Source organism: Mesorhizobium sp. WSM1386, from assembly GCF_055901595.1.
The window spans coordinates 5289782-5520467 of the sequence record NZ_CM148373.1 but is presented as its reverse complement, the minus strand read 5'-3'; the positions used below and the strand labels follow the sequence as shown (position 1 = coordinate 5520467).

Genomic DNA, 230686 nt, shown 5'->3' with positions numbered 1-230686 from the left:
TGAGTTGCGCCACAGTGGCAAGTTCCTGTCAGCATTCGTTCTCCCCCGGGATGTTTCGACGACAGCTCTCCTCGACCACCATTTTGCCGGACCTGATGCGATGCATGCAAGCCGCGACGCGGCGCGATGCGTTCGCCGCACTTCCCTGTCTCGCCCAATGTCCTTGCCTTCGCTGCCGGCTTTCGCCATGAAGGCCAATGAATTCGCCTCTGCCAGCCAGTGCCCGCCAGCGGCTCGACGACCTGCTCGTCCAGCGCGGGCTGTTTGCCAGCCGCTCGCGGGCACGCGATGCGGTCGAGCGCGGCACGGTGACGGTCGACGGTGTTATCGCACGCAAGCCCGGTCAGAACGTCTCGCCGCAATGTCTTGTGACCATCGATGATCCGGCGCAAGGCTATGTGTCGCGCGCGGCGCTGAAGTTGCTCGGCGGCCTTGACCATTTCGGCCTCGACCCCGCTGGAAGCGAGGCGCTGGACGTCGGCGCTTCGACCGGCGGCTTCACCCAGGTGCTGCTCGAACGCGGCGCATCCCATGTCACGGCGATCGATGTCGGTCACGGCCAGATGCATCCCGATATTGCCGGAGATTCGCGCGTCACGGTCGTCGAGGGGCTGAACGCCCGCGATCTCACCATCGCCGATCTTGGGGGCCGCAGTCCCGACTTCATCGTTTCCGATGTCAGCTTCATCTCGCTGAAGCTGGCGCTACCGCCGGCACTCGCCATTGCGAAACCCGGTGCCAGGGCGATCTTTCTGGTCAAGCCGCAATTCGAGGCGGGTCGCGAGGCGATCGGCAAGGGCGGTCTGTTGAAAGATCCCTTCGACGCTGCCCGTGTCGCCGGCCTGCTGCAGGATTGGCTCGACGCCGTTCCAGGCTGGCGTTCGCTCGGCCTGCATCTGTCGCCGATCGAAGGTGGCGACGGCAATCGCGAATTCCTGCTCGGTGGGATCAAGGATCGATGAGCGCACGCTTCACCATCAAAAAGCTTGGCGCCCAGGGCGACGGCATCGCCGAAACCGAAAGCGGCGATCTGTTCATTCCCTTCACGCTGCCCGGTGAAACCGTCACCGCCGCGCGCGAAAGGGATCGCGCCATGCTGATGGCGGTGCTGGAGGCCTCGCCGCTGCGCATCGATCCCGCCTGCCGCCATTTCACCGAATGCGGCGGCTGCGCCCTCCAGCATTTCCAGGCCGATGCCTATCGCCAATGGAAACGCGACAAGGTGGTCCACGCCCTGAAGGGCATCGATTGCGACGTCGGCGACCTGGTTGCCTGCGCGCCGCACACGCGTCGCCGTGTAGTGCTCGCCGCCCGGCGCACCGAGACAGGCATGCTGCTCGGCTTCAATCGCCACCTGTCGCCGGAAATCATTTCCATATCCGAATGTCCGATCTCGCTGCCCGAGATCGTCGCCGCGCTCGACCGGCTTAAGGCGCTCGCGGACTTGATCTGCGTCACCACGAAATCGTTCCGGATGGCGGTGACCGTGACCGGTTCCGGCCTCGACATCGCCGCGCATGAATCCGGCAAGCTCGGCGAGAACCAGCGCCGCATCGCCTCCAATTTTGTCATGGCGCAGGGCTTTGCCAGGCTGTCCATCGATGACGAGATCATCATCGAACCGAGGAAGCCCGTGGTCATGTTCGGCAGCGTCGCGGTTGCCGTGCCGCCCGGCGCCTTCCTGCAGGCTACCGAGGCAGCCGAACAGACCATGGCCGATATTGTCGGCGCCCATCTGAAGCGTGCCAAGAAAGTCGCCGATCTTTTCGCCGGCTGCGGCAGTTTTGCCTTGCGATTGGCCGCAAAGTCGGAAGTGCACGCGGTGGAAGGCGATGCGGCGGCCCTTTCTGCGCTCGACCGCGGATCGCGTTTCGCGACCGGCCTGAAGCGGGTGACGGGCGAGCGCCGCGACCTGTTCCGGCGGCCGCTGACATTCAAGGAGTTGAACGCCTTCGACGGCCTCGTCTTCGACCCGCCTCGCGCGGGCGCCGAGGACCAGTCGAAGCAGATCGCCCGCTCGGATGTCCCGTACATCGCCGCGGTGTCCTGCAACCCGGTGACGCTGGCGCGCGACCTGCGCATCCTGATCGACGGGGGCTACGCCTTGAAAAGCGTGACGCCGATCGACCAGTTCCTGTGGTCGCCCCATGTTGAGGCCGTCGCCTTGCTGGAGAAACCGAGGCGACGCCGGTAGTCCGATGCCGCTGGCTCGCGGAAATTTGTGAAGCCTGTGCTCTTTCGACGAAATTGCGCCCCAAAGCCGCCGCGTTGCGTCTCTTTATTTTTGCCCGGTTCGGGAAACATTGCGGCCCCTCCGGCGTTGTCAGGCTGAAGGGACGACGGATGGCGGATTGCAATGCGGACGCTTCGGAAATTCCTTGGTCTCGTCGTCGTTCTCATCTTTTTCGCGGTTACCGCCGCAACCGGGGCGCTGGCGCAAGGTGAAAAGCGTCTGGCCTTCGTCATCGGCAATAGCGCCTACAAGACCGGAGAACTCGCGACGGCCGCCAATGACGCCGGCCTGATCGCGCAGACATTGCAGGCCGCCGGGTTTGACGTCGTCGGCGCGCGTGACGTGGACCAGGACTCGCTGCGCGGCGCGTTCCGCGATTTCATGGGCAGGGTGTCCGCGGCCGGTCCCGACGCCGTCGTTTTCGTCTATCTCGCAGGCCATGGCGTGCAGTTCGAGGGCGAGAACTACTTCCTGCCGGTCGATGCTCAGATCGCCAATCCAAACGATATCCCGCTTCAGGCGATGCGGGTTTCCGATATCACCAGGCCGCTGTCCGGGTTGCCGACCAAGGTCAATATCGTCGTGCTCGATGCGGCGCGGCCAAACCCCTTCCCAAAGTGGAAGGAGCCGCTGGCCGGTGGCCTTGCCTTGGTCGATCCCGATCCGAACATGCTGATCGCCTTCAACGCCGCTCCGGGAACCGTCGCGCCGGAGGGCAAAGCGCCCTACGGAGCCTATGCCAAGGCGCTTGCCGAGATGATGCGCGAAGGCGGCCTGTCGCTACGGGACGTGTTCGACCGCACGCGCCTGCGCGTCAGCGAGGTTACGCAAGGCGGGGAACTGCCATGGAGCGCTTCGAAGATCACGGCGCCTTTCGTTTTCTTCGAACGCAGCGCGGATGCTCCTCCGCCCAAGGTTTCGGACGCGGAGACCCGGGCGGCGCGAACCAGGCCGATCCGCGATTTCGACCCGCGTGACGCCTATGTTGCCGCCCTCGAGCGCGACACGATGCGCGGTTACGACGAATTCCTCGATGCCTATCCGCACGATCCGATGGCCAAGCGCGTACGCGCCATCATTGCGGCCCGGCGTGAGGCGATCACCTGGCGCGAGACCTGGATGACGGACACGCCTGAAGCCTACTGGTCCTATCTGGAGCGCTACCCGCGCGGCCCGCATGCCTGGGACGCGCGCCGCCGGCTGGAGCATTTCGACGCCGAACTGGAGCCGCCGGAGAGCTTCACCGTCATCGTCTACGACGTGGCGCCACCGCCGCCCGAGGAAATTATCTATGTCGACCGTCCAGTAGTCTTTTTCGACGACTTCGATTTCGCGCCGCCACCGCCGATCACGGTGATCTTCCTGCCGCCGCCGCCGCCGGATTTCGTCGTGCTTGAGCCACCGCCGCCGCCGGTCGATGTCTTCGTCTTGCCGACTCCCGTATTCGTGCCGATACCCGTGTTCTTCAACCCGCCGCGCCACATCGTGCCGCCGCCGAACGACATTATATTCAACAACATCCACAACACGACCGTCATCAACAACATCAACACCACGATCAAAAACGAGACCGATCAGGCCGCGCAGCCAAGTGCCGGTGTTCAGGGTGGCCGCACCACGGGCCGGCAGACGACCGGAGGCGCCGTTGGCGCCCGCGCGGATGCGCTGGCGGCCAGGGTCGCGCTGCCGCCGCCGCTGCAGAAGAAGGCGGCCATGTCCCGTCAGATCACCAATCAGCAACAGGGCGACCGGAAACAGGGCGGCCAGAAACAGGGCGGCGAGAAACAGGGCGGCGAGAAACAGCGCGTCATCGAGGGCCAGCAGTCCGGCACTGCTATTCCGCAGTCCGAGACCCGGTCCGCGACGGGCAAGCTTTCGCGCGACCATGCCCTGCCTGGAGCGAACGGCAAGAGGCTGCCGCTCGTCAACGGCAAGCCGGCGCTCAAAGATCGGAACTTGCCTAGCGACCAGAACCTGCCTGGCGACCAGAACCTGCCTGGCGACAAGTCAGGGAAGCGTTTGAGCGGGCGGGGCGCGGCGGGTGGCAACAACAACCAGCAGACCACTGGAAACGCCGGCGCCGCCGCTACCGGCAAAAGCAATGAGCAGACCAGAGCCGGCAATGCCCAGGGCAAGAATCGCAAGCTCCGCAAGCTGCCGGCCGCCAATGGCATGCCGGACGAGAACCAGCCGAGCGCGCGGGAGAAGTTCCGGAAGAACAATCCGAACGCCTTCTCCGATGAGAGCAGCGGCAGGCCGAAGAAGCTGAGGCGCAAGGACCTGTCCGCCGGCCGCTCTGTTTTCGAATCGGATGATCAGGGCTCGACCGCAGCCAAAAAGGGCAGGAAATTCCGCAAGCTGCCGACCGTCAACGGTATGCCGGCCGAGAACCGGCCGCGCGTTGAGGAGCGGTTCAGGAACAACAATCCGGACGTGTTCTCCGAGCGGAACAACGGCAGGCCGAGGAAGCTGATGCGCAGGGATCTGTCTCCCGGCCAGTCCATCGTCGAACCCGGCGATCAAGGTTTGGCCAACAGGAGCGACAGGGGCAGGAAGTTCCGCAGGCTGCAGAACGAAGAAGGGTCCGCCGGTGGCGAGGTCGACGTCCAGCACAACTTCAAGGTCAACAGGCCGGACGAGAACGCGCAGCGCCGGTTCAGCCAGGAAAGGCCGAACGAGCAGGTGCTGCGGCCGCAAAGACAGGAACCGAAGCCGGAATTCCGAGAGCAGCCGAGACCTCAGATGCAGGAGCGGCGCTTGCCGCAGCCGCAGGAGTCCAAGAAGAAGCCATCTTGCGGGCAAGAGGGCCAGCCGTCCTGCAACCAATAGGCTGGTCGCAGCGGAAGCATTTCCAGGAAAAGGCTCATAGTTCGGCTGCTCGGTCTGAGAGCCTGGCGACACGTCAGGTTTTCGGAGTGCCGCCGCGCTGGTTGATCGACATCCAGATGTTCGGGTTCTGCTGCGACTGGCGTTTCAGGAAATAATAGCCGGTCGCGTTCCAGGGCCGGATTTCATCGCCCAGGTTGTCCAGGACGAGATCGCCCCTGTCGGTCTTCACCGTCAGGATAGTGTGGCCTTCATTGTGCAGGTCGCGAACCACCGTCATCAGCAGCGCCTGCCGGGGAAATCCCGCTTCCATGAGAAGCTTGCGCTTGTAGAGCGCGTAGATCTTGCAGTCGCCCCTGCCGTCCACCGGATAATCCCAGTGGTCCATCATCGTGCCCCAGTGTTCGTAGTTGCTGACCGGCTTGATGGCGCGGTTCGCCTTTTGGTTTATCCGCTTAAGGGTCCGCAGGTTCTGCGCGGTCAGCTTGACGCTCGTGGCCGGCAGGGCGGGCACCTTGCACTCATTCGGCCTGCGACGGCAGAAATCGACCCAGCCATAGGGAACGCTGGTGCGTCCTCCAACGGCGGCGGAGCGCAGGTCGATCGCGATCGGCTGCGCGTTCGTGGCCGGAACCGACGGCCGCTTGAACAATGTCGACTGCGCCGCGGAGGGGTCGACAGATAGCGATGTCGCACCGATCAACGAAACAAGGCCCAGAAGGAAGGAAGAGGTCAGGACGCCAGGGGAACGCAGCACTGCAAACACCACCGCAACGAGAAGACTGGCGACGAGTTAATGCGGAAACGCCGGCCAAGGCAATTGAACAATTAATAATTTGCTAACACGATCGTGTTCGGAGCCCGCTAGACCTCTTGCACGCCGCCATGCCTTGCAGCCCGAGCAGACTTGACGAGTTTGCGGTCGAAGGTGGCAAATCCCGAGCAATGCGCGGACTTGCCGAGATGCAGTGCATCCGCGAAATCCATCCCCGTCTCGGCCAGATCGAGGGCGGATGAGACGGTGGTGGCATCCTCCATCTCGACAGTTGGGAGCCCGCCGAACGCCCGCAGAGCCCGCGCTACTTCGGCCTGTCCGTAACCATAGGCACTGCGCAGCACCCATTCGACTTCCAGGATCACCGTGGTGGTGGCAAAGACCGACTGACCGTCGATCAACTCTCGGGCGCGCGGCGATTGCTGCGGATGGTCGCTCGTCAGGTAACGAACGATGACATTGGTATCAATCGCGAGCATGGCGTCGCCGCGCCTCGGCAAGCACGCCCGCGTCCATTTCTTCAAGCGTCTTCGGTTTGCCGATGTGGGGCAGGGAACCAAACACCTCTTCCGGGCGCGTCTCGGCAAAAGCCGGCGCAGGCTTCAAAAGGACGCCCTCCGGTGTGTCCTCGACCTGCAGGCGCGTTCCGGCACCCCAATCCCTCCGCTTCCGGATTGCACTGGGCAGGATGACTTGTCCCTTGGTCGAGACGGTCGTTGTGAGTTTTTCGGAAGCGGCCATTGTGGCTTACCTTGTAAGACGAAGGTAAGATAGATCGCGGCCGAACCGAATTCAAGCCCTGAAAGCCCATCGGGATCGTGAAACGCCGCCCGCCCTCAAACCCGGGTGCCGCCGACCGTCATCTGGTTCATTCTAAGATGCGGCTGGCCGACGCCGACCGGCACGCCTTGTCCGGCCTTGCCGCACATGCCGATGCCATTGTCGAGCTTCATGTCGTTGCCCACCATCGAGACGCGGTGCATGGCGTCGGGCCCGTTGCCGATCAGCATCGCCCCCTTGATCGGCTGCGTTACCTTGCCGTTCTCGATCAGGTAGGCCTCGGTGCAGCCGAACACGAATTTTCCAGACGTGATGTCCACCTGGCCGCCGCCGAAGGAGACGGCGTAGATGCCATTCTTGACGGAGGCGATGATCTCGTCGGGCTCCATGTCGCCCGCGGTCATGTAGGTGTTGGTCATGCGCGGCATCGGCTGGTGCGCGTAGCCTTCGCGCCGGCCGTTGCCGGTTGCCTTCATGCCCATCAGCCGGGCGTTCTGGCGATCCTGCATGTAGCCGACCAGTCTGCCGTCCTCGATCAGCACGTTGCGGGCCGAAGGCGTGCCTTCGTCGTCGACGGTGAGCGAGCCGCGCCGCTCGGGGATCGTGCCGTCATCGACGACGGTGACGCCCTTGGCGGCGACCTGCTGGCCCAACAGGCCGGCGAAGGCCGAGGTCTTCTTGCGGTTGAAGTCGCCTTCCAGGCCGTGGCCGACGGCTTCGTGCAGCATGACGCCCGGCCAGCCGCTGGAGAGCACGATGTCGAAGGTGCCGGCCGGGGCGGGGATCGCCTCGAGGTTGACCAGCGCCTGCCTGAGCGCCTCTTTTGCGGCGTGTTTCCAGCTGTCCTCGATCAGGAATTCGCCGAACGCCTTGCGCCCGCCCATGCCGTAGGAGCCGCTCTCCTGGCGGTCGCCATCGCCGACCACGACCGAGACGTTGATGCGGACCAGCGGCCGGATGTCGCGCACCATCTGGCCGTCGGCGCGCACGATCTCGACATGCTGCCAGGAGGCGGCGAGCGAGGCGGTTACCTGGCGCACGCGCGGATCCTCGGCCCGCAGCCAGGCGTCGATTTCCTGCAGCAGCTTTGCCTTGGCCTCGAAGGAAGGCGAGGGGATCGGGTTCTCCTCGCCATAAAGATGGCGGTTGGTGCGGGCGGGTGCGGCGGCAAGCGTGCCGGAATAGCCGCCCTTGACGGTCGAGACGGCATCCGCCGCACGCAGCAGCGAGGCCTCGGACAGGTCGCTCGAATGGGCATAGCCGCTGGCTTCACCCGCGACCGCGCGCAGGCCAAAGCCCTGGTCGGTGTTGAAATTGGCGGTTTTGAGCCGGCCATTGTCGAACATCAGCGCTTCGCTCTCGCTGTATTCGAGGAACAGTTCGCCGTCATCGGCGCCGTTGATGGTCTCGGCGACGATCTGCTTGATGCGATCGTCTGAAATGTCGAATTGGCCGATCAGGCTGTTCATGGCGCGTCCATTCGTGGGAAGATTGCTGCTTTCCCCCGATGTAGGCGTGAAGCCGCGCCGAGACAATCGGCAATGGAGATCCACGTCGCCGAATGACAGCGTCCGCTCGATGCGGGCGCCGCTTTCTGGTCATGAAAAACGCGTCATACTCACGGTTCTGTGCAACGTGCCGGGATCAGGGCAGCGCAGCAAAACCGTCGGCGAAACCCTTGAGGTCTACCGGGATGCCGATGCCTTCCTCAGGTGTCTGGAAGACGATGAACGTCGCCGATGTGCCGGTCTTCAGCGTGTCGAGCAGCGGCTTTTCGAGGATAACCTCGGCATAGCATCCGTCCTGGAAACAGCGCACGAAATAGGCGCGACCGATATCCTTGCCGTCGACATTGAGGCCGAGCCCGTTCGGCAAAAGCACGCCAAGCGGCGCCAGCACGCGCAGGATCTCGGCCTTGTTGTCGGCGGTGCGCAGCACGACGACCGACAGGCCCATTTCCGGACGGTCCTCGGCGACGACATTCTGCATCATCACGCATTGTTCCGAGGTGGCGCCGGCCGGCGTGTCGCAGATGATCGACCAGGCGCCATGCGTCGAGCGCACCGTGCCGCTCGGCTGGGCGGCGTTGGCCTGACCGGTGACGAACAGACCGGCCGCCGACAGGGCAGCGACAAGCATGGCCTTGACCAATGTGCTCGAAAGCCCCGGTCTCGTATGCCCCAGTCCTGAAAGCCAAGAGTTCATGACGGCTCCATTGCGAATCACGGCACTTTAAGCCGCGCCAATGCCAAGTAAAGGACGAGACCGCACGCGAACTGTCCCGAAACAGGCGATGCAGCGCTTTTCCCTGCCAATTTCGCCTGAATTACGACGCTCCCCGCGTCCTGCCGACACGAAGCGGGTGGCCTGCCGAACATACGCGTTTCGTCGTCGCGGCCGCTGCCCCGGAAGAGCCATGCCAGCCTGCGCGCAAAAATGCCGCACGGTTTCGGCCGCTCCTTTCTTGCGGAGGGAAAAAGAGTATGGTTTGAACCAGCTTGAGACTGTCGGGATTCCCGTCCCGGCATTGTTCGTTATTCTCGTTGGCACCGCCGCGAGGAACTGGGAGACGAAGAGGGCGATGAGAAATTTCCTAGCTAGCGCCAGGTTTCCAGCAAGTGCCAGGTTTCTGAGTGCCAGGTTTTTGAGTGCCAGGTTTCTGAGCACTTTTGCCGCTGCCACGATTTTTGCCGGCACATCCGCCCGGGCCGATCAGCCGGTGGAATGGGAGACGACCTTCCAGGCGCCGGCGACCGACATGATGCGGCAGATCGAATGGTTCGGAAACTACACGATGTGGTTCATCGCCCCGATCACCATTCTGGTGCTGCTCCTCCTCGCCTATTGCATCGTGAAATTCCGCGCGAGTGTGAACCCGGTTCCCTCCAAGACCAGCCACAATACGCTGATCGAGGTGGTCTGGACCGTCGGCCCGGTCGTGGTCCTGCTTTGCCTCGCCATTCCCTCGTTCCAGCTCCTGACCGCGCAGTACACGCCGCCGGAAGACGCCAAGCTGACCGTCAAGGCCACCGGCAACCAGTGGAACTGGGATTACGAGTACCAGACCGACAACACGCTCTCCTTCAATTCGGCCATCCTCCAGGATGGCGATCGCTCCAAGGCCGGCAAGGAGGATCGCAAGGTCTATCCGCGTCTGCTCGCCGTCGACAACGAACTGGTGGTGCCGGTCAACACGATGACCCGCGTGCTTGTCACCGCGACCGACGTGATCCACTCCTTCGCCATGCCGTCGTTCGGCATCAAGATCGACGCCATTCCGGGACGCACCAACGAGACCTGGTTCAAGGCGGAGAAGGAAGGCCTCTATTATGGCCAGTGCTCGCAGCTTTGCGGCAAGGACCATGCCTTCATGCCGATCGCCATCCGTGTCGTCTCGGACGCGCAGTTCAAGACCTGGCTGGCGGCAGCCAAGACCGATCTGCCCGGCGCCAACAAGACGCTGATGGCCGAGGTCGACGGCCAGAACAAGGTAGCGGCCGCCGGCAATTGATGCCGCGGGTTAGCAAGATTTAGGGAACGGAGCCGAACATGGCAGACGCTGCAGCTCACGACGGGCACGACCACAAGCCTTATCACGGCTGGGTGCGCTGGGTTTATTCGACCAACCACAAGGATATCGGTACGCTCTACCTGATCTTCGCGATCATGGCCGGCATCATCGGCGGCGCGCTGTCGGTTGCGATCCGCATGGAGCTGCAGGAGCCTGGCATCCAGATATTCAGCGGTCTGGCGCAGATGGTCTACGGCATGAACGGTGACGCCGCGGTCGACGGCGGCAAGAGCATGTACAACGCCTTTGCCACCGCGCACGCGCTGATCATGATCTTCTTCATGGTCATGCCCGCGCTCATCGGTGGTTTCGCCAACTGGATGGTGCCGATCATGATCGGCGCTCCCGACATGGCGTTCCCGCGCATGAACAACATCTCCTTCTGGCTGCTGCCGCCGGCCTTCATCCTGCTGCTCACCTCGATGTTCGTGCCGAGCGCACCGGGTGCCTATGGCGTCGGCGGCGGCTGGACGCTTTATCCGCCGCTGTCGACCTCGGGCCAGCCGGGGCCGGCCATGGATCTGGCGATCCTGTCGATCCACATCGCCGGTGCCTCGTCGATCCTCGGTGCCATCAACTTCATCACCACCATCTTCAACATGCGCGCTCCCGGCATGACCTTGCACAAGATGCCGCTGTTCGCGTGGTCGGTGCTTGTCACCGCCTTCCTGCTGCTGTTGTCCCTGCCGGTCCTGGCCGGCGGCATCACCATGCTGCTCACCGACCGCAATTTCGGCACGGCCTTCTTCGCGCCGGACAGCGGCGGCGATCCGCTGCTGTTCCAGCACCTGTTCTGGTTCTTCGGTCACCCGGAAGTCTACATTCTGATCCTGCCGGGCTTCGGCATCATCAGCCATATCGTCTCGACCTTCTCGAAGAAGCCGGTGTTCGGCTATCTCGGCATGGCTTACGCCATGGTGGCGATCGGCGCCGTCGGCTTCATCGTCTGGGCGCACCATATGTACACGACCGGTCTGTCGCTCGACACGCAGCGCTATTTCGTCTTCGCCACCATGGTCATCGCGGTGCCGACGGGCGTGAAGATCTTCTCCTGGATCGCCACGATGTGGGGCGGTTCGATCTCGTTCAAGACGCCCATGCTGTGGGCGCTGGGCTTCATCTTCCTGTTCACCATCGGTGGCGTTACCGGCGTCCAGCTGGCCAATGCCGGCCTCGACCGCTCGCTGCATGACACCTATTTCGTGATCGCCCACTTCCACTACGTCCTGTCGTTGGGCGCGGTGTTCGCCATCTTCGCCGGCTGGTACTACTGGTTCCCGAAGATGACCGGCTACATGTACTCGCCGGTGATCGCCAATACCCACTTCTGGGTCACGTTCGTCGGCGTCAACCTGATCTTCTTCCCGCAGCACTTCCTCGGCCTCGCCGGTATGCCGCGCCGCACCATCGACTATCCCGATGCGTTTGCCGGCTGGAACTATGTATCGTCGATCGGGTCCTATATCTCGGCCGTCGGCGTGGTGATCTTCCTCTACGGCGTGTTCGAAGCCTTCCAGAAGAAGCGGATCGCCGGCGCCAATCCGTGGGGCGAGGGTGCAACGACGCTGGAATGGCAGCTGCCTTCGCCGCCGCCTTTCCACCAGTGGGAACAGCTGCCGAAGATCAAGTAAGGCGGCTGCCCGCTCGAATACGAAGCCGCCGGTCCGCCGGCGGTTTCGGCCAACGGAATAATGGACTTGAGTACGCATGGCCCTAGTCGACGAAACCAGCATTGACGAAGCCGGCTTCCGCATGTCGGAAGCGACGGCGGGCGATTTCTTCGCCCTGCTGAAGCCGCGCGTCATGTCCCTGGTGGTGTTCACGGCCTTTGTCGGCCTGGTCGCGGCACCTGTGACCATCAACCCGTTGCTGGCGGTGATCGCCATCCTGGCTATTGCCATCGGCGCCGGTGCCTCGGGCGCGCTCAACATGTGGTACGACGCCGACATCGATGCGGTGATGACCAGGACGGCCAGCCGTCCGGTGCCGTCCGGCCGCATCCAGCCTAACGAGGCGCTGACCTTCGGCCTGGTGCTGTCGGCGCTGTCGGTGATGACGCTCGGCGTGCTCGCCAACTGGCTGGCGGCGACGCTGCTGGCTTTCACCATCTTCTTCTATGCCGTCGTCTACACGATGTGGCTGAAGCGCTGGACACCGCAGAACATCGTCATCGGCGGCGCGGCCGGTGCGATCCCGCCGGTCATCGGCTGGGCCGCGGTGACCGGGTCGGTCAGCGTCGAAAGCATCGTCCTGTTCCTGATCATCTTCCTGTGGACGCCACCGCATTTCTGGGCCTTGGCGCTGTTCAAGTCCGAGGACTACGAACGCGCCGGCATCCCGATGATGCCGAATGTCGCCGGCCACGCCTCGACCCGCCGTCAGATCTTCGCCTACGCGCTGGTGCTGGCGCCGGTCGGTGTGCTGCCGTGGCTGCTCGGCTACACCACGCCGATCTATGGCGTTGCCGCTGTGCTGCTCGGGGTTGGCTTTGTCTGGTATGCGTGGAAGGTGCTCGGCATGGCCGACGACGACCGCGCCATGAAGCCGGCCAAGGCTTTGTTCGCCTATTCGCTTCTCTATCTCTTCGCCATCTTCGCCGCCTATCTGGCCGATAGCGTGGTCGAACGCGCGCTTGCCATGGGTGGGGCATGACCATGATCGAGGAAAAGCTCGAGACGGTCACCTTGACCGAGCGCCAGAAGAAGGCGCGGCGCAGCCGTTCCGTCGCCATTGGCCTGGCGCTGGCGGTGCTGGTCGTCATTTTCTATATCGCGACGATCATCAAGTTCGGCCACAATTTGGGCACCATGTAATGAGCGCCGGGACATCCAGGAAGCCGGCCGGCAGGAACAGCAACCGCATCGTCGCGGCTGTCTGCCTCGCCTTCTTCACCGGCATGATCGGCATGGCCTACGCCGCCGTTCCGCTCTACAAGATGTTCTGCCAGGCGACTGGCTATGGCGGCACGACGCAGCGGGTCGAAAAACAGTATGCCGGCCGCGTGCTCGACCGTGAAATTACCGTCCGCTTCGACGCCAACATCGCGGGCGTGCCATGGGAGTTCCAGCCGGTCCAGCGCTCGATGACGATGAAGATCGGCGAGACGGTGCAGGCGCATTACCAGGCGACCAACAAGTTCGACCGCCCCGTTACCGGCCGCGCCACCTTCAACGTGCAGCCGGAACTGGCTGGCCCGTACTTCAACAAGGTCGAGTGTTTCTGCTTCACCGATACGACGCTGAAGCCCGGCGAGACGCTGGACATGCCGGTCGTCTTCTATGTGGACCCCGACATTGTGAACGTACCGGAACTGAAGGACATGAAGACGATCACTCTGTCCTATACGATGTTCCCGGTCGAGAAGAACAAGCCGGTCGCCTCCTCGGAGCCGGCAAAGGACAGTAGCAAGACAATTTCAAATACCGAAAATCTCGGGGGTTGATATGGCAGACGCGCACGCACAACATCACGACTATCATCTCGTCGATCCGAGCCCGTGGCCCTTCCTGGGATCGGTAGGGGCGCTCGTCACCGCTTTCGGCGGTGTTTGCCTCATGGAATATTTGAAGGGCGGCTCCTTCCCGATCTTCGGCTTCAACATCGCCAATCCGTGGCTGTTCTTCATCGGCATCGCGATCGTCCTCTACACAATGTTTGCCTGGTGGTCGGACACCATCAAGGAAGCGCATGAGGGCCACCACACGCGGGTCGTGTCGCTGCACCTGCGCTACGGCATGATCATGTTCATCGCCTCGGAGGTGATGTTCTTCGTTGCCTGGTTCTGGGCTTATTTCGACGCCAGCCTTTTTGCCGGCGAGGCACAGAACTACGCGCGCCATGCATTTACCGGTGGCGTTTGGCCGCCGAAGGGCATGGAGGTTCTCGATCCCTTCCACCTGCCGCTCTACAACACCGTCATCCTGCTTCTGTCGGGCACCACGGTCACCTGGGCGCACCATTCGCTCATCCATGGCGATCGCAAGGGGCTGATCAACGGTCTGGTGCTGACCGTCGGCCTCGGCATGCTCTTCACCATGGTCCAGGCCTACGAGTACATGCACGCTCCGTTCGGCTTCAAGGATTCCATCTACGGCGCCACCTTCTTCATGGCGACCGGCTTCCATGGCTTCCATGTCATCATCGGCACCATCTTCCTGCTGGTCTGCCTGATCCGTGCGATGAAGGGCGACTTCACCCCCAAGCAGCATTTCGGCTTCGAGGCAGCCGCCTGGTATTGGCACTTCGTCGACGTGGTCTGGCTGTTCCTGTTCGCCTCGATCTATGTCTGGGGATCGGTCGGCGCGGTCATCGAAGGCCACTGACGCAGTCTTTAGCATTTCGATTTCGGGAAGGCGGCCGCGGCGACGCGGTCGCCTTCTTCTTTTCGGCGCCTTCTTCTTTTCGGCGCAATGATCGCCGATCGATTGCCGATGCGGCGGACGGTTTCCCGGGCGATTTGCGCATTCATCTTCCTGGCATTCCCGGCCTTTGCCGCCGAGAAGGTCGATCTGGTGCGTGTCCACAAGGCGGAACGGCGCCTTGAACTGATCGGCGACGGCAAGGTGGTGCGCAACTACGGCATCGCGCTCGGCGGCGATCCGGTCGGCCACAAGCACCAGGAGGGCGATCAGCGCACGCCCGAGGGGCGCTATATCCTCGACTGGCGCAACCCGAACAGCATCGCCTACAAGTCGATCCACGTCTCCTATCCCGATGCCGACGATCTGGCGGCGGCGAAGGCGCGCAATGTCGACGCCGGTGGCATGATCATGATCCACGGCCAGCCAAACGGTTTCGGCTGGTGGGGCTGGCTGCTTCAATTGGTCGACTGGACCGACGGTTGCATTGCCGTTACGGACTCGGACATGGACGAAATCTGGGCAGTGGTGGCCGATGGGACACCCATCGAGATCGGGCAATAAGCATGAGTGACGGGCCTATCCATGACTGAAGACAAGGCGATCTGGCCTCCCATCGAGCCGATTTCGGCCGGCCTGCATGGCCGCTGCCCGCGCTGCGGCGAGGGGCGGCTGTTTTCCGGCTTCCTCACCGTCGGCAAGCGCTGCGTCAATTGCGGCCTCGATTATTCCTTCGCCGATGCCGGCGACGGGCCGGCGGTCTTCGTCATCCTGATCATCGGCTTCATCATTGTCGGCCTGGCGCTCTGGGTCGAAGTGACGCTGAGCCCGCCGCTTTGGCTGCACCTGCTGGTCTGGATTCCGATGGCCCTGGTGCTGTGCCTGACCGCGCTGCGGCTGATCAAGGGCGTGCTGCTGACGCTGCAATACGCCAACAAGGCGGCCGAGGGCCGGCTGGATCGGGGCGAATGAGCGAGGCCTCCGTCAAGGGCAGCGGCCGCTCGCGGCCACGATCGGTATTGCTGCTCGGCCTTGGCCTTGTGCTGCTGTTGATCCTGCTGGCGCTCGGCACCTGGCAGGTCCAGCGCCTGCACTGGAAGGAAGGCCTTCTGCAGACCATCGACCAGCGCACCCACGCGGCGCCACGGCCGCTGGCCGAGGTGGAAAAGGAATTCGCCTCGACCGGGGATGTCGACTACACGCCGGTCACCGTCAGTGGGACCTTCCTGCACTCGGGCGAGCGGCATTTCTATGCAACCTGGGAAGGCGAGGCCGGCTTCAACGTCTACACGCCGCTGGCGCTGGATGATGGCCGCTTTGTCCTGCTCAATCGCGGCTTCGTCCCCTATGACCTCAAGGATGCCGCCAAGCGCGCCGAGGGACAGGTGACGGGCAAGGTCACGGTCACCGGGCTTGCCCGCAATCCGCTGCCGGCAAAGCCGTCGATGATGCTTCCCGACAACGATGTGGCGAAGAACATCTTCTACTGGAAGGATCGCGACGTGATGGCGGCGAGCGCCGGCCTGCCCGCGGGGTACACCCTGGTGCCGATCTTCATCGATGCCGACAAGACGCCGAATCCGGGCGGTCTGCCGGTCGGAGGCGTCACCATCATCGACCTTCCGAACAGTCATCTGCAATATGCTGTCACCTGGTATGGGCTTGCCGCGGCACTGGCCGCCGTGCTCGTCCTGCGGCTTCGCCGTCCCGCGAAAGAGGATTGAAGGTGACCGAACCCCTTTCTACCATTACCCCCTTGCTACCATTACCCTTGACAGGGCAGGGGTAGGCACCTCATTTCGGCGCTGACGAACCGGCCAGGATTTAATGCTTCAGACAACCACCAAGCCTCCGCTGACGATCCGGCTCTGCCAGCCGCGCGGCTTTTGCGCCGGCGTCGACCGTGCCATCCAGATCGTCGTCCTGGCGCTGAAGAAATATGGCGCGCCGGTCTATGTCCGCCACGAGATCGTGCACAACCGTTATGTCGTCGAGGGACTGCAAAGCCTTGGCGCCGTCTTTATCGAAGAGCTTTCCGAGATTCCGGCCGAACACCGGCAGTCGCCGGTCGTCTTCTCCGCGCATGGCGTGCCGAAGTCGGTGCCGGCGGATGCCCAGGCGCGCAACCTGTTCTATCTCGACGCCACATGCCCGCTGGTCTCCAAGGTCCACAAGCAGGCGATGCGCCATCAGCGGCTCGGCCGCCATGTCCTCTTGATCGGCCATGCCGGGCATCCCGAGGTGATCGGCACGATGGGGCAATTGCCGGAAGGTGCCGTGACGCTGGTCGAGACCGAGGCCGATGCGGCCAGCCTTGCGCCCGCCGATCCGCATGCGCTCGGCTTCGTCACCCAGACCACGCTGTCGGTCGAGGACACCGCCGGTATCATCCGGGCGCTGCAGGAGCGCTTTCCCGACCTGCAGGCGCCGGCGGCGGAATCGATCTGCTATGCCACCACCAACCGCCAGGAAGCCGTCAAGGATACCGCCCCGGGTGCTGACCTCTATTTGATCGTCGGCGCCCCCAATTCCTCCAATTCGCGCCGCCTTGTCGAAGTGGCGGAGCGAGCCGGCGCCACGATGTCGCTTCTCGTGCAGCGCGCCGCCGAGATTCCGTGGAATGACATCGGCAACATCTCGACGCTTGGCCTGTCCGCGGGGGCGTCGGCACCGGAGATCATCGTCGACGAAATCATCGACGCGTTCCGCCAGCGCTTCGATGTGACCATCGACCTGGCCATCACGGCCACCGAAACGGAGGATTTCCCGGTCATGCGGGTATTGCGCGATGTCGAACTGACGCCGGCCGACATGGCCTTCGTCAACGGGGCTGCGTAAGATCCATGGCTGTCTACACCGATGTTGCGGAAGGCGAACTCGGCGCTTTCCTGAAGCACTACCCGGTCGGCGATCTCCTATCCTACAAGGGCATCGCGGAAGGCACCGAGAATTCGAACTTCCTGCTGCACACCTCCAGCGGCTCCTACATCCTGACGCTTTACGAAAAGCGCGTCGAGAAGGCGGATCTGCCGTTTTTCCTCGGCCTGATGAGGCATCTCGCCAACAAGGGCGTGTCCTGCCCGCTGCCGGTGACCGCGCATGACGGCAGCGTCGTCGGTACGCTGGCCGGTCGGCCGGCGGTCATCATCACCTTCCTCGAAGGGCTTTCGCTGCGGCGTCCGGCGGCAGCGCATTGCGCCGAGGTCGGCAGGGCGCTGGCGGCCCTCCATTTGGCCGGTGCCGATTTTTCGATGACCCGCCCCAACGCGCTCGCCATCGACGGCTGGCGCAAGCTGTGGGACGCGTCCCGCGCCCGCGCCGACGAGGTCGAGCCGGGCTTAGCGGCCGAGGTCGACGCCGACTTCGCCGATTTCGAGCGCAACTGGCCGAAGGACCTACCCCAAGGCATCATCCACGCCGATCTGTTCCCGGACAATGTCTTCTTCCTCGGCGAGAAGCTCTCCGGCCTGATCGACTTCTATTTCGCTTGCGACGACCTCTACGCCTACGACGTTGCCACCTGCCTCAACGCCTGGTGCTTCGAAAAGGACTTTTCCTTCAACCTCACCAAGGGCAAGGCACTGCTCGAGGGCTATCAGAGCGTGCGCCCCCTGAGCGACGGGGAAAAGACGGCGCTGCCGATGCTGGCGCGCGGTTCTGCGCTGCGGTTCATGTTGACCCGGCTCTACGACTGGCTCACCGTTCCCGATGGCGGCCTGGTCATGAAACGCGACCCGACCGAATACATCAGACGGATGCGGTTCCATCGGGCGATCAAATCTGCTTCGGAATATGGGCTGGCATGAGCAAGAACGTTGAAATCTTCACCGACGGCGCCTGTTCGGGAAATCCGGGTCCCGGCGGCTGGGGCGCGATCCTGCGCTTCAACGGCGCCACCAAGGAGCTTTCCGGCGGCGAGGCGGAGACGACCAACAACCGCATGGAGTTGCTGGCGGCCATCTCGGCGCTGAATGCGCTGAAGGAACCCTGCACGGTCGAGCTTCATACCGACAGCAAATATGTCATGGACGGCATTTCCAAGTGGATCCACGGCTGGAAGAAGAACGGCTGGAAGACCGCCGACAAGAAGCCGGTCAAGAACGGTGAACTCTGGCAGGCGCTCGACGAGGCCAACCGTCGCCATAAGGTCACCTGGAACTGGGTCAAGGGCCATGACGGTCATGTCGAGAACGAACGCGCCGACGAATTGGCGCGGCAAGGCATGGCGCCGTTCAAGAAAGGCCCGTTCAAACCTGCAGCGCAGCCGAAGCCCGCAGCACAGGCAAAGCAGCCGGCGGCAACCAAGGCGCGGCGCTCCACCCAAAGTTACTGAACGCCGGGCGATCCGCTCGCGGGCAGGAGCCTTTACCGTGTCGACCTTGGTCTACATCACGCATCCCCAGGTTCAGGTCGATGCCAGTGTTCCGGTGCCGGAATGGAGCCTGTCCGACATCGGGCGGGCCCGAGCCATTGCCATGCTCGATCAGCCCTGGGTCGGGCCGATCCGGCGTATCGTCTCGTCGGCTGAGCGCAAGGCGGTGGAAACCGCCGAGATCCTGGCAAGGCATCTGCGCCTTGCAGTCGAGGTGAGGCAGCGGATGCATGAGAACGACCGGTCGGCGACAGGCTTTCTGCCGCCGCCGGAGTTCGAAGCGGTCGCGGACCAGTTCTTCGCCAACCCATACAGCAGCATTCGCGGATGGGAGCGGGCGATCGATGCCCAGAACCGCATCGTGAGCGAGGTCGACACCGTGCTGGCCACCAGGAAGGCCGGCGATATTGCCGTCGTCGGCCATGGCGGCGTCGGCACGCTCCTGCTGCTGTCTCTCAGCGGACGAGAGATCAGCCGCGAAGCGGATCAGCCACCGGGCGGCGGCAACTATTTCGCTTACGATATCTGCGCGCGCCAAATCATCCACGGATGGCGGACGATCGACAGATAGTCTTGACCAGCACCCGTTCAGCCGGCGTAAGCATATGGTCGGCAAGCCCTCTTGGTGGCGTTGGAGTTGCTCACGGGTTTGGATGGGAGTAATATTTCCTACCATCGAGCAATAGGAAGCTACATGGCAAACGTCGAAAAAATGAGCGTGGCCGTGACCCCGCAACAGGCCGCGATAATGCGAGAGGCCGTGGAAGCGGGCGAGTATGCCACCGCAAGCGAGATTGTACGCGAAGCGATGCGGGATTGGCTGGCCAAGCGCGAACTGCGGCATGACGATATCCGCCGGCTGAGGCAGCTCTGGGATGAAGGCAAGGCAAGCGGGAGACCGGAGCCTGTGGATTTCGACGCGTTGCGAAAGGAAGCTCGGCAAAAGCTGACGGAAGCCTCGCCGAATGGCCGTTAGGCTTGTCTGGTCACCCACAGCCAAGGCGGATCTCATCGACATCTACGTGATGATAGGCAGCGAAAACATACGGGCGGCCGATCGCTACTACGATCAGTTGGAAGCGCGGGCCTTACAGCTGGCAGACCAGCCACGCATGGGTGTCAGGCGACCGGATATCAGGCCTTCCGCACGAATGCTGGTGGAGGCGCCGTTTGTACTGCTCTACGAAACGGTACCGGACACCGACGATGGCCCTGTTGAGTGGGTTGAAATCGTTCGTGTGGTGGATGGGCGGCGGGATCTGAACCGTCTGTTCTAGTTCTCTAACGGATCAGCAGCGCAGTGCCCCAAAGCCCAATCGCGAACACGGTGTGCGAGACCAGGTTGAGTGCCCGGATCTGCATCGGGTTGGGCCGCTTCGACGCCGCCCATCCGGCACCCATCCCAGGCGCCAGCAGGAACCAGCCGGCGCCGACGGTGACGATGCCCAGGATGAAAGCTGGCAGGAAAGTCGGCGCCGCAAGCCAGGCGGCTCCTGCCACCACGACCAGGATGATGCCGTAGACGATGCCGACGAAATAATGAAACGCCCAGCCCAGCGCCACCTCATTCGCGTAGGGCGCGGCCACGCCGATATCGTCGTGGAAGACCTTGTCGCGCAAGTGCCAGACCCAGCGGCCGACAGGCCCCCAATTCGGCCGCGGCTGGCCGAATGCGTAGTGGAGGAAGAAGGCCCAGATATCCATCAGCACCGTGGCGCCGATGCCGATCGCGACCGCGCGCCAGAAGACGTCAAACATCTTTGGAATCCCCCCAAATTGTCACTTCTGGACTACAACCTCGATCGTCGGGCGAGAGCGGCCGCTGTGGCCTCGCCCGCCCGACGCCGTCGTTGAGCTCAGAGCTGTCCGAGAATATGAGCCGCACCGGACTCGTCGACACCGGGCTTGGTCTCGACATTGACCGCGGTGACCTTGCCGTCGTCGACGATCATCGAAAACCGCTTCGAGCGCAGGCCCATGCCGCCCGCGGAAAGGTCGTTATCGAGGCCTGCCGCCTTGGCGAAATCGCCATTGCCATCGGCAAGGAACAGGATCTTGCCCTCGCCGCCGGTGAAGCGCGCCCAGGCTCCCATGACGTGGACGTCGTTGACCGAGACGACGGCGATGGTGTCGACGCCGCGCGCCAGGATCGCGTCGTGGTTCTCGATATAGCCGGGCAGGTGGTTGTTGCTGCAGGTCGGCGTGAAGGCGCCGGGAACACCGAACAGCACGACCTTCTTGCCGGAGAAAATCTCGGCTGACGTGATCGCCTTGGCGCCGTCGGCGGTCATCGTCTTGAAGGTCGCTTCAGGCAGCTTGTCGCCAACGGAAATGGTCATGAGTTCCTCGCTTGGGGAATGGGAAGGATGCGTGCCTGCGTAGCGAACTCGGCGGCGTCCTGCAACTCTCGAGGTAGGATCACGGGAAAGGCAGAAGCCCTTCGACCGCGCCCGCCGAACTCGTCAGCGTATAGTGAAGCCCGCCATCGGTTGGTGTCGTCGAAGGGCGGTCGAGGATCGGCACGGTGAAGATCAGCTTGCCGTCCTTTTCGCTGCGCGAAGGCGGGCCGAACATGTAGTCCCGCTCGCCGGCGACGAAGAAATCCGCCGCCTCCGGATCGCCTGGAAAACTCGCCTCGACAACCAGCGTCTCATGATCGCCGGGCAGGACATTGATGCCGAAATCGGACCTTGCCGGTGCGGGCAACGCCGCGAAGCTCGCCTTCACCAGTGCCGCATCCTCGGCATTGTCCGGGTCGGAAGCGGGGTCGACGGTCAGCCGCGTCTGCACGGGGATGCAGATCGTTTCGCAGATGCCGAGAAAGACGTTGGCGTCGATGACGGCCTGATCCTTGGCCGCCGACAGCGTGAACACCACCGGCAGCGACACCGGATAATCGTAACCTGCCCATTTGCCATAACCGTCGTCATGACGCTGCGGCGCCGGAAAGGACAGCTTGGCATCCGTGATGTTGGTGCTGGCGGAAACATCGAGTTGCGGCGGCACGCCGGCATCGCCCGGATCACGCCAGTAGGTCTTCCAGCCCGGCTTGAGCGCAATGTCGAGAACGCCCTGGATGCGGCCGGCATTGTCCGGCTTGCCTGACGTCACCAGCCGCACCTTGCCGCCTTCGCTGCTGTACCATGCCGACGAGGAGGCTGCGGCGGGAACGATGGTTGCCGATGCGATGGCGGCGCCGAGCAACAGGATTTTCAAGCTTTGCATGGCGGTGATTTGATCGTCCGTTCATGGCGGTGCAATGATTTCATGGCCTTGCCGATATCATATTTGCGTGACCCTTGCGGACAAACTATGCCGGGCTGGCGGCACGGCTTTGGTCGAATCCACCGCTGCGCATCTTTTCGGCGCCGGGGAAACGCGTTACCCTCGCTGCCATGGATTTGTTGCGCCACAAGAAGACAGCCGCTGGACGCGGCTTTCTCGACGATCAGTTCCTGATTGCCATGCCCGGCATGAAGGACGACCGTTTCACGCGCTCGGTCATCTATGTCTGCGCGCACAGCGATGAAGGCGCGATGGGCCTGATCATCAACCAGACCCAGCAGATGCTGTTTCCGGACCTGTTGGTGCAGCTCGGCATCATGAACGAGCAGGAGGCGATCCGCTTGCCCGCGCAGGCGCGCGATTTCGTCGTGCGCAATGGCGGGCCTGTCGATCGCAGCCGGGGTTTCGTCCTGCATTCGGGCGACTACCGCGTGGAATCGTCGCTGTCCGTTTCCGATGACATCTGCCTGACCGCGACCGTCGACATATTGCGCGCCATTTCGTCGGGTCGCGGGCCTCGCCGCGCGCTGATGGCGCTGGGTTATTCCGGCTGGGGCGCCGGCCAACTGGAAACCGAGATCGCCGAGAATGGCTGGCTGACCTGCCCGGCCAGCCCCGAACTTCTGTTCGACGCCGACATCGAGCGCAAATACGATCGTATCCTCGCCTCGATCGGCATCGATCTGGCGCATCTCAGCCTCGCCGCCGGACACGCCTGACCCATCAGGCCGACACAGAGGCCGTTTCGAAACTCGCTCATGCGAGTCATATGATGGTGATTTCGAGAACCGGAGCGGAGCGTACTTAGGTACGTGAGCACCGGAAGCGCAGAAAGCGCCATCAGATGGCCGCAGGAGCAGAGTTTCCAAACGGCCTCTAAGCCTGCGTCAGCGGATATTGCTCCTTCAGCGTCTTCAGCACCTGGTCGCCTGGCATAGGCGCGCCGAACATGAAGCTCTGCACATATTCGCAGCCCATCTGGCGCAGTTCCAGCGCATCGCGTTCGTCTGAAATGCCCTCGGCCACCACCGAAAGGCCGAGCTCATGGGCCATGTTGACCATGGATTTGAGCAGCACGGCGCGCTTGGGTGTGCTGTCGTCGACAAAACTCTTGTCGATCTTGATGGTGTCGAAGGGGAAACGCGTCAGATAGGCGAGCGAGGAATAGCCGGTGCCGAAATCGTCCAGCGACAGGCCGATGCCGAGCTGCTTCAGCTTCGTCAGCACGTGGGCGGTCTGTTCCGGATTGTCCATCACCAGGGATTCGGTGAGTTCGAGCCGGAAGCAGCGCGGCTTCAGGTTGGCTCGTGCGATGACGGAGCGGACGTCGCTGACCAGGTCGCGGCGGATGAGCTGGCGGCTGGACAGGTTGACCGAGACCGACAGCGGCGCATCGCCGATCTGCTTCTGCCATCCGGCAAGATCCTCGGCCGCCTGCTGCATGGCGAACAGCCCAAGCTGGACGATCAGCCCGCAGCTTTCGGCGACCGGGATGAAATCGGCAGGCGGGATCATGCCGCGGCGCGGATGGTCCCAGCGCAGCAGAGCCTCGAAGCCGGCGACGCTGCCGTCTTCCAACCGTACGATCGGCTGGTAGGCAAGCGTGAATTCGCGCCGTTCGATAGCGCGCCGCAAGTCGGATTCGAACTGCAGCCGGTCGGTGCCGACGGTGCGGAAAGCCGGACGGAACGGCTCGATCCTGTCGCCGCCGAAACGCTTGGCCTGATGCATGGCAAGCTCGGCGTCCTTGACCATGTCCTCGGCCGAGGTCTGCGCCGAGGTCCAGGTGATCAGGCCGATCGAGGCGGTCAGCACGATCTCGCGCTTGGCGAAGGTGATCGGATTGTTGATCGCATGCTTGATGGCATCGGCCACGCCGGCGATGCGGGCAGGGTCTTGTTCGGAAAGCAGCATCAGGGCGAATTGATCGCCGGCGAAGCGCGACAGCGAATCCTTCGGCTTCAAGAGCCGATGCAGCCGGCGCGCGATGGTGAGCAGGATGGTGTCGCCGGCCGAGATGCCTAGCCCGTCATTGACCTGCTTGAAGCGGTCGATGTCGATGACGAATACGGTCGGCCGCACTTTTTCCTCGGTGCGGGCGATCGAGATGATCGCCTCCAGCCGGTTCATGAACAGTTCGCGGTTCGGCAGGCCGGTCAAATTATCGTGCACTGCGTCGTGCAGCAGCCTTTCCTCGGATTTCTTTTGCTCGGTGACATCGACCATGGTGCCGACGCAGCGGATGACCTCGCCGTCCGATCCGATGACCGGGCGGGCGCGCAAGGCAAACCAGTGATAATGCCCGTCGGCGCCGCGCAGGCGGAAGTTCTGCGACACCCGTCCGCGGCGGTGCTCAAGCACCACGTCGAGCGTCGTGCGGAACGTGTCGCGGTCGTCGGCATGCAGCACTGGCAGCCAGTTGCGCGCCGCACCCCCCAGGCTGTTGGGGGCTAGGCCGAGCTGGATACTGACATCGGGCTTGGTCACCACGCGGTCGCGCAGCACGTCCCAGTCCCACACCGTATCGCCCGATCCGGCCACTGCCAGCGCCTGGCGCTCGAGGTCGGAGAACAGCCCCTGGTGCAACGCACCGCCGGCAAAGGCGTGCTGCATGACGGTGAAGCCGATCAACAGGATGATCAGGATCAAGCCGCCGCCGAGCGCCGGCTGGGCGATGTCGTTGTCGAGCATGCCAGTGATCGCCATCCACGATCCACAGAGCCACAGCAGCACCATGACCCAACTGGGCACCAGCATGATGGCGCGGTCATAGCCGCGAATCCCGAGGAAGATGATCAGGCCGAGCCCGGTCAGCGCCGTGGCGGCGAAGGATATCCTGGCGATGCCGGCGGCAACCGCCGGATCGACGATGGCGACACCGGCAATCAGCACAAGCCCGAGGATCCAGACCAGCGCGCCATAGCTGAAATGGCCGTGCCATCGGTTGAGGTTGAGATAGGCGAACAGGAAGACCACGAAGGTCGCCGCGAGCGCCACCTCCGTTCCCGCTCGCCACATCTGCTCGTTGCCGGGTGATATCTCTATGATCTTGTTGAGAAAACCGAAATCGACGCAGATATAGGCGAGCACCGCCCAGGCGAGTGCCGCGGTCGCCGGGAACATCGAGGTTCCCTTGACCACGAAAAGGATGGTCAGGAACAGCGCCAGAAGGCCGGCAATGCCGATGACGATGCCGCGAAACAGCGTGTAGGAATTGACCGAGTCCTTGTAGGATTCGGGATCCCACAGATAGACCTGCGGCAGCTTCGGCGAGGCGAGCTCGGCGATGAAGGTGATCACCGTGCCGGGGTTAAGCGTCACCCGGAACACGTCGGCGTCCGGGCTGGTCTGGCGGTCGAGCGCGAAGCCTTCGCTGGGCGTGATGGCGGCGATGCGGGTCGAGCCGAGGTCGGGCCAGAAGATGCCGGAATTCACCAGCCTGAAATGCGGCGCGACAATCAGCCGGTCGAGCTGTTGGTCGGTTGTGTTGGCGAGCGCGAACACCGCCCAGTCGCCGGTCGAGCGTGCATCGTTGGCCTCGACCTCGATGCGCCGCACGATGCCGTCCGGCCCGGGCGCGGTCGACACCTGGAAATTCTCGCCCTGGTTGCGGTAGATCTCGACGGCGCCCGAAAGGTCGAGCGCGACGTCGTCGCGGGCAATCTTGATCGGCTCGACGGCGAAGGCCGACGAAGCCGCGCACAGCGTCAGGATCGTCGCAATGATAAAGGCGAACAGCGGCCCGTTTCGCAGGAAATTCGTCAAAATCAGTCCTTCGTTCCTGCGCCCGGCGGATCGTCCGCGATCCGGGCGTAGAGGTAGTGGTCCTGCCAGATGCCATTGATCCTGAGATAGGATCGAAGAAGTCCTTCGCGCTGGAATCCGGCTTTTTCAAGCACGCGGATCGACCGGATATTGTCGGGGATACAAGCCGCTTCGATCCGGTGCAACCTCAGCGTATCGAAGGCGAAGCGGGCCACCAGCTTGACCGCGTCGGTCATCAGGCCACGGCCGCCGAAGCGCTCGCCGATCCAGTAGCCGATATGGCCGCTTTGCGAGACACCGTGGCGAATGTTGCCGAGCGTGATTCCGCCCGCCAGCTTGCCACTCGACTTCTCGAAGATGAAGAAGGCGATCGCTGTTCCTTGTGCATAGTCCTCGCGGTAACGGCTGATGCGCAGCCGCCATGCCGTGCGGTCGAGCTCATCGGGCGTCCAGCGCGGTTCCCACGGTTCCAGGAAGGCGCGGCTTTCGCCGCGCACCGTGGACCACTCGCGATAGTCATTGGTCAGCGGCACGCGCAACGTCACGCGTTCGCCCTTCAGTGCCGGCAGGTCACGGCGAAAGAAAGGGAGCGCGAACACGACGCTTTGGGGGCTTAGACGGCGAGCCTGCGGGCCGTGGTCTGCGTACCCGGAAGCGAATCGAGGATCGCCTCATATGGTGCCAGCGTACCCACAGGCCCGACAGCGGTAAGCGTCGGCTTGGTCGAGAACATCCGCGACGACAGGTCGGTCAGCCGTTCGATGGTCAGCGCCGACAGGCGCTCCATCAGCTCTTCCTTGGCGATCGGGCGGCCGAACAGAAGCAGTTGCCGCGCGATCTGCGAGGCACGGCTGGCCGGGCTTTCGGCGGACATGATCAGCCCGGCCCGATACTGGGCGCGCGCCCGGTCGAGTTCTTCCTGCAGGATGCTCTCGCCGGCCTTCTGCAGCTCGTCGATGATGACCGGCACGAGCTCCGCGATGTCGCTCTGCCCGGTCGCGGCATGGACGCCGAATATGCCTGTGTCGGAAAAGCCCCAGTGGAAGGCATAGACCGAATAGCACAGGCCGCGCTTCTCGCGGACTTCCTGGAACAGGCGCGATGACATGCCGCCGCCAAGGATCATCGACAGCACCTGCGAGGCGTAGAAGTCGCGCACATGGTAGGCACGGCCTTCGAAACCCAACACGATCTGCGCGTCCATCAGGTCGCGATCCTCGCGGAAATCGCCACCGACATATTGCGCGTATTGTGGAATGGTGCTGTCGGCCTTGCTGCGGAAGCCGCCGAGCTGCTTTTCGACCTCGCGCACGAAATTGTCATGCTTGATGTCGCCGGCAGCCACGATCACCATCCGCTCGGCGCCATACTGGCGCTCGATGAAATCGTGCAACTGCTTGGACGTGAAGGATTTGACGGTCTCCGGCGTGCCCAGGATCGAGCGGCCGATGGTCTGGTGGCGAAAGGCCGTCTCGGTGAAACGGTCGAAGACGATATCGTCGGGCGTGTCGTGCGCGGCGCCGATCTCCTGCAGGATGACGTGCTGCTCGCGCTCGAGTTCCTGCGGGTCGAATTCGGACTCCTGCAGGATGTCGGACAGGATATCTACGGCCAGCGGCACGTCGTCGGACAACACCCTCGCATAGTAGGACGTCGTCTCGACACTCGTGGCGGCGTTGATCTCGCCGCCGACGTCCTCGATTTCCGAGGCTATTTCGAAAGCGCTTCGCCGCTTTGTACCCTTGAACGCCATGTGCTCGAGCAGATGGGCCATGCCATGCTCGTCGTCACGCTCGTTGCGCGCACCGGACTTGACCCAGGCACCAAGGGCAACCGATTCGATACTTGGAAGGGTTTCGGTGGCGACTGTCAGGCCGTTCGACAGACGGCTTACCTCAACACCCATATGGCTCTTACTCCCTAACGCGCCGCTCGCGCGCGGCGGCTGACGTAATCTTCCACCATTTTCAGGTCGGATGGAAGTACCGTGTATTTTTCCTCTGCCGTCATCAACCCGCCTAGCCATGCGGGCAGGGCGGGGTGGATACCGCTGGCGGCTTCGACCGCGGCTGGAAACTTTGCCGGATGAGCCGTGCCCAGCACCACCATTGGCACGGCACCGGCGGGCCTGCCTGCGGCGACGTGGACCGCTGCCGCCGTATGCGGATCGAGCAGGTAATTGCTGGCCGCAAGCGTCGAGCGGATGGTGGCAGCGACCTGGTCCATATCGGCACGGCCGGCGTCGAATTCGGTCCGCATCCCAGTGATTTCCTGAGTTTCTATGGTGAAAGCACCCGACTGCTTGAGCCCCGCCATGTAACGCCGCACGGTCGAGGCATTGCGGCCGGAGGCCTCGAACAGCAGGCGCTCGAAATTCGACGACACCTGGATGTCCATCGACGGCGAGGTGGTCGCGAAGACGCCCTTTGTGCGGTATTCGCCGGTCTCGAAGGTGCGCGCCAATATGTCGTTGTCGTTGGTGGCGATGACCAGCCTTTCGATCGGCAGGCCCATCTTCTTGGCCGCGTAGCCGGCGAAGATATCGCCGAAATTGCCGGTCGGCACGGTGAAGGATACGGGCCTGTCCGGTGCGCCGAGCGACAAGGCCGAGGAGAAATAATAGACGATCTGGGCCATGATGCGGGCCCAGTTGATCGAGTTGACCCCTGAAAGCGCCACCCGGTCGCGAAAGCCGTGATCGTTGAACATGTCCTTGAGCAGGCCCTGGCAATCGTCGAAATTGCCTTCGATCGCCAGCGCATGAACGTTCTGGGCGGTCGATGTCGTCATCTGCCGCTGCTGCACGGGCGAGACGCGGCCATGCGGGAAAAGGATGAAGATGTCGGTGCGGCTGCGCCCGGCAAAGGCATCGATGGCCGCCCCGCCGGTATCGCCCGACGTGGCGCCGACGATGGTGGCATGCTGGTCGCGCTCGGCGAGCACATGGTCCATCAGCCGGGCGAGCAACTGCATCGCCACGTCCTTGAAAGCCAGCGTCGGGCCATGGAAAAGTTCGAGGACGAAGGTGTTGGGAGCGATCTGCACCAGCGGGCAGACGGCTTCGTGGCGGAAGGTGGCATAGGCTTCACGCACCAGGCGCTCGAAGACCGGCGCCGGGATTTCGCCGCCAAGGAAGGGCGACAGCACGCGGATCGCAAGGTCGGGATAGGCAAGGCCGCGCATGGCGCGGATCTCGGACGGCGAAAACTGCGGCCACTCGCGCGGCACATAGAGCCCGCCATCACGCGCCAGGCCCGCCAGCACGGCGTCGGAAAATCCAAGCGCGGGCGCTTCCCCACGGGTACTCACATATTGCATGTCACAGATCCGTTTGCCGTGTGGCTTTCCGTTCACCACAAGGTGGTTAATTTCTGCGCTGGCTCAGTCGCATTTTTGCCGCGCCGTTGATATACGTCACCAGCTTTGCGAGAGGGAAGTGGGAGTTTCATGGCGTTTCATACATTTAGCGGTCGCTTTGTGGCGGGTCTGGCGCTTACCGGCTTTATGCTCGCCGCCGCCGGTTGCCAATCGGGCGACAATGGCATCCTCAACCTCGGTTTCGGCAAGAAGGATCCGACCGCCCCGCCACCGCCGCAGGATCCCAAGATTCTGGCCAGCCAGTTGAACGCCTATTGCCCGAGAGTGACGGTGCGCGACGGCACCGCCTTCTTCAACACCTATGCCAACGAAGCTCGGAAGCCCAAGCCCAAGCTCAAGAAGACCGGCGACGCCGAGGCCGACGCTGCCGCCCAGGCTGCGGCCGACGCCGCCGCGGCCACGCCGCCGGACGATTCGGCGAGGATCATCTATCAGGCGTCGATCGCCGACGTGACGCGCGATTGCAGCCGTGCCGACGGGCAGCTGACGATGAAGATCGCGGTCGCCGGCAAGATCGTGCCGGGGCCGAAGTTCTCGCCCGGAACCATCACCATGCCGATCCGCACCGCGGTGATGCACGGCACCGACGTGCTCTATTCGCAGATTCACCAGTATCAGGTCCAGGTCACCGATCCTTCGGTCGCCACACAGTTCGTGTTCACCGATTCCAATGTCGTCGTGCCGGCTCCGACGGCGCCGGACTATCAGGCCTACGCCGGTTATGACGAAACCGCGCCCAAGACGACGACGGACAAGCCGAAGAAGACCCACAGGAAGCGGGCGGCCGCGACAAACTGAGCGGCCTCAGAGCATTTCACCGTTTCACGGAAACGGCGAACCGCTCCATCTCTTTGTTTTTACGCAATTCCCAAGGGAAAGCGCTACGCGCTTTTCCCGGGAAAACCGTGTCACACTTTTCCTGGAATTGCTCAAGACCCGCGTGCATACGGCTGGACGCTTATCAGGCGTCCGCCGACCACTCCGACAGTGCGGCGATCACGCTTTTCAGTTCCGCCCAGCGGCGGATCACCGTTTCGGCGCCGGCTTCCGTCAGCGCATCGGCATGGCCGGGGTAGCTGTGGCTGGCGCCAGTGAAGCCGATCACGCGCATGCCGGCGGCCCTGGCGCCATGGACGCCGTGCACGGAATCCTCGATGACGAAAGTGTTCGCCGGCTTGGCGTTGAGTTTCTCCGCCGCCAACAGGAAGACGTCCGGAGCCGGCTTGGTTTTGCCGGTGGGCGTTTCCAGCGCCGAGAAGATGCGGCCGGCGAAAAACGGCAGCAGGTGCACCTTCTCCAGCATGAATTCTATCCGCTCGGAGCGTGAATTGGAGCAGATGCAGCGTTGCGTAGTGACCGATGCAACCGCCTCGCGCACGCCTTCGATGGCACGCACGTCGCTGCGCAGCTTCCGGTCGACCAGTTCTTCGGCGCGATCGATCAGCGACACCTGGAACGGGATTTTGGACTTCTCCTCGATCCGCATCAAAATGTCCTTGAAGGTCAGGCCGGCATAGGTCTCGGCGATTTCCTCGGCCGAGACCTCGTATCCGGCCAGGGTTATCAGCTCGGCCTCGACCCGCGCGGCGATGATTTCGGAATCGACGAGCACGCCGTCGCAATCGAAGATGACAAGATCTGGCTGGGGCATGACGATCCGGGACAAGGAGGATGGAGGGATGGCCGCTACGGGCTCAGGCGGCGCGGCATACACCAATGGCACCGCCTTCGCAAACCCGGCAGGTCGTTGCGTCGGCCTTCACCGAATATTTACGCTGATCGGTAACCATAACAGACAGTAAAAACAGTAACGCGTGCCTGGGGTGTAAAAATGTCTGCAGTGCGTCTTCTCGACGAGCTTTCCCTTGCTCCCCAGCAATCCGAATGGCTGGACACGATCCTCAAGGGCGACTGCGTCGCGGCCCTCGACCGCCTGCCCGAGAAGTCGATCGACGTCATCTTCGCCGATCCGCCTTACAATCTGCAGCTCGACGGCGACCTGCACCGCCCCGACCAGTCCAAGGTCGACGCGGTCGACGACGACTGGGACCAGTTCGAGAGCTTCGAGGCCTACGACGCCTTCACCCGCGCCTGGCTGCTGGCGGCGCGCCGCGTGCTGAAGCCGAATGGTACGATCTGGGTCATCGGCTCCTATCACAACATCTTCCGGGTCGGCGCCAAGATGCAGGATTTGGGCTTCTGGATTCTCAACGACGTCGTCTGGCGCAAGACCAATCCGATGCCGAATTTTCGCGGGCGCCGCTTCCAGAACGCGCATGAGACCATGATCTGGGCCTCTCGCGACCAGAAGGGCAAGGGCTACACCTTCAATTACGAGGCGCTCAAGGCGTCGAATGACGACATCCAGATGCGTTCCGACTGGCTGTTCCCGATCTGCACCGGTGGCGAGCGGCTGAAGAACGACAATGGCGACAAATTGCATCCGACGCAGAAGCCGGAGGCGCTGCTGGCCCGCATCATGATGGCCTCGACCAAGCCGGGCGACATCGTGCTCGACCCCTTCTTCGGCTCCGGCACGACCGGCGCCGTGGCCAAACGTCTCGGCCGCCACTTCGTCGGCATCGAGCGCGAGCAGGCCTATATCGATGCCGCCAACGAGCGCATCGACGCCGTGCGGCCGCTGGAAGATGCCGACCTGACGGTGCTGACCGGCAAGCGCGCCGAGCCCCGCGTCGCCTTCGTCAGCCTGATCGACACCGGGCTGATGGTTCCGGGCGCCACGCTCTACGACGCCAAGAAGCGTTGGGCGGCCAAGGTGCGTGCCGACGGCACGGTGGCAATCGGCGACAGCGCCGGCTCGATTCACAAGATAGGCGCCGAAGTGCAGGGACTGGACGCCTGCAACGGCTGGACCTTCTGGCACTATGAGCGCAGCGGCGGCTTGACCCCGATCGACGAACTTCGCCGCATCGCCCGTCTCGGCATGGAACGGGCAGGGGGCTGAACCCCTGCCGCCGGTGCGATTTTTCGTTGATTCAAAATCTCAGCGGATTGCCGGAAGCGATTCAGATCACGCCTTGATTCCGAAGCGCTCAAGGTCTGCTTGAAGCGTCCTGGCGTCGGTGAACAGCACCGACTGCCAGCCCGCCGCCCGCGCGCCGTCTACATTCTTCTGGCTGTCGTCGATGAACAGGGTCGCCGATGGCTCGAGGCCGAACGCGGCCACGTGATGGTCGTAGATGTCGCGGTCCGGCTTGATCTTGCCGATCTCGCCGGAGATGGTGACGCCGCGCGGCCGCTCGAGGAAATCGAAGCGTTTGCGGGCCTCGGCAAGCGTGTCGGCGGCGAAGTTGGTCAGCATGGTCACATCGTGGCCGCTCTCGATCAGCCCGAGCATGATGGCGACGCTGTCGTCATAGGCGTGCGGCACCATCTCGTGCCAGTGGCGGCGGAAGCCGCGGATGTTTTCGGCGTGATCGGGATGGTCGGCGATCAGCAGCGCCTCTGCCTCTTCCCACGTCCGGCCGCGGTCCTGCTCGAGGTTCCAGTCATGCGTGCAGATATTGTCGAAGAACCACTTTCTTTCTTCGGTATCGGGAATGAGGCGGCTGAACGGGATATTTGGGTCGTAGTGGATCAGCACCTTGCCGATGTCGAAAACGATGTGGCGGATTTCAGTCATGGAGCCTCTTTCAATGCGGGCGTGGCTTTTTCGTCGCGCCGGGTATCGCCGCTTCGATTGCCTTTTTCATGACAGTGGGCAGCGCCTCCCCGGAAATTTCATGGGCCAGCGACCAGAAATGCCCCGCTGGCGCGGCGCTGTCCACCTCGGCACGAAAGACGTCGAGTTCGAGCGCGAAATGGGTGAAGACATGCGCGATCTGGCCGGCACGCCGCCAGTTGGCGGGGAAAGGCGCCGCCGCCTCGGTGGTTGCGCCGTCGATCCGCGCGGTCCATGCGGTCGTCGGCACCTCGGTCATGCCGCCGAGCAGGCCCTTGTCCGGCCGCTTGCGCAAAAGAATGGCGCCGTCACCGCGCACGGCCACGAAAGCCGCGCCGCGCCGCTGCGGCTTGTCTGCCTTCGGCAGGCGCACCGGGAAATGCTCGGGGTCGCCTGAAACGACGGCGCTGCAGTCTTCGCGCAGCGGACACAGCATGCAGCGTGGCCGGCGCGGGGTGCAGATCGTGGCGCCGAGATCCATCATCGCCTGGGCGAAGTCGCCCGGCCTTGTCGCCGGCACCATGCGTTCGACATGGACCCGGATTTCGCCCTTGGCTTCGCTCAGCGGCGTCGTGATCGAAAACAGCCGGGAGATGACGCGCTCGACATTGCCGTCGACAACGGCGGCGGGGCGATCGAAGGCGATCGCCGTGATGGCCGCCGATGTGTAGGCGCCGATGCCGGGCAGGTCTCGCAAGGCAACCTCCGTGTCGGGAAATCGGCCGCCACGCGCCGCCACCAGATCGGCGCAGGCCTTGAGATTGCGGGCGCGGGAATAGTAGCCGAGCCCCGCCCAGGCCTTCATCACGTCCTCGGTCGGCGCCGCGGCTAGCGCCTCGACATCGGGCCATTTCTCGACAAAGGCGCGGAAATAGGATTTCACCGACTCAACGGTTGTCTGCTGCAGCATGACTTCGGACAACCAGATGCGGTATGGGTCGGGCCGCGCGCCACGCGCATGCTCGCGCGGCGTCACCCGCCACGGCAGTTCACGGTGGTGTACGTCGTACCAAGCAAGCAGGCGCGACGCAGTATCGCCTGAGATGGCCTTGCGGGTCTGGTCTGCTGGTGCCATTGATCTGTATGGGCCTGGCCGGTATCTGCTGGGGTGATGGCTGGAGAACGTACATGGCAGGGAGAACGCCCTACGGCAATCCCGTCCCGGTGAGCGATCTTGCGACCAAAATCCTCGATCCGGTGCTGCGCAAGCGGGCGGGCATCTCGATTGGCCTCGTCCAGTCCTGGGAAGAGATCGCGGGCCCGCGCCTCGCCAGCCGCTCGCGGCCTGAAAAGATCCAGTGGCCGCGCCGCCTGCATGAGGACGATCCATTCGAGCCGGCGGTGCTGGTCATCGCCTGCGAAGGCATGGCCGCACTTCATCTGCAGCACGAGACCGGCGAGATCATCAACAGGGTGAACGCCTTCCTCGGCTTCAACGCCATTGGCCGCATCAGGATCGTGCAAAAGCCGGTGACAACGGATAGAGGACGGCCCAAGCCGACCTTCAGGCCGTTGACGGCAGCGGAGAAGACGAAATTGTCCGGCACGGTCGAATTGATCGAGGATGAAGGGCTGCGCGCCTCGCTGGAAAGGCTGGGCGCGACCATTCTTGGTGAAAAAAAGTCGAAAACCCCTTGAAGACAGTCATGGATTTGTCGTCAACATCTCGCATTCGTGATCGCCCTTGTCAGGTTTCGCGATTGGATTGGGGACGGAGATGCCTTAATTCGCGCCAACTCTCGCCTTTTCGTGCCTTTGCATTGCAAAATTCAACCCTTGTCAGGTGATTCGTATGAACCGTCCCTCGTTCGGCAAAAGTCTGTCTCGCAGAAACGTCCTGTCTTCGCTGGCCGCCATTCCGGCGGTCGCCCTGCTCGCCGCCTGCAGTGACTCCGGCGAACAGGCCAAGGCGGCGGATGTGAAGCCTGCTGACCCTGCCGCTCCCGCAAAGCCGGCCACGCCGGCGGCGGCCAAGGTGCCGGAAGCGCAGGGAACCGTCGACATGGCGGAACTGTTGAAGCCGGGCGCGCTGCCCGACAAGCAGCTCGGCAAAGACGACGCCAAGGTCACCATCGTCGAATACGCCTCGATGACCTGCCCGCATTGCGCGCATTTCGCCGAGACTACCTTCCCGGAACTGAAGACGAAGTACATCGACACCGGCAAGGCTCGCTACATCCTGCGCGAATTTCCGTTCGATCCGAGCGCGGAAGCCGGTTTCATGCTGGCGCGCTGCTCCAAGGATAACTATTTCCCGATGGTCGATGTGCTGTTCAGGCAGCAGGCGAACTGGGTTGGCGTCCAGAACACCAAGGATGCGCTGCTGCAAATCTCGAAGCTCGCCGGTTTTACACAGGAGTCCTTCGAGGCCTGCTTGACGGACCAGAAACTTCTGGACGATGTGAGATCGGTCCAGAAGCGTGGCGCCAATGAATTCAAGGTCGACTCGACACCGACCTTCTTCATCAACGGTAAGACCTACAAAGGGGCGATGTCGATTGAGGAAATATCGGCCATCATCGACCCTCTGCTCTGACATCGGCTCAGCGCTGAAGCGGCAGCGTTCCGGCGCTGCCCGCTCTAGCGTTTTGAAACGGTTTCTTGCCGTAAAACCGCGGAACACTTTCGCGGAACCCGCCTGTGAGGCGCGTGAATGAAGTTTTCGCGCCTCCGCCTCCTTGGTTTCAAGTCGTTCGTCGAGCCCGGCGAGTTCGTCATCGAACGCGGCCTGACGGGCATTGTCGGGCCGAACGGCTGCGGCAAGTCGAACCTGGTCGAGGCGCTGCGATGGGTGATGGGCGAAAGCTCCTACAAGAACATGCGCGCGTCCGGCATGGACGACGTGATCTTTTCCGGTTCGGGCACCCGGCCAGCGCGCAACACCGCCGAGGTCACGCTTTTCCTCGACAACAGCGACCGTTCCGCGCCCGCCGCCTTCAACGATGCCGACGAATTGCAGGTATCGCGCCGCATTGAGCGCGAGGCCGGTTCGCTCTACCGCATCAACGGCAAGGAAGCGCGCGCCAAGGACGTGCAGCTTCTGTTCGCCGACCAGTCGACCGGCGCGCGCTCGCCGTCGATGGTAGGCCAAGGCCGCATCGGCGAACTGATCCAGGCCAAGCCGCAGGCGCGTCGCGCGCTGCTCGAAGAGGCGGCCGGCATTTCCGGCCTGCACACCCGCCGCCACGAAGCCGAACTGCGGCTGAAGGCCGCCGAACAGAACCTCGAGCGCCTGGACGATGTCGTCGGCGAGCTCGAAAGCCAGATCGAAAGCCTGAAGCGCCAGGCGCGCCAGGCATCCCGCTTCAAGAACCTGTCGGCCGATATCCGCAAGGCCGAGGCGACATTGCTGCACTTGCGCTGGACGCTGGCCAAGACGCAGGAAGGCGAGGCGCGCTCGGCGCTGGCTGTCGCCACCGCACTGGTCGGCGACCGCGCCGCCGCGCAGATGAACGCGGCCAAGGAGCAGGGCATCGCCGCCCATCGCTTGCCCGACCTGCGCGACGCTGAAGCCGCCGCCGCCGCCGCATTCCAGCGCCTGTCGATCGCCAGGTCGCAGATCGAGGAGGAGGCGGGCCGCATCCGCGCCCGCCAGGCCGAACTCGAGCGGCGTTTGCAGCAGCTCGACGGTGACATCGCCCGCGAGGAGCGGATGGTGCGCGACAATGCCGATGTTCTCGAGCGCCTGCGCACCGAGGAAGCCACGCTGAATTCCGAGAACGCCGGCGCCGCCGAGCGCGAGGCCACCACCCGCGCGGCATTCGAGCAGGCTGCATCGATGCTTGCCGCCAGCGAAGCCAAATTGGCCACGCTGACCGCCGAACGGGCCGAAGCCGCCGCCTCGCGCCACCAGATCGAACGGACCTTGCGCGAGACCGCCGAGCGCCGCGACCGCTTTGCCCGCCAGCTCGCTGAGGTCGACCGCGAATTGTCGGACATCCTCTCCAAGGTGGCCGGCCTGCCGGATCCGGCCGAAAAGCGCGTGTTGGTCGAACAGGCCATTGCGCTGCTGGAGGAGGCCGAAGCCGCCGTGGCGCAGTCCGAGCAGTCGGTCATCGATGCCCGCGCCGCGGAAAGCAATGCCCGGCCGCCGCTTCAGGACGCCAGGGCCGAACTGGCGCGGATCGAGACCGAAGCGCGCACGCTGGCCAAGATCCTGAACGCCGCCAGCGGCGATCTTTTCCCCTCCGTGCTGGAACAGATCAGCGTCGAACGCGGCTTCGAGACGGCGCTGGGCGCCGCCCTTGGCGAAGACCTCGACGTTCCGCTCGACCGCAGCGCGCCGGTGCACTGGGGTGAAAGCGCGATCCAGCCCGGCGACGCTGCCCTGCCCGAAGGCATCAAGAGCCTTGCCAGCGTGGTTCGCGCTCCGGCGCAGCTTGCCCGCCGCCTGGCGCAGATCGGCATTGTCGAAGCCGCGGACGGCCGCCGGCTGCAGGCACTGCTCGCGCCCGGCCAGAGGCTGGTCAGCCGCGAGGGCGCGCTCTGGCGCTGGGACGGACTTGCCGCCAGCGCCGATGCGCCGACCGCCGCGGCGCAAAGGCTGGCGCAGAAGAACCGGCTTGCCGAGCTCGATGCCGAGGCGGTGCAGGCGACACTTGTCCTGCGTCACGCCGAGGAGAATTTGGCTGAGGCCGAACAGGCGCTTCGCTTGGCCAGTGAGGCCGAGCGAAACACACGCCAGGCCGGACGCGACGCCCAGCATCGCCTGGATGCCGCCCGCAACGCGCTGGCCGAGGCCGAGAAGGCCGGTGGCGAATTGTCGAGCCGGCGCGCCGCACTCGACGAGGCACGCGCGCGCATCGTCGACAGCCATGAGGAAACCTCGGCTGCCTTCGTCGAGGCCGAGATGCTGCTGCAGGACGCGCCTGATCTCGGCGACCTGCAATTGCAGCTAGAACAGTCCTCGGCCAATGTCGCCCGCGACCGCGCCACCCTTGCCGACGCCCGCGCCGTCCATGAGGGGTTGCGGCGCGAAGCCGAGGCGCGCGCACGCCGGCTGGATGCCATCGGCGCCGAACGCAGCAATTGGCTGGTGCGCGCAGAAAATGCCTCGACGCAGATCGCGTCGCTCAGCGAACGCAAGGCCGAGGCCGAGGCGGAGCGCGAGCGGCTGGCCGACGCCCCCGACGAAATCGATGCCAAACGGCGCGCGCTGCTGTCGCAGCTCACCGAGGCCGAGACCTTGCGCAAGGCCGCCGCCGACCGCCTGCAGGAAGCGAAAAACAGGCAGGCCGAGCTGGACAAGGCGGCCACCGGGGCCATCCAGTCGCTGGCCGAGGCCCGCGAGACCCGCGTCCGCGCCGAGGAACGGCTGACCGCGGCCGACGAGCGCCGGCTGGAGGTCGAGGCGCGCATCCAGGAAACGCTGAACACGCCGCCGCATCTGGTGATCCGCCATACCGGCCTGGAAGCCGACGATCCGATGCCTGAAATGGGCGAGATCGAACGTCAGCTCGACCGGCTGAAGATCGAACGCGAACGGCTCGGCGCCGTCAATTTGCGCGCCGAGGAAGAGCAGAAGGAACTGTCCGACCGGCTGGAGGCAATCGTCTCCGAGCGCGAGGACATCATCGAGGCGATCCGCAAGCTCAGGCAAGCGATCCAGAGCCTCAACCGCGAAGGCCGCGAGCGGCTGCTGGCCGCTTTCGATGTCGTCAACAGCCATTTCCAGCGGCTGTTCTCGCATCTGTTCGGTGGCGGCACGGCAGAATTGCAGCTGATCGAATCCGAGGATCCGCTCGAGGCGGGGCTCGAAATCCTGGCCCGCCCGCCCGGCAAGAAGCCGCAGACCATGACGCTTTTGTCGGGCGGCGAGCAGGCGCTGACGGCGATGTCGCTGATCTTCGCCGTGTTCCTGACCAACCCCGCGCCGATCTGCGTGCTCGACGAAGTCGACGCTCCGCTCGACGATCACAATGTCGAACGCTTCTGCAATCTCATGGACGAGATGGCCAAGACCACCGAGACGCGCTTCGTCATCATCACCCATAACCCGATCACCATGGCGCGCATGGACCGGCTGTTCGGCGTGACCATGGCCGAGCAGGGCGTCAGCCAACTGGTGTCGGTCGATCTGCAGGCCGCCGAGGCGATGCGCGAGGCGAGCTGACGCGACCGGGCAAGGACAGACGCCATGACGACGGCAGCGCAGGCCGACGGCGAATGGCGCAGACACTCGGCTTGATGACATGCGTCGAATGCGGCTGCGCAGGAACTGGAACCGGCACGTGACGCAAGCCAGTTGTTCCGTCAGCAGCCCCTATGGCGGCCGAAGCGATGTAACGAGCAACGCGACGGTTGCTTGAAGTCGTCGGAAGTACGAACCGAAGGGCGCGCGACTTCTGTAATATGTCGCGACCCCGCGTCGCGGTGCATCGCTGGTAAAAATCGAGCCGCTCAGTGACTTAATACGGGATGGTGGATGAACAAGTTTGGCCTAGCAAGATCCGTGCCCGAAGAGATAAAGCGGGCGGTTCGCCAAAGAGATGGCTTCGGATGCGTAATTTGTGGAAATGCAATTATCGACTATGAGCATTTCAATCCAGAGTTTGTAGATGCTGAAGCCCACACCGTCGACTGCATCATTCTTCTTTGCATTGCGTGTCACGCCCTTAAGACGCGCGGGCGCTTGTCGAGACAAACGATTTCCGCCGCATTGAAAAATCCGAAAGCTAAGCAACTCGGCTTTTCTTTTGGTCCTTTCGATGTCGGTAGTGTGCATCCTGAGATTGTGTTCGGGGATATAGTGGCTCGCCATGTTACAGTAATTATTCGAATTCAAGACGATGAGATTGTTCGGGTTCGTGCACCTGAAGAGGCGGGCGGCCCGTTTCGCATTTCAGCATACGTATGCAATCGGACTGGCGTTCCGATGATGCATATCGTTGATAACGAGTGGCGAACGCGGACGTCTAACTGGGACGTCGCAGTTCAAGGGAGGAAACTTGTAATTCGATCCGCACTTCGGGATGTCGACTTGCAGCTTCGAACGAATCCGCCTCATCAATTGCTGTTCGAGAAATTCAGCATTCGTCATCGTGGCATCACGCTCGAATGTCGGGAAGGTCATTCAACGGCGATCACTTTGCTCGACGGCCGACAGATGAGAACAACCGGTATGGTCCTTGACGGCTGTCAGGTGGGCATTGAAATTCGCGACGGTTCTCTCAGCGTAGGTTGCGGTGGAGGAAGCGTCTCAATAGACGACATGCAAATTGGTCACGCCAACATGCCGCAAATGTTGCCGAAAGAATCCAACAACATAATTCCGTTCCGTGTCCCTCCTAAGAGGTGATCGGGGTTTTCAAGAAGGCCTAAATGGGTGACCTAGGATGTCCGGCATCAAAAAATTGAAATCCCGCAAACTATTGATTTTATCACATAATGCCCTTCCCGAGAGATGGGTGACAGTTCATTCCGGATAGATGGGTTACACTTTGGGCCCTTTGCAAGGAGAGCAAGGTGCCTTGGAAGGAGTGTAACGTCATGGAAGAGCGGCTGAAGTTCGTCGCCCGGTTGCTGGACGGCGAGAAGATGGCGGTGCTTTGCCGGGAGTTCGATATCTCGCGCAAGACCGGCTACAAGATCCTCACGCGCTACAATGACAGCGGCCTTGAAGGGCTGACGGATCGATCGCGCCGGCCCTATCGCCACGCCAATCAGCTTCCGTTTCAAATCGAGAAGCTGATTGTGCGCCTGAAGCAAGATAAGCCGACATGGGGGGCGCCGAAGATACGCGAGCGGCTGGCCCGGCTGTATCCCGATGTGCACCGGCCCGCGATCTCGACAGTGCATGCGGTGCTCGACCGGCACGGCATGGTCGAGCACCGCATGCGAAGGCGCAACAGGGCGACGGGGACACCGCTTTCAAACGGCTATCGACCCAACGATCTTTGGTGTGCCGACTACAAGGGCGAGTTCATGCTCGCCGACCGACGTTATTGCTATCCCCTGACCATCACCGACTTCGCCAGCCGCTATCTCATCGCCTGCGAGGCGCTGTCGACCACCAAGGAAGCCTTTGCCTTCACCGTGTTCGAAAGCGTTTTCAAAGAGTTCGGCCTGCCCAGCGCGATCAGGACCGACAATGGCGTTCCCTTCGCCAGCCCCAACGCGCTGTTCAACCTCAGCAAGCTGTCGGTCTGGTGGCTGCGCCTGGGCATCGACATCGAGCGCATCAAGCCGGGCTGCCCGCAGCAGAACGGGCGCCATGAACGCATGCACCTCACCCTGAAGAGGGAAGCCACCAAACCGGCAGGCGCCAATTTCCTTCAGCAGCAGGCCAGGTTCGATGACTTCATCGACGAGTTCAACTCAGAACGCCCGCATCAGGCACTCGGCATGGACTGTCCGGCAGAGCGCTACACGCCCTCAACGCGCCCCTACACCGGCCCTGCCGGACCTCGACTATCCGTTTCACGACAAGGCTGTCACCGTCACCACCTGCGGCCGCATCTGCTACAATCGCAAGAAGATCAATCTCAGTCTCGTCTTCGCCGGCCAGACCGTCGGCATCAAACAGGTCGAGGACCATATCTGGCTGGCTACCTTCATGGACTATGATTTGGGATATTTCGACGATGAGACATGCAGGCTCGAACCACTCCAAAACCCTTTCGGGCCAAAAGTGTTACCCATGTCTCCGGTATAAACCGTAACCTATGTGTCCGGAACGGACCCCAAACGGCGATGGCTGGGGCGCCAGGATTCGAACCTGGGAATGTCGGTACCAAAAACCGATGCCTTACCACTTGGCGACGCCCCAATAGCCGTCAGAGTCGCTGTGCGGCGCGTTATTAGCAGAGCAGCCGAAAAGCACAATGCTTATGAGCGAGAGCGAGAACGCCCTGAACGGCACGGAGCTGCCGACCATGTGAGGCGCTATTCGCTCCACACGGCCAGCTCGTTGCCGGCCGGATCGACAAAGTGGAAACGCCGGCCGCCGGGGAATGAGAAGATCGGCTTGACGATGGTGCCGCCGGCACTTTCCACTGCGCGCAGGGTTTTCTCCAGATCCCTGCTGTAGAGCACGGGCAGGGGCTTGGCCGGTGCTTCCTCGGCCTCGGCCTGAAAACCGCCGTCCAAACCTTCCGCAAAGGCCGAATAGGTCGGCCCGTAGTCGGTGAACGACCAGGCGAAGGCTGAACTGTAGAAAGCCTTCAACCGGTCCAGCGTGCCGCCGGTTGCCGGCATTTCCAGATAATCGAGTTTTCCATCCTGTTTCATGGGATACCTCGTTGTTCCCTTTATGTTCTAGTGTGGGTATAGTGGGGTGGCAAGTCTTTTTTGCCGCACCCTTGGACATCGCTTTTTCTTAATCGATTGTAGGGGCCGGACGACTTTGCCGGCACCTTGCCTTTCGCACTGCACCATCATATCGCTCCAGGGTCGGACGCGGCGGAACCATTGGTTTCGTCAATCTTTCCAATCTCCCGCAACCGGAGAGCAAGCATGACCAAATGGGTTTTCACCTTTGGCGATGGGGCGGCGGAAGGCCGTGCCAGCGACAGGAATCTGCTGGGTGGCAAGGGCGCCAACCTGGCCGAGATGTGCAGCCTTGGCTTGCCGGTGCCGCCGGGCTTCACCATCACCACCGAGGTCTGCAATGCCTACTATGCGAACGCCCGCGCCTATCCGGCGGGGTTGGAAGCCGATGTCGCGGTCGCGCTCGACCACATTGGCCAGCTGACCGGCCGCCGGTTCGGCGATCCGTCGAAGCTGCTCTTGGTTTCCGTGCGCTCCGGGGCGCGCGCCTCGATGCCGGGAATGATGGACACCGTGCTCAATCTCGGCCTGAACGACGAGACCGTCGAGGCGCTGGCCGGTGATTCCGGCGATGCACGCTTTGCCTATGACAGTTATCGCCGCTTCATCCAGATGTATTCCGATGTGGTCATGGGTCTCGATCACGAGGTGTTCGAGGAAATCCTTGAAGACCAGAAGGCGAGCCTCGGCCACGAACTCGACACCGAGCTGACGGCCATCGAATGGCAAGGCGTGATCGCACTCTACAAGGCCAAGGTCGAGGAGGAACTCGGCAAACCCTTCCCGCAGGATCCGCATGAGCAGCTCTGGGGCGCCATCGGCGCGGTCTTTTCGAGCTGGATGAACAACCGCGCCATCACCTACCGGCGCCTGCACGACATCCCCGAAAGCTGGGGCACGGCGGTCAATGTCCAGGCCATGGTGTTCGGCAACATGGGCGAGACCTCGGCCACCGGCGTCGCCTTCACCCGCAATCCGTCGACCGGGGAAAAGCAGCTCTATGGCGAGTTCCTGGTCAATGCGCAGGGCGAGGATGTCGTCGCCGGCATCCGCACGCCGCAGAACATCACCGAGGCCGCCCGCATCGCCGCCGGCTCCGACAAGCCATCCTTGCAGAAGCTGATGCCCGACGCGTTCCAGTCCTTCGTGACGATCTCCGACAGCCTGGAAAAGCACTATCGCGACATGCAGGACCTCGAATTCACCATAGAGCGCGGCAAGTTGTGGATGCTGCAGACCCGGTCCGGCAAGCGCACCGCCAAGGCGGCGCTGAAGATCGCGGTCGAGATGGCCAGGGACGGGCTGATCACGAAGGAGGAAGCCGTTGCACGCATCGATCCGGCCTCGCTTGATCAGTTGCTGCACCCGACCATCGACCCGAAGGCCGCGCGAGACGTTATCGGCGTCGGCCTGCCGGCATCTCCGGGCGCGGCCACCGGCGAGATCGTCTTTTCCTCCGGCGATGCCGAGGATCTGAAGGCGCAAGGCCGCAAGGCGATCCTGGTGCGCATTGAGACCAGCCCGGAGGACATCCATGGCATGCATGCGGCGGAAGGCATCCTGACCACGCGCGGCGGCATGACCAGCCATGCCGCCGTCGTCGCGCGCGGCATGGGCAAGCCTTGCGTCTCCGGCGCCGGCTCGCTGCGCGTCGACTACAAGGCCGGCACGCTGCTCTCGATGGGGCAGACCTTCCGCAAGGGCGACGTCATCACCATCGACGGCGGCAACGGCCAGGTGCTGAAGGGCGCCGTGGCGATGCTGCAGCCCGAACTTTCAGGTGATTTCGCCGCCATCATGGAATGGGCGGACGCGGTGCGCCGCATGAAGGTGCGCACCAATGCCGAAACGCCGCTCGACGCCCGCATGGCGCGCTCCTTCGGCGCCGAGGGCATCGGGCTTTGCCGCACCGAACACATGTTCTTCGACGGCGCCCGCATCGTAGCCATGCGCGAGATGATCCTGGCCGACACCGAGAAGGACCGCCGCACCGCCCTTGCCAAGCTTCTGCCCATGCAGCGCTCGGATTTCCTGGAACTCTTCGAGATCATGGCCGGCCTGCCGGTGACGATCCGACTGCTCGATCCGCCGCTGCACGAATTTCTGCCCAAGACCGAGGAGGAGGTGGCCGAAGTCGCCGCCGCCATGAACGTGTCGCCGGACAAGCTCCGGCAACGCACCGACGCCCTGCACGAATTCAACCCGATGCTCGGCCATCGCGGCTGCCGGCTGGCCGTCTCCTATCCCGAGATCGCCGAGATGCAGGCGCGGGCCATCTTCGAGGCCGCCGTCGAGGCCGGCAAGAAGGCCGGCGCGCTGGTGGTTCCCGAGATCATGGTGCCGCTGGTCGGCCTGGTCAAGGAACTCGACTACGTGAAGGCGCGCATTGATGCGGTCGCCAAGAGCGTGATGGACGAGAGCGGCGTCAAGATCGACTACCTGACTGGAACCATGATCGAATTGCCACGTGCGGCGATCCGGGCTCATGTCATCGCCGCTACAGCCGAGTTCTTCTCCTTCGGCACCAACGACCTTACCCAGACCACTTTCGGCATTTCGCGCGACGATGCTGCCTCTTTCCTGGAGACTTACCGCCAGAAGGGCATCATCGAGCAGGATCCCTTCGTCTCGCTCGACATCGACGGCGTCGGCGAACTGGTGCGCATGGCTGCGCAAAAGGGCAGGGCGACGCGGCCCGACATCAAGCTCGGCATCTGCGGCGAACATGGCGGCGACCCGGCATCGATCCGTTTTTGCGAGGAGGTCGGACTCGACTATGTATCGTGCTCGCCCTATCGTGTGCCGATTGCCAGGCTGGCGGCCGCGCAGGCAGCGGTGCAGGTGGCAAAGACCGGGCGCGGATAGGAAGCGAGCCCGGATCGAAACTTACGGTTTTGTATGAAAACTCACGCGAACGTGCCGAAGGCGTTGCGTAATCTCGACATCGTCACTGCCTAATCTGCGCACGGACCGTCAATTGTTTCCGGAATCACACGTTGCAGATATCTCCCGCGCCATTCCGCTCGATCCTGGTCATTCAGACGAAGTTCATCGGCGATATCGTTCTCGCCTCGACGCTCGCCAGGAACCTGCAACTCGAATTCCCCGATGCCAGGATCGTGTTTCTCTGCGAAGCGCACTTCAAAAGCTTCGTGATCGCGCATGGCATGGCTTCCGAGGTGGTTACGTTCCGGCGCTCCCGGATCCGCGGCACCCCGCTGGAGCGCGCAAAAGAACTCTATGCCGTGGTGCGGGCGCTGCGCCGCTTCCGTTTCGACCTGACGATCGACGTGACCGATTCAAAGACCTCGCGCATTGTCAGTGGGCTGGTCAACGCAAAGACCCGCGTCGGCTATAATCCTCCCGAGAGGCCTCTGAAGCTGCTGGAGCGTCAGCCCGCCAATCTGTTTGCCAAGCCGTATGGGTTTGGCGGCCATCATTTCGTCTTTCGCTATCTCTCGCCGCTTGAAGCGCTTGGCGTCGATCTGCGCGTCACCGTGCCAAGCCTTCAGCCATCGCCGTTAGAGACGGCGAAAGCATTGGCGCTTCTGGGCATGCATCATCTGCGGCCGAATGCCTTTGTCGCCGTGCATGCCGGCGCGAGCTTCAAGGGCCGGCAATGGCAGCCGGAGCGATTTGCCGAGGCGATCAACGAAATTGCAGCCGGTACCGGACTGGGTGTCGTCCTGGTGGGAGGGCCGGACGAAAGCGAGATCGCCGGACGGATCCTCGCCAGGACGGCGACGCCGATGGTCAACCTTGTCGGGACGCTGTCGCTCGAGAGCCTGTTGGCCGTTCTGAAACAAGCGCGGCTGTTTCTTGGCAACGAGAGCGGCCCTATGCATATGGCTGCCGCCGTGGGCACGCCGGTCGTCGGGCTTTTTGGTCTGACGAATCCGTCGCGCTGGGGACCGGTCGGCGTGCCCAGCATCGCGCTTCGGCCGTCGACGCCATGTGACTGCGTGGCCAAGGATCTGTGCCGCTGGCCCGATCCCAGCAGGGTTTGCTGCGTTTGGCGCCTGGAGGTGAACCCGGTCGTCGATGCGGTGCGCGAGGTGCTCGCGCGCACCGAGATGAAGCGCGAGCGCGCCGTCTGATGCATGTCGTCCAAAATGGCTCCGGTTTTTGGAGAGAACTGCATACATGAAAAGAAAGCTTACAGCGCGTTGCCCGATCCGTTTCGGGTCGACGCGCTTTAACGGCGGCAAGGCCACCGTCGAAGGGTTCGTTCACCGACCACTCGGTCAAATTGCCGCGCCAGGCATCTTTCTGCTATTCATCGTCCCGATTTCCGCCTTGATGCGGGCCTTGGGATAGCGGCTTGAAATCGCCTATCAGGAATTGGTTTGATGCGTCTGCCGCAAAAACATCTCTGCATGATCGCCATGTCGCTGGCGGTGGTGTCCAGCGCTCACGCCGTGCCGCTGGTCGAGCCCACGCTGCATATAAAGCCTGCCGCAAGCGGGGCCGGCCGGGTCGCGCTGACGCTCGATGCCTGCGGCGGACAGACCGACACACGGATCCTTTCGGCGCTGGTGGAAAACAAGATCCCCGCCACCATTTTCGTCACCGGCATCTGGCTGAAGCGCAATGCCGCGGCCGTCGCGATCATGCGCGCGCATCCCGACCTGTTCGAACTGGAAAATCACGGCGGCCATCATGTTCCGGCGGTCGACACGCCGCAGAAGATTTATGGCATACGCAGCGCCGGCAGCCCCGAAGCGGTACTAGCCGAGGTCGAATCGGGTGCCGCCGCATTGGCCAAGACGGGTGAGCCGGCTCCGAAATGGTTCCGGGGCGCAACGGCCGAGTACAGCCCCTCGGCCATCGCGATGATCCGCAAGCTCGGCTTCAAGATCGCCGGCTTCTCGATCAATGGCGATGGCGGCTCATTGCTGGGTGCCAAGGAAACCGCCCGGCGCATCGCCGCGGCCAAGGACGGCGACGTCATCATCTCGCACATCAATCAGCCGACCCATGCCGCCGGCGAAGGCGTGGTGCAGGGCCTGTTGGCGCTCAAGGACAAGGGCATGACCTTCGTGCGTCTCGACGATGCCGATGGCATGGGCAACAACGGCACCACCGACTGAGGGTGCGTCGACATTGGGGTGGTGATCGGCCCGCCCTCAAATCTCAACGCACTCTGAGTGCCTTCAAGTCGAAGAGCTCAGCCAGGCCTGGTTTCGATGGTGACCTTGCTGGCGTAGAACGCCCCGTGATCGCGGATATCGGTCATTTCGTCGAACGGATGCCGATAGGCCCACATCGCGTCCTTGCCCGCCTCGCCGGCCGGCAGCACGCTCCAATAACTGGCATCACCCTTATAGGGACAATGGGTGGAGTGCTCCGTGCCGGTGAGCTTGTCGAAATCGATGTCGGCGAACGGAATATAGAAGGCTGCGGGGTAGGGGGCCTCGGTCAGCACCTTGGCCCTCGTGGACGATGCGATGACTGTATCGCCGGCGCGGACGGTAACGGTGCCTGCATAGGGCTCGATGGTGATGATCTTGTCGGGATTGCGCTGGAAGCCGGGGGCAGGGTTGGCGATCTTGTCCATGCTGGTTCTCCTTACCTGGCTCCCTAAAATGTGGCGGGCACAGCCATTGCGCAAGGTCCGTTCGCATCACGAAAACCGGCGCCAATCGCCGAGGCGTGGCGCTATAGCGCTTTCGAGTGTCACCCGAGACTTCAGGCGGCGGTTCTGAATGCGTCCATCAGTCCGGCATAGGCGGCTGCAATGCCCGCCACCGGGTTGCTGCTTCTCGAAACGGTCTCGACCTTCAGCGAGCCGCCGCCGGTCGGCAGGGTGAGCAGCAGGAACTGGCGATTGCCGCCGTCGCCGACGGATGCCGCCGCGACATGCTGGCCTTCGCCTCCGCTCTCGACACACATCTTGAACAGCAGCGTGCCGCCGACCGCTTCGAGCGCGCCGCCGACAACTTCAACAAATTCGTCTTCGGAAACAATCTTCTCGTCTGGCACCAAATCGGCCAAGCTTTCGGCAAGTGTGCTCTCCAGAGCCTTGTCCTCGAGTTGCGCGTCCATGCGAACCTCTTTCAGTCGCCAATCGCACCCCTTTGCCCGTTAACGAAACTTAACGCCGACGATGGCCGGATTGTGGCGGATTTCCCGGTGATTTGGGGGGTAGGAGACTGCCGTCACGGCGGCGATTTTGACCCTCCTGCCATCCCCGTGGCACGAGGGATCAGCAGGCCCAAATCCAAAACATGTCGGAATTCAACCGTTTGCCGTTACGGCACGGACTCCGAAATTCGCTGGCCGCGCAAGCGGGTGACTGGACAATCCGCCGGTTCGCTTCACAATGCGCCAAAGCTACGACGCAAAATGCGCGAGGGAGGAGGAACGGGATGCTGGGGCTGATGCAGGAATGGCCGCTGCTGTGCCACAAGCTGATCGACAACGCCGAACGGCAACATGGGGTGCGCGAGATCGTGTCGCGCTCGATCGAGGGACCGATCGTGCGCACCACCTATGCCGACATCCACCGTCGCTCCCTCAAGGTTGCCCAGCGGCTGGAACGCGACGGGTATGGGATGGGCGACCGCATCGCCACGCTGGCCTGGAACACCGCGCGCCACATCGAGGCCTGGTACGGCATCATGGGCATTGGCGCGATCTATCATACGCTCAATCCGCGCCTGTTTCCCGAGCAGATCGTCTGGATCATGAACCACGCCGAGGACAATGCCGTCTTCGTCGATCTCACCTTCGTGCCGTTGCTCGAAAAGATCGCCAGTGCCGTCAAATCTCTGAAACAGGTGATCGTGCTGACCGACAAGGCGCACATGCCGCAAACCACCTTGCCCAACGCCGTCGCCTACGAGGACTGGCTTGACGGGGTCGATGGCGATTTCGCCTGGAAGACCTTCGACGAAGGCACTGCCGCCGGTATGTGCTATACATCGGGCACGACAGGCGATCCCAAAGGCGTCGTCTACAGCCACCGCTCGAACGTGCTGCACGCCATGATTGCCGCCATGCCCGATGCGATGGGTCTGTCGGCGCGCGACACGATCCTGCCGGTGGTGCCGATGTTCCACGCCAATGCCTGGGGCCTTGGCCAGAGTGCACCGATGATCGGCGCCAAGCTGGTCATGCCCGGCTGCAAGATGGATGGCGCCTCGATCTACGAGTTGCTCGACACCGAGAAGGTGACCTTCAGCGCCGCCGTGCCGACCGTCTGGATGATGCTGCTGCAATATCTGGAGCAGACCGGCAAGACGCTTCCCCATCTGAACAAGGTCGTCATCGGCGGCTCGTCATGCCCGCGTGCGATCATGACGAAATTCCAGGACAATTACGGTGTCCAGGTCATCCATGCCTGGGGCATGACCGAAATGTCGCCGCTAGGAACGCTATGCACCCTGAAGCCCGAATATGCCGGCCTCGAGGGCGAGGCCCGGCTCGACGTCCAGGGCAAACAGGGCTACCCGCCCTTCGGCGTCGAGATGAAGGTGACCGATGACGACAACAAGGCGCAGCCGTGGGACGGCAGGACATTTGGCCGGCTGAAGGTGCGCGGCCCCGCGGTTGCCCGCGCTTACTATGGCGGTGTGGGCGCCGAGCAATTCGACGAGGACGGCTGGTTCGATACCGGAGACGTCGCCCACATCGATGCCGGTGGCTACATGCAGATCACCGATCGCGCCAAGGACGTCATCAAGTCCGGCGGCGAGTGGATTTCGACCATCGACCTCGAGAATCTGGCTGTCGGCCACCCGGATGTGGCGGAAGCCGCAGCCATCGGCGTCCACCATTCGAAATGGGGCGAGCGGCCGTTGCTGGTCGTCGTCGCCAAGCCCGGCAAGGAGCCGACCAAGGCTGGTATTCTCGACTTCATGGACGGCAAGGTGGCCAAGTGGTGGATGCCCGACGATGTCGCTTTCGTCGGCGAGATACCGCATACCGCCACCGGCAAGATCCAGAAGATCACCTTGCGCCAGCAGTTCAAGGACTACCGCTTGCCGACGGATTGACGGGGATGTTGCATGTTTCGGCTTCAAGCCGCCGCGAAAAGGCACTAGACCTCGGTCCGGGTTGGGGCATCGCAGAAGACAATGGTTAGCATTCCCGAACGGCAAACGTCGAAGGCGGCCGGCTGGTCGCGGCGCACAGCCGCATTTTCGGCGGTGCTGTTGCTGACCGACTATGTCGGCCATCGCTTCGGTCTTGTCGAAACGCCGGTGTTCCTGTGGGTGCTGGGCATTGTTGCGCTGTTGGCGGCGCTGGCGCTGTTGTTCGCCGCCTTTGCCTTTTCGAGACTGTGGAATTTCGGTGATCGCGGCGGCCGCGACCTGACCCTCGGCGTCTTGCTGGCCCTGTTGGTGCTGGTCCCCTACGGCGTTGCCGCCTACTGGGCGACGATCTATCCGCCGCTCAGGGACATCTCGACCGACTTCGAGGAACCGCCTGCGCTCGACATCAGCGACCGGACGAAGGACATGAACGTGCTCTCCCCGCCGACGCCGGGCGAACAGCGGCTGCAGACCGACAGCTATCCGCTTGTCACCGCGCGCAGCTACGACCTGCCCTTCGAGACCATCGTCAACGCCGTTGAAACCGTGCTCGACCGGCGCGGCTGGGACCTTTCCCAGCCATACCCCGACCTCGCCGGGCAGAGCGACGTGACCATCACCGCAGTTGCCTCGAGCTTCGTGCTCGGCCTTCCCGCCGACGTGGCGATCCGCGTGACGGATGACGGGGACACGATCATCGTCGACATGCGGTCGGCGTCGCGTTATGGCCGCTACGACCTTGGCGACAATGCCGCGCGCGTCACCGATTTCCTGGCGGAACTCGATCAGGAAGTCGCCGGCCAGGTCGGCGCGGCTCCGGCCGAATAGCCGGTTTCCCGCCGGATAGTGCGTTTCCCGCCGGATAGTGCCTTTGCGTCCGGGGAAGCCTATCAGGCAGGCGCGAAAATGCCGTCGATGGCGGGGGCTGCGTCCGTCGACACCATGCCGCGCGCCACCAGGTCCTCGAGATGGGCAAGCACCGATAGCCCGGCAGCGCCGTGCAGCCGCGGATCGGTATCCCTGTAGATCGCCTTGACCATGTCGGGGATCGTCCGGTCACCGGTCCTGACCCGCTCCAGTATGGCTCGTTCGCGCATCTTGCGATGCGTCTTCAGCCCGCGCATGAAGTTGCGCGGCTCCGTCACTGGTCCGCCATGGCCAGGCAGCAGCAGGCGATCGCCGCGCTCGATCAGCCGGTCTAGCGACGCCATGTAATCGGCCATTACCCCGTCCGGCGGCGCGACGATGGACGTCGCCCATGCCATGACATGATCGGCCGAGAATAGGATGCCAGTTCCCTCCAGCGCGAATGCAGCGTGATTGGCGGTGTGGCCGGGGGTCAGAACCGTCCGGATCGCCCAGCCGTCGCCGGCGACCAACGCCCCGTCCGGCAGCGCGATATCCGGAACGAAAGCAGTGTCGGCGCTGGCATCGAGCGCATTGGTTTCGCCGGTGTGCAACGGCCTTGCCGGCCGATGCGGGCCCTCCGCCAGCACGGCGGCGCCGGTGCGCTCTTTCAGCCGCGTCGCCAGCGGCGAATGGTCACGATGCGTATGGCTGACGAAGATATGGCTGACCGGCCTGCCGGCGATCACGTCGAGCAAGGTCTGCAGATGCGCCTCGTCATCCGGCCCGGGGTCGACGACCGCCAGCGTGTCGCGCCCGATGATGTAGGAGTTTGTGCCGTGAAAGGTAAACGGGCTCGGATTTCGGGCCGTGACGCGCCGCACGTCGGCTGCCACGTCTATCCCGTAACCATAGCCGGGATCGAAACTGGTATCGAATTTGAGAGCCATGTCTTTTCGAACGACGTCTTTCGAACCATGTCGGGCACATTATTCCCTGGAACAATGTAGGCACTTTGTTCCAGGAACGGCAAAACCGATTGCCGCATAGCACGCAAGCCAATATAGGAAAACGCTGAGACCGCGATTGTTGGATCGCGACAAATCGGATTGGGGAAGACCATGGCAACTGCAACGACGATGCGCCCGCTTGTTTCTCTGGCTCTGCCGCAAGAAGGCGCGGCGCGACTGGCAACGCAGTTTCTCCTGGCGATTGCCGGAACGCTGCTGCTGACGCTGTCCGCCAAGACCAGGGTGGTGCTGGGTCCGGTCGATATCTCGATGCAGACGCTCGCCGTATTCCTGATCGCCGCCGCCTTCGGCATGCGTCTCGGCGTTGCCACCCTGCTGCTTTATATGGCGGAGGGCGCGATGGGCTTCCCGGTCTTCCAGGGCACGCCGGAGAAGGGTATCGGCATTGCCTATATGGTCGGGCCGACCGGCGGCTATCTCGCTGGCTTCGTCGTCATGGCCGCTATTGTCGGCTGGGCCGCCGATCGCGGCTGGGATCGCCATCCGATCAAGCTTGTCAATGCGATGCTGGTTGCCGAAGTCGTGATGATGGCAATGGGCTTCGCCTGGCTGGCCGTGCTCATCGGTCCGGAGAAGTCCTGGCAGTTCGGCGTCGTGCCGTTCATCGTCGGCGACCTGATCAAGGTTGCGCTCGCGGCGAGTCTGGTGCCGGCCGTCTGGTCGCTGCTGAAGCGCTCCTGAGTTCCCTCAGCAAGCCGGTATACCGTAGACGTCAGGGGTCCACTCCCGGAGACGGTCGTTTCTGATGAAGGTTCTGGTCACCGGCGTCGCCGGCTTCATAGGCTATCATGTCGCCAGGCGGCTCCTGGAGCGCGGCGACGAGGTCGTCGGCGTCGACAGCATCAACGACTATTATGATCCGCGCCTCAAGCGGGCGCGGCTGCGGCTTCTGGCCGAGGCGAGCCGAAGCACCAATGCCGGCTATCATTTCATCCAAGGCAATCTCGCCGACAGGACCGTGGTTGACGGCTGCTTTGCCGACCACACCTTCGACCGGGTAATCCATCTCGCCGCCCAGGCCGGGGTGCGCTACAGCCTGGAAAATCCGCGCGCCTATGTCGAAAGCAACATCGTCGCTTTCACCAACATGCTCGAGGCCTGCCGCCACAGCCGTGTCGGGCACCTGACCTATGCCAGCACCTCGAGCGTTTACGGCGCCAACACCGACATGCCGTTTTCCGAACATCGCCCGGCCGACCACCCGCTGCAGTTCTACGCCGCGACCAAGCGCGCCAACGAGCTGATGGCGCACAGCTACAGCCACCTGTTCGGGCTGCCGACCACTGGTCTGCGCTTTTTCACCGTATACGGTCCCTGGGGCCGTCCCGACATGGCGCTGTTCCTGTTCACCAGGAGCATCTTGGCCGGCGAGCCGGTCAAGCTGTTCAACAACGGCAATCACACGCGCGACTTCACCTATGTCGAGGACATTGCCGAAGGCGTGGTCCGCGCCAGCGACAGCCCCGCCGCGCCCAACCTTGCCTGGGATTCCGGCCATCCGGACCCGGCGACGAGCAGCGCGCCCTGGCGCATCTTCAACATCGGCAACAACAACCCGGTGAAGCTGGCCGCCTATGTCGAGGCGCTGGAAAACGCGCTTGGCCGCAAGGCCGTCGTCGAACTCTTGCCGCTGCAGGCAGGCGACGTGCCCGACACCTTCGCCGACACCTCCGCACTTCAACAGGCCGTCGGCTACCGCCCCGGCACGTCCGTTTCCGAGGGGGTAGGGCGGTTCGTGGAATGGTATCTGGCGTATTTTGGACGGGAATAGCGGGGTCGCTCTTTGCACGAAATAGTCCGCCCGTTTGCGGGACGCCGCATTGACAAGCCATTGCATGAAACCTAAGCACAGGCACTCAAGGCCGGGGGGCTTTGGCATGTCGAGGAGAGCTTCTTGAAAGGAATTATCCTTGCTGGAGGCAGTGGAACGCGTCTTTATCCACTAACGTTAGCAGTCTCTAAGCAGATCCTCCCGATCTACGACAAGCCGATGATCTATTATCCGCTGAGCGTGCTGATGCTCGCGGGGATCCGCGAAATTTTGATTATTTCGACGCCGCGTGATCTGCCGGCTTTCCGTGAGTTGCTGGGCGACGGATCGGAGTTCGGTCTGGCGCTGTCCTACGCCGAGCAGCCTCAGCCCAATGGCCTCGCGGAAGCCTTCATCATTGGCCGGGATTTCATCGGCAAGGACAGCGTCTCGATGATCCTGGGCGACAACATCTATTTTGGCGACGGGCTGTCGCAGCTTTGCCGCACCGCGGCATCGCGTGAGATGGGTGCTTCGGTGTTCGCCTACCATGTCGAGGATCCCGAACGCTATGGCGTGGTGTCCTTCGACAAGGCCACCGGAACCGCGCTGACGATCGAGGAAAAGCCACAGAAGCCGAAGTCCAACTGGGCCGTCACGGGTCTCTATTTCTACGACAATCAGGTCGTCGACATCGCCCCCACCATCCGGCCCTCGGCGCGCGGCGAACTCGAGATCACGGCGGTCAACAACGTCTATCTCGAGCGTGGCCTGCTCCATGTTCACCGGTTGGGGCGTGGCTACGCGTGGCTCGACACCGGCACGCATGACAGCCTGCATGAAGCCTCTTCCTTCGTGCGCACCATCGAGCACCGCCAAGGCATCAAGGTCGCCTGTCCGGAGGAAATCGCCTTTGAACAGGGCTGGCTGACGGCGGACAAGGTGCTGGAGCGCGCGACCCGCCTGGGGAAAAACGAATACGCGGCCTATCTGCGCCGGCGTGTCGCCGATCTTTCGGAGGGGTAGATGCTGGAGGTGAGATCGCTTGGCATCGACGGGGTGCTGGAAATCGTTCCGAAGCGGCATGGCGATGCGCGCGGCTTCTTCATGGAAACCTACAATGCCGAGCGCTTTGCGCAGGCCGGCATCGACCTCGTTTTCGTGCAGGACAACCATTCCTATTCCGCCGCGGCGGGCGTGCTGCGCGGGTTGCACTACCAGCTTGCACCGCGCGCCCAGGACAAGCTGCTGCGCGTCATCCGTGGCAGCGTCCTAGACGTAGCGGTCGATATTCGCCGGGGCTCGAAAACCTTTGGAAAATGGGTCGGTCTCGAAGTATCGGCTGAAAAGGGCAACCAGATCCTGGTGCCGAAGGGCTTTGCGCATGGCTTCGTGACGCTCGTGCCCGACACCGAGGTCCTGTATAAGGTGACCGACACTTATTCGCCCGGGCATGACCGCTCGATCCGTTTCGATGATCCGGCCATCGGCATAGAATGGCCGTCGCTGGCGAGCGGGTTCCAGCTTTCGGACAAGGATCTCAAGGCGCCGCTGCTCGCCGCCGCCGAGGTGTTGCCTGATGTTGCCAAAGGTGCGTGAGGACAGCAGCATGAATTTTCTGGTGACGGGCGGTGCCGGCTTCATCGGTTCGGCGGTGTGCCGGCATCTGTGCGCCAATCCGGCCTACCGGGTGACCAATCTCGACAAGCTGACCTATGCGGGCAACCTGGCCTCGCTGCGGCCGATCGAGAATGCCCACAATTACAGCTTCGCCCATGCCGACATCTGCGACGAGCGGGCGGTACTGGACATATTGCGCCGCAACGATATCGACATCGTCATGAACCTCGCCGCCGAGAGCCATGTCGACCGCTCGATCGACGGACCTGGCGCCTTCATCGAGACCAACATCGTCGGCACCTACAAGATCCTCAACGCCGCGCTGGAATACTGGCGTGGCCTTTCCGACGAGAGGAAAAGCCGCTTCCGCTTCCATCACGTCTCGACCGACGAGGTGTTCGGCGACTTGCCTTTCGATGGCGGCATGTTCGTCGAGGAGACCCCCTACGCGCCGTCGTCGCCCTATTCGGCCTCGAAGGCGGCCTCGGACCATCTCGTGCGTGCCTGGCACGAGACCTATGGCCTGCCGGTGGTGCTTTCCAACTGTTCGAACAATTACGGCCCCTATCATTTCCCCGAGAAGCTGATCCCGCTCGTCATCCTCAACGCGCTCGATGAAAAGCCGCTGCCTGTCTACGGCGCCGGCGCCAATGTGCGCGACTGGCTGTTCGTCGAGGATCACGCGCGGGCCCTGGAGCTCATTGCCACCAAGGGCACGCCGGGCGAGAGCTACAATGTCGGCGGCAATTCAGAACGCACGAACCTCGCCGTCGTCGAGACGATCTGCGACCTGCTCGACGTCAGGCGCCCCCGCGCCGATGGCAAGCGCTATCGCGACCTGATCGCCTTCGTCACAGACCGCCCCGGCCACGACCGCCGCTATGCCATCGATGCTTCCAAGATCGGTCGCGAGCTCGGCTGGGCGCCAAGCGAGAATTTCGACAGCGGCCTGGCGCGGACGGTGGACTGGTTCCTGGACAACAAATGGTGGTGGGGGCCGATCCGCGAACAGCGCTATGCCGGCGAGCGGCTGGGCGAGGCACGCAAGGAGAGCGCGTGAGGATCGTTGTCACCGGACGCGACGGCCAGGTCGCGGCAAGCCTGCTGGAGGCTGGCCAGAGCCGCGCCGATGTGGAAGTCGTCGCCATCGGCCGGCCGGAGTTCGACCTGGCAAGACCCGATATCGTCTTTGACGCCATCTCGGCGGCCAAGCCGGATATCGTCGTATCGGCCGCCGCCTACACCGCCGTGGATCAGGCCGAGGACGAGCCCGATCTGGCCTTTGCCGTCAACGCGACCGGCGCCGGCAAGGTGGCCGAAGCGGCGGCACGGCTCGGCATTCCCGTCATCCATCTTTCGACCGACTATGTCTTCGACGGCAGCGCTCCCGGCGCCTATGTCGAGACCGATGCCACGGCGCCGCTCGGCGTCTATGGCGCCTCCAAGCTCGCCGGCGAACAGGCGGTGGCCGCCGCCAACCCACGCCACCTGATCTTGCGCACCGCCTGGGTCTACAGCCCGTTCGGCCGGAATTTCGTGAAGACCATGCTGCGGCTGGCTGCCGACCGCGACGAGGTCTCGGTGGTGGCCGATCAATGGGGAAACCCGACCTCGGCACTTGATATCGCCGACGCGATCCTGCATGCGGCGGCCATGCTGCACCGCGACAAGGATCTCGTCGCGTTCGGCACCTATCATCTGGCCGGCACGGGCGAGACCAACTGGAGCGGCTTTGCCCGTCATATACTGGACACAAGCCTGGCGTTTGGTGGTCCTTGGGCGCGGGTACGGGACATTGCCACGATGGACTATCCGACCAAGGCGCGCCGCCCCGCCAATTCCAGGCTATCGAGCGCGAAGTTCGCTTCCGCCTTCGGCTGGAACGCGCCGGACTGGCGGCAATCGACGGAAGCGGTGGTGAAGTATCTTGCCGGCGGTGGCGCGGAGGGCGCGGTATGACCGCAGCTACGAAGGGGCGGAAGAGCCAGGCTCGTAAAACACAGTCCGGGTTGTACGCCGAACCAATGGACTCTAGCGCGCCAGGTGAGCGTACAGTCTTGGACTTTCCCGAGGCTCTGCTGAACGACGATCTGGCGCCGCTGTTCTGGCGACCGGAGCGGATGGATCAGCCAACAATTGCATGGCTCGGTCACACCCCGTTCGCCCACTGGTTGATCGGCGCCCAACATCCACGCGTTCTTGTCGAGTTAGGCACTCATGCAGGCGTCTCCTACTCTGCTTTCTGCTCCGCTGTCCTGAAGGGAAAGACCGGGACGCGCTGCTTTGCGGTGGACACGTGGAGGGGCGATGAGCAGGCAGGGATCTACTCCGAGGCGATATTTGAGGACTTCAAGCGCTTTCATGACGAGCGCTATGCTGAATTTTCGGAGCTGCTACGATGCACGTTCGACGAGGCGTCGACCCAGTTTGCGGACTCCAGCATAGATCTGCTGCATATCGACGGCCTCCACACCTACGAGGCCGTTCGGCACGATTTCGAACAGTGGTTCTCAAAGCTCTCGGACCGGGCGATCGTCCTGTTCCACGACACAAATGAACGACAGGCAGACTTTGGGGTCTGGAAGTTATGGGAAGAATTGCGGGGCAAATACCCCTCGTTCGAGTTTCCCCACAGTCACGGCCTCGGCGTCCTGCTGGTGGGAAAGAACCCAGCGGAAGCCATTGCCCAATTGTGCCAGCTCGACAGTGCCGACGCGGCGATTGTCCAGCGCCGAATGGAGCTCTTCGGCGATCGCTGGCGCGTCGAAGCGGCGAAGACGTTGGAAATTCAACGTCTCTCTCGCACACTGCCGACCGATGTCAGCGCACTTAACGCGGAATTAGCGGCGGCTCGCAAGCAAATCCGAACCGGTATGCAAGCGCTGGAGAAGGCCAACACAAATCTCGTTGCAAGGGACGAGGACATAGCGGCACTTGAACATAAGGTGCAGGAGCGCGATCAGCAGATGGCACTGTTAAAACGCGAAATCGAACTTGTTCGGACTAGCCGGACTTGGCGTTATGGATCGTTCCTGCGGAGACTTGTGTCATTTCCGAATAAGGCAACTTTTTATGCCGGGCGGAACGTCGCGTTGCGCGCGCTCCACCATTTGGAAGGCGTGCCATCGAGCAAGCGGGCCACGGAGTGGAAGGTAACCGGCGACGATCCGCAGTTCGAACTCCTTTGGCCGGGCTTCGGGCCCTTGGTTCCCGGGCACTACCGGCTCAGCGCGTATGTGCCGGCCGAAGCGGAGGCGTTGACTGACGCGCGCCTTTATGTCGACAGCGGTAGGGGGTACAACGAAATCGAACGGATCGATCTGCGGTTTCGTTCGAACGGCAAAGGTCTGGCCGCGTCGACCTTCCCGCTTAGCGTAGCAGCCTCGAAACTGCGTTTCGATCCAAGCGACCGTTCCACCCAGATCACGATCGGCCGCGTCCGTTTGCGTCGGCTGGCACGGGTTGAATATTATGCTTGCCTCATCGCGAGAATCCTCGCCCGCCACGTGAAAAGCCCTGGTTCCCTAGGGCGGTCTGCCGCGCGTGCCGTAAAACTCTTGAAGCAAAGCGGCCTCCGGGGGTTTGCGGCCACCCTCCGATCAGCGGAGGCACGAGGCGCTCTGGGCAGCGTTACTTATGAAGGGTGGATTGCACTCAATGACACGCCGACTGAACAAGACGTTGCGGATTTGAGCCAGCGGTTGGCTCAGCTTGAGAAGAAGCCGCTCATTTCGGTACTCATGCCAGTCTACAATACGCCAGAGAGACTCCTGCGGGAAGCGATCGAGAGCGTCCGCGCCCAAATCTACGAGAACTGGGAGCTGTGCATTGCGGACGATTGCTCGACGAAGCCGCATGTGCGGAGCATTTTGAACGAATATGCGAAACGCGATCCTCGTATCAAGGTCGTCTTGCGTGACAAGAACGGCCATATCTCGCGGGCATCCAATTCCGCCCTGGAGATCGTCACCGGCGAGTGGGTTGCGATGCTCGACCACGACGATATTCTCCGCCCGCACGCGCTGGCCGAGATCGTTCTGGAAGTCGATCGCCATCCTGACGCCGAACTGATCTATAGCGATGAAGACAAGATCGATTTGGAGGGCAGGCGTTATGATCCATGCTTCAAGCCGGATTTCTCGCGGGAGCTTTTCCGATCCCAGAACTATCTGAACCATCTCACCGCACACCGGGCGGAAAATATCCGCGCCGTCGGCGGCTGGCGACCCGGCTTCGAGGGCAGCCAGGATTATGACCTCAATCTGCGCGTCATCGAGCGCATTGCCCCTGAGAGAATCCGGCACATTCCTAAGGTGCTCTACCATTGGCGGGCGGTGGAAGGCTCGACGGCGCTTGACGGTTCTCAAAAGAACTACGCCTATCTGGCTGGATTGCGGGCGCTGGAAGAACACGTCGAGCGCATGGGTATTCCGGCGAGAGCTGAGGAAGCTCCCGACGCACCCTGTTACCGTCTTCGGTTTTTCGTGCCCGAGCCACAGCCGCTTGTGAGCCTTATCGTCCCAACGCGTGACCAGGTCGAACTCCTGCGCCGCTGCGTGGAGTCCATCCGCGAAAAGACAACTTACAGGAACTACGAGATTTTGGTGGTCGACAACGGCTCGGTGGAAGAGGAAACCCTTGCCTATTTCAGCGAGTTGAAGGAAGCGAAGAATGTTCGTGTGCTCCGTTACGACAAGCCGTTCAACTATTCTGCGATCAACAACTTCGCCGTGGGGAAAGCGAAGGGATCGATCATCGGTCTTGTCAACAACGACATCGAAGTGATCTCGCCGGACTGGCTTACAGAAATGGTCTCCTGGGCCGTTCAGCCGGATGTGGGCTGCGTCGGCGCAAAGCTCTATTATGCCAATGATACGATCCAGCATGGCGGCGTGATTGTTGGATTGGGCGGTGTTGCATGTCATTCGCATAAGGGCTTCCCGCGCCATCATCCTGGGTACTTTCACAGGCTGAAGGTCCTTCAGAATCTCTCCGCTGTCACGGCAGCCTGTCTCATGATCCGCAAGAACCTGTTTGAAGAAGTCGGTGGTCTCAACGAGGTCGACCTGACGGTCGCCTTCAACGATGTGGACCTTTGTCTGAAAGTACGGGAAGCCGGCTATTCAAACGTCTGGACGCCCTATGCCGAGCTTTACCACCTTGAAAGCGTCTCTCGCGGCGTTGAGGATGCTCCGGAAAAAATGGCGCGTTTCAACAGTGAAATTGCGTATATGCAAAGACGGTGGAAAAAGATCATCGAGCGTGATCCCTTCTATTCGCCGAACTTGACAAAAGCGCGCGAAGATTTCTCGCTAGGCTGATACCGGAAAGAATAGCAATGGCCGAATTCCATTTCGTCGAAGACTACGAAAAGCACGTCGCGAGACTCATGCGCGATCATCCGATCGACGAGGCGATGTCGCTCGCCGTCGGTGGCGCCTATGACATTATCGGCCGCATTGAAGCCGAAGCCCTCGTCAAGAACGGCCTGCGCGACGGGATGCGCCTTGCCGATGTCGGCTGCGGTTCCGGGCGCACGGCGGTTGCGCTCGCAAGACGCTTGCGCATCGACTATGACGGTTACGATATCGTTCAGGCTTTGCTCGACTATGCCAGGAGCAAGACACCCGAAAAGTATAGGTTCCACATGAACCGAGCGGTGAAACTCCCGGCCCCGGACGCCACATTCGACTATGTATGTGCCTTCAGCCTCTTTACCCACCTACTGCACGAAGAGACCTTCATTTATATGCGCGATTGTCACCGTGTGCTGAAGAAGGGCGGTAAGCTGCTGCTTTCGTTCTTGGAATTCCACATGCCGCCTCACTGGCAGATTTTCGAGGCGACGGTGATCCAATATGAGGCCGCAGCCCGCCCGACTCTCAACATGTTCCTTGAGCGCGAGGCCATTGAGGTCTTCGCGGCCCGGATCGGCTTCAATGTGGAGAAATTCATCGATGCCGACGCTCCGGTCCTCGATGGGCATGCTCTCGGCCAGTCTATGTGCGTGATGGTGAAATAGAAAGATGCGATTCTTCCGGAAGTCTCCCCCGGCGCTAGAGCCACGCACGAAGAACATTACCTCGGCGTTGAACCTTGCCGGAAGAGGTATCGAATACGGCCCCTTGCACGCGGCACTCTTGCGGAAACCGCACTATGACGTTTCCTATGTCGACTATGCCGACCGCGCTTTCCTAGTGCAGCATTATGCCAACGATCCCAACGTCGATGTTAGCCTCATTCCCGAGATCGACATCGTCACCGGCGGCAAGTTGATTTCTGAATTCCTCCCAAAGGAGTCGGTCGACTACATCGTCGCGTCGCATGTCATGGAGCATGTGCCCGATCTACTGGGTTGGCTCGAGGCGAATCTGCAGGTGCTCAAGCCTGGCGGCCGGATTGCCGTCGCGTTTCCGGACAAGCGTTATTGCTTCGACCTGAAACGAAAAAGCAGCATGATTTCGGATCTCGTGGCGGCTTACATTGAAAAGCGGACGAAGCCGAGTTTTCGGCAGATTTGCGATCATTTCTGGAATGTTAGCAAAGCTAACCCGGCAGACTGCTGGAGTAAAATTACAACCCCTGAAAATGCAGAATATATGATTGATAGGAAAGATATTTTACCAATTCTCAGGGACCTCAAGCTTAGAGGAGATTACATTGATACACACTGCTGGGTATTTGCAGATTTTGAATTTATTGAATGCATTAAATTGGCGGCGGGTACGATAGATGGTTCTTTTGAAGTTGTGTCATTTCATCCAACCCAGACCAATACGCTGGAATTCTATGTGACCATTGGGCGGCTCTAATGCTTTGAGCCCGCAGGCGGTAATTGCTGGTTTTCATCCATCAAGGGAACTCGGTCAATCGAGAGCGGGCTCGAAGACTGCCAGTTGATTGGCCCACAGCAAAAATCGCTCATAATGGCAAAGACGCATACCGCACGTTTTGCCCAATGCCGCTAGTGAAGTCAGATCAAACATTTCCTCGTGTTCGTCAGCAGCGTCTGGGCTGAACAAACGAATTGCAGCGCCTATATCGTGAATTCGCCGGAATGCTTTGTGCGGCGTGGTCAATACTACGCGGCCGCCAGGAGCAAGAAGCGATCGCCACTCATTGAGATGATCTGCCGGATCCTCAAGATGCTCCAGCAAGGCGAGAGCAACAACGGTATCAAATCGTCGACCTTCAGGGATCTCAGTTCCGAACTGGTGTTTTGGATAGGATTGGCGAGCCAACTCAACCGATTCAGCATCATAGTCATATCCGAAATACTGATCCTCTCTGGCGAACGAGGCGAGTGCCCCGCTTCCGCACCCAACGTCAAGTGTGTCGCCGCGCAACCAAGGACGAGCTCTGGTTATCCTCGCCAAACGGAGGGCAGGAGAAAATATTCCCTGCGACGCTTGATCAGCCAAATTCATTTCCTCCTGCGTCGAGCTTCGCAAAACTTGCGCGGTTTGCTATCATACATTGCCTGCTTGGGCAGTTTAGCAATGAGCCGAAATTACACAAAACGTCGAGAGTTTCGATGGCGGATTCTCCTGGGATCGTGCCTTCGGTGGTGTCGTAGTGTGACTCACCAGTTCGAGGTCCAGGTTGACGACCTGGCCCAGGCGCCCAGCATATCCTGTCCTTCGCAATTCCGATGCGAGCGGCTACCCAGGGCCTGCTCGCGACCTAGAAGACCTACCATTCACCATGATTAGGAGAATGACTGAGGCTGCAAAGCCGGCAATGCAAAGTTCCAGCGTCTTCAGCAGGTGACTGCTATCGTAGTAGAAGCGAATTTCGCCTCGTCCATCCACCTCAACGGCCGGGAAAAAATCCAGAAACCTTTTTAGTTCTACGGGCCTCCCATCCAGCGTGGCTCGCCAATATTTGTTGATGCGAATGGGGAAAACGACCCATCCATGGGATGCACCCGAATATTCAACCTTGATGTCATCCGGTCGATACGTCGTAAGGCGCACAGATCCATAATCTGCCTCTGGTTGTCCGCTTAACGCAGTCACATAATAGCCGGAGCCTGAAACTTCGTGATTTTCGATAACGTCAATGCCTGGCTCTACCGGTGTGATCGAAAAGTTCTGAGGAAGACGAGTTCTCTCAACGATCTTAATTTTTGGAATGCCGGGAAATACACTCGAGCCGACTTTATAGGTTGCCGCTCCAGCGGTTTCGAAGGCCCATGCACTGAGCATCTTCTGGTTATCGGGTTTGGCCATTGAAATGACGTACCGATAGGTTCCAGCCACAAGAGGAACGTCTTGATTGAAGCCAAAGGTCGCGAATTGGTTGTTACGGACCGCCTCCGGCGGTATTTCTGCATGAGCCACGAGGAACTCATCTTTGTAAAGGTCAAATATCAGTGGCGAAGGGGCATAGTCCTGATCATAGGTTCCGAATAACACCTGCATGCTCATAGCGTTCATAGGCTTGTCGATCAACAAGTCGCCTTCAAGGGCACCGCCATTGAGGGGGGCTGTTGGCCTCTGGCCAAGGCCAACAGTTGCATGCGCCAATTCAGCGGTACAACCATTCTTGACAAGGAAGAAGCGGACGGCCGCATAGGTAATCCCCCGGCTGGAAAAATTTATGTCGGAGCATTGAATGATGGAGGCCGTATATGTTGTCTGAAAAGAAGGCGCTATATCTGCGGCTATCTTGTTTTGCGCATCGGTTCGAAATCCGTGAGAAAACAACTCTGGCAATCTGTAATTTGATAGAAATCCAGAGACAAGGAAACTGTCGTCCGAAATAATACTTTGACCAGATTTAATATTGTCTACGACGTATGATATTGATGGCGTATCCGGGAAAAATGTCTCAATATCAGGTCTGGAGTTAACTTGTTTAAAAGAATGCCAGAGGTTAAATGCCTGCAATAATGATATAAATACAATAGCGTTAAATATATATTTGTACTTATGTTTCGATTGGTAAGATGATATAATGTATATCGAGTAAGAAGATAATATGGATTCCGACAACCCGAATAATACGGATGCCCTACTCCACGTGTTGGTATCAAATCCAGGGATTAATTTCACCAGTTTTGTCGGCGCCGCCCCAAATGCGGTTGCCAAAGTGAATATTGCCACGAATAACCCGACAACAGCAAAACGATTAGGTGATTTAAAAAGAAAATATAGAGCAACGAGCGTAAGGATTGCAGCGGGTATTCCCGCCGAAAAGGTGCGCTCAACGCCCAGATGATCCACAAAGTCAGAACCAAACATATAGATGATGTCATAGGGAGTGAACCCAGTACCACTTGTTCGGTTCGACAAATCAGTTGAATCGAGAATGTCTTTAACCTGCAAAAGGCCAGGAAGTGCAAGAAGCGCACCTGCAATGCCTGCGCATGCCAGCCCAATAATTCGCCTCACTGCGAGCCGATTGATACCGGTGCTCGGGAACTCGGCAACAAGAACTACGACTCCCAGTATCAGGGACGAGATAGCTCCAAGGATGGCCACAAATGGAAAGCCGCCCAGCCCCATCAAGGCTATACTGAGAGCGAACCCCAAGGCCCAACTCAAGCGGCCAGTTTGCCAATACCGAAGCTGAGTGGCGAGAACCCATGGAATAAGAGCGCTCGTTGTCAGGTGCGGCCAATGGGCCCAAGCGATGTTGAAGCCGCAAAATGCAAATACCATGGCGCCGAAAATTGCGGCCACTCGACTTCTGAACATAAAAAACAGCAGAAAATAAGCGCCAAAGGCAGCCAGGAAATAATTTGCCAGAATTGCGAACGTGTAACCCATAGCTTCGTTCGGCGTGAGGGCATAAATTAGAAAGGGTATTGAAAGGCCTTCGTAAATCGGCGCCTGAATGCCAACCGCACCCAGTTGATGGAGGGGGTTCCACAGCGGGATATGCCCTTCCCACAACTCTCGCCTAAACTCCCGCCAGTTTGGTAGCCGGTGATCCAACGCGTCAGAGCGCTCTGCATTGACAAGTGGGGTGTCGATCCCGGCGTTGTCCCATCCTGGATAGGCTAACAGCAGATCCATCGGTGCCAGCGTTTGTCGAAAAGGATTCACCCCGACGATCCCCAGGACCAGAGCGAAAAGAAGCGCCATCGAAATGATGTGCCGCAAGATCGGGGACTGTTCCGGCAAAAGGTTGTTTTGCAAGGATGTTTCCCTCATTTGCGGAGCCATGCACTTTTCCTCTTTCGCAATATCACCTCTACCAAGGCGACTAGGCAATCTCCAAGAACGGTGACGAGTCGGTTGCCGAGAGCAACCGCGGTAGCCGATGGAGGCGGCAGACCCGCGGCAGTCAACCCCATGATCAGAACGGCCTCGCGCACGCCAAGCCCTCCTGGGGCTCCCGGAACGACAAAGCCAATGAGCCACGCGGCCGCTCCTATGCCGATCAGCTCGGTCATGTGGCCCGCATCGTTCAGGGCTCTGGAAAGCGCAATGATCAGCAACCCGTTGCCAATGAAAAATAGGGCATAGAGAAGAAAAGCTTCGGCAGATACGACAAGCGCTCTGCCCCCGATGTCCGCCATCCTGAAGCGGAAAAAAAACACCGCCCCGATCGCAGTCGCCAAAAGACCGGCGGCGGCCAATCCCGCAATCAATTTAGGACTATCGGGACCATACCGCGCATAGGCATCTTGCAAAGCCGGCCACGCCAGCAAGGCGGCCAACGCTCCGGCGGCAAGGGCAATGATGGACAATTCCCCTATCTGGGCAAAGGCAAGCGCCTTGTTCGACGCCCCGGCATTGCGGGCGAGGGCAAAACGACCAACCATATGCATCACGTTGCTCGGCAGGTATTTGTAGATCTGCGTCTTTCCAAAAATGGCAAGCGCACGACCCAATCCAAGCGACGGTCCGTCGACAAGAACCAGGAACCGGTACCAGACGATGCCTGCCAGTTGCAGGATGACGGCATAGGCGACAGCGCAGCCCAATATGGTCATCAGAAAAAGCGGCGAGATGAGTTGTCGTTGCAGATCACCGAAGGAGCGATGGATCGCCAATCCGACGAAGACAAGCGCGGCAAGGCTGACAATCAGACCCCCGGCGCGAATTATTGAATTCAGCTTTCTGCTTTTGGCTGATGGTGCCGTCTGCATTGTCTCAGTCACAACGGCAAAGGGCCATGGTCCAAGGAAGCGGCTTGCGGACCTCCACGACCTTTAGCGATTTGCCCAGCAGGTTGATGAACGATGCGGATGACCAGTGCTGGATATGCCCCGGCGTATTTCCAAGGCTTGGGATGTATTTGCCTCTGGCCATGTTAAGTGCCCGCCAGACAGGCTCCCGTGGCACGCTGACTAGAAGGTAAGGTTTGGCAAGCGATTTGAGTATCGCAAGGGCTTGTTCGGTATCCGGGATGTGCTCGAGAACTTCGCAACAGATCACCAGTTCGGCCGAAGCGACTTCCGGTGTCAGATCGAAAAGCGAGCGTGTTTCAAATGTCGGCTCCAGCCCACGCGTCGTGCATTGCTCGTTAGCCTCCGAAACACTGACAGATTCCAGGTCGCTACCACGGACATTCCACCCCCGATCATGAAGGCGAATGGACAGATTTCCCTCGCCGCAGCCCACCTCGTAGGCGTTGCGAACGCCTGTCTTCGCCGTCAACATATCGAAACTGCTCAGGAAGCCATCCATGAGATATCGTGCGATCGGGTTCCGGGTATTGTATTTGTCGTAATAATTACCCGGAACGTTGTCGTAGGCTGCTGGCGCTTGGTTCATTTGTATTATTCCGCTTATTTGCGTGCCTGAACCTGGGAACCTTCGCGATCTATCGAAAGCGAGCGGATCAATGCATTTTCCCGATGTTCCTGTTGCAGTTGCCTGATCCTGATTTCTTCGAGGATTTGCCTGTTAACGGCGATCAGTTCGGAAAGGATACCGCTCATTGTGAGGATGCCAGCAAGGGCAAGCAAGGCACTGGAGAGAATCAGCGACTGGATGTTGCCGCTGCCTTCGCCTCTCAGGTAGTGGAAAAGGAACCGGGCGATCATGATCAAACCCGGTGTGGCGACTATGGCCGCACACACCGAGAAGAAGCGCAGCGGGCTATAGACGACAAAGATCCTCACAACCGTTATGAGGGAGCGCCGCACATAGCTTGGTATGCTCTTGACCAGCCGCGAGGGCCGAAGATCGCCGTTCACGCGGATCGGCACGGAGGTGATCGGAATGTTCCTGCGTCCCGCCTGGATGATCGTTTCCAGCGTATAGGTGTAGCGGTTAAAGACGTTGAGCTGTATCGCCGCGTCTCGGTGAATGGCACGGAAACCGCTCGGCGCGTCAGGAATCGTCGTGCCGCTAGCAAGCTTGACGACCAGACTTCCAAGCTTCTGCAGAAATTTCTTGATGGGTGAGAAATGCTCTATCTCGCTGATCGGCCTTGCGCCGACGACGATCTGAGCGTTTTTCTCCAGTATGGGGCGGACGAGATCGGAAATGCAGGAAGCATCATACTGGTTGTCCGCATCGGTGTTGACGATAACATCGGCGCCAAGTTTCAACGCGGTTTCAATGCCGGTCATGAAGGCTTTGGCAAGCCCCTGATTATGGGGCAGCGAGACCACGTGATCCACACCATTTTCCCGGGCAACCTCCACTGTGCGGTCAGTCGAGCCATCATCAATCACGAGCCACTCTACCGTGTCAAAACCCTCGACCCGACGCGGCAGATCAGCAAGCGTGACGGCGAGCGTCCCTTCCTCGTTCAAGCATGGGATCTGGATAATAAGCTTTGGCAATCCACCCTCTTCTCTTGTTTTCCCAAGGCCGATCAACTGCCATCTTCGGCATGGCCTATCAATCGGGAGGCGGCTTTTAAACCATCGACTCAATCCGGCCGGCTCGAAGTGTCATCTTCTTCGTGCAAACGCGCTGGATAAGCGCTTCGTCGTGGCTGGCCAATACTATGATGCCGGCCTTTTCCGCCAGTTCGTCCATCCGTCGCTTGGCTTTTTCCTGGAATGATGCGTCGCCGGCACCAATCCATTCGTCCATCAGCAGAATTTCTGGTTCAAGCGCCGTCGCCGCCGCAAATGCCAGGCGTGCCGCCATACCCTGGCTGTACGCCTTGAACGGCAGGTCGATGAAGTCACCCAGTTCGCTGAAATCGATTATTTCTTCCATCTTCTCTTCGATCTCGGCCGCGGTCCAACCGCTGATCAACCCTCTCAGCACGATATTCCTGCGTCCGGTGGCCTCGGGACGAAACCCTATGTGGATGTTGAACAGGGCATCGACCTTGCCCGCGATCGATATCGTTCCGCCCGACGGCTGGTAGATTCCATATAGAACCTTGAGCAGTGTGGTCTTGCCGGCGCCATTCGGGCCGACTAGACCCAACCGGTCGCCTGCCTTGAGCTCGAAGCTGACATCGTCGAGCGCCTGCACGACCTGCTTGGTGCCCGACTTCGCTATGTTGCCGCCGAGAGCGCTCCGACGCCGGCCAGGCGCCGAAAGTGTCAATTTTTCGAACAGGCGATAAACCAGGCTGACATTGTTCAGTTTGATGGAGGTCATGGAACTCAGATCAGGAAAACGATGCGCTTGCGATAAAGGCCCAGCAGCAGCAACGCAAGAGTCCAGAGGCCGAGGCAGACATAACCTGTCACCGTCAAGGCATGTGCCGGAAATATGCCCGCTGTGATTGGCTCACGCACGCTCTCCAAGAAATAGGTGAACGGGTTCCAATGATAGGCATATTTTTGAACGCCTTCTTGACCGCTGTATACCCAGAAGACCGGCGTGAAGAACATCCCCACCCGCATCAGGTTCCCTACGATGAATTCACTATCGGGAAAGAAAGCGCCCAGGAACGCAAAAACCATGACAAACGCTGGGGTTGCCAAGACGATGAGCAACAGACCCAGCATCGACAGTAGCCAGTTCGTGTTGATTCCGTAACCGCCCAGCAGCAGAATAAGAACGCAACCCGCCAACGAATAAGCCGCCCTGATGATGCATTGCATAGTCAATCGCATCACATATACGAACAACGGCAGCGTCGTGCCTTGAATGAAGCTCGCTTCGCGCTGGAAGAGTGACACGCTCATAGTGATGGTTTCGGTGAGATAGAACCAGACCAGCATGCCGATCGCCACATAGGCTATATAACTTGGGTTGCTGGCGTCTTTGGTCACAAAGACAAAGACAAATGTGCCGACGAAAGCAAAATAATTGACCAGCATCCAAAGCGGTCCGAGCGTGGTCCGTCTGTGCTGGTCGCCGATGTCCTCATGGGCCAGCGCAACCCAGACCCTGTGCAGCCTCATGGCCCTGGAAATGTCGTCAAAAGCGCCGTTTAGTGCTGCAATCATAGCTCGGAGTATCGCAATCGGTTATTCTGGCACATTATCCTTCGCTGGCCATAGCGAACCACCAAGCCCCGCCCTAATAGCCATCTGGATGGGCATATGGCAATGCATTGCGTCATAATGAGGCGGAGAGCAGAGTCAACTGCGGCATAGTCTGGAACATGCCGATGCTGTACGACTCTAGCAGTAGAGTGACCTAATGTAAGCTTGGCAACAATCATTCGCGAGCTAAGCATCATGCTTGCCGTTGTCCTCCCGACTTTTCCCAAAAAACATCTAGCTATACCTCCCGGCACGCAGTATGCGATACAACACGGCGGGGGCCGGGGATGGCACTTTGAGGGAGTGATCGGTCACGAATAATTTTCGTGTTCGCACTCTGTCGGTGCCCATGTCCGAGAGCCTGGAGTCTAGTGCCGCCCAATGAATTCTCCCCTTGTATTCGGACTCAGGCCCGAAATGCGGCGTGGCTTCATCATGGTCCAGGACGTGGTCATGGTCCTGGTCGCGGTGGCGCTCAGCCTCGTTCTTTCGCGGTCGAATCTTTCGTTCGAGGCGCTGTCGCTCGAGGGCCTTGTCACCTGGGCGAGCATCGTTCTCATCAGCCACCTGCTGTTCAGATCCTGCGGCCTCTACACCACGGTGTGGCGCTTCGCCTCGACGCCTGACTTCTTCAACATCCTGAAGAGCTGCGCGATTCTGACGTGCGCGCTCTATGCCGTTTCGCTGGTGGTTCGTTTCTTCGAGCCCGTGGCGGGCCTCAACGAGCGCCAGTTCATCGTCTTCTTCCTCGTCTCCTTCACCATCATCTCGGCGCCCCGGCTGTTCTACCGCTTCCTGCGCGATGGCGCGAGCTGGGGGATCTTGAACCGCAAGACCGACAAGGCGCGGACCAAGCAGGCGTTGTTCGTCGGCCGGCTTGGGGAAGCCGACCTGATCATCCGCTTCACGCGCGCGGCCGAGCCCGCCGACCATTCCATCGCCGGCATCATGGCGACCGAGCGTGACGCGCCCTTGGGCACGCGCATTCAAGGTGTGCCCGTGGTGGCGACCCGGCCGCGCCTCATCGATGTGCTGGAGGATTACACGAGCGGCACCCAGAGCCTCGATCTGCTGATCTTCGGCAGCGGCGCCGAGCACGAGATCGAGGAGTATTCCGAGCTTGTTCGCGTCGCCCGGCAGGGTGACATAGCGGTCGTCCAGTTCTCGGGGCTTTCGCAACTGGGCCAGGAAGGCAAGCTCGTCCTCGATGCCGTCGAGATGGAAACGATCCTGCGCCGCCCGACGGTGCCGTCCGATATCGAGCGCATCGGCGCTTTCGTCGGCGGCAAGCGCGTCCTGGTTACCGGAGGCGCGGGCTCCATCGGCCGCACGCTGGTCAAACGGTCGCTGGAACTGGGGGCCGAGGCGGTTCTGGTCGCCGACAATTCCGAGTTCGGCATCTTCCAGTTGAGCCAGTATGTCAACGAGAAGGACCATGATCGCCTCACGGTCCGCATCGTCGACGTCGCGGACCGGCGCCAGATGACGCGCGTCGTCACCGAATTCAAGCCGGACATCATCTTCCATGCAGCGGCCCTGAAGCACGTTCCGCTGCTCGAGGAAAACTGGGAATCGGCCATCCAGACCAACGTCTTCGGGACGCTTGTCTGCGCCGAGGTCGCCGCCAAATGCGGTGTCGCGCAATTTGTCCTGGTGTCGAGCGACAAGGCCGTCGATCCGACTTCCGTGCTCGGCATGACGAAGCGAGCCGCCGAACAGATCGTCAGCGGCTTGCATGGAATGCCGGCCGGCGAAGCGGGCGGGCGCCGCGCCGCCACCAAGTTCATAGCCGTCCGGTTCGGCAACGTCTTTGGCAGCAATGGTTCGGTGGCGACCATATTCCAGGCGCAGATCGAGGCTGGCGGGCCGGTCACCATAACGGACCGGCGCATGACGCGCTATTTCATGACTGTCGCCGAAGCCGTCGATCTCGTCATCATGTCGGCGGCCGATGCCGCGTCGCGGCCGGCCGGCCAGGATTACGCCGTCTACATGCTCGACATGGGCAAACCCGTGCCCATCCTCGAAGTGGCCGAAACGATGATCCGCATGTCCGGAAAGAGCCCCTACACCGACATTCCAATCCGCTTCACCGGCATCAGGCCGGGGGAAAAGCTCCACGAAACGCTGCATGGTGAAGACGAGGAATTGGTCGAACTCAGCATTTCGAAGATTTTTGGCCTCAGCACCGATGTCGTGCAATGGTCGGATGTCCACGCCGCGCTTGCCGCGCTGCAGCAATCGATGAAGAGCCAGGACAAGGCAGCCTCGCTCGCCGTGCTTGCGGATCTCGATCGTGCGACGAAGGCAAGGACGAACGTATCCCAGGACATGATCCCGAAGACGGCCGGGCAGGCGAGTTAGTGGGTAAGGCAGATCCGCGCATCGCGGTCCTGATGGGCACGAAGGACGGCGCTGCTTTCATCGACGAGCAATTGCAGTCCTTGGCTATGCAGTCGCACCCTTTGGTCGATTTGTGGATATCCGACGACGGCTCGGTCGATGGCACGATCGCCATCATCGAGGCTTGGAAACCCCGCTGGGCCAAGGGTCGAATGACCTTGCTGGATGGGCCACGGCAAGGCTTCGCCGCCAATTTCCGATCGATGATTCTCGACCGGCGCATCGACGCGGATTGCTATGCCTTCAGCGACCAGGACGATATCTGGGAACCGGACAGGCTGGAAAGCGCCGTCCGCTGGATGCAGGGGTTCGACGCGGGAAGCCCGCTGATGTTCTGCTCGCGAACCGCGACCATGACCGAAACGGGAAGCCTGGTCGGCCGTTCGCCGCTGTTCAACCGGCCGCCGTCCTTCCGCAACGCACTCGTCCAGAGCATCGCTGGCGGCAACACCATCCTGCTCAATCGCGCGGCGCGCGATCTGCTGGCAAGGGCTTGCGCGCGGACCGGCTTCGTCAGCCACGACTGGTGGGCCTATCTGATTGTCACCGGCGCCGGCGGTGTCGTCCACTATGATCCGCGGCCCCTGGTGCGCTACCGGCAGCATGCGGCAAACCTGGTTGGCGCCAACGTATCGTGGCAGGCACGGGTCTCGCGGCTTGGCCGCCTGTTCAAGGGCGAGTTTGCCGGTTGGACCGATCTCAACCTTGCCGGCCTTGCCGTCAACCGCGACCTCCTGACCCCCGATGCGGCGACGTGCCTCGACCTGTTCGCAAGCGGTCGGCAGGGCAGCCTTTTCCAGCGCCTGCGTGCTCTGCGCAAAAGCGGCGTCTGTCGACAGACTTTGGCCGGGACACTCGGGCTCTATCTCGCGTTCGTCCTGGGTCGCATCTGAACCGGACGGCTGCGTGGCGCGCTTGGTCATGAGGCGACCTCATGCTACGTCGGCCGGATGACGGGCTACGCTTGGTCACGCCCAGGAGAGCTTTGACAGAGAGTATGATCGGCCGTTCATGAAGGCAGCCAAGAAAATCCTCGATCTCGCCGGCGCGGCTTTGCTTTCGATTGTCACTCTTCCTGTGCTGTTGCTCGCTGTCCTTGCCGTCCGGCTATCGTCGCCCGGCCCGGCGATTTTTTCGCAGACGCGTGTCGGTCGCGGTGGCGTCCTGTTTCGCTGCCACAAATTGAGGACGATGTACCAGGGAACGCCGTCCTTGCCCTCGCACGAGGCGCCCGTAAGCGCCGTGACATCGGTCGGCAAGGTCTTGCGGAAATTCAAGCTCGATGAGCTGCCGCAGTTCTGGAACGTTCTGCAGGGCGAGATGAGCCTGGTCGGGCCGCGTCCCTGTCTGCCGACCCAGACCGAATTGATCGAGTGCCGCAGGCGGCTGGGCGTTTTGGAGGCGCTTCCAGGCATTACCGGCCTTGCCCAGATCCGGGGCATCGACATGTCCAACCCGCACCTACTGGCCGAAACCGACGCTGCCTATCTCAGGGCCGCGTCGCTCTGGCTCGACCTTCGGATTCTGTTTGGAACACTCTATCGCAACGCAGGCGATTAAGTGTTTCCAAGCCGCGCTATCGCAGCCAACCGCTCCAGCGTGGCGGTTTCCGGCAGCCAGCCTTCGGATGCGAGCAAGGAAGGATCGCATATCTGCGTCGCGGTCATGCTGTCCCAAAACATGCGCTTGCCCAGCAGGACCGCTGCCGCCCGCATCGGCCCGGCCGGCACGGCCACCAGGCGCGCCGGTCTTCCGAACCCTCTGCGAAAGGCGCCGACGATGGCCGCGACCGAAACCGGCGCCACATCGCTCGCACCATAGATCGGGCGAAGCGGTTCCGGATGGCTCAGCAGGTGCCACACCGCTCCCGCCGCTGATGACAATGACAGCAGCGAGCGGTTTCCCGTCAAGGCGCCTGTCGGCAGCGGCAGGGCGGTATCGGCCAGCCGCATCAGTGTCGCCAGGTTTCCTTTCAGGCCGGGGCCGTAAACCGGAGGCAGCCGCAACGCGGCGGCGTCGGAACGGCCGTGCAACGCATAGGCGTCGCGCACCCTGGTCTCGGCTTCGCGCTTCGAACGTCCATAGGCGCATTGCGGGTCGGGGATGGTGTCCTCGTCGATCGTTGCGCTGACACGGGCGCCGATCACGGCCCGGAACGAGGAGAGGTGGATGAAGCGTCCGCTTGCCTGCTCGGCGCTGGCTTGCGCCAGCCGTGCGCTCAATTCCGCATTGGCCGCCAGGAAATCGGCCTCGCTGGCGTTGCCCTGATCGTTGTTCAGGCCCGCGCAATGAACGACGTCGGTGACATCCCTGGTCAGCGCCAGAAAAGCCGCGGCCGGCGCATCGAAACCGGGCATCGGCACGGTTTCGGAACCTGGATCAAGTTTCTCTGGGTGGCGGGAGGCGAGGCGAAGCTCGACGCCGGCCTCGCGAAGCTGGCGGACCACCTGACGGCCGATGAAGCCTGTCGCGCCTGTGACCAGGACTTTCATTGCCTTTGCCCGGAACGATTAATGATTGGCGGATGGAAGCGCCGGATCTTCCATCCCTGGCGAAAGCACTTCTTTCGCCACTGGCTGAAGCGTTTTTTCCGCCGCGGGTGGAAGCCCTTGGTTCTCCACCAAGGGCGCGAATGCCTGGTCTTGCGGCAATGGAGCCTGGCGGCCTGAGGCGAGATATGTTCCCGACACCAGGAAGACCATCAGCACCGAATCCAGAATGTCATGGCCGATCAGGATGCCGGTCATTCCGGCACAGAGATAGGTGATCACCGTGACAGCAATCATGGTGGCGCCGAACCGCTCGATCGGATCGCTGCTGTTCCGCAGCACCAGGGCGGCATTCCTGGCGGCAACCGCAAAGATCGCCGCCAGCGCCACGGCGCCAAGGATGCCTGCCTGCACCAGGGCGGTCAGGAAGCCGTTGTGGAAATGATTGAAGCCCAGCGGCAACGCGAACTGGTTCTGGAAGCCCTGGCTTATCAAGAGCTGCGTCGCACCGACCCCATGCCCGAGCAAGGGCATCTCGCGGAATGCCTTGAGGCCGATCTGCCAAAGGGCGACGCGTATTCCGACCGAAGTGTTGTAGTCGCCGTGGCTCCCAAGCGCGCTCAAGTCGGAGCGGAGGAAGTCGAGGCGCCCGGATATCGTCTGGAAGCCGAAAGCGGCGATGACGATGCCGACCGCCACCACCAGCAGCAGCAGGCGAACGACATTGCGCCCTCTCACCCTATGCTGGTTGATCAGCAGAACGGCGATGCCGGCGATCAGCAGCGCCAGCCAGATGATGCGGGTGCCGGAGTAGACGATGGCGATCGTTCCGCCAAGCGCCGCGCAGATGAGGGCGATCCTGTGCCTCTCGACCCCCGACAGGGCGCCGGCCACACAGACCATAACCGCGAGGCAGAGAACCTCTGCAAACACGATTGCATTCCCGGCCCCGCCCTCGGCGCGCATGCCAAACCAATATTGCTGGAAGACCGCCAGCAGCAGCGCAGCAAAGCAGGCCGCCATGCTGCATAGCACGATGATGCGGGCGAGCGTTGTTTTCTGCGTGATGCTCCAGGTCGAGTAGGAAATGGGGAAAAACAGGAAGGTGATGAGCGGGATCAGATGCGAGGCATCCCTGACGATCGCATTGTTGACGATGGAAGCCGCGAGATTGGCCGCGCAATAGGCATAGAACGCAACCGTCAGCGCCATCATAGCCGGGTCGATATTGAAGCGTCTTCTCCTGGAGGCGATCAACAGGACGGACCACAGGCCGCCGCCATTGAACACGAAGCTGACCACCGATCCCAGGACCGGTGGAAAAAAGAAACAAAGAATGGCGAAGTAGATATTGATCTGCGAAGGCGTGAATTGCCTTTTTATGGACGAAAGCGCGTTCAATTTGGGCTCGCTGTTTCGAGAAGCTTATGCGGCACATTTTGTCTCGTGGAACCGAATGTGCGCGCCTCGAAATTGCCCATGCTTCAAGACGCATCTTGCCGCTTCCGGTGGTGGTATAGCGGCTGAGCGCCTTTTTCGATAGTATGCCCGGTCGATTGCCACTGAAAATCGGCAACCGCGACGATCGGTGGAGGGCTCTCGGAGCGTCGACCCGCCAGCTTTCTCCAGGCAATATTTTTCCTGCGTTTCCTCAGCCGGAGATACGGCGAGGAGAAATTTCCGAATTCTTGCGGAACCATGGAAAATTCATTCTCGAACCGACAGCTGCCCGGCTCGTCTTGCATTGTTCTGGGCCGCGCCGATCTGCTAGAACGCCCGCACGAAACACTTTGTCCAGAAGCGAAGCTTGAACCGGGCGCAAAAACCCGATGATTTGACGCAAGGTCTTCTGTCGGAAAGCACGAGAGAACGCTCACAGTCCATGACAATAGCGCTTACGCATCTGCAGCGGCTTGAAGCCGAGTCCATTCACATATTCCGCGAGGTTGCGGCCGCCTTCACCAAGCCGGTCATGCTCTATTCGGTCGGCAAGGATTCATCCGTGCTGATGCACCTGGCGATGAAGGCGTTTTATCCGGCCAAGCCACCATTCCCGTTTCTCCATGTCGACACCACCTGGAAGTTCCGCGAGATGATCGCCTTTCGCGATCAGATGGCGCAGAAGCTCGGCTTCGATCTCCTGGTCCATGTCAACGAAGACGGCGTGCGCGACAACATCAATCCGTTCGATCATGGGTCCAACACCCATACCCATGTGATGAAGACGGTGGCGCTGCGCCAGGCGCTCGACAAATATGGTTTCGATGCCGCTTTTGGCGGCGCCCGTCGCGACGAGGAGAAGTCACGCGCCAAGGAGCGCATCTTCTCCTTCCGCAATGCCCAGCATGTATGGGATCCGAAGAACCAGCGGCCCGAAATGTGGAAGATATTCAACACCCGCATCGCTTCGGGGGAATCGATCCGCGTCTTTCCGTTGTCGAACTGGACCGAGCTCGACATCTGGCAGTACATCCTGCAGGAGAATATCCCCATCGTGCCGCTCTATTTCGCCAAGCAGCGGCCGGTCGTGGAACGCGACGGCATGCTGATCCTCAAGGACGACGAGCGCATGAAACTGCGCCCCGGCGAGGTCGTGGAGGACCGGCTGGTGCGCTTCCGCACGCTGGGCTGCTATCCGCTGACCGGCGCCATCGAGTCGGATGCCGACACGCTCGAGGCCATCGTCGGCGAGATGCTGACGGCGCGCACCTCCGAACGGCAAGGTCGCCTGATCGACCGTGATGAAGCCGGGTCGATGGAAAAGAAGAAGCGCGAGGGGTATTTCTGACCATGCGCCACATCATGGCAAAGAGCCTCGCCCCGACCGACGGCGTCCGCGACTATCTGGCCGCGCAGGAGAAGAAGTCGCTGCTGCGCTTCCTGACCTGCGGTTCGGTCGATGACGGCAAGTCGACGCTGATCGGACGCCTGCTGTCCGACACCAAGCAGATCTTCGAGGACCAGCTCGCCGCGCTCGAACGCGATTCGCGCAAGCATGGCACGACCGGTGACGACATCGATTTCGCGCTGCTGGTCGATGGGCTGGAGGCCGAGCGCGAGCAAGGCATCACCATCGATGTCGCCTACCGCTTCTTTGCCACGCCGAAGCGCAAGTTCATCGTCGCCGACACGCCCGGCCACGAACAATATACCCGCAACATGGCGACCGGCGCCTCGACCGCAGACCTGGCGATCGTGCTGATCGACGCCCGGCAGGGTGTGCTGCGCCAGACCAGGCGCCATTCGATCATCGCCTCGCTGCTCGGCATCCGCCATATCGTGCTGGCCGTCAACAAGATCGATCTCGTCGATTTCGACCACGCGGTCTTCGACCGGATCGTCGAAGACTACCGGCAATTCTCGCGCGCTCTCGGCTTTCAGACCATCGAGCCGATCCCGATGTCGGCTCGCTATGGCGACAACGTCAGCCGCCGCTCCGAGAACATGCAATGGTATTCCGGTCCGACGCTGATCGAGCATCTTGAGACCGTCTCGGTCGAAGAGGCGGCCGTCGAATTGCCGTTCCGTTTTCCGGTGCAGTACGTCAATCGCCCCAATCTCGACTTTCGCGGTTTTGCCGGCACGATCGCGTCCGGCGCCATTGCGCAGGGCGACGAAGTCGTCGTCGCCAAATCCGGCAAGTCCTCGCATGTCAAACGCATCGTCGCTTACGGCGGCGATCTCCAACAGGCGGTGGCCGGCCAGGCCGTCACGCTCGTCCTCGACGACGAGGTCGAGGTCTCCAGGGGCAACATGCTGGTTTCACCGGCCACCCGGCCGCAGGTCGCCGATCAGTTCGCCGCCAACATCGTCTGGTTCGACGAGCATGCCCTGCTGCCGGGCCGCTCCTATATCCTGCGCACCGAAACCGATCAGACCAGCGCCACCGTTACCGATCTCAAATACCGCATCAACGTCAACGACTTCGCCCACGAGGCTGCCAAGTCGCTTGAAATGAATGAAGTCGGTATCTGCAACATCTCGACACGGGCGCCGATCGCCTTCGACCCATTTGCCGAGAACCGCACCACCGGCGCCTTCATCCTGATCGACCGGATCAGCAATGCGACGGTTGGCGCAGGCATGATCGTGCACTCGCTGCGCCGGGCCGAAAACATCCATTGGCAGTCGCTCGATGTCGGCAAGCGCGTGCGCGCCGACATGAAGAACCAGCGGCCCGCCGTGTTCTGGTTCACCGGGCTTTCGGGCTCCGGCAAGTCGACCATCGCCAACCTGTTCGAGAAGAAGTTGTTCGCCACCGGCCGCCACACCTACATCCTGGATGGCGACAATGTCCGTCACGGTCTCAACCGCGATCTCGGTTTCACCGACGCCGACCGCGTCGAGAACATCCGGCGCGTCGCCGAGGTGGCCAAGCTCATGGCTGACGCCGGTTTGATCGTCATCGTGTCCTTCATTTCGCCGTTCAGCGCCGAGCGGCGCATGGCCAGGGAGTTGATGGCCGATGGCGAATTCATCGAAGTGTTTGTCGATACACCTTTCGAGGAATGCGCCCGGCGCGATCCGAAGGGTCTCTACGCCCGTGCGCTGAATGGCGAGATCAAGAATTTCACCGGTGTCGATTCGCCTTATGAAGCGCCGGAGAAACCGGAAATCCATCTTCAGACGCTCGGCAAATCGGCTGAAGCGATGGTAGATACACTGGAACACTGGCTGAACGAGCGTGACATTGCCGAAGACCAATATGACAGCGGCGGCGGCATCTGACGACAGGCTGATGCTCGAGACCTTCGAACGGCTGGCCCTGGCGGCCGGGCGCGAGGTCATGCGCGTGTTCCACGCCGGCTGTGCGGTCGACCAGAAATCCGACGCCTCGCCGGTGACCGAGGCGGACCGCGAGAGCGAGAAGATCATTCTCACCGGGCTGCGCAGCGCATTTCCCGACATTCCCTGTGTGGCCGAGGAGGAAGCAGCGGCTGGCGTCATGCCGGCCGAACTTGGCGATGCCTTCTTCCTCATCGATCCGCTCGATGGCACCAAGGAATTCGTCAACCGCCGCACCGATTTTACCGTCAACATCGCGCTTGTCCGCCATGGCGTGCCGGAGGTCGGCGTCGTCTTTGCGCCTTGCACCGGCCGCTTCTTTTCCGGCTTGCCGGGCAGGGCGGAAGCTCTCGAGGTCGACGGTGACTACCAGATCGTCGCGCGCCGGCCGATCTCGGTGAGGACGGCGGCGGTACCGCTGGCCGTGGTGGCCAGCCGCTCCCACAACACGCCGGAGACCGAGGCCTACATTCGCGACCTCGGCGCCGCCGAGATCGTCTCGGTCGGATCGTCCCTGAAATTCTGCCTTCTCGCCAGCGCCGAGGCGGATGTCTATCCGCGTTTCGGCCGCACCATGGAATGGGACACCGCGGCCGGCGATGCGGTGCTGCGGGCCGCCGGCGGCACGACGCGCACGCTGGACGGAAAGCTCTTGGCCTATGGCAAGCGCAATCAAGCCGATGACGCGGATTTCGCCAATCCGCATTTCATCGCCAGCGGCAGGGCAGGGGCGAGCCCCGCCTGAGAACTGCCGATTAGCCGAGACTTGCAGCTTACTCGGCTGCGGCCTGCGCCGAGTTGGAGCCGATATAGTTGCGGATCGTCTCAATGATCCGGTCCTGGTCGGCTTCGCTGAGATAGGGGTGCATCGGCAGGCACAGGATTCGCTTTGGCAGGTCCTCCGAGACGGCAAGACCGGTTGGCGTGCGCGGGTAGTCGCGATAGGCGATCTGGTCGTGCAGCGGCTTGACGTAGTAGATGACCGACGGAATCCCCTTTTCGCTCAGATGCGCCCTCAGGCCGTCGCGCTTGGGCGTCTCGATCGCGTATTGCGCCCAGGCCGAACGGCTGCCGTCCAGGTTGCGGGCGGCGGTGACGATATCGCCAAGCCCTTCGGCGTAGCGCTTTGCCACCGCCTGGCGGGCAACCATCTCGTCTTCCAGGATGGCGAGCTTTTCGATCAGGATCGCCGCCTGCAGTGTGTCGAGCCGCGAATTGATGCCGACGCGGATGTTGTCATATTGCGTCTCGCCCTTGCCGTGGAAGGCGAAGGAACGCAGCTTGTCGGCCAGCGCGTCGTCGTTGGTGAACATCGCGCCGCCGTCGCCGTAGCAGCCAAGCGGCTTGGCCGGATAGAAGCTGGTCGAGCCGACATGGCCGAAGGCACCGCACATCTTGTCGCCAAGCGATCCGCCCATCGACTGCGCCGCATCCTCGATCACCAACAGCCCTTCGCGGTTGGCGATGGCCATGATGGCATCGTAATCGGCGGCAAGGCCGAACAGGTCGACAGGGATGATCGCCTTCGGCTGCAGCCTGCCTTCCTTCTTGATCATGGCGATGGCCGCCTCGAGACTGGCGATATCGATATTGTAGGTTGCCGGATCGACATCGACGAAGACGGGCTCCGCCTTGGCCAGCGCCACCACCTCGGCGGTGGCGGCGAAAGTGAAGCTCGGCACGAACACCGCGTCACCCGGGCCGATGCCGGCGGCAAACAGCGGCAGCAGCAGCGCGTCGGTGCCGTTGGCGCAGGCCACGACATGCTTGGTGCCGACATAGGCGGCAAGCTTGTTTTCGAATTCGGTGACCTGCGGCCCCAGTATATAGCGGCCCTCGTCGACGACACGGTCGATGGCGACCCTCAGCCGGTCGCGGATTCGTTCGCGCTGCGCGCCAAGATCGATGAACTGCATGTCGGCCTCAAAAACGGTTTAACCAGGCGATTTAGCCAGATAACGGCCCGCTGGTACCAGAGTTGCGCCTGCCGAGAAAGCCGGGCAGGCGGAGCGACAAATTGCGGAGTTGTCGCAGTCCGTTACCTGTATTCCCGGTCTATGTCAGCCAGATGCCGGAAATCCGGGCTTTGTCGGGCGCTATGGCGCCTTTATAGCCCCATGGATCGGTCCTGCGAAACATAAAGTGATCGACCGGTTCAATCCGAGGGGTGCTCAGGCGATCTCATGCCGCCAGGGCGGGTTGGCGCCTGCCCGCGACACCGTCACCGCCGCCGCCTTGGCGCCGAGCGCCAGCGCCTTGCGGATGGCGTCCTGCGACAGTCCAGCGATTGCCGCCTTCGTCAGCAGGCCTTGTTCGTGCAGGGAGGCGAGGAGGCCGGCGTTGAACGTGTCGCCCGCACCGACCGTGTCGACCACCTCGACCTTCTCCGGCACCACGGTGACGGCATGATCCTTGGTGTAGCCGACGGCGCCTTCGCTGCCATGGGTCACGACGATCAGCTTCGGGCCGCGGTCGAGCCAGTTGCGCACGACATCCTCGTGCGAACCCGCTTCGCCAAACCAGTTCAAGTCCTCATCCGAGAGTTTCACGATGTCGGCCACCGCCATCATGGCGCGGATGCGCCGGAGATGCTTTGCCTTGTCCGGAATGAAGTTCGGCCGGATGTTGGGATCGAGCATCATGACGCGGCCCTCATGCTCGCGTTTCATGAACGCCTCATAGGCGCTGCCGGCCGGCTCCGAAATCAGGCTGATGGCGCCGAACAGCATGGCCTCGATCTCGCTGCCCAGCGTCGGCAGGTCGTCGATGGTCAGCATGCGCCCCGCGGTGTTCTCGTCGTAGAATGTGTAGGTCGCCTGGCCGTTGTCCAGCCGCACGAAGGCAAGCGTGGTCGGACGAGGGGAGGTGTGCGCATAGGTGGAACTGACCTTGCTCGCCCCCAGCGCGTCGCGGAACTGGCCGCCGAAAAGATCCGACGACAGGCCCGAAAAGAAGCCTGCCGGCGCGCCAAGGCGGCCAAGCGCGATCGCCGAATTGAACACCGCGCCGCCGACATAGGGCGCAAAGGCCGGTTCACCCTGCGTCGTGGTGCGCGGCAGCATGTCGATCAGGGCTTCGCCGCAGCAGAGGATCATGGCTTCCTGGTCTCCGGCGGATAGATCACGCCCTTGCGGATGATGATGTTGGCGTAAAGCCGCGGCTCGCTTGTCGCGACGATGGCATGCGCCGATTTGACCCGTGCATAGAAGTCGGCGCCGGCCAGCGCAACCACCTTGCGGCCCGGCGCGCGTTTGGCACAGATCGCCTCCATCTCGTGATGGACGGGGTCGGCAAGCGACGGATCGCCCTTCACGGAGGCGCGAAACAGCGCCTCAGCTACTGCGTCGTCGACCGGCAGGATACTGAGGATGGCGTCGAGCACCGGGATGAGGGGATGACCATCGGCCCGGATGAGGCGTCTCGCATGCTCTTCGGCCGGATAATTTCCGTCGACAAGGGCGATCTCGTCGCCGTGGCCCATGGCGCGCAATGTCGACAAAAGGTCGGGACCGAGCAGCGCCGGGATACCGATCAGCATTCAGGCGCTCCTAGAAATCGTCGTCGAGCCGATCAGGAAGCGTTCGGAAAGCGGCAGGCTGGCGCCGCCGAGTGCGCGGGCATGGATGCCGACGGTTCCCTCGCGAACGGCGGGAAGTTTCAGGCCTTCGCCATCGATTGCCGCAATGGCGGCCACGACGGCATCGACCAGCCGGCGGCGCACCGCCTTCGGCATCCAGCCATCGATCACCGCCGCCTCGAAATCGATGACGGAGGATGCAGCCACGATGGCATAGGCAAGCGCCCGCGCGGCGCTGGCGATCCAGTCGTCGAGCTCTGCGCCGATCTCGCCCCAGTCCTCGGGCGAGGTCCACAGATGCGAGGCCTCGACGCCACGATCATTGAGCGCCTTTTCCAGCATGGCGATCGAGGCCACGTCGATCAGCTGGGTCGGCTTTCCGTCCGGGCCAGGCACAGGCATGGAGCCGAGCGCGCCGGCGTTGCCGGTCGGACCGCCGAACAGCCGGCCGTTGAGGACGATGCCGCCGCCGGCGAAGGCGCCGATGTAGAAATAGACGAAATCACGCGCTCCCCCCGCCTGGCCGAAAACGAGTTCGGCGCCGCAGGCCGAGGTGGCGTCGTTCTGCAGATAGACCGGAAAATCGCACTGCGCCTGGATGTCGGCCTTGATGTCGCGGTGGCGCCATTCGTCCATGACGTCGCGGGGCGCGCCGGCGGTGTCGGCCCAGTTCCACAGTTCGAACGGCATGGCGATGCCGAGCCCGGCAATGCGCTTGTCTTGCTCGGGCTTCAATTCGCCGCGCATCTTCTTCATGCCTGATGTGACGAACTCGACCGTCTCGCGCGGTGCCGGATAGCGATAGGAGTGCTGCAGCATTGAGCGCACATGCCCAAGAAAATCGATCAGCACGAGTTCCGCGCTGCGCCGGCCAATCTTGAGGCCGATGAAGAAGGCACCTTCGGGATTGAGCGCCATCGGGATGGAGGGCTGGCCGATCTTGCCACGCAACGGTGCCTGGCGGACGAGCAGGCCTTCTTCCTCGAGTTCGCGCATGATGACCGAAACCGTCTGCGCCGAAAGTCCGGTCATGCGGGCGATGTCGGACTTCGCCAGGCTGCCATGCTGCCGCACCAACGAGAGCACCAGCCGCTCGTTGTGATCGCGCATGCCGCTCTGGTTGGTGCCGCGGTGAATAAGGCTGTCATTCGCATCGGGCGAACCATGCCTCGCAGTGGCGGTCTCCACCCTGTTCCTCCCGTCGTTTCCCCGCGATGCTTTTGGGCTAGAATGAGCGAGCGGCGCAACCCTGTCAATAATAAATAAGAGTGATTTAATTATTGACAGGGGCCTCGGTCTGGTGTCTGTTTGGGACAGCGTCCACGCTGGGAGAAATTCGTTGGATGCGCTGTTGGTGCCGGTTGGCCGGCACCCGGATGGTTCCACTGGGAGGAAGATCGTGAACAATACAAAACTGTTGAAATCAACCGTGTTTGCCGCAACGGCCCTCGGTCTGATGGCGTTTGCCTCGTCTGCGTCCGCAGCTGGCGTCGGCGCTTGCCTGATCACCAAGACCGACACCAACCCCTTCTTTGTCAAAATGAAGGAAGGCGCGACCGCAAAGGCCAAGGAACTTGGTGTCGACCTCAAGACCTACGCCGGCAAGATCGACGGCGACAGCGAGAGCCAGGTGGCGGCGATCGAAAGCTGCATTGCCGACGGCGCCAAGGGCATCCTGATCACCGCATCCGACACCAAGGGCATCGTACCAACGGTGAAGAAGGCGCGTGACGCCGGCGTGCTTGTGATCGCGCTCGACACGCCGCTCGATCCGATCGACGCGGCGGATGCCACCTTTGCCACCGACAATCTCGAGGCCGGCAAGCTGATCGGCGCCTGGGCCGCCGCGACGCTCGGCGACAAGGCCAAGGACGCCAAGATCGGCTTCCTCGACCTGACGCCGTCGCAGCCGACCGTGGACGTGCTGCGCGACCAGGGCTTCATGATGGGCTATGGCATCGACGTGAAGGACCCCAACAAGATCGGCGACGAAACCGATCCGCGCATTGTCGGCCATGACGTCACCAACGGCAATGAGGAAGGCGGCCGCAAGGCGATGGAGAACCTGCTTCAGAAGGACTCCGGCATCACCGTCATCCACACCATCAACGAGCCGGCCGCTGTCGGTGCTTACCAGGCGCTCAAAGCCGTCGGCCTTGAAAAGCAGGTGCTGATCGTCTCGGTCGACGGTGGCTGTCCCGGCGTGAAGTCGGTTACAGAAGGCGTGATCGGCGCGACATCTCAGCAGTATCCGCTGCAGATGGCGGCGCTCGGCATCGAGGCGATCGCAGCCTTCGCCAAGGACGGAACCAAGCCGAAGCCGACCGAGGGCAAGAATTTCTTCGACACCGGCGTCAACCTGGTGACCGACAAGCCGGCCACTGGCGTCAAGTCCATTGACACCAAGGAAGGCCTCGCCAAGTGCTGGGGCTGATGCCGGTCTGACCGGCAATTACCGAACCTGAGCGGTCGGGGCTTGATCCCCGGCCGCTTCGGGTGGACGATGGGTCGCGTGACCGCGAACAATCCCGGCAGCAGACCGGAAAGGCGTGGACGGGCGTCAGCGTTTGGCTGATCCCTCACGGGGAGGAAACATGGCTCAAGCTCAGGAATTCGAGAAGGTTCTCTCGGGCAGTGACACAAGCGTCGCCGCCTTTGACGAGCACAAATCGGCCGTCAAGCGCATCCAGCATTTCCTGCATTCGACGCCGGCCGCTGTGCCGCTGATCGTGCTGGTCCTATCGATCATTATCTTCGGCATCACCATCGGCGGGCGCTTCTTCTCGTCCTACACGCTGACATTGATCCTGCAGCAGATTGCCATCGTCGGCATCCTGGGCGCCGCGCAGACGCTGGTCATCCTGACTGCCGGCATCGACCTGTCGATCGGCGTGATCATGGTGATTTCAGCCGTGATCATGGGCAATTGTGCGGTCAGCTACGGTATGCCGGCCATTCTCGCCGTGACGATCGGGCTTGCCGCGGGTGCGGCCTGCGGGCTGCTCAACGGACTGCTGGTCGCCTACATGAAACTGCCGCCCTTCATCGTGACGCTTGGCACCTGGAACATCGTCATGGCCACGAACTTCATCTATTCGGCCAATGAGACGATCCGCGACACCGACGTCGACACCCAGGCACCGCTGCTGCATCTGTTCGCAATGAGCTTCAAGATCGGCACTGCGGTGCTGACGCTCGGCGTCATTGCCACAGTCGTGCTCGTGATGATCCTCTGGTACGTGCTCAATCACACGGCATGGGGCCGCCATGTCTACGCCGTCGGCGATGACCAGGAGGCGGCGAAACTCTCGGGCATCCAGACCAAGAAGGTGCTGATGACGGTTTATACCCTTGCCGGATTGATCGCCGCTTTCGCTGCCTGGGTCTCCATCGGCCGTAACGGCTCGATCTCGCCTTCGTCAGCGGTCACCGACTACAATCTACAGGCCATCACCGCCACGGTGATCGGCGGTATTTCCCTGTTCGGTGGGCGCGGCTCGATCCTGGGCACACTGTTCGGCGCGATGATCGTCGGCGTCGTCTCCATGGGCCTCAACATGCTCGGCGCCGATCCGCAATGGAAAGTGCTGCTTACCGGTGTGCTGATCATCGGCGCCGTGGCGATCGACCAATGGATCAGAAAGGTTTCGGCATAGTCATGACCCAGGAACCCATCCTTACCGCGCGCGGTCTGATCAAACGCTACGGTCGCGTCACCGCGCTCGACAATGCCGATTTCGACCTCTACCCCGGCGAAATTCTCGCCGTCATCGGCGACAATGGCGCCGGCAAGTCGTCGCTGATCAAGGCGATTTCCGGCGCGGCCGTGCCGGACGAAGGCGAGATCCGGCTCGAAGGCAAACCCGTCGCCTTCAAGTCGCCGATGGAGGCTCGCGAAGCAGGCATCGAAACCGTCTACCAGAATCTGGCGCTGTCGCCGGCACTGTCGATCGCAGACAACATGTTCCTCGGCCGTGAGATCCGCAAACCCGGCTTCCTGGGAGAATGGCTGCGCATGCTGGACCGTCCGGCGATGGAAAAGCGTGCCCGCGACAAGCTCACCGAGCTGGGTCTGATGACCATCCAGAACATCAGCCAGGCGGTGGAAACGCTGTCGGGCGGCCAGCGCCAGGGCGTGGCGGTGGCGCGCGCCGCCGCCTTCGGCTCGAAGATGGTCATCATGGACGAACCGACGGCAGCTCTTGGCGTCAAGGAAAGCCGCCGCGTGCTCGAACTGATCCTCGACGTCAAGAAGCGCGGCCTGCCGATCGTGCTGATCTCGCACAACATGCCGCATGTCTTCGAGGTGGCGGACCGCATCCACATCCATCGCCTCGGCCGTCGCCTCGCCGTCATCGATCCCAAGCAATATACGATGTCCGATGCCGTCGCCTTCATGACCGGCGCGAAGGCACCCCCGGAGGCCGCGCTGGCGGCCTGACTGTCAAATTGCCGCAGGGTAAGCCGGCGGCGGCGCATCTAAATCGATTGAATGTATGCTGCAATGCGGTAACATGGGCTGGGATGAATGGTGAAAGCCGGTATGATCGTGGCAACCGCACGAGAGGCAGCATGACGCGCGCGATGACATCCGAACCCCTTCCGCCACTGCTCGAAAATCCTGATCCGAAGACGCTCGCAAGGGAAGTCTTGATGGCCCTCAAATACAGGGTCGGCAAGGACACCACCGTCGCGACCCAGTACGACTGGCTCACCGCCTCGATCAAGGTCGTGCGCGACCGCATCGTCGATCACTGGATGCAGGCAACCAGAGAGGCCTACGACCAGCAGGAAAAGCGCGTCTATTATCTGTCGCTGGAGTTCCTCATCGGCCGCCTGATGCGCGACGCCTTTTCCAATCTCGGCCTGATGGACAACATGCGCGAAGCGCTGTCGTCGCTCGGCGTCGACCTCGATCTGATCGCGGCGCTCGAACCCGATGCCGCGCTCGGCAATGGCGGCCTTGGCCGGCTCGCCGCCTGCTTCATGGAAAGCATGGCGACAGTCGACATTCCGGCGCATGGCTACGGCATCCGCTATGCCAACGGCATGTTCCGCCAGGAGATCCACGATGGCTGGCAGGTCGAACTGCCCGAGACCTGGCTCGATCACGGCAACCCCTGGGAGTTCGAGCGCCGCGAACGTGCCTTCGAGGTCGGCTTCGGCGGCGCGGTGGAATCGATCACCTCGAAGGACGGACGGCTGGAGCGCCATGTCTGGAAACCGACCGAGCATGTCCTGGCGGTCGCCTACGACACGCCGGTCGTCGGCTGGCGGGCAAACCGTGTCAACACGCTGCGGCTCTGGTCGGGCATGCCGATCGACCCGATCCTGCTCAACAAGTTCAATGCCGGCGACCACATCGGCGCGCTGGCCGAAAGCAACAAGGCGGACGCGCTGTCTCGCGTGCTCTATCCGGCCGATTCCCACATGGCCGGCCAGGAACTCAGGCTGCGGCAGGAATATTTTTTCTCCACCGCCTCGCTGCAGGACATCGTCCAGCGCCATCTCAGCCAGTATGGCGACCTGAAGTCGCTGCCCGACAAGGCGGCGATCCACCTGAACGACACCCATCCGGCGATCGCCGTTCCCGAACTGATGCGGCTGTTGATGGATGTCCACGGCATGGACTTCGACCTCGCCTGGGACATCACCAAGCGCACCTTCGGCTACACCAACCACACGCTTCTTCCCGAGGCGCTGGAAAGCTGGTCGGTGCCGCTGTTCGAGCGGCTGTTGCCGCGCCATATGCAGATCGTCTACGCCGTCAACGCGCAGGTTCTGCTCGAAGCACGCGCGACCGACCAGTTCTCGAACGAGCAGATCAGCCGTATCTCGCTGATCCAGGAAAATGGCGACCGCCGCGTGCGCATGGGCAACCTTGCCTTTGTCGGCTCGCACTCGATCAACGGCGTCTCGGCGCTGCATACCGAGTTGATGAAGGAAACGGTGTTCGCCGACCTGCACAGGCTCTATCCCGATCGCATCAACAACAAGACCAACGGCATCACGCCACGGCGCTGGCTGATCCAGTGCAATCCCGGGCTGACATCGCTCGCCCGCGAGGCGATCGGCGACCGTTTTCTCGATGACATCGACGCCATCAAGGGGCTCGATGCCTTCGCCGACGATGCCGTCTTTCGCGACAAGTTCGCCGCCGTCAAGCGGCAGAACAAGGTGCGGCTGGCCAATCTCGTCGCCGACCGGCTCGGCATCAAGGTCGACCCGTCGGCGCTGTTCGACATCCAGATCAAGCGCATTCACGAATACAAGCGCCAGCTCCTGAACATCCTCGAGGCGGTGGCGCTTTACGACCAGATCCGCTCGCATCCGGAGCGGGACTGGATGCCGCGCGTGAAATTCTTCGGCGGCAAGGCGGCGCCCAGCTATCACAACGCCAAGCTGATCATCAAACTCGCCAACGACGTCGCCAGGGTCATCAACCGCGATCCAGCCGTTCGCGGCCTGCTGAAAGTGGTGTTCGTGCCGAACTACAATGTCAGTTTGGCCGAAATCATGATGCCCGCCGCCGACCTGTCCGAGCAGATCTCGACCGCCGGCATGGAAGCGTCCGGCACCGGCAACATGAAGTTCGCGCTGAACGGCGCATTGACCATCGGCACGCTCGATGGCGCCAATGTCGAGATCAAGGAGTGCGTCGGCGACGACAACATCTTCATCTTCGGCCTCACCACCGCCGAAGTCGCCGAGCGGCGCAACAATGGCTACAATCCACGCGGTGTCATCGAAGCGTCGCCGGAGCTGGCACAGGCCGTGGCTGCTGTCTCATCGGGCGTCTTCTCGCCCGATGATCCCGACCGCTACCGCGACCTCGTCAACGGCCTCTATGACAGCGACTGGTTCATGGTCGCCGCCGATTTCGACGCCTACGCCGCCGCCCAGCGTGAGGTCGACGCCGTCTGGCGCAACAGCCCGGACTGGTATGCCAAGGCGATCCGCAATGTCGCGCGCGTCGGCTGGTTCTCGTCCGATCGCACGATCCGTCAATACGCGAAAGAAATCTGGAACGTGCCTGCCTGATGTGATTGCATGAGGCCACGAGCAATGTGGTCCCGGTGATGCGGGTTGAAAGTCACTTCGCATCACCAGAAACAAAACACCTGGTGCCCTGGGAGGGACACTGCCTGATGAGGAAGCCGCGCGCGACCGCTGCGACAAGCGGGCCGGACGGACTGGCGCCAGCCAGCGATGTTGCGGCGATTGTTGCCGGCACGCACGGAGATCCGTTCGCTGTCCTCGGTGTCCATGAGGTCGGCAAGGGCCTGTTTGCCCGTTGCTTCGTTCCGAATGCTGAATTCGTCACCGCCTACACGCTGACCGGCATCAAGGCCGGTGAGCTGACCAGGCGGGATGATGCCGGTTTCTTTGAAGGCAAGCTGTCGATCAAGAAGCGGCAGCCGCTGCGCTACCACGCTCGCAATGCCGGCGGCGACTGGTGGCTGACCGACCCCTATTCGTTCGGCCCGGTGCTCGGCCCGATGGACGACTACTATATCGCTCAAGGCTCGCATCTCAGGCTGTTCGACAAGCTCGGCGCCCATGTCATCGAGCACGAGGGCGCCACCGGCGTGCATTTCGCCGTATGGGCTCCAAATGCCCGGCGCGTCTCGGTGGTCGGCGATTTCAACGATTGGGACGGCCGCCGCCACTCGATGCGCGATCGCCGCGATACCGGCATCTGGGAGGTGTTCATTCCCGATATCGGCGCCGGCCGGCCCTACAAATACGAGATCATCGGCCCCGACGGCGTCAGGCTGCCGCTGAAGGCCGATCCTTTCGCCTTCAAATCCGAACTGCGCCCGGCCACCGCTTCGGTCGTCGCCGTGCCGCCCGCCCATCATTGGGGCGACGAGGCACATCGCACGTTCTGGCGCAACGCCGATCCCCGGCGCGAGGCCATCTCCATCTACGAGGTCCACGCCGGCTCCTGGCAGCTTCGCGACGACGGCACGTTCCTGTCATGGGACGAACTGGCCGATCGGCTGATCCCCTATGCCGTCGAGACCGGCTTCACCCACATCGAGTTCCTGCCGATCTCCGAACATCCCTATGATCCGTCCTGGGGCTACCAGACGACTGGCCTCTACGCGCCATCGGCCCGCTTTGGCGATCCTGACGGCTTTGCCCGCTTTGTCGACGGCGCCCACCGTGCCGGCATCGGTGTCATCCTCGACTGGGTGCCGGCGCATTTCCCGGTCGACGAGCACGGGCTGGTCCATTTCGACGGCACCGCACTCTATGAGCATGCCGATCCGCGCAAGGGCTTTCACCCCGACTGGAACACCGCGATCTACAATTTCGGACGCCGCGAGGTGGTGTCGTTCCTGGTCAACAACGCGCTGTTCTGGGCCGAAAAATACCATGTCGACGGGCTGCGCGTCGATGCGGTCGCCTCGATGCTCTACCTCGACTATTCACGCAAGCAGGGCGAGTGGATCCCCAACGAGAAAGGCGGCCGCGAGAACCTGGAAGCGGTCTCCTTCCTGCAGAAGATGAACAAGGAGGTCTACGGCCACCATCCAGGCGTCATGACCATCGCCGAGGAATCGACCTCATGGCCGAAGGTCTCGGCGCCCGTGCATGAAGGCGGACTTGGCTTCGGCTTCAAGTGGAACATGGGCTTCATGCACGACACGCTGGAGTATTTCGCCAAGGAGCCGATCTTCCGCAAGCACCACCACAACGACCTCACCTTCGGCCTGACCTACGCCTTCTCGGAGAATTTCGTGCTGCCGCTCTCGCATGACGAGGTTGTACACGGCAAAGGCACGCTGCTGGGCAAGATGGCCGGCGACGACTGGCAGAAATTCGCGACGTTGCGCGCCTATTACGGCTTCATGTGGGGTTATCCCGGCAAGAAGCTCTTGTTCATGGGACAGGAATTCGCGCAGCGCCGCGAATGGAGCGAGGCGCGCGCGCTGGACTGGAACCTGCTCGATTTCCGCCCGCATCGCGGCGTCTGGCAGACGGTGCGCGATCTCAACTATCTCTACCGTTCGCGCCCGGCGCTGCACGGCCGTGACTGCGAGCCAGAAGGCTTCTCCTGGCTGATCGTCGATGACAGCCAGAATTCGGTTTTTGCCTGGGTGCGCAACGCGCCGGGCGGCAGCCCGGTGGCCGTCATCTCCAACTTCACGCCGGTGCCGCGCGACAATTATCGCGTGCCGTTGCCGAAGGCCGGCAAGTGGCGCGAGATCATCAACACCGACGCGTCCGAATATGGCGGCTCCGGCATGGGCAATGGCGGCCTTGTCGAGGCGAGGGCGGAGGGCAAAAGCATCTCGGCAACGATGCTCTTGCCGCCGCTGTCGACGATCATGCTTGAACTCGTAGCCGACTGAGCCCGTCAAGGCCCGATAACATGGCGAGACTGAGTAACTTGGGAGGGTAGAAATGGCAGACTTGAAACGGACCCAGCCGCTGGCGCGCGATGCCATGGCCTACGTATTGGCCGGCGGCCGCGGCAGCCGCCTCAAGGAATTGACCGACCGGCGCGCCAAGCCGGCCGTCTATTTCGGCGGCAAGACGCGCATCATCGATTTCGCGCTCTCCAACGCGCTCAATTCCGGCATCCGTCGCCTGGGCGTCGCCACCCAGTACAAGGCGCATTCGCTGATCCGCCATTTGCAGCGCGGCTGGAACTTCCTGCGGCCCGAACGAAACGAAAGCTTCGATATCCTGCCGGCCAGCCAGCGCGTGTCGGAAACGCAGTGGTATGAAGGCACGGCCGACGCCGTCTACCAGAACATCGACATCATCGAGGCCTACGGCCCCGAATACATGGTCATCCTCGCCGGCGACCACATCTACAAGATGGACTATGAGCTGATGCTGCGCCAGCATGTCGATGCCGGCGCCGATGTCACCGTCGGCTGTCTTGAAGTGCCGCGCATGGAAGCGACCGGCTTCGGCGTCATGCATGTCGATGCCAAGGACAACATCATCGCCTTCGTTGAAAAGCCCGCCGACCCGCCCGGCATTCCCGACAAGCCCGAATTTGCCCTGGCCTCCATGGGCATCTACGTGTTCAAGACCAAGTTCCTGATGGAACAGCTGCGCCGCGACGCCGCCGAGCCCGGCTCGAGCCGCGACTTCGGCAAGGACATCATCCCCTATATCGTCCAGCACGGTAAGGCGATCGCCCACCGCTTCGCCAAGTCCTGCGTGCGCTCGACGATGGAAAACGAGGCCTACTGGCGCGATGTCGGCACGGTGGATGCCTATTGGGAAGCCAATATCGATCTGACCGACGTGACGCCGGAGCTCGACCTCTATGATCGCGACTGGCCGATCTGGACCTATGCCGAGTTGAAGCCGCCGGCAAAGTTCGTCCATGACGAGGACGGCCGCCGTGGCTCGGCCGTGTCCTCGCTGGTCTCGGGCGACTGCATCGTCTCCGGCGCCTCGCTGAAAAGAAGCCTGATCTTCACCGGCGCGCGCATCAATTCCTATTCGACGCTGGAGGAAGTCGTCATGCTGCCCGACGTTCATGTCGGCCGGAACGCAAAGTTGAAGCGCGTGGTCATCGACCATGGTGTTAGGATACCGGAAGGGCTGGTGGTGGGCGAAGACCCAGTTCTCGACGCCAAGCGTTTTCGGGTCTCGGAAAAAGGCATCTGCCTGGTCACGCAGGACATGATCGACAAGCTGAAGCTGTAGGAGCTGTTCCAGGAAAAGTGTGGAACGGTTTTCCGTCCGGAATTGCTTTGAAACAAAGAATAGACAGCATCGGACCATAAACGCATGCAGGTTCTGTCGGTCACGCCAGAGATCTTCCCGCTGATCAAGACCGGCGGACTTGCCGATGTGACTGGTGCGCTTCCCATCGCGCTGGCGGCCAAGGGCGTGAGCATGCGCACGCTCATGCCGGGCTTTCCGAGCGTGATGGCCGCCTTCAAGAAAAAAAAGGCTGTCCTGCAATACCCCTTGCTGCAAGGCGGCAAGGCCTCCGTCCATTCCGTCCACCTTGCCGGCCTCGAACTGTTCGTGCTCGACGCGCCACATTTGTTCGATCGCCCCGGCGGCCCCTATGGCGATGCCAGCGGTGGCGACTGGCCGGACAATTGGCGGCGCTTCGCGGCATTGAGCCAGGTCGGCGGCGACATCGCCGGCGGCGCCATCTCCGGTTACCAGCCCGACATCGTCCACGCCCATGACTGGCAGTCGGCGATGACGCTGGCCTATATGCGCTACGGCAAGGCGGTCGGCGTGCCCTCGATGATGACCGTCCACAACCTCGCCTTCCAGGGCCAGTTCGGCGCCGGCATCTTCGGCGAGCTTGGCTTGCCGGCGGCGGCTATGGCGCTCGATGGCGTCGAATATTATGGCGGCGTCGGCTTTCTCAAGGCCGGCCTGCAGGCCGCTTGGGCGATCACCACGGTCAGCCCGACCTATGCGCAGGAAATCCGCTCGCCGGAATTCGGCATGGGCCTCGACGGGCTCATCAACATGCGCTCCAGCGATCTCTATGGCATCGTCAACGGCATCGACATCGGCATCTGGGATCCGGAAACCGACAAGCATCTGGTGTCGAACTACACCGCCGAAACACTCGATGCGCGCACGCCTAATCGGGCAGCGGTTGAGGCGCGTTTCAGTCTGGAGCCCGACGGCAGCCCGATTGTCTGCGTCGTCAGCCGCCTGACCTGGCAAAAGGGCATGGATATCCTGGCAACGGCGGTCGACGGCATCGTTGCGACCGGGGCGCGCCTGGCCATACTGGGCTCGGGCGATGCCGGCCTTGAAGGTGCGCTGCTCGCCGCCGCCGCACGCCACCGTGGCCGTATCGGTGTCGTCGTCGGCTATGACGAGGCGCTGTCTCACATCATGCAGGGTGGCTGCGACGCCATCGTCATTCCCTCGCGCTTCGAACCCTGCGGGCTGACGCAGCTTTATGGCCTGCGCTATGGCTGCGTGCCGGTGGTCGCCCGCACCGGCGGCCTGGCGGACACGGTCATCGATGCCAACGAGGCCGCCGTGTCGGCCGGCGTCGCCACCGGCTTCCAGTTCGCTCCCAACAATGGCGGCGCCTTGCTGCACGCCATGCGTCGTCTCGTCGATGCACATGCCGATCCGGCGATCTGGAAATCGCTGCAGCGCCAGGGCATGAAGGCCGATGTGTCATGGGACAAGAGCGCGGAAAAATACATTGAACTCTATCGCTCGCTGCTTTCGAAAAGGGTTGCCTGAAGCATGATCCGTACCGTCCCCACCAAACCCTATCTAGACCAGAAGCCAGGCACGTCGGGCCTGCGCAAGAAGGTGCCCGTGTTCCAGCAGGAGCACTATGCCGAGAATTTCATCCAGTCGATCTTCGATGCGCTCGACGGGTTCAAGGGCAAGACCCTGGTGATTGGCGGCGACGGCCGCTTTTACAACCGCGAGGTCATCCAGAAGGCCATCGCCATGGCAGCCGCCAACGGCTTCGGCAAGGTGATGGTCGGGCAGGGCGGCATCCTGTCGACGCCCGCCGCCTCGCACGTCATCCGCAAATACAAGACCTTCGGCGGCATCATCTTGTCGGCCAGCCACAATCCCGGCGGTCCGCACGAGGATTTCGGCATCAAGTACAATGCCGGCAATGGCGGCCCGGCGCCTGAAAAGCTGACCGATGCGATCTTCGCCAAGACCAAGGCGATTTCGAGCTTCAAGACCGCTGATATCGATCCGATCGACATTGACACGATAGGCACGGTCAAGGCCGCCGGCATGACGGTCGAGATCATCGATCCGGTCGCCGACTATGCCGAGCTCATGGAAAGCCTGTTCGACTTCGATGCGTTGCGCAAGCTGTTCAAGTCTGGCTTCCGCATGCGCTTCGACGCCATGCACGCGGTGACCGGCCCTTACGCCAAGGAGATCCTCGAAAACCGGCTCGGCGCTCCGAACGGCACCTGCCGCAATTTCAAGCCGCTGCCCGATTTCGGCGGCCATCATCCGGACCCCAATCTGGTCCATGCCAAGCACCTCTATGACGAGATGATGGGCGCCGACGCACCCGATTTCGGTGCTGCTTCCGACGGTGACGGCGATCGCAATTTGATCATCGGCAAGGGCATTTTCGTCACCCCTTCGGATTCGGTGGCGATGCTCGCCGCCAATGCCCGCCTGGCGCCGGGCTACAAGGACGGGCTGAAGGGCATCGCCCGCTCGATGCCGACCAGCGGTGCTGCAGACCGCGTCGCCGAAAAACTCGGCATCGGCATCTACGAGACGCCGACCGGCTGGAAGTTCTTCGGCAATCTGCTGGATGCCGGCATGGCGACGATCTGCGGCGAGGAGAGCGCCGGCACTGGCTCCAACCATGTGCGTGAAAAAGACGGCCTGTGGGCGGTGCTGTTGTGGCTCAACATCCTCGCCGCGCGCGGCGAAAGCTGCAAGCAGGTGGTCACCGAACACTGGGCGGCCTATGGGCGCAACTACTATTCGCGCCACGACTATGAGGAAGTCGAGAGCGATCGCGCCAACGCGTTGGTCGACGAATTGCGCGCCAAGCTCGGTTCGCTGCCCGGCACCAGCGTGCGTGGCCTGAAGATCGCCAATGCCGATGACTTCGCCTATCACGATCCCGTCGACGGCTCGACCAGCGAGCACCAGGGCATCAGGGTGCTGTTCGAAGGCGGCTCGCGCGTCGTCTTCAGGCTCTCCGGCACCGGCACCTCGGGCGCGACCTTGCGCGTCTACATCGAGCGCTATGAGCCGGACAAGGCGAGGCACGATCTCGACACGCAGGAAGCGCTCGCCGACCTGATCGCGGCGGCCGACGACATTGCCGGGATCAAGAGCCACACCGGCCGCAACAAGCCGAGCGTGATTACTTGAGGGCGGTGCTGCGCGTTTTCCTTCTTCCCCTGTGGGAGAAGGGGGAGCCTGCATGACCCAACTCGGCGCCACCGTCACCCGTGACGGCATCCGCTTCGCCGTCTGGTCCTCGTCGGCGAGACGCCTCTGGGTGTCGATCTTCGATCATGCGGGCTCCCACGAGACCGACCGGCTTGAACTCCAGCCGGAAGGACAGAGCGTCCACGCACTCTTCGTCTCCGGTCTCGCCGCCGGCACGCGCTATGGCTTTCGCGCCGACGGCGATTATGCGCCTGAGCAAGGGCGGTGGTTCGACCCAGACAAGCTGTTGACCGATCCCTATGGTATCGAAATCGATCGGCCCTATGCCTATCACTGGCGGCTTGCCGCGCGGCGCAACGAAGGTGCCGACACGGCATCATTGATGCCGAAGACCGTGGCGCTCGCGCTGTCCAGGCCGATCCCGGCCCGGGCGCCTGTCTTTTCGCCGGGTGGGCTGATCTATGAACTGAACGTTCGCTCGTTCACCAAGCTGCATCCGGACATTCCGGAAGAGCAGCGCGGTACGGTCGCGGCACTTGCTCATCCTGTCATCATCGAGCATCTCAAAAAGCTCGGCGTCTCGGCCGTCGAACTGATGCCGGTGACGGCATCGATCGACGAACGGCATCTGCCGCCGCTCGGGTTGAGCAACGCCTGGGGCTACAATCCCGTCACCTTCATGGCGCTTGACCCGCGCCTCGCGCCCGGCGGCCTGGCGGAATTGCGCGACGCGGTCGCTGCACTGCGTGAGGCCGGTATCGGCACCATCCTCGACTTGGTCTTCAACCACACGGGGGAAAGCGATCGGCTGGGGCCGACCCTGTCGCTGCGCGGCTTCGACGATCAAGCCTACTACCGGCACCAGCCGGATGGCAGGCTGGTCAATGACACCGGCACCGGAAACACGGTCGCCTGCGACCACCCGGTGGTGCGGAAAATGGTGCTCGACACGCTTCGCCATTTCGTCCGCCATGCCGGCGTCGACGGTTTCCGCTTCGATCTGGCGCCGGTGCTGGGCCGCGTCGACGGCGCGTTCGATCCCGCCGCGCCGTTGCTCGGGGCGATCGCCGGCGATCCCGTCCTTGCCGATCGCGTGTTGATCGCCGAACCGTGGGACATCGGTCCCGACGGCTACCAGCTCGGCAATTTCCGACCGCCTTTCCTTGAATGGAACGATCGCTATCGCGTCGACGCCAGACGCTTCTGGCGCGGCGATGCCGGCATGGTCGGTGGGCTGGCGACGCGGCTTGCCGGCTCGTCCGATGTTTTCGGCAAGGGCGGCCAGCCGGCCAGCCGCAGCGTCAATTTCATCGCCGCGCATGACGGCATGACGCTGGCCGACATCGTTGCCTATGAGCGCAAGCACAACGCGGCCAATGGCGAGCAGAACCGCGACGGTCACAACGACAATTTGTCCTGGAACAATGGCGGCGAGGGCGAGACGGACGACACGGCGATCGCCAAGGCGCGCTTCGACGACCGGTGCGCGCTGCTTGCGACGCTTTTCGCCTCGCGCGGAACGATCATGCTGACCGCTGGCGACGAATTCGGCCGCACACAGAAGGGCAACAACAACGCCTACGCGCAGGACAACGCGATCACCTGGCTCGACTGGGCAGGCCGCGACCAGGCGCTGGAGCGATACACCTCGGCGCTCGCAGCACTTCGCCGCGCCGTGCCTGCCTTGTCGGACACACATTTGCTGACGGGTGAGCCGGCCGAGTCTTCAGGCATCCCCGACGTCGCCTGGCTGGCCGAGACCGGCGCGCCGCTTGCCGAGGCGGACTGGAATGATCCCACCCGGCATCGCCTCGTCATGCTGCTAGGCGATGCCGGGGGCGGCCGCCTTGCCATCATGGTCAACGGCGATCGCCGCCAATGCGTCTTCACTCTGCCAGTAAGGGAAGGGTTCCGATGGCAGCCGGCGACCGAAACGCAGGCGATCGACCTTGCACGCCCGCTGCCGGGCCGCAGTGTCAGTTTTATGACAGAGCATCGGATCGAAAAGTGGCAACCGGTTTTCGGGCAATCCGATGCGGAAAAATTGGTCCGCGCCGGCCCGGCAAGAGCCGCGACAGGAAGGGTTCGTGATGGCTGACGACAATTCCGGGCAGGGCGCGGAATGGTGGCGCGGCTGCGTCATTTATCAAGTCTATCCGCGTTCCTTCCAGGACACGACCGGCGACGGCAGCGGCGATCTCAGGGGCATCACGGCAAGGCTGGCCCACATCGCCTCGCTTGGCGTCGATGCCGTCTGGCTGTCGCCCTTCTTCAAGTCGCCGATGGCCGACATGGGCTACGACGTTTCGGATTATCGCGCCGTCGATCCGATGTTCGGCACACTGGAGGATTTTGACGCGCTGGTCGCCGAGGCGCATCGGCTGGGTCTGAAGATCATCATCGACCAGGTGCTGTCGCACTCGTCCGACAAGCATGAATGGTTCATCGAAAGCCGTTCAAGCCGCGACAATCCCAAGGCCGACTGGTACGTCTGGGCCGATACGAAACCCGATGGCAACGCGCCCAACAACTGGCTGTCCGTCTTCGGTGGCCCGGCCTGGGAATGGGACTCGACCCGCCGGCAATATTACATGCACAATTTCCTGGCCTCGCAGCCGGATTTGAATTTCCATAACCCGGAGGTCCAGGACGCGCTTCTGGACACGGTGCGGTTCTGGCTGGAGCGTGGCGTCGACGGTTTCCGGCTCGACACGGTCAATTACTATGTCCACGACCGCTGGCTGCGCAGCAATCCGCCTTTGGCGTCGAGCGTCGCCGGCACCAACGGCGAGACCAACACCTATCTTTACCAGGAGCATCTGTTCGACAAGACGCAACCGGAAAACCTTGCCTTCCTCAGGCGTTTCCGGGCGCTGCTGGACGAGTATGAGGACCGCGCCGCGGTCGGCGAGATCGGCGATGAAGGCCGTTCCCTGCAGACGCTCGCCGCCTACACCTCCGGCGGCGACATGCTGCAGATGTGCTACACGTTCGATTTGCTCGGTCCGCAGTTTTCAGCGGCGCATGTGCGCGGCTGCGTCGCGGCCTTTGAAAATGCGGTGGCCGATGGCTGGGTCTGCTGGGCGTTCTCCAACCATGACGTGGTGCGCCACGTCAGCCGCTGGACGCCGCCGGACGGCGACCCCGACGCGGTGGCCAGATTCTCGATCATGCTGCTCGCCTGCCTGCGCGGCTCGATCTGCCTCTACCAGGGCGAGGAACTCGGCCTGGTAGAGGCCGAGCTTGCCTATGAGGATTTGCGCGATCCCGTCGGCATCCGCTTCTGGCCCGGTGTGAAGGGCCGGGATGGCTGCCGCACGCCGATGGTCTGGGAGGCTGGGGCCGACAATGCCGGCTTCTCCACCGGCAGGCCCTGGCTGCCGGTGCCGGCGAGCCATCGCGCCCGCGCGGTCGATGTGCAGAACAGCGACGAGCAATCGGTGCTGTCCGCCTATCGCTCGGCGCTCGCCTTGCGCAAACGGCATTCGGCGCTGGTCCGCGGTTCGATCCGCTTCCTTGACGCCGAGGGTGACGTGCTCGCCTTCATCCGCGAAGCAGGCGGGGAGAGGCTGCTCTGTGTCTTCAATTTCGCCGGGGAGGCGACAAATTGGCCGCTGCCGCCGGACATTGGTGCGGTCGCCGTTGTCTTGGAGGGCACTGCTGCAGTCGAGGGAGAAGCGCTTTCGCTGCCGGCTCTCGGTCGCTTCCTCGGTCGGTTCGACTGATTGGCGGTCTTTGGGCCAAGCGATCCGCTTGGCGCAAATGCTTACTGAACGAGCACCGCGCGTCCGCAGATCGCGCCGGTGACACGCACGTCGGCCTGGCCGACGCCGACACCCAGCGCTGACAGCACATTGTAAAGCAGGTCGTCGACCGGCGCCGTGACAGTGTTAAGCAGGGTCACCACCGCCGGCTTCACCGTTCCAAGCAGCGCGGTCAGATCGATGCCGAGACCAAGCGCATTGACCGAAAGCGACAGGTTGTTGACCAGCGACGTGGTCAGCGACTGCGAGATATTTCGTGTCGAAACGGTCTTGATCGTCTTGTTGGCGATGTCGGTCGCGTTGAACGTCAAGGTTTGCGGGCTGTTGTTGGTGATCGCGGTCGCGGCCGAACCCATCACCTTGATCAGCGGGATGTTGATCAGCAGGAGCTTGAAGCTCACATTCGCGATCTCGGCGTCGGTGAAGGTCTGTGGCTGGCTGAAATCCGCGAAGCCGGAGGGATTGTTGCTGTTGGCCAGGTTGAGCCGGGCAATACCGGGATGCGCGGCAATGGAAACACTGATGCTGGACGGTCCTGCCGGACAAGTGATGTCGGTCAGCTTGGCTTCGGCATAGGCGACTTCGACATTGAGCGGCAGGTTGACGGCCAGCAGGCTGATGCCGCCGCCGAGACCCGGTGTGCCGACACCGACGGACGCCGTCAGTTTGATGCGCGTCTGGGCCGTTCGAACGACAGTGCCGATGCCGCCGACCGCGAGCCATGGCGAGGATTGCGCCGGCTCGCCAATGGCGATGCTGAGCTTGGTGGAGAGCAATCCCGGGATGGTGGCACCGAGATCGATGTCAGCCTGGTTGGTGCCGTTCGCGAGCACTGCGGCGGCGGTCAGCATTCCCATTGCGCTTGCGTCCACGCCAAGGCCGGACGGCTGTTGCCCGAGCCCCAGGCTGCCAATGGAACCAAGGTCGACAAGACTGCTGAGCGGGATCTTGACCGTGCTCGTCGACTTGGACGCAATGCTCTGCAGCGCGATCTTTGCCGTGTTGCCGAGGCCGGGGACGTTGGCCATTGCGGTGGCGATCTGGCCCACCGTCGCCTTCGAGGCCAGGACGTTCGAATAGGTACCGCCGGTCACGTTCAATTGTGTGGCGAGCGCACTGATGAAGGAAAGCACGCTGACATCGGCCGAGATCAGCCCGTTATAGTCCATGACGCTGAGCGAGATGTTGCCGCCGAGAAGTCCGCTCAAAAGCGCATTGAGGATGCCGCCATTGACGCCGAGCAGCCTCGACCCGACCGAGAATGTCGCCTGCGGCGTCATGCTGGCCGTGGCTTGGGTGCCGATCACCGGTGTGGGGATGAGCGAGCTGGCGAAATAGCGGGCGGGGATTTTCGCCAACGTGACACGCACTGCATTGTAGGGGGTCACCCCCGCCTGGAAGCGCTGGGTGACTGTGGCGGTCGATGAGGCATATCGGCCTTGCGTGACCGTCACCACCGTCTTGCCGGTGGCCGGGGCAATGGTCTGGCCGGAAGCTTGAACGACGACGCCTGGCATGCCGTTATCGGTGAGCGTGGTGACGACTGCCGTGTTGACATTGTTGATGTTCGAGGCCGCGGTGATCGCCGCCAGATCGACCATCGCCTGGGCTTCCCGGCGCTCGGTGTAGATCGAGGCCTCGTCGATCGCCACCGCCGCCAGCGCCAATGCGACCGGAGCGATCAGTGCCGTCATCACGGCGAAATTCGCCTTGCTGTCTCCCACCATCGACCGTGCAAGCCGGCCGATGCCCTTGCCCGCCCGCATCGGCATTTTCAGATCCCCCCGACCCTGATCGTCGACTGGCGTTTGATCGTGGCACCGGGCATCGCTATGCCCGGGAAGAGATTCCAGATCGGCAGGTTGCGCGCATCGTACGAGACGGACACCACGAACTGGCTGCCATCGGCCACGCTGTCATTGGCCTGGTAGGACAGTTTGCTGGCGTCCACGAAGGGATAGCCGGCGGCGTTGTTGGTGAGGAATGCGGCCACCAGCGTCTGGCGCTCGGTCTGGTTCAACCCGGCGATCGCCGTCCGGGCGGCGTCGGCCGCAATCTGCTGAATAGAGCTGGCGGCTCCGAAATAGATGCCGTATGCAACCATTCCGAGCAAGAGAAGGATGAACAGCGGTGACAACAGAGCGAACTCGACCGCTGAAGTTCCCGAAGCGTCCATTCGGAACGCACGCCTTCGGGCCTTGGAAATGAGGATCTGAACCATGATACCAGCATGCCAAAGTTCGCATGCAGAAAGCGAAAACCCTGGGTGCAATCAGAGGGTGCATGCGATTGAAAAAGCCGCTCTAAATTAGGCGTTGCTTCTTCAGCTATACTGATTGACTTAGGGTCAATCAGTACTCGGTTGAAAAGAGCTTACCTCCTGTCTAGTCTCCTGCCACCAGCTGCCGGGGGGAACCGGCGGCGCGCTCGAAGGGGCCAGCCATCGGCTCCGGGGCGTCAACACTTAGAGGCGCGCCGACGGCAGCGCCGACAGGGAGAACTTCATGCTGAAAAACATGCTGAAGGCGACGGTTTTCGCCACGACCATGGCAGTGACCGCCGGCACTTTCTACACGCCGGCTTTCGCCGAAATTGTCTACAACCGAGGCACCGCTGCAGAATCAGAATCGGTCGACCCGCACAAGACCTCGACGGTTTACGAAGCCAATGTCCTGCGCGACCTGTTCCAGGGTCTCGTCATGCAGGACGAGAAGGCGAACCTCATTCCTGGCGCCGCCGAGAGCTGGACGGTATCGGACGACGGCACCGTCTACACCTTCAAGCTGCGCAAGGACGGCATGTGGTCGGACGGCAGCCCGGTGACGGCGGACGACTTCGTCTACGCGTTCCACCGGCTGGAAGACCCGGCGACGGGCGCCGAATACGCCTCGATGCTTTATCCGGTAAAGGGTGCGGAGGACGTCAACACCAAGAAGGGCAAGCCTGAGGACATGGGTGTCAAGGCGATCGACGCCAACACCCTGGAGGTGACGCTGAAGGCGCCGACGCCTTACTTCCTGGAGATGCTGACCCACCAGGCGACCTATCCGGTCAGCAAGGCCTCCATCGAAAAGCTCGGCGCCGATTGGATCAAGCCCGGCAATCTTGTCTCGAACGGAGCCTATACGCTGGCCGAATGGGTTCCCAACGACCACATGAAACTGGTCAAGAATCCGAAATTCTGGGACGCCGCGACCGTCAAGTTCGACGTGGTCAACTACATCCCGACCGAAGACCGCTCATCGGCGATGAAGCGCTTCGAGGCCGGCGAACTCGACAGCTATGACGACCTGCCGACCGAACAGCTCGCCGATCTCAAGACCAAGTTCGGCGACCAGATCCACGTCGGTCCATATCTCGGCACCTACTATTACGCGATCAAGACCGACAAGGCGCCTTGGAACAATCCCGAGCTGCGCAACGCCATCTCGATGGCGATCGACCGCGACTTCCTGGCCGAAAAAGTCTGGCAGAACTCGATGCTGCCTGGCTATTCGATGGTGCCTCCGGGCATCGAGGGCTATACGCCGGCAGTGGCCAAATATGCCGACACGCCGCAGATCGACCGCGAGGACGCAGCCAAGAAAATCCTCGAGAAGCTCGGCTACACGCCGGAACATCCGCTGAAGATGGAAATCCGCTACAACACCTCGGAGAACCACAAGAACACCGCGGTCGCCATCCAGGAACAGCTGAAGCCGCTCGGCGTCGACGTCACCTTGCTCAACACCGACACCAAGACCCACTATTCCTTCCTCGAGCAGAAGGGCGACTATGACGTGGCCCGTGCCGCCTGGATCGCAGACTACAAGGATCCCGAAACCTTCCTCGGCATCTCGCGCAAGGCGAGCGGCAACAACTACTCGAACTACGACAGCCCGGCCTATGAGGCGGCCATGGACAAGGCCGCGGCCGCCGGCGGCAAGCCCGAAGAGCGCATGAAGGAGCTCTCCGAGGCCGAGCGCATCCTGGTCGACGATGTCGGCCAGATTCCGCTTCTCTACTACAGCTACCACGACATCGTTTCCTCGAAGCTGCATGGCTTCGTCGACAACGTGATGGATGTGCATCCGTCGCGCTTCGTCAGCAAGGACTGATCCCTGGCCAGGCCCGCCGCGCGCTTCGAGTGCGCGGCGGTGCTGGTTTGCCATCGCATCGGTCCGGAAAGCGCAATCGATTTTCGGGACATCCGGTGCGAAGATTGAAGGCTGGAGCGCAATCGTCCGACTGGACGCGCGAGCTCCGGATCAAGCGGGGCACCGATGCTGCGATACGTATTCCGGCGGCTTTTGACCGCCATTCCGACGCTGTTCGTCATCGTGACGATGGCGTTTTTCCTGATGCGCGTCGCGCCGGGCGGCCCGTTCAACCAGGAGCGCGGGCTGAGCCCCGAGATCAAGGCCAACCTTGAAGCCCAATTCGGCCTCAACGACCCGCTCTGGCTGCAATACGTCCACTATCTCGGCAATCTCCTGCGCGGCAATTTCGGCCCGAGTTACAACATGCCGGATTTCACCGTCACCGAACTGTTTGCCAAGGGCCTGCCTATATCCATCCAGCTCGGCGCCTCGGCGCTGATCCTGGCGCTGCTGCTCGGCAGTGTGCTCGGCACCGTCGCCGCACTGAACCAGAACAAGCTTGGCGATTACGCGGTGATCGCGCTGGCGACCGCCGGCAGCACCATCCCGACCTTCGTCATCGCGCCGGTGATCCAGCTTCTGTTCGGGCTGACCTGGAAGCTGTTGCCGATCGGCGGGTGGGGCGATGGCGCCTTCATCAACAAGATCGGCCCGGTGCTCACCCTTGCCTTGCCACAGATCGCCATCGTTGCCCGCCTGATGCGCGGCTCGATGATCGAATCGCTGCGCTCCCACCATATCCGCACCGCCCGCGCCCTCGGCCTCTCCGACTGGTCGGTGGTGGTCAAGCACGCGCTGCGTGGCGCCATCTTGCCGATCGTCTCGTTCACCGGCCCGGCGGCGGCGGCGCTGTTGACCGGTTCGGTCATCGTCGAGACGATCTTTTCCATTCCAGGCGTCGGCCGCTATTTCGTCGATGCCGCCCTCAACCGCGACTATACGCTGGTGATGGGAACGGTGGTGGTGATCGCCATCTTCACCATCGTCTTCAACCTGATCGTCGACGTCATGTACGCGGTCGCCGATCCGAGGGTGCGCTATGACTGATATCGCAGCCTCGGCCCCCGTCATCGTCGGCCGCTCGCTCTGGGGCGACGCGTGGGCGCGTCTCAAGGCCAATCGCGCCGCCATGTTCAGTCTTTATTACCTGGCCTTTGTCGCGATCATCAGCGTGTTCGGCCCCTGGTTCGTGCCGCATCAGTACACGACTATCTATGCCGACTATGTGCGCACGCCGCCGAGCTTCACGGCCTATCCCAAGGCAGATATGATCGAGACGGCACTCAATGACGCGATCAGGCGCATGCGGGTCGAAATCAAGGAATGGAAGCAGGACGGCGAGCGCGTCACGGTCACCGTCACCTCGACGAAGCCGATCGACGATCGCAACATCCGCTACCTCGACCGGTCCGACGCCTTCGACAACACCAAGATCGAGAGCAAGTCGCCCGACGGCCTCGAAGTGACGATGAGCACGTCGGTCAAGCAGCAGTATTTCCTGTTCGGCACCGACAACACCGGCCGCGATCTTCTCTCGCGCACACTGATGGCCGGGCGGATATCGCTGGCCATCGGCCTTCTTGCGGGTGTCGTGGCGGTGGTGATCGGGGTGATCTACGGAGCCACGGCCGGCTTCGCCGGCGGCAAGGTCGACGAAGTGATGATGCGCATCGTCGACGTGCTCTATTCGTTGCCGTTCATCTTCTTCGTCATCATGCTGGTGGTGTTCTTCGGCCGCAACTTCGTGCTGATGTTCCTGGCGGTCGGCGCGGTACTATGGCTCGACATGGCGCGCATCGTGCGTGGCCAGGCGCTGTCGATCCGCCGCCAGGAATATGTCCAGGCGGCCGAAGCCATGGGCGTCGGCCAGCGCGGCATCCTGCTGCGCCATGTCATCCCCAACCTGCTTGGTCCCGTCGTGATCTACATGACGCTGCTGGTGCCGCAGGTCATCATCCTGGAGAGCTTCCTGTCGTTCCTGGGGCTTGGCATCCAGGAGCCGATGACCAGCTGGGGCGTGCTGATCTCGGTCGGCGCCAAGAACATCGGCACGGCCAACTGGCTGCTCTTGTTTCCCGCCTTCTTCCTCGTCTCGACGCTGTTTGCCCTGAATTTCGTCGGCGACGGCCTGCGCGACGCGCTCGACCCAAGAGATCGATAGAGATGATAGCGATCGATAGAGATGATAGCGATCGATAGAGATGGGGACCGTTGACATGGCTGCTGCCGAAACCATCCTCAGCGTCAAGGACCTGCGCGTCCGCTTCCGCACACTCGACGGCGCCGTCGAAGCGGTGAAGGGCATCAACATCCACGTCAATGCGGGCGAGACCGTTGCCGTGGTCGGCGAGTCCGGCTCCGGCAAGAGCCAGACGATGATGGCGGCGATGAGCCTGCTGGCCTCCAACGGCGAAGCATCGGGCAGTGTCGACTATCGCGGCCGCAACCTCCTGGCACTGAGCAAGTCCGAGCTGAACAAGGTCCGCGGCCGCAAGATCAGCATGATCTTCCAGGAGCCGATGACCTCGCTCGATCCGCTTTATTCGATCGGCAACCAGCTGATCGAACCGATCCGTCGGCATCGCGGATTGAATGCCGCCGAGGCGCATGAGGAGGCGCTCAAGCTGCTGCGGCTGGTGCATATTCCAGATCCGGAGCGGCGGATGAAATCCTATCCGCACGAAATGTCCGGCGGTCAGCGCCAGCGCGTGATGATCGCCATGGCGCTCGCCAACGACCCTGACATCCTGATCGCCGACGAGCCGACGACGGCGCTCGACGTGACCATCCAGGCGCAGATCCTGATGCTTCTGGCCGAATTGCAGCGCAAGCTTGGCATGGCGATCGTATTCATCACCCACGATCTTGGCATCGTCCGGCGCTTCGCCGACCGGGTCTATGTCATGCGCCAGGGCGAGGTCGTCGAGGAAGGCGAGGCGGAAGCGATCTTCGTCGCCCCGCAGCATGCCTACACCAAGATGCTGCTGGCGGCCGAGCCGACGGGAACCAAGGCGCCACCGTCCGCCAATGCGCCCGTGGTGCTCGAAGGCAGGAATGTCGAAGTCACGTTCAGGATCGGCGGCGGCTTCCTCGCCGGCGAACCGTTGATGCTGCGCGCCGTCGACGACATTTCGATCCGGCTGCAGCGCAACCAGACGATCGGCATTGTCGGCGAATCCGGCTCGGGAAAATCCACGCTCGGCCGCGCTTTGCTGCGGCTGTTGCCGAGCGACGGGCTCATTCGTTTCGGCGATCGCGACATTTCCACGGCCGACCGGCAGGCGATGCGGCCGCTGCGGCGCCAGATGCAACTGGTCTTCCAGGATCCGTTCGGCTCGCTATCGCCGCGCATGACCGTCGGCCAGGTCATCACCGAAGGGCTCCTGGTGCATGAGCCTGATCTTTCGGGCAAGCAGCGCGACCAGCGCGCGGTCGAAGCCCTGCGCGAAGTTGGCCTCGATCCAAACGCGCGCAATCGCTACCCGCATGAATTCTCGGGCGGACAAAGGCAGCGCATCGCCATTGCGCGTGCCATGATCCTGAAACCCAAGATGGTCGTGCTTGACGAACCGACCTCGGCGCTCGACCGCTCGGTGCAAAAACAAATCGTCGAACTGTTGCGCAAGCTGCAGGCCGACCACGAATTGTCCTACCTGTTCATCAGCCACGACCTTGCCGTGGTGCGCGCCATGGCCGACTACATCATCGTCATGAAGCAGGGCAAGATCGTCGAGGAGGGGCCGACCGAGGCGATCTTCAGCAATCCGCGAGCTGCCTACACCCAGACGCTGATGAATGCGGCAATCGATGTCACGCGGTTCCGGTTGAGCGCCTGAAACGTCGCTTCAGACAATCATCGTGGCGGCGTCTGTTTGCTCAGCTCGCCGACCTCGGGCACCTGCGCGCCCGTGCGGCGACAATGGCATCGTGCCGTTGCTTCAATTGGTCGATCCTCGCCGTCTCGCGGTTTGCGACCGCCGTCTTCACCCGCGAACCACCCAGCAGCCAGCGCGGCACGCTGGTGTTGGCGACCTTGCCGCGCGTGATCGCCACCTGCGAGATTTCGCCGGCGTTTTCGCCCAGTGCGCTGTTGAGCTCGGTGCAGCTCATTTTGTCGTATTTGGCCGCGTCCACCGTCCTGCCGATTGATGAGCAACCGGCTAAGAAAAAGCCGGCGACGAGAAGCAGTGCAACCAAAACAACCGGTGCCGGCTTTGCCATTGAAATCAAATTCATGTCCGCATCCGGCTCGCCGTCTACCGGCCCCTCATACCACACTTAGGTTCGATGCCCATGTCGTCAAAGTTTGCGCCTGCTGTCGAGCACGCAGTCCGTGCTCACGCTGCCTTGGCGACGCATCCGGTCCCGGAGGCTCCACCGCCGAGCACTGCCTGGGCGATGTCGGCCTCGTTTTCATCGACATGGGCCGTCACCAGAACGATCCCCTCGGCAACGCTCCGATCATCCGGCTCGATGGTGGTCGTAACGAATGTCCCGAGCAGTGCGCCGGCACCGCCGCCGCAGATCGCGCCGATCAGCGCCGCTGCCGGCAATCCGGCAGGCAGAGGATTGATGCCTAGGACTGCGACAGCGCCCAGGCAGGCCGACGCCCCGGCGACCGCGCCAAGCAGGACAGAAGGTGTCTTCAAGACTCCGACTTCGTCATGGTAGGGCCCGATGACGGCAATCTGTACGCGGGGAACTCCGGCCGCCACCAAGGCGCCTGTGACCCTGGCTGCTTCGGCATGGGAATCAAAAAGCCTGCTAATTGTCGGCATGGTCATTCAGGGCGCGTTTTTGTCCAGCACCGTGTCGGCAACGAAGGATGCGGCGATCAGATCATCGCCATCGATTTGGCCCTGGCCGTCTTCCATCGCGGCCGCGACCCTTTGGAAGGTCTTCATTTCGTCCTCGGTGATCCGAGCCTCCTGCATCTTGGTCCTGAGGTCGTGCACGCGTGTGCTTAAGGCATGGGATCTTGCGGTCTCACGATTCGACATGCTCTTCATTTCCGCTTTATTCGATTGTCTTCCCGCCCAATCAACCAAATTAGGATCGTGTACAGCCGTTCCAAGTTGGGCTTCGGTCGGATGGGCTGCCAGACCTAGGTCTGATCGCAAAGGGCAATGGTCTTGCCGGGGACGCCGCGCGGAACAGCAGCTGTTTGCCGCCGTTGTCCGCTGCACGATCGTGGGAGGAAGCTGATGGAAAAGAGTGTTGGCCAGGCGCGTTGGTTGCTCGCACCGGTCTTCGCCGCGGCCATCACCTTGATGGCTATCGGGATAGCCCTCGGCTGAGCACCCAGGAGAACCGGCCAAGGAGGAGAACGGGCCAAGGTTTTGCAATTGGCGCAGCCACGTCCCTTCCTGCGCCGATAGGGTTCGCTCGCCGCTCTCATGTGATGAGTGATGTGGCGAGCGAACCCTCGATTTCTGGTGGGAGCCGCAATCCGCGGCCCTTTGGGGGGCAGCAAGTCGGATTCTGCAGGTTTCAATGTTGAATGACGGCTTTTGCGGCGTGGCGCCGCATGAGAGCCATCGTCGAGCTTTGTGCGCGGGACGCTGTAGGGCGTCTGGCTGGCCCGGCTCGATCGGCGAGCCGGGCCAGACGGGCGGTGATCAGTATCCGCCGTTGTCGATCACTACGGGGTGACGGTGATGGTGACGGTAGGTCGAGACGGAGCCCGTGACAATCACAGTGTCCCGACGATGATGCCGGCGGCCATGGTCGTAGAATGCAACTGTACCGTGGCGGCGATGATGCAGGCGCTGGCCGTACTCGTTGATGATCTTGACGTTGTTGTGGTGTCGATGGTGGGTCCTGATAACGACATCGGTCTCGGCTGCCGAAGCCACTGCCGGCAATCCGATGCAAAGCGCCAAAGCGCACATGGCCATTGTTTTCATTGTAATTTCTCCATTGCCTTGATTAGCCCTTCCTTGGATAACCGCTGCTGGTCCGCTTTGGTTCCGGTTCAGGGCTGGATGAGGACGGCTGGGTTGATGGACGGGCGATCACATCGTCAATGGCCTGGACGAGGCTGCGTCTCGGCCACGATAGTTGGGAAACCCTGGTGTCCGCACCATCTGCGGCGAAAGCAGACGAAATGCGACAGAAGTGCTGCCATTGCCGCTTGCAGGAACGAGGTGTGGCGGCTATAAGCCCGCGGTCTGGTCACGGAGTGTAGCGCAGCCTGGTAGCGCACCTCGTTCGGGACGAGGGGGTCGCAGGTTCAAATCCTGCCACTCCGACCAGAAACGCATTGGCGCATCCCGACTTCGGCGCCCTCCTGAAAACAAGGCAAGACGTTTCACCTCAAACGCCACGCGTTTTGGGGGTAAACACGGCTTGAAGCCTATGGTAGCCACGACCCTCGACAATTTGTGTTCCAGCCATTTGGAGTTTTCCAGTCTTGACCCCCAGGATCGTCGGCGAGGCCTTGCCCAACAGCTTCGAATTCGAAACCGAGGCGCTGATAAAGCCATCCGGCTTCCGCGAATATGACGCCCGCTGGTGGTTTGGCTACCCCGGTTCGGCTGTGCCGCCGGAGCTCAACCTGATCGGTGTCCAGGCGCTCGGCATGGGGCTTGGCACGCTGATCCGCCGTCTCGGCGCCGGCCCCGACATCGTCACCGGGCATGATTTCCGTTCCTATTCATTGTCGATCAAGCTGGCGCTGGTGTCCGGATTGATGGCCGCGGGCGCACGGGTGAGGGATATCGGCCTGGCGCTGTCGCCAATGGCCTATTTCGCCCAGTTCGCGCTAGAAACCCCGTCGGTGGCCATGGTCACCGCCTCGCACAACGAAAATGGCTGGACCGGCGTCAAGATGGGAGCGGCGCGGCCACTGACCTTCGGACCCGAGGAGATGAGCGCGCTGAAGGCGATCGTGCAGGCCGGAGATTTCGACCTTGTCGGCGGTGGTTCCTATGATTTCATCCGCGATTTTCGCGCCACCTATCTCGACGACCTGACCAGGGACAAGCGTATCGCGCGAAAGCTGAAAGTGGTCGCCGCCTGCGGCAACGGCACCGCCGGCGCCTTTGCCCCGCAAGCGTTGCAGCGCATCGGCTGCGAGGTGATCCCGCTCGATACCGAACTCGACCACACCTTTCCACGCTACAACCCCAACCCCGAAGACATGCAGATGCTGCATGCCATAAGGGACAAGGTTCTGGAGACCGGCGCCGATGTTGGGCTGGGTTTTGACGGCGACGGCGACCGCTGCGGCGTCGTCGACAATGAAGGCAACGAGATTTTTGCCGACAAGGTCGGCGTGATGCTCGCGCGCGACATCTCCGGCCAGCACCCGGGTTCGACCTTCGTGGTCGACGTCAAGTCGACCGGGCTGTTCAACACCGACAGCGTGCTCAAGGCCAATGGCGCCGTCACCGACTACTGGAAGACCGGCCACTCCTACATCAAGCGGCGTGTCGCCGAACTCGGCGCCGTCGCCGGCTTCGAGAAATCGGGGCATTTCTTCTTCAACCCGCCGATCGGGCGCGGCTATGACGATGGGCTGGTCACGGCCATCGCCATCTGCCAGATGCTCGACCGCAATCCGGACAGCTCGATGGCCGACCTCTACCGTGCGCTGCCGCTGACCTTCGGCACACCGACCATGTCGCCGCACTGCGCGGACGACGTGAAGTATGGCGTGGTCGAGCGGGTCGTCTCCGACTTTCAGGCGATGATGCGAGACGGCGCCGCTTTCGCCGGCCAGAAGATATCGGACCTGATCACCGTCAACGGCGTGCGTGTCGTCGCCGAGGACGGCACCTGGGGGCTGGTGCGGGCGTCTTCGAACAAGCCTGAGCTCGTCGTGGTCGTCGAAAGCCCGGTCTCGTCGCAGCGTCGCCGCCAGATGTTCGAGGCCGTCGACGCCGTGCTGCGCCGCAGCCCCGAAGTCGGCGCCTACAACCAGACTTTCTGAGCTGTGATTCGGCCAGCCTGACCTCGATCTCGACGCATGAGGCCGAAGCCACCATCACCAGTGGAAATGTCGCAGAACCGATCCCTGTCGACATCGCGAACCGATAGGAGTTGCCGCATTTCCAACTGGACGAACACGGGCTAAAGGCTTGTGTCGGGCGCCAACCGCCGCTTTTTTGAATACGAGACCCGAATGACCGATCGAATTGTCAGTTTTGTCATGAGCGGCGGCGTTGGCTCGCGGCTCTGGCCGCTGTCACGCGAGGACAATCCCAAGCAGTTCCATGACCTGTCGGGCGATGGCTCGATGCTGGCCAAGACCTTGCGTCGGCTGGCGGCAAGATCCGGCGGCGAAACGCCGATCTTCCTGATCGCGTCGGAGCGCCATGCCGAACGTGTGCATGCCGATCTTGCCGGCCTCGATCTCGCCGGCGGCGGTCCGCTGTTCGAGCCCACGGGGCGAAACACCGCTGCCGCCGTCGCGCTGGCGACGCTGCGCACTTTGTCCGAGTTCGGCGACAGCCTGGTCCTGGTGGTGCCGTCGGACCACGAAATATCGACGGCAAGGCAATTCTGGCAGAGCATAGAGGCGGGTGCCGAGGCGGCACGCGCAGGCCGACTTGTGGTGTTCGGCATAAAGCCGGCGCAACCCGAAACCGGCTATGGCTATATCGAGGTCGCGGCCGAAAGTGGCGGCATCTTCGACGTCTCACGCTTCGTCGAAAAGCCGGACCTTGCGACTGCGCAAGGCTATCTCAAAGCCGGAAATTTCTACTGGAACACCGGCATCTTCCTGTTTCGCGCCAGCGCCATGCGAGATGCATTTGCCGCCTTCCAGCCGGACATCTGGCAGGCCACCGAAGCAGCCTACAGGGCGGCGACATCGGATCTGTCCGGCCTCTATATGCCGCTGGAGCTCTACGCGGCCATCCCGTCCAATTCGATCGACTACGCCATCATGGAGCGGGCGAAGGACATCGCGATGGTGCCGGCCGATTTCCGGTGGAACGATCTTGGCTCCTGGCAATCGCTGCTCGATGTCGGCCCGTCCGACAGCAGGGGCAATGTCATTGTCGGCGATGTCGTCGCCATTGATTGCGAAAATTCGTACATCCGCGGCGACGGTCGCCTCTTGTCCGCCATCGGCATGAAGGACGTTGCCATCGTTTCGACCGCTGACGCCACTTTCGTCGCTCCTGTCAGCCACAGCCAGCACGTCAAGAAAGTCGTCGAGCAGTTGGAGAGGTCGGGCCGGCTCGAAACACGGTTTACGCCTGCCCATGATCGCGTCATTGAAAGCGGCGCCTGGCGGCGGCGCGTGCATCACTGGCTGTTTCAGGAAACCTTACCATTGTGGTCGACATCAGGTGTCGACGAGCGCCACGGCGGCTTCCACGAAGCGCTTGGCTTTGACGGCTCCCCGTTGATCAAGCCCAAACGCATGCGCACGCAGGCTCGCCAGGTCTATGCCTTCGCCGTCGCCAGCGCTCGCGGTTGGGATGGTCCTGCCGACCGGCTGATCGCACATGGCATCGACTTCATGGCAGGGAAGGGGCGCACCGACCGCGGCGGTTGGGTGCGCACGCTGAATGTCGACGGCTCCGTTGCCGATGCCACCGAGGATGCCTACGACCATTCCTGCGTTTTGCTGGCGCTGGCGCATGCACATATGTCGGGCAATCCGGATGCCCTTCGGCTCGGCGAGGAAACCTTCGCTTTTCTCGATGCCCATCTCGAGGACAGCCGCATGACCGGATTCCTCGAGACATCGGACGGGGAGGGCGAGCGGCGCTCCAACCCGCACATGCATCTGCTCGAGGCTTTCCTGGCTTGGCATCAGGCCACTGGCGAGCGTGCCCATCTGCGCCGTGCCGCACGCATCATCGACCTTTTCCGCAGTCATTTCTTCGATCCTGAAAGCTGGACGCTCGGCGAATATTTCGACGCCGAATGGAAGCCGGCCGCTGGTGACAAGGGGCTCTGGACCGAGCCTGGCCATCACTTCGAGTGGGCTTCGCTGCTGGTCGATTTTGCCGAGCGCAGCGGCCAGGCCGAATTGCGCGGCTTCGCCAGGAAACTCTACGCCTCGGCAATCGCCAGCGGTCTCAACCGCGCCACAGGCCTTGCCTATGGCGCGGTCTCGCGGCAAGGCCTGCCTCTCGACCTGGCGTCACGCAGTTGGCCGCAGGCTGAAGCGGTCAAGGCGGCAATTGCGCTGAATGGCTCCGGCGGTCCCGATCTCAAGCCGGAGATAGAGGCGCGCGTCGGCCGGCTGTTCCGCTGGCACATCGATCCGGCGCCGCTGGGGCTGTGGATCGACCGCATCGACGAGCGCGGCCGCTCCTTGGCATCCGACGTTCCAGCCAGCATTTTCTATCACCTGGTCTGCGCGCTGACGCAGTATCTGGACGGGACGGCGGAGAGAAGCTAGTTGACGACCGCCTCATCCCTTCACGCCCCCCTCTGTCCTGCCGGACAGAGGGGGCGCTGTCCCGCCGACCTCTCAATAAGGCGCCGCCACGTCCCCCGTCTCGACATAGACCGATTTCAGCTGCGAGTAGAGTGCCAGCGCCGCCAGCGAATTTTCCCGCCCTATGCCGGACTGCTTGAAGCCGCCGAACGGGATTTCGACTGGCGTCAGATTGTAGGCATTGATCCAGCAGGTGCCCGCCTGCAGCTCGGAGATGACGCGGTGGGCGCGCGGCAGGTCGCGGGTGAACACGCCGGCGGCAAGGCCGAATTCGGTATCGTTGGCGCGGTCGATCACCTCGTCCTCGCCGTCGAACTTCAGCACGCTCATGACAGGTCCGAAAATCTCCTCCCGGGCGATGCGCATGGTGTCGGTGACGCCGGTGAACACGGTCGGCTCGACGAAGAAGCCGCCATCGAAACCTTGCAGCGAAGGCACGTTGCCGCCGCAAGCCAGCGTGGCGCCATCCTGCTTGCCGGTGCCGATATAGCCGACAACCTTCTCATGCTGCGCTTTCGAGACCAGCGGCCCCATCTGGGTCTCGGGATCGAGTGGATCGCCGATACGGATTTTCTTGGTCCGCTCGACCAGCCTTTCGACAAAGCGGTCGTGAATGCCGCTCTGCACGAAGACGCGCGTGCCGTTGGAGCAGATCTGGCCGGTGGAATAGAAATTGCCGAGCATGGCACCGCCAATGGCGTTTTCGATGTCGGCGTCGTCGAAGACGATCAGCGGCGACTTGCCGCCGAGCTCCATCGTCGCGTGCTTCATCTTGGAGCCGGCAAGCGCCAGCACCTTGCGGCCGGTCGGCACCGAGCCGGTCACCGAAACCTTGGCGACGACATCGTGGCCGACGAGGCCTGCGCCGACATCGCCATAACCCTGCACGACGTTGAACAGCCCGTCGGGCAGGCCGGCCTCGCTGTAGATCTCGGCCAGCGCCAGCGCCGACAGCGGTGTGTTTTCCGATGGCTTGAACACCATGGCGTTGCCCATGGCGAGTGCGGGCGCGGACTTCCAGCCGGCGATCTGGATCGGATAATTCCAGGCGCCGATGCCGACGCAGACGCCGAGGGCCTCGCGCCGCGTATAGGCGAAGGGGCCGCCGAGGTCAACGGATTCGCCATTGTAGGCGGCGACCGCGCTGCCGAAATATTCAAGGCAATCGGCTGCTGAAGGCGCGTCCGCTACCAGCGTTTCCTGGATCGCCTTGCCGGTGTCGAGCGTCTCGATGCGGGCAAGGTCGGCGTTGCGGGCGCGCAAAATGTCGGCAGCGCGGCGCAGGATGCGGCCGCGCTCGACCGGCTTCAGCCGCGCCCAGGCGGGTTGTGCTGCCCGTGCGGCCTCGATGGCCAACTCCAGCACGTTCGGCGTCGCCGCGCGCAGCATGGCGATGGTCTCGCCGGTGGCCGGATAGATGACCGGCAGCGGCGCGCCTTGCTCGTCGTCAACGTAGCGTCCGTTGACATAGTGCGATGCCGTGGGCTGGGCGCGCATGGGAAGTCTCCAAATTCTATTCGCCTGGGCCGGACGTTCGCCGGATCATGCTCTATCTGTCCGACGCCTGCCAGCGCGGATTGATCCATGGTTCCTGGTTGGACGGCGCCAGTGGCGTGCGGCCCAGTATGTGGTCGGAAGCCTTTTCGCCGGTCATGATCGACGGTGCATTGAGATTGCCGTTGGTGACGCGCGGGAAGATCGAGGAGTCCGCGACCCGCAATCCTTCGACGCCGATCACCCGGCACTCCGGATCGACGACGCTCATCGCATCGTCGGCGCGCCCCATCTTGCAGGTGCCGCAGGGATGGTAGGCGCTTTCGGCGTGATCCCTGATGAAGACATCGAGATCGTCGTCCGACTGCACATGGCTGCCCGGCGAGATTTCCTGGCCGCGATAGGCATCGAATGCCGTCTGGCCGAAGATTTCGCGGGTCAGCCGGATGCAGTGGCGGAACTCCACCCAGTCGTCCGGATGCGACATGTAGTTGAAGCGGATCACCGGCTTCGATTTCGGATCCGGCGACCGCAGCGTCACCGAGCCGCGCGACTTCGAGCGCATCGGCCCGACATGCGCCTGGAAACCATGCGACTTGGCCGCCGCCTTGCCGTCATAGCGAACCGCCGCCGGGATGAAGTGGTACTGGATATCGGGATAGTCGATGCCGGCGCGCGAGCGTACGAAGGCGGCTGCCTCGAAATGGTTGGTGGCGCCGAGGCCCGACTTGAAGAACAGCCATTGCGCGCCGATGAGCGCCTTCGAGAACGGGTTCAGCACCGAATTGAGCGTGATCGGCTTGGTCGATTCCTGCTGGATGTAGAGCTCCATGTGATCCTGCAGATTGCGGCCGACGCCGGGCCTGTCGGCGAGCACGGCAATGCCGTTTTCGCGCAAATGCTCGGCCGGGCCGATGCCGGACAGCATCAGGATCTTGGGCGAATTGATCGACGAGGCGGCGACGATCACCTCGCGTCGCGCCTTAACGACCTGAATCTGTTTGTGAGCTTCGATCTCGACGCCGATGGCGCGTTGATTCTCGATGATCACCCGGCGGGCAAAGCCCTTGACCACACTCACGTTTTTGCGCCTGAGCGCCGGCCTCAGATAGGCTGATGCCGCCGACCAGCGGCGGCCGCCCTGGATGGTCTGCTCCATCGGTCCGAAGCCTTCCTGCTTCGATCCGTTGTAATCGTCGGTCAGTTCGAACCCGGCCTGGCGGCCCGCGTCGACGAAGGCGCCATAAAGTGGATTGCGCCGTGAGCCGCGCTGCACGTGCAGCGGCCCGCCGCGGCCGCGCCAGCCATCCTCGCCGCCGTCCGAATCCTCCATGCGCTTGAAGTAGGGAAGGACGTCGGCGAAGCCCCAGCCGGCCGCCCCCTGTTCGGCCCAATGGTCGAAGTCACGGGCGTGGCCGCGCACATAGACCATGCCGTTGATCGAGGATGAACCGCCGATCACCTTGCCGCGCGGCGTCGCCAGCACGCGGCCACCCAGATGCGGCTCCGGCTCGCTGGCAAAGCCCCAGTCGTAGAGGCTCATGTTGAGCGGGATCGACAGCGCCGACGGCATCTGGATCAGCGGGCCGATATCCGAGCCGCCGAACTCGATGACGATCACAGAATGCTTGCCGTCCTCCGACAGCCTGTAGGCCATGGCCGAGCCGGCCGAGCCGGAGCCGATGATGACGAAATCCGCTTCAAGCATGGTTCATATGCGCCATAAAATCGGCGAGCGAGACGTTGCCGCCGGTTGCCACCACGAGCACGGTCTTGCCCCGCACATCCACCTTGCCGCCGAGCAACGCCGCCAGCGACGCAGCACCCGACGGTTCGAGCACCAGCTTCATCCGCTCGAAGGCGATCCGCATGGCGCGCCGCACCGATTGATCGTCGACCGTGATGCCACGAACGCCGGCAGTCTTGACCGCCGCGAAGGGCGCGTCGCCCGGCCGCCGCGACATCAATCCGTCGCAGATCGACTTCGGGCCGATCGGCATGGTTTCGATGCTGCCATGCGCCAGCGATGAACCCATGCCATTGAAACCTTCGGGCTCGACGCCAATGATCTCGGTTGCCGGCGACAGATAATGGAATGCGAGCGACACGCCGCCGATCAGTCCGCCGCCGCCGACCGAGCAGAACAACAGGTCGGCGCTGGCGTCCTTGGCCGAGAGCTGGTCGAGCGCCTCGAGGCCGGCGCCCGCCTGGCCGGCGACGATCTCCGGATCGTCGAACGGATGCAGCAGTGCCAGGCCTTCCGTCTCGGCGATCTCGCGCGCCTTGGCGGCGGCAACCTCTTCACGCGCGCGCTCGCCATGATCGGTCAGCACGACGCGTGCGCCGTAGCCGGCCGTGGCATCGCGCTTGGCGGCCGGCGCATCGATCGGCATGACGATGATGACCGGAATGCCGAGCGCCTGGCCGGCGGCCGCCAGTCCTTGCGCGAAATTGCCGGAGGAATAGGCGACGACGCCCTTCTTCGCCTCCTCGGCGGAAAGCCGCTTCAGCCGCCAATAAGCGCCGCGTATCTTGAACGATCCCGCCCATTGCAGCGATTCCGGCTTGACGAAGACGCGGGCCGCACCGGTCTCGCGGGCAAGGGCCGCCGATTCCAGCAGCGGCGTGATCTGCGTCGCCCTGGATGTGACCGCATAGGCCTGCTTGAGATGGTCGAGGGAGGGGACAAGACTTGTCATCATTCGCCTCGCGGATACCTTTTGCTTTCCTCGAGATTGTCGAGGTTCATGTGGTTGCGCATGTAGCGCTCTGATGCCTTCTGCAGCGGCTGGAAATCCCAGGGGTAATAGGCGCCGTTGCGCAGCGCCGGATAGACCACCCAGCGCCGCGCCTGGCTCTCGCGCACGGCGGCATCGAATTTGGCCATGTCCCAGCGCGCCCGGACCTTGTCCATGAAGGCCGACACCAACGCCGCCTTGGCTGGATCGTTGGCCATATTGATCCGCTCCAGCGGATCGGCTTCGAGATCGAACAGCTGCGGCGGGTCGAGCTCGCAGTGGATGAATTTGTATCCGCCGTCGCGGATCGCCACCAGCGGCGCGTAGGAGCCTTCGGCGGCATATTCGATCAACACAGGGGCGCTGCGTTGCCCACCTTTGGTGAGCGGCAGCAGCGACTGGCCGTCGGTCCACGGCGCGATTGCATCGATGTCGATGCCGGCGAGGTCACAGAGCGTCGGCGTCACATCGAGATTGGAGACCGGCGCCTCGATCAGCCCGGCTGGCACACCCTTGCCGGCGATCATCAGCGGCACCCGCGCCGAGCCCTCGAAGAAGCTCATCTTGAACCACAGGCCGCGCTCGCCAAGCATGTCGCCATGGTCCGAGCAGAACAGGATGATGGTGTCGTCGAGCATACGCGTGCGCTTGAGGACGTCCAGAACCTCTCCGAGCTTGTCGTCGACATAGGAGATGTTGGCGAAATAACCGCGCCGCGAGCGACGTACCTGCTCGGGCGTGATCTCGAAGGACGGGTAATCGCTGGCGAGATACAGCCGCTGCGAATGCGTGTCCTGTTCGTCCTGCGCGATAAAACCCGTTTCCGGGTCGAGCGCCTGGCAATGCTCGTAAAGGTCCCAATACTGCTTGCGCGCGACATAGGGGTCGTGAGGGTGCGACAGCGAAACGGTGAGGCACCAGGGCCGATGGTTCGCATCGTCCTGTTCGCGCGAAAGCTGATAGAGCTTCTGCGTGGCCAGGAACACGACCTCATCGTCATATTCCATCTGGTTGGTGGTCTCGGCGACGCCGGCGCCGGTGACCGAACCCAGATTGTGGTACCACCATTCGATGCGTTCGCCGGGTTTGCGGTAGTCAGGCGTCCAACCGAAGTCGGCCGGATAGATGTCGGTGGTCAAGCGCTCCTCGAAACCGTGCATCTGGTCCGGCCCGACGAAATGCATCTTGCCAGAGAGGCAGGTGTAATAGCCGGCGGCGCGCAGATGGTGGGCGAAGGTCGGGATCGACGAGGCGAATTCGGCCGCATTGTCATAGACCCCGGTGCGCGACGGCAACTGACCGCTCATGAACGAGGCACGGCCCGGCGCGCAGAGCGGCGAGGCGGTGTAGTTGTTGGCAAAGCGTGCCGAGCGGGCAGCGAGCGCCGTGAGATGCGGCACATGCAGGAAGTCCGCCGGCCCGTCGGGGAACAAGGTTCCGTTGAGCTGATCGACCATGACGATCAGGAAATTGGGTCGCTTCGCTGTCACTGCTTCCGCCGCTCGCCGAGTTTGATTTCGAGATAGTCTTCGACGAGCGCGATCGCGGTCGCCGCGTCGGGCACGCCGTCCTTCAACGCTCGCCTGATATAGAGCCCGTCAATCATCGCCGCAGTCGCCTCGGCGGCGCGGTCGGCCTCGGCCCTGGGCAGGATGCCGATGAGCCCGCTCATCAGGTTCGAGTGCAGCCGCCGCGCATAGACCCTGAGCAGGCGGCGCAGCGCGGACGACTTCTGTGCCTCGACGTAGAAGGCGAGCCATGCGGCGATGGTTTGCGGCTGGAACTGGATGTCGGAGAAGTTGACGGCCACCACCGCCGAAACCCGTTCGCGTGGGGAAGTGGCGGATTGAAGAGCGCGCCGCATGTCGATGGTCAGTTCGGCCAGTATGTGCCGCATCGTCGCCAGCAGCAATTCGTCCTTGGCGCCGAAATAGTGATGGGCAAGCGCCGAGGATACGCCAGCCCGCCCGGCGATCTCGGACATGGTCACGTCGAGCGAACCGCGCTCGCCGATCGCCGAGATCGTCGCGTCAATGAGCGCCTTGCGGCGCAGTGGCTCCATTCCGATTTTCGGCATGCTGTTCCCGGCTTTTGCGGGGCAGATTATTTTTTATTGACGCGTCAATCAACAAAAAATCGACGCTGGCGCAACCTGTACCAAGCGATTGTCCGGTTCCGGCCCCTTCACTGCCGAGGCAGGAATGTTTATATTTGAACAATACAGACGACGTGAGCCGTAAGCCAGTGCCAGGCTGGCGCTAACGATGGAGACCGCCATGACCGCATGCATCGTCGGATGGGCGCATTCGCGCTTTGGCAAGCTCGAAGGTGAGACGCTCGAAAACCTGATCGTCAAGGTGGCGACCGACGCACTCGACCATGCCGGCATCGGCCCGGACGAAGTCGACGAGATTGTCCTCGGCCATTTCAACGCCGGCTTTTCGGCGCAGGATTTCACCGCCAGCCTGGTGCTTCAGGCTGATGACCGGCTGCGCTTCAAGCCGGCGACACGTGTCGAGAATGCTTGCGCCACCGGGTCGGCGGCGGTCAGGCAAGGCATCCGCGCCATCGACGCCAATGCCGCTCGCGTCGTGCTGGTGGTCGGTGCCGAGCAGATGACGACGACGCCCGGTCCCGAAATCGGCAAGAACCTGCTGAAGGCATCATATCTGCCGGAGGATGGCGAGACGCCGGCCGGCTTCGCCGGCGTCTTCGGCAAGATCGCGCAGGCCTATTTCCAGCGCTATGGCGACCAGTCCGACGCGCTGGCGATGATCGCCGCCAAGAACCACAAGAACGGCGTCGACAATCCCTATGCGCAGATGCGCAAGGATTTCGGCTATGAGTTCTGCCGGCAGGAAAGCGAGAAGAACCCCTTTGTCGCTGGTCCGCTCAAGCGTACCGACTGTTCGCTGGTTTCGGACGGCGCCGCCGCCCTTATCCTCGCCGACACGGCGACGGCTCTGAAAATGCGCCGGGCGGTTGCCTTCCGCGCCAATGAGCATGTCCAGGATTTCCTGCCGATGTCGAAGCGCGACATCCTGACCTTCGAAGGCTGCGAGCAGGCCTGGACCCGGGCACTGAAGAGTGCCGGCGTGACGCTCGACGATCTCTCTTTCGTCGAGACGCATGACTGCTTCACCATTGCCGAACTGATCGAGTATGAAGCGATGGGCCTCGCCAGGCCGGGCGAGGGCGCGAAGCTGGCGCTGGACGGCACCACGGCCAAGGACGGCCGCCTGCCGGTCAACCCCTCCGGTGGATTGAAGGCCAAGGGCCACCCGATCGGCGCCACCGGTGTCTCCATGCACGTGCTGACCGCCATGCAGCTTGTCGGCGAGGCCGGCGGCATCCAGGTGCCCGGCGCAAAGCTCGGCGGCATCTTCAACATGGGCGGTGCTGCGGTCGCCAACTACGTTTCCATTCTCGACCGGATCAGGTAAACCGCCCGCATCTACGGGAGGTGGCATGACAAATCCGGTTCTGATCGAAGTCTTGCGCGGCGCCATCGTCGAGAGCGTGCATCGCGGTGCGGTCGCGGTCTTCGATGCCGACGGCAAGCCGTTGCTGGAGATCGGCGACACCTCGAAACCGGTGTTTCCACGCTCGGCGGTCAAGGCGATCCAGGCCTTGCCGCTGGTCGAAACGGGTGCTGCCGATGCCTACGGCTTCGGTGACCGCGAGCTGGCACTCGCCTGTGCGTCCCATTCGGGCGAGCCGGCGCATGTCGAGTTGGCACGTTCGATGTTGGCCAAAGCCGGGCTGGATGGCTCAGCGCTCGAATGCGGTGCGCATTGGCCCTCGAACCACGACGCTGAGATTGCGCTCGCTCGGGCCGGCGGCTCGCCCAACGCGCTGCACAACAACTGCTCCGGCAAGCACTCCGGCTTTCTCTGCACCTGCGTGCACTCCGGCATCGCGCATGGCGGCTACGTCAAGGCGGGACACGCTCTGCAGGAGATGGTGCGCGACGCCATGCAGGCAGTGACCGGCGCTGTGCACGGCGCGGACGAGCGGGCGACCGATGGCTGTTCGATCCCGACCTATGCCGTGCCGCTGAAAAGTTTCGCGCTCGGCTTTGCCCGCATGGCCACGACGAATGGCTTTGGCCCTGAGCGAGCCAAGGCCGCGAAACGCCTGCTCTCGGCCTGCATGGCGGAACCGTTCTTTGTCGCCGGCACCGGCCGTGCCGATGTCGCTTTGATGGAAGCCGCACCCGGACGGATTTTTGCAAAAGGCGGCGCCGAAGGTGTCCACTGTAGCGCGATACCCGAGCTTGGCCTCGGCATAGCGATCAAATGCGACGATGGCGCCGGCCGCGCCGGCGAGGCCATGGCTGCTGCCGTCCTTGCCAAGCTGCTGCATGCGGACGAGGCCCTGTCGGCGAAGCTGGCCGCAATGGCAAACGCCCCGATCGAAAGCCGGATCGGCGCCAAGGTCGGAGCGCTGAGGCCGACCGCAGCCCTCGATTGAGGACGGTCTTCAGCTGACGTGATTGCGCTCGACGGTCAGATGGGCATAGCCGGTATTGTCGGATGACGTCAGGTCGCCTGTCGCGGGATCGGCCCAGCGCTGGCCAACGATGGCGCCCTTCAGCGCGCCGTCGATGACGTTATCGGAGATGACGGCCGTACCGGCGCCCTCGACCACGCTGACGACGATGCCGGTTCCAGCCTTGCGGATGATGTTGCCGGTGGCAACCACATTGCGCAGGTACGGCCCCCAGCCGATCTGCATGCCGTAGAGCGGTGCGTTCTCGATGACGTTATTGGAAACGGTGGTGTCGGCCTCGACGCCGATGCCGACGCCGAACCCGGGCGCATCGGCGGAGTAGGGGCCGCTGGTCGACAGATCGCGCACGATGTTGCCCGAGCAGACACCCATGCGGCCGCCTTCGTTGAAGTTGACGATCGAGATGCCGTTGGCCGCGCCGTCGACGATGTTGTTGCTGATGACGGCTCCCTCGAAGGAGAATTCGGAATAGACAGCCGTTTCGCCCGAGCGCGAGCAGGTGTTGCCTGACACCTGCAGGTTGCTGGAACTGTTGGCGCGGATCGCCGAAAAAGCGCAGTCGGAGACGACATTTCCCGAGATGATGACATTTCCGGCCCGGAAGGCGTTGATGCCGTTGCCGTTCTGGCCGGTTCCGCCGCTGCGCGCGCCGATGCGTTCGACGCGGTTGCCGGTGACCATGGTGCCGTCTTCCGCCGCCTGCCAGCGGTGTACGAGGATGCCGCCATTGGCACAGTCGGAGACGGTGTTATCAGTTATCGACAGGCCGGCGGCTTCGACCGAATAGATGCCGGCATCGGCGGCGCCCGATATGTCCGAGCGTTCGATGCGGCCTGCGGTGTGTTCCAGCGCAAGCGCGTTCTTGCCGCTGCCGGTTATCTGGCAATTGTCGACGACCAGATGCGCGACCCGGCGCAGATCCAGCAGTGCTTGCGCATAATCGCCCATCGAGCGGTTCGAACCATCGAAGACCAGCCCGCTCAGTTCGATGTAGTCGGCCTGTTCGGCCATGAAGAGATGGCCGTCGCCGCCATAGACGATCCGCGTTGCACCCGGCACGCCCGAAAGACGCACGCGGCTGGGCAGCGAAAGATTGGACACGACATAGGTGCCGGCTGGCAGGAAAACCGGCAAATCGCGGCTGTTTGCGTCGCGCAGCAGCTTGGCAAAGGCTTTGCTCTGGTCGTCGAAAGTGCCGGGCTGCACGCCGAGTTCGGTGGCGTTGATCGAGCCGCGCATCGAGGCTTTCTCGATGCCGGCAAGGGTGGCAGCCGCCGCCTTGCCAAGCGAGAGGCCGATGACGGCAAAGCCGGCGGTCTGCATCAGCAGCGTTCGTCTGTTCAACATCGGCACAGGGTCCTGGTGTTCAACCCCGGCATCGCAGGAATCGTGCCAGACGACTGGGCTGTCTTTCGCGGGGCCGGCAATGGCTTGTCGAACAGCCACTCGGAGCCTAAATTCAATTGATGAGCAGAGCTTTTACTCGCGAGGAAGACAGCGAAAACGCCATCGCCGGCGTCGGAGAGCGACCGATCAGCACGCACCGCAATCTGGTGACGCAGCGTGGCTTGGCGCAGATCGAGGACAATCTGGGCGATTTGCGCGACATTCTGGCGAAAGCCGAAAGGAAAGGCGACCGCGAGCGCATAGCGGTGGTATCGCGCGACCTGCGCTACTGGACCGCCCGGCGCGAGAGCGCTGAACTGTCCGTGCCCGAGCCGGGCAGCGACCTCGTTCGCTTCGGCATGGGCGTCACGCTCGAGGGCGATGACGGCAGGAAGGTGCACTGGAAGATCGTCGGCGAGGACGAAGCAGACCCTTCGAAGGGCTCAATTTCGCATGTTTCGCCGATGGCCGTCGCCCTGTTCGGCAAGAAGGTCGGCGACTTGGCCGTGGTCAACGGCAAGGAATGGGAGATCGTTAAGCTCTCGGATGGCTGACGCCAGTCGGCTTTGTCTACTTGGCCAATGTTTCGCTCAGCCTGCCAGCAGCCGATCCATCAACCGATCAGCCGCTTCCGGGATAACGGTGCCCGGCGGGAATATCTCGGCAGCGCCAGCCCGAAGCACAGCCTCATAGTCCTGTGGCGGGATGACGCCGCCGGCCACGATCAGCATGTCGCCTCGGCCGAGCTTTTTCAGCGCATCGCGCAATTCGGGGATCAGTGTCAGGTGCCCGGCCGCCAGGGATGAGGCGCCGATAATATGGACGTCATGCTCGACCGCCAGTTTCGCGATCTCTTCCGGTGTCTGGAAAATCGCGCCGACCGTGACGTCGAAGCCGAGATCGGCGAAGGCCGTGGCGATCACCTTCTGCCCGCGGTCGTGCCCGTCCTGTCCCATCTTGGCCACCAGGATGCGAGGTTTGCCGCCAAATTTCTTCTCGAAGGCATCGAGCTTGTCCTGCAGCCCGTCGACCACCGGGCTGTCGCCAAGCGCCTTGCGATAGACGCCGGAAATGGTTTGCACCGTAGCAATGTGCCGGCCGAAGACTTTCTCCAGGGCAAACGAGATTTCGCCGACCGTGGCATTGGCGCGCGCGGCGCGGATGGCGAATTCCAGCAGGTTTTCATTGCCCTGCGCGGCATGGGTCAGCGCGTCGAGCGCGCTTTCGACGGCGGCGACGTCGCGCGTGCCTTTCAGCCGCTGCAGCTTCGACAATTGCCGGGCCCTGACCTCGGCATTGTCGATCTTGAGGACGTCGACCGCGATGTCCTTCTCCGGCCGATGCGCATTGACCCCGACCAGCATCTGCTCGCCGGAATCGATGCGTGCCTGCGTGCGCGCCGCCGCTTCCTCGATGCGCAGCTTCGGAATGCCCTGTTCGGTCGCGGCGGCCATGCCGCCGAGCGCCTCGACCTCCTCGATATGGGTCAGTGCGCGTGCCGCCAGGTCGTGCGTCAGCCGTTCGAGGTAGGCCGACCCGCCCCACGGATCGATGATGCGCGTGTTTCCGGATTCCTTCTGCAGGATGAGCTGCGTGTTGCGGGCGATGCGCGCCGAATGGTCGGTCGGCAGCGCCATCGCCTCGTCGAAGGAATTGGTGTGCAGCGACTGGGTGTGGCCCTGCGTGGCCGCCATCGCCTCGATCATGGTGCGGATGATGTTGTTGTAGGGGTCCTGCGCCGTCAGCGACCAGCCGGACGTCTGGCAATGGGTGCGCAGCGACAGCGAGCGCTCGTCCTTCGGCGCAAAATTCTTCTTCATCAGGGTCGCCCACAGCAGGCGCGCGGCCCTGAGCTTGGCGACTTCCATGAAGAAGTTCATGCCGATCGCCCAGAAGAAGGACAGGCGCGGCGCGAAGCGGTCGATATCGAGGCCCGCCGCAACACCGGCACGGGCATATTCGATGCCGTCGGCGATCGTATAGGCAAGCTCCAGGTCGGCCGTCGCACCCGCTTCCTGCATGTGGTAGCCGGAGATCGATATCGAATTGAACTTCGGCATGTTCTTCGACGTGTAGGAGAAGATGTCCGAAACGATCCGCATCGATGGTTTTGGCGGATAGATGTAGGTGTTGCGAACCATGAACTCCTTCAGAATGTCGTTCTGAATGGTGCCCGCCAGATCCTTCTGCGCGACCCCCTGTTCTTCCGCCGCGACGATGTAAAGCGCCATGATCGGCAGCACCGCGCCGTTCATCGTCATCGACACCGTCATCTCGCCGAGCGGAATCCCGTCGAAGAGTTGCCGCATGTCGAGCATGGAATCGATGGCGACGCCCGCCATGCCGACATCGCCGGCGACGCGCGGATGGTCGCTGTCATAGCCGCGATGGGTGGCGAGATCGAAGGCGACCGACAGGCCTTTCTGGCCGGCGGCCAGATTGCGCCGGTAGAAGGCGTTGGACTCCTCGGCCGTCGAGAAGCCGGCATATTGCCGGATCGTCCACGGCTGCTGGACATACATGGTCGGGTAAGGGCCCCGCACGAATGGCGGCAGGCCCGGATAGGTATCGAGAAATGGCAGGCCCTTGAGGTCGGCCTGACTGTACAGATGCTTGACGGCGAGACCTTCCGGCGTCGTCCGCTGCCCCTTTACCTCGGCGGGTGCCCGCCGCGGCGGCGTCCAGCCGATCTGACTGAAATCCGGAATCAAGAAGCGGCCCCGATTGATTGGTCGATGCGTACGGGAAACAGCGGTTCGCACAGGACGATGCCTTCGGTGAAGGCTGGCCGATGCTGCGCGTCCAGCGTCTCGACCGGACGTTCGCCCTGCTGCGGATAGAGCGTGGTGCCGATCAGGGCCCGCTCGCCTGTCTTGAAGGCGGCGTCGCGCCGCGCGGCGGCAGCACGGACGCGCTGCTGGATGTGCCCACCCTGAAGGCTGGACAGCACACCTCCTTCAGCCTCGATCGCCTGCAACTCCGCCCACGCTGCCTCGCAGAGATCGGTGGTCAAGGCTTCGACCGCGCCGGAACCAAAGGCAGGATCGGCGACATGATCGACATGGCTTTCATTGGCCATGATCAACTGCGCGTTGCGCGCGACGCGGCGGGCAAAAGGTGCCGGCAGGCCGTGCGCGATCGTATGCGGCAGGATGGAGATCGAATCGGCGCCCCCCGCGGCTGCGGCGAAGCAGCCGATCGTCGTGCGCAGTATGTTGGTTTCCGGGTCCAGCGCAGTCATCATGCGAAACGATGTCTCGGCATGGATGTTGGCCGTGGAATTGGGGATCGAGCAGGCCTCCTGCACCCGTGCCCACAGCCTGCGCAGCGCCCGGACCTTGGCCATCGAGAGAAACTGGTCCTGGTCGACGCTGAGCGCGAAGCCGATATGGGGTGCGGCATAGACGAGCGGCTGCCGCGCCTTCTCGAACATCCTCAGATACGAGACCGCCGAAGCCAGCATGATGCCGAGCTCCTGCGCTTCCGTTGCGCCGGCATTGTGGAAGACGCGTCCATCCGCCTCGAGCAGCACGCCGGGAACACCCATCGAGAAGAAATGCGCCAGCGATTGCGGCATCGATTCCTGCAGCGCCTCGATCGACATGCGCAGCCGGCCGGTTCCGGCAAGGATTGCCGCCGGGTCGATGCCGAACGACAAATTGAGCTTTGCCGGATCGGAGCGGCGCTTGCTCAGGAACGCCACCAGCCAGTCGGCCATCGGGCGGCTCCAGGGATGGGTGTCGATGCGGATCTGGACGCGGTTCAGGGGCACGCCGTCCAGCACCGTCTCCAGCGCCTGCGCCGTCCTCGGCAGGCCATAGCCGAACGCGTTCGGAGCCCCTTCGAAGACCAGCGACAGTCCGGTCGCGCCCTGTGCGATGTCTTCCAGGGCCTGGGCCTTGGCGCGATCGATATCGGGGTCGTCGACGCGCTGGCTGACAATCCAGGGCGATCGGGGATTGGTGCGCACGATCGGCTCTGTTCCGGTCGCGCGGTCGTAGAGCGGCTCGATGCGGATGTTGTCGTCGGTGTGCGAGACCAGCTTTTCCTCGAAGGACGCACCGGCCAGCGCCTTTTCCGCCAAGGCCAGCCATCGCTGGCGCTCGGCATCCGCTGGTTCTGCATTCCTGGTCAAGGCTCCGGCGCCCATCCATTTTCCTCGCTTTACGTGGCCGCACCAGCCCGGGTCACATCAGTCTACGGTTCCCGGTCGGTTATCGCAATGCAATGTGCTTCCAGGTCCCGAATTCGATCCCTTCGGATATAGGTTCGCCTGCGTGGACGAACCATGAACGATTGCCAAACACCAGCAAAATCCGCAAGTTCCAAAAATCCGATTTTGGCGATTGGTCCGATTTGGACGATTGGCCCGGACGTTTGGCCCGGACATTTGGCCCGGACATTTGGCATTGTCGCTGCGCGGCAGCCTGACTATACCTGCGGCTTGGCCATTGGCTTTAGACACACCCGTTTGCGGAGACCGGATACATGGCTGACGACACCAGTATTTTCATCGGCGCCAGCCGCAAGCCGGACGACAGCTATCAGCGTCCCGAGCAATTGCTGCTGCAATATGGAAATCGCCACGGCCTGGTCACCGGCGCCACCGGCACCGGCAAGACTGTCACCTTGCAGATATTGGCCGAAGGTTTTTCCAATGCCGGCGTGCCGGTGTTCTGCGCCGACATCAAGGGCGACCTGTCCGGCATCGCCATGATCGGCACGGCCCAGGATTTCCTGGTCAAGCGGGCCGAACAGGTCAAGCTCGACCCCTATGACTTCCAGGAATTTCCGGTCATTTTCTGGGACCTGTTCGGCGAGCAGGGTCATCCGATCCGCGCCACCGTCTCGGAAATGGGGCCCCTGCTTCTGTCGCGCCTGATGAACCTCACCGAGGCACAGGAAGGCATTATGAACATCGCTTTCCGCCTGGCCGACGAGGAAGGCCTGCTGCTGCTCGACATGAAGGACCTGCAGGCGCTGCTCGCCAACATCGCCGAGCGCGCCGACGAGATCGGATCGCGCTACGGCAATGTGACGAAGCCTTCCGTGGGGGCCATCCAGCGCACCCTGCTGGTCCTGGAGCAGCAAGGCGCGGCAAACTTCTTCGGCGAGCCGGCCTTGCGGATCTCCGACATCATGCGCACCACCCGCGACGGGCGCGGCGCCATCAGCGTGCTTGCCGCCGATAAGCTGATGATGAACCCGCGGCTCTACGCCACCTTCCTGTTGTGGCTGATGTCGGAACTGTTCGAGGTGCTGCCCGAAGTCGGCGACCCCGACAAGCCGAAGCTGGTGTTCTTCTTCGACGAGGCGCATCTGCTGTTCGACGAAGCGCCGAAGGTGCTGATCGACCGCGTCGAACAGGTTGTCCGCCTGATCCGTTCGAAAGGGGTGGGCGTCTATTTCGTCACGCAGAACCCCCTGGATATTCCGGAGAAGGTCCTGGCCCAGCTCGGCAATCGCGTCCAGCACGCGCTGCGCGCCTATACGCCGCGTGAGCAGCAGGCGGTGAGGACGGCGGCAGAGACGTTCCGGCCGAACCCCGATTTCGACTGCGCCACAACCATCACCCAACTCGCCACCGGCGAGGCGCTGGTCTCGACACTGGAGGCCAAGGGCGTGCCGTCCATGGTGCAACGCACTTTGATTCGGCCACCCTCGTCGCGGCTTGGACCCATAACCCCCGCCGAGCGGCAAAAGCTGATCGCTGAAAGTCCGGTCATCGGCCAGTATGATGAGGTCATCGATCGCGAATCGGCTTTCGAGATGCTGCAGAAGAAAGCCAAGGAGGCGCAGGACGCCGAACAGCAGGCGCAGCAGGCTGGCACAGGCGGCTCGCGCTGGACCATCCCGGGCTTCGGCAATGACGATCCGCCGCAATCCGGCGGCAGGCGGGCACCCGCGCCGCGCCCCTCCAATCGCCAGACCGTGGCCGAGGCCGCGATCAAGTCGGTGGTGCGTTCGGTCGGCTCATCTGTCGGACGCGCGATCGTGCGCGGGATCTTGGGGAGCCTGTCGAGGGGACGCTGAACTTCCGGCCGGGGAGAGAGCCAAGGCCCCACTCCCTAAAGCGCCGCGCGTCCGCTGGACACATGGCGCCGTAGCCCTCCATAGATGTTGTCGGCTCAGAAAATCGAATCCGTGATCGCCTTGACCGGCCCGAGCAGTACCGATCCGTCCGGCACGCCGGCGTCGATCGGAATGGCCTTGTGGTTTGCCGTCGCCGCCGCAACCATCGGCTGCCTGGCATCGCTGGTCACGATGACCGGTGATTTCGACGGCACGCGGTCGTAGAGATCGATGATGTCCTGGTTCATCAGGCGCACGCAGCCCGACGAAACCGATTTGCCGATCGAGCGCCACTCCGGCGAGCCGTGCAAGCGGTAGAGCGTGTCGACGTTGCCCTGGAAGAGATAGAGCGCGCGCGCGCCGAGCGGGTTTTTCAGCCCGCCGGGCATGCCGCCATTGTCTGCGCTGTATTGCTTCAACTCCGGCTGCCGGGCGATCATTTCATCCGGCGGTGTCCATTTCGGCCATTTCTGCTTCCACTGGACGACGGCGTCGCCCGACCATTCGAAGCCGGCACGGCCGAGACCGACGCCATAGCGGATGGCCTGGCCGCCCGGGCGGACCAGATAGAGGAAATGGCCTGTCGTATCGACGACGATGGTTCCCGGCTTCTGTCCGGTCGGGTCGGGAACGATCTGGCGCAGGAACTGCGGATCGATCCTGTCGACCGGGATGGCCGGCAGATCGAAGCCGCCATCGCTGACCGCGGCATACATCGAGGCATAGTCGGCAAGCGGCGGCTCGACATAGGTGGGCGGCGGCGGTTCCACCGGGCCTGGCCCGGTGGTGGCGCATGCGGAAACCGCGATCGAGGCGGCGCCCAGCGCGGCGGCGTTGAGGAAGCCGCGACGGCTCAGGCGAAAGGATTCGATTTCGGTTATGGACATAGTTGCCTTCTTTAGGACTCAAATTCCAACAAAGCGTGAATACACCGACCGCTGTTGCGGGTGCCTGACAACACCTGGCGCGATAGGCGGTTCCGATTCTGGCCCGAACGTGGACAAACAAAGGCGAAGCTGTGACCGTCCCGCCACTGTGGCGCCATGGCCACAGCCTGTGACCGGCCACAGCCTGTGGCCTAGCCGCCGGATACAAGGGCTTCGAGGCTCGGCAAGATCAAGGCCGGCGGAAAGTCCCGGTATTCCTCGGGCTGGTTGGAACGGTTGATCCACACCGTGCGGAAGCCGAATTTGGTGGCGCCTGCGATGTCCCAGCGATTGGAGGACTGGAAGGAAACCGCGCCGGGATAGAGGCGCCAGCCGGTGGCGACCATGTCGTAGACCGCTGGATCGGTCTTGAAGCGCCGCACCGCATCGACCGAATAGACATCGTCCAGCACCTGGTCGAGCGCGGCGGACTTGACCGCGGCCTGCAGCATTTCGGGCGAGCCGTTGGAGAGGATCGCCAGCCGGGCGCCCGAAGCCTTGAGCGCTTTCAGCACCGCCGGCACTTCGGGATAGCAATCCAGCCGCCAGTAGGCTTCCAGCAGGTTCGCCTTGAGCCCTGGATCGGCCGAGGGCACTTTGCGCAGGGCGAAATCGAGCGCTTGCTCGGTCAACTGCCAGAAATCGGCATAGCCGCCCATCAACGTTCGCACCCAGGAATATTCGAGCTGCTTGGCGCGCCAGATTTCGGACAGCAACTGGCCGTCCGGCCCGATCTGGTCGGCATGGCGGCGCACCGCGGCATGCACGTCGAACAGCGTGCCGTAGGCGTCGAAAACATAGGCCGCGTATTGCATAGCGACAGTTTTGGGGCGAGCCGGGGCAAGGTGCAAGCCCCGATTGCATCGCGCCTGCCTCTGGCCTCAACAAAACTCCCCTATGCCGGTTGACGGCGCCGGCCAAAGCGTCATCCAATGCTGCCATACGATTGATCGGAACGGGAAAAACGCGATGACACTGGCGGCCGCAGCGCAATCCGCGACATGGACTTTCGTCGATGGCGACTGGTACGAGGGCAACGTCGCCATCCTGGGGCCGCGCAGCCACGCCATGTGGCTTGGCACCAGCGTGTTCGACGGCGGCCGCTGGTTCGAAGGCGTGGCGCCCGACCTCGACCTTCATGCCAAGAGAGTGAACGCCTCGGCCATCGCGCTCGGCCTCAAGCCGAACATGACGCCGGAGCAGATCGTCGGGCTGACCTGGGACGGCTTGAAGAAATTCGACGGCAAGACGGCTGTCTACATCAGGCCGATGTACTGGGCCGAGCATGGCGGCTACATGGGCGTGCCGGCCGATCCTGCCTCGACCCGTTTCTGCCTTTGCCTCTACGAATCGCCGATGATCCCGCCGTCCGGCTTTTCGGTGACGGTGTCGCCGTTCCGGCGCCCGACCATCGAAACCATGCCGACCAACGCCAAGGCCGGTTGCCTTTATCCCAACAATGGCCGTGCCATTCTCGAGGCCAAGATGCGCGGCTTCGACAACGCGATGGTGCTCGACATGCTTGGCAACGTCGCCGAGACGGGCACCTCGAACGTCTTCCTGGTCAAGGATGGTCATGTCTTTACACCGGCGCCGAACGGCACCTTCCTGTCCGGTATAACCCGCTCGCGCACGATAAATTTGCTTGGCGAGTATGGCTTCAAAACCACCGAAAAGACGTTGTCCGTGCGCGAGTTCCTGGAGGCGGACGAGATATTCTCCACCGGAAACCATTCCAAGGTGGTGCCGATCACCCGCATCGAGGACCGCAACCTGCAACCCGGGCCGGTGGCCAAGAAGGCGCGCGAGCTCTATTGGGACTGGGCGCATTCGACGACAACCGGCTGAGGCGCCGGTCCGGTCGTTTTGTCGCTGCCCGGTTCGCCACGGGAAAACCGTGTGACAGTTTTCCGGAACCCGCCTAGAAAGGGACCGGCGCTTCATTTCCGGAGTTGTTCCAACTCAATCCAGACCTATGTTAATCCGGTATCAACACCGGATTTTTCCACGAGGGAGTACCATCCATGGCTTTCGAATTGCCCGCTCTGCCCTACGACTACGAGGCCCTGCAGCCTTACATGTCGAAAGAGACGCTGGAGTATCACCACGACAAGCACCACAAGGCCTATGTCGACAACGGCAACAAGCTGGCCGCCGACGCCGGTCTTGGGGATCTGTCGGTCGAAGAGGTGGTCAAGCAGTCGTTCGGCAAGAATGCCGGTCTCTTCAACAATGCCGCGCAGCATTACAACCACATCCATTTCTGGAAGTGGATGAAGAAGGGCGGCGGCGGCAACAAGCTCCCCGGCGCACTGCAGAAGGCGGTCGACAGCGACCTCGGCGGTTACGACAAGTTCAAGGCCGACTTCATCGCCGCCGGCACGACGCAGTTCGGTTCTGGCTGGGCCTGGGTCTCGGTCAAGGACGGCAAGCTGGCGATCTCGAAAACGCCGAACGGTGAAAATCCGCTCGTCCACGGCGCATCGCCGATCCTCGGCGTCGACGTCTGGGAACATTCCTATTACATCGACTATCGCAACGCCCGGCCGAAATATCTCGAGGCGTTCGTCGACAGCCTCATCAACTGGGACCACGTCCTGGAGATGTACGAAAAGGCGAAGTGATCGATCGTCAGAAAAGCCCCGGCACTCCGGGGCTTTTCTTTTCCGCGTCGAAGTCACGCAATAGCAAAGGTCCGGCAGAAATCATTCAGGCGAAGGGGAATATTCCACCCGTCGCATCCGTTAACGTTTCGTCCCGAAATGCCTTCATCATGGAGCCAAATGAATGAGAAAGCTTGTCATCGCCATCTCAATGCTCGCCTTCGCCGGTTCGGCCGCCTTTGCCGATCCGATCCTCGATAGGCAGGCTCTGATGAAGGAGCGCGGAAAGATCGTCGGCGGCTTGGCGAAAGTGGCCAAGGGCGAGGAGCCCTTCGATGCCGCGGCCGTGCTGACGCAACTGCAGGCGCTGCAGGCGAATGCCGAGAAGTTCGACGCCGACGCCTTGTTCCCGAAAGGCAGCGATGCCGGCGACACGACGGCGGCGCCAAAAATCTGGGAAGACATGGCCGGCTTCAAGGCCACCGAAGACAAGTATCTTGCCGACGTCAAGGCGGCGGTCGCGGCGGCTCCCGCCAACGTCGACGCGCTGAAAGCGCAAGTCGGCGCCATCGGTTCGGATTGCGGCACCTGCCACCAGACCTATCGCGTGAAGAAGAGCTGATAGCGGGCAATGTCCCGGCTGAAAAAACTCGTCGGCGCCCTCATCATCCTGGGTGGCGTCGGCGCGGTTGCAGGCTGGGTCCTGTCGGCGCCGACGCCGCTGGACACGCAGGCCCTGGCCAAGCTTGGGCCTGGTGACGCAGTCAAGGGCAAGCGCATTTTCTACGCGGGCGGCTGCACCTCCTGCCATGCAAAACCGGGCTCGCAAGGCGATGCCCGGCTTCAACTGGTCGGCGGCCTCGAACTCAAGACGCCGTTCGGCACCTTCGTTCCCCCCAACATTTCGCAGGATCCCAAGGACGGCATCGGCGCATGGTCGATCGAGAATCTCGCCAACGCTATGCTGAAGGGCGTGTCGCCCTCGGGCCAGCATTTCTATCCGGCATTCCCCTACGCTTCCTACGCGCGCATGAATCCGGCCGACATTGCCGACCTTTATGCTTTCCTGAAGACCCTGCCCGCGGCCGCTGGCAAGGCGCCGGACAACTCGCTGGCATTCCCATTCAACACCCGACGTGGCATCGGCCTGTGGAAGCGCCTCTATCTCAGCGATCAGCCGGTCATTCCTCTACCCGATGGCACGCCTGAACCGGTGATGGCTGGCCGCTATCTGGTCGAGGGACCCGGCCATTGCGGCGAATGCCATACGCCGCGGGACTTTGCCGGAGGCACCAGGAAAAGTGAATGGCTGGCCGGCGCCGTCGCCGCCGAAGGCAAGGGCGTCGTGCCGAACATCACGTCGGGCGAGGGCGGCATCGGCAACTGGTCGGAATCCGACATTGCCAACTATCTCGAGACCGGCTTCACGCCGGATTTCGATTCTGTCGGCGGCGCCATGGTCGACGTGCAGCGCAACATGGCCGAGCTGACGCCGCAAGATCGGGCGGCCATCGCCGCTTACCTCAAGGCTGTACCGCCACATCCAAATGGGTATCCGGCGCGCAAGCCGGCGAGCTGACTATCGACTATAGGTGGCGGTCCCCCAGGAAATCAAAGCCCGTCTCGAAGAAGTGGTTGTAGTTGCAGGTCAACTCCTCGCCCGCTGCGATGTCGCGCAAGGCATAGGTTTCCTCAGGCGAGGAGACGTCGCAATTCGGCTCGTCGTCATGGTTCATGTAGCGGGCATCGTCCGCTTCGAAGACGATATAGGCCGGGTCGCGCCTGTCGGGGTAGGAATAGCGGTCGAGATAGTTCTTCACCGGCCCCGTCTCGCCCTCATAGGTTTCCACGTCGATGATCCGGTCGAACCTGGGGTCGAGCTTCCAGACCAGTGTGCCCTTGGGGATGTGGTTCTTGGCAAAGACGCCGATGCCCTGGATCGGCGATTTGTCGAGATAGACGTCGACGAGCAGCATAGTGGACCCTTGTGCGAGTATGGGCTCATCGCCCGGGAAAATCGTGCTTTGGGTAGCGCGCGACCGTCGCAATTGCGAGCGGAAATCAGCCGCTCGGAATTCAAAAAATCATGATCGTCGTGCCTGGCGGAAGATGCGAGCCGCCCGCCGTCAGCGCTGTTGCAAAGCCAGGCGAACACCCAAGGCGCAGTAGATGCCGCCGACAACCTTGCCCTGCCATTTCAGCACCGTCGGGTTTCGGCGCAGGAAGGTGCTGAGCCGCCCGGCGCTCACCGCAAAAACGACCGTGCTGAAAAGGCCGAGCAGAACGAAGATCACCCCGAGCGTCATCAACTGGAGCATCACCAACCCGTTTTCAGGCCGCACGAACTGAGGCAGGAAGGCGAGAAAGAAAAGCGCGGTCTTGGGATTGAGCACTTCGGTCAGGATAGCTTGCCCGAATGCCTTGCCGGCCGAGATCGCAAGCTTGCCGGCAGTCGGATCGGCGGGCGTCTTTTCGATGATCGCGCGGATGCCGAGATAAACGAGGTAGGCAGCGCCGATATACTTCACGACGCTGAACAGCGTCGCGGAGGTGGCGATGACGGCCGAGATGCCGACCATCGCCATGGCTGTGTGAAACATGTCGCCGGCCGCGATCCCGGCACCCGTTGCGATCCCGACCTTCGTGCCCGAACTCGTTGCCCGGGCAATCGTCAGCAGGGTGGCCGGTCCCGGAATAAAGACAAAGCCGAACACAACGGCGACATAGGCGATCAATGTGGACAGATCGATCATCGGCGGGTCTCCTAGGCAAGCTGAGCCTTGCCCGTCACCTTCAGTGTGAAGGCATAGGTATAGGCTATCTCTTCCAGGCGTGAAAACCGGCCCGAAGCACCGGCGTGGCCGGAATCCATGTTGATCTTGAACAGCACCGGATTGTCGCCGCTCTTGCGGTCGCGCAGCCGCGCCACCCATTTGGCCGGCTCCCAATAGGTGACGCGCGGATCGGTGAGGCCGGCGAGCGCCAGGATCGGCGGGTAGTCGAGCGCCGCGACATTGTCGTAGGGCGAATAGGCGGCGATCGTCCGGTAATCGTCGGCTGACGCGATCGGATTGCCCCATTCCGGCCATTCAGGCGGGGTCAGCGGCAGGGTCGCGTCGAGCATGGTGGTGAGCACGTCGACGAACGGAACCTCTGCAACGATGCCGCCGAAACAGTCTGGCGCCATGTTGGCTATGGCGCCCATCAGCATGCCGCCGGCCGAGCCGCCTTGCGCGACGATGCGGTCATGCGCCGTATAGCGCTCGGCAACGAGGTGGCGCGCACAGGCGATGAAGTCGGTGAACGTGTTCATCTTGTGCTCGCGCTTGCCGTCATCGTACCAGCCGTAGCCCTTGTCCTTGCCGCCACGGACATGAGCGATGGCAAAGACAAGGCCGCGGTCGACCAGCGAGAACCAGTTGGTGTTGAAGGCGGCCGGCACGGCGATGCCGTAGGAACCGTAACCATACAGCAGGCAAGGTGCGGATCCATCCAGCGGTGTGTCGCGGTGGTGCAGAAGCGAGATCGGCACCAGTTCGCCATCGGCGGCGGGCGCCATCAAGCGCCTCGTGACATAGTGGTCCGGGTCGTGGCCGGAAGGCACTTCCTGGGTCTTGAGCAGCACCCGCTCGCGGGTGCGCATGTTGTAGTCGAACACCTGCGACGGCGTCGTCATCGACGAATAGGAAAAGCGCATGGTCTCGGTGTCGTATTCGTACGACCCTGAAAGGCCGAGCGAAAAGGCTTCTTCATCAAAAGAAATCAGGTGCTCCTCGCCATTCGCGCGATTGCGCACGACGATGCGCGGCAGGCCCTCCTTGCGCTCGAGCCGGACCATATGGTCTTTGAAGCCGATCACCGACAGAATCAGCCGGCCCGGCTCGTGCGGCACCAGCTCCTGCCAGTTGGCGCGCACCGGATCGCTTGCCGGCGCCGTCATGATCTTGAAGTCCTTCGCCCCGTCCGCATTGGTCAGGATGAAGAAAATGTCGCCGCCTTCCTCCAGCTCATATTGAAGGCCGGCCTCGCGCGCCGAAACAAGCTTGGGTTCGGTAAAAGGATCGCTTGCGCTCAACAGCCGGTATTCCGAGGTCTCGTGATCGTTGATGCCGATCATGATCCATTCGTTGTTGCGGGTGCCGTCGACATTCATGAAGAAACCGGGGTCGGTCTCCTCATAGATCAGGCGGTCGTCCTCAGGGTTCTGTCCCAACGCATGGAACAGCACCTTCGACGGCCGGTGGTTGGGATCGAGACGGGTGTAGAAGAACCCGTCATTGCCGGCGTCCCACACACCAGATCCGCCTGTGGCTTGTATCTGGTCCGCCAGTTCCTTGCCATCGGCAAGGTCGCGCACGCGCAGCGTGTAGAATTCGGAGCCCTTGTCGTCGAAGGCCCACAGCAGCTTGGCGTGGTCGGCCGAATGATCGACGCCGCCGAGCCGGAAATAGGCCTTGCCCTCCGCCTCCGCGTCGCCGTCGAGCAGGATCCGCTCGGTGCCGCCGTCGCGCGGCATGCGGAAGTAACGCGGCTGCTCGCCGCCAAGCTTGAAGGAAGAACCATAGGCATAGGGCCCGTCCTTCATGGGGACGGAAGAATCATCCTCCTTGATGCGGCCCTTCATCTCCTTGAAGAGCTGCTTCCTAAGGCCTGTCGTATCGGCCATCAGCTTCGACTGGTAGGCGTTCTCGGCTTCGAGTTCGGCGCGTATCCCCGCATCGAGCAGGGAAGGATCCCGGAACATCTCCTGCCAATTGTCGGCCCGCAGCCAGGCATACTCATCTGTTCGCGTGATGCCGTGATGCGTGTCGGTAACCGGCCGCTTCTCGGGCACCGGCGGGCTGACGGATGGAAATGCGGAAGTCTTGGTCATTGCGTCTCGCTGTGCCCGTGTCTCTGGTCTTTGCCGGCCCGTCTCATGCGACCGTATTCGCGGCTTGGCAAGTGGCCAATCGAGGCGGCCGGCCGGCGGACATCTCGCCTGGTTGCCTTGCGCGAAAAAGACGATCAGCAACCTGTGGTTTTGTGGACAGATGTGAACAACCAAGGTTGCAAGCGCGATGGCTAAGCAAATCCGAGCATTCAAACCCGTTTCGTGAGTTATCTCGAATGTAACGGCGAGCTGACGCCACGTCAGCCTTTGCCCGTTTGGCCGAAAAATATCGAAAAATTACATGATGCACGAAAGATTGAAGCTGAACGACGAATAGTTGATCAACATTCGTAAATATAATGCAGTGAGTGAATTGACTTACTTGAGCCATGGCCGCATTGATGTGCCCGCGACACGAATCGCAGAAGCTCTACCTGCACAAAATTCGTGCAACGCCCTGCCTGCAAAAATGGGCACAATCGACGTCACTCTTGTTGGGGCCTGAAGACCATGGATATTGTCGAATCACCTTCCCGAAACAATGAAGCGCTGATCGAGCTCACCGCCGATGTGGTGGCTGCCTATGTCAGCAACAATCCGGTGCCGGTCGGCGAACTGCCGAACCTGATATCCGATGTCCACGCTGCCCTCGGGCGTGTGGGCGGAACCGCCGAGCAGCCCCCTGCCGACAAGCAGAAGCCGGCTGTAAACCCGAAGCGTTCCGTCCATGACGACTACATCGTCTGTCTCGAGGACGGCAAGAAGTTCAAGTCGCTCAAGCGTCACCTGATGACCCACTATGATCTGACGCCGGAGCAGTATCGCGAAAAGTGGAACCTCGACCCGAGCTATCCGATGGTTGCCCCCAACTACGCGGCGGCCCGTTCGCAGCTCGCCAAGAAGATGGGCCTTGGCCGCAAGCGCAAGGCGCGGTAATCGCTCCTCGTCAGGCCTAACCGACATCAACGGCGCCTTCGGGCGCCGTTTGATTTTGCGGCTTGGTAGACGGGCAGAGGATGTAGACGGACAGGGTATTCAGGCGGTCTGTTCGAGCGCCATCTCGGCATCGCGCTTGATGCGCTTGACCATCGAGCGGAGGCCATTGGCGCGCTGGGGCGACAGGTGTTCGTCCAGGCCGAGCGCCTTCAGCGTCGCTTCGGCATCGGTCTTCTGGATTTCGCTGGCGGTCCGTCCCGAAAACAGCGCCAGCACGATCGCGACCAGTCCGCGCACGATATGGGCATCGGAATCGCCCCTGAACGCAATGACCGGATCGGGACCCGGTCCCCGTTCGGTGGTCAGCCAAACCTGGCTGACGCAGCCGGGCACCTTGTTGGCGGCGTTGCGTTCCTCATCGGGAAATGGAGGCAATGCTTCGCCGAGTTCGATGACATAGCGATAGCGGTCCTCCCATTCGTCAAGGAAGGAGAAGTCGTCGCGGATCGTCTGGATCGAGGCCGTCATGACCCGGATATAGTGACCCGGCGGCGCCGCGTCACGGAAAAAACCCCAGCGGCGCCGCGTCACGGAAAAAACCCCAGCGGCGTCGCGTCACGGAAAAAACAAGGACACCGCGGGCGTCGAGAGGGCAGACGCCCCGCGGTGCGCCGTCGAGACGGCTTAATTCTTTACCGGCACGTTGACTGTCTCGGGCAGCACGATGTTCTCGGCCACGCTGCCGGTCATTGTCGAAGTGTCGGGGCCGGCGGATTTGTCGTCCAGCATCGCCGCCGCGATCTTGGCGGTCTCCTTGGCGCGTGCCGTGATGGTGTGCATGGCGGACTTGCCGGTTTCGCAGACATCGGGCTTGCGCTCGCAAATGCCGGCAATGTCACCGACTGCGTCGCGTGCCGCGAACAAGGCCTGGATCGGCCCGACGCTTTCCTGCCCTGGTTCGTCCGAACCGGCAGTCAGGGGCAGCGCCAGCAGCACCAGGGAAAACCAGAAAGCCATTCTTATCAGGAAGAACATGCCTTGCCTCTCGTCGTGACCGGACCATGCATCACATGGCATGACCTCTTTATGGCAGGATGTTGGCACACAGGCACGAAGGACGGCTTGCGGGTCATCCGACAATTTTCCTCAAATTTTAGGCAAATTCGAAACGAAGCATTTTGCGATTGATTTGTCTCATATTGGGGCGATTTTCGTTACCGGACAATAACCATTTATCTGGCTGTTTCCATTGCGCTTTTCTAAAACTCGAGCGTTTTCGTGCCCACCCCTGGTCCACTGGGGGCAGGCGTTCCCGGATAACCCTCCATTTACTATGGCGGCATTTGCCCGGGTTTTCGACGGCAAGCATCCCGATATTTGACACAGGCCGGGCTTTGGTCGGGCCTGCCCTTATCCATTCCTTAAACGCTGGATGAGAGTTTCAGAGCCAATCAAAACAATCTGCGGAAGCAGAGCTGTTCACGACGAGTGCGAGTGCGTTGAGTTGATGCCGATCAAGGCCAGATACGCTGAATTGCCTGGCGCGATTGCCGCCGGTTGCGAACGTATGGTCCATCCCTCCATTCTCGGTCAGGGCGACCGCGAGCGCCAGCGCCGCTTCATCGGCGTCATGCTGGCGGCGCCGTTCTTCGCAGCCGGTGCCGCGGTCACACTGGTTACATCGGGCATGGGCGCCGCGGTGACCATGGCCGCCATCTTCGCGGCCTTCGGTCTGTGCTGGTTCATCGCCCTGCTGGCGGCGGCGACCGGCAAGATGGCCGTGGCGGCACGGATCGCACTGGCGATGGCGGCTGTTGCGCTTGGTGGCCTTATCAGTGCCGCCGGCGGCTTGAGTTCTCCTGTCGCCATGCTTCTCGTGGCGCTGCCGTTCGAAGCCTGGTGGATCGGCGCCTCGCGGCGTGCGGCGCTATGGGGCGCTGCCTCGGCCGTCGTCGCCATTGCCCTTCAGCCGCTGTCCGCGGCCTTCCTTCCATTCGCGGGCGCGCAGATCGCCGCCTGGCATTGGCTGATGCCGCTGGCCTGGGCGCTCACGGTCGTGCCGCGCATATCAGCGTTTCGCGACACCGCCGATGCGGCCGATAGAGCCGATACGGGGGATCGGCTGGAAGATATCATCGATGCGGTGGTCCTGCGCGTCGCTCGCCATGGCGAAGTCCTGGACGCCTCGGCCAGGGCACGGACGCTTTTGAAATTGCCGCCGGAGTTGCTTTCGGGAACCGGCTTCTTCGACCGCGTCCATCTGTCCGACCGTGTCGCCTATCTCAGCGCCTTGGCCGACATGCGCGATGGCGCCCTATCGCGCCGCGTCGAACTGCGCATCAGGTTGCCCCAGAACGGCAATGGCCAAGGTGACAATCGCCTGATGGCTGACAATTATCGGCCGTTCGCGCTCGAACTGATGCGCGGCGAGGAGCAGGGCGATGTCTTCACGCTTGTCCTGCGCGAGAATGACGAGACCGCCCGGCTGCGCGAAGAACTGGCGCAGGCCAATGAGGCGGCGGCCGCCGCCGAAGTGGCCAAGGGCCGGTTCCTGGCGGTGGTGAGCCATGAACTGCGCACGCCGTTGAATGCCATCATCGGCTTCTCGGACATGCTGCTGCACGAGATGTTCGGCGCCTTCAAGGACCCGCGCCAGAAGGAATATGTCGGCCTGGTGCGCGATTCCGGCCAACATCTGCTGGCCGTCGTGACATCCATACTCGACGTATCGAGGATCGAATCGGGCGCCTACGCAACGGAACCGGAGCCGTTCCGGTTCATGGAAGCCGTGGAAATGTGCCAGTCGATGATGCGGCTGCAGGCGCAAGCCAAGAACATCGACCTGCAGACGCAGATCGCGCCGGACGCCGGCGATATCAACGCCGATCGCCGGGCCGTGCAGCAGATCCTCATCAATCTCGTTTCCAATGCGGTCAAGTTCACGCCTGATGGTGGCGATGTCGTCGTCGGCGCCAAGCGGATCGGCTCGCGTCTGCATTTCTGGGTCAGGGACACCGGCATCGGCATCGCCGAGGAGGATTTCGCCAATCTCGGCAAGCCCTTCATGCAGATCCAGAACGACTATACCCGCCGTTTCGAGGGCACCGGTCTTGGCCTTTCCCTGGTGAAGGGCCTGGTGGCGCTGCACGAAGGCACGATGTCGATCGAAAGCATGCCGGGCGAGGGCACCACGGTGACCATCAGCCTGCCGGTCAACGGGCCGAAGGGGCGCCCAGTCAATCAGACCGGAGTGCTGACGATGCCGGTGATGAGGGCGAAAGGGGACAGGGATGGCTCGCTCCGCAAGACGGCCTAAGGCGGTCAAACGCCGCAGCAATGCCTTTCAGGACGGCGCCATTGCCGTCGGCGGCATGATTTCGCGCAATCCTGTCCTGGTGGGCGGATCGACGGCATTCCTGGTGACGCTGTTCTATGTCTCGGCGAATGCGCTGTGGTATCAGCCTTTCCCGCATGCCGGGGCGTTTTTCGCCACCCGCAGCTTCCAGGGATTTCCGCATACGGCCGCCGACGAGCCCGAGACCACGATCAACATCGTGCGGCCTAATGCGGCGCCCGCCCCGATCAAGGGCGATCCGGTGGTCGAGCAGGTGCAAGGCATATTGAAGGACCTCGACTTCTATTCCGGCACGGTCGACGGCATTTCGGGCCCCAATACGCACAAGGCCATAGAAGCCTACCAGCAGAAGGTCGGGCTCAACGCCTCCGGCGAGATCGACGCGCTGCTGCTGGATCAACTGGGCGCGACGCCGAAGACCGCCGCCGTGCCGAAACCGCAGCCGCGTCCGGGCACGCCGGCCGCCGTTCCGGTGTCTTTGCAGACAGGTTCTGGGCAGACAAGTTCTGGGCAGAATGACTTGGAGACGAATGCAGCGTTGCAGGGGCCTGATCCTCGCATCGTCAAGATCCAGGCCGGACTGAAGGCGTTCGGCAATGACGACATGCAACTGGATGGGGTCGTCGGCGCCCGCACCAAGGCGGCGATCAAGGAATTCCAGTCGCTGTTCGGGTTGCCGCAGACTGGCGAACCCGATGAGATCGTCTACGTCAAGATGCGCGAGATCGGCCTGACTAACTAACGGCGAAATGACGGCTCGCCGAGCCGCGGAAACAGCGATACATAGCCCGCACGCTTTGCGGAGTTTTCATGCGCGTCACATCGGATCTCTGGGTTTCGGCCCTGTTGCGCCGGATTTTCAGCGCCGGCGGATTTGCCGCCGTGGTCAAGCGCGGGGCGACCGAGGCAGGTGCTGTTTTCGTGCTGGCGCGGGACAGGATGGGTGAAATGGCCCTCTATGGACCGGCGCCGCAGACCAGCTACGATTCGGCCAGGCCCGACGACCGCTTCTTCACCCTGCTTGCCGCCGGCAACGATGCCGCCGTGCTCGACGCGCGCCTCGAAAGGGAAAAGAAGTTCGATCCCGACATTTGGGTGGTCGAAATCGAAGCCGGCGCCGTCTCCGTCGAGGAGCTTATTTCCGTGAAGATGCCCTGAGGCCGGAGGACGTCACGGCATCGTCGCTGTTCGACGCCGTGCGGCTGTCGCCGTTTGCAGGCGCGGCCTCGCGAACCGCTTTATGCAGCATTTCGGCCTTCCAGCCCCGCACCCTCTCCAGCGCCACGTCGCGATGCAGCAGCCGGTAGCGGTCGAGGTAGGTGCGGATCGCCTGCGGATGCGGGAACAGGCCGGGATAGACGGCGACCGTGATCAGGAATGCCCGGTCCTCGCTGAAATCGAGCGAGCGCAGCGCCGCAAGCAGCGGGGCATAATTCTGGTTGGCGGTCAGCGATCGTGCGGTCGAGAAATCGATGTCGAGGGCATCCGCAAGGGCGGTCTGGAAGAAGGCGGCGTTTCCCGTCAGTGCCGTCTCGCGCAGTTTGACATAGGTATCCGAGCCAGGGAACGCATCGACCTGCGCCGCCAAGGCCTCGTCGCCGGTGCGCATCATGGAGCGCAGCCTGCGCCGTGCGTTCTCGGCGGCAATGCCGGAGGCCTGTTGTGCTGCCGCACTGTCTTGCGCCACGTCCGCGGTGGCGGCGGCCGCGATCGGCGCCGTCGGCGCCGTTGGAGCTTGCGCCTCTGGATCGCGCACGCGCACCAGGGTCGGTCTTTCAAGCGCCCTGATCAGGTCGGCGATGGTCGGGTTCAGATCCTTGCGCCGCGCGATGGCGCGTGCGTGCGGCAGGCCATGCCGGCCGATCAGCGCAATGAGGTCGATGTCACTGACTGCGCGCGAGCGGATGAGCAGCGGCGCGGCGACGTCGACCGGTTCCTCGCACAGGCGGCGCACCAGCGCGGCGGGCGCATATTCGCATTCGGAAAGGGCGGCTGCCACGTAGCGTCGCGATTCAAGGGACACATCGTCGAACAGCGGCAGCGTCAGGTCCTCGAGCTGGCCGATCTCGCGGCGGGACGGGCGTGTCAGCGAGCAGAATGCCGACACAGCGGCGCGGAACAGCCTTTCGGCCCTTCCCGATTCCGTTCGAACAGCGATTTGCCTGAAGTCCGAAGATGACACGAAGGATACGCCCGATACTCGATACACACTTGGCCACGCTCAACCGGGCTGTGCCGGTTTCGCGATTGCCTCGGTCAGAACGTGCTGACCTCGGAACAAAGATCAAGTTAGCGATGATCCGTTAGCGCTCCGTTAACCCTCTGCCGGCCTTAATAACATTTGGAGGCGTTGCGTTGTGCTCCGGGGAAACCGAGAGGAATGCGCGAATCATGGGCATGGTACTGTCTTTCGTGCCGCGAACGGCACCGACCAATCGAGTAAAGCAAGCCACCGAAATACCGGCGGCGGTGATCATCTTTCCCGGCATCCGCTACGAGCGGTCCCAGGCCGGCGAGGTGCGGCCTGTCGATCCGGACACGCCGGGATCATCGCGGACGAAGCCTGTTCCGCACCATTGAAGCGTGGTGCTCAAACGGATCTAGGCGGCGCTAGAAGTCCTGCAGCTCGCAGGAACTCTGATCGAGAAAGCGCGACACGATCGGCTTCCAGCTGTCGTCCGGCACGAAGCTGCGGATGACGAAAATGCCCTCGTTGATCGGCGCCTCGACGAAGATCGCTCCCTGCATATCCTCGGGAAGGTCCTTGCGCACGTCGATCATCTGCGCCGGCGTCAGCACCACGGCATCCAGTTTGCCGCCTGTCGCGGTATGGTCGTTGAAGGAATAGATATTGTGGCCGCTGCGGTCATAGACCGACACCGACCAGAAGGGCACGTTTCCCGGCGCCCTGATCCGGACAATTCCCTCGTCAAGGTCGAAGCGGCAGGCCGTGGCATAAAACAGCGGATCGACCGATTTCACCACCGGCGCACCGCCCGCCTCGGCATCGAGCCGGTTCATCCTGTAGAGATCCGAGGCCATGGAAAGACGCGACCAGGCGTCACGTTCCGAAAATTCCGGCACCAGAAGCAAGACGACGATGTGGACGATGCCGGCGCCGACGAGGCCGAGCAGGACGGCGTGAAAGAGCCTTCGCATCGCGGCATGGACGCTACGCATCGCAGCCCACCTTCACGATCTTGGGCAGCGAAACGTCCGACAGGCCGGTGCTGCTGGCGATCGGCGTGTCGTAGAAGGTTAGGACGAAATACATCCGCCCAGAACCGTCGGTCAGAAGCCAGTTGCCGGGCATTGGGTGATGGCCGGCGGAAATGATCACCGAATTGTCGGGCTGGCGAACCACCTCGTAGGACTGAAGTGCCGCAAGTCGCGGTTTGCCGGTTTCGACGACGCCGAGCGATTGGTCGGCGGCATAGAGCGTCCAGAAGCGGGCGGTCGGAAACCCTCCCTCTATCGTGTAGGTGCATTGCCGCTTGAGCTGATCGCCGGCAGCGTCATTTTCCGCGACGAAGGACAGGCCTTCCGCACGGCCGAGCGTTAGCACACCCTCGCGTGCCACGCGCGCCTTGGAATAGGGGTCCGCGGCCGGCGTGCCAATGTCGGGAAAAGCGGTCCATTGGCCGATCCTGATCGCGCCGACACCGTCCTGTATCTTCAGCGCATACCAGACGCTGGCGCTGCCGCCGCCAATGGCTATGGCAAGCGAAAGCAGCATCAGGAAGGCATTTTTGAGCATGAAGGGCCGGGTTCACAGAGATTGCCGCTCGGGGATATCGCGGCGCGGGGCCTCGTGGCAAGCCGGCGAGATGTATTTGCCTGTGGGCCGGTTCGCGCCGGACGGTGTCACAACGCCGAAAGCGTTTCGGGCGTGGTGGAGGCGTCGAGCCTGGGGGCCGTCTGGAACAGTTGGGTCATGTCCCTCAGCGTCTGCGTGGTTCGGCTGGACAGCACCGGCGGGCGTTCGGCGGCGGCTTCGGCTGCCGCCTGGTCCTCGCTCTTCTTCTGGGCTTCCGCGGCCTTGGCCGCGATCTCCTCGTCGACGAACGGCTTGTCGATGCCGGGGATCGGCTTCAAGTCGATGTTCTGATGCGCGTAGACCATCAGCCGCTGCCACACCATCGCCGGCAGCGAGCCACCAGTCATGTTCTTGGTTGGGGTGAAGTCATCGTTGCCTAGCCACACGGCCGCCGTGTAGTTGCCGGTGAAGCCGACAAACCAGGCATCGCGGTAGGATTGCGTCGTGCCAGTCTTACCGGCGACGACGATGTTGGGGATCTGGGCGCGCCGTGCCGTGCCTATCACCGGTACGGCCGTCAGCATGGTGTTCATGGATTTCAACGCCTGCTCGGAGAGCACACGATGCGGCGGCGGCGCGTCCTTGGTCCAGTCATACACCACGTCGCCAGTACGGGTGACGAGCTGCGTGATGCCATGCCTGGAGCCGACGAAGCCGTTCTGGGCAAACACGCTGTAGCCGGTCGCCTGGTCCATCACGGTCATGCCCGAAGTGCCGAGCACCATCGTTTTGTGTCCCTCAAGCGGCGATTCCACGCCAAACGCTTCCGCCATCGCCTTGATGGGAGCGATGCCGAGATGGTCCTTGGCCAGTCGCACCGGCACCGTGTTGATCGACTTCGCCATCGCCATGAGCAACGTGACGTTGCCAGCCGACCCGCCGCTGTAATTGTGCGGCGACCAGTTGCCCCAGCTGATCGGCCCGCCCGAGATGATCGAGTTCGGCGTAAAACCGTGTTCCATCGCCGTGGCGTAGACGTAGGGCTTGAACGACGAGCCGGTTTGGCGCAGCGCCTTGGTGGCGCGGTTGAACTGGCTGGCGCCGTAGTCGCGCCCGCCGACGATCGCCCGCACCGCGCCGTTGGTCTCGATGACCACCACGGCACCTTCGGTGACGTTGTACTCCTTGCCGAACTGGCGCAGGTGGAACTCGACGGACTCCTCCGCCGCCTTCTGGATGTTGGCGTCGAAGGTGGTGTGGGCAACCAGCGAATGCTGGCCAGGCTTGGCGATCTTCTTGACCTCGTCGAACGCCCAGTCGAGGTAGTAATCTGGGCTCTTCTGTTCGCCGCGATCGACGACGTCGGCGGGATGCAGCCTGGCCTGCAGCACCTGGCCTTCGGTCATGAAGCCGGAATCGACGAGGTTGGACAGCACCACATTGGCGCGCGCACGCGCCGCCGGCAGGTTGATGTGCGGCGCATATTTGGTCGGCGCCTTGAACAAGCCGGCCAGCATGGCGGCCTCGGCGAGGTTCAGATCCTTGACGCTCTTGCCGAAATAGAAATCCGCCGCCGCCTCGATGCCGAACGTGCCGCCGCCCATATAGGCGCGGTCGAGATAGAGCTGCAGGATTTCTTTCTTCGACAGGTTGGCCTCGAGCCACAGCGACAGGAAGGCTTCCTTGATCTTGCGCTCGAAGGTCCGCTCATTGGTCAGGAACAGGTTCTTGGCCAGCTGCTGGGTGATGCTGGAGCCGCCCTGGACGACCGAATTCGCCCGCACATTCTCGAAGATGGCCCTGGAAAGGCCGAGCACATCGATGCCGTAATGGTCGAAAAAGCGGCGATCCTCGGTGGCGAGCACCGCCTTGATGACATGATCGGGCATCTCGTCGACCGGCACGGAATCGCGCTGGATAATGCCGCGCTGGCCGATCTCGTTGCCGTAACGGTCGAGGAAGGTGACGGCGAAGTCCCCCTGCGCCCGCCAGTCGCCCGACGTGTCCTGGAACGCCGGAATGGCCAGCGCCAGCATGACGACGATGCCGCCGGCACCGAGCGTAAAGCCTTCGCTCAAAAGTTCGACGATGCCGCGGCGCCAGCCCTTGAGACGGAAACGTCGCGAGAAGATCGTCGCGGCCTCCCAGAACTGGCGCGCCTTGAACCCGATCTCGTAGAGCGAGGAATCGAGCCAAGCGTCCAGCGCCAGCAGCCGGGCGGCGAGCGGACCTCTTCTCTTGCGTGGCTCAGGATCGACCATTCAAAAACCCGGCTCGGCTGTGACGCAACCTGAAAACCGCAAGCAGGCAATTTCAGGGCCGCGCCCTGTCCTGACTATTCATCCATTTTGCCGGCGCTCACAAGGGCGGCGAGGACACAGCCGCAAGGTTTGTTGGAAATGATTATCGCCGCAGTCCGAGCGACGAAGCCGCCGCGATGGCCGCCAGCAGCAGGACCCGCGTTCCGGTGATCGCGTCCGCGGGCTCCACATATTCCGCCTCGTTGTGGCTGAGCCCATCGCGGCACGGCACGAAGATCATCGCGGCAGGCGCCACGCGGGCGATGAACAGCGCGTCATGGAAGGCGCCCGATATCATCTGCTTGTGCGACAGCCGCAGCGACCCGACAGCCTCCTCGACGATCTTGATCATATCGGCGGAGAAAGCCGCGCCGGGCATGTCGAAGGATCGTTTGATCGTTGCCGTACAGCCTTGGGCCTCCGCTTCCGCCGTGCAGGCCTGGCGCGCCTCGGCCTCGATGGCATCAAGCCGCTCAGGCCACGGATGCCTGAGGTCAACGGTAAAGGTCACCGACTGCGGTATGGCGTTGATCGATCCTGGTTGGGCGGCGATCCGGCCTACGGTCAGCCGCGCGCTGCTGTCGAGCGGCATGATCGTCGTCTGCAGCTTGTGTATCGCTGCAATCGCGGCGACCATCGGATCCCTGCGGTAGGCAAGGCCCGTGGTGCCGGCGTGACCGGCGGTGCCCTCGATGGAAACCTCCAGCCAGCGCGTGCCCTGGACGGCGGTCACGACACCGATCGGCAACTGCTCCTTTTCCAGGGAAGGCCCCTGTTCGATATGCAGCTCGATGTAACCTGATATCGGCATGCCGATCGAACGCAGGCTCGCCTCCGGCAAGGCGGCGATCGTCGCGTCGAGTTCCTTTGCGAGGGACGCACCGTCGCTGCCGACGATGGATTTCCAGGCGGTGGTGTCGGCGCCGGTGAACGCCATGGAGCCCATCACGCCCGGGGCGAAGCGGCTGCCCTCTTCATTGGCCCAGGCGACGACCTCGATCGGCATACGGGTCTCAGCCCTCCCGTCCTCGAGGGCTTCGAGAACCTCGAAGGCGGAAAGCGTGCCGAGCGCCCCATCGAAGCGGCCGCCCGTAGGTTGGCTGTCGAGATGGCTGCCGATCAGGAGCGGCGGCAGTGCTGCGTCCGCGCCCTCGCGACGGATGAAGAGGTTCGCGATCCCGTCCTGGAAAACGGTGAATCCGCGCTCCAGCGCCAGTTCCGCCAGCAGGCGCCGGGCGCCTCGATCCTCGACGCTGAACGCCTGCCGGTTGACGCCCCCGGCCGGCGTCGCGCCGATCCGGGCAAATGCGTCGAGCCGTCGGAGCAGTCTTTCGCCGTCGATCTGCGGCGCAAGCCTCATCGCTTGAGACCACGGATGAAGGCGCTCACCCGTTGCGGATCGACCTGGTTCCACCAGACCCCGTCATGCTTCAACGAACTGGCGACAATGACGCCGTCGACGATGTCGAGGATGTCGTTGGCGTTGTCGGGCGTCACCCCGCTGCCGACAAGCGTCGGCAATCCGGCCGCGTCCTTGATCATCCTGATATAGCCGAGGTCGGCGGCATGGCCGGTGCGCTGTCCGGTGGCGATGACCGCATCGGCATCGAAGAATACCAAGTCCTTGACCTGTTCCTCGACCGGCCGGTCGCCGACGATCGCATGGGCGCCATGCTTGACATGTGCGTCGGCGAAGATGCGGATGCCGTTGGCCCGAAGCCTGGCACGGAAGCGCATGGCGCGCGCCGCTTCGCCTTCGATAAAGCCCTCATTGGCGACATAGGCGTTGGCCCATTGATTGACGCGCACGAAGGAAGAACCGGAGGCACTGGCGATCGACAGCGCGGGAATGGCGGCATTGGCGAGCACGTTGATGCCGACCGGCCGGCCAAGCTCGCGGCGGATACGGTCGGCGATAACGGACATGTAGGCGGAGGTTTCTGGGCCGATGTCATCTGGCTTGGCGAACGGCACGTCGCCGTGGTTCTCGACGATCACGCCGTCGCAACCGCCATCGAGATAGGCTTTGGCATCGTCGAGGCCGCGTTGGTAGATGGCCTCGATCGCCTCGCCATCATAGCGCGGCGCGCCCGGCAGGGGTGCGAGATGGACGACGCCGATCACCACCTTGCTTCTGCCGAAGATCGATCGCAGCGCGTCGTTCTCGCCCTGCTTGGAGCCGATGGATTTGGGGGATTTTGTCATGCGGTTTCCGCTTCCGTCGTTTCCATGAGCGTTTTCATCTCCTGCCTGTCGGGGCAGGAGCCGAGCGTTCCGGCGCGTCCGACCGAGACGGCCGCTGCGCGAACCGCAACCCTGGCCGCCGCAGCGAGATCCATGCCAGCGGCAAGGCAGCCGGCGAGGCAACCGCAAAACACGTCACCCGCGCCGCTGGTGTCCGTCACAGCCGCCTTGGGCGCTGCGATCCGCTCGATCCGTCCTTCACCATCGGCGACGAGGCAGCCAAGCGCCCCAAGCGTCACGACAGCGGTGCCTGCGCCTCGACGGATCAGCTCGCGGGCGGCCGCGTCAGGATCGCCTGTTCCGCTCAGTTGCGCCGCTTCGCCCGCATTGGCGATGACGAGGCTGACGTCGCTCAAATGCGGCGTCGTGCCAGTTGCGAGCGGGCTCGGATTGAAGATGGTCATGGCGCCAGCGCCATGCGCCGCCCGCAGACAGGCAGTCGTTGCATTCGAATGGAGATTGCTCTGCATCACGACGATGTCGCCGCGTTCGATCGAGGCCGCGAAACCACTCTCTGCCAGGGGATCGAAGGCAGTGGCGCAACTGGCACCGGTGACGATGAGGTTCTCGCCCCGCGCATCGACCATGATCGTCGAACGGTCGCTCTCCCTGGGCAGCATCGTCAGATGGCTGGTGTCGAGGTCGCGGCGCAATTGTTCCCTTATCCATGCCCCGGCGGCATCATTGCCGATCGCCGTCCAGAACCGGACGTCGGCTCCGGTGCGCGCGGCGGCCACCGCCTGGTTCGCACCCTTGCCGCCAAGCCCGTCGGCATGCTCGGATGCGTTCAGCGTCTCGCCTGGCCGCGGGAACCGATCCAGTCGAAACGTCGTATCGACGCAGACATTGCCGACGACGTGGACGCGCATGGCTAATCCCTTGCTAGTCCTTGGCCGTTGCCCAGCCCAGCATCTGTTCGAACAGTGTCTTGTAGCCGCCCCAGGCGATGAAGCCCGGAGGCAGCCAGTGCGGGCCGACGTCCGAGGTCCAGGCGACGGTCCGTCCCTTGCCATATTTGCCGGTTACCAGCAGCGGCAGCGAACGGTAGTCGGAAGATACGGTGGCCAGAACCTCCGCACCATCCTTGACCGTGACCTCGTTGAAGCCGAGGAGGATCGGCCAATCCTTGCCCAAGCCCTTGAGAATTGGATGATCCTGCGGACCGACGACGGCCGGCGCATAGCCCTCCGGAACCTCGACACGGTCGTCGATGGGCAGGCACGTGACCGGCAGAACATCCTCGACCGGCGTCTTGTGATAGCGCGCGCCGCCGTTGATGCCCTGGAAGCTGTAATAGCCGCCGAACATCAGCAGGCCGCCGCCATTGCCGACATACTCGCGCAGCAGGCGCAGCCGGTTCGGCGTCGGCTTGGAATGGATCCAGGTGTCGGGGTGAAGCAACAGCGTGTTGGCGCCGAGATCGGAAAGCACGACCGCGTCATAGGCCGAAAGCGCGTCCATGGTCTGCGGGAAATTCCGCTGCGCCTCATGCGCGGGCATGAAGGTGACGTCGAACGGACCGTCCTTCAGCGCGGCCAGCAGTTCATCGGCGCCGGTGTGATAGGTCACGGTCGGAAACTGGTCGAAGCCCTTGATATGGGTCGCGGTCGAGACCCAGGACTCGCCTGCGAGAAGAACTTTCTTCCTGGACATGTATACTCCTTGATTGCTTTGATCCGCGGCTCAGGGGCCTTCCGCGAACACAGTCTTCGGATTGTCGATGAGCATGCGGTCGATAGCCGACTGCTCGACGCCATGGCGTTTCAGCCTCGGCACGAAATGCTTGAGGAGGAAGCCGTAGCCGAAGCCGCCAAAGCGCGTCAGCATGATCTTCAAAAACACGTCCTGCGACAGAAGAAGCCGATCGACCAGACCCATGTCGATCAGCGAGCGGATTGCCTGCGCATTCTGCTCATCCGAAGGCGACTGCGCATCCTGGTCCGCATAATAGAAATCCATGCCGATCATGTCGTATTCCAGGAAGGCGCCGCGCGCGGCAAGGCTTCTCTGGTAGGCGAGATCGTCGTGGCTCGGGTTCATATGGCAAAGCACCGTGTGCCTGAGATCGGCGCCTTCCGCCTCGACGACGTCGAGCACGTCATGCGCCAGCCGTTCCCAGCCGGGCAGGTGGATGGTCAGCGGCACGCCGGTTATCCTGGAGGCGCGCGCCGAAGCTCGCAGCGACTTGCGTTCCTCGTCGGTGAAATCCTTGCTGACGCCGACCTCGCCGATGATGCCGGCCATGATCTCGGGCTGCACCGCCCCGCCGCCGACATCGTTGACGAGGAATTCGGTGACATCGTCGACGTTCATCGCCTTCAGCCAGTCGGGGTGGGTGTGCTGCAGGTAGAAGCCCGTGCCCATGACGATCCGCAACCCGGAACTGCGGGCGATGCGCGCCAGCTTCACCGGATCGCGGCCGATGCCGATATTGGTCGCATCGACGACGGTATGGCCGCCGAGCGCCCTGTACTTGGCCAGTTCCGAAAGCGCCAGGTCGCTGTCGTCGAGCGAGACGTTGTCGCGGTTCATGTAGGGGTTCATCCGCAGCTCGCCGATGATCTCCATGCTGACCGGCTGCTCGGCGATCTTCTTCTCGTCGGGATGACAGGGGCATTTCCACGATGTCGAACCATCGAGCAAGATATGCTCATGCATCAGGGTCACGCCCATGTCGGCGATCGCGACCGGGCCGGCAACCGTCATCACGGTGCCGGAGCGAACACCGATCGGCGCCCTTTGCCTTGGCGTGTCGTCGAACAGATGATCCATGTCAGCGGCTCCGCGTTGCGCCCTTGAACAGCCGGAAATTCAGCCAGATGGCAACGAGAATGATTGTGCCGGTAACGATCGGCGTCAGGAAGGGCGACATATGTGCCAGGATCAGGCCGTTGCCGATGACCGCGACGGTCAGCGCGCCGAGTATGGTGCCGATGATCGTGCCGCGCCCGCCGAACAGGCTGGTGCCGCCAAGCACCACGGCGGCGATGACATCGAGCTCGAAACCCTGGCCGGAATTCGATGAGCCGGAGCCGAGCCGGGCCGCCAGGATGACACCGGCGACCGCCGCCGCCATCCCCGACAGGATATAGACGAAGAGCGTCATGAAGCGTGTGTCGACACCGGCGCGGCGCACGGCTTCGGCATTGGCCCCGATGCCGGTGACATAGCGGCCAAACGGCGTCTGGTTGAAGGCGAGATAGGCGACGATCAGAACGAGAAGGGCGAGTAGCGCCGGCACCGGCACGCCGAGGAACCAGGCCCTGCCGATGTTGACGAAGAAGCTGGTCGGCTCGACCGGGATCGAATAGCCGCCGGTGATCAGCAGCGCCACGCCGCGGATGACGGAAAGGCCGGCAAGCGTGACGATGAAGGCCGGTATGCGCTCATAGGCGATGAAGAAGCCCTGCAGGGCGCCGATCGCCGCTCCAAGCGCCAGCATGGCGACGACAACCAACGGCCACGGCAGGCCAGCTTGGAGGGCAACGGCCGAGAGCGTCGCCGTAAGCGCCAGCACCGAACCGACCGAGAGATCGATGCCGCCGGTGGTTATGACGAAGGTCATCGCCGCCGCGACGATCAGCAGCGGCGCCGACTGGCGCACGATGTTGAGCAGATTGGGCGTCGTCAGGAAGGAACCGGTAACCAGAGAGAAGATCACGCAGACGACGATGAAGAACAGCGCGATGGAGACGACGCTGCCATTGGCTATCGCCACATCCTTCCATGTGCCCTGGTGGGGGCGTTTGGGCGGCGAAACGCCGATCTCGGCGGACGGCGAGGTGGCGTTCATGGCTGTACCCCCTCATCGCGGCTGGCACGCGCCGACCGCGCATTGAATTTCCGGCCGACGATCAGGTTGACGACCTCCTCGATGCTGGTGTCGCCGATCTTGCGTTCGGCGACATTGCGGCCCTCGTACATGACCTGGATGCGGTCGCAGACCAGGAACAGATCCTGCAGCCGATGGGTGATGAGGATGACGCTGACGCCACGGGCGCTGACGGCGCGGATGAGCTCCAGGACCGCCTCGACTTCCGCCACCGCGAGGGCCGCCGTCGGTTCGTCCATGATCAGCACCGATGGGTCGAAGGAGGCGGCACGGCCGATGGCGATCGACTGCCGCTGGCCGCCGGAGAGGTTTTCGACCTTGAGCCTGGTATCGGCGATGACGATGCCGAGCCGATCGAGCATCTCGCGCGTCTCGCCATGCATGCGCCTGTTGTCGAGAAAGGGGACGCCAAGAACGTGGCGGCGCGGTTCGCGGCCGAGAAAGAGATTGCCCGCCACATCCACCGTGTCGCAGAGCGAAAGGTCCTGGTAGACCATCTCCACCCGAGCGGCGCGGGCATCGGCCGGCGAGGAAAAGGACACGGCCTTGCCGTCGATCTCGATGCTGCCGGAATCGGGAATGACCGCGCCCGACAAAACCTTGCTCAGGGTGGATTTGCCGGCGCCATTGTCGCCGACCAGGCCGAGCACCTCGCCGGGCTTCAAGGTCAGCGAAACATCATCCAGCGTCTGGATGGGGCCGTATCGTTTGGAAATACCGGTCATCCTGACGCGGTAGGTCTCGCCATCGCTCATCATGGTTCCAGTTCTCGAAGGACGACACGTTCAATCGGTCGTCGGGCCGCGCGGCCAACCAATCAGGTCGATGCGCGGCCCGGCGGTCCGGGGAGGATACTACTTGAACATGTCCTTGAACTGGCCGACATTTTCCTTGGTCACGATGGTGATCGGAACATTGATGATCGGATCGATCTTCTCGCCCTTCTTGAGCTTGCCGAAGGCCTCGATGGCGGCCTTGCCTTCGCCAGCCGGATCCTGCTGGACGACGGCGACCACCCAGCCTTCCTCGAGACCTTGCACCGCCGATTTGGTCAGGTCCCATCCGAACACCTTGACGTCGCCGGTGCGGCCCTGGCTGGTGACGGCGGAAACCGCACCGAGCAATGCCGGCTCGCCGGTCGCATAGAGCGTCGTCATGTCGGCATTGGCGGTCATCAGGTTTTCCGATGCGGAAAGGGCCACGTCCTGCACGTTCTGGCCGTCGACCGTATCGAGGAAGGTGACCTTCTGGCCGCTGTCGGCGACGGCCTTCTTGAAACCGTCGAGGCGCTGGTTCTGGATAAAGGAATTGAGCGCGCCGACAACGCCGATCTTCGCGGCCCCATTCATCTTGGTCTTGACGTAGTCGGCGTAGAATTTGCCGATATCCTCGCCCGCCTTGGTGTTGTCGACGCCGACGAAGGCGACATTGTCGCCGTTCGGGATCTGCGCGTCGATGGCAATGACCGGAATGCCGGCGGCCTTGGCCGCGGTGATCGCCGGTTTCACACCGTTGACATCGATGGCGACGAGAATGATGCCGTCGACCTTCTGGGTGATGTAGTTCTCGATCGCGTCGTTCTGCGCGCTCGGCACGTTATTGGCGTTGAAGATGACGAGGTCGACGCCGGCAGCCTTCGCAGCGGCTGTTGCTCCGTCATTGATCTGGTTGAAGAAAAGAGCCTGCTGGTTGATGGTGACGAGTGCATAAGTCTCGGCCATGGCGGAGCCAGAACCAAGCGCGAAGGTCATGGCGATGGCCGCGGCGCAGCCTGAAAGGATCTTTGTAAGACGCATTCCGGTTCCCCTTGGTTTTGCGAAAAGGCCCTTGATCGGGCTCACATGGCGCCTGAGCGCATGGGCATAATTCAAGATACTTGATTTCTTGTCAAGTGACTTGAATTAGCGTCGGCGAAGGGAGACCGGGGCGCGCCTGTCAGAATGTCGCGGGCGTGTTCACCCAGAAAATGCTGGCGCGTTCGTCGCCGACATTGCGGTACCAATGGGGCAGTTCCGAATTGAAGACGAAGGAATCGCCGGCGGACAGGCGAAACGTCTTCTCACCGACCATCAGTTCGATGGCGCCTCCCAGGAGATAGCCGACTTCCTCGCCGGCATGCTGGATCGGGCCGGCGCTTTCACCGCCCGCCTCGATATGATGGATATTGCACTGCAGGAGATGGCCCGGCGAATAGGGGATGACACGCTCGAGCGAAATGCCTTCGCCGCGCCGGAGCGGATCGAGCGCGATCAACGGCCGCGCTCCAGCCCGAAAGACGATGCCTTCCTCGCCATCGGACTCCTCGAACATCCAGCCAATGTTCGTGCCGAGCACCTCGACAAGCCGGTGGAGCATGGGAAGCGACGGCGAGACCTTGCCGTTCTCGACCTTGGAAAGCAGGCTCTCGGAGCAGTTGGCGGCGGTGGCGAGCGCCTTCAGGGTCAGGCCCCGTGTCTGCCGGGAGAGCTTCAGCCTCGTGCCAAGCCGCAAGAGGCTGGTGGCGGTCGAGCGCTCGTCACTGCCCTTGCTGTTGTGGGTATCGATCTTGTTCATAGGGGGAGGCGAATATCTCCGCTGGTTGGGCCGACTCGTAAAACTGATCCGGCGCGTTGTCCATCCTGTGATCATGGACAACGCGTCGGATTGGCATCACGGACCCGTCCAGGGCAAACGACGTGCGCGCCTTCTCGATACTGGCGAGCGCGCGGTCTCAGGCCGCTTCGCGTTTCAGCGCCTGCGCCATGCAGTGGATGCCGCCGCCGGTCTTGGAGATCTCACTCATGTCGACCGCCGCGACCTCGAAGCCGCGCGCCTTGAGCTGGCCGATCAGCGTTTGGCTGGAGGTCGGCGCGATGACCCGATCCTTGCCGAGCGACATGAAATTGCAGCCGAGTGCCATCGTGTCCTGGAACGGCACGTCGATGATCTCGTGGCCCTTGCCCTTCAGCCAGTCGACGATGCCGGGCTCGGTGCAGGCGAGGCAGACGGCGGTGAGCTTTTCGGCGATCGGCACCACCATCAGGTCGATATGGACGTAATACTCGTCGATGAAGGCGATGCGTGTCTCCCAGCCTTCCTTTTCGAACCAGGCCTGCACCTGGCGGGCGCCTTCCTCCTGCGTGCGGGCGCCGCCGCAACCGATCAGCACCACGCCGTCCTCGATGACGTTGAAGTCGCCGCCCTCGAACGTGCCCGCCGTGACCATGTCGTAGATCGGGATGCCGAGTTTCTCGTAGGTGCGGATGGCGGCGTAGTTCTCGCCGCGCCGCCACCAGTTGGCCATGGCGGTGATAATGGCGCCATAAGGCGTCATCACGCTGGAATCGCGCGAGTAGACCTGCATCGGCAGTTCCGGCGTCGGCTCGTGCCAATGGATGTTGACGCCGAAATGCTCATAGGCGGCGACTAGGTCCTTGTGCTGCGCCTGCGCGATCTGGACGTTGCAGGGCGCCTCGCGCAGATGCTTGCGCGACAGCGAACTGGTCGACAGATGGCGCAGGAAATTCGGCGAGCCAAGCAGGACGTCGGTCAAGACGTCGGTTTCGTTGGCGAAGCCCCAGACGGTCAGCGGCTTGGTGCCGCCGGCCGGGTTGCGGCGCTGCAGCGAGAACGGTTCGGCGACGATGCGATCATGGACTGTCATGGGGTTCTCCTCGTACTTTGATCATGCGGTTTGGTTGGGTTGACCGCTCGGTATCCACCAGTCGCGGCCGCGCGCGGTGGTGACATATTCGGGCCAGCGGAAATGGATCGGCGGGTCGTAGTCGCAGAGCGGCGCGATCCAGTTCGTCCCGCCGATGCCGCCGCCGGTGCGGGTGACGAACTCGTCCATCGCCGCATCGCGGGCGGTCTTGTCCTCCAGCAAGCGCAGCGCCGCCAGCGCGACCGTCTTGGCCGCACAGATGACCATCGGATCGATCGTCGCGGTAATGCCGCCAAGCGCGTTCATCACCCAGGCCGGGTAGGGCTGGCCGCTTGCCGAACGCAACGCCGGACGGGCGACATAGAACCTCGCCGTCGGCGCATGCCAGCTCATGTCGGTGTAGTCGTCGGAGGTCGAATTCAGCTGCGACGGCGGCAGGTCACGGCGCAGGATTTCCTCGGCCTGCCTGGGGTCGATCAGTCGCTCCAGCTCGTCGATGAATGGTTCTTCCGTCGCGGTACCCCCGGCATTGACCTGGATTTCGCGCGCGACCGCTCTGGCGGCCTCGTCCCAGTGCGGCGGCCCGATCGTCGACAGCGCGGCATAGGCGATCTCGGCCATGGCGTGGTTGGCAAGCCCCGGCCGCGATTTCGATACCCAGTGACGCTCGAATCGACAGCCGCTGATCGCGGCGGCGGCCGTGGCATTGCGATCGAGCACGGCAGTGACCTGTTCGGCCATGGCAATGGTCGGCACGCGGATCATGTATTGGATCTCGGCCAGGCCCGCCGGCAGATTGTCGGCGGTCGCCTGGCCGGCGGTCAGGATCGCCTCGCTGATCGACCAGCCGCCCTGGTGCGGCAGCATGGAATCGCGCAGCGCCTTGGATGTCATGTACATCGTCATCAGCGCGTCGTTGGCGCCGGGCGCCCGCACCGCCGAATGCGCCTGCGGGATCGGTGCACCGTCGCCTGCGCGAACCCAGTTTTCGGGTTCGTCGCACACAAAGCGGTAGATCATCGAATAGGCGGCACCGCAATGCGTGTCCCAGCGCGCCGTGTTGCAGAGCGGCAGCATGTAGAAGGGATGGAACGAAATCATGCCGGCAAGGCCGTCATAATACCCCTTGGCCGCGTGGATCGGCTTCGAGCCGCGCACCTTCTCGGCGGGTTCGCCGGTGAAGCGCAACGTGCCGGCAATGCCGTGCCGCTGCATGGCCGCCTTGACCGCAAGCAGGCCGCCGAGGCTCGCCATGCCGAGCCCTGAATGCGGATCGGTGTGGCCCCCGGCCTTGAAGCCCAGGCCGGGCCGCGGCTGCTTCACCGTCACCGCGTCCTGGCAGTTGCCGGGCACCGCGTCATATTCGGCATAGAGGCCGATCGTCGGCCCGGCGCCATTCGTCCAGTGGGCGCAGAACGCGGTCGGCATGCCGCCCGAGCCTTCCTCGACCGAAAAGCCCTCATGCTTCAGCCGCGCGACATACCAGGCGGCCGACTGGTATTCGCGCCATGCGGTCTCGCCGAAATCGAAGATGGTGCGCGTCCACTGCGACAGCGACGGCTGGATGCCGTCGAGGCAGGCAAGCGCGGTCTCCTGCGCTGATGTCGTCACCGGTTTGACCATGCGTCAAAGAAAGCAGTGAAGCGGCTCGCCAAAAAGTGATATGTTTTCCCGGTTCGTGCAAATTCGGTTCACCTCTTGAGAATTCCCTCCACACAGGCGCTGCGCGCCCTCGACAGCTTCGCCCGTCATGGCAGCGTCTGGCGCGCCGCCGACGAATTGCACCTCACCCGCAGCGCGGTGAGCCATCAACTGCGCCTGCTGGAGCGCGATCTCGGCTTCGACCTGCTTGAGCGCATCGGCAAGGGCGTGGCGCTGACGCCGCGCGGCCAGCGTTATGCCAGCGATGTGCGCAAGGCGCTGACGGTGCTTGGCGATGCGGTGACGCGCGATGCTGGCACCGGCGTCGGCGGCTCGTTCGCCATCTCCTGCACGCCGGGCTTCGCCTCGTTGTTTTTATGCACCCATATCGGCGAGTTCCGGCAGATGTACCCTGACGTGGCGCTGCGCATCCTGACCCCCAGGCGGCTCGACGATGTCAGCAACGCCGATGCCGATGCCTTCATCGCTTTCGGTGTCGGCAACTGGCCGAACCGCGCCGTCGAGCCGCTCTGTGAAATCTCGTTCACGCCGCTCTGCAGTCCGACGCTGCTCAACAAGGTCGGCGGCTTCTCCAGGCCGGCCGATGTGCTGCGCGCCAATCTGCTTCACCTCGACGACACCGAGGATTGGGCGCGCTGGCTGGCGCTGTCCAAGGTGGAAAACCCCGACACCGAGGGTGGCATCTTCTTTTCGGACATGAACCTCGTCTTCTCGGCGGCGATCGCCGGCCAGGGCATTGCCATGGGCGACGAACTGACGAGCCGGCGCGCCTTGAGCGAAGGCCGGCTGGTCAGGCCGTTCGACATCGCAATCAAGTCGCCGCGTTCTTATTACCTGGTCTCCGAGCACGCAAAAACCAGCCATCCGGTGCTGGAGGCGTTCGGGGGCTGGCTGAGATCGAAGCTCTCGGAGAACCCGGTCAGGCCATATTGACCGACCATAGATGAATCAAATTTGCCGATCAGGCGAAAACTATTCGGTTGCGGTGAGCCGCCGGCCTGCCTACGATTTCCTCTTGGGACTGAGGAAGAAGGCAGGATGCAGCAACCCGGCCGGGCCGCAGAGATCAAGGCAATCGGGATCGGCAAGAGCTTCGGCTCGTTCCGTGCGTTGGACGATCTGACGCTCAATATCGGCCGCGGCGAGTTCCTGACCCTGCTTGGCCCCTCCGGTTCGGGCAAGACCACCTTCCTGATGATCCTCGCCGGCTTCGTGCAGCCGACCGAGGGCCGCCTCCTGAGCGACGGCACAGACATCACCAACCGTCCGGCCGAGCAGCGCGCCGCAGGCATGGTGTTCCAGGGCTATGCGCTGTTCCCGCATATGAGCGTCGAGGCCAACATCGCTTTCCCGCTCAAGGTCCGCAAGAAATCGGCCGCCGAGATCAAGAAGCGCGTCGGCGAGATGATCGAGCGCGTCGGGCTGGTTGGCCACGAGAAGAAATTGCCGTCGCAGCTCTCCGGCGGCCAGCAGCAGCGCGTGGCGCTGGCTCGCGCGCTGGTGTTCGAGCCGGGCGTGCTTTTGCTCGACGAGCCGTTCTCGGCGCTGGACAAGAGCCTGCGCGGACAGATGCAGGCCGAGATGAAGCGGCTGCATCAGGAAACCGGCACCACTTTCGTCTTCGTCACCCACGACCAGAGCGAGGCGTTGGCGCTGTCGTCGCGCGTCGCCATCTTCAACCACGGCAAATTGCTGCAGGTCGGCGCGCCTGATGAGGTCTACGACCGGCCGGACAACCGCTTCGTCGCCGAGTTCCTCGGCGAGATCAACATGCTGCCGCTGAAAGGGGTCAAGCCCACCGGCAGTGGTTCGACGGGCGTCTGCGAGGACCGCGCGGTCAGCATGCATTGCAAGGCCGAGAAAGTCCGTGGCGATGCAATCCTGGCAATCCGCCCCGAATATATGTCGATCTCAGGTGAGGCCGCCGCCGGCGAGAACGGCATTGCCGCGACCGCCACCGCCTCGACCTATCTGGGTGCGGCGACCAAGCTCGACCTCACGACGCGGCAGGGCGCCAGGGTGACCGTCTCGGTGCCCAACGAGGTCGCGGCCGCGGCGCTGAGCAAAGGCAATTCCGTCTGGCTGACCTGGCCGGCGGAAAAGGGTTTCCTCCTTCCGGAAGGAGGACAATGACCGCCGGCGTGGACCGATGGGACACGCAGGCTTCCGGGAATGATCAACGACAAAAAAGGGGAACTGACATGACAAACGATACCAAAAAACAAGCCATCGAGACCCTGTCCGCCAGGGCCGGTCGCGGCGAGATCTCGCGCCGCCAGTTCACGCAGCTGGCAGCACTCGTGCTCGCCGGCACGCCGATGCTTTTGCGCTCGACCGGTGCCTTTGCAGAGGCCAAGGAACTGGTTCTGGTGAACTGGGGTGGCGACGCCATAACGGCTTACGACGCCGCCTACGGCCAGGCTTTCACCAAGGACACCGGCATCACCGTCAAGATGGACGGCTCCGGCCCGACCGAGGGTGCGATCGCCGCGCAGTCCAAGAGCGGCGCCCCGACCTGGGACCTCGTTGACGTCGATCCATTCTCGGCCATCACGCTCGGCGCACAAGGCATGCTCGAGCCGATCGACTACAAAATCGTCGACAAGACGAAGATGCGGCCGGGCTTCGGCTGGGAGTATGCCGCCTCGACCTATTTCTTCTCCTACGTCATCGCCTATGATTCCGAGAAATACGGCAAGGACGCACCGACCGGCATGGCCGATTTCTTCGATGTGAAGAAGTTCCCCGGCAAGCGCTCGCTCTACAAATGGGGCGTTTCGAGCTGGGAAGCCGCACTGCTGGCGGACGGCATCGCCCCGGCCTCGCTCTATCCGCTCGACCTCAAGCGCGCGCATGACAAGATCGCTGCCTTCAAGGAGAACGTCGTCGCCTATTGGGGCGGCGGCGCCGAGAGCCAGAGCGTGCTGCTCAACGGCGAGGCGTCGATGGCCATCGTCTGGTCGACCCGCGCCTCGCTGATCGAGCAGGACTCGGGCGGCAAGATCAAGTTCATCTGGGACCAGGGCCTGATCTCGCCCGGTGCCCTTGCCGTGCTCAAGAACAACCCCGGCGGCAAGGACGCGGCGATGAAGTTCATCGCCAGCGCGCAGGATCCGCAAAAGCAGCTCGTCATGTTCGACAAGCTGGGGCAGGGCCCGGCCAATCCGGCCGCCGACGCACTGATCCCCGCCGACAAGAAGCGCATCAACCCGGTCGACCCGGAGAACATGAAGAAGCAGATCGCGCTCGACATGGACTGGTACGCCAAGAACTACGGGCCGGCGCTCGACGAATACACCAAGATCATCTCGGCCTGACCACGGCCGGGATCATCGGGTCCAGATGAGAGCATATCTCTCCGACAGGATGGGAGCGGCGCTGTTGATGGCGCCGCTGCTCCTGTTTCTTGTCCTCGCCTATGCATGGCCGTTCCTCGGTGTCGTGAAGTGGAGCTTCACACTGCCGACGCCGGGGCTCGGCCAGTACGAGGCACTGCTCACCGACGATCTGGTGCAGTCGGTGTTCATCCGCACATTGCGCATCGCGGCCATCGTCACGGTCGTCTCGGTTGCCGCCGCCTATGCGATAACAGTCGTCTGGGTGCGCGGCACGCCGGCGCAGCGCCTTGTCGCCGAGTTCTGCATCCTGGTGCCGTTCTGGATCTCGGTTTTGACGCGCGCCTTCGGCTGGGTGGCGCTTTTGTCCAATCGCGGTCTGATCAACACCTGGCTGCAGGCGATCGGCTTCATCTCCGAACCGCTGGCGCTCGTGCGCAACGAGTTCGGCGTCATCGTCGGCATGACGCATTTCCTCATTCCGTTCGCCGTCTTTCCGCTGGCCTCGGCCATGCGCAGCCTCGACGACCGGGTGCTGCTGGCGGCACGCGGGCTCGGCTCCAGCCGCATGCGCACTTTCTGGACCGTGTTCGTGCCGATGACCCGCTCCGGCATCATCGGCTCGGCGATGATCGTGTTCGTCTTCTCGCTTGGCTTCTTCGTCACGCCGGCGATCCTCGGTGGCGGCCGCAGCGTGATGATCGCCGAACTGATCTATCTCCGCATCTTCCAGAGCCCGGATTGGGGGCTGGGTGCGGCGATCAGCGTCGTGCTGGTGCTGTTCGTCGGTGCGCTGATGGCGCTTCTGTTCCGTTATGTCAGACCGAAGCAGTTGATCTGATGCCGACCTATCGCCCCGGACCCGTCTCGCTGATCCTCGCCGTTCTGGTGGCGCTGTTCCTGCTTTTGCCGCTGCTCGCCGTCATCCCGGTGTCAATGACGCCGAGCCGCATGCTGGCGATGCCGTCGGGCGAACTGTCGCTGCGCCACTATCGTTCGCTGATCGAGGATCCGCGCTGGCTTCAGTCGATCCTGCTGTCGATCAGGATCGGCATCGTCAGCAGCGCCATCTCAACCGTGCTGGCGCTCTGCTTCAGCCTTGGCGTGTGGATGTTCCAGCCGCGTTTCACCGCAGCCCTCGTCGGCTTCGTGCTGCTGCCGATGGTGGTGCCGCCGGTGGTCTCGGCGGTGACGCTTTATTTCCTGCTCACCTCGATCTCCGGTGTCAGCTCCTTCTTCGGCTATGACACCTGGCTTGGCGTCGCCATGGCGCATTCGGTGATGACGGTGCCTTTCGCCACGGTGCTGATCCTGGTTTCGCTCAGCCAACTCGACCGGCGCATCGACCTTGCCGCGCGCGGCCTCGGCGCCTCGGTGTGGGAGCGCGCCACCCGCGTCATCATGCCAAACATCAAGTTCGGCATCGTCACCGCGGCACTTCTGTCCTTCGTGCTGTCCTGGGAAGAGATCGGCGTCACGCTGTTCATCACCTCGGTCAACGCCATCACCCTGCCAAGGCTGATGTGGATGGGCCTGCGCGACAACATCGATCCAGCCATCGCCGCCCTCTCGGTGATCCTGATCATCATCACCGTGCTGGTGCTGGCGGTGCGCAGCTTCGTGGTCCGGTTGCGCGGCAGGCCTTGACCGCGGTCAGTAGTCGTCTGTCAAGGGCTTCGGCTACCCCATCGCGCGGCGGATCGTGCTGGACAGGCTGGTAAGGAATCTCGGCCGGGACGATGCGTCGAGCTTCCACGACAGCACCGCCATGGCCATTTGCCGCGGCAGCATGCCGACCGACAGGAACCAGCCGGCAAGCACGGCGCGGCGGCGCAGGGACGCCGACATTTCGAGGCTGGCGACAGCGCCCGCCGCCGCGAGCGCCAGCCGGGAATCATCGGCCACGGGGTGCCGGTGCCTGTCCGCGCACAGCGACGCCAGCCGTTCTTCCAGATGGACCGGATCATGGCGAACAATGTCTGCCGGCACGACGGTCAGGCCTACCTGCGATGCCTGGTCCGACAGCGCCTCCATGCGGTGGAAATCGTGCTCCACCCGCCAGCGCGCCCGCTCGGCGAGCTTTTCACCGAAAACCGAATGGTTGGCGCCGTGGATCCGGTAAGCCCCGACACATTCATCGATGGACTGGACGTGGCCATGGAGTGGCGCCAGCGTCGCAAGATAGCCGTCGGCGCCCTGACGGAAATCCGGTTCCGGAATCGGCATGATCGATTCCAGGGTCGTCCGGTCGAAGGCCAGCCCGCTGGTCACGGTCGTCTGGTAGCGCCCCTTGTGCAGCAGTTTCGCCACGACATCACCGCTGTCGAAGGGCAGTTCCGGCGGCGGAAAGACGTCCTTGATGTGTTGCCGCTCGTCGACAATGTGCAGTCTGGATTGCACCTGGGCAGTTGCCGCGTCCCAGGTGTCGACGATCCTGGAGACAGCTTCCGGATAAAGATAATCATCGGCGTCGAGGAAGAGGATGATTCTGCCCGAACTGGCGGCAAAGCCGGTATTGAAGGCAGCCGCATGCCCGCCATTCTTTCGTCTCGGACAAGCAAGGATCCTGTCGCCGTAGGATTCCATGATGGCCGTGGAATTGTCCTGCGATGCATCGTCGACGACGATGACTTCGACGTCGTCGTGGTCCTGCTCCAAGGCGCTGTCGATGCTGCGTTCAAGGAAACGCGCGTAATTGTAGTTCGGGATAATGATGGATACCGGGATTTTGTGGGCGGTGGACTGCATCGCATTCGACCTCGCGTCTTACGTTGATTTTGGCAAAACCCGCCCGTGGGCTGGCTCCTCTTCAAGCTCGCGCCGATCCGTCGGGAGACGGACCACATCTCTCTTTTGCGACTTCATGCAAAGCCGCCATCGCCTTCGAGGATCGCGGTGGCCGACTGGGTCAAGTGTGTGGCCGGCCAGCAAAGCGCCGACGCTCCGGCCATAGACCAAGCTCGACGAAAATGGCGTCGCGTTCGATCGCAGTGGGACCGAAGCGGACGCCTTGAAGGCACGGCCGATGCTGGCCTTCAAATGCGGCTGGAACAAGCCCGCCGTCTGAAAACTGGCATGTGGATGTTTGCGCTTGGCGATTTCATCGTTAGGTTGCGCGACATCGGCTGAACGGGGTATCGGCAGGTCGTATCTTCGAGATCATCGGCGTTCATCATTCTGATGACGAATCGCCATCGTCTTCGCGTGGCGAACGACTATATCTGGCAGAACATGCAGACGGACAGGCTTGCGAAAGCCGATGTCGGTGGCGCAAGGCTTGAGGAAAAGGACGATGACCGCGCCCGGCGATTTGCAGCAGGCACTGTTTCTAAGACTGAAAGGCGACGCCTCACTGTCGGCATTGCTCGGCGGTGCCGGGCTGCTGGAACGGGCGGCCGACAATGCCGCTTTTCCCTATGTGACCTGCGGTCAGACCAGTGCCTTCGACTGGGATACGGGCGTCGAGAACAATGACGATCAGCTGATCACGCTGCACGTCTGGTCGAAAGCCCAGGGTGAAGCCGAAACGCTTGCAATCATGGACGCCATCAAGGCACGCCTTGACAACGCGGTGCTGATCATCGGTCCTCGCGGACAGACGCGGCTGTCGCTCGAGTTCACCGAAGCCCGCTACGACGAGGAGCTCCTGGTGCATCACGGGCTGCTGCGGTTTCGCGCCCTGACGCAGGAAAATGCCTGACGCGCTTTCAATATGACCGAAACAGAGTCTAGACTGCCCTTTCCTGGATTTCGTCGGGTTGGGGCGTCGAAATCACGATTGGTCATCTGTGTTTTCAGGGGTGTAGCGGACATGTTTTGTGCTTCGATCACCGTTCATTTCACGTTCAGCACCGATGCGTTACAACGCTGGTCATGAAAACGCTCCGCTCCCATTTCCGAACCGCGACACTGGCGCTATGTGCTGCCGGGCTGTTTGCGTCGCAGGCGGTGGCGATGCCGGTCATTGCCCCCGACCAGGCCAGCCCGATCGTTCTGGCCGCGTCCGACTGCTATGCGATCGGCCAGCAGGTTGCCCAGCAGAATGGCGGAACGCTGGCCAAGGCCTCGCAGTCGACGCGCGGCGGCCAGCCGGTCTGCGTCATCGTCGTGCTGGTGCCCGGCAAGGACGGGCAGCGTCCGCGCCGTTCCGAGATCGTCGTGCCGCAGAACTGACCGGATCTTTCACCTTAGAGGCCGCGTTTCCCAGGACGCCGGAATCGGCCTATATCTGACCCCAATCTTCAATCCGACCCCAACCCTTCGATCTGACCCCAACCCTTCGATCTGACCAGTCTTCAGTCCAAAAAAAGCTCTTCAACAGGTATCGATCTCCGCATGCGCGTACTCGTCGTCGAGGATGACAAGGATCTCAACCGCCAGATAGCCGATGCGCTGGTCGATGCCGGCTATGTCGTCGACCGTGCCTTCGACGGCGAGGAGGGCCATTTCCTCGGCGACACCGAGCCTTACGACGCTGTCGTGCTCGACATCGGTCTGCCGCAGATGGACGGCATCAGCGTGGTCGAGCGCTGGCGGCGCGGCGGCCGCAAGATGCCTGTGCTGATCCTGACGGCGCGCGACCGCTGGAGCGACAAGGTTTCCGGCATCGATGCCGGCGCCGACGACTATGTCACCAAGCCGTTCCATATCGAGGAAGTGCTGGCCAGGGTCAGGGCGCTTATCCGCCGGGCCGCCGGCCACGCTTCGTCCGAGCTCACCTGCGGGCCGCTGCGTCTCGACACCAAGGCGTCGAAGGCCGATGTCGACGGTGTGCCGCTGAAGCTGACCTCGCACGAATTCCGCCTGCTCGCCTACCTCATGCACCATATGGGCGATGTGGTCTCGCGGACCGAACTGGTCGAGCATCTCTACGACCAGGATTTCGACCGCGATTCCAACACCATCGAGGTCTTTGTCGGGCGGCTGCGCAAGAAGATGGGCATCGACATGATCGAAACCGTGCGCGGCATGGGCTACCGCATGCGTGAGCCGGAGGCGTAACTCGGAACCGCTCAAACCAATCGCAAGGACGCCGCTTTCGCTGCGTTTGTGGCCGCGCTCGCTGACGTTCCGCGTCATCGCCTTCTCCACGGTCTGGGCGATCCTGACCCTGGTCGTCATCTTCACCCTGATCACCACGCTGTACCGTCAGGCCAGCGAACGCGGTTTCGACAGCCTGCTTTCGGCGCATCTGTTCAATCTGATCGGCTCCATCGGCATTTCCGATACCGGAGCGCTCACCGGCGCCCCCGATCTCGGCGACCTCCGCTTCTCCGAACCCAATTCGGGCTGGTACTGGTCGGTGGAACCGGCCTCGGAAGGCGTGCATGGCGACCTCCACTCCTCGTCGATGACAAGGACCATCCCGTCGCCAAGCGTCGCCGACGTGCCTTTCAATGCCAGCTTCCAGCGCAGCTATTCGGCCGAGGGTATCGACGGCGAGCAACTCGAAGTGTTCGAGAGCGAATTCGTCCTCGACGCCAAGAACCGTGCCGCGCGTTTCCGTGTCATGGGCAACCAGAGCGAACTCGAACAGGAAATCGGAACCTTCCAGCGCCGCCTGCTGACCTATCTCAGCCTGTTCGGCATCGGCATGATCGCCATCAATGCTATCGCCATCCTGCTTGGGCTGCAGCCGCTGCGCCGGGTCAGGAACGCGCTCGCCATGGTGCGCGAGGGCACCGCGCAGCGGCTCGACGGCCGCTTTCCAGCCGAGATCGAACCGTTAGCCAACGAAACCAACGCATTGATCGAAAACAACAAACGCATCGTCGAGCGGTCGCGAACCCAGGTCGGCAATCTCGCCCATTCGCTGAAAACGCCGCTCGCGGTGCTGCTCAACGAGGGCCGCGCGCTCGGCGGCGCCAAGGGGCAGTTGATCGCCGAACAGGCCGCCTCCATGCAGAAGCAGGTCGATCATTACCTGCAGCGCGCCCGCGTCGCGGCGCAGCGCGACAGCGTCGTCTACCGTACACCGGTGGCGCCGCTGGTGCAGCGCATGGTGCGGGTCTTGCAGAAGCTCAATCCGCAGACAAGCCTGTCGCTGACACTGCCGGCATCCGAGATCGTTTTTGCCGGCGAGCGCGAGGATCTCGAGGAACTGCTCGGCAATCTTCTTGAAAATGCGATGAAATGGGCAAGGAGCGCGGTGTCGGTCTCGGTCGTCCCCTTGGTCGGCAAGGATGACCATCTGTTCGAGATCAGCATCGACGACGATGGCCCCGGCATTCCCGAGGACAGAGCGCGCGACGCGCTGAAGCGCGGAAGACGCCTGGACGAGACAAAACCGGGCACAGGTCTGGGGCTTGCCATTGTCGCCGACCTCGTCAACGAGTATGGAGGCGTTCTCGCGCTCGAACGGTCCGGCATGGGTGGATTAAAGGCGGTGGTGCGGTTGCGGAGCCTTCAGTGACGTTTCCCAGGGCCAATCGACACCGATGGACGGCACATGTTATGGCGGCATATCGATTGGTCCCGGAGCGGCCGGCAATGGCCAAATTTCCGACAAATATCAATACTATGGCGACGCCCACTTCTCCGATGACGCGGCCCCAGGCGCATCCATGGCAGGCTCCAACTCAAGAAAACCGGTTGTTGGCATGAAGATTCGCGTCGCGCTTTTTTCCGCATTGCTGGCCGTGTCCGGCTGCACCACCTTGAGCGGCAAGGGCCCCACCGTCGCGCCGACGCCGACCTCGACGCCTCCTTCGGGCGGCAAGGTCACCACCTCGATCATATCCGCGATGGGCGGTGGCCTGATTGGCGGTTCGATCGGCAGCAGCCTCAGCGCAACGGAGAAGCGCAGTGCGCTCGAGGCCGAATACAAGGCGCTCGAATATACGACAAGCGGCCAGAAGGTGACGTGGAAAGGCGACCAGGCCTCGCGCTATGGTGAGGTGGTGCCGGCCCAGCCCTATCGCGTCGGTTCACAGGACTGCCGCCAGTACACGCAGACGGTGTTCACCGGCGGAGCCGGCGTCACCGCCCGCGGAACCGCTTGCCGCAACACCGACGGCAGCTGGACGCCGCTGACCTGATATCCCGGTTGGGAGCTGGTCGCTTGACGTCGATCAAGGACGTCAGGCGCGTCCGCCGTCAAAGCGTCGCAGGATGGACATGTTGGCAGGGCAAGTCTCTGCCTTTATTGGAAGAGCCATGCTGTTTTGGGTCATAGCCGCAATCCTGACGCTGGGCGCGAGCCTGGCGGTGCTGTTGCCGTTGGCTGCCGGCCCGAAAGGCGGCGCGTCGAGCGGCGACCACGATCTGGAAGTCTATCGCGATCAATTGTCCGAGCTTGACCGCGACGCCGCGCGGGGCCTGATCCAGCCGGCGGAAGCGGCCGAGGCACGCGCCGAGATCGCCCGCCGCATCCTGCGCCTCGACAATGCGGATCCAGCCGGCAAGGCATCGGCCAGGCCGGCGTCGGCCACGTCAAGACTTGTCGCGACCGTCGCGGTGCTGGCGGTACCGTTGGTCAGCTGGGGGCTTTACAGCCAGCTCGGTTCGCCCGACCTGCCGTCACAGCCGCTCAGCGAGCGGTTGGCCAAGAACCCGGCCGACAGCTCGGTCGACGAGTTGGTCGCGCGGGCGGAGGCTCACCTTGCCGCCAATCCTTCCGACGGCCGGGGGTGGGATGTGCTGGCCCCGGTCTATCTGCGCATGCAGCGCTTTTCCGACGCGGCCGCCGCCTACCGCAACGCCATTCGCCTCGATGGCGACAGCGCTGTCCGCCAGGCCGGCCTTGGCGAAGCGATCGCCGGTGCGGCGGGCGGCATTGTTTCGGCCGATGCCCAGGATGCTTTCGAGGCGGCGCTGAAACTCGATCCGGCCAATGCGAAAGCCAGTTTCTATCTGACGGTGGCCTTGGCGCAGGAGGGGCGAACCAAGGAAGCGGTTGCCTCCTGGCAGGCGATGCTCGGCACGCTGCCGCCGGATTCACCGTGGCGCGGCGCCATCGAGCAGGCATTGGCCAAATCCGGCAACCCCGAAGTCGCTTCCGGCGCGGCCGCGAAAGGGCCCGATGCCGCCGATGTCGACGCCGCGTCCTCCATGTCGCCGCAGGACCGCGAAGCCATGATCAACACCATGGTCGCGGGTCTCGACGACAAACTGCGGCAAAATCCGCGTGACGCGGAAGGATGGATGCGGCTCGTTCGTTCCTACGTCGTGCTGGGCAAGGCCGATGAGGCGCGCGATGCTCTTCATCGCGCCATTGCCGTTTTTGGGGCCGACAGTGACGAAGCGAAGAAATTCACCACCTTTGCCGCCTCGCTCGGCCTGGCGGCGACGGAGTAGAGCATGACGCGCAAGCAGAAACGATTGTCGGTCATCGTGGGCGGACTGGCTTTCCTGGGCGCCGCCACCGGACTGACCTTCTACGCGCTCGGCCAGAAGGCGTCCTATTTCTACATGCCGGCCGATCTTGCCGCAGCCAGCGTCCAGCCGGGACAGCGCATCAGGCTGGGAGGGCTGGTCGAGAAGGGCACCATCGAGCGCGGGCAGGGCGCGACCGTCGCCTTTTCGGTCACCGATACACACAAGTCGGTCAAGGTCACTTACACCGGCATCCTGCCGGACCTTTTCCGCGAAGAACAGGGCGTCATCACCGAGGGCACCTTCGGCCAGGACGGCGTCTTTGTCGCCGACAGCGTGCTGGCCAAGCACGACGAGCGCTACATGCCCAAGGAAGTGGCCGATGGCCTGAAGGCCAAGGGCGTCTGGCAGGAGAGCAAGAGTGAATAGCTCTGGCAGGAGAGCAACGGTGAATTACAGGTACAGTCATGGTTGAAACCGGACATTTCGCCCTGGTCCTGGCATTCGCGCTTTCGCTGGTGCAGACGATCGTGCCGCTGTTTGGCGCGCGCCTGAACAACCAGCGCCTGATGGCTGTCGGTGGCCCGGTCGCGGTGACCGGTTTTGCGTTGACGGCGCTGTCTTTTGTCGCGCTGGCCAGCGCTTATGCGAATTCCGACTTCTCGGTGGCGAGCGTCTGGGAAAACTCGCATTCGTTGCAGCCGCTGATCTACAAGATCACCGGGACCTGGGGCAACCACGAAGGCTCGATGCTGCTCTGGGTGCTGATCCTGACCTTTTTCGGTGCGCTTGTCGCCGCTTTCGGCTCCAACCTGCCGGCAACGCTGCGGGCCAATGTTCTGGCTGTGCAGGGCGCCATCGGCGCTACCTTCTTCCTGTTCATCCTGGCGACGTCCAATCCGTTCATCCGGCTCAATCCGGCGCCAATCGAGGGCCGCGATCTCAACCCGGTCCTGCAGGATCTCGGCCTCGCCATTCACCCGCCGCTGCTCTATCTCGGCTATGTCGGCTTCTCGATCTGCTTCTCCTTCTCGGTCGCGGCCCTCATCGAAGGCCGCATCGATGCCTCCTGGGCGCGCTGGGTGCGGCCATGGACGCTGGTCGCCTGGATGTTCCTGACCGGCGGCATCGCCATGGGATCGTACTGGGCCTATTACGAACTCGGCTGGGGCGGCTTCTGGTTCTGGGATCCGGTCGAGAACGCTTCCTTCATGCCGTGGCTGGCGGGCACCGCGCTACTGCATTCGGCCATCGTCATGGAAAAGCGCTCGGCCTTGAAGATCTGGACGCTGCTGCTTGCCATCCTCACCTTCTCGCTGTCGCTGCTTGGCACCTTCCTGGTGCGCTCGGGCGTCCTGACCTCCGTCCATGCCTTCGCCACCGATCCGACACGTGGCATCTTCATCCTGTGCATATTGACGCTGTTCATCGGCGGCTCGCTGTCGCTGTTTGCGCTGCGCGCCTCGAAGCTGACAGCCGGCGGCCTGTTCCATCCGATTTCGCGCGAAGGCGCGCTCGTCCTCAACAATCTGTTCCTGACGACGGCGACCGCCACCGTGCTCGTCGGCACGCTTTATCCGTTGGTGGTCGAGGCCCTTTCCTCGGACAAGATTTCGGTCGGAGCGCCATTCTTCAACCTGACCTTCGCGCCACTGATGGTACCCCTGCTGGTGATGGTTCCCTTTGGACCGCTGCTGGCCTGGAAACGCGGCGATGTCTTCGCGGTCGCGCAGCGCCTGATGATGGCGTTCGGCGGCGCCCTCCTGACGGCACTGGTCACCGCCCTGTTCATCGACGGCGCTTCGGTATTGGCGGCCATTGGGGTTGGTCTTGCCGTCTGGCTGATCCTTGGTGCGCTCACCGACATCGCCGTCAAGGCGGGGTTCGGCAATGTCACGACGGGGAACATGGTCCGGCGCCTGCTTGGCTTGCCGCGCTCGGTCTTCGGCACGGCTTTCGCCCATCTCGGCCTTGGCCTGACCACGCTGGGCATTGTCGGCACGCTTTGCTTCGGTACCGAGAAAATCCTGTCGATGCATGCCGGCGAGACGGTGGAATTGTCCGGCCACACGCTGCGTTTCGTCGGGCTCTATCCGGCCCAGGGCCCCAACTACAGCGAAGATCGCGGCCGCTTCGAGCTGATCGGCGTCAGCGGCAGTCCCATCGGCGAAATCAGCTCGGCCAAGCGCTTCTTTCCGGTGCGGCAGACGACGACGACGGAATCCGGCATCAAGACCCTTGGTCTTTCCCAGCTCTACATTTCGCTCGGTGACGAAGGCAAGGACGGCTCCGTCGTGGTGCGCTTGTGGTGGAAGCCGCTGGTAACGCTGATCTGGGGCGGCGGCCTGATGATGATGGCGGGCGCGGCCATGTCGCTGATGGACAGGCGCTTGCGGGTCGGCGCACCCTCGCGGCGCCGCAAACCGGCGGTGGCGCCAACGGGTCTGCCATGAAGGCAAGGTTCTCGCTGACGTCGATTGTCCTGCTGCTGGCGCTGCTCTTTGCCGGTGCGGCGCAAGCGGTGAAGCCTGACGAGATGCTGGCTAATCCGGCGCTGGAGGCGCGAGCCCGGGCGCTGTCGGAAGGCCTGCGCTGCATGGTCTGCCAGAACCAGTCTATCGACGAATCCGATGCCGATCTGGCCCGCGACCTGCGCATCCTGGTGCGCCAGCGCCTCGTCGCCGGCGATACCGACCAGCAGGTGATGGACTATGTGGTTTCGCGCTACGGCGAGTTCGTGCTTTTGAAGCCGCGCTTCGACCTGCGCAACGCGCTGCTTTGGGGCACGCCCGTCATTCTGCTTCTGGCAGGCGGCATCTTTATCGCCTTCAACGCCCGTTCCCGCCGGCAACTGGCGACGAAATCCCTCTCCGCCGATGAACAGGCGGCGCTGGACGCGATCCTGCGCCGGGACTGACTGCGAAATGGCGTGAAGGGTGAGACCGCCCGACAGGCAGGTCGGCCGCCAACATTACCAAAGTTTCATGCGTCGGAAATGGCGTTGTAATGTGCGCCGTTCTAATTCTCCTTTCCTGAGGATGCGATCAAGGCGTGTCCCTTCGAAAAGAGGATCAGAGACCCATGAATATTGCCCCCAATTCATATTCCCGCACCCGCAAGCGTCTCCTGGCTGCCGTCGCGTCCGTCGCGGTTGCCGGTGCGATCGGCGTTGGCGCGCTGACCAGCGGGACCAGCCCCGTCCTGGCCGACGCGGTGCGTGTCGAGGCGCCGCAGGTTCCAAGCTTCGCCGACGTCGTCGAGCGCGTTTCCCCGGCCGTGGTCAGCGTCAAGGTCAAGGCCAAGATACAGCCGACCGCCGATGACGGCTCCGACGATCAGGACGGTCTCGACAATCTTCCCAACAATCCGCAGCTGCGCCGCTTCTTCAAGGAATTCCGAGGCTTTGGCGACCAGGGCGGTCAAAACGACGAAGGTCACCGCCGCTTCGGTCACCGCGACCGCAACAACGGCCAGCCGCGTCCGGTGGCGCAGGGATCCGGCTTCTTCATTTCCGAGGACGGCTACCTCGTCACCAACAACCACGTCGTCGAAGAGGGCACCGCCTTCACCGTTGTGACCAATGACGGCAAGGAGCTCGACGCCAAGCTGGTCGGCACCGATCCGCGCACCGATCTCGCCGTGCTCAAGGTCGACGGTGGCGGCAAGTTCACCTATGTCGATTTCGCCGATGATTCGAAGGTTCGTGTCGGTGACTGGGTCGTGGCTGTCGGCAATCCGTTCGGTCTCGGTGGTACCGTCACCGCCGGCATCGTGTCGGCGCGCGGCCGTGACATCGGCGCTGGCCCCTATGACGATTTCCTTCAGATCGATGCCTCGGTCAACCGCGGCAACTCGGGTGGCCCGACCTTCAATCTCAACGGCCAGGTGGTCGGCATCAACACGGCGATCTTCTCGCCGTCGGGCGGCAGCGTCGGCATCGCCTTCGACATCCCGGCCTCGACCGCCAGGCAGGTTGTTGGCGACCTGATGAAGAACGGTGCCGTGCAGCGCGGCTGGCTCGGTGTCGAAATCCAGCCGGTCACCTCGGACATCGCCGAATCGCTCGGCCTGAAGTCCAACAATGGCGCGTTGGTGTCCAGCGCCCAGGACGATGGCCCCGGCAAGAAGGCCGGCATCACCGCTGGCGATGTGATCACCCAGGTCGATGGCAAGGACGTCGCTTCGCCGAAAGAGCTTGCCCGCCTGATCGGCGCCTATTCGCCGGGCAAGCCGGTCGACGTCACCGTCTGGCGTGACGGCAAGAGCCAGACGGTCAAGGTCGATCTCGGCAAGCTGCCCGCCAGCGACAAGCAGGCCTCGAACGACCAGCAACAGCAGCCCGCCGCTCCGGCAAAGCCCGATACGCTTGCCGATCTCGGCCTCACCGTCACCAAGTCCGAAAACGGCAAGGGTCTCGTGGTGACCGACGTCGATCCCGACAGCGATGCCGCCGATCGCGGCATCCAGCCGGGCGACGTCATCACCGCGGTCAACTCGACCGAAGTCAACGGCACCGAGGACGTCACCAAGGCGATGACCGAAGCGGTGAAGTCCGGACGTAAGGCCGTGCTGATGCAGATCACGCATGACGACAACAACCGCTTCGTCGCCTTGCCGGTCGCCAAGGGCTGAAACGATTTTTCCGATGCGGCGGTATCAAACACCCCCGAACCGCCGCATGGGAAAGCATGGAGCCGGGTACGTTAGTCAGTCATCGTGCTCTCCTCCGGCGGCAGCGGGCCTCCCATCGCCCGCTGCCGCACATCTTATAGGCTGTCCAGAAGCGCTCCCTCCGGCCTGGTGCGAGGAGATGCCGCGAATGCGGATAGCGACATGCGCTAAAACAGGCATGTCACGATGAAGACACCAGAGAACAAGATTTAATTGCGCACGCTCGGGATCATCTTGATCGCGATGCGCTTTGGCAAAGGCTAGAATGCAGATGCCTGCTACTCAACCTTCCAGCGAAATCGCGTATAATGGGCCTATGAAGATTCTCGTCATAGAAGATGATCGCGAGGCTGCGGATTATCTGCAGAAAGCCTTCAACGAGGCTGGTCATACCGCGCATGTCGCTGGTGACGGCGAGACCGGCTTCGCGCTTGCAGATGCCGGCGACTATGACGTGATGGTGATCGACCGGATGATGCCGCGCCGTGACGGCCTGTCGGTGATTGCCGGCCTTCGCTCGAGGGGCAACACCACGCCGGTGCTGATCCTGTCGGCGCTGGGTGAGGTCGACGACCGGGTCACCGGTCTGCGCGCCGGCGGCGACGATTATCTGACCAAGCCCTATGCATTCTCCGAACTTCTGGCCCGCGTCGAGGTGCTGAACCGCCGGGCCAGCGCCAAGGAGGCCGAAACCGTCTACCGGGTAGGCGACCTCGAGCTCGACAGGCTGTCGCATTCGGTCCGCCGGGCGGCGCGCGAGATCACGCTGCAGCCACGCGAATTCCGGCTGCTCGAATATCTGATGCGCCATGCCGGCCAGGTGGTGACGCGCACCATGCTGCTCGAAAACGTCTGGGATTATCATTTCGATCCGCAGACAAATGTCATCGACGTCCACGTCTCGCGGCTGCGCGGCAAGATCGAGAAGGGCTTCGACAAGCCCATCCTGCATACGGTTCGCGGCGCAGGCTACATGCTGAAGAGCGGCTAGAGAATGATCCCGAAAAGTGGGTACCGGTTTTCTCGGACAAACGATTTCCGTTTGTCTAGAGATCATGCTCCAACAAAGAGCTGGATCAGCATGACGGCTCTACCAAACATCATGCTGATCTAGGCGACGGCATGGCCTTATCCGTGCCAGCCATCATGAAGACGACGGCAGCGCGGCTTTCGGCGCTCTACCTTCTTTTGTTCGCGATCTGCGCCGTGTCGCTCGTCTTCTACATGACCTCGCTGTCGGCACGCATGCTGACCGCGCAGACGCAGGAAACCATCAACGACGAAGTGCTCGGTCTCGCCCGTGCCTATCAGCGTGGTGGTCTGCCGGTGCTGGTCCGTGTGGTCGAGGCGCGCTCGCGCCAGCCTGGCGCCAACCTCTATTTGATCGCCGATGCCAACGGCCAGATCCTGACCGGCAATGTGCAGAGCCTGGAGCCGGGCGTGATCGAGGCCGAGGGTTGGACGACCGAGCCGTTCTCCTACAAGCGTTTCGGAGAAGGCGAGCTTGATCGCCTGCGCAGCGGAACGTCCGACCAGACGCCATCACCTTCAACCGGCGAGAACGCGGTGCAGGCCGAGGGCGAGAAGGGCCACAACGCCATCGCGCTGGTGCTGCGGCTGCCGAACCAGATGATCATGCTGGTCGGCCGCGATCTTGGCGAGCCGGAGCGCTTTCGCGCCGTCATCCGCCGTGCCCTGACGCTGGCGCTCGGCATGATGGGTCTGGGCGGCATCCTGATCTGGTTCTTTGTCGGCCGCGCCGCACTGAAGCGCATCGACGGCGTTTCGGAAGCGAGCCGTCGCATCATGGGCGGTGATCTTTCCGGCCGGCTGCCGGTGACCGGCGCCGGTGACGAGTTCGACCGGCTTTCGGAAAACCTCAACGCCATGCTGGCCAGGATCGCAACGCTCAACGAAGGCCTGAAGCAGGTTTCCGACAACATCGCGCATGATCTGAAGACGCCGCTGACCCGGCTGCGCAACCGAGCCGAGGCGACACTTTCCGGCAAGCACAAGCCCGCCGACTACCGCCAGGCGCTCGAAGGCACCATTGCCGAATCCGACCAGCTCATAAAAACCTTCAATGCCATACTGATGATCTCGCGGCTGGAGGCCGGATATTCGTCGGAGCATACCAATCGGGTCGATCTGGCGGCAGCCGTGCGCGACGTGGTCGAACTCTACGAGCCAGTGGCGGAAGAGGCTGGCGTCTCGCTGGAAGCCAAGGTCAACGGCGCTTTTATCGTCGACGGCAACCGCGAGCTCATCGGCCAGGCGCTGTCCAACATCGTCGACAATGCGATCAAGTATTCGACGGATTCCACGTCCAAACCGGCGGTCCGTGTGACGCTCGCGCGCACGCATGGCGAGATCAGGCTCACCGTCGCCGACAACGGCCAGGGCATCCCAGACGATGCCGATCGTGCCCGGGCGACCGAACGTTTCGTGCGGCTGGAGAAGAGCCGTTCACAACCGGGTTCCGGCCTTGGCCTCAGCCTCGCCAAGGCGGTCATGACTTTCCACTACGGTCGGCTTGACCTGTTGCCCGGCAATCCGGGACTATCCGTGGTCATGAGTTTCCCCACTCGCGAGGATCACTGATGGCGGCCGTTGCCAAGCGCAGCAAGACCGACTGGCTGCTGAGGCCCGAGGTCGCGCTTGTTCCTCTTGACGCAAGCCGGGCGCGGCAGGAACTGGCCGAGATCGCGGCAGCGGCACGCGAGGAAGGCCTGACACGGCTGGCCAAGTTCCTGGCCGGCAAGGGGAGGGGTCAGGATTTCCTGGCCGCCGTCTTCGACCTCTCACCATTCCTGCGCGATACGGCGCGGCGCCGGCCCCGGATCCTGGACAGTCTTTTCGACCAGCCGGTGGAGGCTCGTCTGAAAGCGATTACCGCAGCGATCGACAAGGCGCCGCTGGCGGAGCCGGTCTCGGAATCCGGCCTGATGATGGAGTTGCGCCAATGCAAGGCCGAGGCGCATTTCCTGATCGCGCTCGCCGATCTCGCCGGCGAGGCCGAAACGTCGCTGACGGTGAGGCGGCTGAGCGACCTTGCCGATGCCTGCACCCGCGCGGCGGTCGCCTTCCTGCTGCGTGACGCCCATGGCCAAGGCAAGCTCAGGTTGCCGGATCTTGACAACCCGTCGCGGCAGTCGGGCTGGATCCTGCTCGGCATGGGCAAGCTTGGCGCGCACGAGCTGAATTTCTCTTCCGACATCGACCTCGTCGTGTTCTTCGATCCGGAAGTCCCTGCCGTCGTCGATCCCCTCGACGCCACCGAGCTGTTTTCGCGTCTCACGCGCCGGCTGGTGCGCATCCTGCAGGACCGCACCGAGCACGGTTATGTCTTCCGAACCGATCTGAGGTTGCGTCCCGATCCCGGCTCGACGCCGCTGGCGATCCCGGTCGAAGCCGCACTGCGCTACTACGAGGCGCGCGGCCAGAACTGGGAGCGTGCCGCCATGATCAAGGCGCGTCCGGTGGCCGGCGATCTGGCCGCGGGCGCCGCCTTCCTCAAGGAGCTCCAGCCCTATATCTGGCGCAAATACATGGACTACGCCGCGATTGCCGATGTCCATTCCATCAAGCGCCAGATCCACGCCCATAAGGGACACGGCGAGATCGCCGTGAAGGGCCACAACGTCAAGCTCGGCCGCGGCGGCATCCGTGAGATCGAGTTCTTCGTCCAGACACAGCAGCTCATCGCCGGCGGCCGCTTCCTGGAACTGCGCGGCCGCGAGACCGTACCGATGCTCGGCCAGCTCGCGGCGCGCGGCTGGATCACCACCGAGGCGCGCGACGCGCTTGCCCGCCAGTATTGGTTCCTGCGCCGTGTCGAACACGCCATCCAGATGGTGGCCGATGAACAGACGCACACATTGCCGGAAGACGATGAGGGGCTGGAGCGCATTGCCCGCATGCTGGGCTTTGCCGATGCGGCAATCTTCGCCGGGGCGTTTCGTGCCTCGCTGCAACAGGTCGAGCGCCACTATGCGGCGCTCTTTGAAACAGCACCCGAGCTTTCGGCGGGCATCGGCAATCTGGTCTTCACCGGCGACGTCGACGACCCCGACACATTGCAGACCTTGCATGGTCTCGGCTTCCAGCGGCCGAGCGACATTTGCCGTGTCATTCGTGGCTGGCATTTCGGCCGCTATCGCGTTACCCAGTCGGCGGAGGCGCGCGAGCGCCTGACGGAGTTGACGCCGGCCCTGCTCAAGGCGTTCGGCCAGACACGGCGGGCGGACGAAGCCTTGATCCGTTTCGATGAATTCCTTGCCGGACTGCCGGCCGGCATCCAGCTGTTCTCCCTGCTGCAGTCAAACCCGGCGCTGCTCAAGCTGATGGCGACGATCATGGGCGCCGCACCCCGGCTGGCCGCGATCATCACGCGCCGGCCCCATGTCTTCGACGGCCTGCTTGATCCAGCCCTTCTCAATGAATTGCCGGACCGTGCCTATCTCTCAGGCCGGCTGTCGGCCTTTATCGAAGGCGACAGGGCCTACGAGGACGTGCTCGACCGTTTGCGCATCTTTGCCTCGGAGCAGAAATTCCTGATCGGCGTGCGCCTGCTCGCCGGCTCGATCGATCCGGTCCGCGCCGGCCGCGCCTTTTCCGACCTGGCCGACCTCACCATCGAGGCCGCGTTACGGGCGGTGATGGCCGAATTCGCGGCGCGTCACGGCACGATCGCCGGCGGCGTGGTTTCGCTGCTTGGCATGGGCAAGCTTGGCAGCCGCGAATTGACCGCGGGGTCGGACGTCGACCTCATCCTGCTCTACGACCACGATGCGGACGCCGAGGACTCCGACGGGGAAAAGCCGCTTGCGCCCTCGCATTACTACACCCGCATGACGCAGCGGCTGATTTCGGCCGTATCGGCACCGACGGCGGAAGGGGTGCTCTACGAGCTCGACCTGCGCTTGCGCCCGTCCGGCAACAAGGGGCCGGTGGCCACCCATATCGACGCCTTCAAGAAGTACCAGCGCCAGGAGGCCTGGACCTGGGAGCACATGGCACTGGCGCGGGCCCGTGCCGTCGCCGGCGATGCCGGCCTGTGCGCTGAAGTTGAAGCGGAAGTTGCCGCGGTGCTTGGTCAGCCGCGCGATGCTGCAAAGGTGAAGGCCGAAGCCTCGGACATGCGGGCCATGATCGAAAAGGAAAAGCCGCCGCGCGACCTGTGGGACATCAAGCTTATTCCTGGAGGACTGATCGATCTCGAATTCATCGCCCAGGTGGCCGTCATCACCAGGCAGGTCGAGACCGGACCGCGTGTGACCGGTACGGCCGAGATACTGTCCCGCCTAGCCCCTCGCTTTGCCGATTCCGGGGTAAGGCAGGAGCTTTGCGAAGCCTACGGCCTCTATCTGGCGCTGACCCAGATGACGCGGCTGTGCCTCACCGGAGCCTTTGAGCGCGACGATGTTCCGCCGGGGCTTTCGGATCTGCTTCTGGCGGTCACCGACCTGCCGGATTTCGGTGTGCTGGAAGCACATCTCAAGGAGACGTCGCAGAAGGTCAGGCAGGACTTTGACCTTTTGCTTCGTGCCGGGCGACCATAGCCGGCCTGGTTCTCAGGCGGCCACCTTGACCACCGCAGGCGCCTTCTTCACCGGTATGCGCACCGACACGATCGTGCCGACACCTTCGGTCGAACGGATTTTCAGCGCGCCGCCCTGGAGCTCGGCCAGCGAACGCGAGATGGCGAGGCCGAGGCCGGATCCGGCATGGTTCTTGGAGAACTGGTTCTGCACCTGTTCGAAGGGCCGCCCGAGCTTGCCGAGCGCCTCCTTCGGGATGCCGCAGCCATTGTCCTCGATCGTCAGCACCAGCGCGCCCGATGTGTTGCGGGCCCTGACCGATATGTGACCGCCCTGGCCGGTGAATTTCACCGCGTTGGACAGCAGGTTGATGACGATCTGCTTGATCGCCCGGCGATCGGCGAACAGTGTCAGCGCGTCGGCGATGCGCGTTTCCACGGTTATCGCCTTTTGCGCGGCTTGCAGCGAGACGACGCGCACCGTCTCGCTGATCAGCGGGCCAAGGTCGATCTGCTCCTGGTCCAGCGAGAACTGGCCGGCCTCGATCTTGGACATGTCGAGAATGTCGTTGATGACGCCGAGCAGGTATTTGCCGCTGCTATTGATGTCGGTGGCATATTCCTCATAGCGCGACGAACCCAGCGGGCCGAACAGCCCCTGTTCCATCAGTTCGGAGAAGCCGATGATGGCGTTCAGCGGCGTGCGCAGTTCGTGCGACATGTTGGCCAGGAACTCGGATTTGGCCCGGTTCGCCGCCTCGGCGCGCTCGGTTTCCTTCATGTATTTGCGGTTGAGGTCGACCAGTTCGCGCGACCGTTCCTCTTCGGCCCGGCGGGCGAGGCTCAAATCATGGATGGTCGCCATCAGCCGGCGCTCGCTGTCGACCAGCTTCTCCTGGTGCAGCTTGATCTGGGTGATGTCCGAGCCGACAGAGACGATGCCGCCATCCCTGGTCTTCAGCTCGTTGACCTGCAGCCAGCGGCCGTCGGACAGCTGCCGCTCGAAAGTGGCGCCGCCTTGCGGACCATTGGTGTTGGCGAGCCGGCGCTCTGAAGCAAAGGCCAGCATCCGCTCTTCCAGCGACACCCGCGTCACACCTGGCATCACGTCGCGATCCGAGAGCCCATTGTCCTGCTGGTATTTGGAGTTGCACATGATCAGGCGCTGCGCGGAATCCCACAGCACGAAGGACTCATTGATGTTCTCGATTGCGGTCCTCAGGCGAAGATCGGCCGCCTCCGAACGCAGCGCCAGATGGCGCTGCTCGGTGACGTCGACGGCGATACCGATCAGCTGGATCTCCGGCGCCTCCGGATCCATGACTTGTGCGCGGGCGCGCATCCACACCCATTGGCCGTCGGCGTGCCGCATCCGGAACACCTGGTCGATATGGTCGATTTCGCGCGCGACAATTCTGTTGGCGAGCTCGAACAGGTCTCCGTCCTCGGGATGAATGATCTCGTCGACCTCGCCGAAGGACAGCATCGTCTCGCAAGGCTCGTAGCCGAGCATGTCGTACATCGAACGCGACCAGTACATCTTGCCGCGCACCATGTCCCAGTCCCACAGGCCGCAGCGGCCGCGAACCAGCGCCATGTCGATGCGCTGGTGCGCTTCGAGGTAGATGCGGTCGGCTGCCTGGGCGCGCGCCGCCTGCCCGAAATAGGCATAGAGGATGATGATCAGCACGCCGGCGGTCAGCACGAACAGGGTGACGTTCAGCGAGACGATCTTGCGCCAGGTGTCGAAGACGGCTTCCTGCGGCACCAGCGCCGCTGCGGCTCCTTTCCCGTCCTTGGCCACGCTTACTGCCGCGTACCAGTCTTGCCCGCCGATGCTGACCTCCATGACCCCGGCGCGGTCACCGAACATGAACAGCGGCTGGCCGCCCTCGACGAGGCCGTCGAGCGAGTGGCCCTGCCAGGGCGTCGAGCGTGGCGTTACCGCGGTGATCTTGAAGGCGCCGTCGGTGATGACGAGCACATGGCTGCGGCCCATCGCGCCCTGGCGGCTGGTGGTCTCCAGCAGGTCCTGGATGGCGCCTGGCGGCGTATCGGTGACGGTGGCGAGCGAACTGGCCAGTTGGCCGGCCGCCAGTGTGAGGATCGCCTTGGCGTCGCGCTCCACATCGTCGCGTTCGTTCATCAGCGAAAGCACGCGCAGCGCCGCGATGACGATCAGGAAGATGACGATGAGGGCCGGTATCGACCGGCGCAGCAACGGTTCGGCAGCCAGAAGCCGCTTGTAGGCTGGTTCGGCGATGAGCCGCGTATTCCCGGCAAGGCCATCGCTTCTCGTCTCGCGACGCGCAAAAGCCATCCCTCCGGGCGCGCCCCACGCGTCCGCCTTCGCCATAAATGGCACTCCCCGATTTCAGTATGCCCGACTCTACAGGCTTGACGATCCGGCAACACCGCACTTCCGAATCGCCATTAAAGAATCAAAGGTGATTCGCCTTGTCCAGTGCTCCGGCGAAAAAAGATTAAAAATCGACTAAAATAATGCCGAAGCGGCTCGACCCAGGCTTCCTTGACAAAATGTAGTTTATAAACTACATCACCGTATGATCGATCTGAAGCAGACCGAAACGTTTCGAAAATGGTGGACGCGACTAAAGGATGAGCGCGCTCGTGGCGCGATCTTTGCCCGGCTTGACCGTCTTGCGTATGGCCATCCGGGAGACGTTGAGCCCGTGGGAGAGGGGATAAGTGAGTTGCGTATCCACCATGGTCCCGGCTACCGCGTCTATTTCCAGAAGCGGGGCAACACGTTCATCGTCCTTCTGTGCGGCGGCGACAAAGGCACCCAGAAAAAGGACGTCAAGACGGCGAAACGTCTGGCACAAGAATGGAGCGAATGAGATGACTGAAAAACTGACAAGTTTTGATCCGGCTGAAGGCCTGACCTCCGATGAAGCGATTGCGGCATTCATGGCGGAGGCGTTTGCTTCCGAAGATTCCGGCTATATCGCGCATGCTCTGGGTGTCGTTGCCCGCGCCAAGGGCATGGCCCAAATAGCAAGCCAGACAGGGCTTTCGCGTGAACAGCTTTATCGTTCGTTCAGTGAGAACGGCAATCCGACCCTGAAAACGACAATCGCTGTGATGAAGGCCCTTGGAATCGAGTTGACCGCTAAGGCACAGCCTCATCAGTCGGTTTGACAGACTCTGGGCACGGAAGCCTTTCGATAGGAAGCAGAGCCCTCATCTAAGCCAGCGTACGCTCGACAATGTCCCTTAAGTCCGCCGACAGGTTTTCGGCATTGGCGATCGAAAGCAGCGCTTCCCGGGCCTTGGCCTGGCGGCCCGGCTCGAGCGAACGCCATGACCTGAGCGCCGTTGCCAGCCTTGCCGCCACTTGCGGGTTGCGCTTTTCGACCTCGAGCACCGTCTGCGCGAAAAACCGGTAGCCTTCGCCGTCGGGGCGATGGAAGCCGGTCTGGTTGGCGCTGGAGAATGTGCCGATCAGCGAGCGCACCCGGTTTGGATTGCCCATCGAGAAGGCTGGATGAGCGGTTAGCGCCCGGACCGTGTCCACCGCCTGCGGCCCCGGCACGCTGGCCTGGATCTGGAACCATTTGTCCATGATCAGCGGGTCGGACGCATACTTCGTTTCGAATGCCGCCAGCGCCTTTTTTGCCTCCGGCGAACCGTGGTGTCGATGCGCGAGCACGCCAAGGGCTGCCGCGCGGTCGGTCATGTTGGTCGCCGACTGGAAATGCCCGGCGGCCAATGCCGCGCCGCCAGGCAGCAACGAGAGATAATCCAGCAAAGTGTTGCGCAGGGCGCGTCGTCCAGCGCTCGCCGCGTCGGGGCTGAACGCGGTCCTGTCGGCAAGACTGTCGTAGAGGCCGGAAAATACCGCGCCATTGGCGGTGCCGATGGCGAGCGCAAGGGCTTGCCGGGCCGTGTGGATGGCGTCGGGATCGATGTTCCTGCCGATGTCGCGGGCGATGTCGGCATCGCCGGGCAGCGCCAGTGCCAGCGCCCGGTAGGCCGGCTCCAGCGTCTCGTCGCCGGCAATGCTGCCGGCGAGTTCGGTCAGCCGTTTCGCGAAGACCGGCTGCTTGCCGCCGAGGATCTCGCGGAAGGCAGTGATCAGCGTGTCGGTGAGCAGCGTGTTGAAGGCTTGCCAGCGCGAGAAGGCGTCGCTGTCATGGCGGGCGAGGAAGAACTGGTCGTCGGCCTTCTGCTCGACCGACAGCGTCACCGGTGCCGAGAAGCCGCGGTTGAGCGACACCGCCGGGCGTTCCGCCACGCCAGAGAAACGCACCATGTGTCGGCGCTTGCGGACATGGATGACGCCGTCGTCGACGCTGGCGCCCTCGACGCCGCTGTACGACACCGGCTTGCCGCCGGCTCCGATCAGCCCGAAGGCGAGCGGGATGTGCATCAGCCGCTTGCGGCTTTCGGAGGGTGTCGGCGGCACCGACTGTTCGATCTCGAGCGTGAATTCCTGCAAGGCCGGATTGTGCGCCGAACTGACCGTCAGATTGGGCGTGCCGGCCTGATGATACCAGAGCGCGAACTGCGACAGGTCGCGGCCGGACGCATCCTCGAACACTTTGATGAAATCCTCGATCGTCGCCGCTTCACCGTCATGCCGCTCGAAATAGAGGTCCATGCCGGCACGAAAGGCATCCGGGCCGAGAATGGTGCGGATCATGCGCACCACTTCGGAGCCCTTCTCGTAGACCGTCGCCGTGTAGAAATTGTTGATCTCGCGGTAACGGCGCGGTCGCACCGGATGCGCCAGCGGACCCTGGTCCTCGGGGAACTGGTGCGCGCGCAGCGTGCGCACCTCGGCGATGCGCTTGACCGCGCGCGAGCGCTGGTCGGCGGAGAATTCGTGATCGCGGAAGACCGTCAGCCCTTCCTTCAGGCAAAGCTGGAACCAGTCGCGGCAAGTGATTCTGTTGCCTGTCCAATTGTGGAAATATTCATGCGCGATGATCGCCTCGATATTGGCGAAATCGGCATCCGTCGCGGTCTCCTGGTCGGCCAGCACGTATTTGTCGTTGAAGATGTTGAGGCCCTTGTTCTCCATAGCGCCCATGTTGAAGTCGGACACGGCGACGATGTTGAAGACGTCGAGGTCGTATTCCCGGCCAAACGCCTCCTCGTCCCATTGCATCGATCGCTTCAGCGCATCCATGGCGTAGCCGGCGAGCTTCTCCTTGCCGGGTTCGACATAGATGCCGAGCTCGACCGTGCGGCCCGACATCGTGACGAAACTGTCGGCGACCTGGCCGAGATTGCCGGCCACAAGCGCGAACAGATAGGACGGCTTGGGGAAGGGATCGTGCCACACGGCGTAGTGCCGGCCATCGCCGAGGTCGCCCTTGTCGACCGGGTTGCCGTTGGACAGAAGCAGCGGCGCCTCGTCACGCAAGGCCTCGATCCGCACCGTGTAGACGGACAGGATATCGGGGCGATCGAGGAAATAGGTGATGCGGCGGAAGCCCTCGGCCTCGCACTGCGTGCAATAGACATTGCTCGAGCGATAGAGACCCATCAGCGCTTCATTGCCCGCCGGTGCCAGCTCGGTTTCGATGCGCAACTGGAAACGGCGCGCTGCCGGCGGCTTGAGAATGGTGAGTTGGTCAGGGCTGGCCAGCAGGTCGGCGGGTTTCACTTTCTTGCCGTCGATCTCTATGCGCTTGAGCACCAGCCCATCGCCATCGAGCACCAGCGGAGCCGACACCGAAACGCCGTCGCGACGCTCGATCGTCACTGTTGCGGTGACGATCGTTGCCTGTGGCGAGAGACGGAATTCAAGGTTCGTTTCCGGAATGAGGTAGTCGCTGGGGCGATAGTCTTCGAGTTTGAAGACCTGGCCTGTGTCGGTGCGCATTCCGGGTTTTTTCCTGTCGATTGCGTTGGAGGCGGATTGTTTCCGCTGATCCAAGAAATTTGAAGTCCGCGCTCTTTACACGAAACAGCCCCTCGACAAAACTGCGACAGGGCCTATTTCAGGCCTTCCTTTCCAGCATCGCGAGGCAGTCATGACCATCGTCACACCGAAGTTCGGGATGGGCGCTTCCGTGTTGCGGCGCGAGGATGCCGCTTTCATCCAGGGGCAGGGCCGCTATACCGATGACATCCAGCCGGCCGGCGTGCTGCACGGCTATGTCCTGCGCTCGCCGGTGGCCAAGGCCAGCTTCACCGTCGGCTCGACCGATGCAGCCAAGGCGGCTCCAGGCGTCCATCTGGTGCTGACGGCCAAGGATATTGCCCATCTCGGCGATCTCAAATCCGGCGTCATGCAGGAACAGCCCGACGGCACCAAGGCGCCGACCCGCGACATTCCGGTCCTGTGCCGTGATCGCGTCAATTATGTCGGCGATGCCGTTGCCTTTGTTGTCGCCGACAGCCGTGCCCTGGCGCAGGATGCCGCCGAACTGATCGATGTCGATTATGACAGCGAGGATGCTGCGTCCGGCACGGCGACCGCGCTTGCCGAAGGCACGCCGCTGGTGTGGCCCGAGCTCGGCTCCAACCGCGCCTTCACCTACCACATGGGCGACAAGGCCAAGACGGCGGCGGCTTTCGCCAGGGCGGCTCATGTCACTCGCATTGAGTTCGTCAACAACCGGCTGGTCTGCAATTACATGGAGCCGCGCTCCGCGATCGGCGAATGGAACGTCGGTGAGAACCGTTTCGTGCTGACCACCGGGTCGCAAGGCGTGCACTCCATGCAGTACATCCTGGCCAGCGTATTCAAGATCAAGAAGAACCAGCTGCGCGTCATCACGCCGGATGTCGGCGGCGGTTTTGGGCCGAAGAGCTTCGTCTATCGCGAGTATCCGCTGGTGCTGGAGGCAGCGAAGCGGCTTGGCCGTCCGGTGAAATGGGCCGGCGACCGCACGGAACATTTTTTGACCGACGCGCAAGGCCGCGACAATGCCGTGACGGCCGAGATGGCTTTGGACAAGGATGGCCGCTTCCTCGGCATGCGGGTCGATCTGCTGGCCAATATGGGCGCCTATGTCTCGCAATACGGTCCGTTCATTCCCTATATCGGCGTCACCATGTCGACCGGCGTCTATGACATCAGGGCGCTCGATGTCACGGTGACCGGGCTTTACACCAACACCTGTCCCGTCGATGCCTATCGTGGCGCCGGCCGGCCGGAGGCAGCCTTCCTGCTGGAAAAGCTGGTCGATGCCTGTGCCCATGATCTCGGCCTGCCCGTCGAAGAGATCCGCCGCCGCAATTTCATTCGGCCGGAGCAGTTTCCCTATCGCACGCAGACCGGCCGCCTGTACGACAATGGTGAGTTCGAGGGCCATATGGAGCGTGCCATCGAACGGTCTGAGTGGAAGGCGTTTCCGCGGCGGCTCGAACAGTCGAAGGCCGGCGGCAAGATCCGCGGCATCGGCATGGCGACTTACATCGAGGCTTGCGCCTTTCCGGGCTCCGAGCCGGCATTCGTCGAGCTCAATGGCGACGGCACGGTGACGCTCAAGATCGGCACCCAGACCAACGGACAAGGTCATGCCACCGCCTATGCGCAGTTCCTGTCGGAAAAGCTCAATCTCGACATCGACAAGATCCATGTCCGCCAGGGCGATACCGACGAATTGAAGGCCGGCGGCGGCACCGGCGGCTCGCGCTCGATTCCGCTCGGGGGTGTATCCGCTTCCCGTGCGGGCGAGGATCTGGCCGACAAGATCAAGCGCATCGCCGCCGACGAGCTGGAGGCTTCCGCCAGCGACATCGAGCTGTCCGACGGTGTTGCCCGCATCGTCGGCACCGACCGCACGATCGATTTTTCCACCATCGCCAAGGCCGCGAAAAACCCCGATGACCTCAAGGGGTTCGGCGAGTTCGTCCAGGACGAATGCACCTATCCGAATGGCACCCATGTCTGCGAGGTCGAGATCGATCCCGACACCGGCACGACCGAGATCGTCCGCTACACCATCGTCGACGATTTCGGCGTCACGGTGAACCCGCTCCTGCTCGCCGGTCAGGTTCATGGCGGCGTCGTGCAAGGCGTCGGCCAGGCGCTGACTGAAAATACCGTGCATGGCGAGGACGGGCAATTGCTGACGGCGAGCTTCATGGACTACGCCATGCCGCGCGCCGACAATTTCCCGTTCTTCCATTTCGAAACCCGCAACGTGCCGTCGACCACCAATGCGCTGGGCATCAAGGGCGCGGGCGAGGCCGGCACGATCGGCTCGACACCGGCGGCGCTCAACGCGGTCACCGATGCGCTCTGGCGCGCCTATGGCGTCAGGCATATCGAGATGCCGGCTACACCAGCGCGCATCTGGGCGACCATCCAGGAAGCGGCGCCAAGGTGACATCAAGGGCGGGGGCAGCACCAGAAACGGCGGGCGGTCACGACACGCTGAGGGGCATTGCCCTGAAGATCGTGTCCGTCGCGGTTTTCGTCGGCATGCAAACCTGCATCAAGGCGGCCGGCGAGGTGCCGGCCGGGCAGATCGTGTTCTTCCGCTCGTTTTTTGCCATCTTCCCGATCATTGCCTTTCTGGCATTTAAGGGACAGTTGCCGACGGCATTCGTCACCAAACGTCCCTTCAACCACATCGCGCGCGGTATTGTCGGCGTCGGCGCCATGGGGCTTGGCTTCTTCGCGCTCACCAGGCTGCCGCTGCCGGAGGCAATCACCCTGAACTATGCACAGCCGCTGCTGGTCGTGGTGTTCTCCTTCGTTTTCCTTGGCGAGACGATCCGCGTCTACCGCTGGAGCGCGGTGGCAGTCGGTCTGGTCGGCGTGCTCATTATTTCCTGGCCGGAACTCACTCTGCTCAATTCGGATGAAGCGCTCGACGATCAGGAGGTCCTCGGCGTCATGGCGGCGCTGGTGGCGGCGGCGATCTCGGCCGTCGCCATGCTGCTTGTGCGCAACCTCGTGCAGACGGAGAGGACGGCGACCATCGTGTTATGGTTCTCGTCGACAGCGAGTGTGCTCTCGCTGCTGACGCTGCCTTTCGGCTGGCAATCGCTGACGCCGGTGCAAGCCGCGCTGCTCATCATGGCTGGCTTTTGCGGTGGCCTCGGCCAGATCCTGATGACCTCGGCCTATCGCCATGCAGAAGCCTCGGTGGTGGCGCCGTTCGAATACACCTCGATGATCCTCGGCGTGGTCGTCGGCTACTTTGTCTTCGGCGACGTGACGTCGCTGAGCACGCTGGTCGGCGGTGTGATCGTGGTAGCCGCCGGCATCTTCATCATCTGGCGCGAGCGCCAACTCGGGCTGGAGCGCACCCGCACCCGCAAGGCGGCGCTGCCACAGGGGTAGTCAGGACCGTTCGGCCCGTTCCCTCGCCAGCCGCACCAGCACCGTCCGTGTCTGCTCATCCGCCGGGAAGAACGATTCGATCGCCAGTTCAGAGAGCGTTACGTCGAGCGGCGTGCCGAACACGGTGATGGTGCTGATGAACGACAGAACCTGGTCGCCATGCGCAAGCCTGAGCGGATGCACGATGGCATTCGGCTCGACAGGCGCCGGCCGGCTGCCCTTCAAGCCGGATGGGTAGCCGCGCAATTCGCGCTCCAGATCGATCAGCACGGGGTCGTCGGTGGCGTCATTCTGGTGCTTGAGGCGCTCGAGCAAATGCGTGCGCCATTCCTGGAGGTTGACGATGCGCGGCGCGATGCCGCCCGGGTGCAGGCTGAGGCGAAGCACATTGACCGGCGCCGCCAGCAAGGAGGCCTCACTGACATCGGCGAGGAAGGGGCTAATCGCCGCGTTCGCCGAAACCAGGTTCCAGTGCCGGTCGACGGCCAGCGCCGGAAACGGCTCATTACCCTTGAGCACGGTCTCGACGGCGGAAAGCGCCGGCGCGAGCGTGGCATCGGTGAGCGGCCGTTCGCCGAAGCTCGGCGCGAAGCCCGCGGCCAGCAGCAGCTGGTTGCGCTGCCTGAGCGGGATCGAAAGCTGCTCGGCCAGATGCAGCACCATCTCGCGCGAGGGCGCGGCACGCCCGCTTTCGACGAAGGAGAGATGGCGCTGCGAGATATCGGCTTCCATGGCGAGGTCGAGCTGGCTCATGCGGCGGCGCGTGCGCCATTCGCGGATCAGGCTGCCGGCGGAGGTTTGGGCTGTCGTCATGAGGAAGGACTAAGGCCGCGGGGGAGGGATTTCAATTACCTTGGAGGTTATCGCTACAGTATCTATTCCGAGATCGGCGAAAGCGGAGATGACGGCCAATCCCCCCCTTGTGGGGGAGATGCCTGGCAAGGCAGAGGGGGGGCGCTGTCCCGCCGACATGTCGCTTTCGGCAGTTCCTTGCCATGCGGGACCAAGAGAAAGGCCGGCGTTCCTTCGCGCCCCCCCTCTGTCCTGCCGGACATCTCCCCCACGAGGGGGGGATCGGCTATTCACCCTAGCGCCTTCAGTTTCGCCTTGACCTCGAGAAAATCTCGCCAGGCCAGCTTCTTGTGCGCCGGCGTCCGCAGGAGATAGGCCGGGTGCAGCGTCGGCATAGCCGGAATGACTATGCCGGAAGCCGTGGTGTGGGCACGCCAGTTGCCGCGCAGCCTGAGGATGCCTTCCGAGGTGTTGAGCAGGGTTTTCGCCGACGGCCCGCCGAGATTGACCAGCACCTTGGGATTGATCAGTTCGATCTGCCGCTCGATGAACGGCCGGCAGATCTCGGTCTCGTGCGGCGTCGGCGTGCGGTTGCCCGGCGGCCGCCATGGAATGACGTTGGCGATGTAGACGGAAGAACGGTCGAGACCGATCGCGGCCAGCATGCGGTCGAGCAGCCGGCCGGAGCGGCCGACAAAGGGCAGACCCTCTATGTCCTCGTCACGGCCCGGCGCCTCGCCGACCAGCATGACCGCGGCTTGAGGATTTCCATCGGCGAACACCAGGTTCTTGGCGGTGGCCTTGAGATTGCAGCCGTCGAAGGCAGCCATGTGCTGGCGAAGCTCTTCGAGTGTGGAGGCGCTTGTCGCCATTTGCCGGGCGAGGGCGGCCTGCGCCTCGTCGGGGACGGTGGCGGTGGCGGACACGGTGCGCACCGGCGCATCCGGCACCTTGCTTGCATCCAACCCGGACGATGCTGCTGGCCGCTCCGGCGTCTTGTCTTCGCGAGGCGACGGCAAGGGCGCCGGCGCGCGCTCGACAGGCCTCGGCGCCGCCTCGGCGAAGCGGTTCACCGGAGCGTCTTCCAGCGCCTCATCGACGCCGGCGCTGGCATAGAAAGCCAGGATGTCGGCAATTTCGGTCGGGCTGTTGGGGGCGGCAGTCATGGCGCGCACATTCGTCCGCATGGCCGAAATTTGCAAGGCCGGCGGCTTGCCCTATCCCGTCGGTATGCGCGGATCCTGCACCAGGTAGAAAGTCCATCGCGGCGTGTAGTCGGTCACCAGGAATTCGAAACTGGCGGTCTTCAGCGGGTCGACCTTGCCGTTCTTGAACAACAGTCGGTCATAGGGTTCGAAGTCGCGGTCGAAATCGGCGAAATTGCTCGACCAGATATTGTCGGGTGTCTTGTTGCGTTGGTCGAACGAAAGCCCGTCGCCGAACACGCTCGGCTGATCCAGTGTCTCCTGAAGCTCGAACTGGAATTCGATCCAGGCCTGGCCGCTGTTGTTGAGCACGTCAATGCGCATATACATGATGCCATTGGCGAACTCGCCCGCCTTGCCGAATGTCTGGATCGGCTTCGTGGTGCGGATGGTCAACGTCACCGGTGTCGCCGAATTCAGCTCTTCGGTGATGACCAGCGGATCGTCCTTGGTTCCGATGCCGGAGGCCCCGGTGATGCGGAAGCCGCCAAGTTCGTCGGAGAAGGAGTAGGCGCCTGTCACCCAGACCTTCACCTCGTCCGCGGCGGCGTAACAAGGTGCCAACATCAGAAGTGCCATAAGAACCGCCCGGCAGGCCCGGCGGGGCGGGAAAAGAAAGCGCGTTGAAGAAAAGCCGACTGGGCCAGGAATGCGCATGTCGGGAAGTATGGCCGATAAGCAAGCCGTCGAACAAACAAAAAAACGCGGGGCGCCGCGGATCTCATCGGGCAGCAACGGCGGCCGGGCCGCAAGATACGCGACTTTTTGGCCAAATCCGCCCAAATCCGCCCAAATCCGCATTGTCACGTATGCGCCGGTTTCCTGTCGTCAATTGATGCGCTATGCAGCGCAAGAGCCAGCAAGATAGGTAACAGCGGCAAGCCAGTGCGGAGGGGTTGATGAGCGATATCGAACGCGAAAGCATGGAATTCGACGTGGTCATCGTCGGTGCCGGACCGGCCGGCCTTGCCGCGGCCATCCGCCTCAAGCAGGTCAATCCCGAGCTTTCCGTCGTCGTGCTGGAAAAGGGTGGCGAGGTCGGCGCCCATATCCTTTCGGGCGCCGTGCTCGATCCGATCGGCATCGACCGGCTGCTGCCGGGCTGGCGCGAGGAGGACGGCCATCCTTTCAAGACGCCGGTCACGGCGGACCATTTCCTGGTGCTCGGGCCCGCCGGCTCCTTCCGCCTGCCCAACATCCTGATGCCGCCGCTGATGAACAATCACGGCAACTACATCGTCTCGCTCGGCAATGTCTGCCGCTGGCTGGCCGGCAAGGCCGAGGCGCTTGGCGTCGAGATCTATCCTGGCTTTGCCGCCACCGGCCTCATCTACAATGACGAAGGCGCCGTCACCGGCGTCGTCACCGGCGACATGGGCGTCGAGAAAGACGGCACGCACGGTCCGGGCTTCGCGCCCGGCATGGCGCTGATGGGCAAGTATGTGCTGATCGGCGAGGGCGCGCGCGGCTCGCTCGCCAAGCAGCTGATCGCCAGATACAAGCTTTCCGACGGCCGCGAGCCCGGCAAATATGGCATCGGCCTCAAGGAACTCTGGCAGGTCAAGCCGGAGAACCACCGGCCGGGTCTCGTCCAGCATTCCTTCGGCTGGCCACTCGACATGAAGACCGGCGGCGGCTCGTTCCTCTACCATCTGGAGGACAACCAGGTGGCGGTCGGCTTCGTTCTCCACCTCAACTACAAGAACCCCTATCTGTCGCCTTTCGAGGAATTCCAGCGCTTCAAGACCCATCCGGCGATCGCGGCTACGTTCGAAGGCGGCAAGCGGCTGGGCTATGGCGCGCGCGCCATCACCGAGGGTGGCTGGCAGTCGGTGCCGAAACTGTCCTTCCCCGGCGGCGCGCTGATGGGCTGTGCCGCGGGCTTCGTCAACGTGCCGCGCATCAAGGGCTCCCACAATGCCGTGCTGTCGGGAATGCTGGCGGCCGAGCATGTCAGCGAAGCAATTGCCGCTGGCCGCGCCAATGACGAGCTCGCCTCCTACGAGGAAGCCTGGCGCGCGACCGACATCGGCAAGGATTTGAAGAAAGTGCGCAACGTCAAACCGCTCTGGTCGCGCTTCGGCACCATCGTCGGCGTCAGCCTCGGCGGCCTCGATATGTGGCTGAACACGCTGTTCGGCATCTCGCCCTTTGGCACGTTGAAGCACGGCAAGGCCGATTACGCCACGCTCGAGCCTGCCGCCCAGCACAAGAAGATCACCTATCCGAAGCCCGATGGCGTGCTGACCTTCGACCGCCTGTCCTCCGTGTTCCTGTCCAACACAAATCACGAGGAAAACGAACCGGTCCACCTGCTGGTCGGCGACATGGACCTGCAGAAGCGTTTCGAACACGATGTCTTTGCCGGACCCTCGACACGCTACTGTCCGGCGGGCGTCTACGAATGGGTCGACAAGGATGGTAATGCCGCGGCCGACCCATCGGCGAAGGATGTGCGCTTCGTCATCAACGCGCAGAACTGCGTCCACTGCAAGACCTGCGATATCAAGGACCCGAACCAGAACATCAACTGGGTACCGCCCCAGGGCGGCGAAGGCCCTGTCTACCAGGGTATGTGACCTCGCGCCGCCGGCTCGCTTGGACCGGCGGCAGCAAAAAACGTGGGTCGGGGCTGGCCGCAAGGGGTGTCCAGGCCAGCAGGGACGTTGAAACGGCCCCCGGTCTATGGTTCTTTCTCCAGGGATAAGGAGAAAGGCCGATGCGCCGGACCGTTCTGACATGCCTCGTTGCTATCGGGACGCTATGCGCTCCAGAAGCCTTTGCCGGCACCAGGGCAGTTATCCAGACGCGGACCTACGACGTTACCGGAAGCTCGGGCGCGGCCTTCATCGACGCGATGGACAGCAAAGGCCCCAAGCACGGTTTCATGACGCATGCCATCGCCACGACTGCCTATACCGTCGACTGGGATCTCGGCGGAGGTCAGGACAACGGCTTCTGCCGGCTGCGGCGGGTCAACGGCACGCTTAATCTGTTCTACACCTTCCCTCGCATTGCCTCGCCCATGACGCCGGCACTGAAGCGGCGCTGGAGCCGGTTTTTCGCCGGCGTTCGCGGCCATGAGGAAACGCATGGGCGCATCGCCAGGCAGATGATGCGCACCACCGAAAAGTCGATCACCGGCCTGCGGATCGCCAACGACCCGTCCTGCTACCAGACGCGTCGCGAGGCCCGGCGTCGCATCCAGGCCGTCTATGCCGAATATGAGGCCAAGCAAAACGCTTTCGATCGGCGCGAACATAGCCGCGGCGGCCACGTCGAGCACCTGATCGCAGCCTTGATCCGAAACCCATGAGCGAGCGAGTGCTTCGCTCGTTTGATGCGTCAGCCTTGCGGCTTGGCTGGCAAGGCGCTCGCCGCGAGCGCAGTGGCGTGCCCATCCTCAGGCTGCTTCTCATCGGAGCGAACCGAGAACTCGACCAGCACCGGCAGATGGTCTGAACCGGTGTCTTCCAGCCGGGTCGCGGAATGAACGGTTACCCCGCCCTTGCTGAACACCTGGTCGATCGGCAGTCCAGCAAAGCGCCGCAGCACGTCCGGCAGCTTGATGTAGAGCCACGTCGGTCCCGCTGACGGCATGACGGTCAGCCCGCCGAGGGAGGCGACCCGGCGCACCGCCGCACTCCATGGCACAGCGTTGCAATCGCCGGCCATGATGGCGGTTTCGCCGAGCGAGGAAATCGAATTCGAGAGTTCGCCGATCTGCCAGTTCTGCTCGCGCGGCCATGGCCAACTGAGATGGATGGCAGCGACGTTGACGGCGGTGCCGCCGAAATCGACCGCCGCGATCGCCATCGCGCCTCGCGGCTCGCAATGCGGCGCGCTGTCGGCGGCAAAGGGCCGTCGCGACAGCAGCGCCACGCCGAACACACCATTGGGGTAGGGGCAGAGGATCCGGTATGGGTAGGCGCTGGTGATGTAACCGAGCTCGGTTTCCCACATCGCCGACACCTCGTCGAGGGTGATCACGTCGGGGTTGGTCCGGCCAATCAGCGAAAGAACCTTTTTCGGCGTCGGATTGTCGTAGCGCAAATTCATCTGCAGCAGGTGGTAGACGATCTGGTCGACGGGCTTGGCGACCGCTTGCACGGGCCACAGGCGCGGCAGCGTACTCATCGTCGTGGCAACGCTGGCGATCGCAAAGAGCAGTGCCACGGCCGCTTGCAGCCGAAACGAGCTGGCAAGCAGCGGCAACGCCAGAAGCGCGATCAGCAGGCACAGGTGAAGGCGAAAATGCGAGAAGGAATCGAAGGCCGGATGCAACGTGCCGAGGAATCCGGCCAACAAGGCGAGCGACAATGCCGTCATCGCCAGGAATGCCACCCCAGCTATCATATTCGAGCGCGCGCCGCCTATTGTCATTGAGGCCGTGTCTGTCGAGTGTCGCCTGACGATCCGTTCGATCTGCTTATCGATCAAATTACGGCCTGAGCAAGACGACGAATTGCCTCGCCAGGACTTCGAGACCGCCTACTGGAACGCGGTCTCCGAAAAGCTTCTGAGTTTGCGCGAATGCAGCCGCTCCATTGGCATTTCCGCCAGCTTTTCCATTGCCCTGATGCCGATGGTCAGGTGTTGCGCCACCTGGCGCTTGTAGAACTCGGTCGCCATGCCGGGCAACTTCAACTCGCCGTGCAGCGGCTTGTCGGAAACGCATAGCAGCGTGCCGTACGGCACGCGGAAGCGGAAACCATTGGCCGCGATCGTCGCCGATTCCATGTCGAGCGCGATGGCGCGCGATTGCGACAGGCGCTGCACCGGTCCGCGCTGGTCGCGCAGTTCCCAGTTGCGGTTGTCGATGGTGGCGACCGTGCCGGTGCGCATAATGCGCTTCAGATCGTAGCCCGACAGGCCCGTGACTTCGGCAACCGCTTCCTGCAGTGCGACCTGGATCTCGGCCAGCGGCGGGATCGGCACCCAGACCGGAAGATCGTCGTCGAGGACGTGGTCCTCGCGCACATAGGCGTGCGCCAGCACATAGTCGCCCAGCGCCTGCGTGTTGCGCAGACCGGCGCAGTGGCCAAGCATTACCCAGGCATGCGGCCTCAGCACCGCGATATGGTCGGTGATCGTCTTGGCGTTGGAAGGCCCAACCCCGATATTGACCATGGTGATGCCACCATGGTTCGGCTTCTTCAGGTGGTAGGCAGGCATTTGCGGCAGGCGGGCGGGCGGCGTGCCCTCGCTTGCCGTACTGGCGCCGGCGCGGGTCACGACATTGCCCGGCTCGACGAATTCCACATAACCACCACCGCCATTCTCCATCAAGCCGCGCGCACGGGCGACGAACTCGTCGATGTAGAACTGGTAGTTGGTGAACAGCACGAAGTTCTGGAAATGCTGCGGGCTGGTGGCCGTATAATGGGTCATACGGTGCAGCGAATAGTCGATGCGTTGCGCCGTGAACGGTGCCAGCGGCCGGGGTTCGCCGAAGGCGACCTCGAACGTGCCGTTGGCGATCTGGTCGTCGGTGCCGTCCAGGTCCGGAACGTCGAACAGGTCGCGGATCGGCCGCTTGATGCGTTCGGCGGCGGCGCCGTCGACATAGGTGCCTTCCAGGAAGGCGAAATGCAGCGGGATCGGCGTGGTCGATTCCGAGACCGTCACCGACACGCCATGGTTACGCATGATCAGGCGAAGCTGCTCGATGAGGTAATTCTCGAACAGTTGCGGCTGGGTAATCGTCGTGGCGAAATGGCCAGGTGTCGGCATATGGCCGTAGGCCTGCCGCGAATCGACCTGGGTAAACGAATTCGTGGTAACGCCGATCTCGGGATAAAAGGCCCGGTAGCGCTTGCTGCCGTCGGCGCCGGCGGCCAGTGCCGTGAAGGAGTCGCGCAGGAACTTGGTATTGCGGTCGTAAAGCGCCTGCAGCGTCGCGACGGCTTTTTCGGCCCGGTCAAAGCTTTGCCGGCCAAAAGGCTCCGGCATGACGACTGATTCTATGGCCTGGGGGTAGATTCGCTTTTCCATAGCTCAATATAGAGACTTGGATGGGCGGTTGGGAGGGGTGTCGCTGTCGAAGGCGCCCAAAGCGCCGTTTTTTCTTCACCCACGCTGTAGGCTGACCAGCAGCACGAAGCCGACACCTGACTTTCTCAGCGCCGGCGCCTCGATGGTCGAGCCGGCATCAGCGCGCATCATCGGCACGGCCAGGACCGGGGCGGCCAGGAGCACCAGGATAAGCGCCGCCCGCGGCAGAAGCCGGAGGGTTTTGAGGGCGTTGGCGGCGATGCGGTTCATGATGTCTGTGCTTTTCTTTTCGAGGTTTTCTGGTTTCAGTGGCGAAGATTGGTCGGGCAGGCGAGACCGCAAAGTCTGGTGGCTTCGTCCCAGGAGCGGGCCGGACGGCCCGCTTCGGCGACGAGAATGGCGAAGAACATTCCAAACAGGCTCATCAGCAGGCAGACGATGGTGAAGCGGCGAGCAAGCATCGGTGGTGTCTCCTTCAACACGCCGGAGAATGCCCTGACGCCTGTGAACCGGCTCTGAGACCGGCGTTCATCTGCGGTTCAAATTGATTGACGGGATCTGACTGGGCTGAGGACGGCCAACAGCGGCAAGGCATCGAGCGCCGGCGCCGGCGTGAGGATGAAACGAAAACGGGGCCCGTCAGGGCCCCGTGGTCATGTCGCAAGGCTGCAGCCGATCAGAGCTTATGCCAGGTCTGGCTCTTGCAGATCAGTCCGCCGAGCACGCAGCCGCTCATCTTGAGCGAGGTGCCCGATAATGTCGCCTTGCCAGAATAGGTCTTGTCGTTCGCCGGATCGGTGATGTTGCCGGTGTACTTGTTGTCGCCGGCCGCCTTGAGGGAGCCAATGGTCTTGCCGGCGTATTTGCCGGATTTGAGCGTGATGGAGAACGAGCCGCCGCCTGCAATGGCCGCGGTGTCGCCGGCCTGCGTTTTCCAGTTGCCCTCGATCGGATCGGCCCACGCCGCGCCCGCCATGATCAATGTGGCTGCAAGGGCCAGGCTCACTTTTCGAAACATGTTCTTCCTCCCTTAGGATAGCCGGCCGGATGCTCCGCCTCGCCGGTCTGCCGCTTACGCAAACGTAAGCTAATCCAGCTCCCATCAAAACAAAAGCGGTGCCGTTGCGGAAGAGTTTCCGATTTTGAAGGCGCCTGAAAGCGCGTCTTCGGTGAGAAAATGAAACGATCGCCGGATTGGCTTTGTCTCCCGTGGTTAGCGGAGTGTTGATTCCCACTCTGAAAATTTTCGTCAAATTTTGCGAAAACCAGCCAAATTGCTGGCTTCGTATCCTTAACGAATTTTCGTGTTTACCTCTTGTTTTAGCTTTGTTTTCCTCAAATTAAGCACGCCATTTAACGACGGATTCAAGCCTGCGCGGCATTCTCGAAAGCATCGAAAGAGCGGCCCGGACAAGACAAACGGAGGCAGCTCTCGGGAGCCAGACAGGGGACTAAAATGGCACGTTTTGAAATGCTTGAAGCAGGTTTCGGCGCCATGGGGGCAACTGCCCAGGCCGACATCCTTTTCGAACTGGGCATGATGTATGCGACCGGCCGCGATTGCGAGACCGACGTCGTCGCCGCCCACAAATGGTTCAACATCGCCGCCATCAAGGGCTCGGCCCGCGCCGCGGAATTGCGCTCGGAACTGTCGGCGGCCATGTCGAAGGTCGAGATCGCCAAGGCGCTGCGCGAAGCCCGCGAATGGATGACCATGCACTGAGTTCCACCAGACGGGGACGCTCCGGCCAAGACCGCGAAGACGGTCGGGCCACAAATAGGGACAAGGCTGCGCAGACAGCCAGGCTACAGGCCATCAACGACAAGAATGCGGCAGGCCAGACAGGTCCAAGCCGTGCGAAAGACCATGATCCCGAAATGGGAATCCGGTTTTCAGGCCGAGATCATGGGCTTGGAAAAGACAGGGAAGGCGCGTTGGGCTCGGGGTGCGGGGGCGCTTGCGGAACAGCTCGACGAGCGAAAAGCCACGACCAGCCGAAACAAGGCTGGCGTGGCTTTTTTGCGTGGATGAGGGACCCCAGGCCCAATCGAGCGGCGCCAATGCGCCTAGACAGGCCCAATGAAGGATGAAATTGTCCGGCCTCTCTGGAAGAAGCGCGGCCGGGCGGCCGTGCGTGAGTGGAGGAGTTCTATCACCATGAAAAAAATGAGTATTTTGAGCGCGGCCATTTTCGGCCTGATGATGAGCGCGCCGGTCGCGTTCGCCGACGACATCACCGTTTCGGTGGTCGGCCCGATGACCGGTCAGCTCGCCACCATCGGCGATCAGTTCAAGCAGGGCGCACAGGCCGCCGCCGATGCCATCAACGCCGCGGGCGGTGTCAACGGCTCGATGATCAAACTCGACATCGAGGACGACCAATGCGATCCCAAGCAGGCCGTGTCGGTCGCCAACCGCATCGTGGCCAATGGCGTCAAGTTCATCGATGGCCATGCCTGCTCGGGCTCGAGCATTCCGGCCTCGGCCGTCTATGCCGAAGCTGGCTTCCTGATGATGAGCCCGGCGTCCTCGAACCCGGTGTTGACCGACGCCGCGGCCAAGGCCGGCTGGCCGACGATCATGCGTCTCTATACGCGTGACGACGCGCAGGGCGCCTTCATCGGGCCGTGGATCGCCAAGAAGTTCGCGGGAAAGAACGTCGTCATCCTGCACGACAAGAGTGCCTATGGCCAGGGCGTGGCCGACGCGGTCAGGGCAACCATGAACACCGGTGGCCTGAAGGAAGTCTACTATGACGCCATCAATCCCGGCGAGAAGGACTATTCGGCGCTTGTCACCAAGCTCAAGGATCTGAAGGCCGACGTCGTCTATTTCGGCGGCTATCATCCTGAAGCCGGCCTGATCCTGCGTCAGTCGGCCGAACAGAACCTGAAGTTCCAGCTGATCATGCCGGACTCCATTGCCTCGCCGGAATTCTGGCAGGTTGCCGGCCCGGCGGGCGAGGGCACCATGTTCGTGTTCCCGTCGGATCCGCAGGCAAAGCCGGAAGCCAAGGCGGCGGTCGAGAAGATCAAGGCCGGCGGTTTCGTGCCCGAGGGCTTCACGCTGTTCTCATACGCCGTGGTCCAGGCGTTCGCCGAAGGCATCAAGCGCGCCGGCAGCGACGATCCGGCCAAGGTTGCCGAAGCCCTGAAGAACGGCACGCCGATCAGCACCGTTGTCGGCGATGTCACCTTCGACGAGAAGGGCGACCTCAAGAATGCCAGCTATGACATCAACCAGTGGCATGACGGCAAGTACGCGCCAATCGCGCAGTAATCGCTATCATTTCGCTGTTGGAAATGGCCGGGCTTGCCCGGCCATTTTCGTTTGGTCGGCAGTCTACGGCGCCCTCTCTGTCCCGACATAGCTATTTCGGTCATCCAGCAACCGGGCCTTAGCCCCGACCATCCTCCACGAACCGCACCAGCACGGTCCCGTCGGTGACCTGCGATCCTTCGGTGGCGATCTCGGCGATCAGCCCGTCATGCGGCGCGGCGATGGTGTGCTCCATCTTCATCGCTTCGAGGATCAGCAGCGGCTGGCCCTTGATCACCGCATCGCCCTTCGCCACGCGCACAAGCTTGACCAGCCCCGGCATCGGCGCGCGCAGGCTGCCGGAGGCGGCAGCGGCGTCATCGCTCCTGGCCAAGGGGTCCGGCACCGCGAATGTATAGCCGACGGCGCCTTCGAACACCGTGACGTGGCCAGGCCAGCGGGCGAGGCGCGGAACGGCGCGGAAATCATGCACATTGGTGCCGTCATAGGGTGCATCGAGCGCGACCTGGAAGCGCCCGTCCGGCCGCACCGAAACCTTTGCCACAATGTCGTCCTCGGCGAACTTCAGCCGCGTACGCCGCGCCACGCCGTGGAAATGCGCATAGCCGGCAAGCGACGACCATGGGTCATCCGAACGCGGCGATGCTTCCGCGCCGGAGGCGGCGAGGGCGGCTGCGGAGATGATTTCGCCGCTTGGCGGCGCGACCTCGGTCAGCACGACCTGATGTCTGCCGATCAAGCCGGTGTCGACGTCTCCGGCGCAAAAATCCGGATCGGCCGCCAGAGCTGCAAGAAAGGCGGTGTTGACGGTGGAACCGGCAATTTCGGTTTGCGACAGTGCCGTGCGGAGCGCCTCCAGCGCTGCCTGCCTGTCCTTCGCACCGACGACAAGCTTGGCGATCATCGGATCGTAATAGGGCGAGATAGCATCGCCGGCCCGCACGCCGGTCTCGATGCGCATCGTGGCCCCTTGGGCGGCTGCTTCAGGAAATTTCAGATGATGCAGCGTGCCGGTTGCCGGCAGGAATCCCTTGGCCGCATCCTCCGCATAGATGCGCGCTTCGAAAGCATGGCCGGCAAGCGCGATCTCGCTCTGCGTCTTCGGCAGCTTTTCACCGCTGGCAACGCGCAGCTGCCACTCGACCAGATCGGTGCCGGTGACCATCTCGGTGACCGGATGCTCGACCTGCAGGCGCGTGTTCATTTCCATGAACCAGAAGCGGTCGGCTTGCAGGCCTTGCGAGGCGTCGACGATGAATTCGATGGTGCCGGCGCCGGAATAGCTGATCGCCTTGGCGGCTTTTACAGCGGCGTCGGTCATGGCCTTGCGCAATGCCGGTGTCATGCCGGGGGCAGGGGCTTCCTCGATCACTTTCTGATGGCGGCGCTGCGCCGAGCAGTCGCGCTCATAAAGATGCACGGCATTGCCAAAATTGTCGCCGAACACCTGCACTTCGATGTGCCGTGGCTTGTCGACATATTTCTCGACCAGCACGCGGTCGTCGCCGAAAGCGGCCTTTGCCTCGCGCCGGGCGCTGGATAGAGCCTCGGAGAAATCGTCGGGATGTTCGACCCGGCGCATGCCCTTGCCGCCACCGCCGGCCCGCGCCTTGATCAGCACGGGATAGCCGATTTCGCGTGCCTTGGAGGCGAGCAGCACGATCTCCTGTGCCTCGCCATGATAGCCCGGAACGACCGGAACGCCGGCCTTCTCCATCAGCCGCTTGGCGGCGTCCTTCAGCCCCATGGCACGGATCGAGGCGGCCGACGGGCCGATGAAGGTGAGCCCTGCCGCCACCACCTGGTCGACGAAATCAGGGTTTTCCGACAGGAAACCATAGCCGGGATGGATGGCCTGCGCCCCCGTGGCCAAGGCCGCCGCGACGATCCGGTCGCCGCGCAGATAGCTCTCGCCGACCGGCGAGGAGCCGATATGCACCGCCTCGTCGGCCATTTCGACATGCAGCGATTTCGCGTCGGCATCCGAATAGACGGCGACAGTGTGCACGCCCAGCTTGCGCGCCGTGCGGATGACGCGGCAAGCGATCTCGCCCCGATTGGCGATCAGGATCTTGGCGAACATGTAGCCTCCCGGTTTTGCCTCGGGCGGCGCTGGTTCGGCAAATGCCCGGCTATTTCGAAGCAGCGATCTCGCAGGCGCCGCCCGTCGTCACCCTGTGGCGGGCGACCGTACCCTCGCAGGATTTCATCGCCAGATCTTCGGCCACCTTCTGAGAGGGAGCGTTCAGCTTTGCGCCGCAGATGATATACAGCGATCTCACCCGTGTATAAGGCGTGGTGGCGTAGGCCGAATGGCCGCCCGCCGCAATATAGGCCTTGTAAGCCTTGGTGCATGGTGCCTTCTGCGTGTAGGGCAGAGTTGGCGGAAAACGCTTGTCTCCTTCGTTTCCCGAAAGCGACACGGCGATACTCACGCTGGATGCCGCGAGCAAAAGAATTACTGAAAGTATTGAGGCGGATGCATTCTGTACGTATTTCGGTTTCATTTTTAGCCCATCCCCATTGCTTAGTGCAGCGCAAGCAATAGCGAATATTTCCTGCCATCACTAGCTCTGCGGCGAAGGCTCGCGATTTCGTGATGGGATGGATGGCTTCGCCGATGTCGTTCATCTCACATCCTGAACACGCCGAAGCGGGTTTCCTCGATCTCCGCATTGAGTGCTGCCGACAGGCTGAGCGCCAGCACCTCGCGCGTCTTTGCCGGGTCGATGATGCCGTCATCCCAGAGCCGCGCGGACGAGTAGAGCGGGTGCCCCTCATGCTCGTATTTCATCAGGATCGGCTTCTTGAACTTCGCCTCTTCTTCCGCGCTCCACTCGCCGCCCTTGCGCTCGATGCCTTCGCGCTTGACCATGGCAAGCACCGTTGCCGCCTGTTCGCCGCCCATCACCGAGATGCGGGCATTCGGCCACATCCACAGAAAGCGTGGCGAATAGGCTCGACCGCACATGCCGTAATTGCCGGCGCCGAACGAGCCGCCGATGATCATGGTCACCTTCGGCACCTTGGCGGTGGCCACCGCCATCACCAGCTTGGCGCCGTCCTTGGCGATGCCGCCCGCCTCGTATTTTCGCCCGACCATGAAGCCGGTGATGTTCTGCAGGAAAACCAGCGGTATCCCGCGCTGGCAGCACAACTCGATGAAGTGCGCGCCCTTCAGCGCGCTTTCGGAAAACAGCACGCCATTGTTGGCGATGATGCCGACCGGCATGCCGTGGAGATGGGCGAAACCGGTGACAAGCGTGGTGCCGTAATTTTGCTTGAACTCGTCGAATTCGGAGCCGTCGACGATGCGCGCGATCACCTCGCGCACATCGTAGGGCTGGCGCAGATCGGTCGGCACGATGCCGTAGAGTTCATCCGCAGGATGAAGCGGCGGATGAGCTTTCCTAGAGGTCAGGCTTACGGTCTTGTTTCGATTCAGGTTCTTGACGATGCGCCGGCAAATGGCCAAGGCGTGCTCGTCGTCCATCGCATAATGGTCGGCGACGCCGGAAAGCCGCGTGTGCACGTCCGCGCCGCCCAGATCCTCGGCGCTGACATCCTCGCCGGTGGCCGCCTTCACCAGCGGCGGGCCGCCGAGGAAGATGGTCGCCTGGTTGCGCACCATGATCGTCTCGTCCGACATCGCCGGCACATAGGCACCGCCCGCCGTGCAGGAACCCATGACGCAGGCGATCTGCGGAATGCCGGCCGCCGACATGTTGGCCTGGTTGTAGAAGATGCGGCCGAAATGCTCACGGTCGGGAAACACCTCGTCCTGGTTGGGCAGGTTGGCGCCACCGCTGTCGACGAGGTAGACGCAAGGCAGATTGTTCTGCAGCGCGATCTCCTGCGCGCGCAGATGCTTCTTCACCGTCAGCGGGTAGTAGGTGCCGCCTTTCACGGTGGCGTCGTTGACGACGACCATGACCTCGGTGCCTTCGACGCGGCCGACGCCGGCGATCAAGCCGGCCGCCGAAATCTCCTCGCCATACATCGACCACGCCGCGAACTGGCCGATCTCGAGGAAGGGCGAGCCGAAATCCAGCAATTGCGCGAGGCGCTCGCGCGGCAACAGCTTGCCACGGGAGACGTGGCGTTCACGCGCCTCCTCGGAGCCGCCGCGCTCGACGCTTGCCGCCTTCTCCGCGATGTCGGCGACCAGCGCCCGCATGCGCTCGGCATTGGCACGGAAGGTCTCGGAGGAGGGGGAGATCTGGGTTTGGAGAACGGCCATCCTACACCCCCTCGGCCATGATTTCGCGGCCGATCAGCCAGCGGCGGATTTCGCTGGTGCCGGCGCCGATCTCGTAGAGCTTGGCATCGCGCAGCAGACGCCCGGTCGGATAGTCGTTGATATAGCCGTTGCCGCCAAGCAGTTGGATGGCGTCGAGCGCCATCAGCGTCGCCTTCTCGGCGGCGAACAGCACGCAGCCGGCGGCATCCTTGCGCGTCGTCTGGCCGCGATCGCAAGCGGCGGCGACGGCATAGACGTAGGCGCGCGCGGCATTCATCGTCGTATACATGTCGGCCAGCTTGCCTTGCACCAGCTGGAACTCGCCGATCGCCTGGCCGAACTGCTTGCGCTCGTGCACATAGGGGATCGCCACGTCGAGGCATGCCGCCATCAGGCCGATCGGACCGCCGGCGAGCACGGTGCGCTCATAGTCGAGGCCCGACATCAGCACCTCGACGCCGCGCCCTTCCTCATGCAGCACATTGTCGAAGGGCACTTCGACATTCTCGAACACCAGCTCACCGGTATTGGAACCGCGCATGCCGATCTTGTCGAGCTTTTGCGCCACGGAGAACCCGGCCATCGCCTTCTCGACGATGAAGGCGGTGATGCCGCGCGATTTCCGCTCCGGATCGGTCTTGGCATAGACGACCAGCGTTTCGGCATCCGGCCCGTTGGTGATCCACATCTTGGTGCCGTTGAGCACATAGCGGTCGTTGCGCTTTTCTGCCCGCAGCTTGAGCGAGACGACGTCGGAGCCTGCCCCGGATTCCGACATGGCGAGTGCGCCGACACGCTCGCCCGAGCACAGCGGCGGCAGGAATTTTTCCTTCTGCGCCGGCGTTGCCCAGCGGTTGATCTGGTTGACGCAAAGATTGGAATGAGCGCCGTAGGAGAGGCCGACCGAGGCGGAAGCGCGCGAAATCTCCTCCACCGCGATGACGTGGGCCAGATAACCCATGCCGCTGCCGCCGAAATCCGGATCGGCCGTTATGCCGAGCAGGCCGAGCGCGCCGAACTCGCGCCACAGATGTGCCGGAAATTCGTTCTCGCGATCGATGTCGCCGGCGATCGGCGCGATCTTGTCCTGGGCGAAGCGCCGCACCAGGTCGCGCAATGCCTCGATGTCTTCGTCATGCCCGAAGCTGAGCGTGTTCGTATACATGCCGTTCCTCCCCGGTAATTGTCGCGCCAACCAGCCGCATTGTCATCGAAAGATATGTCGCCGTCACTTCGGCGATCGACAGCCGCTCGCCCGGGCGAAACCAGACGATGACGCCGGTCATCATCTGGATCAGCGCCATCGCCGTCAGTCCGGTGTCATCGACGCTGAAGGCGCCTGCCTCCGCGCCATCGCGCAGGATCGAGCGCAGTTCCTTTTCATAGGCCGTGCGCATGCGCAGGATCTGCGTCAGCCTGTCGGGCGAAAGGCTGCGCAATTCCATGTTCGACACATGCGTGGCGTGCCGTCGCTCGATATGGAAAGCGATGTGGTTGCGCACATAGGCCGCAAGCTGCTCCGCTGGATCGGCGCCGACTGGCCTGGCCTGTTCCCAGGCCTCGCGAAGCCCTTCCATGTGCTCGCGCATCAACGTGAACAGCAGATCTTCCTTGGTCGGGAAATAGCGGTAGAGCGCAGCGGCCTGCACGCCGACTTCCGCCGCCAACTGGCGCATCGACATCGCCTCGTAGCCGTAGCGCGCAATCAGGCTGACCGCTGCCTGGCGGACAGCCGCCTCGGTCTTTTCGCCATCGGATCCTGTGGTGCGCGCCATGGTCGCCTCATTGAAGCGGTATTAATAAAACGAACGTTCAATTAATTCAAGTGGCCGAAGCTAAATCAAGTGGGCAAAATTCCCCTATGCGACGATCCTGAAGTCTCCAGGCGCGGTCCATGTCTCGAGTTCGTCCACATCGATCCGCGAAACCGATGCACCCGCCGGGCCTTGCCAAAGTCGTTCGACCATCGTTGAGACCGCGGCATCGTGACCGGCAAGCCATGCCGTTACCGAGCCGTCTCTCTCGTTGCGCACCCAGCCTGCAAGGCCAAGCGCCGTCGCTTGGCCTTGCGCCCAGATCCTGTAGCCGACGCCTTGCACTGTGCCATGCACGCGCGCCTGCACCGCCCTTTTCCGGTCATCCATGGCTCAGGCTCCCTGCATAGAGGCTCCCTGACATAGAGTCTGGCGCAGGATTGGACGAAGGCAATTGGCCCGAAGGGATTGATGTCATTTGAAGGGCGGAAGATGGGTGACTTGGTCCTCTGAATAGTTGACTTGGTCAACTTTCATGTAATGATGGGACGACGTGGAAATCTCAGGGGGAAGCGCCGACATGCCAGCCGGGCGGAATACCTTGATCGGCGATATCCGTCGCTTCAACCGGTTCTACACCGGCTTGATCGGGCTGCTCGACGAAACCCTGACGCAAAGCGCCTATACGCTGACCGAGGCGCGCATCCTGTTTGAACTCGCTCAGCGACCGGGCCACATCGTCGAAAATCTTGGCGGCAAGGCAGGCTTTCTTGCGCGGGCGCTTCGACTCGATATCGGACCAGCAGCATCCGAAATCGCCCGGGAACTCCATTTGGATCCTGCCTACGTCACGAGAATCCTTCGAAAATTCTCCGCTGCCGGCCTGGTCGAAATGCGCACGGACCCCGACGTACCGCGTCTTCTCTCGCTCACGGCACGGGGCATGGCCGCGCTGGCCGGACTTCAGGCGGCCGCGGATCGCGATCTCGCCCGCTTGACCGAGAGGCTTGGCGATAAGGAAGCCGCCGAGTTGTCGGATATGCTGATGCGCGTCAGCCACATGCTAGGCGGAGCGCCGGCATCCTAGTGCTCTAGTTTCCCCGTGCCGCCGCCAATGCCCCGGGCAGTTCCTCGGCGAAAATGTCGAGCTCGTGGTCGAGCCCGACGCTGACGCGGATGCAGCGGTCCAGCCGTGGCGCCATCGGTTTGCGGATGAACACGTCGCGCGACAACAATCCTTGCAGCACTTTCAGCGCGAAATTACCGTCATGGCCACAGTCGATGGTGACGAAATTGGTCGCCGAGCCCAGCGGCTTCAGCCCGTTCTGTTCGGCGACCGCCGTGATGCGTCGGCGCCCGGCAGCCACCAGCGCCACCACTGTCTCGAGATAGGCCTGGTCGGCAAGCGCCTCGACACCGGCGATTTGCGCCATGCGGCTGACACCGTAGTGGTTGCGGATCTTTTCGAAGTCACGGATCACTTGCGTCTCCGCCACCGCATAGCCGCAACGTATCCCGGCGAGCCCGTAAGCCTTTGAAAAGGTGCGCATGCGGATGACGTTCGGCCGGGAAATATCGATCGGCGGCAGGGCCGAGGCTGGCCCTAATTCGCCATAGGCCTCGTCGAGCACCAGCATGGTTGTTTCAGGCAACGCCTCGATGAAGCGGATGATTTCGCCCGCCTCCCACCAGGTGCCCATCGGATTGTCCGGGTTGGACAGATAGACCAGCGGCGCCTTTTCCTTGACGACCGCCGAAAGCAGGCCGTCCAGGCTTTCGTGGTCGTTCTCGTAAGGAACGGTCACCAGCCGTCCGCCAACGCCGGCGACATGGAAGTTGAAGGTCGGATAGGCGCCGAGCGAGGTGACCACCGCATCGCCTGGCGCCACATACATGCGCGCCACCAGGCTGAGCAGGCCGTCTATGCCTTCGCCGACGACGACATTCTCGACCGCCACGTCGTGATGCGCGGCTACTGCAACCTTGAGATCGTGATTGTCCGGGTCGCAATACATCCACATGTCGCGGGCGATTTCGGCCATGCGGGCTATGACACGCGGAGACGGCCCAAAACTGCTCTCGTTGGCGCCGATGCGGGCACGGAAAGCCCGCCCGCGCTCGCGCTCCTGCGCTTCGGGACCGACAAACGGCACAGTCGAAGGAAGCGCTGCGATGAGCGGTGTGAGGGGAGGGCGCTGGCGCATGACGGAAGCTCGCATGGAAGGGGCTTTCTTGCTAGCTTGACCGCATGATTGGCGCAAGCTGTGGTGGCCTCGGTTTGTCGTGCTGGATTCCTGCGACTGTTTTTGCTAGCGAGGCAAATGAACAACCGACTGCCGCCTGCCTGGTCCAAACATCTGAAAGCTCCGTCCGGCTCGAAAATCCCGCACCCGAAAATCGTACAGCCAAAAGCGAACCAGCTATCGCGGACACAGGCCGACGACGCGCTGCTCAGGCATGCGGTAGAGCTTCATCAAGCAAACCGGTTGCTTGAGGCCGAGGCACCTGTGTCAGCGCGTCCTGGCCCACAACCCGCCCGAGCCTTCTTCGAGCGAGACCACGGCCGAGAAGCATTGCCGGCATCGAAGTAGTACTGCACGACGTTGGTGTCGAAATTGCCGTAGGGGACAATCGTATCCTCCATGACGTTTGCCGGCATAGCCGATGAACGTATCGAAAGCAGATTCGTCTTTACCGACGCGCAGGCCACCGAGCTGGATCCAGGCGAAGTTCAGCGAAACGCCCTTGTTGTGCCCCTGCCAGCCGTCACCTCACTCAGAAAGCTCTCGTTAACCTTCAGGCCCGCCGCAACCGCTTGTTTCCAGCCGAATCCGGCAATCGGCCGACGGAATCATGGCAAAGCCTGGAGTCGCCGGCCTGGGATTTGCCGCAGAACCGCCGCAACTGGGGAAACCCGCGATTTCCGGCGCCATCTTATTTTTCCATATAATGATGCGGGCTTGTTGATTGTGGCGACGCTTTTCTTTATCTGCGGCGCAACGGAGAGGTGGCCGAGTGGTCGAAGGCGCTCCCCTGCTAAGGGAGTAGAGGTCAAAAGCTTCTCGTGGGTTCGAATCCCATCCTCTCCGCCATCCTGCTTCGCTCTTCGAGCTTCGCAGGACAAGCCCAGACCTCCCCGCGAAGCAGGATGTCACCTTGCGCCAGCGCGGCAACAGCAACGCAACCATCAATCGAAAGATGGCTGCCCTCAGCAAACTGCTGCGCAAGGCTTACAAGATGGGGGATATTCACAGCCTGCCCGAGTTCCGTCGCCAGAAGGAACGGGCGGGGCGGATTCGTTTCGTGGAAAGGGACGAAGAGGCGCGGCTGTTCGCCGCTATCAAGAGCCGCTGCGAGGACGCCTACAGGCTTTCCGTCTTCCTGGTCGATAGCGGCTGCCGTCTCGGCGAGGCGCTCGGGCTGACCTGGAACGACATCAAGGAACATCGCGTCAGTTTCCAGACCATCATATCCGGCCGCAGCCGCACCATCCCGATGACCGAGCGGGTCAAGGAGGTGGTCAAGCTGCCCCCGGCCGAAGGCCGTCGGCCGAAAGGCCCGTTCACCAAGCTCAGCCAGGCACAGTTCCGTGCCATCTGGAACGAGGCGAAAGCCGAGGTCGGACTTGGCGCCGACGACCAGGTCGTGCCGCACATCCTGCGTCACACCTGCGCCTCGCGACTTGTCCAGGGCGGCATCGACATCAGGCGCGTGCAGATGTGGCTCGGCCATCAGACCCTGTCGATGACCATGCGTCACGCGCATCTGGCCACCAACGATCTCGACGGCTGCGTTACCGTGCTGGAGACGCCTCGATGCAGTGGGGCGGGCGACCGCAATTCGGTCAGCGCTCCACCTGCCCCCCAAATACTTAAGTGGGAAAAGCCGCTTAAGCGGGAAAAGAAGAACGAGAAGTCTCAGCCCAATGCGGCTCGAAAAATACAAAGTACCGGTAGATCAGTCGAACAAGAATAGTAGCCCAGTCGAACAAGAACAGAAGCCTGGGATCGAGATTTGATCCTAGGCTTCTTGCTTCGAGCCTCCCTGCCTTTCCGCACGGGCGAGAAAAGCCGTGATGTCGTCGGGCAAGCTGCCGGTTTCGAGGAAAGGGGCGTGACCCTGGCCCTCGACCGTGATCGTATCCATCATCGGATGGCGCTCTCGCATCCGCCGCAACGTGTCCACCGACAGCAATCTCGAATTGGCGCCGCGTATGGCGAGCAAGGGGATCGCCGCCAACGCATCAAACTGCGGCCACAGCGCGGGCAATGGCTGCGACAGGTCGAGACCGGCAACCGTGTCGACCAGTCTCGGGTCGAAGTCCGGCAACAGCCCCAGATCCGTCTCGCGGTAGAGCGCCGCCACCATCCGGGTCCAGTCGGCGTCGGTGAGCAGGGGGAAATCCTTGCCGTGAACACTGCGCTGCGCATCCGCTATCTCGGCGACGGTCTTCGGCTTCGGCGCGCGCTCGAGATAGGACTGGATATGCGCGAGGCCTGCCGGCTCGATCACGGGCCCGATGTCGTTGAGAACAATGGCTTTCAGCGCGGCTGGCCGCAGGGCGCCGAGCACATGGATGATCAGCCCGCCGCGCGAGGTGCCGATGAAGGCGGCCTCCTCGATGCCGAGCGCTGCCAGCCCGGCAAGCACGTCGCCGGCCTCGACGCCGACATTATAGTGGCTGAGATCGGGATCGTAGGCCGACTGCCCGCGTCCGCGATAGTCGAAGGCAACCACCTTGCGTGGATTGGGTCCTGTCGACAGACGCAGCGCCAGCTCGTGAAAATCCCGCGCGTTGCGGGTCAGGCCAGGCAGGCAGACGACCGGCCAGTGTCCGGAATTCGCTTCGCCATAGACGCGCGCATGAAGTCTGAGCCCATCCGGCGCGGCGTAGAAGAAGTCGGAAAAGCCTTCGTGGTTCGACATCGGAAAAAGACTCCTGGCCGGCTTGTTTCCGACTGCTACAGATGAGTGCAGGAGCGGTCAAATAGAAGGCGCGACGCCGAAGCTGCCAATCTCCCCCCTTGCGGGGGAGATGGCCGGCAGGCCAGAGGGGGGTGTGAAGGATCGCCAACCTTGAATGGCTAATTCGGAACGAGTCAACAAATTAGCTGATAGGCCGAGGGACAGCACCCCCCTCTGCCTTGCCAGGCATCTCCCCCGCAAGGGGGGAAGACCGGCAACTTTGGCGACGGTGTGCTTGCCGTCAACTCCGTCCGTTCACCAGATCGCCTACAATGTCGTATTTGCCGGAAATACGCATCTTGTAGACCTCGTAATTCTCCATCACGCGCTGCACGTAACTTCTTGTTTCCGTGTAGGGAATCCGCTCGATCCAGTCCACCACGGCATCGATGTCCTTGCCGCGCGGGTCACCGTATTTCGCCACCCATTGGCTGGCGCGGGCCGGACCGGCATTGTAGCCGGCGAAGGTCAGCACATAGGAGCCGTTGAAGCGGTTGAGCTGTTCGCCAAGGAAGGCCGAGCCAAGCGTGGCGTTGTAGCCTGCGTCGGTGGTCAGCCGTGTCTGCGAAAATTGCAATCCGGCCTTCTTCGCCAATTGCTTGGCGGTTCCCGGCATCAGCTGCAGCAGCCCGCGTGCCCCTGCGCTCGACACGGCGCCGATGTTGAATTCGCTCTCCTGGCGCGCGATCGCATACGCCAGCGCCTTGCCCGAACCGGAAATATTGGCCGAATCGGGAATGACGCCGAGCGGATGCGACAGCGCGCCGACATCGATGCCGCGCGCGCCGGCGATCTTGCCGACCTTCAGCGCCATGAAATGGTTGTCCTGCTTCTCGGCAAGGACCGCGAGCAGCGCCAGTTCGCCGGGGCTGGTCAACTGCGCGGCAAGATCGCGATAGAGCGTCTCGGCATAGCGATCGTAACCTGCCTCCTGCAGCCGCTTGATGGCACTCACCGCTTCACGTCCGGCAAAGTTCTGCCGGTCGGCCGCACTTGGCGAGGGATAGACGATATTCAGCGCCTGCCGGCCGACACGCTCGGCGGCAAGCTGGCCGTAAAATGTCGTGCCATAGTCAGCTGCGCGCCCAAAATAATCCTTGGCGTTGCCGGGGCCGCCGACTTCCGCGGCACGGCCGAGCCAATAGTAGGCGCGCGACAGGGTCATCGGCCCCTGGGCAAGGTCGGCGATGCGCGTGAAATGCGTTGCGGCAAGCTTGGGGTCGTTCAGGCCGCGCAACGCGTACCAGCCGGCATGGAATTCGGCTTCCGCCGCATTGGCAGCACTTTCGGCCGCATGCATGGCGACGATCCGGTAGGCCATCTTCATGTCGCCCTGGTCGACCAACTCGCGCGACAGCACCCGGCGCTCGACCCACCAGGCATCCGGATCGACAAGTGCCTCGCGGTCCGTCGGCGCCTTCATGACAATGGCGGCGGCGCCGGCAAGATCCTCCTGCTTGCGCAAATATTCGGCCTGGGCGAAGAAATAACCGGCCGAACGCTGCGCCACTGGCACTGCCTTGAGCAGTTTCGGCGTGTTCTTGTCGCCCCTGTCGGCGGCGGCCCAGGCGTCCGCCAGCTGCTGGGCGCCGGCAAGGCCGGCGATGCGCAGGGCGGAATTCACCCGGTCGGCATAGAACATGCGCTCCATGCGAAAGCGATGGTCGGCAGCAGGGATCAGGCCGCCGAACTCCTTGATCAGCGCCGTCTCGTCCTTGGCTTCCAGGACTGCCGTGTGCCAGAACGGCGACAGCACCGAGCGCGCCGCCTTGATATCGCCCGATGCCACATAGGCACGGGCTAAAACCATCACGCCTTCGAATGTCTGCGGCTGGCTGCCATCGAACGCCCGGACGACAATGTCGGGGGCGGGGTTTTCGCGATAAAGAGCGCGCTCGCTGTTCTTGCGCAGGGCAGCCGTGCCCGGCCAGTTGGGCAGCACCTTCGCGGCGGTGGCGATATCGCCGCTCGGTACCTTGTCGCCGCCATAAAGCGCGATTGCCCAGGCCAGGATGTGCTGGTCGAGTGCGTGAGCGGGCAGGGCGTCACGCACACCGCGAGCGCGGGGAATATCACCGGCCGCCAGTGCATCCAGCCCGCTTTTCAGCAGGGCGACGCTGGGGGAGGGATCCTGCTGCGCCTCGTCTTGCCGGTTCGGGTCTTGCAGGTTCTGGTCTTGCAGATCCGGCATGGGGATGGCCGAGGTGACCCGCACATCGACGCTGCCGCCGATCGCCACGCCGGGCACCAGCACGGCAATGGCGCCAAGCAGCGCGAAGAAATGGGGCCGATTGGCCGGCATGATCTACGTCTTTCCTTGCTCTGGCATTTGCCAGCAGGCGAAGATGCCTCGAAGCCTAAACTTAGGTCGTGAAGGGCTCGTAAACAAAAGCTTATCGAGGTCGTTCGAATTGCGCTCGGTGGCACCACGGCAATGCTTGCCGCGCAACCATGTCGAGACTATGGTGCGCCGCTTCGCTTTCGGCTAGAAGGCGCGCACGGCAAACTGATCGACAAAACACCGATGCATGTCGCCCAAAAATGGTTACCGGGTTTGGGACAACGACATGCACAAACAAAGAAGTCCCAAGGAGTTGGACGATATGCTGAGAGGCTCGCTTACTGCGCTCGTGACACCGTTCGAAAAGAGCGGGCGTTTCGACGAGAAAGCCTTTCGCGCGTTTGTCGAATGGCAGCTCGGCGAGGGCACGGCGGGCCTGGTCCCTGTCGGCACCACGGGCGAGTCGCCGACGCTGTCGCATGACGAGCATCGCCACGTCGTCAAGGTCTGCATCGAGGTGGCCAAGGGCCGCGCTCCGGTCGTCGCCGGCGCCGGTTCCAACAACACCGAAGAGGCCGTCGGCCTCGTGCAATATGCCGAGAAGGCCGGCGCCGATGCCGCTTTGGTGGTCACGCCCTATTACAACAAGCCGACGCAGCGCGGGCTCTACGAGCACTTCGCCGCCGTCGCCAGGGCGACCAAGCTGCCGATCATCATCTACAACATCCCGCCGCGCTCGGTCATCGACATGATGCCGGAGACGATGGGACGGCTGGCGCATGACTTCAAGAACATCGTCGGCGTCAAGGATGCCACCGGCAAGGTCGAGCGTGTTTCCGAGCAGCGCATGACTTGCGGCAAGGATTTCATTCAGCTTTCGGGCGAGGATGCCTCCGCACTCGGTTTCAACGCGCATGGCGGTATCGGCTGCATCTCGGTGACATCCAATGTCGCGCCGCGGCTCTGTGCCGAGTTCCAGGAAGCGACGCTCTCCGGCGACAGCGCCAAGGCACTGGAGCTGCAGGACCGTCTGTTGCCGCTGCACAAGGCCATTTTCATCGAGCCCGGCGTTTCAGGCGCCAAATACGCGCTGTCGAAGCTCGGCAAGGTCGAGAACGTGTTGCGTTCGCCGTTGGTTACGATCGAGCCTTCGACAGCCGAAAAGATCGATGCAGCTATGAAGCACGCCGGCTTGATCAATTAGCGAGCCCGTTTGGAAACTCTACTCCTGCGGCCACCTGAAGGTGTCACCTGCGCTTCCGGTGCTCACGTACTATATGTACGCTCCGCTCCGGTTCCGCGCATGGCCCCGAAAGCGTCTTCCGCTTTCGGAAAGGACCATGCGCAAAGTCGGGCTTCTAGAGCGTCCCTTGCGCGTTTGAAGAACGCGCGGTGCTCTAGGGACACCATCATCTGACTCGCAGGAGCGAGTTTCGAAACGGACTCTAAGCGTCATGAACCAAGTCAGAAAAGCCGATCCCAACAACAAGACCGTTGCGGAAAACCGCAAGGCGCGGTTTTCCTATGAGGTGCTCGACACGATCGAGACTGGCCTTGTGCTGACCGGCACCGAGGTCAAGTCGCTGCGCCAGGGCCAGGCCAACATCCAGGACAGCTACGCCTCGGTCGAGGGCGGCGAGATCTGGTTGATCAACTCCTACCTGCCGGAATATTTGCAGGCCAACCGCTTCAACCACGAGCCTAGGCGGCGCCGCAAACTCCTGCTCAACAAGCGCGAGATGGCAAAGCTGGCGCAGAGTGTCGACCGCGAAGGCATGACCCTGGTGCCGCTGAAGATCTATTTCAACGACCAGGGCCGCGCCAAGCTGCTGCTTGCCGTCGGTCGCGGCAAGAAGCTGCACGACAAGCGCGAGACCGAGAAACAACGCGACTGGTCGCGCGAAAAGGGTCGGCTCTTGAAGGAGCGTGGGTGAGAAACATCGGGCGATAGCCCTGGAAAAGCCAAGCGTTTGGCCTTCAGGTGCTAGCAGTGGAGCCAAGCTGATACCGGAGGAGACAGTCTTGAAGAACCGGATCATCCTCTGGGGATCGGTTAGCCTGGTTCTTGCAACCCTCATTGTCGCCGGCGGCTTCCTCTACTTTCAGACCTATTCTCCCGACCGCGGCAAATATCCGCTCAGAGGCATCGACGTTTCCCATCATCAGGGCCAGATCGACTGGCGGCGCGTTGCCGCCGATGATGTCGCCTTCGCCGTCATCAAGGCGACCGAGGGCGGCGATCACGTCGATGATGCCTTTGATCGCAATCTGCGGGAGGCTCGCGCTGCCGGCCTTGCCGTCGGCGCCTATCACTTCTTCACCTTCTGCCGGCCCGGCGCCGATCAGGCGAAGAATTTCATCTCGGTCGTGCCACGCGATCAGCCCTTGCTGCCGCCGGTCGTCGACGTCGAGTTCGGCGGCAATTGTCCGCAGCGCCCGTCGCCCGAACAGTTGAATGCCGAACTCCAGGCCTTCCTCGGACCTGTCGAGGCCGCGTTCGGCAAGCCGGCGATCGTCTATCTGACGGATGAGGCCGAGGCAGCCTATGCCGGGCAGATCGCGGCTCGTCCGCTTTGGCTTCGCTCGCTGCTTGTGGTGCCGGACCGCCACGACTGGATCTATTGGCAGTATCACAACAGGGGCCGCGTCGACGGGATCGCGGGCGATGTCGACCTGAACGTTCTCCAGGGCGGTCAGGAGAGACTGGCGGCGCTGCTTGCATCCGTGCATTGAGATGTTGGCGCGCCCGAATTTGTTTCTTCACAAGCCGAGCCACGCCATTGAATCCAATGACGATTGCGGTGGCACTTACCTATGCCTCGATCGGCGACGTGGAACCGGACGCACTGCTGCCGGTGTGAGCTTTGCCGGTCGCTGCCGCCACCGCCTCAAGCCGCGGCTTGAGACCCCTCTGGCGCCAGCGTCACATTCGCGTCGCCCCACACTTTCAGCGCGATGATGAGCGCAAGAGCGTTTCGATCCATTGGGAGCTGATGTTCACCCGCTCACTGTACGAACCGCCTGATATGGCTGCGCAGGGAGAGCATCTGAACGAACTGGCGCGGCTCGTAGACGCTGGCACGATCCGCACCACACTGGGTGAGACATTCGGTCCCATCAATGCCGCCAATCTGAAGCGTGCTCACGCGCTGATCGAGAGCGACAGGGCCAAGGGCAAAATCGTGCTGGAGGGGTTCTGACGCAATTTCAGAAAAATTGTGAAACGGTTTCCCGTCCGGAATTGCGTCAAAGAGATAGACGGGTGCTATTCCCGCAGGAATTCCGCGATCTCGCTGAACACCTTGACGAACATCGCTTCCGTCAACACACCCGTATTGGTGTTGTAGCGCGAGCAGTGGTAGCTCGAAAAAAGCGTGATGCCGCCGGCCGGCAATTGCCCGCCATGCTTGAACGGGTAGGCGGCGACACGCCCGCCCAGCGCGCGCACTGTCGACTGGTGCGCGATCGATCCCAGCGCGAGCACGGCGCGCAAATTAGGGAAGCGGGCGATCGTCGGCACCAGGAACGTCCGGCAAGTGGCGATCTCGGCGCCCACGGGTTTGTTCTCCGGTGGCACGCAGCGCACCGCGTTGGTGATCGCCGTACCGACAAGCTCCAGACCGTCATCGGGCCGGGCCTTGAACTCGCCACGTGCAAAACCGTGCGCGATCAGCGTCGAGTAGAGCAGGTCGCCGGCATAGTCTCCGGTGAAGGGTCGCCCGGTGCGGTTGGCGCCGCGCAGGCCGGGCGCCAGCCCGACGATCAGCAACCGAACCGCGGCGTCACCTTCCGGCGGCAAGAAAGTCGGCACCGGCGCGTTGAACCAGGACGGCTCGCGCTGCCGCCATTCGGCGATGAAGTCATGCAGCCGCGGACAGAGCGGGCAGTCGCGGTCCGGCTCGGAAGCGGAAAGGGCCGTCAAGGCGACCGGCCTCAGTAGTCGTCCTCGTCGGCTTCGGCCGGCTCGGGCCGGCGCACGGGCCTCTCCGAGGGATCGCGGCCGACCTCGTTCTTCAGCGTCACCAGGTCGATGAAATGGTCGGCCTGGCGGCGCAGGTCGTCCGATATCATCGGCGGCTGCGAGGCCATGGTCGAGACGATCGACACCTTCCGGCCACGCCGCTGCAGCGCCTCGACCAGGGTGCGGAAGTCGCCGTCGCCGGAAAAGATGACATAGTGGTCCACGACATCGGCGAGCTCCAGCGCGTCGACCGTGAGCTCGATGTCCATATTGCCCTTGATCTTGCGGCGGCCGGTCGAGTCGGTGAATTCCTTGGCGGGTTTGGTGACCACCTTGAAGCCGTTATAGTCGAGCCAATCGATCAAGGGGCGGATCGACGAGTACTCCTGATCCTCCACCAGCGCCGTGTAATAATAGGCACGCAGGAGATAGCCGCGCTTCTGGAAGCTCGACAAGAGCTTGCGATAGTCGATGTCGAAGCCGAGCGCCCGCGACGTGGCGTAGAGATTGGCACCGTCGATGAACAGGGCGATTTTTTCACGAGGGTCGAACATGGAAAATATTCCTTTTCGAAAATGCGGGCCGTCTAAACGAAATGCGGTAGCGACTATCGGTCAGGCTCATAATAAACCGGCTGACCTTGTCCATCCGAGATAACGCCAGTTTGGTGGCAATCCAAGGCGTGATGGGGCACTGCAAGCAATTGTGATCGCAGCGCCGAAAGAAGGAGGCGGCCCGACTTTGCCAAATCCCCCGACTTTGCCAAATCCAGCGTCTGGACAGGGGATTGAGCGCCCAATAGCGCCGCCATTGCCAAGAAGCTTGTATTTCGGCGGCGTTCGGGTTATGGACCGCGCCTGTTTTCCGTCAAATCCAGGCATGAAAGGGGCAATCCATGGCCCGCGTAACCGTTGAAGATTGCATCGACAAGGTCGACAACCGATTCGAGCTGGTGCTGCTTGCCGGCCACCGCGCTCGCCAGATCAGCCAGGGCGCGCAGATCACCGTGCCGCGCGACAACGACAAGAACCCGGTCATCGCCTTGCGCGAGATCGCCGATGAGACGCTGTCGCCCGACGATCTCAAAGAAGATCTGATCCACTCGCTGCAGAAGCATGTCGAGGTCGATGAGCCCGAGGCCGATGGCGAAGTGATTGCCGACCAGACCGGCGGTGCCGTTGCGGCCGCCGACACCGACGACGCCGAGGAGAATGTCACGTTCGACCGGATGACCGAGGAAGACCTGCTGGCCGGCATCGAGGGTCTGGTGCCCCCGGAAAAGAGCGACGACTACTAAGAGCGAGCGTCTGTTCCGGGGGTTGCTGGAATAATCTTCCGCACTTCCGTCCTGGCAGTTTCGTGGTTATCTATGACATGCGCCGTACAGCAGTGCGGCGCATGATTCATTTCATCGCCGAGAGATTCCGCCCATGATGCGTCAGTATGAGCTTGTCGAGCGCGTCCAGCGCTACAAGCCTGACGTCAACGAGGCACTGCTCAACAAGGCTTACGTCTATGCCATGCAAAAGCATGGCCACCAGAAGCGCGCGTCCGGTGATCCCTATTTCTCGCATCCGCTCGAAGTCGCGGCCATCCTCACCGAAATGCACATGGACGAAGCGACCATCGCGGTCGCCCTGCTGCATGACACCATCGAGGACACCACGGCGACGCGGGCCGAGATCGACGATCTGTTCGGCCCGGAAATGGGCAAGCTGGTCGAGGGCCTGACCAAGCTTAAGAAGCTGGACCTCGTGTCGAAGAAGGCCGAGCAGGCGGAAAACCTGCGCAAGCTGCTGCTGGCCATCTCGGAAGACGTCCGCGTGCTTCTGGTCAAGCTCGCCGACCGCCTGCACAACATGCGCACCCTCGACCATATGCCGGAGGCCAAGCGCCTGCGCATTGCCGAGGAGACCATGGACATCTATGCGCCGCTGGCTGGGCGCATGGGCATGCAAGGTATGCGCGAGGAATTGGAGGAGATCGCCTTCCGCTTCATCAATCCTGAAGCCTACCGCGCCGTCACCGCGCGGCTTGCCGAGATCTTCGAGCGCAACAAGGGCGTGCTGACCGACATTGAAAAGGCGCTGTCTACGCTGTTCGAGAAACATGCGATCAATGCCGGCGTCAAAAGCCGCCAGAAAAAGCCGTGGTCGGTGTTCCGCAAGATGGAGGCCAAGGCGCTGTCCTTCGAGCAGCTGTCCGACATTTTCGGCTTCCGCGTCGTCGTCAATACGGTCGAGGATTGCTATCGCGCGCTCGGCGCCATCCACACCACATGGTCGATGGTTCCCGGCCGCTTCAAGGATTACATCTCGACCCCGAAGCAGAACGACTACCGCTCGATCCACACCACCATCGTCGGTCCTTCGCGCCAGCGTGTCGAACTGCAGATCCGCACCCGCGAGATGAACAAGATCGCCGAATACGGCGTCGCGGCCCATTCCATCTACAAGGATACCGGCGGCAAGGTGAACGGTGCCGCCCCCGCGATCTCGAAGGAAACCAACGCCTATGCCTGGCTGCGGCGCACCATCGAGCAACTCGCCGAAGGCGACAATCCCGAGGATTTCCTCGAAAACACCAAGCTGGAGCTGTTCCAGGACCAGGTGTTCTGTTTCACGCCGAAGGGCATGCTGATTGCGTTGCCGCGCGGCGCCACGCCCATCGACTTCGCCTATGCGGTGCACACCGATGTCGGCGACACCTGCGTCGGCGCCAAGGTCAACGGCCGCATCATGCCGTTGATGACGGAACTGAAGAATGGCGACGAGGTCGAGATCATCCGCTCCAAGGCGCAGGTGCCGCCTGCCGCCTGGGAATCCGTCGTCGTCACCGGCAAGGCGCGCGCCGCCATCCGCCGGGCCACCAAGAATGCCATCCGCAAGCAGTATTCGGGCCTCGGCGCGCGCATTCTGGAGCGGGCCTTCGAACGGGCCGGCAAGACTTTCACCAAGGACAGCCTGAAGCCGGTGCTGCATAGGCTCGCGCGCAAGGACATCGAGGATGTCCTTGCCTCGGTCGGTCGCGGCGAACTGGCCTCGACCGACGTCATGAAGGCGGTGTTCCCCGACTACAAGGACGAGCGCGTCACGCCGGCCGCGCCCAAGCAGCGCGAGGAGGGCTGGTCGAAAATCCGCAACGCCGCCGGCATGCTGTTCCAGATACCGGGCCGCGCCGCGCGCAAGGACAAGGACCAGCCGCGCGACGGCGCCGTGCCGATCCGCGGCGTGCGCGGCGACCTGCCGGTGCGCTTCGCGCCGGAAGGCGCCGTGCCTGGCGACCGCATCGTCGGCATCGTCCAGCCGGGCACCGGCATCACCATCTATCCGATCCAGTCGCCGGCGCTGCAGGCCTTCGACGACCAGCCCGAGCGCTGGATCGACGTGCGCTGGGACATTGACGAACGCACCAAGGAGCGGTTTCCCGCGCGTGTCTCGGTCACCGCCATCAACGCGCCGGGATCGCTCGCCGACATCGCCCAGGTCGTTGCTTCCAACGACGCCAACATCCATACGCTGTCGATGGTGCGCACGGCGCCCGACTTCACCGAAATGCTGATCGATCTCGAGGTCTGGGATCTGAAGCATCTCAACCGGCTGCTGTCGCAGCTCAAGGACAATTCGAGCGTCAGCGACGCACGACGTGTGAATGGGTGATAGTGAGTAGTGAGTAGTGAATGGTGAAGGAAGTGCATTACCCTCTACCCTCTACCCTCTACCCTCTACCCTCTACCCTCTACTCACTACTCACTGGAGCGAACAATGAACACCGATGAAGTGCTGGGCATTTTCCGCGAGGCGGGTGCTGTTCTGGAGGGGCATTTCATCTTGACGTCCGGCCTGCGCAGCCCGGTTTTCCTGCAGAAGGCGCGCGTGTTCATGCACGCCGACAAGACCGAGCGGCTGTGCAAGGCGCTGGCGACAAAGATCCGCGCGGCGGTACCGGGCAAGATCGACTATGTCGTCGGCCCGGCGATCGGTGGCCTGATCCCGGCTTACGAGACCTCGCGCCATCTCGGCGTGCCGGCGATCTGGGTCGAGCGGGAAGGGGGCGAGTTCCGCTTGCGTCGCTTCGAGATTGCGCGCGGCGCGCGTGTCGTCATTGTCGAGGACATCGTCACCACCGGCCTGTCGATCCGCGAAACCATCGACTGCTTGCGCGAGCTTGGCGGAGAAGTGGTCGCCGCCGCCTGCATCATCGACCGTTCGGCCGGCAAGACCCATGTCGGCGTGCCGCTGATCGCGTTGGCCGAGTATGAGGTCCCGGCCTATCCCGCGGACCGGCTGCCGCCGGAGCTTGCCGCTATACCGGCAATCAAGCCCGGCAGCCGCAACATCTGACGACGGGAGGTCGAGATGATCGTCGGGATCGATCATTTTGTTTTGACGGTGGCGTCGCTCGACGCGACCTGCGCCTTTTATCAGCGCGTGCTGGGTTTTGAGCGCATCGATACGCCGGGCCAGCCGACAGCCCTGGCTTTTGGCAACCAGAAGATCAATGTCCACGAGATCGGTCGCACTTTCGAGCCGAAGGCTAGGTTGCCGACGACCGGATCCGGCGATTTCTGCCTGATCACCGATCGCCCGCTCGCCGAAGTCATCGCCAGTCTCGAGGCAAACAATGTGGTGGTGGAGTTGGGGCCGGTCGAACGCACCGGCGCCCGCGGCCCGATGATGTCGGTCTATTTCCGCGACCCCGACGGCAACCTCGTCGAGGTCAGCGAATACCTGCGGTAGTATCGCAAGCATTGGGCTGCGACAAAAAGCCGACGCCCCTTCTCAAATTCGCCGTGATTGTCCGGTGTTGGAGGAGGCGAACCTTACCAGGATTATAGGCTGTATGGCCGCAGTTCGGATGGCATTCGGTTGTTGTCGGGGGTGCGCATGGCTATATCAAAGTCGCGATTGCCTTTAGGCGGCCGCAAAGCGCAAGATATGACGGTCGAAGCCGGGCTGGAAGCAGCCGGTATGTAAGCTGTACGTTACCGGGAATAGGAAAGAGTGCTTTTTCGTCGCCGCAAGCCTGATGGTCTTCTCGAGCGGGTGCGTACCTATCTGTGGCCGCGCCGCTCGTTTTCACGCTCGCTCCAGTATTTCTCCAAGCGTATCCTGCGGCTGAAGGCCACGCCGCACGCTGTGGCGGCCGGGGTCGCCGCCGGCGTCTTTGCATCGTTTTTCCCGGTGGGCTTCCATTTCGCCATTGCCGCTATCGTGTGCTGGCTGATCGCCGGCAATCTGGTGGCGGCTGCCCTCGGCGCGGTTTTCTTCGGCAATCCGTTGACCTTTCCCCTGTTGTGGGGTGCCTCCTGGGAAACCGGCAAGCTGATCCTGCATGAGCGCCTGCCCAAGCACGGGCCGCCCGCGCAACTGGGCGACATGATGCATACGCTTTCGTTTGCGAAGCTGTGGCACCCCGTGCTGGAACCCATGCTGATCGGCGCCGTGCCGCTCGGGCTGGTGTTTGGCCTCTTGTTCTACGGCATCACGCGCTGGGGCATGAACGCTTTCCGCGAACAGCGTCGCAAGCGCCTTGCCGAGCGCGCACGCCGTCATGGCCAATCGTCCCATCCCACGGGAAGCATCGGCTCCGCCGCACGATGATCATTGGCATCGGCAGTGACCTGATCGATATCAGGCGCATCGAGAAGTCGCTGGAGCGCCACGGCCAGCGCTTCGTCCAGAGAATCTACACCGAGGTCGAACAGGCGCGCTCGGAAAACCGGCGCGCCCGCGCGGCCTCCTACGCCAAGCGCTTCGCCGCCAAGGAGGCTTGCGCCAAGGCCTTGGGAACGGGTCTGGCGCAAGGCGTCTTCTGGCGCGACATGGGTGTCATCAACCTGCCCAGCGGGGCGCCGACGATGGCGCTGACTGGCGGCGCGCTGGCGCGGCTGGAAAAGATCCTGCCCCGGGGACATCGCGCGGCGATCCACCTCACCATCACGGATGATTTCCCGCTCGCTCAAGCCTTTGTGATCATCGAAGCGTTGCCCGTCGAAGAAGCGCCACATTGATTGCCTCTGACGACCGGCATTGACGTTGCCCAGCGCGCGCCGAGACTCTATACCATCCAACGCACAATCGAGGACGACATGAGCGTGGCTGATAAATCCCAGAAGAAATCCGGCGGGCTTGGCGAAACCGTCAGCGTCGTCGTCCAGGCGCTTTTGCTCGCCCTGGTCATCCGCACGCTCTTGTTCCAGCCCTTTTCGATCCCATCGGGATCGATGCGGCCGACGCTCCTGGAAGGCGACTATCTGTTCGTCACCAAATGGTCCTACGGCTACTCGCGCTATTCGCTGCCTTTCGGCCCAGATATTTTTTCTGGCCGCATCTGGGGCTCCGAGCCCAAGCGCGGCGATGTCGTGGTGTTCAAGTTCCCGCCGGACCCTTCCGTTGACTATATCAAGCGCGTGGTCGGCCTGCCCGGCGACAAGATCCAGATGAAGGACGGCCAGCTGTTCATCAATGGCGTGGGCGTGCCGCGTGTGAAGACCGGCCAGATCGATAATCCCGACGTCACGGAAAAGGATTATCCGATCGACGTCTATCGTGAGACCCTGCCTAATGGTGTCAGCTACGACACGCTGGACCTGTCGCCGAATTCGATCGGCGACAACACCCGCGAATTCGACGTGCCGCCCGGCCATTATTTCATGATGGGCGACAACCGGGACAACTCCGCCGACAGTCGTTTCACGGTCGGCTATGTTCCGGCGGAAAACCTGGTTGGCCGCGCCAATCTCGTTTTCTTCTCGATCGCCGGCAAGGCAAGCCCACTCGAAATCTGGAAATGGCCGTCGCTGATGCGCGCGTCGCGCCTGTTCCACTTCGTCAATTAGGGATGGCAGCGGCAAAACGCCTGACCGCCGATGCGCTCGCCGAAGCGCTTGTGGAACGCACGGGCCATGCCTTTGCCGACCGCCAGCGCCTGCAGCGCGCGCTCACGCATGCCAGTGCCCGTGGGGCCAATGCCGGCATCGATTACGAGCGCTTTGAGTTTCTCGGCGACCGCGTTCTCGGCCTGGTCGTCGCCGACATGCTGCTGGCCGCGTTTCCCGATGCGGCGGAAGGCGAGCTGTCGCTGCGGCTCAACGCGCTGGTCAACGCCGAGGCGCTTTCGGACATTGCTGAACATATCGGGCTGCCGGACTTGATCCGCGCCGGATCGGATATACGCGGGCTCGATGGGCGCAAGCGCGTCAATCTGCGCGCCGACGCCTTGGAATCGCTGATCGCCGTGCTCTATCTCGACGGTGGGCTGGAGGCGGCGCGGGCTTTCATCCACAAATACTGGCTGCCGCGTTCGCAGGCTTCGGGCGCGGCGCGCCGCGACGCCAAGACCGAATTGCAGGAATGGGCGCATCAGGCGGCGGGTGCGGTTCCCGCCTACCAGATCGACAGCCGCGAGGGGCCGGACCACGACCCGCTGTTCACGGTCAGCGTCAGGGTCGGCGCGTTTCAGCCGGCAGTCGGCAGCGGCCGTTCCAAGCGCGAGGCGGAGCAGGCGGCCGCGGCTGCCCTTCTGCTGCGCGAAGGTGTATGGAACGCGGCATGACCGATATCGAAACTGCTGAACCCCCCGCCACGCACTCCGGTTTTGTCGCGCTGATCGGCGCGCCCAATGCTGGCAAGTCGACGCTCGTCAACCAGTTGGTCGGCGCGAAGGTGTCGATCGTCACCCACAAGGTGCAGACGACACGTGCCATCGTGCGCGGCATCGCCACGCATGACAATGCGCAGATCGTCTTCGTCGACACGCCCGGCATCTTCAAGCCCAAGCGGCGGCTCGACACGGCAATGGTCACCACCGCCTGGGGCGGCGCCAAGGACGCCGACATCGTCTTGCTGCTGATCGATGCCGAGCGCGGCATCCGGGGCGATGCCGACGCCATCTTGGAACGGTTGAAGGACGTGCGCCAGCCGATGGCGCTGATCCTCAACAAGGTCGACCGGGTCAAGCACGAGACGCTTCTGGCCTTGTCCGCGGCGGCGAATGAGAAAGTGCCGTTCAAGCGCACCTTCATGGTCTCGGCGTTGACCGGTTCCGGCTGCAAGGACCTGCTCGACTATCTGGCGCAGGCGCTGCCGGCCGGCCCCTGGTACTATCCGGAAGACCAGATTTCGGACCTGCCGATGCGCCAGCTCGCGGCCGAGATCACGCGCGAAAAACTGTATCTGCGGCTGCATCAGGAATTGCCCTATTCCTCCCATATCGAGACCGAGAAATGGGAAGAGAAGCCGGACGGTTCGGTGCGCATCGACCAGACCATCTACGTCGAGCGCGACAGCCAGAAGAAGATCGTGCTCGGCCACAAGGGCGAGACCATCCGCGCCATCGGCCAGGCGGCTCGGATGGAAATCGCGGGCATTCTCGAGCAGAAGGTGCACCTCTTCCTGTTCGTGAAGGTGCGCGAAAACTGGGGTGACGATCCCGAGCGCTACCGCGAGATGGGACTGGAGTTCCCGCATTAAGGTCGAAATCGACACAGCACTCGTCAGCTGGTTGGTCGCCACGCCATATAAGCTGTGAGGTAACGGCACCGGATCTAACGTCGCCGTCCCAGCGCCAGCAATACGCCATTGACAAGATGCTCCGCGTCGACGGCGTTTTCGAACGGGACCACTGTTGTCGCATAGTCGACCGGCGAAAAATCGAAGCCACCGGCATTGATCAACGCCGCCTGGCGTGTTGCCGCCTCCATGTTGCCGAGTTGCGCATAGCAGGCGGCCAGGCGCGTGCGGATCCACGGCGTTGGCCGCGTCGCCAGTTCCAATGCCTCCGCGGCCGGCCGGTATTCGCCCAGCATGTAGAGCGCCAGCGATCGATCGTATTGGTACCAGTGAGGATTGAGCGGGTCGATCCTGATGGCGCGCGCCAGCCAGCTGAGCGCCTCGAGCGGTCGGCCGCGCATCGTCAGAAGATGGCCCATCTGCTCGATGCATTCGGCGTCGCCAGGATTAAGCTCGAGCGCGATCCGCAAATGATGCTCGGCGGCCGGATGGTCGCGCATGCTGAGCCGGACCAGCGACTGAATGCGGTGCGCCGTCGCCTGGTCGGGAGACAGCGCGATACCCCTTTCCGCAAGATCGCGGGCTTTTGCCAGCACGGAACTGCTGGTGGGTCCGAATTCGCTGTTCAGCACATGGGACAGCGCCAAATACGTGTGGGCGAGCCCATAGGAAGGATCCTTCGAGATCGCCGCCTCGAACAGTGCCGCAGCTGCCTTCAGGTCGCTTTGCGCCGGGTCGCGCATCAAGGCGACGCCTCGCAATACCAACTCATAGGAGGCGAGGCTGGTCACCGGCCGCCGCGAGGCGCGCGTCAGTCCGGCATTGCTGACCTTGACCACCAGCCGACCGACGATCTGCTCGACGATGTCCTGCTGGA

Annotated in this window: 208 protein-coding genes, 3 tRNA genes and 3 pseudogenes (2 of these 214 cut by a window edge); 120 read left to right on the top strand and 94 right to left on the bottom strand. The window is 62.7% G+C overall.

What is annotated here, in order from left to right; translation table 11 throughout:
* Nucleotides 1-35 carry the start of a GFA family protein gene (locus AC0NIH_RS27130; protein ID WP_473466921.1) on the bottom strand. The gene continues 367 nt to the left of window position 1, outside the view, so only the first 35 of its 402 coding nucleotides appear in the window; the start codon lies at nt 33-35; its stop codon lies off the left edge, out of view.
* A gap of 162 nt (nt 36-197) precedes the next feature.
* Between AC0NIH_RS27130 and AC0NIH_RS27125 the strand changes: the two genes are divergently transcribed.
* The 3 genes from AC0NIH_RS27125 (at nt 198) to AC0NIH_RS27115 (ending at nt 5062) form a co-directional block, all read left to right on the top strand.
* Nucleotides 198-962 carry a TlyA family RNA methyltransferase gene (locus tag AC0NIH_RS27125; RefSeq protein ID WP_473466922.1) on the top strand — a complete coding sequence of 255 codons (765 nt, stop codon included), beginning with the start codon at nt 198-200 and terminating at the stop codon, nt 960-962.
* Nucleotides 959-2194, top strand: coding sequence for a class I SAM-dependent RNA methyltransferase (locus tag AC0NIH_RS27120; protein WP_473466923.1), 1236 nt, complete (start codon nt 959-961; stop codon nt 2192-2194). Before AC0NIH_RS27125 ends, AC0NIH_RS27120 begins: the two co-directional genes overlap by 4 nt.
* A 162-nt stretch (nt 2195-2356) precedes the next feature.
* Nucleotides 2357-5062, top strand: a complete 2706-nt coding sequence (locus tag AC0NIH_RS27115) for a caspase family protein (RefSeq protein ID WP_473466925.1) — start codon at nt 2357-2359, stop codon at nt 5060-5062.
* A gap of 73 nt (nt 5063-5135) precedes the next feature.
* Here the strand turns inward: AC0NIH_RS27115 and AC0NIH_RS27110 are convergent, their stop codons facing one another.
* The 5 genes from AC0NIH_RS27110 to AC0NIH_RS27090 all read right to left on the bottom strand — a co-directional run bounded on the left by AC0NIH_RS27110 (nt 5136) and on the right by AC0NIH_RS27090 (nt 8819).
* Nucleotides 5136-5816 carry a transglutaminase-like cysteine peptidase gene (locus AC0NIH_RS27110; protein WP_352714039.1) on the bottom strand — a complete coding sequence of 227 codons (681 nt, stop codon included), beginning with the start codon at nt 5814-5816 and terminating at the stop codon, nt 5136-5138.
* A gap of 107 nt (nt 5817-5923) precedes the next feature.
* Nucleotides 5924-6313 (bottom strand): type II toxin-antitoxin system VapC family toxin, encoded by a 390-nt coding sequence (locus tag AC0NIH_RS27105; RefSeq protein WP_473466926.1) that lies wholly within the window; start codon nt 6311-6313, stop codon nt 5924-5926.
* Nucleotides 6300-6575, bottom strand: coding sequence for an AbrB/MazE/SpoVT family DNA-binding domain-containing protein (locus AC0NIH_RS27100; protein WP_473466928.1), 276 nt, complete (start codon nt 6573-6575; stop codon nt 6300-6302). Before AC0NIH_RS27100 ends, AC0NIH_RS27105 begins: the two co-directional genes overlap by 14 nt.
* A 95-nt stretch (nt 6576-6670) precedes the next feature.
* Nucleotides 6671-8083: a metalloprotease TldD gene (tldD, locus tag AC0NIH_RS27095; RefSeq protein WP_023764493.1), complete on the bottom strand. Its 1413-nt coding sequence runs from the start codon at nt 8081-8083 to the stop codon at nt 6671-6673.
* 175 nt (nt 8084-8258) lie between these two features.
* Nucleotides 8259-8819 (bottom strand): invasion associated locus B family protein, encoded by a 561-nt coding sequence (locus AC0NIH_RS27090; RefSeq protein ID WP_031250202.1) that lies wholly within the window; start codon nt 8817-8819, stop codon nt 8259-8261.
* Between the two features lie 259 nt (nt 8820-9078).
* Between AC0NIH_RS27090 and coxB the strand changes: the two genes are divergently transcribed.
* From coxB to AC0NIH_RS27015, 15 genes are all read left to right on the top strand, one after another.
* Nucleotides 9079-10125 (top strand): cytochrome c oxidase subunit II, encoded by a 1047-nt coding sequence (coxB, locus tag AC0NIH_RS27085; protein ID WP_473466930.1) that lies wholly within the window; start codon nt 9079-9081, stop codon nt 10123-10125.
* Between the two features lie 38 nt (nt 10126-10163).
* The gene (gene ctaD / locus AC0NIH_RS27080; RefSeq protein ID WP_023764490.1) at nt 10164-11816 is read left to right on the top strand and encodes a cytochrome c oxidase subunit I; all 1653 of its coding nucleotides are present in this window, start codon (nt 10164-10166) and stop codon (nt 11814-11816) included.
* Between the two features lie 76 nt (nt 11817-11892).
* A complete protein-coding gene (locus tag AC0NIH_RS27075) occupies nt 11893-12837 on the top strand; it encodes a heme o synthase (RefSeq protein WP_023764489.1) in 945 nt (314 codons plus the stop codon).
* Complete coding sequence (locus tag AC0NIH_RS27070) at nt 12834-12998, top strand: hypothetical protein (protein ID WP_013896657.1); 165 nt, start codon at nt 12834-12836, stop codon at nt 12996-12998. The genes AC0NIH_RS27075 and AC0NIH_RS27070 overlap by 4 nt, the downstream gene beginning before the upstream one ends.
* The gene (locus AC0NIH_RS27065) at nt 12998-13627 is read left to right on the top strand and encodes a cytochrome c oxidase assembly protein (RefSeq protein WP_473466931.1); all 630 of its coding nucleotides are present in this window, start codon (nt 12998-13000) and stop codon (nt 13625-13627) included. Before AC0NIH_RS27070 ends, AC0NIH_RS27065 begins: the two co-directional genes overlap by 1 nt.
* 1 nt (nt 13628) lies before the next feature.
* Nucleotides 13629-14507, top strand: coding sequence for a cytochrome c oxidase subunit 3 (locus AC0NIH_RS27060; protein WP_013896655.1), 879 nt, complete (start codon nt 13629-13631; stop codon nt 14505-14507).
* A 108-nt stretch (nt 14508-14615) separates the two neighbouring features.
* Entirely contained in the window at nt 14616-15107 is a 492-nt protein-coding gene (locus AC0NIH_RS27055) for a L,D-transpeptidase family protein (protein WP_473466933.1), read from the top strand.
* Nucleotides 15108-15128: 21 nt separating this feature from the next.
* On the top strand, nt 15129-15515 hold the full coding sequence (locus AC0NIH_RS27050; RefSeq protein ID WP_224687077.1) for a DUF983 domain-containing protein: 387 nt from the start codon (nt 15129-15131) through the stop codon (nt 15513-15515).
* Nucleotides 15512-16267 (top strand): SURF1 family protein, encoded by a 756-nt coding sequence (locus AC0NIH_RS27045; RefSeq protein WP_473466934.1) that lies wholly within the window; start codon nt 15512-15514, stop codon nt 16265-16267. The genes AC0NIH_RS27050 and AC0NIH_RS27045 overlap by 4 nt, the downstream gene beginning before the upstream one ends.
* Before the next feature lie 103 nt (nt 16268-16370).
* On the top strand, nt 16371-17381 hold the full coding sequence (gene ispH, locus AC0NIH_RS27040; protein WP_023778696.1) for a 4-hydroxy-3-methylbut-2-enyl diphosphate reductase: 1011 nt from the start codon (nt 16371-16373) through the stop codon (nt 17379-17381).
* Nucleotides 17382-17386: 5 nt separating this feature from the next.
* Nucleotides 17387-18349 carry a homoserine kinase gene (locus AC0NIH_RS27035; protein WP_287276892.1) on the top strand — a complete coding sequence of 321 codons (963 nt, stop codon included), beginning with the start codon at nt 17387-17389 and terminating at the stop codon, nt 18347-18349.
* Nucleotides 18346-18876 (top strand): ribonuclease HI, encoded by a 531-nt coding sequence (rnhA, locus tag AC0NIH_RS27030; protein ID WP_224687080.1) that lies wholly within the window; start codon nt 18346-18348, stop codon nt 18874-18876. The genes AC0NIH_RS27035 and rnhA overlap by 4 nt, the downstream gene beginning before the upstream one ends.
* Nucleotides 18877-18913: 37 nt before the next feature.
* Complete coding sequence (locus AC0NIH_RS27025) at nt 18914-19486, top strand: histidine phosphatase family protein (RefSeq protein WP_473466936.1); 573 nt, start codon at nt 18914-18916, stop codon at nt 19484-19486.
* A 123-nt stretch (nt 19487-19609) separates the two neighbouring features.
* Nucleotides 19610-19891, top strand: coding sequence for a ribbon-helix-helix domain-containing protein (locus AC0NIH_RS27020; protein ID WP_473466937.1), 282 nt, complete (start codon nt 19610-19612; stop codon nt 19889-19891).
* Complete coding sequence (locus AC0NIH_RS27015) at nt 19881-20192, top strand: type II toxin-antitoxin system RelE/ParE family toxin (RefSeq protein ID WP_013896646.1); 312 nt, start codon at nt 19881-19883, stop codon at nt 20190-20192. Before AC0NIH_RS27020 ends, AC0NIH_RS27015 begins: the two co-directional genes overlap by 11 nt.
* 4 nt (nt 20193-20196) lie before the next feature.
* Here AC0NIH_RS27015 and AC0NIH_RS27010 read toward each other — a convergent pair whose 3' ends face one another.
* From AC0NIH_RS27010 to AC0NIH_RS27000, 3 genes are all read right to left on the bottom strand, one after another.
* On the bottom strand, nt 20197-20673 hold the full coding sequence (locus tag AC0NIH_RS27010) for a DUF2938 domain-containing protein (RefSeq protein ID WP_023764478.1): 477 nt from the start codon (nt 20671-20673) through the stop codon (nt 20197-20199).
* Nucleotides 20674-20771: 98 nt separating this feature from the next.
* Nucleotides 20772-21254 carry a peroxiredoxin gene (locus AC0NIH_RS27005; protein WP_352714027.1) on the bottom strand — a complete coding sequence of 161 codons (483 nt, stop codon included), beginning with the start codon at nt 21252-21254 and terminating at the stop codon, nt 20772-20774.
* A 79-nt stretch (nt 21255-21333) separates the two neighbouring features.
* Nucleotides 21334-22140 (bottom strand): protein-disulfide reductase DsbD domain-containing protein, encoded by an 807-nt coding sequence (locus tag AC0NIH_RS27000; protein ID WP_287276903.1) that lies wholly within the window; start codon nt 22138-22140, stop codon nt 21334-21336.
* Nucleotides 22141-22310: 170 nt separating this feature from the next.
* Between AC0NIH_RS27000 and AC0NIH_RS26995 the strand changes: the two genes are divergently transcribed.
* Nucleotides 22311-22919, top strand: coding sequence for a YqgE/AlgH family protein (locus AC0NIH_RS26995; protein ID WP_013896642.1), 609 nt, complete (start codon nt 22311-22313; stop codon nt 22917-22919).
* Between the two features lie 157 nt (nt 22920-23076).
* Here the strand turns inward: AC0NIH_RS26995 and AC0NIH_RS26990 are convergent, their stop codons facing one another.
* From AC0NIH_RS26990 to thrC, 4 genes are read right to left on the bottom strand one after another with little or no spacing between them, the layout of a single operon-like run.
* Nucleotides 23077-25965, bottom strand: a complete 2889-nt coding sequence (locus tag AC0NIH_RS26990; protein ID WP_013896641.1) for an EAL domain-containing protein — start codon at nt 25963-25965, stop codon at nt 23077-23079.
* A 2-nt stretch (nt 25966-25967) separates the two neighbouring features.
* Nucleotides 25968-26564: a GNAT family N-acetyltransferase gene (locus AC0NIH_RS26985; protein WP_473466940.1), complete on the bottom strand. Its 597-nt coding sequence runs from the start codon at nt 26562-26564 to the stop codon at nt 25968-25970.
* A gap of 14 nt (nt 26565-26578) precedes the next feature.
* The gene (locus AC0NIH_RS26980; protein ID WP_013896639.1) at nt 26579-27871 is read right to left on the bottom strand and encodes a M16 family metallopeptidase; all 1293 of its coding nucleotides are present in this window, start codon (nt 27869-27871) and stop codon (nt 26579-26581) included.
* A 14-nt stretch (nt 27872-27885) separates the two neighbouring features.
* The gene (gene thrC, locus AC0NIH_RS26975) at nt 27886-29283 is read right to left on the bottom strand and encodes a threonine synthase (protein ID WP_352714025.1); all 1398 of its coding nucleotides are present in this window, start codon (nt 29281-29283) and stop codon (nt 27886-27888) included.
* Between the two features lie 129 nt (nt 29284-29412).
* On the opposite strand from thrC, the gene AC0NIH_RS26970 reads away from it, so the two are divergent.
* Nucleotides 29413-30141: a hypothetical protein gene (locus tag AC0NIH_RS26970; RefSeq protein ID WP_023778704.1), complete on the top strand. Its 729-nt coding sequence runs from the start codon at nt 29413-29415 to the stop codon at nt 30139-30141.
* Between the two features lie 163 nt (nt 30142-30304).
* On the opposite strand, the gene AC0NIH_RS26965 is transcribed toward AC0NIH_RS26970, so the two are convergent.
* A complete protein-coding gene (locus AC0NIH_RS26965; RefSeq protein WP_013896636.1) occupies nt 30305-30994 on the bottom strand; it encodes an HAD family hydrolase in 690 nt (229 codons plus the stop codon).
* Between the two features lie 180 nt (nt 30995-31174).
* Here AC0NIH_RS26965 and AC0NIH_RS26960 point away from each other — a divergent pair, with 180 nt between their 5' ends.
* Nucleotides 31175-32308 (top strand): site-specific DNA-methyltransferase, encoded by a 1134-nt coding sequence (locus AC0NIH_RS26960; RefSeq protein WP_023764471.1) that lies wholly within the window; start codon nt 31175-31177, stop codon nt 32306-32308.
* A gap of 66 nt (nt 32309-32374) precedes the next feature.
* On the opposite strand, the gene AC0NIH_RS26955 is transcribed toward AC0NIH_RS26960, so the two are convergent.
* Both AC0NIH_RS26955 and mutY read right to left on the bottom strand, forming a co-directional pair.
* The gene (locus AC0NIH_RS26955; RefSeq protein WP_473466942.1) at nt 32375-32986 is read right to left on the bottom strand and encodes an HAD family hydrolase; all 612 of its coding nucleotides are present in this window, start codon (nt 32984-32986) and stop codon (nt 32375-32377) included.
* Between the two features lie 10 nt (nt 32987-32996).
* Nucleotides 32997-34100: an A/G-specific adenine glycosylase gene (gene mutY, locus AC0NIH_RS26950; RefSeq protein ID WP_473466943.1), complete on the bottom strand. Its 1104-nt coding sequence runs from the start codon at nt 34098-34100 to the stop codon at nt 32997-32999.
* Nucleotides 34101-34153: 53 nt separating this feature from the next.
* On the opposite strand from mutY, the gene AC0NIH_RS26945 reads away from it, so the two are divergent.
* The 5 genes and pseudogenes from AC0NIH_RS26945 (at nt 34154) to AC0NIH_RS26925 (ending at nt 41678) form a co-directional block, all read left to right on the top strand.
* Complete coding sequence (locus AC0NIH_RS26945; protein ID WP_473466945.1) at nt 34154-34663, top strand: DUF721 domain-containing protein; 510 nt, start codon at nt 34154-34156, stop codon at nt 34661-34663.
* A 154-nt stretch (nt 34664-34817) separates the two neighbouring features.
* On the top strand, nt 34818-35561 hold the full coding sequence (locus AC0NIH_RS26940) for a DsbA family protein (RefSeq protein ID WP_473466947.1): 744 nt from the start codon (nt 34818-34820) through the stop codon (nt 35559-35561).
* A 117-nt stretch (nt 35562-35678) separates the two neighbouring features.
* Nucleotides 35679-39137 carry a chromosome segregation protein SMC gene (gene smc, locus AC0NIH_RS26935; RefSeq protein WP_473466949.1) on the top strand — a complete coding sequence of 1153 codons (3459 nt, stop codon included), beginning with the start codon at nt 35679-35681 and terminating at the stop codon, nt 39135-39137.
* Between the two features lie 312 nt (nt 39138-39449).
* Complete coding sequence (locus AC0NIH_RS26930) at nt 39450-40322, top strand: HNH endonuclease (protein WP_473466951.1); 873 nt, start codon at nt 39450-39452, stop codon at nt 40320-40322.
* Nucleotides 40323-40489: 167 nt separating this feature from the next.
* Nucleotides 40490-41678: pseudogene (locus tag AC0NIH_RS26925) on the top strand (IS481 family transposase).
* Between the two features lie 39 nt (nt 41679-41717).
* Here AC0NIH_RS26925 and AC0NIH_RS26920 read toward each other — a convergent pair.
* Together AC0NIH_RS26920 and AC0NIH_RS26915 are read right to left on the bottom strand one after the other, a co-directional pair.
* Nucleotides 41718-41792: transfer RNA gene (locus AC0NIH_RS26920), tRNA-Gln, on the bottom strand.
* A 116-nt stretch (nt 41793-41908) separates the two neighbouring features.
* The gene (locus AC0NIH_RS26915) at nt 41909-42253 is read right to left on the bottom strand and encodes a VOC family protein (RefSeq protein WP_473468332.1); all 345 of its coding nucleotides are present in this window, start codon (nt 42251-42253) and stop codon (nt 41909-41911) included.
* A 225-nt stretch (nt 42254-42478) separates the two neighbouring features.
* Between AC0NIH_RS26915 and ppdK the strand changes: the two genes are divergently transcribed.
* From ppdK to AC0NIH_RS26895, 4 genes are all read left to right on the top strand, one after another.
* Nucleotides 42479-45157, top strand: coding sequence for a pyruvate, phosphate dikinase (ppdK, locus tag AC0NIH_RS26910; RefSeq protein WP_023777228.1), 2679 nt, complete (start codon nt 42479-42481; stop codon nt 45155-45157).
* A 131-nt stretch (nt 45158-45288) separates the two neighbouring features.
* Nucleotides 45289-46389: a glycosyltransferase family 9 protein gene (locus AC0NIH_RS26905; protein WP_473468334.1), complete on the top strand. Its 1101-nt coding sequence runs from the start codon at nt 45289-45291 to the stop codon at nt 46387-46389.
* Nucleotides 46390-46435: 46 nt separating this feature from the next.
* A complete protein-coding gene (locus AC0NIH_RS26900; RefSeq protein ID WP_474025083.1) occupies nt 46436-46609 on the top strand; it encodes a hypothetical protein in 174 nt (57 codons plus the stop codon).
* A 32-nt stretch (nt 46610-46641) separates the two neighbouring features.
* Nucleotides 46642-47382 carry a polysaccharide deacetylase family protein gene (locus AC0NIH_RS26895; RefSeq protein WP_473468336.1) on the top strand — a complete coding sequence of 247 codons (741 nt, stop codon included), beginning with the start codon at nt 46642-46644 and terminating at the stop codon, nt 47380-47382.
* A gap of 77 nt (nt 47383-47459) precedes the next feature.
* Here the strand turns inward: AC0NIH_RS26895 and AC0NIH_RS26890 are convergent, their stop codons facing one another.
* Together AC0NIH_RS26890 and AC0NIH_RS26885 are read right to left on the bottom strand one after the other, a co-directional pair.
* Nucleotides 47460-47849 carry a DUF427 domain-containing protein gene (locus tag AC0NIH_RS26890; protein WP_473468339.1) on the bottom strand — a complete coding sequence of 130 codons (390 nt, stop codon included), beginning with the start codon at nt 47847-47849 and terminating at the stop codon, nt 47460-47462.
* Between the two features lie 131 nt (nt 47850-47980).
* Nucleotides 47981-48337, bottom strand: coding sequence for a hypothetical protein (locus AC0NIH_RS26885; protein WP_287276375.1), 357 nt, complete (start codon nt 48335-48337; stop codon nt 47981-47983).
* A 323-nt stretch (nt 48338-48660) separates the two neighbouring features.
* Between AC0NIH_RS26885 and AC0NIH_RS26880 the strand changes: the two genes are divergently transcribed.
* On the top strand, nt 48661-50289 hold the full coding sequence (locus AC0NIH_RS26880) for a fatty-acid--CoA ligase (RefSeq protein ID WP_473468341.1): 1629 nt from the start codon (nt 48661-48663) through the stop codon (nt 50287-50289).
* A gap of 81 nt (nt 50290-50370) precedes the next feature.
* Complete coding sequence (locus tag AC0NIH_RS26875; RefSeq protein ID WP_473468343.1) at nt 50371-51156, top strand: DUF1499 domain-containing protein; 786 nt, start codon at nt 50371-50373, stop codon at nt 51154-51156.
* A 62-nt stretch (nt 51157-51218) separates the two neighbouring features.
* Here the strand turns inward: AC0NIH_RS26875 and AC0NIH_RS26870 are convergent, their stop codons facing one another.
* Nucleotides 51219-52124: an MBL fold metallo-hydrolase gene (locus AC0NIH_RS26870; protein ID WP_473468344.1), complete on the bottom strand. Its 906-nt coding sequence runs from the start codon at nt 52122-52124 to the stop codon at nt 51219-51221.
* Between the two features lie 171 nt (nt 52125-52295).
* Between AC0NIH_RS26870 and AC0NIH_RS26865 the strand changes: the two genes are divergently transcribed.
* From AC0NIH_RS26865 to AC0NIH_RS26825, 9 genes are all read left to right on the top strand, one after another.
* On the top strand, nt 52296-52886 hold the full coding sequence (locus tag AC0NIH_RS26865) for a biotin transporter BioY (protein ID WP_023764453.1): 591 nt from the start codon (nt 52296-52298) through the stop codon (nt 52884-52886).
* Between the two features lie 64 nt (nt 52887-52950).
* Complete coding sequence (locus AC0NIH_RS26860) at nt 52951-53976, top strand: NAD-dependent epimerase (protein WP_023764452.1); 1026 nt, start codon at nt 52951-52953, stop codon at nt 53974-53976.
* 123 nt (nt 53977-54099) lie between these two features.
* Entirely contained in the window at nt 54100-54981 is an 882-nt protein-coding gene (rfbA, locus tag AC0NIH_RS26855) for a glucose-1-phosphate thymidylyltransferase RfbA (protein WP_473468346.1), read from the top strand.
* Nucleotides 54982-55554, top strand: coding sequence for a dTDP-4-dehydrorhamnose 3,5-epimerase (gene rfbC, locus AC0NIH_RS26850; protein WP_473468348.1), 573 nt, complete (start codon nt 54982-54984; stop codon nt 55552-55554).
* A 10-nt stretch (nt 55555-55564) separates the two neighbouring features.
* Nucleotides 55565-56635 carry a dTDP-glucose 4,6-dehydratase gene (rfbB, locus tag AC0NIH_RS26845; protein ID WP_473468349.1) on the top strand — a complete coding sequence of 357 codons (1071 nt, stop codon included), beginning with the start codon at nt 55565-55567 and terminating at the stop codon, nt 56633-56635.
* Nucleotides 56632-57534, top strand: coding sequence for a dTDP-4-dehydrorhamnose reductase (rfbD, locus tag AC0NIH_RS26840; RefSeq protein ID WP_473468351.1), 903 nt, complete (start codon nt 56632-56634; stop codon nt 57532-57534). Before rfbB ends, rfbD begins: the two co-directional genes overlap by 4 nt.
* A 98-nt stretch (nt 57535-57632) precedes the next feature.
* Nucleotides 57633-60896 carry a glycosyltransferase gene (locus AC0NIH_RS26835; protein ID WP_473468353.1) on the top strand — a complete coding sequence of 1088 codons (3264 nt, stop codon included), beginning with the start codon at nt 57633-57635 and terminating at the stop codon, nt 60894-60896.
* A 17-nt stretch (nt 60897-60913) separates the two neighbouring features.
* Entirely contained in the window at nt 60914-61597 is a 684-nt protein-coding gene (locus tag AC0NIH_RS26830) for a class I SAM-dependent methyltransferase (protein ID WP_473468355.1), read from the top strand.
* A gap of 4 nt (nt 61598-61601) precedes the next feature.
* The gene (locus AC0NIH_RS26825) at nt 61602-62387 is read left to right on the top strand and encodes a methyltransferase domain-containing protein (RefSeq protein WP_473468357.1); all 786 of its coding nucleotides are present in this window, start codon (nt 61602-61604) and stop codon (nt 62385-62387) included.
* A gap of 54 nt (nt 62388-62441) precedes the next feature.
* Here AC0NIH_RS26825 and AC0NIH_RS26820 read toward each other — a convergent pair whose 3' ends face one another.
* The 7 genes from AC0NIH_RS26820 to AC0NIH_RS26790 form a co-directional block, all read right to left on the bottom strand.
* Nucleotides 62442-63002: a class I SAM-dependent methyltransferase gene (locus tag AC0NIH_RS26820; RefSeq protein ID WP_473468359.1), complete on the bottom strand. Its 561-nt coding sequence runs from the start codon at nt 63000-63002 to the stop codon at nt 62442-62444.
* A 234-nt stretch (nt 63003-63236) separates the two neighbouring features.
* Complete coding sequence (locus tag AC0NIH_RS26815) at nt 63237-65747, bottom strand: hypothetical protein (protein ID WP_473468362.1); 2511 nt, start codon at nt 65745-65747, stop codon at nt 63237-63239.
* Nucleotides 65732-66676, bottom strand: coding sequence for a hypothetical protein (locus AC0NIH_RS26810; protein ID WP_473468363.1), 945 nt, complete (start codon nt 66674-66676; stop codon nt 65732-65734). Before AC0NIH_RS26810 ends, AC0NIH_RS26815 begins: the two co-directional genes overlap by 16 nt.
* 4 nt (nt 66677-66680) lie before the next feature.
* Complete coding sequence (locus AC0NIH_RS26805; RefSeq protein WP_473468365.1) at nt 66681-67304, bottom strand: class I SAM-dependent methyltransferase; 624 nt, start codon at nt 67302-67304, stop codon at nt 66681-66683.
* A gap of 14 nt (nt 67305-67318) precedes the next feature.
* Entirely contained in the window at nt 67319-68293 is a 975-nt protein-coding gene (locus AC0NIH_RS26800) for a glycosyltransferase family 2 protein (protein WP_473468368.1), read from the bottom strand.
* 106 nt (nt 68294-68399) lie between these two features.
* Nucleotides 68400-68972: an ABC transporter ATP-binding protein gene (locus AC0NIH_RS26795; RefSeq protein ID WP_473468370.1), complete on the bottom strand. Its 573-nt coding sequence runs from the start codon at nt 68970-68972 to the stop codon at nt 68400-68402.
* 134 nt (nt 68973-69106) lie between these two features.
* The gene (locus AC0NIH_RS26790; RefSeq protein WP_473468372.1) at nt 69107-69898 is read right to left on the bottom strand and encodes an ABC transporter permease; all 792 of its coding nucleotides are present in this window, start codon (nt 69896-69898) and stop codon (nt 69107-69109) included.
* A 456-nt stretch (nt 69899-70354) separates the two neighbouring features.
* Between AC0NIH_RS26790 and AC0NIH_RS26785 the strand changes: the two genes are divergently transcribed.
* The 3 genes from AC0NIH_RS26785 (at nt 70355) to AC0NIH_RS26775 (ending at nt 73900) form a co-directional block, all read left to right on the top strand.
* Nucleotides 70355-72301 carry a UDP-N-acetylglucosamine 4,6-dehydratase gene (locus tag AC0NIH_RS26785; protein ID WP_473468374.1) on the top strand — a complete coding sequence of 649 codons (1947 nt, stop codon included), beginning with the start codon at nt 70355-70357 and terminating at the stop codon, nt 72299-72301.
* Nucleotides 72301-73233, top strand: a complete 933-nt coding sequence (locus AC0NIH_RS26780) for a glycosyltransferase family 2 protein (RefSeq protein ID WP_473468375.1) — start codon at nt 72301-72303, stop codon at nt 73231-73233. Before AC0NIH_RS26785 ends, AC0NIH_RS26780 begins: the two co-directional genes overlap by 1 nt.
* 118 nt (nt 73234-73351) lie before the next feature.
* Complete coding sequence (locus AC0NIH_RS26775; protein WP_473468376.1) at nt 73352-73900, top strand: sugar transferase; 549 nt, start codon at nt 73352-73354, stop codon at nt 73898-73900.
* Here AC0NIH_RS26775 and AC0NIH_RS26770 read toward each other — a convergent pair.
* The gene (locus tag AC0NIH_RS26770; protein WP_473468378.1) at nt 73897-74832 is read right to left on the bottom strand and encodes an NAD-dependent epimerase/dehydratase family protein; all 936 of its coding nucleotides are present in this window, start codon (nt 74830-74832) and stop codon (nt 73897-73899) included. The two genes, AC0NIH_RS26775 and AC0NIH_RS26770, sit on opposite strands and share 4 nt — an antisense overlap.
* Nucleotides 74833-74850: 18 nt before the next feature.
* Complete coding sequence (locus AC0NIH_RS26765; RefSeq protein WP_473468380.1) at nt 74851-76230, bottom strand: O-antigen ligase family protein; 1380 nt, start codon at nt 76228-76230, stop codon at nt 74851-74853.
* 481 nt (nt 76231-76711) lie between these two features.
* On the opposite strand from AC0NIH_RS26765, the gene cysD reads away from it, so the two are divergent.
* From cysD to cysQ, 3 genes are read left to right on the top strand one after another with little or no spacing between them, the layout of a single operon-like run.
* On the top strand, nt 76712-77617 hold the full coding sequence (gene cysD / locus AC0NIH_RS26760) for a sulfate adenylyltransferase subunit CysD (protein ID WP_249490925.1): 906 nt from the start codon (nt 76712-76714) through the stop codon (nt 77615-77617).
* A 2-nt stretch (nt 77618-77619) separates the two neighbouring features.
* Nucleotides 77620-79557, top strand: coding sequence for a sulfate adenylyltransferase subunit CysN (cysN, locus tag AC0NIH_RS26755; RefSeq protein ID WP_473468383.1), 1938 nt, complete (start codon nt 77620-77622; stop codon nt 79555-79557).
* A 10-nt stretch (nt 79558-79567) separates the two neighbouring features.
* Nucleotides 79568-80359 (top strand): 3'(2'),5'-bisphosphate nucleotidase CysQ, encoded by a 792-nt coding sequence (gene cysQ, locus AC0NIH_RS26750; RefSeq protein ID WP_473468418.1) that lies wholly within the window; start codon nt 79568-79570, stop codon nt 80357-80359.
* 28 nt (nt 80360-80387) lie between these two features.
* Here the strand turns inward: cysQ and AC0NIH_RS26745 are convergent, their stop codons facing one another.
* From AC0NIH_RS26745 to AC0NIH_RS26730, 4 genes are all read right to left on the bottom strand, one after another.
* Entirely contained in the window at nt 80388-81530 is a 1143-nt protein-coding gene (locus AC0NIH_RS26745; protein WP_023777258.1) for a DegT/DnrJ/EryC1/StrS family aminotransferase, read from the bottom strand.
* 255 nt (nt 81531-81785) lie between these two features.
* On the bottom strand, nt 81786-82709 hold the full coding sequence (locus tag AC0NIH_RS26740) for a carbohydrate kinase family protein (RefSeq protein ID WP_473468385.1): 924 nt from the start codon (nt 82707-82709) through the stop codon (nt 81786-81788).
* On the bottom strand, nt 82706-83152 hold the full coding sequence (locus tag AC0NIH_RS26735) for an RbsD/FucU family protein (protein ID WP_473468387.1): 447 nt from the start codon (nt 83150-83152) through the stop codon (nt 82706-82708). Before AC0NIH_RS26735 ends, AC0NIH_RS26740 begins: the two co-directional genes overlap by 4 nt.
* Complete coding sequence (locus tag AC0NIH_RS26730) at nt 83153-84379, bottom strand: ROK family transcriptional regulator (RefSeq protein ID WP_473468389.1); 1227 nt, start codon at nt 84377-84379, stop codon at nt 83153-83155.
* 268 nt (nt 84380-84647) lie between these two features.
* Between AC0NIH_RS26730 and AC0NIH_RS26725 the strand changes: the two genes are divergently transcribed.
* The 10 genes from AC0NIH_RS26725 to bglA all read left to right on the top strand — a co-directional run bounded on the left by AC0NIH_RS26725 (nt 84648) and on the right by bglA (nt 100779).
* Complete coding sequence (locus AC0NIH_RS26725) at nt 84648-85625, top strand: sugar ABC transporter substrate-binding protein (RefSeq protein ID WP_411969262.1); 978 nt, start codon at nt 84648-84650, stop codon at nt 85623-85625.
* 160 nt (nt 85626-85785) lie between these two features.
* Complete coding sequence (locus tag AC0NIH_RS26720; protein ID WP_023777263.1) at nt 85786-86847, top strand: ABC transporter permease; 1062 nt, start codon at nt 85786-85788, stop codon at nt 86845-86847.
* A 2-nt stretch (nt 86848-86849) separates the two neighbouring features.
* The gene (locus AC0NIH_RS26715; protein ID WP_473468391.1) at nt 86850-87632 is read left to right on the top strand and encodes an ATP-binding cassette domain-containing protein; all 783 of its coding nucleotides are present in this window, start codon (nt 86850-86852) and stop codon (nt 87630-87632) included.
* Nucleotides 87633-87763: 131 nt separating this feature from the next.
* Nucleotides 87764-90232, top strand: a complete 2469-nt coding sequence (locus tag AC0NIH_RS26710) for a glycogen/starch/alpha-glucan phosphorylase (protein ID WP_473468393.1) — start codon at nt 87764-87766, stop codon at nt 90230-90232.
* A gap of 107 nt (nt 90233-90339) precedes the next feature.
* On the top strand, nt 90340-92553 hold the full coding sequence (glgB, locus tag AC0NIH_RS26705; RefSeq protein WP_473468395.1) for a 1,4-alpha-glucan branching protein GlgB: 2214 nt from the start codon (nt 90340-90342) through the stop codon (nt 92551-92553).
* Nucleotides 92554-92605: 52 nt separating this feature from the next.
* Nucleotides 92606-93871, top strand: a complete 1266-nt coding sequence (gene glgC / locus AC0NIH_RS26700; protein WP_473468397.1) for a glucose-1-phosphate adenylyltransferase — start codon at nt 92606-92608, stop codon at nt 93869-93871.
* Between the two features lie 84 nt (nt 93872-93955).
* Nucleotides 93956-95401: a glycogen synthase GlgA gene (glgA, locus tag AC0NIH_RS26695; RefSeq protein ID WP_473468399.1), complete on the top strand. Its 1446-nt coding sequence runs from the start codon at nt 93956-93958 to the stop codon at nt 95399-95401.
* Nucleotides 95402-95404: 3 nt separating this feature from the next.
* Entirely contained in the window at nt 95405-97033 is a 1629-nt protein-coding gene (locus AC0NIH_RS26690) for an alpha-D-glucose phosphate-specific phosphoglucomutase (RefSeq protein WP_473468400.1), read from the top strand.
* Between the two features lie 52 nt (nt 97034-97085).
* Nucleotides 97086-99152, top strand: a complete 2067-nt coding sequence (gene glgX, locus AC0NIH_RS26685; protein ID WP_473468401.1) for a glycogen debranching protein GlgX — start codon at nt 97086-97088, stop codon at nt 99150-99152.
* Nucleotides 99145-100779, top strand: coding sequence for a beta-galactosidase BglA (bglA, locus tag AC0NIH_RS26680; protein ID WP_473468403.1), 1635 nt, complete (start codon nt 99145-99147; stop codon nt 100777-100779). Before glgX ends, bglA begins: the two co-directional genes overlap by 8 nt.
* Nucleotides 100780-100820: 41 nt before the next feature.
* Here bglA and AC0NIH_RS26675 read toward each other — a convergent pair whose 3' ends face one another.
* Both AC0NIH_RS26675 and AC0NIH_RS26670 read right to left on the bottom strand, forming a co-directional pair.
* The gene (locus AC0NIH_RS26675; protein WP_473468404.1) at nt 100821-102590 is read right to left on the bottom strand and encodes a hypothetical protein; all 1770 of its coding nucleotides are present in this window, start codon (nt 102588-102590) and stop codon (nt 100821-100823) included.
* 2 nt (nt 102591-102592) lie between these two features.
* The gene (locus AC0NIH_RS26670) at nt 102593-103039 is read right to left on the bottom strand and encodes a TadE/TadG family type IV pilus assembly protein (RefSeq protein ID WP_473468406.1); all 447 of its coding nucleotides are present in this window, start codon (nt 103037-103039) and stop codon (nt 102593-102595) included.
* 283 nt (nt 103040-103322) lie between these two features.
* On the opposite strand from AC0NIH_RS26670, the gene AC0NIH_RS26665 reads away from it, so the two are divergent.
* The 4 genes from AC0NIH_RS26665 to AC0NIH_RS26650 all read left to right on the top strand — a co-directional run bounded on the left by AC0NIH_RS26665 (nt 103323) and on the right by AC0NIH_RS26650 (nt 108793).
* Nucleotides 103323-104915 carry a peptide ABC transporter substrate-binding protein gene (locus tag AC0NIH_RS26665; RefSeq protein WP_473468408.1) on the top strand — a complete coding sequence of 531 codons (1593 nt, stop codon included), beginning with the start codon at nt 103323-103325 and terminating at the stop codon, nt 104913-104915.
* Nucleotides 104916-105080: 165 nt separating this feature from the next.
* Complete coding sequence (locus AC0NIH_RS26660) at nt 105081-106004, top strand: ABC transporter permease subunit (protein ID WP_473468409.1); 924 nt, start codon at nt 105081-105083, stop codon at nt 106002-106004.
* Nucleotides 105997-107118: an ABC transporter permease gene (locus AC0NIH_RS26655; RefSeq protein ID WP_473468411.1), complete on the top strand. Its 1122-nt coding sequence runs from the start codon at nt 105997-105999 to the stop codon at nt 107116-107118. Before AC0NIH_RS26660 ends, AC0NIH_RS26655 begins: the two co-directional genes overlap by 8 nt.
* 55 nt (nt 107119-107173) lie before the next feature.
* Nucleotides 107174-108793, top strand: coding sequence for an ABC transporter ATP-binding protein (locus tag AC0NIH_RS26650; RefSeq protein ID WP_473468413.1), 1620 nt, complete (start codon nt 107174-107176; stop codon nt 108791-108793).
* A gap of 40 nt (nt 108794-108833) precedes the next feature.
* Here the strand turns inward: AC0NIH_RS26650 and AC0NIH_RS26645 are convergent, their stop codons facing one another.
* From AC0NIH_RS26645 to AC0NIH_RS26630, 4 genes are all read right to left on the bottom strand, one after another.
* Complete coding sequence (locus tag AC0NIH_RS26645; protein WP_473468415.1) at nt 108834-109193, bottom strand: hypothetical protein; 360 nt, start codon at nt 109191-109193, stop codon at nt 108834-108836.
* Between the two features lie 101 nt (nt 109194-109294).
* Nucleotides 109295-109606, bottom strand: a complete 312-nt coding sequence (locus AC0NIH_RS26640; protein ID WP_245264167.1) for a hypothetical protein — start codon at nt 109604-109606, stop codon at nt 109295-109297.
* A 135-nt stretch (nt 109607-109741) separates the two neighbouring features.
* Nucleotides 109742-109957: a hypothetical protein gene (locus tag AC0NIH_RS26635; protein ID WP_023777276.1), complete on the bottom strand. Its 216-nt coding sequence runs from the start codon at nt 109955-109957 to the stop codon at nt 109742-109744.
* 618 nt (nt 109958-110575) lie between these two features.
* Complete coding sequence (locus tag AC0NIH_RS26630) at nt 110576-110863, bottom strand: hypothetical protein (protein WP_473468416.1); 288 nt, start codon at nt 110861-110863, stop codon at nt 110576-110578.
* A gap of 271 nt (nt 110864-111134) precedes the next feature.
* On the opposite strand from AC0NIH_RS26630, the gene AC0NIH_RS26625 reads away from it, so the two are divergent.
* From AC0NIH_RS26625 to AC0NIH_RS26615, 3 genes are all read left to right on the top strand, one after another.
* Nucleotides 111135-111211, top strand: a tRNA-Pro gene (locus tag AC0NIH_RS26625).
* Between the two features lie 158 nt (nt 111212-111369).
* Complete coding sequence (locus AC0NIH_RS26620) at nt 111370-112890, top strand: phosphomannomutase/phosphoglucomutase (RefSeq protein ID WP_474025082.1); 1521 nt, start codon at nt 111370-111372, stop codon at nt 112888-112890.
* A gap of 192 nt (nt 112891-113082) precedes the next feature.
* Nucleotides 113083-115320, top strand: coding sequence for a mannose-1-phosphate guanylyltransferase/mannose-6-phosphate isomerase (locus tag AC0NIH_RS26615; RefSeq protein ID WP_473462667.1), 2238 nt, complete (start codon nt 113083-113085; stop codon nt 115318-115320).
* A 72-nt stretch (nt 115321-115392) separates the two neighbouring features.
* Here AC0NIH_RS26615 and betB read toward each other — a convergent pair whose 3' ends face one another.
* Genes betB through betI form a run of 5 tightly spaced genes read right to left on the bottom strand, consistent with a single transcriptional unit; the run spans nt 115393 to nt 121668 of the window.
* Nucleotides 115393-116856 (bottom strand): betaine-aldehyde dehydrogenase, encoded by a 1464-nt coding sequence (betB, locus tag AC0NIH_RS26610; RefSeq protein WP_473462665.1) that lies wholly within the window; start codon nt 116854-116856, stop codon nt 115393-115395.
* A gap of 52 nt (nt 116857-116908) precedes the next feature.
* On the bottom strand, nt 116909-118561 hold the full coding sequence (gene betA / locus AC0NIH_RS26605) for a choline dehydrogenase (RefSeq protein WP_023764408.1): 1653 nt from the start codon (nt 118559-118561) through the stop codon (nt 116909-116911).
* Nucleotides 118554-119555, bottom strand: coding sequence for a threonine/serine dehydratase (locus AC0NIH_RS26600; RefSeq protein ID WP_473462662.1), 1002 nt, complete (start codon nt 119553-119555; stop codon nt 118554-118556). The genes betA and AC0NIH_RS26600 overlap by 8 nt, the downstream gene beginning before the upstream one ends.
* Nucleotides 119552-121081, bottom strand: a complete 1530-nt coding sequence (gene betC, locus AC0NIH_RS26595; protein ID WP_473462660.1) for a choline-sulfatase — start codon at nt 121079-121081, stop codon at nt 119552-119554. Before betC ends, AC0NIH_RS26600 begins: the two co-directional genes overlap by 4 nt.
* Nucleotides 121078-121668: a choline-binding transcriptional repressor BetI gene (gene betI, locus AC0NIH_RS26590; protein WP_287276443.1), complete on the bottom strand. Its 591-nt coding sequence runs from the start codon at nt 121666-121668 to the stop codon at nt 121078-121080. The genes betC and betI overlap by 4 nt, the downstream gene beginning before the upstream one ends.
* Before the next feature lie 199 nt (nt 121669-121867).
* On the opposite strand from betI, the gene AC0NIH_RS26585 reads away from it, so the two are divergent.
* Together AC0NIH_RS26585 and AC0NIH_RS26580 are read left to right on the top strand one after the other, a co-directional pair.
* Nucleotides 121868-123034, top strand: a complete 1167-nt coding sequence (locus AC0NIH_RS26585) for an acetyl-CoA acetyltransferase (RefSeq protein WP_023777949.1) — start codon at nt 121868-121870, stop codon at nt 123032-123034.
* 25 nt (nt 123035-123059) lie between these two features.
* On the top strand, nt 123060-124064 hold the full coding sequence (locus tag AC0NIH_RS26580; RefSeq protein ID WP_473462657.1) for an asparaginase: 1005 nt from the start codon (nt 123060-123062) through the stop codon (nt 124062-124064).
* Between the two features lie 9 nt (nt 124065-124073).
* On the opposite strand, the gene AC0NIH_RS26575 is transcribed toward AC0NIH_RS26580, so the two are convergent.
* Nucleotides 124074-125450, bottom strand: a complete 1377-nt coding sequence (locus tag AC0NIH_RS26575; RefSeq protein ID WP_473462655.1) for a TIGR03808 family TAT-translocated repetitive protein — start codon at nt 125448-125450, stop codon at nt 124074-124076.
* 119 nt (nt 125451-125569) lie between these two features.
* On the opposite strand from AC0NIH_RS26575, the gene greA reads away from it, so the two are divergent.
* On the top strand, nt 125570-126043 hold the full coding sequence (gene greA / locus AC0NIH_RS26570; RefSeq protein ID WP_473462652.1) for a transcription elongation factor GreA: 474 nt from the start codon (nt 125570-125572) through the stop codon (nt 126041-126043).
* 36 nt (nt 126044-126079) lie between these two features.
* Here the strand turns inward: greA and scpA are convergent, their stop codons facing one another.
* Both scpA and AC0NIH_RS26560 read right to left on the bottom strand, forming a co-directional pair.
* Nucleotides 126080-128200 carry a methylmalonyl-CoA mutase gene (gene scpA / locus AC0NIH_RS26565; protein ID WP_473462650.1) on the bottom strand — a complete coding sequence of 707 codons (2121 nt, stop codon included), beginning with the start codon at nt 128198-128200 and terminating at the stop codon, nt 126080-126082.
* Nucleotides 128197-129639 carry a methylmalonyl-CoA mutase subunit beta gene (locus AC0NIH_RS26560; protein ID WP_287276454.1) on the bottom strand — a complete coding sequence of 481 codons (1443 nt, stop codon included), beginning with the start codon at nt 129637-129639 and terminating at the stop codon, nt 128197-128199. The genes scpA and AC0NIH_RS26560 overlap by 4 nt, the downstream gene beginning before the upstream one ends.
* A gap of 338 nt (nt 129640-129977) precedes the next feature.
* Between AC0NIH_RS26560 and AC0NIH_RS26555 the strand changes: the two genes are divergently transcribed.
* Nucleotides 129978-131522, top strand: coding sequence for a helicase HerA-like C-terminal domain-containing protein (locus AC0NIH_RS26555; RefSeq protein ID WP_023764398.1), 1545 nt, complete (start codon nt 129978-129980; stop codon nt 131520-131522).
* 95 nt (nt 131523-131617) lie between these two features.
* Here the strand turns inward: AC0NIH_RS26555 and AC0NIH_RS26550 are convergent, their stop codons facing one another.
* Both AC0NIH_RS26550 and AC0NIH_RS26545 read right to left on the bottom strand, forming a co-directional pair.
* Complete coding sequence (locus AC0NIH_RS26550; protein ID WP_013896473.1) at nt 131618-132448, bottom strand: L,D-transpeptidase; 831 nt, start codon at nt 132446-132448, stop codon at nt 131618-131620.
* Nucleotides 132449-132639: 191 nt separating this feature from the next.
* On the bottom strand, nt 132640-133302 hold the full coding sequence (locus AC0NIH_RS26545) for a haloacid dehalogenase type II (protein WP_023777942.1): 663 nt from the start codon (nt 133300-133302) through the stop codon (nt 132640-132642).
* Nucleotides 133303-133456: 154 nt separating this feature from the next.
* Between AC0NIH_RS26545 and AC0NIH_RS26540 the strand changes: the two genes are divergently transcribed.
* The 4 genes from AC0NIH_RS26540 (at nt 133457) to AC0NIH_RS26525 (ending at nt 136669) form a co-directional block, all read left to right on the top strand.
* Entirely contained in the window at nt 133457-134335 is an 879-nt protein-coding gene (locus AC0NIH_RS26540; protein WP_352713555.1) for a branched-chain amino acid aminotransferase, read from the top strand.
* A gap of 176 nt (nt 134336-134511) precedes the next feature.
* Nucleotides 134512-135111, top strand: coding sequence for a superoxide dismutase (locus AC0NIH_RS26535; RefSeq protein ID WP_473462645.1), 600 nt, complete (start codon nt 134512-134514; stop codon nt 135109-135111).
* A 163-nt stretch (nt 135112-135274) separates the two neighbouring features.
* Nucleotides 135275-135712, top strand: coding sequence for a c-type cytochrome (locus AC0NIH_RS26530; protein WP_473462643.1), 438 nt, complete (start codon nt 135275-135277; stop codon nt 135710-135712).
* Nucleotides 135713-135721: 9 nt separating this feature from the next.
* A complete protein-coding gene (locus AC0NIH_RS26525; RefSeq protein ID WP_473462640.1) occupies nt 135722-136669 on the top strand; it encodes a cytochrome c in 948 nt (315 codons plus the stop codon).
* 7 nt (nt 136670-136676) lie between these two features.
* Here the strand turns inward: AC0NIH_RS26525 and AC0NIH_RS26520 are convergent, their stop codons facing one another.
* From AC0NIH_RS26520 to AC0NIH_RS26510, 3 genes are all read right to left on the bottom strand, one after another.
* Complete coding sequence (locus AC0NIH_RS26520) at nt 136677-137066, bottom strand: SET domain-containing protein (protein WP_023777938.1); 390 nt, start codon at nt 137064-137066, stop codon at nt 136677-136679.
* A gap of 150 nt (nt 137067-137216) precedes the next feature.
* Nucleotides 137217-137843: a LysE family translocator gene (locus tag AC0NIH_RS26515; protein ID WP_473462638.1), complete on the bottom strand. Its 627-nt coding sequence runs from the start codon at nt 137841-137843 to the stop codon at nt 137217-137219.
* Nucleotides 137844-137854: 11 nt separating this feature from the next.
* On the bottom strand, nt 137855-139963 hold the full coding sequence (locus AC0NIH_RS26510) for a S9 family peptidase (RefSeq protein WP_473462635.1): 2109 nt from the start codon (nt 139961-139963) through the stop codon (nt 137855-137857).
* 510 nt (nt 139964-140473) lie between these two features.
* Between AC0NIH_RS26510 and AC0NIH_RS26505 the strand changes: the two genes are divergently transcribed.
* Nucleotides 140474-140899: a Ros/MucR family transcriptional regulator gene (locus AC0NIH_RS26505; protein ID WP_013896464.1), complete on the top strand. Its 426-nt coding sequence runs from the start codon at nt 140474-140476 to the stop codon at nt 140897-140899.
* A gap of 99 nt (nt 140900-140998) precedes the next feature.
* Here AC0NIH_RS26505 and AC0NIH_RS26500 read toward each other — a convergent pair whose 3' ends face one another.
* Nucleotides 140999-141427 carry a SufE family protein gene (locus tag AC0NIH_RS26500; protein ID WP_013896463.1) on the bottom strand — a complete coding sequence of 143 codons (429 nt, stop codon included), beginning with the start codon at nt 141425-141427 and terminating at the stop codon, nt 140999-141001.
* Between the two features lie 156 nt (nt 141428-141583).
* Nucleotides 141584-141934 (bottom strand): DUF5330 domain-containing protein, encoded by a 351-nt coding sequence (locus AC0NIH_RS26495; RefSeq protein ID WP_473462633.1) that lies wholly within the window; start codon nt 141932-141934, stop codon nt 141584-141586.
* Nucleotides 141935-142466: 532 nt separating this feature from the next.
* Between AC0NIH_RS26495 and AC0NIH_RS26490 the strand changes: the two genes are divergently transcribed.
* From AC0NIH_RS26490 to AC0NIH_RS26480, 3 genes are all read left to right on the top strand, one after another.
* The gene (locus AC0NIH_RS26490; RefSeq protein ID WP_473462630.1) at nt 142467-144215 is read left to right on the top strand and encodes a sensor histidine kinase; all 1749 of its coding nucleotides are present in this window, start codon (nt 142467-142469) and stop codon (nt 144213-144215) included.
* Nucleotides 144190-144996: a peptidoglycan-binding domain-containing protein gene (locus AC0NIH_RS26485; protein ID WP_473462627.1), complete on the top strand. Its 807-nt coding sequence runs from the start codon at nt 144190-144192 to the stop codon at nt 144994-144996. The genes AC0NIH_RS26490 and AC0NIH_RS26485 overlap by 26 nt, the downstream gene beginning before the upstream one ends.
* A 68-nt stretch (nt 144997-145064) precedes the next feature.
* Complete coding sequence (locus AC0NIH_RS26480; protein ID WP_473462625.1) at nt 145065-145412, top strand: DUF1491 family protein; 348 nt, start codon at nt 145065-145067, stop codon at nt 145410-145412.
* Here AC0NIH_RS26480 and AC0NIH_RS26475 read toward each other — a convergent pair.
* Complete coding sequence (locus AC0NIH_RS26475; protein ID WP_473462622.1) at nt 145390-146436, bottom strand: hypothetical protein; 1047 nt, start codon at nt 146434-146436, stop codon at nt 145390-145392. The genes AC0NIH_RS26480 and AC0NIH_RS26475 overlap by 23 nt on opposite strands.
* 209 nt (nt 146437-146645) lie before the next feature.
* On the opposite strand from AC0NIH_RS26475, the gene AC0NIH_RS26470 reads away from it, so the two are divergent.
* Complete coding sequence (locus tag AC0NIH_RS26470; protein ID WP_023764384.1) at nt 146646-146834, top strand: hypothetical protein; 189 nt, start codon at nt 146646-146648, stop codon at nt 146832-146834.
* A gap of 30 nt (nt 146835-146864) precedes the next feature.
* On the opposite strand, the gene AC0NIH_RS26465 is transcribed toward AC0NIH_RS26470, so the two are convergent.
* The 14 genes from AC0NIH_RS26465 to AC0NIH_RS26400 all read right to left on the bottom strand — a co-directional run bounded on the left by AC0NIH_RS26465 (nt 146865) and on the right by AC0NIH_RS26400 (nt 161653).
* Nucleotides 146865-147434: a DUF1254 domain-containing protein gene (locus tag AC0NIH_RS26465; protein WP_023764383.1), complete on the bottom strand. Its 570-nt coding sequence runs from the start codon at nt 147432-147434 to the stop codon at nt 146865-146867.
* Nucleotides 147427-148011: a DUF1214 domain-containing protein gene (locus AC0NIH_RS26460; RefSeq protein ID WP_473462620.1), complete on the bottom strand. Its 585-nt coding sequence runs from the start codon at nt 148009-148011 to the stop codon at nt 147427-147429. Before AC0NIH_RS26460 ends, AC0NIH_RS26465 begins: the two co-directional genes overlap by 8 nt.
* A 107-nt stretch (nt 148012-148118) precedes the next feature.
* Complete coding sequence (locus AC0NIH_RS26455) at nt 148119-150272, bottom strand: transglycosylase domain-containing protein (protein WP_023777928.1); 2154 nt, start codon at nt 150270-150272, stop codon at nt 148119-148121.
* Nucleotides 150273-150414: 142 nt separating this feature from the next.
* Nucleotides 150415-151671 carry a Zn-dependent hydrolase gene (locus AC0NIH_RS26450; protein ID WP_473462617.1) on the bottom strand — a complete coding sequence of 419 codons (1257 nt, stop codon included), beginning with the start codon at nt 151669-151671 and terminating at the stop codon, nt 150415-150417.
* Nucleotides 151668-152516 (bottom strand): BtpA/SgcQ family protein, encoded by an 849-nt coding sequence (locus tag AC0NIH_RS26445; RefSeq protein WP_023777926.1) that lies wholly within the window; start codon nt 152514-152516, stop codon nt 151668-151670. The genes AC0NIH_RS26450 and AC0NIH_RS26445 overlap by 4 nt, the downstream gene beginning before the upstream one ends.
* On the bottom strand, nt 152513-153424 hold the full coding sequence (locus AC0NIH_RS26440; protein WP_473462614.1) for a ribokinase: 912 nt from the start codon (nt 153422-153424) through the stop codon (nt 152513-152515). The genes AC0NIH_RS26445 and AC0NIH_RS26440 overlap by 4 nt, the downstream gene beginning before the upstream one ends.
* Nucleotides 153425-153437: 13 nt before the next feature.
* Nucleotides 153438-154208, bottom strand: a complete 771-nt coding sequence (locus AC0NIH_RS26435; RefSeq protein WP_013896450.1) for a glutamine amidotransferase — start codon at nt 154206-154208, stop codon at nt 153438-153440.
* Between the two features lie 30 nt (nt 154209-154238).
* On the bottom strand, nt 154239-155327 hold the full coding sequence (locus AC0NIH_RS26430) for a phosphotriesterase family protein (RefSeq protein ID WP_473462612.1): 1089 nt from the start codon (nt 155325-155327) through the stop codon (nt 154239-154241).
* A 1-nt stretch (nt 155328) separates the two neighbouring features.
* Nucleotides 155329-156348 (bottom strand): ABC transporter permease, encoded by a 1020-nt coding sequence (locus AC0NIH_RS26425; protein ID WP_473462610.1) that lies wholly within the window; start codon nt 156346-156348, stop codon nt 155329-155331.
* On the bottom strand, nt 156345-157145 hold the full coding sequence (locus AC0NIH_RS26420; RefSeq protein WP_473462608.1) for an ATP-binding cassette domain-containing protein: 801 nt from the start codon (nt 157143-157145) through the stop codon (nt 156345-156347). The genes AC0NIH_RS26425 and AC0NIH_RS26420 overlap by 4 nt, the downstream gene beginning before the upstream one ends.
* Before the next feature lie 96 nt (nt 157146-157241).
* A complete protein-coding gene (locus AC0NIH_RS26415) occupies nt 157242-158183 on the bottom strand; it encodes an ABC transporter substrate-binding protein (protein ID WP_473462605.1) in 942 nt (313 codons plus the stop codon).
* Between the two features lie 139 nt (nt 158184-158322).
* Entirely contained in the window at nt 158323-158940 is a 618-nt protein-coding gene (locus tag AC0NIH_RS26410; protein WP_473462603.1) for a cupin domain-containing protein, read from the bottom strand.
* Nucleotides 158941-159097: 157 nt separating this feature from the next.
* On the bottom strand, nt 159098-160030 hold the full coding sequence (locus AC0NIH_RS26405; RefSeq protein ID WP_023764372.1) for a dimethylarginine dimethylaminohydrolase family protein: 933 nt from the start codon (nt 160028-160030) through the stop codon (nt 159098-159100).
* Between the two features lie 21 nt (nt 160031-160051).
* A complete protein-coding gene (locus AC0NIH_RS26400) occupies nt 160052-161653 on the bottom strand; it encodes a zinc-binding metallopeptidase family protein (protein WP_473462599.1) in 1602 nt (533 codons plus the stop codon).
* Nucleotides 161654-161728: 75 nt separating this feature from the next.
* On the opposite strand from AC0NIH_RS26400, the gene AC0NIH_RS26395 reads away from it, so the two are divergent.
* The 5 genes from AC0NIH_RS26395 (at nt 161729) to AC0NIH_RS26375 (ending at nt 166674) form a co-directional block, all read left to right on the top strand.
* Entirely contained in the window at nt 161729-162625 is an 897-nt protein-coding gene (locus AC0NIH_RS26395; protein ID WP_023777919.1) for a LysR substrate-binding domain-containing protein, read from the top strand.
* A gap of 105 nt (nt 162626-162730) precedes the next feature.
* Nucleotides 162731-163825, top strand: a complete 1095-nt coding sequence (locus AC0NIH_RS26390; protein ID WP_473462597.1) for an ABC transporter ATP-binding protein — start codon at nt 162731-162733, stop codon at nt 163823-163825.
* A gap of 68 nt (nt 163826-163893) precedes the next feature.
* Nucleotides 163894-165009 carry an ABC transporter substrate-binding protein gene (locus AC0NIH_RS26385; protein WP_473462594.1) on the top strand — a complete coding sequence of 372 codons (1116 nt, stop codon included), beginning with the start codon at nt 163894-163896 and terminating at the stop codon, nt 165007-165009.
* A gap of 25 nt (nt 165010-165034) precedes the next feature.
* Nucleotides 165035-165868, top strand: a complete 834-nt coding sequence (locus AC0NIH_RS26380) for an ABC transporter permease (protein WP_473462592.1) — start codon at nt 165035-165037, stop codon at nt 165866-165868.
* Nucleotides 165868-166674 (top strand): ABC transporter permease, encoded by an 807-nt coding sequence (locus tag AC0NIH_RS26375; RefSeq protein ID WP_473462589.1) that lies wholly within the window; start codon nt 165868-165870, stop codon nt 166672-166674. Before AC0NIH_RS26380 ends, AC0NIH_RS26375 begins: the two co-directional genes overlap by 1 nt.
* 33 nt (nt 166675-166707) lie before the next feature.
* On the opposite strand, the gene AC0NIH_RS26370 is transcribed toward AC0NIH_RS26375, so the two are convergent.
* Nucleotides 166708-167775, bottom strand: a complete 1068-nt coding sequence (locus AC0NIH_RS26370; protein WP_473462587.1) for a glycosyltransferase family 2 protein — start codon at nt 167773-167775, stop codon at nt 166708-166710.
* 45 nt (nt 167776-167820) lie between these two features.
* Between AC0NIH_RS26370 and AC0NIH_RS26365 the strand changes: the two genes are divergently transcribed.
* From AC0NIH_RS26365 to AC0NIH_RS26300, 14 genes are all read left to right on the top strand, one after another.
* A complete protein-coding gene (locus AC0NIH_RS26365) occupies nt 167821-168156 on the top strand; it encodes a hypothetical protein (RefSeq protein ID WP_474025081.1) in 336 nt (111 codons plus the stop codon).
* 163 nt (nt 168157-168319) lie between these two features.
* Nucleotides 168320-168727: a DUF3168 domain-containing protein gene (locus tag AC0NIH_RS26360; RefSeq protein WP_287388389.1), complete on the top strand. Its 408-nt coding sequence runs from the start codon at nt 168320-168322 to the stop codon at nt 168725-168727.
* 173 nt (nt 168728-168900) lie between these two features.
* Nucleotides 168901-169200 (top strand): hypothetical protein, encoded by a 300-nt coding sequence (locus AC0NIH_RS26355; protein ID WP_023764362.1) that lies wholly within the window; start codon nt 168901-168903, stop codon nt 169198-169200.
* Between the two features lie 162 nt (nt 169201-169362).
* Nucleotides 169363-170028 carry a response regulator transcription factor gene (locus AC0NIH_RS26350; protein WP_013896433.1) on the top strand — a complete coding sequence of 222 codons (666 nt, stop codon included), beginning with the start codon at nt 169363-169365 and terminating at the stop codon, nt 170026-170028.
* On the top strand, nt 170012-171439 hold the full coding sequence (locus tag AC0NIH_RS26345; protein WP_473462580.1) for an ATP-binding protein: 1428 nt from the start codon (nt 170012-170014) through the stop codon (nt 171437-171439). Before AC0NIH_RS26350 ends, AC0NIH_RS26345 begins: the two co-directional genes overlap by 17 nt.
* A gap of 187 nt (nt 171440-171626) precedes the next feature.
* The gene (locus AC0NIH_RS26340; RefSeq protein WP_473462577.1) at nt 171627-172064 is read left to right on the top strand and encodes a hypothetical protein; all 438 of its coding nucleotides are present in this window, start codon (nt 171627-171629) and stop codon (nt 172062-172064) included.
* Between the two features lie 118 nt (nt 172065-172182).
* Nucleotides 172183-173322 (top strand): c-type cytochrome biogenesis protein CcmI, encoded by a 1140-nt coding sequence (ccmI, locus tag AC0NIH_RS26335; protein WP_473462575.1) that lies wholly within the window; start codon nt 172183-172185, stop codon nt 173320-173322.
* A 3-nt stretch (nt 173323-173325) separates the two neighbouring features.
* Nucleotides 173326-173769, top strand: coding sequence for a cytochrome c maturation protein CcmE (gene ccmE / locus AC0NIH_RS26330; RefSeq protein ID WP_287275110.1), 444 nt, complete (start codon nt 173326-173328; stop codon nt 173767-173769).
* Between the two features lie 38 nt (nt 173770-173807).
* Complete coding sequence (locus AC0NIH_RS26325; RefSeq protein ID WP_473462571.1) at nt 173808-175793, top strand: heme lyase CcmF/NrfE family subunit; 1986 nt, start codon at nt 173808-173810, stop codon at nt 175791-175793.
* Nucleotides 175790-176257 (top strand): cytochrome c-type biogenesis protein, encoded by a 468-nt coding sequence (locus tag AC0NIH_RS26320; protein ID WP_473462569.1) that lies wholly within the window; start codon nt 175790-175792, stop codon nt 176255-176257. Before AC0NIH_RS26325 ends, AC0NIH_RS26320 begins: the two co-directional genes overlap by 4 nt.
* A 164-nt stretch (nt 176258-176421) precedes the next feature.
* Nucleotides 176422-177972: a Do family serine endopeptidase gene (locus tag AC0NIH_RS26315; RefSeq protein ID WP_023764357.1), complete on the top strand. Its 1551-nt coding sequence runs from the start codon at nt 176422-176424 to the stop codon at nt 177970-177972.
* A gap of 355 nt (nt 177973-178327) precedes the next feature.
* Nucleotides 178328-179002: a response regulator transcription factor gene (locus tag AC0NIH_RS26310; RefSeq protein WP_023764356.1), complete on the top strand. Its 675-nt coding sequence runs from the start codon at nt 178328-178330 to the stop codon at nt 179000-179002.
* Between the two features lie 131 nt (nt 179003-179133).
* Entirely contained in the window at nt 179134-180612 is a 1479-nt protein-coding gene (locus AC0NIH_RS26305; RefSeq protein ID WP_023764355.1) for a sensor histidine kinase, read from the top strand.
* A complete protein-coding gene (locus tag AC0NIH_RS26300) occupies nt 180612-183572 on the top strand; it encodes a bifunctional [glutamine synthetase] adenylyltransferase/[glutamine synthetase]-adenylyl-L-tyrosine phosphorylase (protein WP_473462565.1) in 2961 nt (986 codons plus the stop codon). The genes AC0NIH_RS26305 and AC0NIH_RS26300 overlap by 1 nt, the downstream gene beginning before the upstream one ends.
* Nucleotides 183573-183584: 12 nt before the next feature.
* Here AC0NIH_RS26300 and AC0NIH_RS26295 read toward each other — a convergent pair whose 3' ends face one another.
* Nucleotides 183585-185906 (bottom strand): PAS domain-containing sensor histidine kinase, encoded by a 2322-nt coding sequence (locus AC0NIH_RS26295; protein WP_473462562.1) that lies wholly within the window; start codon nt 185904-185906, stop codon nt 183585-183587.
* A gap of 208 nt (nt 185907-186114) precedes the next feature.
* Here AC0NIH_RS26295 and AC0NIH_RS26290 point away from each other — a divergent pair, with 208 nt between their 5' ends.
* Complete coding sequence (locus AC0NIH_RS26290) at nt 186115-186411, top strand: type II toxin-antitoxin system RelE/ParE family toxin (RefSeq protein WP_473462560.1); 297 nt, start codon at nt 186115-186117, stop codon at nt 186409-186411.
* A gap of 1 nt (nt 186412) precedes the next feature.
* The gene (locus tag AC0NIH_RS26285; protein ID WP_224688238.1) at nt 186413-186712 is read left to right on the top strand and encodes an addiction module antidote protein; all 300 of its coding nucleotides are present in this window, start codon (nt 186413-186415) and stop codon (nt 186710-186712) included.
* Between the two features lie 46 nt (nt 186713-186758).
* Here AC0NIH_RS26285 and pepN read toward each other — a convergent pair whose 3' ends face one another.
* Nucleotides 186759-189404 carry an aminopeptidase N gene (gene pepN / locus AC0NIH_RS26280; RefSeq protein WP_473462556.1) on the bottom strand — a complete coding sequence of 882 codons (2646 nt, stop codon included), beginning with the start codon at nt 189402-189404 and terminating at the stop codon, nt 186759-186761.
* A gap of 151 nt (nt 189405-189555) precedes the next feature.
* Here pepN and AC0NIH_RS26275 point away from each other — a divergent pair, with 151 nt between their 5' ends.
* Nucleotides 189556-191862 carry a xanthine dehydrogenase family protein molybdopterin-binding subunit gene (locus tag AC0NIH_RS26275; protein ID WP_473462553.1) on the top strand — a complete coding sequence of 769 codons (2307 nt, stop codon included), beginning with the start codon at nt 189556-189558 and terminating at the stop codon, nt 191860-191862.
* Entirely contained in the window at nt 191859-192824 is a 966-nt protein-coding gene (locus AC0NIH_RS26270; protein WP_473462550.1) for a DMT family transporter, read from the top strand. The genes AC0NIH_RS26275 and AC0NIH_RS26270 overlap by 4 nt, the downstream gene beginning before the upstream one ends.
* Here AC0NIH_RS26270 and AC0NIH_RS26265 read toward each other — a convergent pair whose 3' ends face one another.
* The 3 genes from AC0NIH_RS26265 to AC0NIH_RS26255 form a co-directional block, all read right to left on the bottom strand.
* Entirely contained in the window at nt 192825-193637 is an 813-nt protein-coding gene (locus AC0NIH_RS26265; RefSeq protein ID WP_473462548.1) for a helix-turn-helix domain-containing protein, read from the bottom strand.
* A 269-nt stretch (nt 193638-193906) separates the two neighbouring features.
* On the bottom strand, nt 193907-194782 hold the full coding sequence (locus AC0NIH_RS26260) for a uracil-DNA glycosylase (RefSeq protein WP_473462545.1): 876 nt from the start codon (nt 194780-194782) through the stop codon (nt 193907-193909).
* Nucleotides 194783-194833: 51 nt separating this feature from the next.
* A complete protein-coding gene (locus AC0NIH_RS26255) occupies nt 194834-195478 on the bottom strand; it encodes a hypothetical protein (RefSeq protein ID WP_473462543.1) in 645 nt (214 codons plus the stop codon).
* A 242-nt stretch (nt 195479-195720) separates the two neighbouring features.
* On the opposite strand from AC0NIH_RS26255, the gene AC0NIH_RS26250 reads away from it, so the two are divergent.
* Both AC0NIH_RS26250 and AC0NIH_RS26245 read left to right on the top strand, forming a co-directional pair.
* Nucleotides 195721-197400, top strand: coding sequence for an electron transfer flavoprotein-ubiquinone oxidoreductase (locus AC0NIH_RS26250; RefSeq protein ID WP_473462540.1), 1680 nt, complete (start codon nt 195721-195723; stop codon nt 197398-197400).
* A 140-nt stretch (nt 197401-197540) separates the two neighbouring features.
* Entirely contained in the window at nt 197541-198137 is a 597-nt protein-coding gene (locus AC0NIH_RS26245) for a DUF922 domain-containing Zn-dependent protease (RefSeq protein ID WP_473462538.1), read from the top strand.
* A 29-nt stretch (nt 198138-198166) separates the two neighbouring features.
* Here the strand turns inward: AC0NIH_RS26245 and AC0NIH_RS26240 are convergent, their stop codons facing one another.
* The 5 genes from AC0NIH_RS26240 to AC0NIH_RS26220 form a co-directional block, all read right to left on the bottom strand.
* Entirely contained in the window at nt 198167-199177 is a 1011-nt protein-coding gene (locus AC0NIH_RS26240; RefSeq protein ID WP_023764344.1) for an endonuclease/exonuclease/phosphatase family protein, read from the bottom strand.
* Between the two features lie 135 nt (nt 199178-199312).
* On the bottom strand, nt 199313-200773 hold the full coding sequence (locus AC0NIH_RS26235; protein ID WP_224688229.1) for an AMP nucleosidase: 1461 nt from the start codon (nt 200771-200773) through the stop codon (nt 199313-199315).
* Nucleotides 200774-200890: 117 nt separating this feature from the next.
* On the bottom strand, nt 200891-201085 hold the full coding sequence (locus tag AC0NIH_RS26230; protein ID WP_023764342.1) for a hypothetical protein: 195 nt from the start codon (nt 201083-201085) through the stop codon (nt 200891-200893).
* Nucleotides 201086-201120: 35 nt separating this feature from the next.
* Nucleotides 201121-201276, bottom strand: coding sequence for a hypothetical protein (locus AC0NIH_RS26225; RefSeq protein WP_013896407.1), 156 nt, complete (start codon nt 201274-201276; stop codon nt 201121-201123).
* Nucleotides 201277-201491: 215 nt separating this feature from the next.
* Entirely contained in the window at nt 201492-201833 is a 342-nt protein-coding gene (locus AC0NIH_RS26220) for a DUF2147 domain-containing protein (protein ID WP_023777894.1), read from the bottom strand.
* Nucleotides 201834-202271: 438 nt separating this feature from the next.
* Here AC0NIH_RS26220 and AC0NIH_RS26215 point away from each other — a divergent pair, with 438 nt between their 5' ends.
* Together AC0NIH_RS26215 and AC0NIH_RS26210 are read left to right on the top strand one after the other, a co-directional pair.
* On the top strand, nt 202272-202538 hold the full coding sequence (locus AC0NIH_RS26215) for an SEL1-like repeat protein (protein ID WP_010915070.1): 267 nt from the start codon (nt 202272-202274) through the stop codon (nt 202536-202538).
* A gap of 435 nt (nt 202539-202973) precedes the next feature.
* Nucleotides 202974-204095: a branched-chain amino acid ABC transporter substrate-binding protein gene (locus AC0NIH_RS26210; protein ID WP_473462533.1), complete on the top strand. Its 1122-nt coding sequence runs from the start codon at nt 202974-202976 to the stop codon at nt 204093-204095.
* 118 nt (nt 204096-204213) lie between these two features.
* Here AC0NIH_RS26210 and AC0NIH_RS26205 read toward each other — a convergent pair whose 3' ends face one another.
* The 6 genes from AC0NIH_RS26205 to AC0NIH_RS26180 all read right to left on the bottom strand — a co-directional run bounded on the left by AC0NIH_RS26205 (nt 204214) and on the right by AC0NIH_RS26180 (nt 210479).
* Entirely contained in the window at nt 204214-206178 is a 1965-nt protein-coding gene (locus tag AC0NIH_RS26205; protein ID WP_473462530.1) for an acetyl/propionyl/methylcrotonyl-CoA carboxylase subunit alpha, read from the bottom strand.
* Between the two features lie 49 nt (nt 206179-206227).
* Entirely contained in the window at nt 206228-206602 is a 375-nt protein-coding gene (locus AC0NIH_RS26200) for a hypothetical protein (protein ID WP_473462528.1), read from the bottom strand.
* Between the two features lie 125 nt (nt 206603-206727).
* Nucleotides 206728-208335 carry a carboxyl transferase domain-containing protein gene (locus tag AC0NIH_RS26195; protein WP_473462525.1) on the bottom strand — a complete coding sequence of 536 codons (1608 nt, stop codon included), beginning with the start codon at nt 208333-208335 and terminating at the stop codon, nt 206728-206730.
* A gap of 1 nt (nt 208336) precedes the next feature.
* Nucleotides 208337-209500, bottom strand: coding sequence for an isovaleryl-CoA dehydrogenase (locus AC0NIH_RS26190; RefSeq protein ID WP_473462523.1), 1164 nt, complete (start codon nt 209498-209500; stop codon nt 208337-208339).
* Nucleotides 209469-210110 carry a TetR/AcrR family transcriptional regulator gene (locus AC0NIH_RS26185; RefSeq protein WP_473462521.1) on the bottom strand — a complete coding sequence of 214 codons (642 nt, stop codon included), beginning with the start codon at nt 210108-210110 and terminating at the stop codon, nt 209469-209471. The genes AC0NIH_RS26190 and AC0NIH_RS26185 overlap by 32 nt, the downstream gene beginning before the upstream one ends.
* An 84-nt stretch (nt 210111-210194) precedes the next feature.
* The gene (locus tag AC0NIH_RS26180; RefSeq protein WP_224688222.1) at nt 210195-210479 is read right to left on the bottom strand and encodes an acylphosphatase; all 285 of its coding nucleotides are present in this window, start codon (nt 210477-210479) and stop codon (nt 210195-210197) included.
* A gap of 211 nt (nt 210480-210690) precedes the next feature.
* Here AC0NIH_RS26180 and AC0NIH_RS26175 point away from each other — a divergent pair, with 211 nt between their 5' ends.
* Nucleotides 210691-211176 carry a MarR family winged helix-turn-helix transcriptional regulator gene (locus tag AC0NIH_RS26175; protein ID WP_473462518.1) on the top strand — a complete coding sequence of 162 codons (486 nt, stop codon included), beginning with the start codon at nt 210691-210693 and terminating at the stop codon, nt 211174-211176.
* Nucleotides 211177-211180: 4 nt separating this feature from the next.
* Here AC0NIH_RS26175 and AC0NIH_RS26170 read toward each other — a convergent pair whose 3' ends face one another.
* Together AC0NIH_RS26170 and AC0NIH_RS26165 are read right to left on the bottom strand one after the other, a co-directional pair.
* Nucleotides 211181-212293, bottom strand: a complete 1113-nt coding sequence (locus AC0NIH_RS26170; protein WP_023764332.1) for a pyridoxal phosphate-dependent aminotransferase — start codon at nt 212291-212293, stop codon at nt 211181-211183.
* Nucleotides 212294-212599: 306 nt separating this feature from the next.
* Nucleotides 212600-212794, bottom strand: coding sequence for a hypothetical protein (locus AC0NIH_RS26165; RefSeq protein WP_473462698.1), 195 nt, complete (start codon nt 212792-212794; stop codon nt 212600-212602).
* Between the two features lie 296 nt (nt 212795-213090).
* Here AC0NIH_RS26165 and AC0NIH_RS26160 point away from each other — a divergent pair.
* Nucleotides 213091-213181: transfer RNA gene (locus tag AC0NIH_RS26160), tRNA-Ser, on the top strand.
* A 61-nt stretch (nt 213182-213242) separates the two neighbouring features.
* Nucleotides 213243-214064 (top strand): annotated as a pseudogene (locus tag AC0NIH_RS26155) (tyrosine-type recombinase/integrase); the annotation flags it as partial.
* A 45-nt stretch (nt 214065-214109) separates the two neighbouring features.
* Here the strand turns inward: AC0NIH_RS26155 and AC0NIH_RS26150 are convergent.
* The gene (locus AC0NIH_RS26150; RefSeq protein WP_473462515.1) at nt 214110-215015 is read right to left on the bottom strand and encodes an alpha/beta fold hydrolase; all 906 of its coding nucleotides are present in this window, start codon (nt 215013-215015) and stop codon (nt 214110-214112) included.
* A gap of 280 nt (nt 215016-215295) precedes the next feature.
* On the bottom strand, nt 215296-217356 hold the full coding sequence (locus AC0NIH_RS26145; RefSeq protein WP_473462513.1) for a lytic transglycosylase domain-containing protein: 2061 nt from the start codon (nt 217354-217356) through the stop codon (nt 215296-215298).
* A gap of 301 nt (nt 217357-217657) precedes the next feature.
* Between AC0NIH_RS26145 and dapA the strand changes: the two genes are divergently transcribed.
* From dapA to AC0NIH_RS26125, 4 genes and pseudogenes are all read left to right on the top strand, one after another.
* Nucleotides 217658-218539 (top strand): 4-hydroxy-tetrahydrodipicolinate synthase, encoded by an 882-nt coding sequence (gene dapA / locus AC0NIH_RS26140; RefSeq protein WP_473462695.1) that lies wholly within the window; start codon nt 217658-217660, stop codon nt 218537-218539.
* Nucleotides 218540-218789: 250 nt separating this feature from the next.
* Complete coding sequence (smpB, locus tag AC0NIH_RS26135; RefSeq protein ID WP_013896388.1) at nt 218790-219269, top strand: SsrA-binding protein SmpB; 480 nt, start codon at nt 218790-218792, stop codon at nt 219267-219269.
* Nucleotides 219270-219357: 88 nt separating this feature from the next.
* Entirely contained in the window at nt 219358-220068 is a 711-nt protein-coding gene (locus AC0NIH_RS26130; protein WP_473462509.1) for a glycoside hydrolase family 25 protein, read from the top strand.
* A gap of 227 nt (nt 220069-220295) precedes the next feature.
* Nucleotides 220296-220535 (top strand): annotated as a pseudogene (locus tag AC0NIH_RS26125) (zinc-binding dehydrogenase); the annotation flags it as partial.
* A 65-nt stretch (nt 220536-220600) separates the two neighbouring features.
* Here the strand turns inward: AC0NIH_RS26125 and AC0NIH_RS26120 are convergent.
* Together AC0NIH_RS26120 and AC0NIH_RS26115 are read right to left on the bottom strand one after the other, a co-directional pair.
* Entirely contained in the window at nt 220601-221257 is a 657-nt protein-coding gene (locus AC0NIH_RS26120; protein ID WP_473462507.1) for a uracil-DNA glycosylase, read from the bottom strand.
* A gap of 11 nt (nt 221258-221268) precedes the next feature.
* Entirely contained in the window at nt 221269-221850 is a 582-nt protein-coding gene (locus AC0NIH_RS26115; RefSeq protein WP_473462504.1) for a LabA-like NYN domain-containing protein, read from the bottom strand.
* A gap of 341 nt (nt 221851-222191) precedes the next feature.
* On the opposite strand from AC0NIH_RS26115, the gene rpoZ reads away from it, so the two are divergent.
* From rpoZ to era, 9 genes are all read left to right on the top strand, one after another.
* On the top strand, nt 222192-222593 hold the full coding sequence (rpoZ, locus tag AC0NIH_RS26110; RefSeq protein WP_013896382.1) for a DNA-directed RNA polymerase subunit omega: 402 nt from the start codon (nt 222192-222194) through the stop codon (nt 222591-222593).
* A gap of 133 nt (nt 222594-222726) precedes the next feature.
* A complete protein-coding gene (locus AC0NIH_RS26105) occupies nt 222727-224955 on the top strand; it encodes a RelA/SpoT family protein (RefSeq protein ID WP_473462502.1) in 2229 nt (742 codons plus the stop codon).
* 105 nt (nt 224956-225060) lie between these two features.
* Nucleotides 225061-225639, top strand: a complete 579-nt coding sequence (gene pyrE / locus AC0NIH_RS26100; RefSeq protein WP_473462499.1) for an orotate phosphoribosyltransferase — start codon at nt 225061-225063, stop codon at nt 225637-225639.
* A 15-nt stretch (nt 225640-225654) separates the two neighbouring features.
* Nucleotides 225655-226035 (top strand): VOC family protein, encoded by a 381-nt coding sequence (locus AC0NIH_RS26095; RefSeq protein ID WP_473462496.1) that lies wholly within the window; start codon nt 225655-225657, stop codon nt 226033-226035.
* Between the two features lie 264 nt (nt 226036-226299).
* Complete coding sequence (locus AC0NIH_RS26090) at nt 226300-226899, top strand: DUF2062 domain-containing protein (protein ID WP_023768482.1); 600 nt, start codon at nt 226300-226302, stop codon at nt 226897-226899.
* Nucleotides 226896-227309: a holo-ACP synthase gene (gene acpS, locus AC0NIH_RS26085; RefSeq protein ID WP_473462494.1), complete on the top strand. Its 414-nt coding sequence runs from the start codon at nt 226896-226898 to the stop codon at nt 227307-227309. Before AC0NIH_RS26090 ends, acpS begins: the two co-directional genes overlap by 4 nt.
* Nucleotides 227310-227387: 78 nt before the next feature.
* The gene (lepB, locus tag AC0NIH_RS26080; RefSeq protein ID WP_013896376.1) at nt 227388-228137 is read left to right on the top strand and encodes a signal peptidase I; all 750 of its coding nucleotides are present in this window, start codon (nt 227388-227390) and stop codon (nt 228135-228137) included.
* Nucleotides 228138-228139: 2 nt separating this feature from the next.
* The gene (gene rnc / locus AC0NIH_RS26075; protein ID WP_473462491.1) at nt 228140-228853 is read left to right on the top strand and encodes a ribonuclease III; all 714 of its coding nucleotides are present in this window, start codon (nt 228140-228142) and stop codon (nt 228851-228853) included.
* Nucleotides 228838-229770: a GTPase Era gene (era, locus tag AC0NIH_RS26070; protein WP_140576328.1), complete on the top strand. Its 933-nt coding sequence runs from the start codon at nt 228838-228840 to the stop codon at nt 229768-229770. Before rnc ends, era begins: the two co-directional genes overlap by 16 nt.
* 74 nt (nt 229771-229844) lie before the next feature.
* Here era and AC0NIH_RS26065 read toward each other — a convergent pair whose 3' ends face one another.
* Nucleotides 229845-230686: the 3' portion of a winged helix-turn-helix domain-containing tetratricopeptide repeat protein gene (locus AC0NIH_RS26065; protein WP_473462488.1), read on the bottom strand. 664 nt of this gene lie beyond the right edge of the window; 842 of the gene's 1506 nt are visible here — the last part of the coding sequence; the start codon falls outside the window, past its right edge — the gene reads right to left on this strand; its stop codon occupies nt 229845-229847.

Bases quoted from the DNA above. Each gene is read 5' to 3' on its own strand.
- AC0NIH_RS27125 (WP_473466922.1), top strand. From the start codon at position 198: ATGAATTCGCCTCTGCCAGCCAGTGCCCGCCAGCGGCTCGACGACCTG.
- AC0NIH_RS27120 (WP_473466923.1), top strand. From the start codon at position 959: ATGAGCGCACGCTTCACCATCAAAAAGCTTGGCGCCCAGGGCGACGGC.
- AC0NIH_RS27115 (WP_473466925.1), top strand. From the start codon at position 2,357: ATGCGGACGCTTCGGAAATTCCTTGGTCTCGTCGTCGTTCTCATCTTT.
- AC0NIH_RS27105 (WP_473466926.1), bottom strand. From the start codon at position 6,313: ATGCTCGCGATTGATACCAATGTCATCGTTCGTTACCTGACGAGCGAC.
- AC0NIH_RS27100 (WP_473466928.1), bottom strand. From the start codon at position 6,575: ATGGCCGCTTCCGAAAAACTCACAACGACCGTCTCGACCAAGGGACAA.
- tldD (WP_023764493.1), bottom strand. From the start codon at position 8,083: ATGAACAGCCTGATCGGCCAATTCGACATTTCAGACGATCGCATCAAG.
- AC0NIH_RS27090 (WP_031250202.1), bottom strand. From the start codon at position 8,819: ATGAACTCTTGGCTTTCAGGACTGGGGCATACGAGACCGGGGCTTTCG.
- ctaD (WP_023764490.1), top strand. From the start codon at position 10,164: ATGGCAGACGCTGCAGCTCACGACGGGCACGACCACAAGCCTTATCAC.
- AC0NIH_RS27075 (WP_023764489.1), top strand. From the start codon at position 11,893: ATGGCCCTAGTCGACGAAACCAGCATTGACGAAGCCGGCTTCCGCATG.
- AC0NIH_RS27070 (WP_013896657.1), top strand. From the start codon at position 12,834: ATGACCATGATCGAGGAAAAGCTCGAGACGGTCACCTTGACCGAGCGC.
- AC0NIH_RS27065 (WP_473466931.1), top strand. From the start codon at position 12,998: ATGAGCGCCGGGACATCCAGGAAGCCGGCCGGCAGGAACAGCAACCGC.
- AC0NIH_RS27060 (WP_013896655.1), top strand. From the start codon at position 13,629: ATGGCAGACGCGCACGCACAACATCACGACTATCATCTCGTCGATCCG.
- AC0NIH_RS27055 (WP_473466933.1), top strand. From the start codon at position 14,616: ATGCGGCGGACGGTTTCCCGGGCGATTTGCGCATTCATCTTCCTGGCA.
- AC0NIH_RS27050 (WP_224687077.1), top strand. From the start codon at position 15,129: ATGACTGAAGACAAGGCGATCTGGCCTCCCATCGAGCCGATTTCGGCC.
- AC0NIH_RS27045 (WP_473466934.1), top strand. From the start codon at position 15,512: ATGAGCGAGGCCTCCGTCAAGGGCAGCGGCCGCTCGCGGCCACGATCG.
- ispH (WP_023778696.1), top strand. From the start codon at position 16,371: ATGCTTCAGACAACCACCAAGCCTCCGCTGACGATCCGGCTCTGCCAG.
- AC0NIH_RS27035 (WP_287276892.1), top strand. From the start codon at position 17,387: ATGGCTGTCTACACCGATGTTGCGGAAGGCGAACTCGGCGCTTTCCTG.
- rnhA (WP_224687080.1), top strand. From the start codon at position 18,346: ATGAGCAAGAACGTTGAAATCTTCACCGACGGCGCCTGTTCGGGAAAT.
- AC0NIH_RS27020 (WP_473466937.1), top strand. From the start codon at position 19,610: ATGGCAAACGTCGAAAAAATGAGCGTGGCCGTGACCCCGCAACAGGCC.
- AC0NIH_RS27015 (WP_013896646.1), top strand. From the start codon at position 19,881: ATGGCCGTTAGGCTTGTCTGGTCACCCACAGCCAAGGCGGATCTCATC.
- AC0NIH_RS27010 (WP_023764478.1), bottom strand. From the start codon at position 20,673: ATGTTTGACGTCTTCTGGCGCGCGGTCGCGATCGGCATCGGCGCCACG.
- AC0NIH_RS27005 (WP_352714027.1), bottom strand. From the start codon at position 21,254: ATGACCATTTCCGTTGGCGACAAGCTGCCTGAAGCGACCTTCAAGACG.
- AC0NIH_RS27000 (WP_287276903.1), bottom strand. From the start codon at position 22,140: ATGCAAAGCTTGAAAATCCTGTTGCTCGGCGCCGCCATCGCATCGGCA.
- AC0NIH_RS26995 (WP_013896642.1), top strand. From the start codon at position 22,311: ATGGATTTGTTGCGCCACAAGAAGACAGCCGCTGGACGCGGCTTTCTC.
- AC0NIH_RS26980 (WP_013896639.1), bottom strand. From the start codon at position 27,871: ATGGGTGTTGAGGTAAGCCGTCTGTCGAACGGCCTGACAGTCGCCACC.
- thrC (WP_352714025.1), bottom strand. From the start codon at position 29,283: ATGCAATATGTGAGTACCCGTGGGGAAGCGCCCGCGCTTGGATTTTCC.
- AC0NIH_RS26970 (WP_023778704.1), top strand. From the start codon at position 29,413: ATGGCGTTTCATACATTTAGCGGTCGCTTTGTGGCGGGTCTGGCGCTT.
- AC0NIH_RS26965 (WP_013896636.1), bottom strand. From the start codon at position 30,994: ATGCCCCAGCCAGATCTTGTCATCTTCGATTGCGACGGCGTGCTCGTC.
- AC0NIH_RS26960 (WP_023764471.1), top strand. From the start codon at position 31,175: ATGTCTGCAGTGCGTCTTCTCGACGAGCTTTCCCTTGCTCCCCAGCAA.
- AC0NIH_RS26955 (WP_473466942.1), bottom strand. From the start codon at position 32,986: ATGACTGAAATCCGCCACATCGTTTTCGACATCGGCAAGGTGCTGATC.
- mutY (WP_473466943.1), bottom strand. From the start codon at position 34,100: ATGGCACCAGCAGACCAGACCCGCAAGGCCATCTCAGGCGATACTGCG.
- AC0NIH_RS26945 (WP_473466945.1), top strand. From the start codon at position 34,154: ATGGCAGGGAGAACGCCCTACGGCAATCCCGTCCCGGTGAGCGATCTT.
- AC0NIH_RS26940 (WP_473466947.1), top strand. From the start codon at position 34,818: ATGAACCGTCCCTCGTTCGGCAAAAGTCTGTCTCGCAGAAACGTCCTG.
- smc (WP_473466949.1), top strand. From the start codon at position 35,679: ATGAAGTTTTCGCGCCTCCGCCTCCTTGGTTTCAAGTCGTTCGTCGAG.
- AC0NIH_RS26930 (WP_473466951.1), top strand. From the start codon at position 39,450: ATGAACAAGTTTGGCCTAGCAAGATCCGTGCCCGAAGAGATAAAGCGG.
- AC0NIH_RS26915 (WP_473468332.1), bottom strand. From the start codon at position 42,253: ATGAAACAGGATGGAAAACTCGATTATCTGGAAATGCCGGCAACCGGC.
- ppdK (WP_023777228.1), top strand. From the start codon at position 42,479: ATGACCAAATGGGTTTTCACCTTTGGCGATGGGGCGGCGGAAGGCCGT.
- AC0NIH_RS26900 (WP_474025083.1), top strand. From the start codon at position 46,436: ATGAAAAGAAAGCTTACAGCGCGTTGCCCGATCCGTTTCGGGTCGACG.
- AC0NIH_RS26895 (WP_473468336.1), top strand. From the start codon at position 46,642: ATGCGTCTGCCGCAAAAACATCTCTGCATGATCGCCATGTCGCTGGCG.
- AC0NIH_RS26890 (WP_473468339.1), bottom strand. From the start codon at position 47,849: ATGGACAAGATCGCCAACCCTGCCCCCGGCTTCCAGCGCAATCCCGAC.
- AC0NIH_RS26885 (WP_287276375.1), bottom strand. From the start codon at position 48,337: ATGGACGCGCAACTCGAGGACAAGGCTCTGGAGAGCACACTTGCCGAA.
- AC0NIH_RS26880 (WP_473468341.1), top strand. From the start codon at position 48,661: ATGCTGGGGCTGATGCAGGAATGGCCGCTGCTGTGCCACAAGCTGATC.
- AC0NIH_RS26875 (WP_473468343.1), top strand. From the start codon at position 50,371: ATGGTTAGCATTCCCGAACGGCAAACGTCGAAGGCGGCCGGCTGGTCG.
- AC0NIH_RS26870 (WP_473468344.1), bottom strand. From the start codon at position 52,124: ATGGCTCTCAAATTCGATACCAGTTTCGATCCCGGCTATGGTTACGGG.
- AC0NIH_RS26865 (WP_023764453.1), top strand. From the start codon at position 52,296: ATGGCAACTGCAACGACGATGCGCCCGCTTGTTTCTCTGGCTCTGCCG.
- AC0NIH_RS26860 (WP_023764452.1), top strand. From the start codon at position 52,951: ATGAAGGTTCTGGTCACCGGCGTCGCCGGCTTCATAGGCTATCATGTC.
- rfbC (WP_473468348.1), top strand. From the start codon at position 54,982: ATGCTGGAGGTGAGATCGCTTGGCATCGACGGGGTGCTGGAAATCGTT.
- rfbB (WP_473468349.1), top strand. From the start codon at position 55,565: ATGAATTTTCTGGTGACGGGCGGTGCCGGCTTCATCGGTTCGGCGGTG.
- AC0NIH_RS26830 (WP_473468355.1), top strand. From the start codon at position 60,914: ATGGCCGAATTCCATTTCGTCGAAGACTACGAAAAGCACGTCGCGAGA.
- AC0NIH_RS26825 (WP_473468357.1), top strand. From the start codon at position 61,602: ATGCGATTCTTCCGGAAGTCTCCCCCGGCGCTAGAGCCACGCACGAAG.
- AC0NIH_RS26820 (WP_473468359.1), bottom strand. From the start codon at position 63,002: ATGAATTTGGCTGATCAAGCGTCGCAGGGAATATTTTCTCCTGCCCTC.
- AC0NIH_RS26815 (WP_473468362.1), bottom strand. From the start codon at position 65,747: ATGGCTCCGCAAATGAGGGAAACATCCTTGCAAAACAACCTTTTGCCG.
- AC0NIH_RS26810 (WP_473468363.1), bottom strand. From the start codon at position 66,676: ATGCAGACGGCACCATCAGCCAAAAGCAGAAAGCTGAATTCAATAATT.
- AC0NIH_RS26805 (WP_473468365.1), bottom strand. From the start codon at position 67,304: ATGAACCAAGCGCCAGCAGCCTACGACAACGTTCCGGGTAATTATTAC.
- AC0NIH_RS26790 (WP_473468372.1), bottom strand. From the start codon at position 69,898: ATGATTGCAGCACTAAACGGCGCTTTTGACGACATTTCCAGGGCCATG.
- AC0NIH_RS26785 (WP_473468374.1), top strand. From the start codon at position 70,355: ATGCGGCGTGGCTTCATCATGGTCCAGGACGTGGTCATGGTCCTGGTC.
- AC0NIH_RS26775 (WP_473468376.1), top strand. From the start codon at position 73,352: ATGAAGGCAGCCAAGAAAATCCTCGATCTCGCCGGCGCGGCTTTGCTT.
- AC0NIH_RS26770 (WP_473468378.1), bottom strand. From the start codon at position 74,832: ATGAAAGTCCTGGTCACAGGCGCGACAGGCTTCATCGGCCGTCAGGTG.
- cysD (WP_249490925.1), top strand. From the start codon at position 76,712: ATGACAATAGCGCTTACGCATCTGCAGCGGCTTGAAGCCGAGTCCATT.
- cysN (WP_473468383.1), top strand. From the start codon at position 77,620: ATGCGCCACATCATGGCAAAGAGCCTCGCCCCGACCGACGGCGTCCGC.
- cysQ (WP_473468418.1), top strand. From the start codon at position 79,568: ATGCTCGAGACCTTCGAACGGCTGGCCCTGGCGGCCGGGCGCGAGGTC.
- AC0NIH_RS26745 (WP_023777258.1), bottom strand. From the start codon at position 81,530: ATGCAGTTCATCGATCTTGGCGCGCAGCGCGAACGAATCCGCGACCGG.
- AC0NIH_RS26740 (WP_473468385.1), bottom strand. From the start codon at position 82,709: ATGATCCTCTGCTGCGGCGAAGCCCTGATCGACATGCTGCCGCGCACC.
- AC0NIH_RS26735 (WP_473468387.1), bottom strand. From the start codon at position 83,152: ATGCTGATCGGTATCCCGGCGCTGCTCGGTCCCGACCTTTTGTCGACA.
- AC0NIH_RS26725 (WP_411969262.1), top strand. From the start codon at position 84,648: ATGGCGTTTGCCTCGTCTGCGTCCGCAGCTGGCGTCGGCGCTTGCCTG.
- AC0NIH_RS26720 (WP_023777263.1), top strand. From the start codon at position 85,786: ATGGCTCAAGCTCAGGAATTCGAGAAGGTTCTCTCGGGCAGTGACACA.
- AC0NIH_RS26715 (WP_473468391.1), top strand. From the start codon at position 86,850: ATGACCCAGGAACCCATCCTTACCGCGCGCGGTCTGATCAAACGCTAC.
- AC0NIH_RS26710 (WP_473468393.1), top strand. From the start codon at position 87,764: ATGACGCGCGCGATGACATCCGAACCCCTTCCGCCACTGCTCGAAAAT.
- glgB (WP_473468395.1), top strand. From the start codon at position 90,340: ATGAGGAAGCCGCGCGCGACCGCTGCGACAAGCGGGCCGGACGGACTG.
- glgC (WP_473468397.1), top strand. From the start codon at position 92,606: ATGGCAGACTTGAAACGGACCCAGCCGCTGGCGCGCGATGCCATGGCC.
- glgA (WP_473468399.1), top strand. From the start codon at position 93,956: ATGCAGGTTCTGTCGGTCACGCCAGAGATCTTCCCGCTGATCAAGACC.
- AC0NIH_RS26690 (WP_473468400.1), top strand. From the start codon at position 95,405: ATGATCCGTACCGTCCCCACCAAACCCTATCTAGACCAGAAGCCAGGC.
- glgX (WP_473468401.1), top strand. From the start codon at position 97,086: ATGACCCAACTCGGCGCCACCGTCACCCGTGACGGCATCCGCTTCGCC.
- bglA (WP_473468403.1), top strand. From the start codon at position 99,145: ATGGCTGACGACAATTCCGGGCAGGGCGCGGAATGGTGGCGCGGCTGC.
- AC0NIH_RS26675 (WP_473468404.1), bottom strand. From the start codon at position 102,590: ATGCCGATGCGGGCGGGCAAGGGCATCGGCCGGCTTGCACGGTCGATG.
- AC0NIH_RS26670 (WP_473468406.1), bottom strand. From the start codon at position 103,039: ATGGTTCAGATCCTCATTTCCAAGGCCCGAAGGCGTGCGTTCCGAATG.
- AC0NIH_RS26665 (WP_473468408.1), top strand. From the start codon at position 103,323: ATGCTGAAAAACATGCTGAAGGCGACGGTTTTCGCCACGACCATGGCA.
- AC0NIH_RS26660 (WP_473468409.1), top strand. From the start codon at position 105,081: ATGCTGCGATACGTATTCCGGCGGCTTTTGACCGCCATTCCGACGCTG.
- AC0NIH_RS26655 (WP_473468411.1), top strand. From the start codon at position 105,997: ATGACTGATATCGCAGCCTCGGCCCCCGTCATCGTCGGCCGCTCGCTC.
- AC0NIH_RS26650 (WP_473468413.1), top strand. From the start codon at position 107,174: ATGGCTGCTGCCGAAACCATCCTCAGCGTCAAGGACCTGCGCGTCCGC.
- AC0NIH_RS26645 (WP_473468415.1), bottom strand. From the start codon at position 109,193: ATGAATTTGATTTCAATGGCAAAGCCGGCACCGGTTGTTTTGGTTGCA.
- AC0NIH_RS26635 (WP_023777276.1), bottom strand. From the start codon at position 109,957: ATGTCGAATCGTGAGACCGCAAGATCCCATGCCTTAAGCACACGCGTG.
- AC0NIH_RS26630 (WP_473468416.1), bottom strand. From the start codon at position 110,863: ATGAAAACAATGGCCATGTGCGCTTTGGCGCTTTGCATCGGATTGCCG.
- AC0NIH_RS26615 (WP_473462667.1), top strand. From the start codon at position 113,083: ATGACCGATCGAATTGTCAGTTTTGTCATGAGCGGCGGCGTTGGCTCG.
- betB (WP_473462665.1), bottom strand. From the start codon at position 116,856: ATGCGCGCCCAGCCCACGGCATCGCACTATGTCAACGGACGCTACGTT.
- betA (WP_023764408.1), bottom strand. From the start codon at position 118,561: ATGCTTGAAGCGGATTTCGTCATCATCGGCTCCGGCTCGGCCGGCTCG.
- AC0NIH_RS26600 (WP_473462662.1), bottom strand. From the start codon at position 119,555: ATGATGACAAGTCTTGTCCCCTCCCTCGACCATCTCAAGCAGGCCTAT.
- betI (WP_287276443.1), bottom strand. From the start codon at position 121,668: ATGCCGAAAATCGGAATGGAGCCACTGCGCCGCAAGGCGCTCATTGAC.
- AC0NIH_RS26585 (WP_023777949.1), top strand. From the start codon at position 121,868: ATGACCGCATGCATCGTCGGATGGGCGCATTCGCGCTTTGGCAAGCTC.
- AC0NIH_RS26580 (WP_473462657.1), top strand. From the start codon at position 123,060: ATGACAAATCCGGTTCTGATCGAAGTCTTGCGCGGCGCCATCGTCGAG.
- AC0NIH_RS26575 (WP_473462655.1), bottom strand. From the start codon at position 125,450: ATGTTGAACAGACGAACGCTGCTGATGCAGACCGCCGGCTTTGCCGTC.
- greA (WP_473462652.1), top strand. From the start codon at position 125,570: ATGAGCAGAGCTTTTACTCGCGAGGAAGACAGCGAAAACGCCATCGCC.
- AC0NIH_RS26560 (WP_287276454.1), bottom strand. From the start codon at position 129,639: ATGGGCGCCGGAGCCTTGACCAGGAATGCAGAACCAGCGGATGCCGAG.
- AC0NIH_RS26555 (WP_023764398.1), top strand. From the start codon at position 129,978: ATGGCTGACGACACCAGTATTTTCATCGGCGCCAGCCGCAAGCCGGAC.
- AC0NIH_RS26550 (WP_013896473.1), bottom strand. From the start codon at position 132,448: ATGTCCATAACCGAAATCGAATCCTTTCGCCTGAGCCGTCGCGGCTTC.
- AC0NIH_RS26545 (WP_023777942.1), bottom strand. From the start codon at position 133,302: ATGCAATACGCGGCCTATGTTTTCGACGCCTACGGCACGCTGTTCGAC.
- AC0NIH_RS26540 (WP_352713555.1), top strand. From the start codon at position 133,457: ATGACACTGGCGGCCGCAGCGCAATCCGCGACATGGACTTTCGTCGAT.
- AC0NIH_RS26535 (WP_473462645.1), top strand. From the start codon at position 134,512: ATGGCTTTCGAATTGCCCGCTCTGCCCTACGACTACGAGGCCCTGCAG.
- AC0NIH_RS26530 (WP_473462643.1), top strand. From the start codon at position 135,275: ATGAGAAAGCTTGTCATCGCCATCTCAATGCTCGCCTTCGCCGGTTCG.
- AC0NIH_RS26525 (WP_473462640.1), top strand. From the start codon at position 135,722: ATGTCCCGGCTGAAAAAACTCGTCGGCGCCCTCATCATCCTGGGTGGC.
- AC0NIH_RS26520 (WP_023777938.1), bottom strand. From the start codon at position 137,066: ATGCTGCTCGTCGACGTCTATCTCGACAAATCGCCGATCCAGGGCATC.
- AC0NIH_RS26515 (WP_473462638.1), bottom strand. From the start codon at position 137,843: ATGATCGATCTGTCCACATTGATCGCCTATGTCGCCGTTGTGTTCGGC.
- AC0NIH_RS26510 (WP_473462635.1), bottom strand. From the start codon at position 139,963: ATGACCAAGACTTCCGCATTTCCATCCGTCAGCCCGCCGGTGCCCGAG.
- AC0NIH_RS26505 (WP_013896464.1), top strand. From the start codon at position 140,474: ATGGATATTGTCGAATCACCTTCCCGAAACAATGAAGCGCTGATCGAG.
- AC0NIH_RS26500 (WP_013896463.1), bottom strand. From the start codon at position 141,427: ATGACGGCCTCGATCCAGACGATCCGCGACGACTTCTCCTTCCTTGAC.
- AC0NIH_RS26495 (WP_473462633.1), bottom strand. From the start codon at position 141,934: ATGTTCTTCCTGATAAGAATGGCTTTCTGGTTTTCCCTGGTGCTGCTG.
- AC0NIH_RS26490 (WP_473462630.1), top strand. From the start codon at position 142,467: ATGGTCCATCCCTCCATTCTCGGTCAGGGCGACCGCGAGCGCCAGCGC.
- AC0NIH_RS26485 (WP_473462627.1), top strand. From the start codon at position 144,190: ATGGCTCGCTCCGCAAGACGGCCTAAGGCGGTCAAACGCCGCAGCAAT.
- AC0NIH_RS26480 (WP_473462625.1), top strand. From the start codon at position 145,065: ATGCGCGTCACATCGGATCTCTGGGTTTCGGCCCTGTTGCGCCGGATT.
- AC0NIH_RS26470 (WP_023764384.1), top strand. From the start codon at position 146,646: ATGGGCATGGTACTGTCTTTCGTGCCGCGAACGGCACCGACCAATCGA.
- AC0NIH_RS26465 (WP_023764383.1), bottom strand. From the start codon at position 147,434: ATGCGTAGCGTCCATGCCGCGATGCGAAGGCTCTTTCACGCCGTCCTG.
- AC0NIH_RS26460 (WP_473462620.1), bottom strand. From the start codon at position 148,011: ATGCTCAAAAATGCCTTCCTGATGCTGCTTTCGCTTGCCATAGCCATT.
- AC0NIH_RS26455 (WP_023777928.1), bottom strand. From the start codon at position 150,272: ATGGTCGATCCTGAGCCACGCAAGAGAAGAGGTCCGCTCGCCGCCCGG.
- AC0NIH_RS26450 (WP_473462617.1), bottom strand. From the start codon at position 151,671: ATGAGGCTTGCGCCGCAGATCGACGGCGAAAGACTGCTCCGACGGCTC.
- AC0NIH_RS26445 (WP_023777926.1), bottom strand. From the start codon at position 152,516: ATGACAAAATCCCCCAAATCCATCGGCTCCAAGCAGGGCGAGAACGAC.
- AC0NIH_RS26440 (WP_473462614.1), bottom strand. From the start codon at position 153,424: ATGCGCGTCCACGTCGTCGGCAATGTCTGCGTCGATACGACGTTTCGA.
- AC0NIH_RS26435 (WP_013896450.1), bottom strand. From the start codon at position 154,208: ATGTCCAGGAAGAAAGTTCTTCTCGCAGGCGAGTCCTGGGTCTCGACC.
- AC0NIH_RS26430 (WP_473462612.1), bottom strand. From the start codon at position 155,327: ATGGATCATCTGTTCGACGACACGCCAAGGCAAAGGGCGCCGATCGGT.
- AC0NIH_RS26425 (WP_473462610.1), bottom strand. From the start codon at position 156,348: ATGAACGCCACCTCGCCGTCCGCCGAGATCGGCGTTTCGCCGCCCAAA.
- AC0NIH_RS26420 (WP_473462608.1), bottom strand. From the start codon at position 157,145: ATGATGAGCGATGGCGAGACCTACCGCGTCAGGATGACCGGTATTTCC.
- AC0NIH_RS26415 (WP_473462605.1), bottom strand. From the start codon at position 158,183: ATGCGTCTTACAAAGATCCTTTCAGGCTGCGCCGCGGCCATCGCCATG.
- AC0NIH_RS26410 (WP_473462603.1), bottom strand. From the start codon at position 158,940: ATGAACAAGATCGATACCCACAACAGCAAGGGCAGTGACGAGCGCTCG.
- AC0NIH_RS26405 (WP_023764372.1), bottom strand. From the start codon at position 160,030: ATGACAGTCCATGATCGCATCGTCGCCGAACCGTTCTCGCTGCAGCGC.
- AC0NIH_RS26400 (WP_473462599.1), bottom strand. From the start codon at position 161,653: ATGGTCAAACCGGTGACGACATCAGCGCAGGAGACCGCGCTTGCCTGC.
- AC0NIH_RS26390 (WP_473462597.1), top strand. From the start codon at position 162,731: ATGCAGCAACCCGGCCGGGCCGCAGAGATCAAGGCAATCGGGATCGGC.
- AC0NIH_RS26385 (WP_473462594.1), top strand. From the start codon at position 163,894: ATGACAAACGATACCAAAAAACAAGCCATCGAGACCCTGTCCGCCAGG.
- AC0NIH_RS26380 (WP_473462592.1), top strand. From the start codon at position 165,035: ATGAGAGCATATCTCTCCGACAGGATGGGAGCGGCGCTGTTGATGGCG.
- AC0NIH_RS26375 (WP_473462589.1), top strand. From the start codon at position 165,868: ATGCCGACCTATCGCCCCGGACCCGTCTCGCTGATCCTCGCCGTTCTG.
- AC0NIH_RS26370 (WP_473462587.1), bottom strand. From the start codon at position 167,775: ATGCAGTCCACCGCCCACAAAATCCCGGTATCCATCATTATCCCGAAC.
- AC0NIH_RS26360 (WP_287388389.1), top strand. From the start codon at position 168,320: ATGACCGCGCCCGGCGATTTGCAGCAGGCACTGTTTCTAAGACTGAAA.
- AC0NIH_RS26355 (WP_023764362.1), top strand. From the start codon at position 168,901: ATGAAAACGCTCCGCTCCCATTTCCGAACCGCGACACTGGCGCTATGT.
- AC0NIH_RS26350 (WP_013896433.1), top strand. From the start codon at position 169,363: ATGCGCGTACTCGTCGTCGAGGATGACAAGGATCTCAACCGCCAGATA.
- AC0NIH_RS26340 (WP_473462577.1), top strand. From the start codon at position 171,627: ATGAAGATTCGCGTCGCGCTTTTTTCCGCATTGCTGGCCGTGTCCGGC.
- ccmI (WP_473462575.1), top strand. From the start codon at position 172,183: ATGCTGTTTTGGGTCATAGCCGCAATCCTGACGCTGGGCGCGAGCCTG.
- ccmE (WP_287275110.1), top strand. From the start codon at position 173,326: ATGACGCGCAAGCAGAAACGATTGTCGGTCATCGTGGGCGGACTGGCT.
- AC0NIH_RS26325 (WP_473462571.1), top strand. From the start codon at position 173,808: ATGGTTGAAACCGGACATTTCGCCCTGGTCCTGGCATTCGCGCTTTCG.
- AC0NIH_RS26320 (WP_473462569.1), top strand. From the start codon at position 175,790: ATGAAGGCAAGGTTCTCGCTGACGTCGATTGTCCTGCTGCTGGCGCTG.
- AC0NIH_RS26315 (WP_023764357.1), top strand. From the start codon at position 176,422: ATGAATATTGCCCCCAATTCATATTCCCGCACCCGCAAGCGTCTCCTG.
- AC0NIH_RS26310 (WP_023764356.1), top strand. From the start codon at position 178,328: ATGAAGATTCTCGTCATAGAAGATGATCGCGAGGCTGCGGATTATCTG.
- AC0NIH_RS26305 (WP_023764355.1), top strand. From the start codon at position 179,134: ATGGCCTTATCCGTGCCAGCCATCATGAAGACGACGGCAGCGCGGCTT.
- AC0NIH_RS26300 (WP_473462565.1), top strand. From the start codon at position 180,612: ATGGCGGCCGTTGCCAAGCGCAGCAAGACCGACTGGCTGCTGAGGCCC.
- AC0NIH_RS26295 (WP_473462562.1), bottom strand. From the start codon at position 185,906: ATGGCGAAGGCGGACGCGTGGGGCGCGCCCGGAGGGATGGCTTTTGCG.
- AC0NIH_RS26290 (WP_473462560.1), top strand. From the start codon at position 186,115: ATGATCGATCTGAAGCAGACCGAAACGTTTCGAAAATGGTGGACGCGA.
- AC0NIH_RS26285 (WP_224688238.1), top strand. From the start codon at position 186,413: ATGACTGAAAAACTGACAAGTTTTGATCCGGCTGAAGGCCTGACCTCC.
- pepN (WP_473462556.1), bottom strand. From the start codon at position 189,404: ATGCGCACCGACACAGGCCAGGTCTTCAAACTCGAAGACTATCGCCCC.
- AC0NIH_RS26275 (WP_473462553.1), top strand. From the start codon at position 189,556: ATGACCATCGTCACACCGAAGTTCGGGATGGGCGCTTCCGTGTTGCGG.
- AC0NIH_RS26265 (WP_473462548.1), bottom strand. From the start codon at position 193,637: ATGACGACAGCCCAAACCTCCGCCGGCAGCCTGATCCGCGAATGGCGC.
- AC0NIH_RS26260 (WP_473462545.1), bottom strand. From the start codon at position 194,782: ATGACTGCCGCCCCCAACAGCCCGACCGAAATTGCCGACATCCTGGCT.
- AC0NIH_RS26255 (WP_473462543.1), bottom strand. From the start codon at position 195,478: ATGCGCATTCCTGGCCCAGTCGGCTTTTCTTCAACGCGCTTTCTTTTC.
- AC0NIH_RS26250 (WP_473462540.1), top strand. From the start codon at position 195,721: ATGAGCGATATCGAACGCGAAAGCATGGAATTCGACGTGGTCATCGTC.
- AC0NIH_RS26245 (WP_473462538.1), top strand. From the start codon at position 197,541: ATGCGCCGGACCGTTCTGACATGCCTCGTTGCTATCGGGACGCTATGC.
- AC0NIH_RS26240 (WP_023764344.1), bottom strand. From the start codon at position 199,177: ATGATAGCTGGGGTGGCATTCCTGGCGATGACGGCATTGTCGCTCGCC.
- AC0NIH_RS26235 (WP_224688229.1), bottom strand. From the start codon at position 200,773: ATGCCGGAGCCTTTTGGCCGGCAAAGCTTTGACCGGGCCGAAAAAGCC.
- AC0NIH_RS26230 (WP_023764342.1), bottom strand. From the start codon at position 201,085: ATGAACCGCATCGCCGCCAACGCCCTCAAAACCCTCCGGCTTCTGCCG.
- AC0NIH_RS26225 (WP_013896407.1), bottom strand. From the start codon at position 201,276: ATGCTTGCTCGCCGCTTCACCATCGTCTGCCTGCTGATGAGCCTGTTT.
- AC0NIH_RS26220 (WP_023777894.1), bottom strand. From the start codon at position 201,833: ATGTTTCGAAAAGTGAGCCTGGCCCTTGCAGCCACATTGATCATGGCG.
- AC0NIH_RS26215 (WP_010915070.1), top strand. From the start codon at position 202,272: ATGGCACGTTTTGAAATGCTTGAAGCAGGTTTCGGCGCCATGGGGGCA.
- AC0NIH_RS26210 (WP_473462533.1), top strand. From the start codon at position 202,974: ATGAAAAAAATGAGTATTTTGAGCGCGGCCATTTTCGGCCTGATGATG.
- AC0NIH_RS26205 (WP_473462530.1), bottom strand. From the start codon at position 206,178: ATGTTCGCCAAGATCCTGATCGCCAATCGGGGCGAGATCGCTTGCCGC.
- AC0NIH_RS26200 (WP_473462528.1), bottom strand. From the start codon at position 206,602: ATGAAACCGAAATACGTACAGAATGCATCCGCCTCAATACTTTCAGTA.
- AC0NIH_RS26195 (WP_473462525.1), bottom strand. From the start codon at position 208,335: ATGGCCGTTCTCCAAACCCAGATCTCCCCCTCCTCCGAGACCTTCCGT.
- AC0NIH_RS26190 (WP_473462523.1), bottom strand. From the start codon at position 209,500: ATGTATACGAACACGCTCAGCTTCGGGCATGACGAAGACATCGAGGCA.
- AC0NIH_RS26185 (WP_473462521.1), bottom strand. From the start codon at position 210,110: ATGGCGCGCACCACAGGATCCGATGGCGAAAAGACCGAGGCGGCTGTC.
- AC0NIH_RS26180 (WP_224688222.1), bottom strand. From the start codon at position 210,479: ATGGATGACCGGAAAAGGGCGGTGCAGGCGCGCGTGCATGGCACAGTG.
- AC0NIH_RS26170 (WP_023764332.1), bottom strand. From the start codon at position 212,293: ATGCGCCAGCGCCCTCCCCTCACACCGCTCATCGCAGCGCTTCCTTCG.
- AC0NIH_RS26150 (WP_473462515.1), bottom strand. From the start codon at position 215,015: ATGTCGAACCACGAAGGCTTTTCCGACTTCTTCTACGCCGCGCCGGAT.
- AC0NIH_RS26145 (WP_473462513.1), bottom strand. From the start codon at position 217,356: ATGCCGGCCAATCGGCCCCATTTCTTCGCGCTGCTTGGCGCCATTGCC.
- dapA (WP_473462695.1), top strand. From the start codon at position 217,658: ATGCTGAGAGGCTCGCTTACTGCGCTCGTGACACCGTTCGAAAAGAGC.
- smpB (WP_013896388.1), top strand. From the start codon at position 218,790: ATGAACCAAGTCAGAAAAGCCGATCCCAACAACAAGACCGTTGCGGAA.
- AC0NIH_RS26115 (WP_473462504.1), bottom strand. From the start codon at position 221,850: ATGTTCGACCCTCGTGAAAAAATCGCCCTGTTCATCGACGGTGCCAAT.
- rpoZ (WP_013896382.1), top strand. From the start codon at position 222,192: ATGGCCCGCGTAACCGTTGAAGATTGCATCGACAAGGTCGACAACCGA.
- AC0NIH_RS26105 (WP_473462502.1), top strand. From the start codon at position 222,727: ATGATGCGTCAGTATGAGCTTGTCGAGCGCGTCCAGCGCTACAAGCCT.
- pyrE (WP_473462499.1), top strand. From the start codon at position 225,061: ATGAACACCGATGAAGTGCTGGGCATTTTCCGCGAGGCGGGTGCTGTT.
- AC0NIH_RS26095 (WP_473462496.1), top strand. From the start codon at position 225,655: ATGATCGTCGGGATCGATCATTTTGTTTTGACGGTGGCGTCGCTCGAC.
- acpS (WP_473462494.1), top strand. From the start codon at position 226,896: ATGATCATTGGCATCGGCAGTGACCTGATCGATATCAGGCGCATCGAG.
- lepB (WP_013896376.1), top strand. From the start codon at position 227,388: ATGAGCGTGGCTGATAAATCCCAGAAGAAATCCGGCGGGCTTGGCGAA.
- rnc (WP_473462491.1), top strand. From the start codon at position 228,140: ATGGCAGCGGCAAAACGCCTGACCGCCGATGCGCTCGCCGAAGCGCTT.
- era (WP_140576328.1), top strand. From the start codon at position 228,838: ATGGAACGCGGCATGACCGATATCGAAACTGCTGAACCCCCCGCCACG.